The organism is Phytobacter sp. MRY16-398 (assembly GCF_003925915.1).
Lineage (GTDB): Bacteria > Pseudomonadota > Gammaproteobacteria > Enterobacterales > Enterobacteriaceae > Phytobacter > Phytobacter diazotrophicus.
The window spans coordinates 3,440,499-3,669,546 of the sequence record NZ_AP018756.1 but is presented as its reverse complement, the minus strand read 5'-3'; the positions used below and the strand labels follow the sequence as shown (position 1 = coordinate 3,669,546).

General features: G+C 51.6%; 239 protein-coding genes, 17 pseudogenes and 1 riboswitch (1 of these 257 running past the window's edge). Of the genes and pseudogenes, 195 read left to right on the top strand and 61 right to left on the bottom strand.

Annotated elements, in window-relative coordinates; translation table 11 throughout:
* The 6 genes from MRY16398_RS18055 to MRY16398_RS18035 all read right to left on the bottom strand — a co-directional run.
* Positions 1-341 carry the beginning of a 3'-5' exonuclease gene (locus tag MRY16398_RS18055; RefSeq protein WP_125124957.1) on the bottom strand. Its footprint begins 2,167 nt before the window's first position, so only the first 341 of its 2,508 coding nucleotides appear in the window; its start codon is at positions 339-341; the stop codon falls past the left edge of the window.
* Positions 342-479: 138 nt separating this feature from the next.
* Positions 480-818 carry an RrF2 family transcriptional regulator gene (locus tag MRY16398_RS18050; protein ID WP_125124256.1) on the bottom strand — a complete coding sequence of 113 codons (339 nt, stop codon included), beginning with the start codon at positions 816-818 and terminating at the stop codon, positions 480-482.
* 15 nt (positions 819-833) lie between these two features.
* The gene (locus MRY16398_RS18045) at positions 834-1,169 is read right to left on the bottom strand and encodes a hypothetical protein (protein ID WP_047369725.1); all 336 of its coding nucleotides are present in this window, start codon (positions 1,167-1,169) and stop codon (positions 834-836) included.
* Between the two features lie 168 nt (positions 1,170-1,337).
* The gene (locus MRY16398_RS18040) at positions 1,338-1,523 is read right to left on the bottom strand and encodes a DUF1482 family protein (RefSeq protein WP_125124956.1); all 186 of its coding nucleotides are present in this window, start codon (positions 1,521-1,523) and stop codon (positions 1,338-1,340) included.
* The gene (locus tag MRY16398_RS31165) at positions 1,520-1,642 is read right to left on the bottom strand and encodes a hypothetical protein (RefSeq protein WP_255498895.1); all 123 of its coding nucleotides are present in this window, start codon (positions 1,640-1,642) and stop codon (positions 1,520-1,522) included. The genes MRY16398_RS18040 and MRY16398_RS31165 overlap by 4 nt, the downstream gene beginning before the upstream one ends.
* A 321-nt stretch (positions 1,643-1,963) precedes the next feature.
* Positions 1,964-2,353, bottom strand: a complete 390-nt coding sequence (locus MRY16398_RS18035) for a helix-turn-helix domain-containing protein (protein ID WP_090087853.1) — start codon at positions 2,351-2,353, stop codon at positions 1,964-1,966.
* Positions 2,354-2,457: 104 nt separating this feature from the next.
* On the opposite strand from MRY16398_RS18035, the gene MRY16398_RS18030 reads away from it, so the two are divergent.
* The 13 genes and pseudogenes from MRY16398_RS18030 to MRY16398_RS17970 all read left to right on the top strand — a co-directional run bounded on the left by MRY16398_RS18030 (position 2,458) and on the right by MRY16398_RS17970 (position 10,172).
* Positions 2,458-2,664, top strand: a complete 207-nt coding sequence (locus tag MRY16398_RS18030) for a helix-turn-helix transcriptional regulator (RefSeq protein WP_090087851.1) — start codon at positions 2,458-2,460, stop codon at positions 2,662-2,664.
* A gap of 18 nt (positions 2,665-2,682) precedes the next feature.
* Entirely contained in the window at positions 2,683-3,237 is a 555-nt protein-coding gene (locus MRY16398_RS18025; RefSeq protein WP_125124955.1) for a toxin YdaT family protein, read from the top strand.
* 54 nt (positions 3,238-3,291) lie between these two features.
* Positions 3,292-3,585 (top strand): annotated as a pseudogene (locus MRY16398_RS18020) (YdaU family protein); the annotation flags it as partial.
* 63 nt (positions 3,586-3,648) lie between these two features.
* A complete protein-coding gene (locus MRY16398_RS30990) occupies positions 3,649-4,344 on the top strand; it encodes a DnaT-like ssDNA-binding domain-containing protein (RefSeq protein WP_232034432.1) in 696 nt (231 codons plus the stop codon).
* 2 nt (positions 4,345-4,346) lie between these two features.
* Positions 4,347-5,087, top strand: coding sequence for an ATP-binding protein (locus MRY16398_RS18010; protein WP_107222984.1), 741 nt, complete (start codon positions 4,347-4,349; stop codon positions 5,085-5,087).
* A gap of 19 nt (positions 5,088-5,106) precedes the next feature.
* Complete coding sequence (locus tag MRY16398_RS18005; protein WP_125124262.1) at positions 5,107-5,547, top strand: hypothetical protein; 441 nt, start codon at positions 5,107-5,109, stop codon at positions 5,545-5,547.
* Positions 5,541-5,852, top strand: coding sequence for a hypothetical protein (locus MRY16398_RS18000; protein WP_125124263.1), 312 nt, complete (start codon positions 5,541-5,543; stop codon positions 5,850-5,852). Before MRY16398_RS18005 ends, MRY16398_RS18000 begins: the two co-directional genes overlap by 7 nt.
* Positions 5,849-6,388, top strand: a complete 540-nt coding sequence (locus tag MRY16398_RS17995; RefSeq protein ID WP_125124954.1) for a hypothetical protein — start codon at positions 5,849-5,851, stop codon at positions 6,386-6,388. The genes MRY16398_RS18000 and MRY16398_RS17995 overlap by 4 nt, the downstream gene beginning before the upstream one ends.
* Positions 6,385-6,846, top strand: a complete 462-nt coding sequence (locus MRY16398_RS17990) for a hypothetical protein (protein WP_125124953.1) — start codon at positions 6,385-6,387, stop codon at positions 6,844-6,846. The genes MRY16398_RS17995 and MRY16398_RS17990 overlap by 4 nt, the downstream gene beginning before the upstream one ends.
* Entirely contained in the window at positions 6,843-7,331 is a 489-nt protein-coding gene (locus MRY16398_RS17985) for a hypothetical protein (protein ID WP_125124952.1), read from the top strand. Before MRY16398_RS17990 ends, MRY16398_RS17985 begins: the two co-directional genes overlap by 4 nt.
* Positions 7,331-8,062, top strand: a complete 732-nt coding sequence (locus MRY16398_RS17980; protein ID WP_125124951.1) for a DNA-methyltransferase — start codon at positions 7,331-7,333, stop codon at positions 8,060-8,062. The genes MRY16398_RS17985 and MRY16398_RS17980 overlap by 1 nt, the downstream gene beginning before the upstream one ends.
* A complete protein-coding gene (locus tag MRY16398_RS17975) occupies positions 8,059-8,319 on the top strand; it encodes a hypothetical protein (protein WP_125124950.1) in 261 nt (86 codons plus the stop codon). The genes MRY16398_RS17980 and MRY16398_RS17975 overlap by 4 nt, the downstream gene beginning before the upstream one ends.
* The gene (locus MRY16398_RS17970; RefSeq protein ID WP_125124949.1) at positions 8,316-10,172 is read left to right on the top strand and encodes a DNA cytosine methyltransferase; all 1,857 of its coding nucleotides are present in this window, start codon (positions 8,316-8,318) and stop codon (positions 10,170-10,172) included. The genes MRY16398_RS17975 and MRY16398_RS17970 overlap by 4 nt, the downstream gene beginning before the upstream one ends.
* Before the next feature lie 204 nt (positions 10,173-10,376).
* Here MRY16398_RS17970 and MRY16398_RS17965 read toward each other — a convergent pair whose 3' ends face one another.
* Positions 10,377-11,375, bottom strand: a complete 999-nt coding sequence (locus tag MRY16398_RS17965; RefSeq protein WP_125124948.1) for an SDH family Clp fold serine proteinase — start codon at positions 11,373-11,375, stop codon at positions 10,377-10,379.
* Between the two features lie 654 nt (positions 11,376-12,029).
* Here MRY16398_RS17965 and MRY16398_RS17960 point away from each other — a divergent pair.
* The 11 genes from MRY16398_RS17960 to MRY16398_RS17910 all read left to right on the top strand — a co-directional run bounded on the left by MRY16398_RS17960 (position 12,030) and on the right by MRY16398_RS17910 (position 17,181).
* On the top strand, positions 12,030-12,263 hold the full coding sequence (locus tag MRY16398_RS17960) for a DinI-like family protein (protein WP_125124947.1): 234 nt from the start codon (positions 12,030-12,032) through the stop codon (positions 12,261-12,263).
* Positions 12,264-12,308: 45 nt separating this feature from the next.
* Positions 12,309-12,551: a hypothetical protein gene (locus MRY16398_RS17955; protein WP_125124946.1), complete on the top strand. Its 243-nt coding sequence runs from the start codon at positions 12,309-12,311 to the stop codon at positions 12,549-12,551.
* Between the two features lie 132 nt (positions 12,552-12,683).
* Positions 12,684-12,884 carry a hypothetical protein gene (locus MRY16398_RS17950; RefSeq protein ID WP_125124945.1) on the top strand — a complete coding sequence of 67 codons (201 nt, stop codon included), beginning with the start codon at positions 12,684-12,686 and terminating at the stop codon, positions 12,882-12,884.
* A 2-nt stretch (positions 12,885-12,886) separates the two neighbouring features.
* A complete protein-coding gene (locus MRY16398_RS17945; RefSeq protein WP_125124944.1) occupies positions 12,887-13,255 on the top strand; it encodes a RusA family crossover junction endodeoxyribonuclease in 369 nt (122 codons plus the stop codon).
* Positions 13,240-14,265: a DUF968 domain-containing protein gene (locus MRY16398_RS17940; protein ID WP_125124943.1), complete on the top strand. Its 1,026-nt coding sequence runs from the start codon at positions 13,240-13,242 to the stop codon at positions 14,263-14,265. Before MRY16398_RS17945 ends, MRY16398_RS17940 begins: the two co-directional genes overlap by 16 nt.
* 15 nt (positions 14,266-14,280) lie before the next feature.
* A complete protein-coding gene (locus tag MRY16398_RS17935; protein WP_125124942.1) occupies positions 14,281-14,628 on the top strand; it encodes an antiterminator Q family protein in 348 nt (115 codons plus the stop codon).
* 4 nt (positions 14,629-14,632) lie between these two features.
* The gene (locus MRY16398_RS17930; RefSeq protein WP_125124941.1) at positions 14,633-15,538 is read left to right on the top strand and encodes a DUF5677 domain-containing protein; all 906 of its coding nucleotides are present in this window, start codon (positions 14,633-14,635) and stop codon (positions 15,536-15,538) included.
* 204 nt (positions 15,539-15,742) lie between these two features.
* A complete protein-coding gene (locus MRY16398_RS17925; protein ID WP_047369739.1) occupies positions 15,743-15,958 on the top strand; it encodes a class II holin family protein in 216 nt (71 codons plus the stop codon).
* On the top strand, positions 15,958-16,494 hold the full coding sequence (locus tag MRY16398_RS17920) for a lysozyme (RefSeq protein WP_125124940.1): 537 nt from the start codon (positions 15,958-15,960) through the stop codon (positions 16,492-16,494). Before MRY16398_RS17925 ends, MRY16398_RS17920 begins: the two co-directional genes overlap by 1 nt.
* A 16-nt stretch (positions 16,495-16,510) precedes the next feature.
* Positions 16,511-16,723 (top strand): hypothetical protein, encoded by a 213-nt coding sequence (locus tag MRY16398_RS17915; protein ID WP_125124939.1) that lies wholly within the window; start codon positions 16,511-16,513, stop codon positions 16,721-16,723.
* Positions 16,720-17,181: a lysis protein gene (locus tag MRY16398_RS17910; protein ID WP_125124938.1), complete on the top strand. Its 462-nt coding sequence runs from the start codon at positions 16,720-16,722 to the stop codon at positions 17,179-17,181. The genes MRY16398_RS17915 and MRY16398_RS17910 overlap by 4 nt, the downstream gene beginning before the upstream one ends.
* A gap of 65 nt (positions 17,182-17,246) precedes the next feature.
* Here the strand turns inward: MRY16398_RS17910 and MRY16398_RS17905 are convergent, their stop codons facing one another.
* Positions 17,247-17,429: a hypothetical protein gene (locus tag MRY16398_RS17905; RefSeq protein ID WP_125124937.1), complete on the bottom strand. Its 183-nt coding sequence runs from the start codon at positions 17,427-17,429 to the stop codon at positions 17,247-17,249.
* A gap of 198 nt (positions 17,430-17,627) precedes the next feature.
* On the opposite strand from MRY16398_RS17905, the gene MRY16398_RS17900 reads away from it, so the two are divergent.
* From MRY16398_RS17900 to MRY16398_RS17785, 23 genes and pseudogenes are all read left to right on the top strand, one after another.
* Positions 17,628-18,410: a hypothetical protein gene (locus MRY16398_RS17900; RefSeq protein WP_125124936.1), complete on the top strand. Its 783-nt coding sequence runs from the start codon at positions 17,628-17,630 to the stop codon at positions 18,408-18,410.
* 219 nt (positions 18,411-18,629) lie between these two features.
* Positions 18,630-19,121, top strand: coding sequence for a DUF1441 family protein (locus MRY16398_RS17895; RefSeq protein WP_125124935.1), 492 nt, complete (start codon positions 18,630-18,632; stop codon positions 19,119-19,121).
* Positions 19,121-21,241, top strand: coding sequence for a phage terminase large subunit family protein (locus MRY16398_RS17890; RefSeq protein ID WP_125124934.1), 2,121 nt, complete (start codon positions 19,121-19,123; stop codon positions 21,239-21,241). Before MRY16398_RS17895 ends, MRY16398_RS17890 begins: the two co-directional genes overlap by 1 nt.
* Positions 21,238-21,453, top strand: a complete 216-nt coding sequence (locus MRY16398_RS17885) for a hypothetical protein (RefSeq protein ID WP_125124933.1) — start codon at positions 21,238-21,240, stop codon at positions 21,451-21,453. The genes MRY16398_RS17890 and MRY16398_RS17885 overlap by 4 nt, the downstream gene beginning before the upstream one ends.
* Positions 21,453-22,967, top strand: a complete 1,515-nt coding sequence (locus tag MRY16398_RS17880; RefSeq protein ID WP_125124932.1) for a phage portal protein — start codon at positions 21,453-21,455, stop codon at positions 22,965-22,967. The genes MRY16398_RS17885 and MRY16398_RS17880 overlap by 1 nt, the downstream gene beginning before the upstream one ends.
* Positions 22,909-24,924: a ClpP-like prohead protease/major capsid protein fusion protein gene (locus tag MRY16398_RS17875; protein ID WP_125124931.1), complete on the top strand. Its 2,016-nt coding sequence runs from the start codon at positions 22,909-22,911 to the stop codon at positions 24,922-24,924. The genes MRY16398_RS17880 and MRY16398_RS17875 overlap by 59 nt, the downstream gene beginning before the upstream one ends.
* 78 nt (positions 24,925-25,002) lie before the next feature.
* Positions 25,003-25,326 (top strand): DUF2190 family protein, encoded by a 324-nt coding sequence (locus MRY16398_RS17870; RefSeq protein ID WP_079497865.1) that lies wholly within the window; start codon positions 25,003-25,005, stop codon positions 25,324-25,326.
* Positions 25,319-25,594: an ATP-binding protein gene (locus tag MRY16398_RS17865; protein ID WP_079497866.1), complete on the top strand. Its 276-nt coding sequence runs from the start codon at positions 25,319-25,321 to the stop codon at positions 25,592-25,594. The genes MRY16398_RS17870 and MRY16398_RS17865 overlap by 8 nt, the downstream gene beginning before the upstream one ends.
* A 9-nt stretch (positions 25,595-25,603) precedes the next feature.
* Entirely contained in the window at positions 25,604-26,161 is a 558-nt protein-coding gene (locus MRY16398_RS17860) for a phage tail protein (RefSeq protein ID WP_125124284.1), read from the top strand.
* Complete coding sequence (locus tag MRY16398_RS17855; RefSeq protein WP_125124285.1) at positions 26,158-26,556, top strand: phage minor tail U family protein; 399 nt, start codon at positions 26,158-26,160, stop codon at positions 26,554-26,556. The genes MRY16398_RS17860 and MRY16398_RS17855 overlap by 4 nt, the downstream gene beginning before the upstream one ends.
* A gap of 7 nt (positions 26,557-26,563) precedes the next feature.
* Positions 26,564-27,295: a phage tail protein gene (locus MRY16398_RS17850; RefSeq protein ID WP_125124286.1), complete on the top strand. Its 732-nt coding sequence runs from the start codon at positions 26,564-26,566 to the stop codon at positions 27,293-27,295.
* Between the two features lie 12 nt (positions 27,296-27,307).
* A complete protein-coding gene (gpG, locus tag MRY16398_RS17845; RefSeq protein WP_125124930.1) occupies positions 27,308-27,718 on the top strand; it encodes a phage tail assembly chaperone G in 411 nt (136 codons plus the stop codon).
* Between the two features lie 50 nt (positions 27,719-27,768).
* Positions 27,769-28,044, top strand: a complete 276-nt coding sequence (locus MRY16398_RS17840; protein WP_232034348.1) for a phage tail assembly protein T — start codon at positions 27,769-27,771, stop codon at positions 28,042-28,044.
* Positions 28,025-30,589, top strand: coding sequence for a phage tail tape measure protein (locus MRY16398_RS17835; protein ID WP_125124928.1), 2,565 nt, complete (start codon positions 28,025-28,027; stop codon positions 30,587-30,589). Before MRY16398_RS17840 ends, MRY16398_RS17835 begins: the two co-directional genes overlap by 20 nt.
* 3 nt (positions 30,590-30,592) lie before the next feature.
* On the top strand, positions 30,593-30,931 hold the full coding sequence (locus MRY16398_RS17830) for a phage tail protein (protein WP_041852387.1): 339 nt from the start codon (positions 30,593-30,595) through the stop codon (positions 30,929-30,931).
* 55 nt (positions 30,932-30,986) lie between these two features.
* On the top strand, positions 30,987-31,724 hold the full coding sequence (locus MRY16398_RS17825; protein ID WP_125124927.1) for a phage minor tail protein L: 738 nt from the start codon (positions 30,987-30,989) through the stop codon (positions 31,722-31,724).
* A 1-nt stretch (position 31,725) separates the two neighbouring features.
* On the top strand, positions 31,726-32,442 hold the full coding sequence (locus MRY16398_RS17820; protein WP_125124926.1) for a C40 family peptidase: 717 nt from the start codon (positions 31,726-31,728) through the stop codon (positions 32,440-32,442).
* Positions 32,436-33,053, top strand: coding sequence for a tail assembly protein (locus MRY16398_RS17815; RefSeq protein WP_125124925.1), 618 nt, complete (start codon positions 32,436-32,438; stop codon positions 33,051-33,053). The genes MRY16398_RS17820 and MRY16398_RS17815 overlap by 7 nt, the downstream gene beginning before the upstream one ends.
* A 52-nt stretch (positions 33,054-33,105) precedes the next feature.
* Positions 33,106-36,795 (top strand): annotated as a pseudogene (locus MRY16398_RS17810) (TipJ family phage tail tip protein); the annotation flags it as partial.
* Between the two features lie 729 nt (positions 36,796-37,524).
* A complete protein-coding gene (locus tag MRY16398_RS17805; RefSeq protein WP_125124923.1) occupies positions 37,525-37,869 on the top strand; it encodes a hypothetical protein in 345 nt (114 codons plus the stop codon).
* A 51-nt stretch (positions 37,870-37,920) separates the two neighbouring features.
* Positions 37,921-39,060, top strand: coding sequence for a tail fiber domain-containing protein (locus MRY16398_RS30985; protein WP_232034347.1), 1,140 nt, complete (start codon positions 37,921-37,923; stop codon positions 39,058-39,060).
* A gap of 159 nt (positions 39,061-39,219) precedes the next feature.
* Positions 39,220-39,642 (top strand): translesion error-prone DNA polymerase V autoproteolytic subunit, encoded by a 423-nt coding sequence (locus MRY16398_RS17790; RefSeq protein ID WP_125124922.1) that lies wholly within the window; start codon positions 39,220-39,222, stop codon positions 39,640-39,642.
* A 2-nt stretch (positions 39,643-39,644) separates the two neighbouring features.
* The gene (locus MRY16398_RS17785) at positions 39,645-40,910 is read left to right on the top strand and encodes a Y-family DNA polymerase (RefSeq protein WP_125124921.1); all 1,266 of its coding nucleotides are present in this window, start codon (positions 39,645-39,647) and stop codon (positions 40,908-40,910) included.
* On the opposite strand, the gene MRY16398_RS17780 is transcribed toward MRY16398_RS17785, so the two are convergent.
* Positions 40,903-41,406 carry a GNAT family N-acetyltransferase gene (locus MRY16398_RS17780; RefSeq protein WP_125124920.1) on the bottom strand — a complete coding sequence of 168 codons (504 nt, stop codon included), beginning with the start codon at positions 41,404-41,406 and terminating at the stop codon, positions 40,903-40,905. The two genes, MRY16398_RS17785 and MRY16398_RS17780, sit on opposite strands and share 8 nt — an antisense overlap.
* Before the next feature lie 32 nt (positions 41,407-41,438).
* On the bottom strand, positions 41,439-42,110 hold the full coding sequence (locus MRY16398_RS17775; protein WP_125124919.1) for an SOS response-associated peptidase: 672 nt from the start codon (positions 42,108-42,110) through the stop codon (positions 41,439-41,441).
* 785 nt (positions 42,111-42,895) lie between these two features.
* On the opposite strand from MRY16398_RS17775, the gene MRY16398_RS17770 reads away from it, so the two are divergent.
* The gene (locus MRY16398_RS17770; RefSeq protein WP_232034346.1) at positions 42,896-43,387 is read left to right on the top strand and encodes a hypothetical protein; all 492 of its coding nucleotides are present in this window, start codon (positions 42,896-42,898) and stop codon (positions 43,385-43,387) included.
* Between the two features lie 422 nt (positions 43,388-43,809).
* Positions 43,810-44,028, top strand: a complete 219-nt coding sequence (locus MRY16398_RS17765) for a hypothetical protein (protein ID WP_039078747.1) — start codon at positions 43,810-43,812, stop codon at positions 44,026-44,028.
* Between the two features lie 605 nt (positions 44,029-44,633).
* Here MRY16398_RS17765 and MRY16398_RS17760 read toward each other — a convergent pair.
* On the bottom strand, positions 44,634-45,578 hold the full coding sequence (locus tag MRY16398_RS17760) for a VirK/YbjX family protein (RefSeq protein WP_071195201.1): 945 nt from the start codon (positions 45,576-45,578) through the stop codon (positions 44,634-44,636).
* 171 nt (positions 45,579-45,749) lie between these two features.
* Here MRY16398_RS17760 and pphA point away from each other — a divergent pair, with 171 nt between their 5' ends.
* Positions 45,750-46,394 carry a protein-serine/threonine phosphatase gene (gene pphA / locus MRY16398_RS17755; RefSeq protein WP_079496720.1) on the top strand — a complete coding sequence of 215 codons (645 nt, stop codon included), beginning with the start codon at positions 45,750-45,752 and terminating at the stop codon, positions 46,392-46,394.
* On the opposite strand, the gene MRY16398_RS17750 is transcribed toward pphA, so the two are convergent.
* The 5 genes from MRY16398_RS17750 to yebS all read right to left on the bottom strand — a co-directional run bounded on the left by MRY16398_RS17750 (position 46,395) and on the right by yebS (position 52,448).
* Complete coding sequence (locus MRY16398_RS17750; protein WP_039078749.1) at positions 46,395-46,586, bottom strand: YdfD/YebW family protein; 192 nt, start codon at positions 46,584-46,586, stop codon at positions 46,395-46,397. It lies immediately after the preceding gene.
* 104 nt (positions 46,587-46,690) lie between these two features.
* Positions 46,691-46,930, bottom strand: coding sequence for a YebV family protein (locus MRY16398_RS17745; protein ID WP_039078750.1), 240 nt, complete (start codon positions 46,928-46,930; stop codon positions 46,691-46,693).
* 114 nt (positions 46,931-47,044) lie between these two features.
* The gene (rsmF, locus tag MRY16398_RS17740; protein ID WP_108701548.1) at positions 47,045-48,484 is read right to left on the bottom strand and encodes a 16S rRNA (cytosine(1407)-C(5))-methyltransferase RsmF; all 1,440 of its coding nucleotides are present in this window, start codon (positions 48,482-48,484) and stop codon (positions 47,045-47,047) included.
* 78 nt (positions 48,485-48,562) lie between these two features.
* On the bottom strand, positions 48,563-51,196 hold the full coding sequence (locus MRY16398_RS17735; protein ID WP_172600672.1) for a PqiB family protein: 2,634 nt from the start codon (positions 51,194-51,196) through the stop codon (positions 48,563-48,565).
* The gene (gene yebS / locus MRY16398_RS17730) at positions 51,165-52,448 is read right to left on the bottom strand and encodes a membrane integrity lipid transport subunit YebS (RefSeq protein ID WP_039078784.1); all 1,284 of its coding nucleotides are present in this window, start codon (positions 52,446-52,448) and stop codon (positions 51,165-51,167) included. Before yebS ends, MRY16398_RS17735 begins: the two co-directional genes overlap by 32 nt.
* A gap of 133 nt (positions 52,449-52,581) precedes the next feature.
* Between yebS and MRY16398_RS17725 the strand changes: the two genes are divergently transcribed.
* The 4 genes from MRY16398_RS17725 (at position 52,582) to htpX (ending at position 57,006) form a co-directional block, all read left to right on the top strand.
* Positions 52,582-53,079 carry a GAF domain-containing protein gene (locus MRY16398_RS17725; protein ID WP_039078753.1) on the top strand — a complete coding sequence of 166 codons (498 nt, stop codon included), beginning with the start codon at positions 52,582-52,584 and terminating at the stop codon, positions 53,077-53,079.
* Positions 53,080-53,176: 97 nt separating this feature from the next.
* On the top strand, positions 53,177-53,863 hold the full coding sequence (gene proQ, locus MRY16398_RS17720; protein WP_039078754.1) for an RNA chaperone ProQ: 687 nt from the start codon (positions 53,177-53,179) through the stop codon (positions 53,861-53,863).
* Positions 53,864-53,882: 19 nt separating this feature from the next.
* A complete protein-coding gene (prc, locus tag MRY16398_RS17715; protein WP_039078755.1) occupies positions 53,883-55,931 on the top strand; it encodes a carboxy terminal-processing peptidase in 2,049 nt (682 codons plus the stop codon).
* A gap of 193 nt (positions 55,932-56,124) precedes the next feature.
* Complete coding sequence (htpX, locus tag MRY16398_RS17710) at positions 56,125-57,006, top strand: protease HtpX (RefSeq protein WP_039079541.1); 882 nt, start codon at positions 56,125-56,127, stop codon at positions 57,004-57,006.
* Between the two features lie 45 nt (positions 57,007-57,051).
* Here htpX and MRY16398_RS17705 read toward each other — a convergent pair whose 3' ends face one another.
* Entirely contained in the window at positions 57,052-58,422 is a 1,371-nt protein-coding gene (locus tag MRY16398_RS17705; RefSeq protein WP_125125699.1) for an MFS transporter, read from the bottom strand.
* A gap of 177 nt (positions 58,423-58,599) precedes the next feature.
* Here MRY16398_RS17705 and kdgR point away from each other — a divergent pair, with 177 nt between their 5' ends.
* On the top strand, positions 58,600-59,391 hold the full coding sequence (kdgR, locus tag MRY16398_RS17700) for a DNA-binding transcriptional regulator KdgR (RefSeq protein WP_039079539.1): 792 nt from the start codon (positions 58,600-58,602) through the stop codon (positions 59,389-59,391).
* A gap of 33 nt (positions 59,392-59,424) precedes the next feature.
* Here the strand turns inward: kdgR and MRY16398_RS17695 are convergent, their stop codons facing one another.
* Positions 59,425-59,664, bottom strand: coding sequence for a YobH family protein (locus MRY16398_RS17695; protein WP_039079538.1), 240 nt, complete (start codon positions 59,662-59,664; stop codon positions 59,425-59,427).
* A 258-nt stretch (positions 59,665-59,922) separates the two neighbouring features.
* A complete protein-coding gene (locus tag MRY16398_RS17690; RefSeq protein ID WP_000019441.1) occupies positions 59,923-60,903 on the bottom strand; it encodes an IS5-like element ISKpn26 family transposase in 981 nt (326 codons plus the stop codon).
* 120 nt (positions 60,904-61,023) lie between these two features.
* Between MRY16398_RS17690 and mgrB the strand changes: the two genes are divergently transcribed.
* The 7 genes and pseudogenes from mgrB (at position 61,024) to rlmA (ending at position 65,026) form a co-directional block, all read left to right on the top strand.
* Positions 61,024-61,167, top strand: a complete 144-nt coding sequence (gene mgrB / locus MRY16398_RS17685; RefSeq protein WP_072039749.1) for a PhoP/PhoQ regulator MgrB — start codon at positions 61,024-61,026, stop codon at positions 61,165-61,167.
* 74 nt (positions 61,168-61,241) lie between these two features.
* Positions 61,242-61,532, top strand: coding sequence for a YebO family protein (locus tag MRY16398_RS17680; RefSeq protein ID WP_079496716.1), 291 nt, complete (start codon positions 61,242-61,244; stop codon positions 61,530-61,532).
* A 21-nt stretch (positions 61,533-61,553) separates the two neighbouring features.
* Entirely contained in the window at positions 61,554-62,555 is a 1,002-nt protein-coding gene (locus tag MRY16398_RS17675) for an MBL fold metallo-hydrolase (protein WP_125124917.1), read from the top strand.
* Positions 62,556-63,061: 506 nt separating this feature from the next.
* Positions 63,062-63,206 (top strand): annotated as a pseudogene (locus MRY16398_RS17670) (DUF2627 domain-containing protein).
* Between the two features lie 12 nt (positions 63,207-63,218).
* Entirely contained in the window at positions 63,219-63,428 is a 210-nt protein-coding gene (cspE, locus tag MRY16398_RS17665; RefSeq protein ID WP_001062678.1) for a transcription antiterminator/RNA stability regulator CspE, read from the top strand.
* Positions 63,429-63,629: 201 nt separating this feature from the next.
* Entirely contained in the window at positions 63,630-64,064 is a 435-nt protein-coding gene (gene tnpA / locus MRY16398_RS17660) for an IS200/IS605 family transposase (protein WP_107224832.1), read from the top strand.
* A gap of 146 nt (positions 64,065-64,210) precedes the next feature.
* The gene (gene rlmA, locus MRY16398_RS17655) at positions 64,211-65,026 is read left to right on the top strand and encodes a 23S rRNA (guanine(745)-N(1))-methyltransferase (protein ID WP_039079535.1); all 816 of its coding nucleotides are present in this window, start codon (positions 64,211-64,213) and stop codon (positions 65,024-65,026) included.
* Here rlmA and mntP read toward each other — a convergent pair.
* From mntP to manX, 5 genes are all read right to left on the bottom strand, one after another.
* Complete coding sequence (mntP, locus tag MRY16398_RS17650; RefSeq protein WP_079496713.1) at positions 65,023-65,589, bottom strand: manganese efflux pump MntP; 567 nt, start codon at positions 65,587-65,589, stop codon at positions 65,023-65,025. The two genes, rlmA and mntP, sit on opposite strands and share 4 nt — an antisense overlap.
* A 6-nt stretch (positions 65,590-65,595) precedes the next feature.
* Positions 65,596-65,771, bottom strand: a riboswitch (yybP-ykoY riboswitch).
* 196 nt (positions 65,772-65,967) lie between these two features.
* Entirely contained in the window at positions 65,968-66,426 is a 459-nt protein-coding gene (locus MRY16398_RS17645) for a DUF986 family protein (protein WP_125124916.1), read from the bottom strand.
* Positions 66,427-66,480: 54 nt separating this feature from the next.
* Positions 66,481-67,335: a PTS mannose transporter subunit IID gene (locus MRY16398_RS17640; protein ID WP_039079532.1), complete on the bottom strand. Its 855-nt coding sequence runs from the start codon at positions 67,333-67,335 to the stop codon at positions 66,481-66,483.
* Positions 67,336-67,347: 12 nt separating this feature from the next.
* Positions 67,348-68,148 carry a PTS mannose transporter subunit IIC gene (manY, locus tag MRY16398_RS17635; RefSeq protein WP_039079531.1) on the bottom strand — a complete coding sequence of 267 codons (801 nt, stop codon included), beginning with the start codon at positions 68,146-68,148 and terminating at the stop codon, positions 67,348-67,350.
* Between the two features lie 60 nt (positions 68,149-68,208).
* Positions 68,209-69,168 carry a PTS mannose transporter subunit IIAB gene (gene manX / locus MRY16398_RS17630; protein ID WP_039079530.1) on the bottom strand — a complete coding sequence of 320 codons (960 nt, stop codon included), beginning with the start codon at positions 69,166-69,168 and terminating at the stop codon, positions 68,209-68,211.
* A 442-nt stretch (positions 69,169-69,610) separates the two neighbouring features.
* Here manX and yoaE point away from each other — a divergent pair, with 442 nt between their 5' ends.
* Positions 69,611-71,170, top strand: coding sequence for a CNNM family cation transport protein YoaE (gene yoaE, locus MRY16398_RS17625; RefSeq protein ID WP_079496711.1), 1,560 nt, complete (start codon positions 69,611-69,613; stop codon positions 71,168-71,170).
* 5 nt (positions 71,171-71,175) lie between these two features.
* On the opposite strand, the gene MRY16398_RS17620 is transcribed toward yoaE, so the two are convergent.
* The 4 genes from MRY16398_RS17620 to pabB all read right to left on the bottom strand — a co-directional run bounded on the left by MRY16398_RS17620 (position 71,176) and on the right by pabB (position 76,393).
* Positions 71,176-72,768, bottom strand: coding sequence for an EAL domain-containing protein (locus MRY16398_RS17620; protein ID WP_039079528.1), 1,593 nt, complete (start codon positions 72,766-72,768; stop codon positions 71,176-71,178).
* A gap of 133 nt (positions 72,769-72,901) precedes the next feature.
* On the bottom strand, positions 72,902-74,266 hold the full coding sequence (gene sdaA / locus MRY16398_RS17615; protein WP_039079527.1) for an L-serine ammonia-lyase: 1,365 nt from the start codon (positions 74,264-74,266) through the stop codon (positions 72,902-72,904).
* 183 nt (positions 74,267-74,449) lie between these two features.
* Positions 74,450-75,028 carry a CoA pyrophosphatase gene (locus MRY16398_RS17610; protein ID WP_039079526.1) on the bottom strand — a complete coding sequence of 193 codons (579 nt, stop codon included), beginning with the start codon at positions 75,026-75,028 and terminating at the stop codon, positions 74,450-74,452.
* Positions 75,029-75,031: 3 nt separating this feature from the next.
* A complete protein-coding gene (gene pabB, locus MRY16398_RS17605; RefSeq protein ID WP_125124915.1) occupies positions 75,032-76,393 on the bottom strand; it encodes an aminodeoxychorismate synthase component 1 in 1,362 nt (453 codons plus the stop codon).
* Between the two features lie 83 nt (positions 76,394-76,476).
* Between pabB and MRY16398_RS17600 the strand changes: the two genes are divergently transcribed.
* Together MRY16398_RS17600 and MRY16398_RS17595 are read left to right on the top strand one after the other, a co-directional pair.
* Positions 76,477-76,662, top strand: coding sequence for a YoaH family protein (locus MRY16398_RS17600; protein WP_039079524.1), 186 nt, complete (start codon positions 76,477-76,479; stop codon positions 76,660-76,662).
* Between the two features lie 22 nt (positions 76,663-76,684).
* Positions 76,685-77,737, top strand: coding sequence for a DUF7716 domain-containing protein (locus MRY16398_RS17595; protein ID WP_125124914.1), 1,053 nt, complete (start codon positions 76,685-76,687; stop codon positions 77,735-77,737).
* Between the two features lie 35 nt (positions 77,738-77,772).
* Here the strand turns inward: MRY16398_RS17595 and MRY16398_RS17590 are convergent, their stop codons facing one another.
* A complete protein-coding gene (locus MRY16398_RS17590; RefSeq protein ID WP_039079523.1) occupies positions 77,773-78,117 on the bottom strand; it encodes a RidA family protein in 345 nt (114 codons plus the stop codon).
* A 110-nt stretch (positions 78,118-78,227) separates the two neighbouring features.
* Between MRY16398_RS17590 and MRY16398_RS17585 the strand changes: the two genes are divergently transcribed.
* The 5 genes from MRY16398_RS17585 to rnd all read left to right on the top strand — a co-directional run bounded on the left by MRY16398_RS17585 (position 78,228) and on the right by rnd (position 84,602).
* Entirely contained in the window at positions 78,228-80,138 is a 1,911-nt protein-coding gene (locus tag MRY16398_RS17585) for an ATP-dependent DNA helicase (RefSeq protein ID WP_039079522.1), read from the top strand.
* Between the two features lie 59 nt (positions 80,139-80,197).
* Positions 80,198-80,893: a tRNA (adenosine(37)-N6)-threonylcarbamoyltransferase complex dimerization subunit type 1 TsaB gene (gene tsaB / locus MRY16398_RS17580; RefSeq protein ID WP_125124913.1), complete on the top strand. Its 696-nt coding sequence runs from the start codon at positions 80,198-80,200 to the stop codon at positions 80,891-80,893.
* Between the two features lie 38 nt (positions 80,894-80,931).
* Positions 80,932-81,513 carry a Slp family lipoprotein gene (locus MRY16398_RS17575; RefSeq protein ID WP_107223342.1) on the top strand — a complete coding sequence of 194 codons (582 nt, stop codon included), beginning with the start codon at positions 80,932-80,934 and terminating at the stop codon, positions 81,511-81,513.
* Between the two features lie 204 nt (positions 81,514-81,717).
* Positions 81,718-83,403, top strand: a complete 1,686-nt coding sequence (fadD, locus tag MRY16398_RS17570; protein WP_125125698.1) for a long-chain-fatty-acid--CoA ligase FadD — start codon at positions 81,718-81,720, stop codon at positions 83,401-83,403.
* Positions 83,404-83,474: 71 nt separating this feature from the next.
* Positions 83,475-84,602 (top strand): ribonuclease D, encoded by a 1,128-nt coding sequence (rnd, locus tag MRY16398_RS17565; RefSeq protein ID WP_125124912.1) that lies wholly within the window; start codon positions 83,475-83,477, stop codon positions 84,600-84,602.
* Positions 84,603-84,701: 99 nt separating this feature from the next.
* Here rnd and minE read toward each other — a convergent pair whose 3' ends face one another.
* From minE to minC, 3 genes are read right to left on the bottom strand one after another with little or no spacing between them, the layout of a single operon-like run.
* On the bottom strand, positions 84,702-84,968 hold the full coding sequence (gene minE, locus MRY16398_RS17560; protein WP_039079511.1) for a cell division topological specificity factor MinE: 267 nt from the start codon (positions 84,966-84,968) through the stop codon (positions 84,702-84,704).
* Between the two features lie 3 nt (positions 84,969-84,971).
* On the bottom strand, positions 84,972-85,784 hold the full coding sequence (minD, locus tag MRY16398_RS17555) for a septum site-determining protein MinD (RefSeq protein WP_039079510.1): 813 nt from the start codon (positions 85,782-85,784) through the stop codon (positions 84,972-84,974).
* A gap of 22 nt (positions 85,785-85,806) precedes the next feature.
* Positions 85,807-86,502, bottom strand: a complete 696-nt coding sequence (minC, locus tag MRY16398_RS17550; protein ID WP_039079509.1) for a septum site-determining protein MinC — start codon at positions 86,500-86,502, stop codon at positions 85,807-85,809.
* A gap of 121 nt (positions 86,503-86,623) precedes the next feature.
* Here minC and MRY16398_RS17545 point away from each other — a divergent pair, with 121 nt between their 5' ends.
* The 4 genes from MRY16398_RS17545 to MRY16398_RS17530 all read left to right on the top strand — a co-directional run bounded on the left by MRY16398_RS17545 (position 86,624) and on the right by MRY16398_RS17530 (position 88,742).
* Positions 86,624-86,893: a YcgL domain-containing protein gene (locus tag MRY16398_RS17545; protein ID WP_039079508.1), complete on the top strand. Its 270-nt coding sequence runs from the start codon at positions 86,624-86,626 to the stop codon at positions 86,891-86,893.
* Between the two features lie 152 nt (positions 86,894-87,045).
* Positions 87,046-87,705, top strand: coding sequence for a fumarylacetoacetate hydrolase family protein (locus MRY16398_RS17540; RefSeq protein WP_039079507.1), 660 nt, complete (start codon positions 87,046-87,048; stop codon positions 87,703-87,705).
* Positions 87,706-87,796: 91 nt separating this feature from the next.
* Entirely contained in the window at positions 87,797-88,243 is a 447-nt protein-coding gene (locus tag MRY16398_RS17535) for a YcgN family cysteine cluster protein (RefSeq protein WP_039079506.1), read from the top strand.
* A 109-nt stretch (positions 88,244-88,352) separates the two neighbouring features.
* Positions 88,353-88,742, top strand: coding sequence for an Exc2 family lipoprotein (locus MRY16398_RS17530; protein ID WP_125124911.1), 390 nt, complete (start codon positions 88,353-88,355; stop codon positions 88,740-88,742).
* Between the two features lie 103 nt (positions 88,743-88,845).
* Here the strand turns inward: MRY16398_RS17530 and dsbB are convergent, their stop codons facing one another.
* On the bottom strand, positions 88,846-89,376 hold the full coding sequence (gene dsbB, locus MRY16398_RS17525; RefSeq protein ID WP_039079504.1) for a disulfide bond formation protein DsbB: 531 nt from the start codon (positions 89,374-89,376) through the stop codon (positions 88,846-88,848).
* A 353-nt stretch (positions 89,377-89,729) separates the two neighbouring features.
* Here dsbB and fadR point away from each other — a divergent pair, with 353 nt between their 5' ends.
* Positions 89,730-90,449 (top strand): fatty acid metabolism transcriptional regulator FadR, encoded by a 720-nt coding sequence (fadR, locus tag MRY16398_RS17520; protein ID WP_071195219.1) that lies wholly within the window; start codon positions 89,730-89,732, stop codon positions 90,447-90,449.
* 38 nt (positions 90,450-90,487) lie between these two features.
* On the opposite strand, the gene MRY16398_RS17515 is transcribed toward fadR, so the two are convergent.
* Complete coding sequence (locus tag MRY16398_RS17515) at positions 90,488-92,020, bottom strand: SpoVR family protein (RefSeq protein WP_039079502.1); 1,533 nt, start codon at positions 92,018-92,020, stop codon at positions 90,488-90,490.
* 318 nt (positions 92,021-92,338) lie between these two features.
* Between MRY16398_RS17515 and MRY16398_RS17510 the strand changes: the two genes are divergently transcribed.
* Entirely contained in the window at positions 92,339-93,637 is a 1,299-nt protein-coding gene (locus MRY16398_RS17510) for a D-amino acid dehydrogenase (RefSeq protein ID WP_071195220.1), read from the top strand.
* 28 nt (positions 93,638-93,665) lie between these two features.
* Positions 93,666-94,736, top strand: coding sequence for a catabolic alanine racemase DadX (gene dadX, locus MRY16398_RS17505; RefSeq protein ID WP_071195221.1), 1,071 nt, complete (start codon positions 93,666-93,668; stop codon positions 94,734-94,736).
* Positions 94,737-94,750: 14 nt separating this feature from the next.
* Here dadX and MRY16398_RS17500 read toward each other — a convergent pair whose 3' ends face one another.
* Positions 94,751-96,484 carry a potassium/proton antiporter gene (locus tag MRY16398_RS17500; protein ID WP_125124910.1) on the bottom strand — a complete coding sequence of 578 codons (1,734 nt, stop codon included), beginning with the start codon at positions 96,482-96,484 and terminating at the stop codon, positions 94,751-94,753.
* 140 nt (positions 96,485-96,624) lie between these two features.
* On the bottom strand, positions 96,625-97,536 hold the full coding sequence (gene ldcA / locus MRY16398_RS17495) for a muramoyltetrapeptide carboxypeptidase (protein WP_125124909.1): 912 nt from the start codon (positions 97,534-97,536) through the stop codon (positions 96,625-96,627).
* 98 nt (positions 97,537-97,634) lie between these two features.
* Here ldcA and emtA point away from each other — a divergent pair, with 98 nt between their 5' ends.
* Positions 97,635-98,249, top strand: a complete 615-nt coding sequence (emtA, locus tag MRY16398_RS17490; protein ID WP_125124908.1) for a membrane-bound lytic murein transglycosylase EmtA — start codon at positions 97,635-97,637, stop codon at positions 98,247-98,249.
* Positions 98,250-98,297: 48 nt separating this feature from the next.
* Here the strand turns inward: emtA and ycgR are convergent, their stop codons facing one another.
* Positions 98,298-99,032, bottom strand: coding sequence for a flagellar brake protein YcgR (gene ycgR, locus MRY16398_RS17485; protein ID WP_039079497.1), 735 nt, complete (start codon positions 99,030-99,032; stop codon positions 98,298-98,300).
* A 210-nt stretch (positions 99,033-99,242) separates the two neighbouring features.
* Between ycgR and MRY16398_RS17480 the strand changes: the two genes are divergently transcribed.
* Positions 99,243-99,497 (top strand): GlsB/YeaQ/YmgE family stress response membrane protein, encoded by a 255-nt coding sequence (locus MRY16398_RS17480; RefSeq protein WP_039079496.1) that lies wholly within the window; start codon positions 99,243-99,245, stop codon positions 99,495-99,497.
* Between the two features lie 70 nt (positions 99,498-99,567).
* On the opposite strand, the gene MRY16398_RS17475 is transcribed toward MRY16398_RS17480, so the two are convergent.
* Positions 99,568-101,262, bottom strand: a complete 1,695-nt coding sequence (locus tag MRY16398_RS17475; protein ID WP_125124907.1) for an alpha,alpha-trehalase — start codon at positions 101,260-101,262, stop codon at positions 99,568-99,570.
* 1,037 nt (positions 101,263-102,299) lie between these two features.
* Here MRY16398_RS17475 and MRY16398_RS17470 point away from each other — a divergent pair.
* From MRY16398_RS17470 to MRY16398_RS17425, 10 genes are all read left to right on the top strand, one after another.
* Positions 102,300-102,794 (top strand): hypothetical protein, encoded by a 495-nt coding sequence (locus tag MRY16398_RS17470; protein WP_039079494.1) that lies wholly within the window; start codon positions 102,300-102,302, stop codon positions 102,792-102,794.
* Between the two features lie 22 nt (positions 102,795-102,816).
* Positions 102,817-103,323, top strand: coding sequence for a type VI secretion system lipoprotein TssJ (tssJ, locus tag MRY16398_RS17465; RefSeq protein ID WP_039079493.1), 507 nt, complete (start codon positions 102,817-102,819; stop codon positions 103,321-103,323).
* A gap of 25 nt (positions 103,324-103,348) precedes the next feature.
* Positions 103,349-104,692 (top strand): type VI secretion system baseplate subunit TssK, encoded by a 1,344-nt coding sequence (gene tssK / locus MRY16398_RS17460; protein WP_125124906.1) that lies wholly within the window; start codon positions 103,349-103,351, stop codon positions 104,690-104,692.
* 15 nt (positions 104,693-104,707) lie between these two features.
* On the top strand, positions 104,708-105,946 hold the full coding sequence (locus tag MRY16398_RS17455; RefSeq protein WP_108701536.1) for a DotU family type VI secretion system protein: 1,239 nt from the start codon (positions 104,708-104,710) through the stop codon (positions 105,944-105,946).
* A 2-nt stretch (positions 105,947-105,948) separates the two neighbouring features.
* Positions 105,949-109,563 carry a type VI secretion system membrane subunit TssM gene (gene tssM / locus MRY16398_RS17450; RefSeq protein WP_125124905.1) on the top strand — a complete coding sequence of 1,205 codons (3,615 nt, stop codon included), beginning with the start codon at positions 105,949-105,951 and terminating at the stop codon, positions 109,561-109,563.
* 16 nt (positions 109,564-109,579) lie between these two features.
* On the top strand, positions 109,580-110,287 hold the full coding sequence (tagF, locus tag MRY16398_RS17445) for a type VI secretion system-associated protein TagF (RefSeq protein WP_039079489.1): 708 nt from the start codon (positions 109,580-109,582) through the stop codon (positions 110,285-110,287).
* A 12-nt stretch (positions 110,288-110,299) separates the two neighbouring features.
* A complete protein-coding gene (gene tssA, locus MRY16398_RS17440) occupies positions 110,300-111,310 on the top strand; it encodes a type VI secretion system protein TssA (RefSeq protein ID WP_071195225.1) in 1,011 nt (336 codons plus the stop codon).
* A 62-nt stretch (positions 111,311-111,372) separates the two neighbouring features.
* Positions 111,373-111,897, top strand: coding sequence for a type VI secretion system contractile sheath small subunit (gene tssB / locus MRY16398_RS17435; RefSeq protein ID WP_039079487.1), 525 nt, complete (start codon positions 111,373-111,375; stop codon positions 111,895-111,897).
* Between the two features lie 3 nt (positions 111,898-111,900).
* Positions 111,901-113,400: a type VI secretion system contractile sheath large subunit gene (gene tssC / locus MRY16398_RS17430; RefSeq protein ID WP_039079486.1), complete on the top strand. Its 1,500-nt coding sequence runs from the start codon at positions 111,901-111,903 to the stop codon at positions 113,398-113,400.
* 94 nt (positions 113,401-113,494) lie between these two features.
* Positions 113,495-114,157 (top strand): hypothetical protein, encoded by a 663-nt coding sequence (locus MRY16398_RS17425; RefSeq protein ID WP_052249280.1) that lies wholly within the window; start codon positions 113,495-113,497, stop codon positions 114,155-114,157.
* A 65-nt stretch (positions 114,158-114,222) separates the two neighbouring features.
* On the opposite strand, the gene MRY16398_RS17420 is transcribed toward MRY16398_RS17425, so the two are convergent.
* Positions 114,223-114,444 (bottom strand): hypothetical protein, encoded by a 222-nt coding sequence (locus MRY16398_RS17420; RefSeq protein WP_039079485.1) that lies wholly within the window; start codon positions 114,442-114,444, stop codon positions 114,223-114,225.
* A gap of 292 nt (positions 114,445-114,736) precedes the next feature.
* Between MRY16398_RS17420 and MRY16398_RS30665 the strand changes: the two genes are divergently transcribed.
* The 36 genes and pseudogenes from MRY16398_RS30665 to MRY16398_RS17245 all read left to right on the top strand — a co-directional run bounded on the left by MRY16398_RS30665 (position 114,737) and on the right by MRY16398_RS17245 (position 152,418).
* Positions 114,737-115,165 (top strand): Rap1a/Tai family immunity protein, encoded by a 429-nt coding sequence (locus MRY16398_RS30665; protein ID WP_172600671.1) that lies wholly within the window; start codon positions 114,737-114,739, stop codon positions 115,163-115,165.
* A 407-nt stretch (positions 115,166-115,572) separates the two neighbouring features.
* Positions 115,573-116,055 carry an Hcp family type VI secretion system effector gene (locus MRY16398_RS17410; protein ID WP_039079483.1) on the top strand — a complete coding sequence of 161 codons (483 nt, stop codon included), beginning with the start codon at positions 115,573-115,575 and terminating at the stop codon, positions 116,053-116,055.
* Positions 116,056-116,314: 259 nt separating this feature from the next.
* Positions 116,315-117,295, top strand: coding sequence for an IS5-like element ISKpn26 family transposase (locus MRY16398_RS17405; protein WP_000019441.1), 981 nt, complete (start codon positions 116,315-116,317; stop codon positions 117,293-117,295).
* Positions 117,277-117,474: a hypothetical protein gene (locus tag MRY16398_RS31305; RefSeq protein WP_350354092.1), complete on the top strand. Its 198-nt coding sequence runs from the start codon at positions 117,277-117,279 to the stop codon at positions 117,472-117,474. Before MRY16398_RS17405 ends, MRY16398_RS31305 begins: the two co-directional genes overlap by 19 nt.
* Entirely contained in the window at positions 117,389-117,754 is a 366-nt protein-coding gene (locus tag MRY16398_RS17400; RefSeq protein WP_350354100.1) for a DUF5675 family protein, read from the top strand. The genes MRY16398_RS31305 and MRY16398_RS17400 overlap by 86 nt, the downstream gene beginning before the upstream one ends.
* 13 nt (positions 117,755-117,767) lie before the next feature.
* Positions 117,768-118,448, top strand: coding sequence for a hypothetical protein (locus MRY16398_RS17395; protein WP_125124903.1), 681 nt, complete (start codon positions 117,768-117,770; stop codon positions 118,446-118,448).
* A 95-nt stretch (positions 118,449-118,543) separates the two neighbouring features.
* On the top strand, positions 118,544-120,328 hold the full coding sequence (gene tagH / locus MRY16398_RS17390; RefSeq protein ID WP_125124902.1) for a type VI secretion system-associated FHA domain protein TagH: 1,785 nt from the start codon (positions 118,544-118,546) through the stop codon (positions 120,326-120,328).
* Complete coding sequence (locus MRY16398_RS17385; RefSeq protein WP_125124901.1) at positions 120,325-121,119, top strand: PP2C family protein-serine/threonine phosphatase; 795 nt, start codon at positions 120,325-120,327, stop codon at positions 121,117-121,119. The genes tagH and MRY16398_RS17385 overlap by 4 nt, the downstream gene beginning before the upstream one ends.
* Positions 121,120-121,140: 21 nt before the next feature.
* Positions 121,141-122,136, top strand: coding sequence for a hypothetical protein (locus MRY16398_RS17380; RefSeq protein WP_125124900.1), 996 nt, complete (start codon positions 121,141-121,143; stop codon positions 122,134-122,136).
* 181 nt (positions 122,137-122,317) lie between these two features.
* Positions 122,318-123,130 carry a type VI secretion system accessory protein TagJ gene (locus MRY16398_RS17375; protein ID WP_125124899.1) on the top strand — a complete coding sequence of 271 codons (813 nt, stop codon included), beginning with the start codon at positions 122,318-122,320 and terminating at the stop codon, positions 123,128-123,130.
* The gene (gene tssE / locus MRY16398_RS17370) at positions 123,123-123,689 is read left to right on the top strand and encodes a type VI secretion system baseplate subunit TssE (protein ID WP_071195232.1); all 567 of its coding nucleotides are present in this window, start codon (positions 123,123-123,125) and stop codon (positions 123,687-123,689) included. The genes MRY16398_RS17375 and tssE overlap by 8 nt, the downstream gene beginning before the upstream one ends.
* Positions 123,690-123,691: 2 nt before the next feature.
* Positions 123,692-125,563 carry a type VI secretion system baseplate subunit TssF gene (gene tssF / locus MRY16398_RS17365; RefSeq protein ID WP_039079475.1) on the top strand — a complete coding sequence of 624 codons (1,872 nt, stop codon included), beginning with the start codon at positions 123,692-123,694 and terminating at the stop codon, positions 125,561-125,563.
* Entirely contained in the window at positions 125,560-126,603 is a 1,044-nt protein-coding gene (tssG, locus tag MRY16398_RS17360; RefSeq protein WP_039079474.1) for a type VI secretion system baseplate subunit TssG, read from the top strand. The genes tssF and tssG overlap by 4 nt, the downstream gene beginning before the upstream one ends.
* A 48-nt stretch (positions 126,604-126,651) precedes the next feature.
* Positions 126,652-129,264: a type VI secretion system ATPase TssH gene (tssH, locus tag MRY16398_RS17355; protein WP_108701531.1), complete on the top strand. Its 2,613-nt coding sequence runs from the start codon at positions 126,652-126,654 to the stop codon at positions 129,262-129,264.
* A 26-nt stretch (positions 129,265-129,290) separates the two neighbouring features.
* Entirely contained in the window at positions 129,291-130,802 is a 1,512-nt protein-coding gene (locus MRY16398_RS17350; protein ID WP_125124898.1) for a serine/threonine protein kinase, read from the top strand.
* A 66-nt stretch (positions 130,803-130,868) separates the two neighbouring features.
* Entirely contained in the window at positions 130,869-131,276 is a 408-nt protein-coding gene (locus MRY16398_RS17345; protein WP_072039746.1) for a DcrB-related protein, read from the top strand.
* 94 nt (positions 131,277-131,370) lie between these two features.
* Positions 131,371-131,598 (top strand): Imm74 family immunity protein, encoded by a 228-nt coding sequence (locus tag MRY16398_RS17340; protein ID WP_071195235.1) that lies wholly within the window; start codon positions 131,371-131,373, stop codon positions 131,596-131,598.
* Positions 131,599-131,809: 211 nt separating this feature from the next.
* Positions 131,810-134,002: a type VI secretion system Vgr family protein gene (locus MRY16398_RS17335; RefSeq protein WP_071195236.1), complete on the top strand. Its 2,193-nt coding sequence runs from the start codon at positions 131,810-131,812 to the stop codon at positions 134,000-134,002.
* Positions 134,003-134,012: 10 nt separating this feature from the next.
* A complete protein-coding gene (locus MRY16398_RS17330) occupies positions 134,013-134,396 on the top strand; it encodes a hypothetical protein (protein ID WP_071195237.1) in 384 nt (127 codons plus the stop codon).
* An 8-nt stretch (positions 134,397-134,404) separates the two neighbouring features.
* Positions 134,405-134,785, top strand: coding sequence for a DUF3592 domain-containing protein (locus tag MRY16398_RS17325; RefSeq protein WP_172600670.1), 381 nt, complete (start codon positions 134,405-134,407; stop codon positions 134,783-134,785).
* A gap of 148 nt (positions 134,786-134,933) precedes the next feature.
* The gene (locus MRY16398_RS17320) at positions 134,934-135,323 is read left to right on the top strand and encodes a hypothetical protein (RefSeq protein ID WP_125124897.1); all 390 of its coding nucleotides are present in this window, start codon (positions 134,934-134,936) and stop codon (positions 135,321-135,323) included.
* A 60-nt stretch (positions 135,324-135,383) separates the two neighbouring features.
* Positions 135,384-135,776: a DUF3592 domain-containing protein gene (locus MRY16398_RS17315; protein WP_071195239.1), complete on the top strand. Its 393-nt coding sequence runs from the start codon at positions 135,384-135,386 to the stop codon at positions 135,774-135,776.
* A 10-nt stretch (positions 135,777-135,786) separates the two neighbouring features.
* Positions 135,787-138,318 carry a DUF2169 family type VI secretion system accessory protein gene (locus tag MRY16398_RS17310; RefSeq protein ID WP_125124896.1) on the top strand — a complete coding sequence of 844 codons (2,532 nt, stop codon included), beginning with the start codon at positions 135,787-135,789 and terminating at the stop codon, positions 138,316-138,318.
* Positions 138,315-139,385 (top strand): pentapeptide repeat-containing protein, encoded by a 1,071-nt coding sequence (locus MRY16398_RS17305; protein ID WP_125124895.1) that lies wholly within the window; start codon positions 138,315-138,317, stop codon positions 139,383-139,385. Before MRY16398_RS17310 ends, MRY16398_RS17305 begins: the two co-directional genes overlap by 4 nt.
* 9 nt (positions 139,386-139,394) lie before the next feature.
* Entirely contained in the window at positions 139,395-140,000 is a 606-nt protein-coding gene (locus MRY16398_RS17300) for a DUF3540 domain-containing protein (RefSeq protein WP_039079464.1), read from the top strand.
* A 9-nt stretch (positions 140,001-140,009) separates the two neighbouring features.
* Positions 140,010-140,402: a DUF4150 domain-containing protein gene (locus MRY16398_RS17295; RefSeq protein WP_107223419.1), complete on the top strand. Its 393-nt coding sequence runs from the start codon at positions 140,010-140,012 to the stop codon at positions 140,400-140,402.
* 25 nt (positions 140,403-140,427) lie between these two features.
* Entirely contained in the window at positions 140,428-140,823 is a 396-nt protein-coding gene (locus MRY16398_RS17290; protein WP_223886922.1) for a hypothetical protein, read from the top strand.
* Between the two features lie 23 nt (positions 140,824-140,846).
* On the top strand, positions 140,847-141,953 hold the full coding sequence (gene tri1, locus MRY16398_RS17285; protein ID WP_125124894.1) for an ADP-ribosylarginine hydrolase Tri1: 1,107 nt from the start codon (positions 140,847-140,849) through the stop codon (positions 141,951-141,953).
* A gap of 238 nt (positions 141,954-142,191) precedes the next feature.
* Positions 142,192-144,747, top strand: a complete 2,556-nt coding sequence (locus tag MRY16398_RS17280) for a type VI secretion system Vgr family protein (protein ID WP_110294803.1) — start codon at positions 142,192-142,194, stop codon at positions 144,745-144,747.
* The gene (locus MRY16398_RS17275) at positions 144,722-145,234 is read left to right on the top strand and encodes a hypothetical protein (protein WP_125124893.1); all 513 of its coding nucleotides are present in this window, start codon (positions 144,722-144,724) and stop codon (positions 145,232-145,234) included. Before MRY16398_RS17280 ends, MRY16398_RS17275 begins: the two co-directional genes overlap by 26 nt.
* Positions 145,235-145,391: 157 nt before the next feature.
* The gene (locus tag MRY16398_RS17270) at positions 145,392-145,832 is read left to right on the top strand and encodes a DcrB-related protein (protein ID WP_125125696.1); all 441 of its coding nucleotides are present in this window, start codon (positions 145,392-145,394) and stop codon (positions 145,830-145,832) included.
* A gap of 3 nt (positions 145,833-145,835) precedes the next feature.
* Positions 145,836-150,158 (top strand): RHS repeat-associated core domain-containing protein, encoded by a 4,323-nt coding sequence (locus tag MRY16398_RS17265; protein ID WP_125124892.1) that lies wholly within the window; start codon positions 145,836-145,838, stop codon positions 150,156-150,158.
* Positions 150,159-150,170: 12 nt separating this feature from the next.
* A complete protein-coding gene (locus MRY16398_RS17260; RefSeq protein ID WP_071195250.1) occupies positions 150,171-150,605 on the top strand; it encodes a hypothetical protein in 435 nt (144 codons plus the stop codon).
* A 426-nt stretch (positions 150,606-151,031) separates the two neighbouring features.
* Positions 151,032-151,497 (top strand): annotated as a pseudogene (locus MRY16398_RS17255) (HNH endonuclease); the annotation flags it as partial.
* Between the two features lie 11 nt (positions 151,498-151,508).
* Positions 151,509-151,990 (top strand): annotated as a pseudogene (locus MRY16398_RS17250) (SMI1/KNR4 family protein).
* Between the two features lie 182 nt (positions 151,991-152,172).
* Positions 152,173-152,418 (top strand): hypothetical protein, encoded by a 246-nt coding sequence (locus MRY16398_RS17245; protein WP_125124890.1) that lies wholly within the window; start codon positions 152,173-152,175, stop codon positions 152,416-152,418.
* Between the two features lie 53 nt (positions 152,419-152,471).
* Here the strand turns inward: MRY16398_RS17245 and MRY16398_RS31445 are convergent.
* Positions 152,472-152,598: pseudogene (locus MRY16398_RS31445) on the bottom strand (SymE family type I addiction module toxin); the annotation flags it as partial.
* 119 nt (positions 152,599-152,717) lie between these two features.
* Between MRY16398_RS31445 and MRY16398_RS17240 the strand changes: the two are divergent.
* The 7 genes and pseudogenes from MRY16398_RS17240 to MRY16398_RS17210 all read left to right on the top strand — a co-directional run bounded on the left by MRY16398_RS17240 (position 152,718) and on the right by MRY16398_RS17210 (position 156,315).
* Positions 152,718-153,116: a hypothetical protein gene (locus MRY16398_RS17240; protein ID WP_125124889.1), complete on the top strand. Its 399-nt coding sequence runs from the start codon at positions 152,718-152,720 to the stop codon at positions 153,114-153,116.
* Positions 153,101-153,571, top strand: a complete 471-nt coding sequence (locus MRY16398_RS17235; protein ID WP_107224767.1) for an Imm26 family immunity protein — start codon at positions 153,101-153,103, stop codon at positions 153,569-153,571. Before MRY16398_RS17240 ends, MRY16398_RS17235 begins: the two co-directional genes overlap by 16 nt.
* Before the next feature lie 229 nt (positions 153,572-153,800).
* Positions 153,801-153,916, top strand: a pseudogene (locus tag MRY16398_RS31440) (RHS repeat-associated core domain-containing protein); the annotation flags it as partial.
* 95 nt (positions 153,917-154,011) lie between these two features.
* A complete protein-coding gene (locus MRY16398_RS17225; RefSeq protein ID WP_108701509.1) occupies positions 154,012-154,305 on the top strand; it encodes a hypothetical protein in 294 nt (97 codons plus the stop codon).
* 14 nt (positions 154,306-154,319) lie between these two features.
* Entirely contained in the window at positions 154,320-154,934 is a 615-nt protein-coding gene (locus tag MRY16398_RS17220; protein ID WP_125124888.1) for a hypothetical protein, read from the top strand.
* A gap of 92 nt (positions 154,935-155,026) precedes the next feature.
* Positions 155,027-156,109 (top strand): annotated as a pseudogene (locus MRY16398_RS30980) (RHS repeat domain-containing protein); the annotation flags it as partial.
* An 8-nt stretch (positions 156,110-156,117) separates the two neighbouring features.
* Positions 156,118-156,315 carry a hypothetical protein gene (locus MRY16398_RS17210; protein WP_024143327.1) on the top strand — a complete coding sequence of 66 codons (198 nt, stop codon included), beginning with the start codon at positions 156,118-156,120 and terminating at the stop codon, positions 156,313-156,315.
* A 44-nt stretch (positions 156,316-156,359) separates the two neighbouring features.
* On the opposite strand, the gene MRY16398_RS17205 is transcribed toward MRY16398_RS17210, so the two are convergent.
* The gene (locus tag MRY16398_RS17205) at positions 156,360-156,656 is read right to left on the bottom strand and encodes a SymE family type I addiction module toxin (protein ID WP_232034430.1); all 297 of its coding nucleotides are present in this window, start codon (positions 156,654-156,656) and stop codon (positions 156,360-156,362) included.
* Positions 156,657-156,767: 111 nt separating this feature from the next.
* Here MRY16398_RS17205 and MRY16398_RS17200 point away from each other — a divergent pair.
* The 11 genes and pseudogenes from MRY16398_RS17200 to MRY16398_RS17155 all read left to right on the top strand — a co-directional run.
* Positions 156,768-157,241: pseudogene (locus MRY16398_RS17200) on the top strand (RHS repeat-associated core domain-containing protein); the annotation flags it as partial.
* A 4-nt stretch (positions 157,242-157,245) separates the two neighbouring features.
* Positions 157,246-157,683: a hypothetical protein gene (locus MRY16398_RS17195; protein ID WP_110294807.1), complete on the top strand. Its 438-nt coding sequence runs from the start codon at positions 157,246-157,248 to the stop codon at positions 157,681-157,683.
* A gap of 5 nt (positions 157,684-157,688) precedes the next feature.
* Positions 157,689-158,000 (top strand): TNT domain-containing protein, encoded by a 312-nt coding sequence (locus MRY16398_RS31300; protein WP_125124886.1) that lies wholly within the window; start codon positions 157,689-157,691, stop codon positions 157,998-158,000.
* Positions 158,001-158,007: 7 nt separating this feature from the next.
* Positions 158,008-158,379 (top strand): hypothetical protein, encoded by a 372-nt coding sequence (locus tag MRY16398_RS17185; protein ID WP_110294809.1) that lies wholly within the window; start codon positions 158,008-158,010, stop codon positions 158,377-158,379.
* 54 nt (positions 158,380-158,433) lie between these two features.
* Positions 158,434-159,136 (top strand): annotated as a pseudogene (locus MRY16398_RS17180) (RHS repeat-associated core domain-containing protein); the annotation flags it as partial.
* Between the two features lie 15 nt (positions 159,137-159,151).
* On the top strand, positions 159,152-159,757 hold the full coding sequence (locus MRY16398_RS17175; protein ID WP_125124885.1) for a hypothetical protein: 606 nt from the start codon (positions 159,152-159,154) through the stop codon (positions 159,755-159,757).
* An 814-nt stretch (positions 159,758-160,571) separates the two neighbouring features.
* Complete coding sequence (locus tag MRY16398_RS17170) at positions 160,572-160,901, top strand: hypothetical protein (RefSeq protein WP_125124884.1); 330 nt, start codon at positions 160,572-160,574, stop codon at positions 160,899-160,901.
* A gap of 217 nt (positions 160,902-161,118) precedes the next feature.
* Positions 161,119-161,382: a hypothetical protein gene (locus tag MRY16398_RS17165; protein ID WP_108701513.1), complete on the top strand. Its 264-nt coding sequence runs from the start codon at positions 161,119-161,121 to the stop codon at positions 161,380-161,382.
* Positions 161,383-161,651: 269 nt separating this feature from the next.
* A pseudogene (locus MRY16398_RS31435) lies at positions 161,652-161,932 on the top strand (RHS repeat-associated core domain-containing protein); the annotation flags it as partial.
* The gene (locus MRY16398_RS30975) at positions 161,916-162,131 is read left to right on the top strand and encodes a ribonuclease domain-containing protein (RefSeq protein ID WP_232034345.1); all 216 of its coding nucleotides are present in this window, start codon (positions 161,916-161,918) and stop codon (positions 162,129-162,131) included. The pseudogene MRY16398_RS31435 and the gene MRY16398_RS30975, both read left to right, overlap by 17 nt.
* On the top strand, positions 162,131-162,463 hold the full coding sequence (locus MRY16398_RS17155) for a barstar family protein (RefSeq protein ID WP_125124883.1): 333 nt from the start codon (positions 162,131-162,133) through the stop codon (positions 162,461-162,463). Before MRY16398_RS30975 ends, MRY16398_RS17155 begins: the two co-directional genes overlap by 1 nt.
* Positions 162,464-162,537: 74 nt before the next feature.
* Here MRY16398_RS17155 and MRY16398_RS30805 read toward each other — a convergent pair.
* Positions 162,538-162,857 (bottom strand): annotated as a pseudogene (locus MRY16398_RS30805) (SymE family type I addiction module toxin).
* A 99-nt stretch (positions 162,858-162,956) separates the two neighbouring features.
* On the opposite strand from MRY16398_RS30805, the pseudogene MRY16398_RS17145 reads away from it, so the two are divergent.
* The 6 genes and pseudogenes from MRY16398_RS17145 to MRY16398_RS17120 form a co-directional block, all read left to right on the top strand.
* Positions 162,957-163,040: pseudogene (locus MRY16398_RS17145) on the top strand (RHS repeat-associated core domain-containing protein); the annotation flags it as partial.
* A gap of 266 nt (positions 163,041-163,306) precedes the next feature.
* The gene (locus tag MRY16398_RS17140; protein ID WP_125124882.1) at positions 163,307-163,675 is read left to right on the top strand and encodes a hypothetical protein; all 369 of its coding nucleotides are present in this window, start codon (positions 163,307-163,309) and stop codon (positions 163,673-163,675) included.
* Between the two features lie 216 nt (positions 163,676-163,891).
* Complete coding sequence (locus MRY16398_RS17135) at positions 163,892-164,269, top strand: AHH domain-containing protein (protein ID WP_125124881.1); 378 nt, start codon at positions 163,892-163,894, stop codon at positions 164,267-164,269.
* Positions 164,269-164,928 carry an Imm43 family immunity protein gene (locus MRY16398_RS17130; protein ID WP_125124880.1) on the top strand — a complete coding sequence of 220 codons (660 nt, stop codon included), beginning with the start codon at positions 164,269-164,271 and terminating at the stop codon, positions 164,926-164,928. Before MRY16398_RS17135 ends, MRY16398_RS17130 begins: the two co-directional genes overlap by 1 nt.
* 7 nt (positions 164,929-164,935) lie before the next feature.
* A pseudogene (locus tag MRY16398_RS17125) lies at positions 164,936-166,171 on the top strand (RHS repeat domain-containing protein); the annotation flags it as partial.
* Positions 166,172-166,173: 2 nt separating this feature from the next.
* Positions 166,174-166,506 (top strand): hypothetical protein, encoded by a 333-nt coding sequence (locus MRY16398_RS17120; protein WP_125124879.1) that lies wholly within the window; start codon positions 166,174-166,176, stop codon positions 166,504-166,506.
* On the opposite strand, the gene MRY16398_RS31295 is transcribed toward MRY16398_RS17120, so the two are convergent.
* Entirely contained in the window at positions 166,495-166,689 is a 195-nt protein-coding gene (locus MRY16398_RS31295; protein WP_350354091.1) for a hypothetical protein, read from the bottom strand. The genes MRY16398_RS17120 and MRY16398_RS31295 overlap by 12 nt on opposite strands.
* Positions 166,671-167,651: an IS5-like element ISKpn26 family transposase gene (locus tag MRY16398_RS17115; protein WP_000019441.1), complete on the bottom strand. Its 981-nt coding sequence runs from the start codon at positions 167,649-167,651 to the stop codon at positions 166,671-166,673. Before MRY16398_RS17115 ends, MRY16398_RS31295 begins: the two co-directional genes overlap by 19 nt.
* A 296-nt stretch (positions 167,652-167,947) precedes the next feature.
* Between MRY16398_RS17115 and MRY16398_RS17110 the strand changes: the two are divergent.
* From MRY16398_RS17110 to MRY16398_RS17050, 13 genes and pseudogenes are all read left to right on the top strand, one after another.
* Positions 167,948-168,505, top strand: a pseudogene (locus MRY16398_RS17110) (DNA/RNA non-specific endonuclease); the annotation flags it as partial.
* Positions 168,506-168,507: 2 nt separating this feature from the next.
* The gene (locus tag MRY16398_RS31290) at positions 168,508-168,888 is read left to right on the top strand and encodes a glycohydrolase toxin TNT-related protein (RefSeq protein ID WP_125124878.1); all 381 of its coding nucleotides are present in this window, start codon (positions 168,508-168,510) and stop codon (positions 168,886-168,888) included.
* Between the two features lie 73 nt (positions 168,889-168,961).
* Positions 168,962-169,333, top strand: coding sequence for a hypothetical protein (locus MRY16398_RS17100; RefSeq protein ID WP_125124877.1), 372 nt, complete (start codon positions 168,962-168,964; stop codon positions 169,331-169,333).
* 77 nt (positions 169,334-169,410) lie between these two features.
* Positions 169,411-169,724 (top strand): annotated as a pseudogene (locus MRY16398_RS31430) (RHS repeat-associated core domain-containing protein); the annotation flags it as partial.
* 21 nt (positions 169,725-169,745) lie between these two features.
* Entirely contained in the window at positions 169,746-170,126 is a 381-nt protein-coding gene (locus MRY16398_RS31425; RefSeq protein WP_223878815.1) for a hypothetical protein, read from the top strand.
* On the top strand, positions 170,126-171,124 hold the full coding sequence (locus MRY16398_RS17090) for a hypothetical protein (protein WP_125124876.1): 999 nt from the start codon (positions 170,126-170,128) through the stop codon (positions 171,122-171,124). Before MRY16398_RS31425 ends, MRY16398_RS17090 begins: the two co-directional genes overlap by 1 nt.
* Positions 171,125-171,379: 255 nt before the next feature.
* A pseudogene (locus tag MRY16398_RS17085) lies at positions 171,380-171,989 on the top strand (RHS repeat-associated core domain-containing protein); the annotation flags it as partial.
* A gap of 341 nt (positions 171,990-172,330) precedes the next feature.
* On the top strand, positions 172,331-172,708 hold the full coding sequence (locus MRY16398_RS17080) for an Imm8 family immunity protein (RefSeq protein WP_223878707.1): 378 nt from the start codon (positions 172,331-172,333) through the stop codon (positions 172,706-172,708).
* A 359-nt stretch (positions 172,709-173,067) separates the two neighbouring features.
* Positions 173,068-173,367, top strand: a complete 300-nt coding sequence (locus MRY16398_RS30655) for a hypothetical protein (RefSeq protein WP_172600668.1) — start codon at positions 173,068-173,070, stop codon at positions 173,365-173,367.
* Complete coding sequence (locus MRY16398_RS17070) at positions 173,312-173,929, top strand: hypothetical protein (RefSeq protein WP_232034344.1); 618 nt, start codon at positions 173,312-173,314, stop codon at positions 173,927-173,929. Before MRY16398_RS30655 ends, MRY16398_RS17070 begins: the two co-directional genes overlap by 56 nt.
* Positions 173,930-174,456: 527 nt before the next feature.
* Positions 174,457-174,888, top strand: coding sequence for a hypothetical protein (locus MRY16398_RS30650; RefSeq protein ID WP_172600667.1), 432 nt, complete (start codon positions 174,457-174,459; stop codon positions 174,886-174,888).
* 122 nt (positions 174,889-175,010) lie between these two features.
* The gene (locus MRY16398_RS31285; RefSeq protein WP_223878706.1) at positions 175,011-175,157 is read left to right on the top strand and encodes a glycohydrolase toxin TNT-related protein; all 147 of its coding nucleotides are present in this window, start codon (positions 175,011-175,013) and stop codon (positions 175,155-175,157) included.
* A 282-nt stretch (positions 175,158-175,439) separates the two neighbouring features.
* The gene (locus MRY16398_RS17050) at positions 175,440-175,871 is read left to right on the top strand and encodes an immunity 26/phosphotriesterase HocA family protein (RefSeq protein WP_125124875.1); all 432 of its coding nucleotides are present in this window, start codon (positions 175,440-175,442) and stop codon (positions 175,869-175,871) included.
* 163 nt (positions 175,872-176,034) lie between these two features.
* Here MRY16398_RS17050 and MRY16398_RS17045 read toward each other — a convergent pair whose 3' ends face one another.
* Positions 176,035-176,280 (bottom strand): SymE family type I addiction module toxin, encoded by a 246-nt coding sequence (locus MRY16398_RS17045; RefSeq protein ID WP_172600710.1) that lies wholly within the window; start codon positions 176,278-176,280, stop codon positions 176,035-176,037.
* A gap of 922 nt (positions 176,281-177,202) precedes the next feature.
* On the opposite strand from MRY16398_RS17045, the gene MRY16398_RS17040 reads away from it, so the two are divergent.
* From MRY16398_RS17040 to MRY16398_RS17030, 3 genes are read left to right on the top strand one after another with little or no spacing between them, the layout of a single operon-like run.
* Positions 177,203-177,562, top strand: a complete 360-nt coding sequence (locus tag MRY16398_RS17040; protein WP_172600665.1) for a GtrA family protein — start codon at positions 177,203-177,205, stop codon at positions 177,560-177,562.
* A complete protein-coding gene (locus tag MRY16398_RS17035; protein ID WP_039079423.1) occupies positions 177,559-178,479 on the top strand; it encodes a glycosyltransferase family 2 protein in 921 nt (306 codons plus the stop codon). Before MRY16398_RS17040 ends, MRY16398_RS17035 begins: the two co-directional genes overlap by 4 nt.
* Positions 178,479-179,990 (top strand): hypothetical protein, encoded by a 1,512-nt coding sequence (locus tag MRY16398_RS17030; protein WP_125124872.1) that lies wholly within the window; start codon positions 178,479-178,481, stop codon positions 179,988-179,990. The genes MRY16398_RS17035 and MRY16398_RS17030 overlap by 1 nt, the downstream gene beginning before the upstream one ends.
* Before the next feature lie 123 nt (positions 179,991-180,113).
* Here MRY16398_RS17030 and MRY16398_RS17025 read toward each other — a convergent pair whose 3' ends face one another.
* Entirely contained in the window at positions 180,114-181,886 is a 1,773-nt protein-coding gene (locus MRY16398_RS17025; RefSeq protein ID WP_125124871.1) for a sigma-54-dependent Fis family transcriptional regulator, read from the bottom strand.
* A gap of 272 nt (positions 181,887-182,158) precedes the next feature.
* On the opposite strand from MRY16398_RS17025, the gene exaC reads away from it, so the two are divergent.
* From exaC to MRY16398_RS17005, 4 genes are all read left to right on the top strand, one after another.
* Positions 182,159-183,679, top strand: a complete 1,521-nt coding sequence (gene exaC / locus MRY16398_RS17020; RefSeq protein WP_039079421.1) for an acetaldehyde dehydrogenase ExaC — start codon at positions 182,159-182,161, stop codon at positions 183,677-183,679.
* 377 nt (positions 183,680-184,056) lie between these two features.
* On the top strand, positions 184,057-184,422 hold the full coding sequence (locus tag MRY16398_RS17015) for a response regulator (RefSeq protein WP_223878705.1): 366 nt from the start codon (positions 184,057-184,059) through the stop codon (positions 184,420-184,422).
* Positions 184,422-185,060 (top strand): chemotaxis protein CheC, encoded by a 639-nt coding sequence (locus MRY16398_RS17010; RefSeq protein ID WP_039079419.1) that lies wholly within the window; start codon positions 184,422-184,424, stop codon positions 185,058-185,060. The genes MRY16398_RS17015 and MRY16398_RS17010 overlap by 1 nt, the downstream gene beginning before the upstream one ends.
* A 5-nt stretch (positions 185,061-185,065) precedes the next feature.
* Positions 185,066-186,010: a diguanylate cyclase gene (locus MRY16398_RS17005; protein ID WP_039079418.1), complete on the top strand. Its 945-nt coding sequence runs from the start codon at positions 185,066-185,068 to the stop codon at positions 186,008-186,010.
* Positions 186,011-186,237: 227 nt separating this feature from the next.
* Here the strand turns inward: MRY16398_RS17005 and MRY16398_RS17000 are convergent, their stop codons facing one another.
* The 4 genes from MRY16398_RS17000 to MRY16398_RS16985 form a co-directional block, all read right to left on the bottom strand.
* A complete protein-coding gene (locus MRY16398_RS17000; protein ID WP_125124870.1) occupies positions 186,238-187,500 on the bottom strand; it encodes an aromatic amino acid transporter in 1,263 nt (420 codons plus the stop codon).
* Between the two features lie 160 nt (positions 187,501-187,660).
* Positions 187,661-189,031: a tyrosine phenol-lyase gene (locus tag MRY16398_RS16995; RefSeq protein WP_107224555.1), complete on the bottom strand. Its 1,371-nt coding sequence runs from the start codon at positions 189,029-189,031 to the stop codon at positions 187,661-187,663.
* A 599-nt stretch (positions 189,032-189,630) separates the two neighbouring features.
* Positions 189,631-190,314: a helix-turn-helix transcriptional regulator gene (locus MRY16398_RS16990; protein WP_103245675.1), complete on the bottom strand. Its 684-nt coding sequence runs from the start codon at positions 190,312-190,314 to the stop codon at positions 189,631-189,633.
* Between the two features lie 298 nt (positions 190,315-190,612).
* Positions 190,613-190,900 carry an Rdx family protein gene (locus MRY16398_RS16985; RefSeq protein ID WP_039079459.1) on the bottom strand — a complete coding sequence of 96 codons (288 nt, stop codon included), beginning with the start codon at positions 190,898-190,900 and terminating at the stop codon, positions 190,613-190,615.
* A gap of 223 nt (positions 190,901-191,123) precedes the next feature.
* Here MRY16398_RS16985 and MRY16398_RS16980 point away from each other — a divergent pair, with 223 nt between their 5' ends.
* The 5 genes from MRY16398_RS16980 (at position 191,124) to MRY16398_RS16960 (ending at position 197,197) form a co-directional block, all read left to right on the top strand.
* Positions 191,124-193,496, top strand: a complete 2,373-nt coding sequence (locus tag MRY16398_RS16980) for a TonB-dependent receptor domain-containing protein (RefSeq protein WP_125124869.1) — start codon at positions 191,124-191,126, stop codon at positions 193,494-193,496.
* Between the two features lie 69 nt (positions 193,497-193,565).
* A complete protein-coding gene (locus MRY16398_RS16975; RefSeq protein ID WP_125124868.1) occupies positions 193,566-194,618 on the top strand; it encodes a hemin-degrading factor in 1,053 nt (350 codons plus the stop codon).
* Complete coding sequence (locus MRY16398_RS16970) at positions 194,615-195,433, top strand: heme/hemin ABC transporter substrate-binding protein (RefSeq protein ID WP_079496672.1); 819 nt, start codon at positions 194,615-194,617, stop codon at positions 195,431-195,433. Before MRY16398_RS16975 ends, MRY16398_RS16970 begins: the two co-directional genes overlap by 4 nt.
* A complete protein-coding gene (locus MRY16398_RS16965) occupies positions 195,433-196,425 on the top strand; it encodes a FecCD family ABC transporter permease (RefSeq protein ID WP_125124867.1) in 993 nt (330 codons plus the stop codon). Before MRY16398_RS16970 ends, MRY16398_RS16965 begins: the two co-directional genes overlap by 1 nt.
* The gene (locus MRY16398_RS16960; protein ID WP_125124866.1) at positions 196,418-197,197 is read left to right on the top strand and encodes a heme ABC transporter ATP-binding protein; all 780 of its coding nucleotides are present in this window, start codon (positions 196,418-196,420) and stop codon (positions 197,195-197,197) included. Before MRY16398_RS16965 ends, MRY16398_RS16960 begins: the two co-directional genes overlap by 8 nt.
* A 32-nt stretch (positions 197,198-197,229) precedes the next feature.
* On the opposite strand, the gene katG is transcribed toward MRY16398_RS16960, so the two are convergent.
* Complete coding sequence (gene katG, locus MRY16398_RS16955; protein ID WP_103245674.1) at positions 197,230-199,413, bottom strand: catalase/peroxidase HPI; 2,184 nt, start codon at positions 199,411-199,413, stop codon at positions 197,230-197,232.
* Between the two features lie 318 nt (positions 199,414-199,731).
* Between katG and MRY16398_RS16950 the strand changes: the two genes are divergently transcribed.
* A complete protein-coding gene (locus MRY16398_RS16950; RefSeq protein WP_071196119.1) occupies positions 199,732-200,397 on the top strand; it encodes an HAD family hydrolase in 666 nt (221 codons plus the stop codon).
* A 4-nt stretch (positions 200,398-200,401) separates the two neighbouring features.
* On the opposite strand, the gene phnE (MRY16398_RS16945) is transcribed toward MRY16398_RS16950, so the two are convergent.
* The 4 genes from phnE (MRY16398_RS16945) to phnC all read right to left on the bottom strand — a co-directional run bounded on the left by phnE (MRY16398_RS16945) (position 200,402) and on the right by phnC (position 204,058).
* Positions 200,402-201,283 carry a phosphonate ABC transporter, permease protein PhnE gene (gene phnE, locus MRY16398_RS16945; RefSeq protein WP_125124865.1) on the bottom strand — a complete coding sequence of 294 codons (882 nt, stop codon included), beginning with the start codon at positions 201,281-201,283 and terminating at the stop codon, positions 200,402-200,404.
* On the bottom strand, positions 201,280-202,149 hold the full coding sequence (gene phnE, locus MRY16398_RS16940; protein ID WP_039079407.1) for a phosphonate ABC transporter, permease protein PhnE: 870 nt from the start codon (positions 202,147-202,149) through the stop codon (positions 201,280-201,282). Before phnE (MRY16398_RS16940) ends, phnE (MRY16398_RS16945) begins: the two co-directional genes overlap by 4 nt.
* 89 nt (positions 202,150-202,238) lie before the next feature.
* Complete coding sequence (gene phnD / locus MRY16398_RS16935) at positions 202,239-203,180, bottom strand: phosphonate ABC transporter substrate-binding protein (protein ID WP_125124864.1); 942 nt, start codon at positions 203,178-203,180, stop codon at positions 202,239-202,241.
* 35 nt (positions 203,181-203,215) lie between these two features.
* Positions 203,216-204,058, bottom strand: coding sequence for a phosphonate ABC transporter ATP-binding protein (gene phnC, locus MRY16398_RS16930; RefSeq protein ID WP_107224547.1), 843 nt, complete (start codon positions 204,056-204,058; stop codon positions 203,216-203,218).
* A 306-nt stretch (positions 204,059-204,364) separates the two neighbouring features.
* On the opposite strand from phnC, the gene MRY16398_RS30965 reads away from it, so the two are divergent.
* From MRY16398_RS30965 to MRY16398_RS16895, 7 genes are all read left to right on the top strand, one after another.
* Complete coding sequence (locus MRY16398_RS30965; RefSeq protein ID WP_125124863.1) at positions 204,365-204,874, top strand: lysozyme family protein; 510 nt, start codon at positions 204,365-204,367, stop codon at positions 204,872-204,874.
* Positions 204,871-205,329 (top strand): lysozyme inhibitor LprI family protein, encoded by a 459-nt coding sequence (locus tag MRY16398_RS16920; protein WP_125124862.1) that lies wholly within the window; start codon positions 204,871-204,873, stop codon positions 205,327-205,329. Before MRY16398_RS30965 ends, MRY16398_RS16920 begins: the two co-directional genes overlap by 4 nt.
* A 534-nt stretch (positions 205,330-205,863) precedes the next feature.
* Positions 205,864-206,319, top strand: a complete 456-nt coding sequence (locus MRY16398_RS16915) for a MarR family transcriptional regulator (protein WP_071196112.1) — start codon at positions 205,864-205,866, stop codon at positions 206,317-206,319.
* Positions 206,320-206,346: 27 nt separating this feature from the next.
* Positions 206,347-207,525 carry an efflux RND transporter periplasmic adaptor subunit gene (locus MRY16398_RS16910; protein ID WP_125124861.1) on the top strand — a complete coding sequence of 393 codons (1,179 nt, stop codon included), beginning with the start codon at positions 206,347-206,349 and terminating at the stop codon, positions 207,523-207,525.
* A gap of 10 nt (positions 207,526-207,535) precedes the next feature.
* Positions 207,536-209,074 (top strand): DHA2 family efflux MFS transporter permease subunit, encoded by a 1,539-nt coding sequence (locus MRY16398_RS16905; protein ID WP_039079399.1) that lies wholly within the window; start codon positions 207,536-207,538, stop codon positions 209,072-209,074.
* A gap of 325 nt (positions 209,075-209,399) precedes the next feature.
* A complete protein-coding gene (locus MRY16398_RS16900; RefSeq protein ID WP_079496658.1) occupies positions 209,400-210,632 on the top strand; it encodes an MFS transporter in 1,233 nt (410 codons plus the stop codon).
* 112 nt (positions 210,633-210,744) lie between these two features.
* Positions 210,745-211,425 carry an ABC transporter substrate-binding protein gene (locus MRY16398_RS16895; RefSeq protein WP_071196111.1) on the top strand — a complete coding sequence of 227 codons (681 nt, stop codon included), beginning with the start codon at positions 210,745-210,747 and terminating at the stop codon, positions 211,423-211,425.
* Between the two features lie 20 nt (positions 211,426-211,445).
* On the opposite strand, the gene MRY16398_RS16890 is transcribed toward MRY16398_RS16895, so the two are convergent.
* Entirely contained in the window at positions 211,446-212,402 is a 957-nt protein-coding gene (locus tag MRY16398_RS16890; protein ID WP_108701482.1) for an AraC family transcriptional regulator, read from the bottom strand.
* A 113-nt stretch (positions 212,403-212,515) separates the two neighbouring features.
* Here MRY16398_RS16890 and MRY16398_RS16885 point away from each other — a divergent pair, with 113 nt between their 5' ends.
* Entirely contained in the window at positions 212,516-213,709 is a 1,194-nt protein-coding gene (locus tag MRY16398_RS16885; RefSeq protein WP_125124860.1) for an MFS transporter, read from the top strand.
* A gap of 97 nt (positions 213,710-213,806) precedes the next feature.
* Here MRY16398_RS16885 and MRY16398_RS16880 read toward each other — a convergent pair whose 3' ends face one another.
* Positions 213,807-214,820: an aldo/keto reductase gene (locus MRY16398_RS16880; protein ID WP_125124859.1), complete on the bottom strand. Its 1,014-nt coding sequence runs from the start codon at positions 214,818-214,820 to the stop codon at positions 213,807-213,809.
* A 102-nt stretch (positions 214,821-214,922) separates the two neighbouring features.
* Between MRY16398_RS16880 and MRY16398_RS16875 the strand changes: the two genes are divergently transcribed.
* Positions 214,923-215,819, top strand: a complete 897-nt coding sequence (locus MRY16398_RS16875; protein ID WP_197718595.1) for a LysR family transcriptional regulator — start codon at positions 214,923-214,925, stop codon at positions 215,817-215,819.
* 41 nt (positions 215,820-215,860) lie between these two features.
* Positions 215,861-216,649: a phosphotransferase family protein gene (locus MRY16398_RS16870; protein WP_125124857.1), complete on the top strand. Its 789-nt coding sequence runs from the start codon at positions 215,861-215,863 to the stop codon at positions 216,647-216,649.
* Positions 216,650-216,698: 49 nt separating this feature from the next.
* Here MRY16398_RS16870 and MRY16398_RS16865 read toward each other — a convergent pair whose 3' ends face one another.
* Complete coding sequence (locus tag MRY16398_RS16865) at positions 216,699-217,205, bottom strand: AAA family ATPase (RefSeq protein ID WP_071196105.1); 507 nt, start codon at positions 217,203-217,205, stop codon at positions 216,699-216,701.
* Positions 217,206-217,496: 291 nt separating this feature from the next.
* Here MRY16398_RS16865 and MRY16398_RS16860 point away from each other — a divergent pair, with 291 nt between their 5' ends.
* The gene (locus tag MRY16398_RS16860) at positions 217,497-218,174 is read left to right on the top strand and encodes a DUF1963 domain-containing protein (RefSeq protein WP_125124856.1); all 678 of its coding nucleotides are present in this window, start codon (positions 217,497-217,499) and stop codon (positions 218,172-218,174) included.
* Positions 218,175-218,196: 22 nt separating this feature from the next.
* Here MRY16398_RS16860 and MRY16398_RS16855 read toward each other — a convergent pair whose 3' ends face one another.
* A complete protein-coding gene (locus MRY16398_RS16855) occupies positions 218,197-218,598 on the bottom strand; it encodes a RidA family protein (RefSeq protein ID WP_079496650.1) in 402 nt (133 codons plus the stop codon).
* A 143-nt stretch (positions 218,599-218,741) separates the two neighbouring features.
* Between MRY16398_RS16855 and MRY16398_RS16850 the strand changes: the two genes are divergently transcribed.
* Positions 218,742-219,347 carry a TetR/AcrR family transcriptional regulator gene (locus MRY16398_RS16850; protein WP_039079390.1) on the top strand — a complete coding sequence of 202 codons (606 nt, stop codon included), beginning with the start codon at positions 218,742-218,744 and terminating at the stop codon, positions 219,345-219,347.
* Here MRY16398_RS16850 and MRY16398_RS16845 read toward each other — a convergent pair.
* Positions 219,344-220,807, bottom strand: a complete 1,464-nt coding sequence (locus tag MRY16398_RS16845) for an MFS transporter (RefSeq protein WP_125125695.1) — start codon at positions 220,805-220,807, stop codon at positions 219,344-219,346. The genes MRY16398_RS16850 and MRY16398_RS16845 overlap by 4 nt on opposite strands.
* Positions 220,808-221,019: 212 nt before the next feature.
* Here MRY16398_RS16845 and MRY16398_RS16840 point away from each other — a divergent pair, with 212 nt between their 5' ends.
* Positions 221,020-221,889, top strand: a complete 870-nt coding sequence (locus MRY16398_RS16840) for a LysR family transcriptional regulator (RefSeq protein WP_039079389.1) — start codon at positions 221,020-221,022, stop codon at positions 221,887-221,889.
* A 13-nt stretch (positions 221,890-221,902) separates the two neighbouring features.
* Here the strand turns inward: MRY16398_RS16840 and MRY16398_RS16835 are convergent, their stop codons facing one another.
* Positions 221,903-222,157: a hypothetical protein gene (locus MRY16398_RS16835; protein WP_125124855.1), complete on the bottom strand. Its 255-nt coding sequence runs from the start codon at positions 222,155-222,157 to the stop codon at positions 221,903-221,905.
* 205 nt (positions 222,158-222,362) lie between these two features.
* Here MRY16398_RS16835 and MRY16398_RS16830 point away from each other — a divergent pair, with 205 nt between their 5' ends.
* From MRY16398_RS16830 to MRY16398_RS16800, 7 genes are all read left to right on the top strand, one after another.
* A complete protein-coding gene (locus MRY16398_RS16830; protein ID WP_039079388.1) occupies positions 222,363-223,220 on the top strand; it encodes a MurR/RpiR family transcriptional regulator in 858 nt (285 codons plus the stop codon).
* 133 nt (positions 223,221-223,353) lie between these two features.
* Positions 223,354-224,697, top strand: a complete 1,344-nt coding sequence (locus tag MRY16398_RS16825) for an aspartate aminotransferase family protein (RefSeq protein ID WP_039079387.1) — start codon at positions 223,354-223,356, stop codon at positions 224,695-224,697.
* Positions 224,694-225,245, top strand: coding sequence for a carboxymuconolactone decarboxylase family protein (locus MRY16398_RS16820; RefSeq protein WP_039079386.1), 552 nt, complete (start codon positions 224,694-224,696; stop codon positions 225,243-225,245). The genes MRY16398_RS16825 and MRY16398_RS16820 overlap by 4 nt, the downstream gene beginning before the upstream one ends.
* Positions 225,246-225,377: 132 nt before the next feature.
* Positions 225,378-226,130: a glutamine ABC transporter substrate-binding protein GlnH gene (glnH, locus tag MRY16398_RS16815; protein WP_039079385.1), complete on the top strand. Its 753-nt coding sequence runs from the start codon at positions 225,378-225,380 to the stop codon at positions 226,128-226,130.
* 53 nt (positions 226,131-226,183) lie between these two features.
* Entirely contained in the window at positions 226,184-226,840 is a 657-nt protein-coding gene (gene glnP, locus MRY16398_RS16810) for a glutamine ABC transporter permease GlnP (RefSeq protein ID WP_125124854.1), read from the top strand.
* Between the two features lie 2 nt (positions 226,841-226,842).
* Positions 226,843-227,565 (top strand): glutamine ABC transporter ATP-binding protein GlnQ, encoded by a 723-nt coding sequence (gene glnQ, locus MRY16398_RS16805; protein WP_125125694.1) that lies wholly within the window; start codon positions 226,843-226,845, stop codon positions 227,563-227,565.
* A 19-nt stretch (positions 227,566-227,584) separates the two neighbouring features.
* Positions 227,585-228,604 carry a C45 family autoproteolytic acyltransferase/hydolase gene (locus MRY16398_RS16800; RefSeq protein ID WP_125124853.1) on the top strand — a complete coding sequence of 340 codons (1,020 nt, stop codon included), beginning with the start codon at positions 227,585-227,587 and terminating at the stop codon, positions 228,602-228,604.
* Positions 228,605-229,048: the final 444 nt, after the last annotated feature.

The following is a 229,048-nucleotide window of genomic DNA, read 5'->3' as shown; positions in this document are numbered from 1 at the left end:
ACTGGTACTAATGAGGTCGTAACCTCGCTGTTGCTTAGTTCCGGTTCCGGCGCTGGCCGGGAAATCAGCTTCCACGAACGTCCGTCTTCGTTGAGTTCGTAGCGGTCGCACCAGGTATTGTCCAGCTTACCTTCTTCCGGCAGGTCATCAACAACAGGCCAGTCTGTCCGAACCGGCTGCAAATAAGGCGCGCCGCGCCCGGTTTCGATTTCTGCATCTTCAAGAATATTGGCAATTTCGCGTTCAGCGCGGGAATCGGATTTTGCAGATAGCCAGCAAAAAAGGTGTTTAGCGTCAGTCGCTTTGGCTTTCGCTTTAATCAAAAACGCGTATGTCTGCATTGCGTTCGGGCTCCTAAAGGTTGTAAGATTCCCGGCAGCTAATGGTTAGCCGCCTGCGGTTGGTCATTGGTCAAAACTCGTTCCGGAAAGCTTTGGTCGGCTAACCGGGCACTAACCCGCTTCGGCGGGTTTTGTGCTTTATGGGGTACTGATCTTTGCGTCGGACAGTTGCGAGACGAGAACACTGTCGAGCGCAACCAGTACCGGGTCGAAAATGCTGCTATGCGGAATTATGGTTACAGCGCGGATCACTTCGGCGACGCTGGTTTCGGACTCAGGTTTGCAAAGGTGGTAGCCGCCTCCCGGGCCTTTTTGACCGCGCACGATTTTGGCCTTCCCCAGCTTTGATACGATCTGTTCAACGTAAGACGGGGAAAGCTTCAGTTCGCTGCTAATGGTCGCAACAGTGACAGGTGCGCCGGTATAAAGCTTTTTCATTACAGCGACGACGCGCACTGAGGCAATGATACGTTTCATTCCAAATTCCATAACTTATCCCTTATCCGGCTCCCGGCCGTAACCGGGGTTATCGTCGATAGCATCTTGCAAAATTTGCTTCGCTTCTGCTGGTGGTAGCGTCAATGCCAGCCTGATGGCGGTGCCGAAGGTCTCGGCGACGAGTTCGAATTTGCTGGCCAGGCGGTTCGCTGCATCTGTCTGTTCCGATACCGCTTCCATTTCAAACTCATGTTCCTGATAAACCTCAGTGAGAACTTCATCCTCAACTTCCTGCCAAAGAGCTTCCTTCACTTCCAGCACCGGTAGTCTGCCGATGAGCTGCTCAGCGGGTGCGGTGCTGAAACGCAGCGCTAATTCGTTTGCTGACATATCTCCTCCTAAAAAGGCCCGCCGCGAGGCGGGCAAAGAAGATTTATCCAATTTAACCAGAACAGGTCATCGCCTCCTGTTTGGTTATGATGGCGGTATTGCCATCACGATGCCCCGTGCACTGGGCATCAGGCTGGCTACAGCCGTAAGTCATTGGTAAAAACTCGTTTAAAAATGAACTGCAGGCTGTTGGTCGGCAGCCAGAATACTTATCGGGTAGCATTCGCCTTTAACGCTTTGCTCCGCTGCGGCGGCATTACAGTCATCTTCTGTTTGATACACACCCAGCGGGGTATCAGAACACTCGCCAGTCAGCGCACAAACGGTGATGACTAAATAAAAAAACGTGCTCACGCCTTAATCTCCGGGTTGCCTTTCTGCGCCAGGAAATAGCAGAACTTACGTGTTAAGGCGGTTAACCAGTTAAGGCGGACTGCTTGTTGCCCTGTTGCCACACGTGCGAAATCTGTCATAGAAAAATCCTCACGATGATGTCTGTTTTGCTTTGCCGTTTGCGCCCGGCTGGCGGAACGTTGGTCTGCTGCGCGTTAAAAACTGAAATCTTAAAATCAACGTCGCCATCTCATCCGGTGTTTCGTATGCCGCCGGCAGCTACTTCGTGGGCATCCTGCCTGAATGGGATTCGTTGAGTTTGCGAAATGAGTTTCACATGTCGTGAATGTGTAGTCAATACAAAATGTGAATATTAAAATTCACAATTCGTAAAATTTTCTACTGGTAGGAAATTTGGGCCAAAAAAAACCGGCTCTTGGCCGGTTTTGATGCACCTGAATTTATTCTTCGGGAGGGGAGTATCGCCCACGCAGATATTTGGCAACGTACTCATCAATTTCTTTCAGCCTGATTTCAAGCATATTGATCATTTTTTGTTGTTCAGCATCAGGTAGTTGATTAAAGAGGGAGAGCATTTTTTTCTGAGATTCGTTCAGCCACTGGCTTTGATCTCCAGGCTCACCGAAAAGCAGTTCTGATGGTGTAGTGCCCAGCACTTTAGCTAAAACTATTGCGTCATCAGCACCTACACTACGGATGCCAGATTCGTAATTGGCAACGCGCGGGGCTCCTGACCAGCCGCATAATTTTGCAACTTGCCCTTGGCTCCATCCTTTTTGAAGTCTGAGCTGCTTTATGCGCTCGCCAATCTTTTCAGTAATTGTGCTCATAAACCGATCTTATCACGGAAGGTGAATTCCTCGCGATTCACGTCTTGTATTGACATTAATTTCACGATATGTGAATAATGAGCTACACAAGACAGGAGAAACGCATGAACCTTATTTCTGAATACCGCAAACGTGCCAACGTTTCGCAATTGGCGCTGGCCCAAAAGATTGGGTGGAACCAGCCGCGGTTAGCAAATTATGAAACCTTCGTTAGAACTCCCAGCCTCACTGATTCACGGAAAATTGTTGAAGGACTAAATCAGCTCGGTGCGGCCTGCTCATTGGATGATGTTTTTCCACCTGAACAGTAGGTTTTCAAAGGAAAAAATATGCAAACGCTTACCTCTCATGACTTTAAACACGCTGCCGCCGTTTCGCTGAAATCGAAAAATCAGATTGAACCTCGCCGCCGCGACAACATGAAACGGATGGCGATCAATACCGCCGTCAGCGAATGGGAAAAAACGTTGCCTGGTCAGGCTCAGGAACAGATAGCGCGGCTGGTGGCGGAAGAATGGAAACGCACTGGCGGCAAGGGGATCACAGTCAACAAGCTGAACTTATTCCGCTATCTGCGTAACGAAAACGGATCCGAAAAATACAACCGCTATGTCATGCAACTGGCCCCGACGATTTCAGCAGTGATGCCAATCGAGATAGCACGCGCCTACGGCCTCCGTTCCGGCAAGACCGAAGCAGAGTTGGTGGCGAGCGCCATCAAGGAATGCGCAGAAGCACACCAGGCAAAGCTGTTGGGCGCACCACTACAGCGCCTGGAAAAGGAAATTTGGGAAGCGGCCACGTCGCTATACGCGATGCTCCCGAAAGAGGTATCAGAGCCAGCGCTGGCGCTGCTCAGCACTCTGGCGCCGCAGTGTTTTTAAACGAGCTTTGACCAATGACCATAACGTCCGGGCAACCGGGCATCAGGAGTAACCATGGCCGCGCTGCCTTACATGCAACTTTACATTGCTGATTACCTGGCGGACACCATGCATCTGTCCACGGAGGAGCATGGAGCGTATTTGCTTCTCATGTTCAATTACTGGCAAACGGGGAGGGCTATACCAAAAAACCGTCTCGCTAAGATCGCTCGCGTTTCAGATTCGCGCTGGGCTGAGCTTCAAACTGCCCTGAAAGAGTTCTTTGAAGACGACGGAGAAAGCTGGGTTCATTTGCGCATTGAGCGTGACATCGAAACGGTCACGTCATCTTCAAAAAGTAGACCGGCTATTGAGGGGGGAACCTTCTACAAGGGGCATCTGTACTTCATCACTGGCCCTGATCTGGATGTTGTGAAAATCGGGTATTCAAAAAATCCATGGTCACGACTTAGTGAGCTACGTAGTAGCTACGGTAGCTCACTAACCGTAGTAGCTACGATTCGCGTCGTAGCCAAGCCGAAAATTTCCGTAGCTACGGTGCTTTCCGAGTTCAAATCGGAAGGTGACTGGTTTGTTAAAAATAAATGCATTGAATTGTTAATTTCGGGCGTCAAATCTGGAGAAATCACTACTGTAGAAGCTATTTCTCAGTTCGTAGCCGACTACGTTAGCAACTACGACAGCTACGGTAGCAAAGCTACTGTAGTAGCTACGGGAACTACAAATACAGATCCAGATAAAGATACAGATCTAAAAGAAAACCCAGAGAGAGATATACGCGCGCAAGACAATTTTTTCCCACCCATAGGTAAATTCCCGATCACCGAGGACTGGGCGCCAGGCGTTGATTTTGTCGGCCAGGCGGCGCTCTGGGGTATTAATCTCGGTGAAGAGCCGGGTTACACCGACGTTGAATTGCAGCAATTCCGCGACTACTGGAAATGCGAAGGGAAGGTGAAGCACCACATTCAGTGGGAACAGACTTTCGCATCCAGCCTGAAAACATCACGTGCCAAAACTGCAGCCCCGGCGCAAGTCTCGCGTCGTCAGCCTGCCTTTGGCGTTTCGACACCCGACACGGCGATCCCGCCGGGATTCAGGGGGTAACCATGAAATCGACGAGTGACATTCTTGGTCGTCTGCAGCGGCTGATCCCGGCAGGTGTTCAGCCGAAATTTACCAGCGCTGCCGAGTTAATGGCCTGGCAACAGGAGGAGGGACGTAAACGAGCTGCGGAACTGGAAAAAGAAAACCAGCGCGCTCGCTCTGAGAAGATTTTTGGCCGGTCTGGTATCTGCGATTTGCACCGGAATTGTACCTTCGCAAATTACCAGGTGAGTAACGATGGACAAAAACACGCGCTGACGCTGGCAAAAAGTTATGCCCATAACTTCGGCAGCGGTTTTGCCAGCTTCGTTTTCAGTGGTGGCTGCGGTACCGGGAAAAATCATCTGGCTGCCGCCATCGGTAACTACCTGCTGCAGCATAACCACACAGTGCTGGTTGTGACCGTTCCTGACCTGATGCTGCGAGCCCGCAAATGCTATGACGAAGGGCAGTCCGAATCAGTATTGCTGGATGACCTGTGCAGGGTTGACCTGCTGGTGCTGGATGAGGTCGGCGTGCAGCGCGACACCCGAAATGAATGGGTATTGCTGAATCAAATTATCGATCGCCGCCTGGCGGCAATGAAACCTGTGGGGGTGCTGACCAACCTGAATTTTGACGAGTTATCGAAAATCCTGGGAGAACGGGCTATGGACCGTCTGACCATGGATAACGGCATCTGGGTGAATTTTACCTGGGGGAGTTACCGCAAAAATGTAACCCATTTGCGGATTGTTAAATAACCAAAACGAGTATTGACCAATGACCAAACAAAAACGAATTACTCAGGCTGACCGACTGGTTGTGTATGTCAGCCAGCACCCAGGCATTACCACCCCGGAAGTGTGCGACGCGTTTAACTCTGACTCCGGTTCGACGGGGCAGCAACTGGCTGTGTTAGTACAGCGCGGTGTCATGACCCGTAGTCACAACGGCACCCACTGGGAATATACCGTTGTGCCCGGCAGCGATATCCCCGATATCGAGTTACCGGAACTCGGTCAAAAAGCCGATCCGGAAGTTCTCCGCATGGCGCTTGAAGAAGCTGCCCTGATTGAATCACGGGGGCACTGGCTGCGCGCTGCTACGAAATACAGCGAGATTATGCGACTGGCAAAGAGCAGTCAGGAGATTCAGGACATTTCCCGATTGCGTAACCGCTGCATTCGCAATGCCCGCGCGCGGAGGGCAGAAGCATGCTGAAACCTGAGCAACGCGCCATCGTTGATTTTCTGGCGCGCGAAAAATCCATTTCCACACGGCAGGTTCGCAGTCTGCTGGGCTGCGACATCAAAGAGGCCTACGACCGCCTGAAACGTCTGACGCTGGCAGGCATCGTGAAAAACGTTGGTAAACCTCACCACCCTGAATACCGGCTTACACATCGGTGGCGTTCGCGAGTGGCACCCGCTGCCTGTCCACCAGCGCCGCAAACTGCAGCGCAGATTTGCCGCGAAAAATGGCAGGGCTATCAGGTTCACAAAATTTTCGGGAGCGCACAGAAATGACCATCGTTGCAAACAAACATGTAGCCCGCGTGGGCCACGAATTTGCAGCCGCAATGACGGCTGACACCCCGATTATCGAGATCGCCAGGATGGTGTCTCGCCTGGCTACTGCACTGGATAAACAAACCGAACTGACCGAGCAGTTGGCGATGGAGAACACCATTCTTCTTACTCCCGACAACTGGTTAAAACATAGCGAGGAAGGTGCAGCGGCGTCCGCAATTGCAGAAGGTAATGGAGCTTCGGAGGACGAGGCGTTGTTGGCTGGAATGAAGTCAATCATAGCTTGCATGCAATCCCTCGCCACATCCGCAGCAATCGCAGCCCTGCGGGAAGAAGCCACAGAGGCGGCATTTAACAGCGATAAACATGCTGCGCTTTGTGACCGCGCATTCGTTTCAGGTATGCAGGCAGGCTGGAATTTCGGTGTGGATGAGGATGTGACAGGGTTCCAGCAATCTCTGGAGGCATATCGCAAACCAATGCGCGAAGCCTGCCGCCAGCTTCGTGAGATCAAAGGGGAGGTGCAATCGTGAGCTTTGAATACGTGAACTTCCATTACGGCGTTAATGCTTGTGTCGGTCGCCGCGTTGTTGCCTACGGCGAACCCGGCACCATCGTTAAAGATTTCGGCCATTACATCGGTGTGGTGCTGGATTCTGCGCCGCACTCCTCACCGGGCCGATATCACCCGATCGACGGCATTGTTTATGGCGACGTGGTGGATTACGAACCGCCGAAAATGAACGCGCGTAAGTATGAGGCCAAACGCAATTATCAGGAATTTCAGGATGCCGATTGCGGTTATGACTTTCACGAATGGTTGGGCATCAATAAACCTCGCGTGGATTATGACCACCATGGCAATTGCCGCATGTACCGTATCGGAAACTACCGCGATGTGAGTATTTACGGTGAATGGTGCCCTACCAAGAAAGCAGCTAAAGCCAGTTACAAAGCAGCATTACGCGCCAGCAAAGGAGCACGGTCATGAGCACTGAGAAAAAATACTGCTACCGCTACGTTGACGGCAATGATAGCGACGGCCGCGCAATCGTCATGCTGTGGAAGCGCGTCATTATCCGCGAGTCTGAAAAGACGTTCTGGCACACCGACGATATGCCAAACATGGATTTAGAACAGCTCGTTAAGTACCGGACCGGCGGGCCGAAAGAGCGGCGGAAATACTACGTTAAACGTTGCTTAAAAGGTGCTGAGCGTTCCAGTTATCACTACACGAAGGAAGAGGCGCTGACGGCTTTTGTTCACCGCAAGTTGTACCAACTTTCGCGTATGACCCTGACGGCTGAAACTGTGCGCCTGTGCCTGAAAGGGCTGGTAAATCACGGTCACATCTCTGGTGATGATGATGGTCAAGTAACCAGGTTCAGTAAAATCATCGCTACTCCTGATTCCACTCTGATAGCGGTAGATGAACCAGGCCCGGAAGCATCAACTTACAGTTGGGGAGAGTACTGATGATTCAGCTGTATAACGCTGACTGTTTCGATATTTTCCCGACATTAGCCAGCGGCAGTATCGATATGGTTTGCGCTGACATTCCATACGGCACGACTCAGTGCAGTTGGGATACCCCGTTGGATTTGCCCCGAATGTGGCTCGAGCTATATCGAGTGGCTAAGCCGTCGGCGGCCATCGTGCTGTTTTCGGCACAGCCGTTCACCAGTGTGTTGGTCAACAGCAATTTGCGCGACTGGCGAACCGAATGGATCTGGGAGAAGGGTAACGCGACTGGCTTTTTCAATGTCGCAATTCAGCCGCTGCGTGCGCACGAAAACGTCCAGGTGTTTTACCGTCGCCAACCGACTTATAACCCGCAGATCACCCATGGTCATGCGCGGAAAAAATCGAAGCGTAAAACGGTAAATTCCAATGTATACGGCAAAGCAGTCTCGTTGACCGCTTACGACTCCACCAGCCGGTACCCGCGTGATGTTCAATTTTTTTCGAGCGATAAACAGAAAAGAAAATACCACGACACGCAAAAGCCGCTGGATTTGGTTCGGTACTTGATCGAGACGTACAGCAACCCAGGCGATTTGGTGCTGGATTTCACCATGGGAAGTGGCACGGCGGGCGTTGCCTGCCAGCTTACCGGGCGAAACTTCATAGGCATTGATAGTGACCCGCGCAGCTACAACACGGCATGCGGGAGAAATGGCGTTGACGAAGGGAGGTGTGCCGCATGACGGATTCGCTTATCTCCTATGCCTGCAGTCGCATCAGCGAACTGGAATCCCTGTTGCTGGTGGATGTTCCCGAGACTGTCTGGCCTGCCGAGGTAGCGCTGGTTTACACACAAGTTGAACGCGCCGGGGATCTCCCGGCGCACCACCAGCGCCGCCTCAAACATCACATAAACCGCATGTGGCTGGAAAAAGTGCCAGTACCTGAAATCGTTATAGCAGCCTGTTCTCTGGCGGCTGTCATGGAGAAATACGCGTGAGAGAAATCATCGTTGATAATTTTGCTGGTGGCGGCGGAGCATCTACCGGGATTGAAATGGCAATTGGTCGCAGCGTGGATATCGCCATCAATCACGACGAGAATGCTGTGGCGATGCACACCACAAACCATCCAGGCACACTGCACTATTGCGAGAGTGTTTTTGACGTAAATCCTCCGGTTGTCACCGCATGTATGCCAGTGGGTCTGGCATGGTTTAGCCCGGACTGTAGGCATTTCTCCAAAGCGAAAGGCGGAACCCCGGTGGAAAAAGCAATTCGTGGCTTAGCCTGGATTGTGGTTCGCTGGGCGCTGACAGTACGACCCCGTGTCATGATGCTGGAAAATGTTGAGGAGTTCCGCACCTGGGGACCGCTGCTGGCGGCGGAAATGCGTCCAGACCCGGATCGCGTAGGCGAGACGTTTAATGCGTTTGTCAGCATGCTGTCCGATGGCATAAGTATTGATCACCCGGCACTGGCCGAGTGCTGCGAGTTCCTGAATATCGATCCAAACAGTAAACAGGCGCAGCGGCTGGTCGCCGGGCTGGGCTATGCGGTCGAACATCGTGAGCTGCGCGCGTGTGATTACGGAGCGCCGACGATTAGAAAAAGATTCTTCATGGTGATGCGTTGCGATGGCACCGCAATTTGCTGGCCGGAGCAAACCCACAGGGATCCGAAAACAGCCGCGGTTAAATCAGGTGAACTTAAACCCTGGAGAACGGCGGCCGAGTGTATCGACTGGTCGATACCGTGCCCGTCAATTTTCGACCGCAAAAAGGCCTTAGCCACAAATACCATGCGAAGGATTGCGCGCGGTATTGAACGTTTCGTGGTGAACAGCGCAACGCCGTTTATCGTGAAGTGCAACCACACCAGCACTAAAACGAATTACGACTGTTTCCGTGGCCAGTCGCTGGACGAACCAACGCAGACGATTACCAAAAAGCACGGTTTTGCGATCGCCACTCCGGTAGTGGCTCCGATTTTTGCTGGAACTGGTGGCTCATCGTTCCAGATGAAACCGCGCCCGGTGGATAAGCCATTTTTCACACTGCTTACGCAGAACCGGACAAATATCATCGCGCCGCGCCTGGCACCGATAATTTCCCGACAGTTCGGCAACAGCATCGGTCACCGTGTTGATGAGCCGAGCGCCACCGTAACCGCTGGTGGCGGTGGTAAATCGCAGTTGGTGATGCCAACATTGATTCAAACGGGATACGGCGAGAGGCCTGGGCAATTGCCGCGAGTGCCGGGATTAGACAAACCACTGGGTACCGTTGTCGCTGGCGGGGCGAAACATGCGCTGGTGGCGGCAAACCTCGTAAAACACTTTGGCGGGAATTATTCAGGATCTGGTCTGGCACTTGATGAACCAGTTCATACGGTGACAACTACGGATCACCATGCGCTGGTTACATCGAGCATCGTCAAAATGCGTGGCACGAATATCGGTCAGCCAACCGATACACCGTTGCAGACCGTAACGGCGGGTGGTCTGCACTTCGGTGAGGTGAGGACCATGCTGGCTGAAAACGAATATGACGAGCACCGGGCGGGGCAAGTGGCGGCATTCCTGCATGAGTACGGCATCAGCGAGTTCGTAACGATTGAGAGTGTGGTATATCGCATCGTTGATATCGGCATGCGCATGCTGCAACCCCGCGAGCTGTACCGGGCGCAGGGGTTCCCGGAGTGGTACATCATCGACCGCGACTATCAAGGTGTGAAGTACGCCAAAGACAAGCAGGTGGCCCGGTGTGGCAACGCCGTTCCGCCACCGTTCGCTGAGGCACTTGTACGCGCAAATCTGTCTGAATTTTGTTCAGCCAAAGTAATTGCGGCATAAAACGAAAAGGCCTGCGTAAGCAGGCCTTTCAGCATGAAATGCATGTATTATTTGATTCTGAAATTGGTCTGAATTTGTGTAGTCTGTTGACCAATGATCGGTTGTGAACCAGCTTGTGCAGGGGTTGAACGATTATAATTATTAATCGGGGTAGAGGTTGTAGCCCCTTGATTGTATGCCAAATATTTCGCAGTGGCAGTGCGGTTATTGGTCATATTGATTCCACCCTTCCGTTAAAATAGTGTTGTTGACAAAGAACTGTTGTGTGCCCCCAACGTCAGTTACGTGGCGACTTAATTGCATAGCAGTTCGGAACTGGTAGGAGCAAGTATCAGTTGCTTCTATTAAACATCTCACAGCTTCATAGCGCAGGACATTACCAGCGCCAAGTATTGCATTGACATCAAAGGGTTGCCCAAGTTGAAGTTCAGCCTTGATGTCATCATAAATATCTTTTATCAATCGATAGAGCTCTTCATTAGGTTTTTCAATCTTTAAACCCAACTCAAGTGCTTCGACTCGGTTGATGGTATAGTCATGACTGCCAGATTCACTACATAAAAAACTAACAATGGGATCCGCATCCTCAGGTCTAGATAGCTGATTTACTAAGAGTTTTTTAGCCAGCATCTGTATCTGAGCTTTAGTGCGATACACTCGGCCAAGCACTAAAGGATGTATCTTTTCACTTAAAGAATGAAGTATTTGCGCTAAACCTGCATCATCTTCTATTCCGAATTCTTCTTTAGCAACTGCAATGTAACCTTTGATTTCCTCAACGCTAACCGCCCAAGGTTGCAGTTGACCGCCGATGTTGACTTGCGGGTTTAAGGGACCATTAACGCTTGGATCTATAGGACCAAGTGTTGCTTGCTTGGTCATAATTATGTTGTTAGCCCCAAGACTCATTAAAGTGCCAGCGCTCAGACACTTAGAAGGAATGATAACTTCCAATTCCTTACAAAATTGCCTAAGCAGGTTTACAATACTCCATGCTGCCAAAATGTCTCCACCATTGGTATAAATGAAGAGACTTATCTTAGGGGTGTCACCGATTTCATCTAGATGGTTTGCAAAGAAATCAAACACATCGGAAGATATCTGTGTACCCAACACGGGCCTGTCGCCCGTGATATATGTAATAACTTTAGAACCACGGCTTTCTTCGAGTTTTTTATATAATTCTTTTCGCTGTGCAAACATACATATCCCAATCAACAATATCAGCTAACTAACTGATTTTAATGCATTCCCTGAACATTAAGTTTGACGTCTGTTTCTACGTACAGATCACCATCTTGATAATGTATAATAAGTTTTAAGCTTTAATCGGCAAAAAAGCTATAAACTTTAAGGGCATTTTTAAGCATTAATCACGAAATATGCTGCATATTTGCTCCAGCGAAGCGCGCGGATTTTAAACAATAAGATTTAATAACGGAAGTGTATGTATATACACCCTGATATTTAGCCAGTTAAATTTAAAAATGAAAGTTATCAACTCAATTCTCTTAAGTGGACATTATTCTTGTGCCTGCACGACATGTAACCCCATACATGATTCCATATCACAGGTGTACAAACTGACAGCATTACTGTATGCATATACAGTAATGCTGTCAAGAGGATAGATTCTATAAAAGTTAAATGCGCATTCAATTCTTAGACGTTTAATAGTTACTGTTGTTCGCCGAGGGGTTTGTAAGCGCAAACCTGCCAGAGATGTATGGAAAGAAAAACATTGCAGCGTAAGCAAGCCCCGCCATATGCGGGGCTTTTTACATCATGATCTTGTATTGAAAATTCTGCTGTATAGATGTACTGTATGAATATACAGTTAAGCGGTGGGGGACTATCATGAAAATAGAATTAACCATTGATCGTACTAAAGAACTTCCGAAGGGCGCAGTTCCTGCTTTGGAAAAAGAGTTACTGAAACGGCTTAATGACCAATATGAAAATTGCAACCTTGTTATCCGCCGAACGGGCTCAGACGGGCTGACCGTATTTGGTGGTGATAAAGACGATAAAAAGAAAGTTGAGAAGATCCTTCAGGAGACATGGGAAAGCGCCGACGACTGGTTTTACTGAAATGCGCTGTCACTGAGTTTCCGTGTGAATGAAGGGGGTAGGGGAGTGGAAGAACCAGAAGAATTGCCAAACAAGGGGTATGTAGTCATCAGATGTCACGATGGGGTCATCGTCGCCAGACTGCAATGTTTTCCTGAATGTGAAAGGGCTTTAATGTACCGCCGTGGTGGGCAGGTATCATTTATGCCTATTCAGGATGATGAGATTATTGGCACACCATCCCTGTTTACACAGATGCTCGAGCGAGCCGGTTACCGGGTTTCTCCAGTTTCTGATATATTGTCTTAGCCAGCCTGAACAACTGGCAGTCTGCTGCGCCACGGAGAAAACCATGGCGCAAAAAAAATCGAAAAACCTCACTTTCCTGACGTCTGTCGACGCCAGCTTTTTTGCATACCTTGCCGCCGGGTGGGGTGTCGCATGAAAAAAGGCTGGTTCACGCATACCGACCTCACTGCAGAACAAGCTGCCGAGCTGGTGGCCCGCTATGCAGCAAATCACGTAAAAACCGAAAAAAGCCTTTCATCTGACTATAAGACCTGGATTGTCAGTGCCAGATTACCTGAGTCAGAAAACCCCCCGCGCCCAGATAAAACTTACCAGTGGAGGCACTGGGAGTGAGTATGCAAATTTATCCAATCGTGCCGATGGGCAAGCCCCGTATGACTCGCGCCGACAAGTGGAAAAAGCGCCCTGAGGTTATGCGTTACCGGGCGTTCTGCGATGAGGTGCGGCTACGTGGCGTAACCCTGCCTGAGTCTGGTGCGCATGTCACGTTTGTCCTGCCTATGCCCGCCAGTTGGAGCAAAAAGAAACGCCAGCAACATAACGGCCAGCCACACCAGGCTAAGCCTGACTGCGACAACATGCTGAAAGCCCTGATGGACGCGCTCTATGAGGATGATGCGCACATCTGGGATTGCCGCATAACCAAAGTGTGGGGCGAGTTCGGGCAAATCATAATCCGGGAGGCGGCATGCGCGCCTTGCTGAAACCGGATATTGCCCGCGAAATGGGCGTGGTGCTGCTGCGCCCCGGCAAAGAGCTAATGCATATCTTCACTTCTGGTCGCGTACTGGTGGAGCGTCAGCCAGAGAGCATGGCTGACCTTCCTTCGGGCGCCGTACCGCCTGCCCGGCAGATGCTTATTAATGATGCGGCATTGTGCCCGTTCTTCACTCATCAAAAGGTTATTAATGCGGCTGGAGGTATTAATGGGCTTGAGGCCTGGTTACGGCGCCGCGGTAAAAAGTGCCAGTGGCCGCACTCAACTTATCACCACAAAGAGCTGGTTACGCATCGCCATGCTGGTGGCGCCGCACTGCTTTGCTGGCACTGCGATAACCAGTTGCGTGAAGCCCCCTGCCAGGAACTGGATCAAATCGTAGCCAAAAATGCCGCCACCTGGATTTTGCGCGCCATTCGCGGTGAGCTGCGATTTGCCGACGACCACGAAGTAACTCTGCCAGAGCTGTGCTGGTGGGCCATTCTCCGGGGAGTTACTCATGCCATACCGGAAGAAGTTTCCCGCCGGGTGCTTGGTTTGCCCCTTGAAACAATAACGTCTGTTATGCGCGAATCCGATATTGTCCCGTCTCTGCCAGCCTCCAGCATACTGGCGGAGAAAGTCGAAAAGGCGGCATTACCTCAGCCACCAGCCATAAAGCCCGTGGTTTCAGTCACGGTTGATCCCGTGGCGCCGCAGACACTATATGCGCGACCAAAACGCATCCGCTGGGAAAATCCAAAGTTCCTCGCCTGGGTGAAGACCCAACCGTGCACGTGCTGCGGCAACCCCGCCGATGATGCCCATCATCTGATTGGCTGGGAGCAGGGTGGAATGGCGACCAAAGCCCACGATGCGTTCACCATTCCACTCTGTAGAAAACACCATACCGAGCTACACAACAGCCCGGCGGCGTTCGAGCGCCAGTACGGCACACAACCTGAATTAATTATCAAATTGCTGGACCGTGCCTTTGCGCTCGGCGTTCTGGCCTGATATCTGGAGAAAATTATGCGCGACATGTATGAAGTAATGGATATGTGGGGAGCTTGGGCTGCATCCGACAATAGCGGTGTAGATTGGCAATCAATCGCAGCAGGTTTTAAAGGCTTGCTGCCTTACGGTAAAAAGTCCCGACTTCAATGCGATGATGATGAAGGGATAATAATTGACGGCTGTGTAGCACGTTTGCGAAAGTACAAGCCGGAAGAGTATGAATTGATTATTGCTCATTTCGTAATTGGTATATCATTACGAATGATTGCGAAGAAAATGAAATGTTCTGATGGAACCATTAGACATAAGTTACAATCTGGCTTGGGATTTGTTTCCGGAGCAATTGCGATGATAAAGGAATAATAATATGCAAGATGACACTGAATGTAATTTCTTTCTTTCTGAACGCCTGACGGTCGAGGTATATAAGCGGCTGCTGGATGAATTTGATGCGGTAATTTGTGAATCTATAGCCATGAACCAATTTACAGCTGGCAGGTACGTTGTAGCTCATGTTGGTTTTGGCTCTCAGATATTCACAAGATTATGTATACATGGAGAATGTTTGCTAAGTGCCGCGCCAATGTCCAGATGGTATAAAAAAGATTTTCATTTCTGGGATTTAAGTTGCATAGCCGCTCATGTTAGAGCACTTATGGAAGGTTATCTATTTTATATGTATATATCTGAGGAGCCTCTTTGTGAAAATGAGTGGAAGGCGAAACTATGGACTATGCATATGAATGATTGTATTAAACGGTTGAAACTCATGCAGTCCACTGGGGACGCTGATAAAATCACGTTTTTTGAAACTGAACGAGATAAAATTCGTGATAATTTGAACTCCAATGATTTTTTTCTTAAATTGCCAAGCTCTGTAAAGAAAAATTGTTTGAATGGTAAGTTTTTGATGATTTATCCCAGGGATGAATTGATCTTAAAATATAAAATAGATAAAAATTTATTTGATAGTATTTTTGATATTTTGTCTAATTATATTCATATTTTACCCATTTCATTCTACAATCATGAACCAAATAAAAGAGGCTCAGGTATGTTTAATGAAACTGACTTGGGTTATATGTGTTTGTGTTTAGATATAATCATAACGTTAATGCGTCAATGCAATGAAAGATTAGCAGGTGCTTTCCCTGATGCCCAGTCATGTAGAAAAGGGAAAAAATCTGTATTTTCTCCGGGGCCTAAGGCTAATTTACCTCAACTGGTAAGAGAGCATCAAAATCGCAATATAAAAAAGAAAAGAAAAAAATAACGCGTACGCAAAAATTACTGTAATCTGCTAAGAGTGGTCACTTAGACACGGACTTAAAACAACTCCTAAACCCCGCTTCGGCGGGGTTTTTTCATTTCTGGCCTCGGGAATCACACACAACCTTCACTTTTACGAAAGCGCCCGAAGGCCAGATCCCTCCTTTCATCAATCACGCACAGCACTTCCCAAACGTGGAGGTGGAGTATGTATCGAATGGACAAAATCACAACTGGTGTGAGCTACGGTTTTGCCGGAGCAAACGGAGGGTTCTGGGTGCTCCAGCTACTGGATAAAGTATCGCCCTCGCAGTGGGCAGCGTTAGGCGTTCTCGCGAGTATTCTTTTTGGTCTGCTGACATATCTGACCAATTTGTATTTCAAAATCAAAGAGGATCGGCGCAAAGCCGCCAGGGGTGAGTGATGGCAAACAGGGCAAAGCTTAGCGCGGCGATGTTATCTCTCATCGCTGCAGGCGCATCAGCACCGGTACTGTTTGATCAGTTCATCAGTGAGAAAGAAGGAAATGCGCTGGTGGCCGTTGTCGATCCTGGTGGCGTCTGGTCACTGTGTCACGGCGTAACGGTCATTGACGGCAAGCCTGTTGTTAAAGGCCAGCGTACAACGGAAGCACAGTGCAAGAAGGTAAACGCCGTCGAGCGTGATAAGGCGCTTGCATGGGTAGACCGAAATATCAAAGTTCCGCTAACTGAACCGCAGAAAGTAGGCATTGCGTCATTCTGCCCGTACAACATCGGCCCATCTAAATGTTTCCCCTCAACGTTCTACCAGCGCATCAATGCTGGCGACCGCAAAGGTGCATGTGAAGCAATTCGCTGGTGGATTAAAGATGGGGGCCGTGACTGCCGGTTAACCAAAGGCCAGGCGAACGGCTGTTATGGGCAGGTAGAGCGACGGAATCAGGAAAGCGCTTTGACATGTTGGGGGTTGGAACAGTGAATAATAGGGTGAATCCATGAAGATAAAATTTGAATTATCCACCGCGCATTTCGCCGAAGATCTTCGCCCTTCGCATGGTCCTCTATTCTGGCCTTGGTGGCGTTTAATTTCTTTCAGCGTTGTTCGTCAGGATATCCGCTCACCATCAACTGGACGGCGCATGTGGTTTTATACCCGCTGGGGTGCTGGCTATGTGGGTGTTTATATCGACAGGCGTGCAATTCGATGAGCCGCTTAATAGCCATTATTGCTGCAGCCATTATCTTGCTGATTGTCTCACTGGCATGGGGTGTTAATCACTACCGGGACAATGCCTTGAACTACAAAGAGCAGCGCGACAAGGCAACCAGCGCGCTGACGCTGGCGGAAGACACCATTAACGATATGACAGTCCGTCAGCGTGATGTCGCCACGCTCGATGCGAAATACACTGGAGAACTCGCAGATGCTAAAAAGCAGCTTGAAGATCTACAGCGTTGCGTTAGCACTGGTAAGTGTGGGTTGCGCGTCAACGCCAAATGTCCAGCGAACGGAACGGCCAGCGCCCCCGGCGTGGATGATGCAACCGGCCCCCGACTTACTGACGCCGCTGAACGGGATTATTTCACCCTCAGAGAGCGAATCGAAACAGTCACCAAACAACTGATGGGCCTGCAAACGTATGTGCGTGAGCAGTGCCTGAAATAAAAAAACCTAAGGAGAGGAAAATCCGATCTCTCCTCAGGGTGACCTTTGCTCTACTGTCCAGTGATTTATTTAAGTCTGCTTATTGAAAGGTATACATCATCTTTCTGATACTTAGCGTAAACGTCCTCGACTACTGGGAGATACTTGTTAAACAGCGCTTCAATCGTTGTTTCGTCATATCTCTTGTTAGCGATTTCGTTTGCTACGAACCTCATCGTTTCAGAAAAAATAAAATCTTTATCTGTCATTTCTTTTCTCCATTTACTCAGGTGTAACGAATAGTTTTTCGTATCTTACCCCTAATCGAATAAGCACTTGGCATTTACCGCATCAATAAGCGCCTCGCACGCGCAGCCTAACGATATCTTTCAGTCGTGAGCCTGGGGCATTCCGCTTTATCGGGCGGTCTTCCCGTGCGACAGGCTCACATCTAAAAGGAAACAACCATGAGCAAAGAACTTTCCGGCGCTGCTGGCGATGTCCTGCATGCGCTTTTCTTCCGTGGCGCGCTGGTGGATGGTGATTTGCCATCAAAGGCTGGCGCTAATGAACTGCGTGAGCTTGGTTATGTGATGACGCAAGATACGGTGACGCCGTTCGACGGGGAAAATCATTACAACTTCCTCACACCTACCGGGCAAGAGTTCGCAATCAGTTACCTGGTGGAAAGTCGCTTCGGCAAGAAAGCGGATTTTCAGATTGGAGCGGGGGAGACGTTCATTAATAACACCACTCTACAAGGCAATATCCACTTAACTGCCGCCAGCGACCAATGCTTGATGGAACCGTTAACGGATACAGCATCAGCATGCGACAACATCCGGGTGTTAAATAAACCTCTTTTTGGTATCAACTCGTTTTCAACTGCAATCGTCAAACTCTCTGATGAGATGCGAGAAGCTATTATTGCAGCCGTTCGTGACAGCGGCCAGTTCGTTGAGAAACCAACTGGCGACGAGCAGCAGTCGGTGGAGTTCAGGGCTGACCGTTTAAAGGCGACGGTTGGGGTAAATGACAGCGGTGAATCCACCATCCAGCAGCAAATCCAGCAGGCGGCTAACCTTGCCGAAGCAATGAGAGGAGTACTGAGCCGACACGAATCTGCATTGGCGGGTATGGCCTCTGCTCGGGCTGCTATTACGGAAAGCATTAACCAGGCTGTGAATGATGCCATTGTTAATGCACTCAGGCCGGGTGGTGTGCTTTACGCCTTCCGCACCAGAACCTGAACACCTCCGTTTTAACGTCAAAATATCTATTCATGCAAATGATAATCTTTATCACTTGAGCGGGTCCTCTCGGAGGGGGGCTTTGCCACGGGGCGGCGGACTCGCGGGAATCGGCTGGTTTTCGTATTTTATAGTCATCATCATCATGTGTGCAGGTTATTGATTTTCCGGGACCCGGCTAATCAATGATGTCGAATCGTACAAAAAGTGTTCACCATCATGGACCAGGAAATCGCGGCCTTAAAACTCAATATCAACCAGCTAGCCGGGATCACTGGCGTCCATCGCCAGACGGTTGCAGCAAGGCTGAAAAATGTTGCTCCGGCAGCAGGCAGTAACAGCAAGCTCAAGCTCTATTTCGTCACTGATATTTTGAGTGAACTGATGATTCCGACCGTCTCCACGGCAAACGTGGAAGAGATGATTCCGGCAGACAGGCTCGCACACTGGAAGGCTGAGAACGAGCGGCTGAAATTTGAAGTCGATACAAAGCAGCTTATTCCAGCCGAAGACGTTGCCCGAGAATTTTCACTGATGGCGAAAGCCGTCGTCATGGTGCTTGAAACTCTCCCGGACATTCTTGAACGCGACTGCGCACTTACGCCAGTTGCGGTGTCACGCGTGCAAAACGTGATTGATGACCTGCGCGATCAGGTCGCACAAAAAGTAATGGACGCCGAACCAGAGGAGGATGAGCCAGAGGAGGACTGATGGCAAAAAGGGCATCAGCCAGGGGTATCCGACGTGATGTCTCCGGTATATTACGTGCCCCGCGTCGTATGCAGGTGGCCGATGCGGTCCGCTCATATATGCGTGTGCCGATGGGGGCGGGGAACTCCGTACCGTGGGATCCAAATCTTGCCCCTTACATAATTGAGCCGATGAACTGCCTGGCATCCCGTGAATACGATGCCGTGGTGTTTGTCGGTCCTGCCCGAACAGGGAAAACCATCGGTCTGATTGATGGCTGGATTGTCTATAACATCGTCTGCGACCCCGCTGACATGCTGGTCATCCAGGTATCCGAAGAGAAAGCGCGCGAGCACTCCAAGAAGCGACTCGACCGCACTTTTCGCTGCAGCCCGGAAGTGAAATCACGGCTCAGTCCACGCCGTAATGACAACAACGTCCACGACCGCACGTTTCGCGCCGGTAACTATCTCAAGCTCGGCTGGCCATCGGTCAATATCATGTCGTCGTCTGACTATAAAAGTGTGGCGCTGACGGACTACGACCGTTTTCCCGAAGATATCGACGGGGAGGGTGATGCCTTTTCCCTGGCGTCGAAGCGTACCACCACCTTTATGTCCAGCGGGATGACACTTGTGGAAAGTTCGCCAGGTCGGGACTTTCGCGATACGAAATGGCGTCCCTTGTCTGCGCACGAAGCGCCGCCGACAACCGGGATTCTGTCGCTGTTCAACAGCGGTGATCGCCGTCGCCTTTACTGGCCGTGCCCGCATTGCGGGGAATATTTTCAGCCGGAAGTCGCCAACATGACAGGCTACCGTGATTCACCAGATCCTGTACTGGCAAGTGAATCCGCCTATCTCCAGTGTCCTGCATGTAAAGGCAAAATTACGCCGGAGATGAAACGCGAACTGAATATTCGTTCTGTCTGGCTACGCGACGGGGAAAAAATAGACCGTGACGGCAACAGATATGGCGAGCCGCGGCGCTCGCGTATCGCATCATTCTGGATGGAGGGGCCAGCCGCTGCTTACCAGACCTGGGCGCAGATGATCTACAAATTCCTGACTGCTGAGCGGGAATATGAAGCCACCCAGAGTGAGGAAACGCTAAAAACCGTCGTTAATACCGACTTTGGTCGGCCATATCTTCCCCGCGCTCACCTTGAACAGCGTAAGAGCGAACTACTGGAGCAGCGCGCCGAGGAAATACCAAAACGCACCGTACCTGACGGCGTTGAATTTCTTATGGCGACGGTTGATGTGCAGGGTGGTAAGTCCCGGCGATTCGTGGTGCAGGTTACCGGCTACGGTGAACAGGGCGAGCGGTGGGTGGTTGATCGCTACAACATCCGGCAGTCCTTACGGGCCAGTGAGCACGGCGAATGCTATCCCATTGATCCGGCCAGTTACCCGGAGGACTGGGATTTACTCCTGTCCGACGTGTTCGAAAAGTCCTGGGCTCTGGCAAGCGACCCGACAAAACGTATGCACCTGATGGCAATGGCGGTCGATTCCGGCGGTGAGGATGGTGTCACCGACAACGCCTATAAGTTCTGGCGCAAATGCCGCCGGGAAGGGCTGGGCAAAAAGATTTATCTCTTTAAGGGGGACAGTGTCCGCCGCTCAAAACTCATCACGCGCACATTCCCTGACAACACTGACAGGTCAACCCGTCGCGCAAAAGCCGCAGGCGATGTGCCGCTTTTTCTTCTCCAGACCGATGCACTGAAAGACCAGGTGAATAACGCCTTATGGCGCGAATCCCCCGGACCGAACTACGTGCATTTCCCGAAATGGCTCGGTAGCTGGTTTTACGACGAGCTGACGTATGAGGAGCGTTCACCTGATGGAAAATGGAGTAAACCGGGTCGCGGTCCGAATGAAGCCTTTGACCTGCTCGTCTATGCCGATGCGCTGGCAATCCTTCTTGGCTACGAAAAGATTAAATGGCCGAATGCGCCAGACTGGGCACGGCGGCAAACGTGGCTGGAGAACGCGCCGCCGGAAACTGGCGAAGCGCCATCCCCGGCTGTTGCACCGCCCGTTACCCGAAACACGAAAGCACGGGACAACACCGTGACGGAAACCAACGACCAGGATTCCAACCCCTGGGTCACAGCGACAGGAGGCTGGTTGTGAAACGAAGTGATATCGAGGCGATGGTACAGCGTTACGTTGAAGCTGAAATGGCTGTCCTTGACGGGAAGTCCATTACTTTCAATGGGCAGCAGATGTCCTATGAAAATCTGTCCGAAATCAGGAAGGGGCGGCAGGAGTGGGAGCGGCGACTTGCCGACAGTGACAGGCAAAACCTGGGGCGACCCGGCTATAAACTGGCGAGGTTTGGCTGATGTCTCTACTGGATGATGCAATTGGTCTGATTTCGCCGGGCTGGAAGGCTGCGCGGCTTCGCTCGCGAGCGGTGATTCAGGCATTTGAAGCCGTAAAGCCAACCCGCACACACAAGGCACGCCGCGAAAATCGCTCAGCCAATCAGCTTAGCCAGAATGGTGCAGTTTCATTACGGGAGCAGGCGCGCTGGCTGGACAACAACAACGATCTCGTCATCGGCATTCTCGACAAGCTGGAAGAGCGTGTGATTGGTTCTGAGGGCATCATTGTTGATCCGCATCCGGTGCTTAAAAACGGCAATATTGCGAAAAAATTTGCCAGCCAGATCCGTTCTGCATGGGCGGAATGGTCCGTTTCGCCTGATGTCACCGGGGAATTTACCCGCCCTATGCTGGAGCGTCTTTTATTACGCAGTTGGTTACGAGACGGGGAGGTGTTTACCCAGCTTGTCAGCGGCAATGCCATGGGGCTGTCACCCGTAGCCGGGATCAGTTTCTGGCTGGAAGCTCTGGAGGCTGATTACGTACCAATGCAGAGTGACGAATCACAGGGGCTCATTCAGGGTATTTATAAAGACAACTGGGGCAGGCCAAAAAAATACCAGGTGTACAAGACCAGCCCGGTGTCAGGCCGGCAACTGGAGACCAAAGATGTGGCAGCGGAAAACATGCTGCACCTTAAATTCACCCGCCGCCTGCACCAGGCCCGTGGCACGTCGTTGTTTTCTGGTGTGCTGATGCGCCTGAGTGCCCTTAAAGAGTATGAAGACTCCGAGCTGGTGGCCGCGCGTATTGCGGCGGCGCTGGGGATGTACATCAAAAAAGGCGACGGTCAAAGCTATGGCGATGATGCGGGGGCACCTGCCCAGGACGGTGATCGCGACCTGCTGATTCAGCCGGGGATGTTGTACGACGACCTTCGTCCCGGAGAGGAAATCGGGATGATCAAATCGGACCGCCCGAACACCAACCTTGAATCATTCCGCAACGGTCAGCTACGTGCCGTTTCTGCCGGAGCGCGCATCAGTTATTCCAGCGCATCCCGAAACTACGACGGCACCTACAGCGCCCAGCGTCAGGAGCTGGTGGAGTCCACCGACGGGTATTTTGTCCTTCAGGACTGGTTTATCGGTTCGGTGACCCGCCACATTTACCGCGCCTGGCTGAATCTGGCGATCCTCTCGGGAAAAATCACGGTACCGCGTGGGCTCGATATGGACACGCTCTATTCCGCTGTCTATTCGGGGCCGGTGATGCCCTGGATTGACCCCGCAAAAGAAGCGAACGCCTGGAAAATACTTATCCGTGGTGGCGCGGCAACGGAATCCGACTGGGTCCGCGCAAGAGGCAGCAATCCTGATGATGTAAAACGCCGCCGAAAAGCGGAGATCGATGAAAACCGCGAACTGGGACTGGTGTACGACACCGACCCCGCCAATGACAAAGGAGGCACCAGTGCCGAAGCAACAACGAAACCGGGTGAGCCGCCGCCCGAAAGCCAGCGTAAAAAATAACTCCTGGTTTCGCATGAAGGCCAGCGCGGCTGATGAGGCGGATATTTATATTTACGACGAAATTGGTTTTTGGGGGGTGACCGCAAGACAGTTTGTCAGTGACCTGCAGGCGCTGGGTGATGTCAGCCACATTAACCTGCATATCAACTCTCCCGGTGGCGATGTCTTTGAAGGCATCGCCATTTTTAATGCACTCAAATTCCATGGCGCGGCAATCACGGTGCATATCGATGGCATCGCCGCCTCTATGGCGTCGGTTATCGCCATGGTCGGCAACCCGGTCATCATGCCGGAAAATACCATGATGATGATCCACAAGCCGTGGGGATTTGCAGGCGGTGACGCGAACGATATGCGGGATTACGCCGACCTTCTGGACAAAATGGAATCTGTTCTGATCCCCGCGTACGCAGAAAAAACGGGGAAATCGGCAGAAGAAATCGCGGCCATGCTGGAAGACGAAACCTGGATGAACGGCAGTGAATGTGTTTCCCAGGGATTTGCAGACCAGACCACACCATCACTGCAGGCGATGGCCTGCATTCAGTCAAAACGTATTGAGGAATTTGAAAAGATGCCTAACGCCATCCGTAATATGATCACGCCGCCGCGCAACACCACGGCGCGTGAACCTGCGAGCCCGGCAACCCCGCAGCACCAACCGGCAGCTCCCGTTCTGGATGAAAATGCCATTGTCGCGCGGGTTGTGGCTGAACAGAAAGCCCGTGTAAGCGGCATTCAGGATGTGTTTGCCATGTTCGGTGGTAAACACCAGGAACTGCAGGCCGCCTGCATCAGCGATGTCGAATGCACCGTCGCCATGGCGAAAGACAAGCTGCTGGCCGAACTGGGCAAAGACACGACCCCGTCGAATAAAAATAACCCGCCCCACATTTATGCGGGTAACGGAAATATCGTCGGCGACGGCATCCGTAAATCCCTGATGGCCCGCGCAGGTTATGAAGCGCAGGAAAAGGATAACTTTTATAACGGCATGACGCTGCGCGAACTGGCCCGCATGGCGCTGACTGAGCGCGGTATTGGTGTTTCAGGTCTTAACCCGGTACAGATGGTGGGGCTTGCGCTGACGCACAGCACGTCTGACTTCGGTAACATTCTGCTGGACGTATCCAACAAGGCGCTTCTGCAGGGCTGGGAAGAGGCGACAGAAAGCTTCGAATTGTGGACCAAAAAAGGGAGCCTGAGCGATTTTAAAACTGCGCACCGCGTCGGCATGGGGGGCTTTCCGTCATTGCGCCAGGTGCGTGAGGGGGCCGAGTATAAGTACGTCACCACCGGGGATAAAGCTCAAACCATCGCGCTGGCAACCTATGGTGAGATCTTCTCTGTCACCCGTCAGGCCATTATCAACGATGATCTCAATCAACTGACTGATGTCCCCATGAAAATGGGGCGCGCGGCTAAAGGGACTATCGGCGATCTGGTTTATGCCGTGCTGACAGGTAACGCAAAACTGTCTGACGGTAAGGCGCTTTTCCATAGCGACCATGCGAACCTCAGTTCAGGTGCTATCTCGGTATCCAGCCTGGACGACAGCCGTAAACTGATGCGCCTGCAAAAAGAGGGCGACCGCTCTCTCAATATCCGTCCTGCCTTTATGCTGGTACCCGTGGCGCTGGAAACGCTGGCAAACCAGACCATCAAATCCGCCAGCGTTAAAGGGGCTGATGCCAACTCCGGAATTATGAACCCCATCCAGAATTTCGCCGAAGTCATTGCCGAGGCGCGGCTGGATGATGCCGATCCAAAAGCCTGGTACCTGGCTGCAGCGAAAGGAAGCGACACTATTGAGGTGGCCTATCTCAATGGTGTGGATACCCCTTACATCGATCAGCAGGATGGCTTTACCACTGACGGTATTGCCACGAAAGTGCGTATCGATGCAGGCGTAGCCCCGCTGGACTATCGCGGTCTGACGAAATCCTCCGGCCAGTAATTACCGACCAGACAATCACGCCCGAAAGGGCTTTTTTTATGCCTGTAAAACGGCTCCCCGGAGCCGTGGAGATCCTCTATGAAAAATTATGTTCAGGACGGTAACACCCTGGCGTTAACCAACGCAGGAAGCTCTGTTATTACCAGCGGCACGCCCGTCGCGGTCGGTGATTTACTCGTCATTGCGCTGACCGATATTCAGCCAGGCAGCACCGGAGACGGTCTTGCAACGGGTGTTGTTGCGTTACCAAAGCTGTCCACTGACGACATTGCCCAGGGCAAGACCGTGTATTTCAAGGACGGGAAAATCCAGCTTGCCAGTACCAGCGCCACCCCGGCAGGGAAAGCCTGGGAAGCAGCCGGAGCCAGCAGCACATCAGTGCTGGTCCGCCTCAATGGCTAATCCCTTCGAACAAATGGCGGCGCGCATGGATGCCGCCACTGTCCGGTGTATGGGTGAACCGGTCACTATCAATGGCAACGACTTTATCGCGGTAGAAAGTCATTTTGTGCCTGAAATGGGGCCGGTAACCGGTGATGGTATCTCGCTGGTGGTGTTCAGTGAAAACTACCAGCCGCGCCGTAATGACGCGCTGATCTGGAAAGGCACGGAGTACAAAGTTACGCGCAGCCAGTTTTTTAACGGTAAGCCACAAATATGGATTGAATAGGAGGTTGTCATGTCCGCTATTAACGGGCTTGAGCAGGCAATTGCAAACCTCAACAGCATCAGTAAAACGGCGGTCCCCCGTGCTTCTGCTCAGGCTGTTAACCGGGTCGCTGGGCGCGCCGTCAGCCGAAGCGTCCGCACTGTCGCAACGGACACGAAGGTGCCACGTAAGCTGGTAAAACAGCGGGCGAGGCTGAAAAAAGCCACTGTCAGCAAACCCAGGGCAACAATCCGGGTCAACAGGGGAAATCTGCCTGCGATTAAGCTGGGTGTGGCCAGCGTGAGACTATCACGGCGAAAACGCGACAAACAGGGCGCTAACAGTGTCCTGCGGATTGGCCCGTTTTCTTTCCCTGGTGGTTTTATCCAGCAACTGAAAAACGGTCGCTGGCATGTCCTGCGGCGAACAACGAAAAGCCGCTATCCCGTGGAGGTTGTGAGTATTCCTCTGGCGGCCCCGTTAACCGAGGCGTTTAAAGCGGAGACAAACAAGCTGATGCAGTCCGATATGCCTAAAGAGTTGTCTGCTGCGCTTAAAAACCAACTGCGACTGGTATTAATCCGATGAAACACCCTCAAATCCGCGCTGCCGTTCTGAATGCGCTTAAAGACAACATCACTGATTCTGTTACCTGGTTTGATGGCCGTCCGGCATTTCTTGAGGTTCAGGATTTGCCTGCCGTCGCCGTCTACCTGACCGATGCGCAATTTACTGGCGCAATGGTGGATGAGGACCAGTGGTCAGCAACGCTGCATATCGAAGTCTTTCTTAAAGCCGATCTGCCTGATGCGGCGCTGGATGAATGGATGGAATCACGGATTTATCCCGTCCTTTCAGACATTCCAGGTCTGTCCGATCTCATCGAACTGATGACCCCTCTCGGCTATGACTATCAGCGCGATGAAGACATGTCGACCTGGGGAGCGGCAGATATGCAGTATTCAATCACCTATATTATGTGAGGCAACTATGGCAACACCTAATCCGCTGGCACCTGTTAAAGGTGCCGGGACAACACTCTGGCTGTATTCCGGTTCAGGCACAGCGAATCCGCTAGTCGATACCGACTGGACGCGCCTGGCTCAGATCAAGGAACTGACCCCCGGCGAACTGACGGCGGAGAGCTTTGATGATACCTATATCGATGACCCTGATTCTGACTGGACGGCCACCGGACAGGGGCAGAAATCTGCGGGCGACACGTCATTCACCCTGGCCTGGAAACCCGGCGAGCAGGGGCAAATCGCGCTGGCACAGTGGTTTGAAGACGGATCAAAACGTACGTATCGCATCAAATACCCTAACGGTACGGTGGATGTGTTTTACGGGTGGGTCAGCAGCCTGGGTAAGGCGGTGACGAACAAGGAATACATTACCCGCACGGTCAAGGTCACTAACAGTGGTAAACCCTCACTGGCCGAAGATACCACCACCCCGGTCATTGCTGTTTCGGGCGCGTCTTTTGATAAATCGACAGCGGCTGTGGCTGTAGGAGCAACCACGACCCTGAACCTGTCCGTTCTGCCTGCCAGTGCGACCGATAAATCATTCCGCCTGGCGTCATCCGACCCGTCAAAAGCGACAGTCAGCGTGGCCGGCAGTGTTGTCACCGTCACGGGTGTTGCAGCCGGAATTGCCGAAATTCTCGCGATTACGAACGACGGCTCGTTCGCGGCTGTCAGCAAAATCACCGTATCCTGATCGGAGTCATGCATGTTTCTGAAAACTCAGCCGCTGGAATACAACGGCGAAACCGTCACGCTTTATGAACTCTCAGCACTGCAGCGTATTGAGTTCATCGGCTATATCGCCGACGTGAATAAAGATGTTCCTGCGGACGAAACAGAAGTCAGCCCGGAAGCGCTCAACGGTATCGTGACAACCCTCAATGTGAAGATTGGCGCGCGGATCGTCGCTATGTCTCTGTGGCAGAAGGAAGGGCAAAAAGGGCCATCGGTCGATCAACTGCAGGAGGAGGTACTTTCCGGCTGGCCGTTGCCTGCCATTGGACAGGCGGATTTTATCGTGCGGGAACTCTCAGGAATGTTGCCCGTTGCACCTGACGCAGAATCAAACGCAGATACGGAATCCCACTCCCCGGAAAAGCTTACGCCGCAGCCCTGAACTTCGCCCTTAAACTGGCCCGTGAGTTCCGCAGACCTGACTGGCGTGTGATGCTGGCGCAGATGTCCTGCACCGAACTGAGTGAATGGGAGCAATTTTACGACGTCGAGTATTTTCAGACGGACCTGATCGATACCCATTTCTCATGCCTGAGCCACCATATCACCGATATGGTCTGCAAAGACCACGGGCTCACCCCCGCAGATTTCAGCCTGCTCAATCCCCAGACACGTCCGGAACCGGACACCGAAACGTCCGACGAGGCCATGATGCTGGCCGCCGAAGGCATTACAGGAGGAATACGTTATGGCCCAGGCGGTGGGTGATCTCATTGTCAATCTGGATTTAAACGACGCGAAATTTACCGAGCGGTATAATTACGTCAAACGGGGGCTGGAAGGGATCGGGTCTGCGGCAAACGATGCAGCGCTGGAAGTGCAAAGTGCATTTACCCGGCAGGAGCTGTATGCGAAAAAAGCGGGGATTTCGATTGGTCAGTACAATGCCGCCATGCGCAGCCTGCCCGCGCAGTTTACTGATATTGCGACGCAGCTTGCTGGCGGCCAGTCTCCGTTTCTGATTCTTCTCCAGCAGGGGGGTCAGATCAAAGACCAGTTCGGTGGCGTTAAAGGTGCGCTGCTGGGCGTCGCCGATTACGCCAAAACGCTGGCGGGATTTATTACCCCGACCACGCTAGGAGTTACGGCACTGGTGGCCGGTGTCGGGCTCCTCGCCTATAACTGGAATCAGGGGCGCTTACAGGCGAATGCGTACAACCAGGCCATCGCGTCCACCGGGAATATCAGCGGCCAGACCGCCGACAGCCTGGCGCGCATCACCGCCCAGATAGCAAAAAACGCTGATGCGGGTAAATCAGCGGTTGCGGCAGCGGTCGCGCAGGCCACCGGGCTGGGCCTGACAGTTGATCAGATCAGACAGGTGAGCGAGACGGCTATTCTGCTGTCAAAAAATACGGGAGCCAGCGTAAAAGACCTGGTGGCCGAGCTGGGGAAAATTCCCCAGGACCCGCTGAAAGCATTTGTCGATATTAACCAGCAGTACAACTTCGCTAACCTGGCACTGTATGAACAGGTCAGGCATATGGTTGACCTGGGGGATAAAGCCGGTGCCACAAAACTGATCATCGACTCACTTGGTGACAGCCAGAAAAATTTCAAAGACGCCTCAAAGTCAGACCTGGACGATCTGTCGAATTCCTGGCAGGGTCTCATTGAAAAGGTAAAAAATTACAAGTTCTGGAGTGACCGGGTCGCCGATAATGCCACTACGGCTCAACTTCCCGAGTTTCGCCCAGGTACAGGATCGGTAGTGGTTGATGGTATCAACGACACTATGGCCCAGGGGAATAAAGAACGCCAGCAAGCTTTAGATAACCAGATTGAGAAAGAAAATCATCTTGCTGCGATTAAAGAACAGCAACGTAATGCCACTGCTGAATTAAACCGGCAACAGGTCTCGGCAAATATTGAAGCTGATAAATTTCTGGAATCAGCCAGGACAAACGCTCAGATCCGTAACGATCTGCAGACGAAATATCAACGGCAACTTGAACAGGGGCTTATCACACAGGACAAATTCAATAAGCTAACCGCCGCGATCAATGAAAAATATAAGGATCCCAAAACCCCAAAAACAACGGTTCCGGCAGGTGACAAAGCAAGCGACCGGGAAGCGGCTGAACTTATCGCCCTGCAGGCACAGCTTAAAGTGCTGCAGCAGCACACCGGATTAAATGACGTCATCAGTCAGCAGCGTAAAGACCTCTGGAAAACCGAGGCTCAGTTCTCTGTGCTGGAAGAGGCAGCAGGCCAGCGCAAGCTGTCAAAAGAGGAAGAATCGCTGCTGGCAAACAAAGCGCGCATTCTTGCCCTTGCACAGCAAAAAGCCCTTTTGGGCGACCAGATCACCGCGCAGGAACAGCTTAACAAGCGGATGGACACCGCGACGAAATACACCAATCAGATGTCAGCGAAGCAGTCGGCCTTAACCGATTCTGCGACATTAAGCGACCGCGCCGCCGGGCGTAACCTTGCGTATGCACAACTCAGGAGCGGATGGGAAAATGCCGGGGGCAAGACGACTGACGTCGATTATCAGCGTGAACTGACGGCGTTGAATCAGTATTACGCTGCTGAGGACAGTCTTCGCGGTGACTGGCTCAGCGGGGCTAAAAAAGGGTTTGCCGAGTATCTGGATTCAGCAACAAACGTGTATTCCGCCATGCAGAACGCCGCATCCAGTGCACTTGGCGGCATGAGCGATATGCTGACTGATCTGGTGACCACCGGGAAGACTTCCTTCAAAAGTTTCACTGTTTCCATCCTCAAATCGATTATTCAAATCACTAATCAGTTGCTGGTGGCGTATGCCATTCAGAAAGCCATGGGATGGGTTGCCGGTTCTTTCGATGGCCCGCAGGGCGGTGGCATTGGCAGCCGCAGTTTTGTTGGCCCGGTACAGGCCTGGAAGGGTGGCTATATCCCTGAATATGATGGCGGCGGTTATACCGGGCCCGGCGGGAAATACGAGCCAAAGGGGATTGTTCATGGTGGTGAGTTCGTCTTCACCAAAGAATCGACAGCGCGCCTCGGCGTGGGAAACCTTTATCGCCTGATGCGAGGATACGCAACCGGAGGGCTGGTGGGTGCCGGTAATGTGTCGGTACCGACTATGGGAGGGATCAGTGTTTATGCCCCGGTCAGTATCAGCCAGCAAAGCGGTGGCGGCGAAGTGAGCCAGGTGAACACCGCCGACACTGCACGACTGGTCCAGGGCGTTGTGCAGCAGAGCATCACTGATCGCCTGAAAAAGGAGATGAGTCCGGGTGGAATACTTTACTCCAGGGGGTAAGCGGTGACAGATACATTTACCTGGCGTACGCGCAAGACGGCACAGGGAACTGAAAGCGTCCGAACACTCCAGGCACAGTTTGGTGACGGATATAAACAGGTCAGCGGAACGGGGATTAATGATAAGTCCGAAACATGGGATCTTGACTGGACGGGAAAACGAAGCGATGCCGCAGTACTGCGTGCGTTTCTTCTTTCTCACGTCACCACGTCTTTCTGGTGGACCAACCCCTGGGGAGAGAAAAAGCTCTACCGGGTGAAGGCTGATTCATTCAGCGTCTCATTCCCTTCCGGAACAAAAGCGACGGTAGCATTCAAGTTTGAGCAGGCATTTGCGCCCTGATCTTTTCGTCCCCCATTAACTGCTGCCTCAGGGCAGTTTTTTTTATGGTGAATTTATGAGCTTTACCAGCGACATACAACAACTCGAGCCCGGTAATCTTATCCAGCTTATTGAGATTGACGGGACAGGTTTTGGCATGGAAAACGTACTGCGCTTTCACGCTCACAATATCCAGGAAGAAGGCTGGGCATCATTTGCTGGTGAAAATCTGCCGGCAATTATGTGGCAGGGAAATCAGTACGATCCTTATCCCTATGAGCTGAAAGGGGTGGAGCTTTCCAGCGCCGGTTCGCAACCGACACCCACACTCTCTGTCGGGAATGTCGGTAACTACGTGACAGCGCTGTGCCTTGAATATGATGACCTGGTTAAGGCCAGGGTTAAAATCCACACCACGCTGGTTAAATACCTCGATGCGGCTAACTGGATTTCCGGGAATCCTGCCGCTAACCCGAACGAAGAGCGGGTACAGGTATTTTATGTTAATGCCAAAAAAGCCGAGACCCGGATTCAGGTTGATTTTGAGTTGTGCTCTCCCTTCGATATACAGAGCCTGCAGTTACCCTCCCGACAGATAACCCCTGTCTGTACCTGGTGCCTCCGGGGGCTGTACCGGAGTGGAACGGGGTGTGATTACGCCGGAACGCTGTATTTTCTGAAAGACGGCACCCCGACAACCAATCCCGCGCTGGATGTCTGTGGAGGACGACTCCCTGACTGTGAGGCGCGTTTTGGCCCCGGAAATCCTCTGCCGTTTGGCGGGTTTCCGGCGGCAAACCTGCAGGGTAAATAATATGCGCGAAAAACTGATGGCGGCCATTCGCGAACATGCCGCTGCGGAATATCCCCGTGAATGCTGCGGTGTCGTCGTTCAGGCGGGACGAAAACAACGTTATATTCGTTGTGAAAATATCTCTGATAAACCAGAAGGACATTTCACCCTCTCGCCAGCCGATTATTTAAATGCCGAAAAACAGGGTGAGATTATTATGGTTGTTCATTCGCACCCGGATGTGGCTCAGTTAATCCCCTCAGAGACTGACCGTATTCACTGTGATCACTCGGGGCTGGAATGGGGCATTATTTCATGGCCGGAGGGTGACTGGTGTACGTTTTCCCCGCGCGAAAATCGTGACTACACCGGACGACCCTGGGTACTCGGTCATGCGGATTGCTGGGCGCTAATCCGTGAATACTATCGTCGCGAGTTTAATCTTACTCTCGGTGATTACTCTGTCCCGCGTGAGTGGTGGAATAACGGAGAAAAACTGTACGATGATAACTGGCAGTCAGAAGGCTTTATTCAGGTTGAATTAAATCAGATGCAACCCGGCGACATTATTATGATGCAGCTCAGCGCCCCCGTAACCAATCATGCCGCCATCTGGTTAGGTAACAATATTATTCTTCATCATTCTTCCGGCAATCTTTCTGCCCGCGTTCCTTACGGTCAGTATTATCGTGAGCGTACAGTCAGAATTGTCAGGCATAAGGAACTCATGAAATGCTGAAAACGCTGACGCTTAAAGGTGTGGTCGCAAAGAAATTTGGCAGGGTTCATCGCTTTCACGTTGCTGACATTCGCGAAATGCTTCGGGCCATGTGTTCACAGGTGCCGGGTTTCAAAAAATACATGTCCAATGCGCACCACAGCGGCGTGCGCTTTGCCTTTTTCCGGGATGGTGAAAATATTGGGGTGGAAGAGTTTGAACTCACGTCCACGGCCAGCGAATTTACCATGATGCCAGTTACTGAAGGTGCCAAGCAGGGCGGTGTTCTCCAGATTGTTATAGGCGCGGTGGCGCTGGTTGCCGCATTCTTCACTGCTGGTGGCTCACTCGCCCTGTGGGGAGCTGCGATGTCAGCCGGTGCGATATCCGCCACGACAGTCTTAACCGGCATCGGTCTGTCCATGATGCTGGGCGGCGTGGTGCAGATGCTGACACCTCAGCCCAAAATTAATATCGGCGCCAGCAGTAGCACAGACAATAAACCCAATTACGCCTTCGGTGCACCTGTGAATACGGTGGCGATGGGTTACCCGGTTCCGCTGCTCTATGGGAAACGTGAAATTGGCGGGGCAATCATCAGTGCCGGGTTATTCTCCAGCGATCAGCAATAGGCACGTTTGTTCAGGTACAGCCGCCGCCGGGCGGCTTTTTTATGGGTGAATTATGCATATTCAGGGCAGGAAAGGCGGGGGCGGTAGTGCACATACGCCAGTTGAAGCACCTGACGATCTGTTGTCGACCGCAAAATTAAAAATGCTGCTGGCCATCGGCGAAGGCGAAATTCAGGGCGAACTGACGGCTCAGCAAATTTTTCTCAATGATACGGCGCTGGCTAACGCTGACGGCAGTTACAATTTCTCCGGTGTAGTCTGGGACTGGCGGCGTGGAACGCAGGATCAGACGTACATTCCGGGGATGCCGGAAATAGATAATGAACTGGCTGTGGGTGTTACGGTCACTCAGTCTGTACCCTGGACCCGCCAGTTTACAAACCTGACGCTGGACGCGGTTCGTATCAAGCTTTCCCTCCCGGCTCAGTACCGGTACAAAGACAACGGCGACATGGTGGGCACCGTGACGGCTTACGCAATTGATTTGTCCACTGACGGTGGTGCCTATCAGACCGTGGTTGATGCGACGTTTGACGGTAAAACCACCTCTGAGTACCAGCGCGATCACCGTATTAATCTGCCAGAAGCCACCACCGGATGGGCTGTTCGTGTCCGACGGATCACGGCAGATTCGACTGGCAACTCAAAGCTGGTGAATGCGTTTAAGGTATTCTCATGCGCCGAGGTCATCGACAGCAAACTTCGCTATCCGAATACCGCCTTACTCTATATTGAAGTGGATGCGAGCCACTTTAATGGGAGCGCCCCTAAAGTGACCTGCGTCCCTCTGGGCCGCCGGATCCGTGTGCCGTCAAACTACGATCCTGTTACCCGCGAAAGTTCCGGTGCATGGGCAGGCGACTTCAAATGGGCATACAGCAACAACCCGGCATGGATTTTTTACGATCTGGTGCTTGATAAGATTTTCGGCATGGGCAACCGTGTGGATGCTTCCATGATTGATAAATGGGAAGTCTACGCCATTGCTCAGTATTGCGATGAAAAGGTATCTGACGGTGCGGGCGGTACTGAACCGCGTTTTACCTGTAACGTTTACATCCAGAGCCAGCAGGATGCATACACCGTTCTGAAAGACCTGGCTGCAATATTCCGGGGCATTACGTTCTGGGGTAATGAACAGATTTACGTCAACGCTGATGTTCCGGTGGCAGATCTGGATTTTGTTTATACCGCCTCTAACGTGGTGGATGGTCTGTTTAACTACGCGGGTGGCTCCTATAAAAACCGCTACAGCTCCTGCCTGGTGTCATGGTCTGATCCGCAGAACCATTACAGCGACACCATCGAGGGCGTTTATGACAGCGATCTGGTAGCTCGTTACGACATTAATCAGACGCAACTGACTGCTATTGGCTGCACCTCGCAAAGTGAGGCGCACCGCAGGGGGCGCTGGGTACTACTGTCCAACGCAAAAGACGGCACAATCTCGTTTAACGTCGGTCTTGACGGACATATTCCGCTGCCTGCATCCGTTATTGGTGTTGCGGACCCGTTCCGCGCCGGAATGCAGAATGGAGGGCGAATCAGCGCGGTAAACGGCAGGAATATTACGCTGGATCGCGCTGTTGAATATGCGTCCGGTGACAGGCTGGCGCTGAATCTCCCCGACGGAACAACGCAGACGCGTACCATCAGCGCGATCAGCAGCGATAAAAAGACCGTCACGGTCAGCACCGATTACCGGATGGCTCCCGTTGCTGGTGCAGTGTGGGCCATTGACAGCGACAGGCTGGCTATTCAGCAATTTCGTGTGACGTCCGTTGCTGCAAATGACGACGGTACATTTAACGTGTCCGGTGTTCAGCACGACCCCAATAAATACCGCTTTATTGATGATGGTGTGCGGATCACGCCTGCACCGATTACGGTAACGCCGGTTAATGTGCTGCCTTCGCCGAAAAATATACTTATCAGCCAGACTGATTTTATCGATCAGGGGCTGACGGTCGCCAGCCTGAACAGTACCTGGGACAAAGTTGATGGTGCTGTCCGGTACCAGGCGCAATGGCGCAAGGACAATGGCGACTGGATTAACGTTCCGGTTGCCAGTGCCCAGGGCTTTTCCGTTCAGGGCATTTATTCCGGCAATTATGATGTGCGAGTGCGTGCCCTGAATGCGCAGGATTCGTCGTCGCCCTGGGGTTATGCCGATACGACCCACCTGACGGGAAAAAATGGTACACCGGGCACGCCGCAGTCACTCCTTGCTTCAAATGATGTGGTCTGGGCTATCGACATTACCTGGGCGTTTCCTGACGGATCCGGTGACACTGCATACACCGAACTACAGCGTGCCACCACGGACGATAAGGCAAATCCCGAATTGCTGACGCTGGTGCCTTATCCGGCGGCCAGCTATCAGCACGGGCCAATGCTGGCAGGCGTGCGGCAATGGTACCGTGCACGGCTGGTGGACAGAATTGGCAATGTCGGCGAGTGGACCGCCTGGGTAATGGGGCAGTCATCGGTTGATGTCAGCGCCATTTCTGCTGAGATTCTTGAGCAGATGAAGGACACTGCGGTATTTAAAGAAATCATCGAAAACGCAGTTGAAACCAGCAAAACTGTTGCTGACCTCGCCACGGCAATTATCCAAAACGCCGACCAACTGGCGGCGGCAGTGGGTGCGAACCGGCAGACGGCAGAGGCCATCATTGGTAATGCACTGGCCATCGCTGATGTTGTCGTAAGACAGACGGCGCAGAACGGCGCAAACAGTGCATCATTCACTCAGTTGCGGGAGGTGATCGCCACTGAAACACAGGCCCGCGTTACGGACGTAACGCGCCTGGAGGCGAAAACCGACCAGAATGCTGCACAGGTAACGCAGCTCACGCAGGCGCTCGCCGATGAGACGCAGGCCCGCGCGACGGCGGTTGATACACTGACGGCGCAAACGGAGGACAATACTGCTAACGTAACCCAGCTCACACAGGCGGTGTCCACCCTCGACAGCGCTACCGCTTCCCGTTTCGACGAACTGTCAGGGAAAACGGCTAACGCGGCTGGTGGGGTGCAAAACACGGCGGTGGCGTTGATTGAGAACACACTGGCGCAGGTGAGCCAGCAAATGAAACAGAGCGCTCAGTACATCGATAACGTCGCAAGTATTCAACGCGTTGAGAACGTAGTAGCCAGCGGCAATGAGGCTACAGCGCAATCATTGCTCCAGCTCCGCACGGATGTGGCGGGGAATACCTCGACTATAAACAGTCTGTCTCAGTCCGTATCTAATTATCAGCAGGCATCTGCCACTCAGATAAATTCGTTGAGTGTGACGGTAAACGGTCATACCTCGTCTATTGCCACGAATGCCCAGGCATTAGCGGATATCAGCGGCAACCTGAACGCGATGTACTCGATAAAAGTCGGCGTGGATTCAAACGGGCGTCAGTACGCGGCGGGGATGGGGATTGGTGTGCAAAACACGCCTGCTGGAATGCAAAGCCAGGTTGTCTTCCTGGCTGACCGCTTCGCTGTTATGTCTCAGGCAGGAGCCGCCGTCACACTGCCGTTTGTCATTCAGAACGGACAAACCTTCATTAACGATGCATTTATCCGTGATGCCAGCATTCAATTCGGGAAAATCACCGATTCATTGAAGTCTGATAATTTCGTTTCTGGTCCTGGTGGCGCCGGGTGGAATCTGCCAAAAAGTGGCAATGCTGAACTCAACAACGTAACGGTGCGTGGTAACGGAGAATTCACCGGGAAAATAATAGCGACGAGTGGGACGTTTAAAGGCACAGTTCAGGCTGAATCATTTATCGGTGATGTGGCTGTGGGGCAGACGTTTAGTGATATTGAGGGAGATAATGTCACCCGAAATTTTGTATACACCGATTCCGGTAACCTGCCTGGTGAAAAACACGTAGTAGTAATGGCGCTGGTTAAGGTCCAGTTGTCTGCGACTGAAGCCGGTGCAGGCGTTACTCAGACACATGGGACGGCGATTCTCACCATTGGTGGGTCGAGCAGAACCATTGACGTTTATACCCCACCAAATACTGACAGATCGCGTCCTACGTACGTCACGGTTATGCACAGCGCCCGCGTGACCGGACAGACGGTGAATTGTTCGATTCAGATGCGCAGTGATAATTCGACATACCATGCGAACGTTGGTATTTATTCCCCGACAATACACGTATCCAGAGGTTCCGGTTCGTTCACTCAATCCTGATTTCAACCCGCTTCGTGAGCTGACCCCTTGAAATTGTAGAGGTTCTGTATGACACCAACAAAACATGGCAACGTGAAAGCATTCGGGTGTTAAATGTTGAACCAAAGTTTGTATTTAAAGGGGCGTCGAAAAAAGTTGATAGCAAGCACTTTCCACCTTAGAAAGGGAAAAATGTTAATTTGCATATAGTATTCAAAGCAAAATAAATACCAGTGCTTGTGATAGTCTACCTTGAAAAATGGTACCACTATTTTTTGCGAGGGAATTGTGCATAAGAAATTATTTTTATTTATTACTATCTTCGCTCTATCTGGCTGTGTGAACATTTACACATATCGAGAAGATTACAAGCCTCTTTATACCTTCTACAGCTCAAAACCAGCACAGGATGTACAGGAATGTATCCTGTCAGAATGGCAACAACACCCGCTTGGGTATCCCGTGACACATCAGAAAACAGGTAAATATTTTAGCGTACTTGGCGTCAGTGATAATGCTGATTCTTATGAGGAAAATGGCAAGACTGTAATTAATTTTTACTCGCTAAGGGGCTCACTAGATCCTTGGCGAGGTATAAAAAAAAGAACGGAAGCCATAAAACGCTGCCTGTAAAGTTTAAAGATGAACCCTGCTCCGGCAGGGTTTTTTATATCTGGAGAACACATGATTTACACAACTGGCACCATAGCCATAAGCGGTAATACGCTGACGGGTACTGGCACGAACTTTACAGCAGCAGGCTCGTTACTCCGCGTTGGCTGCACTCTGGTCACTCTGGCAAACCCGGTACAGGTATTCCAGATAACGGCAATCAACAGCGCCACCCAGCTCACCATAACGCCAGCGGCGAACCCGGCAATTGCAGCGGGTACCGCTTATGCCATCCTGCTGAGCGATAGTCTGAGCGTTGACGGCCTGGCTCAAAACATCTCTGAGACGCTGACGCTGTATCAAAAAAATATGAGCGGTTTCGCCGACGTGATGAACGGGGCGGGTGACGTCACTATCACAACAAACGGTGTAGCCGTCACGGTTCCCGGCCAGAAGTCGCTGGCAAAAAAAGGGGCTAACTCAGATATCACTTCTCTGAACGGGCTAACAACACCGCTCAGCCAGGGGCAGGGCGGGACGGGATTAGCAAGCCCGTTTGGCACCGTCACCGGGTCGTTTTGCCAGGGTAATGATTCGCGGCTGAATTCGCTGGATCGGAAAACTGGCGGAACCGTACTGAGCACAACACGACTAATAAATGAATCTGCCGGGAGTGTAAACCAGGAGACTCCACATATGGAATGGGGGTATGGCGGATCATTAACGCCGCATAAATCCGTTGCATATCACTATGTTTCTTCGACGTTCTCTGGGTTTTATTTGAACGTTATCGCGGGGCCGACGGCGTCATTTTTTGGGTTTAACTCTACAGGCTCGGCAACAGCGCCGGGGTCGTGGATTTCAAACTCTGATGAGCGCCTGAAAACTAATATAGAACGCATTGCGGACCCCCTGGAGAAAATGCAGGCCATTCGCGGTGTTTCGTGGAAACGTCTGGATGGCATCTCGCCTGGCATCGGGTTCATTGCTCAGGAGGTTCAGTCCGTATTCCCGGATAACGTTTTTGTCACTGGCAACAGAGAGCTGGACGACGGTACCGTAATTAAAGACGTTCTAAGTCCTGACACTGCGGGTGTTGCAGCAGCGCTGCACCATGAGGCGATTCTGGCTCTGATGGCACAGATAGACGCACTGACCGCACGCGTTGAAGTACTGGAGTCCAAAAAATCTGACGAGCCGGTAGCAGGGTAACCAGAGGCCTGAAAATTTACACTCCATCTAAGCACTTCATTCAAACGGTGCTTTAACGCAAACTGCTCAATCTTCATTCACCCACAAACGAAGCGCTATCTTGATCATTTGCGCTTAAAAAACTACTGTATATAAAATCAGTAATAGTGGGTGTGTCGTATGCAATTCATCAAACCAGCCGATTTTCCGCGCGCAGTTGTCGCGCTACCTTTGTTCAGTGACCTTGTTCCGTGCGGATTTCCGAGTCCCGCAGCGGATTATGTTGAGCAGAGAATTGATTTGAACGAACTTCTCATTCATCACCCCAGCGCGACGTATTTCGTCAAAGCCAGTGGTGACTCGATGATCGAAGCTGGAATCAGCGAAGGAGATTTGCTGGTGGTGGATAGCTCTCGTACTGCTCAGCATGGCGATATCGTCATTGCTGCGGTAGACGGTGAATTTACAGTGAAACGACTGCAACTCCGGCCAACGATTCAACTGAATCCAATGAACAGCTCATATCAACCGATTCGAGTGACAAGCGAGGACACGCTCGACATTTTTGGAGTGGTGACCTTTATCGTGAAAGCGGTGGGTTAACCTTGTTCGCGCTCTGTGACGTCAATTCGTTTTACGCGTCCTGCGAAACCGTGTTTCGACCTGATTTGAAAGGGAGACCAGTCGTTGTTTTATCAAATAATGACGGTTGCGTAATAGCCAGGAGCGCTGAGGCGAAACAGTTCGTTGTAATGGGCGAACCTTACTTCAAACAGAAAGATATGTTCAAAAAACACGGCATCGTCGCGTTCAGTAGCAACTACGAGCTTTACGCAGATATGAGCAACCGGGTGATGACGACGCTGGAAGAAATGAGCCCTCGCGTAGAAATTTATAGCATTGATGAAGCATTTTGCGACCTGACCGGAGTAAGTAACTGCCGGGTGCTGGAGGAATTTGGTCGGGAGATTCGTGCCACTGTGCTGCGGCGCACTCACCTGACAGTGGGTGTCGGAATCGCACCAACAAAGACTCTGGCGAAACTGGCGAACCATGCCGCCAAAAAATGGCAAAAGCAGACTGGCGGGGTAGTTGACCTGTCAAATGTTGATCGCCAGCGGCGGCTGATGGCCCTGGTTCCGGTTGAGGACGTCTGGGGAGTGGGGCGACGAATTACCAAAAAGCTGAATGCGATGGGGGTCAGAACAGCCCTCGATCTGTCCGAACAATCCACTTGGGTAATAAGAAAGCATTTTAACGTGATGCTGGAGCGAACCATCCGGGAGCTACGCGGCGAGCCATGTCTCGAACTGGAGGAGTTCGCACCTGCTAAACAGGAAATCGTATGCTCTCGTTCATTCGGTTGCCGGATAACTGACTATGAAGAGATGCGACAGGCCATCTGCAGCTATGCGGCCCGCGCTTCTGAGAAGTTACGCAGTGAGCACCAGTACTGCCGGTTTATTTCTGCGTTTGTTAAAACTAGTCCGTTCGCGCTTAACGAACCCTATTACGGTAACAGTGCCTCAGTGAAGCTGCTGACGCCAACACAGGACAGCAGGGACATAATCGGCGCGGCAACGCGTTGTCTGGACAAAATCTGGCGTGACGGTCATCGGTACCAGAAAGCCGGAGTTATGCTGGGCGACTTTTTCAGTCAAGGCGTAGCACAGTTAAATCTGTTTGATGACAACGCACCGCGTGCCGACAGCGAACAACTGATGACTCTGCTGGATCAACTCAATGCAAAAGATGGGAGAGGAACTCTCTATTTCGCCGGGCAGGGAATCCAGCAGCAGTGGCAAATGAAGAGGGAAATGCTCTCGCCGCGTTATACGACGAGATTTTCTGATTTACCGATTGTTAGATGATGGCATTTGCCTCACGAAACAAAGATCGCTTGCCAGTAGGTGAAGTGCTTAGTGTTTTAAAGCCCCTACGGTGCAGCATGTCTGCCATTTGGCTGGAGTCGAAGAAACAAGTTGCTTGAAACGGATGCTGAGGATAGGCAGTAAGCCACTCATCAAGTATGAGTTTAGCAAAGCCTTTCCCTCTGAAATCCGAATTGATATTAACGGCGCGAATTTCGAGGACTGGTTGGTCAATTGGTCCACGAGCAACCATTAACCAAATGAAACCGATCTGCTTTTCATCTACCTCACGGATCAGAATATACAAATAATGCCCTGTGTATTCTCCTGATTCACCACGCCTGATTACGTCCCTTAATTGTACTTCTAATACTTTGCCTTTTCGCGGATCGAGAAATTCTTTCGAAAAATTGCCGGTTTTAGCTCCCTTAGTTAACTCATCCATGATAAATGGCATGTCTTTGAGAGTGACAGCCCGTTGATAATAACCAGCCATGCACTGGCCCTCCTTATTGGCAATATTAAGGCTTATGATATAGGCATTATGAGGCCAGAACTTTGATTTTTTACGTTCCCAACAGAGCGATCTACGGCATGCCATGTAAAGTGGTCTGCTGGAACAGCCCCCTCGGCTGCGATTCTTCCCGCCTCCTTCCCACCAATATCCTGTCGCATCCATTCCATGGCCGCTTCCGGCGTCAAAACCAATGGTCGCCGATCGTGAATATCTACCAGCCCCTTATCCGCCGCTGCTGTCACAATCAAAAATCCCTCTTCTTCATCGCCACGTTCGAACGGTGTGCTTCCAATGCAGGCCATAAAGATTGGATTGCCGTCGGCGCGGTGAATGAAGTAGGGCTGTTTCTTGTCACCTTCCTTTTTCCATTCAAACCAGCCGTCAGCGAAACAAATAGCCCGACCATGCTGCCATAGTGGTTTAAACATCCTGCTGGTGGCTGCTGTCTCGACGCGAGCATTAATCAATGGTGCTTTATCCCACCACCCGGGAGCGTAACCCCAGATTACAGGATCAAGATGTAGTTTCTCGTCGCGTTCACTGAGTAGGAGAACTTTCGTGCCGGGAGCGACGTTATACCGGCCAATCGGCTCGGGGTCATAAGCTATGTCGCGTTCGGCTTCTTCCGCTAGGTATACCAGATATTCTTCACGAGTTTGAGCCTGGGCAAATCGTCCGCACATATGCACCTCCAGCCAGTTAGAGTGAAAGTATAGAGGAAGAGAAAAATGCGGCGCGTACCCGTAAGCGGATTAAGATTCAATAGTAGTTCGGAATGTAATTTTTTGGCTCTAATCAATAAGCAGTCGGGGCAAGCTTTAGAAAATTAACACGGGCCGAAAATAGGTTATTTCAGTGAAAAAACCACACTAAGTTTGTCCGATTTTGGTCCGAATATGTCCGAATTACTTAGCAACTTGCTGATTTTAAAAGGGCACAAACACACGCTTGATTGGTTAATTAATGCGCAGATTGCCTATTAACTTATTGAAAATAAAGGGTTGTGATATATCTGGGCGAGAAAAGGAATCGTATTCGGTCTTTTTTTGGCTCTTAGTTTCCCAAAAGAGCCAAATCAGGGCATACAGAAAACAGTCAAAATTCCCTGCATACGATCTAAACCATAACATACTCTGCACCGCGGGCGTCCAGGTATTTTTGGGCATTTTAAGTTCTTATAGCCAGAAGACGTTGCGCGAAATTCTCGTCCCGCTCCTTAACGATAGGTCAACAGCGCCATTCCTGTAGGTTGAGACGTTCTGCTATGGGGCTCGCCCCGACCGTCTGGCATGATAAGCGCGGCCTCGATGTTGTGATGATGATTCGAAATCTGGTAAGTCGTGCTGCTGTGGAAAGGCAGCGCATCAGAAAATTCATTTGCGCGGCGTTAACTCTTGTTAAAAAAATTTAATTATCAGGGCGCCATGGCCGATAAGGTAATCAGATTTTTTAAGGGACTGAACATGTTATGAAAACAAAAATGATATTACCCCTGGTTTTATCACTTATTTCGCAAATGGCGCACAGTCACGATGAGTTGATAAATAATGATTTAAAACAATCAGTTGTGAATTTTTTCAAACGTGCTGCAGGTGACCCTAAGGGGTGTGATTTTTTTAGGGAAGGATTTGCAAAAGATCCAAATAATCAGCAGACGAAAGCATTGATGACAGGGTTTTGCGATAGTGAAATTGATTTTACAAAACCAGTATCATTCTCTGAGGTGTCGAAACATGTATCTGAGGGGCATCCTTATGTCTGTGGTGTTATCTCAGGGGAGACGAACCCTGGACGAAAAATAGGCGTACGATTCATTACTGCAGAACCCTATCATCTGGTTATTGGCTTTAAATACTCACGCCGGCCCATTGCATATAGCGGTAACGACCAGTTCACGATTGATGAATATCATCGACAGATCGAGACCTTCAATAAGCTCAACAGCGAAATTTGTAAATAAAAATCCCTCAGGAGAGGGAAATCCGCTCTTCTCCTGAGGGAAGCAATTGCTTGAAAGCTAATAAATTCTTCGTTACGACCCTTAGTTTGCTAATTATAAAGAATATATGCTTTGAGAATCGTCCTGGTTTTCATTAAGCAACTATTAGCCAGCTATAGTCATTGCATCCATGCTTCATTATTATTCCCTGGTAAGCTTCATTCACCGCTCTGTCCGAGCGGTTTTTTTTGCCTGAACAAGCGTTAGACAGCAGGCCTGGCTGGCAAAGTCTCGAAGAGAAATGGGGGAGCGGTGAGTGGGTTTCCATAATGGCGCTGCCGCTTTCTCCTTCAACCTTGTCATGATGCCTGAACATAACAAGAGACGATGACCGAAAGGCTGTGCTAATGTCGTATGCAATTTAAACAACTGAGGATAACGACATGAGCAAAGATGTTGTGGTAATACTCCCCGGTGGAAAGGTCGATCACATCTCGGTGGCGGACGACCTAAAGAAGGTCAGCTACAGAAATGATCAGCGCTCCTTCCTTGATATGCCGATCGAAACGTATGTGCTGGATGGCAAAGAGTTCCTGATAGCCAAGTTTTCTGAATTAGTCACTACGCGTGAAACTGAACAGGCCATTCGTCAGTTTTATTAACCTGCCACCAACAACTGGATTAAACCGTGGTCTGTACGGGAAAATGATTTTCCCGTGTTCTGCAGATGGCGCATAAATTATTTTGCACGTGTTAGAAAGGCCTCACGTCGAGGCCTCACATCAGGAGGCTTTTTTAGGCCATCTCCGTCTGACTGGAATACAGGCTTTTGCCGTAAGACGTGAACCACACCCTGAACAAATTGCACCGTGAGGGTAATTTTTATCCGGGCAAAATTGCGTGAAAAAAAACGAATTTCCTTTGCAGACAGGACAAACGAATTTTAAGGTTGGAATAGCCCCTCCGGGCCGTTAAATGGAAAAACCACAGTAGCATGAAAAAAAAGCCTTGAAAGATATATCGTTACGTTTTGGCCGTATCATCTCGTTTTTTACTATATGAATGCGCTGCATCAATTTGTGTGCTGACCAGCAGAACCGCGATGCGCGCCAGACAAGAGCACGTTATTGGTTGAATGTTGGTGTGGAGATATTTAGTAAATAATAGGAATAAAATAATAATTACTGGCAATGAAAATGAGAATAAAAAAGGTATTGATACCAACAGTAATAACAAAGAGCAGTGGTGATGCCACTGCTCTCAATATTTAGCGGAAAAAATCGGCCAGACTGCTATTCATATCGTCGAGTAACTGGAAGCGGCGACGATATTCGGCACGTTTCTTACTTGGGATACTCTCAAGCGGTTTCCGTTCCAGCATTAATGGCAAACGCCATCGCCAGGCATTATCTTTCTCACCATCAATAGAGGCCCAGAACTCATCATAGCTGGCATGGAAATGGCGGCCTTTGCTAAAGCGGTAACGCAACGCGCGAAAGACATGACCATCATCGCTAACGCCATAAACCGCGCTAATGCCGGTGTGCGCGCACATCTGCCACAGCACTTCTATCAGCAAACGTTTAGGGAAAATACCGTAGCAGGCACGTGTTGCCACTTTGATGACTTCATGGGAGATGTTTCTGCGGGGGCCCTGCAGACCGCCAATCACTAAGGCACGCTGGCCTTTTTCCTCGATCACGCTGAATGTGGCGCTCGCCAGCAGGACATTGTTGCCGTCATACAGCCACAGGGTGCTTTCGCCTTCACGCTCTGCTTTATGGGCGCAGGAGGCAAAAACGTTAAATTCGGTATCATCTTTACCTTTGCACTGCAAGATGTGCTGATGGTTGACTGCGGTCATTGCATCGGCAGCCCTGGCTGACAGGCAACTGTCAACCCACTGATAGTGGCTAACAATCGCATCGGCACGCTTTGCCGCATTGAGCCCCAGCGTCAGATATTGACGATGCGATTTACTCGGCAGTGTCACCTGGGCATTCAGTAAACGCTCAAATCCCGGACGTTGCGATAATGCGCTCAGCATTTTTACCGTTGAAGACCAGAACAACAGCGAACGGAGCAGGAATTTAAGGCGATAATTTCGTTTAGTCCAGATAGGGCCAGGAACCAGACGTCCGGAGACCAGCTCGCGAATAATATGCTGATGGTGATTTTGCAGGTGTTTTTCTTGCAGACTGATATTAGACACGGTAGGGCCCTCTGAATGTTCAATAGCTATTCTAGGGATTACGCCGTGGCAAATTAACCTGAACACTGTGGTTTATTTCGGGTTCGTTTAACGAGGATTTAAGTTGCACCGAATTTGAACATGATTACGCAGAGTCAAGTCTCCTTTCTATACTAAAAATAAGGGGGAGTTATGTATCAACGTATCGATGGGAATACCTGGCGGCATATCTGGATCGTAGGTGATCTGCACGGCTGCCATCAGCGTCTGTTGAATGAACTGCGCGAGCGCCACTTTGATCCCTATAAGGATTTACTCATATGCGTTGGCGACTTAATTGATCGTGGCCCTGACAGTCTGCAGTGCCTGCAATTGCTTAAACGACCGTGGTTTAAAACGGTCAGGGGAAACCATGAGCAGATGGCTATCGACGCGCTTAACGCGGGGGAGATGACTCTCTGGTCATTCAATGGCGGCGCCTGGTTCAGTAACCTCAGCGAAAAGGAACAGCACAGGGCTTACGATGCGCTACGGGAATGCGAGCAATTGCCTTACATTATTGAGCTCCACTGCGCCAGCGGGGTCAATATTATCGCCCATGCCGATTACCCGTCCGATCATTACGCATGGCAAAAACCCGTAGACAAAGAATCGGTACTCTGGCGTCGTGAGCGTTTGAGTGAACATCTGGCGGGGAAGGGGGTAGCCATTGCCGGTGCAGACCACTTTTGGTTTGGCCATACTCCGCTTAAACATCGCGTAGATGCCAGCAATCAGCATTACATTGATACCGGCGCCGTCTTCGGCGGTGAAATGACGTTAGTGCAGGTACAGTAGTTAAAAATCACTGTACTCCTGGGCAGGGCGCCAGAAGCCGTCAATAAAATCTTCCACCGGATAGCATCCGCCATAGCGCAGACGTTGTACTTCCATAGCGACAAGACACTGTTGTTCGGTATTAAAGACATCCACAACGATGTCCTCACACCCACCGTCCAGGTAGCAAACAAACAAGACCAGAGCGAACATTCCATCCTCGGTTCATTACAGCATGATGTAATTGTAGGGGATGATTGGAGGCAGGGGAAATGAGGCAGGTAAATAACCCGTCTCATGGACGGGTTCCCATTGAATCAGGCAAGACGCATGACCCAGGTATCAGATTTCTGATCGTAATGCTCGCGGTATAAAACTGAATGTTCGCCGTCAAGGATCGCCGGAATGCTGGTTTCCGCGTCCCAGGCGTCAAGCTGCATACATAAATCCGGGTCGGATTTACAAGGGATACGCAACGTTCGCTCACCCTGTTTTTCTCCTTGCAGCTCGGCATCATCGATTTCGAATGCGCCAATGCGCACGTTAGCTTTCGTCATAATGCTCTCCGTTGATGGTAGTCATGTGGTACGACCAGTTCAGCCGCCCAACATTCAGCCTGGTACAACACAGAGCAAGATGCCAGTCAGAAAATGCTGTTTTTTTGCTCGCCGTCACGTATTGCTGGCGAACAAACGGCCATCCCTTACCAGTTCGCGTGGATAGCTGTTTTTAAGTCTGCTGCCCACTTTTTTCGCCAGACCCAGCGGTTGGCGCTGATAAGTCACGATAACATCATCTTTTGCCGGAGGGGTTTCCGGATAAACATCGCGCCCGCGATACCACTCTTCCGCCTCCTGATGCGTGAGTTCAAAGGCGAGCGGGTTATCCACTCCCGCCAGGGCGATGACGGCCTCATGCTGCCAACGATAACCTTTATTATGGCTTTCAGCGAGCTTGATACCAGGCCGTGAGAAGCGCACTTTGCCAATAAGCGGCTCGATCTGTGCCGGGAAGAGCCAAACCTCTTTATCCCGTTGCCACAGTACCAGGTCTTCGTGCCAGTGCAGGCCAACGGCGGCCGCTGCGTTAACTAACTGAGCCTCTTCCTTAGGCTTCATACGGGCAAACGGGAAGTTACCCACTTTGTAGCCTGGGGAGGGCAGCGGTGCGATTGCCGCGGTTTTACGCAACCGCGCGACAAAGAACCCTTCGCAGTCATAAATTTGTGGGAAGACATGTAAAAAGCCTTCCTCCGTCAGTGCTTGTTGCGCGCCCGTAAACAGCGTATCAAGGGGCAAAAATTCCACTGCATCAGGATATTGCGCTTTTAGCCAGTGGCATATGGCTTCGTTCTCGTCGCGATTTAGCGTACAGGTTGAATAGACCAGCGTGCCGCCCGGACGCAGGGCATGAAAAGCACTATCGATCAATTCGCGTTGGGTTGCGGCAATCTCAAGATTACTGGCATGCGACCAGTTCTTTAATGCATCCGGATCCTTACGCACCACACCTTCGCCAGAACAGGGCGCATCAAGCAAAATGGCATCAAACATCTCTGGCAACGCGGGGCCGAAGACGCGGCCATCGAAATGGGTTAACGCGACATTAGATACACCGCAGCGGCTGATATTGGCGTGCAGTACTTTCACGCGGCTGGCGGAATACTCATTGGCGAGGATGGCGCCGCGATTGCCCATACGCGCGGCAATTTGGGTGGTTTTTGAACCCGGGGCCGCCGCAACATCCATGACTCGTTCCGGCATTTCGCCATCGGCAAACAGGGCGCTAACCGGCAGCATGGAACTGGCTTCCTGGATATAAAACAGGCCGCTTAAATGTTCCGCGGTGCTACCGAGCGGCAACGCCTCTTCATCATCCCGCTCAATCCAGAACCCTTCGGCACACCACGGAATTGGCGTCAGTTGCCAGCCATAAGGTGCAATCAGCGTCAGAAAATCCTCAACGGCAATCTTGAGCGTATTAATTCTTATACTGCGTCGTAAAGGCCGCTGGCAGGCCGCAATAAATGCGTCGAAGGAGAGATGGGCTGGCAGCAAATCACGCATTTGTGCCAGAAATTCGTCAGGAAGATAAACAGCGTTTTGAGCCACAGGTTATACCAAGGAAAGCAGAGAGGGGCGCAGTGTAACATACTCGCTCCGGCGCGGGCACGCCGGAGCGGTAAGGCATTAACGTGGCAGGGCGGTACCCCATTGACGCCACTCTTTAGGCTCGCTTTCCTGCAACAGGAAATGTTTGCCTGGTTGCGCTTGTGGTGCCAGCGGGATCCCCGGCGGCGTGGCAAAGGCTACCCCACCGCGAATAAACTGGTTAAAGGTACCGGTTTTCACCACGCCGCCGGTCAGGCCAAAGTCCAGCGAATAGCCGGAAGCCAGCCAGAAGACGGAATTATTTCGCACCAGGTGCTGATAACGTTTACTGATCCGCAAGCCAACCATTACTCGATCTGACAGGGAACCGAGCATCAGGCCTGTGACAGTACCCACTTCGATCCCACGGAACAGCACAGGCGTGCCAATATTCAGCGAACCGGCCTCCGGTGCTTCAACCACCACGTTCAAACCGTCCAGATAACGGGAGTCGGTGATTGTAGTTTCCTGGATTTCAAAATCGCGACGCGCCTCGCCGTGACCAGGTTCAACATTGATATAGGGCTGCAGGATCGTATCAAGATGCTCAACACCCGCCGCAGAGATTTGCGGTGTGACAACAGAAAAACGGGTGCCGCCACGGGCAAAAGTCTGCACATATTCAGGATAAAGCACCCCGGTTGCCTGGACTTCGCTTCTGTCGGCAATGAGCTGGAGATTCGAAATCTGTCCGATATCAATGCCCAGATAGCGAATCGGCATACCCGTAGCCAGTTTCCCGGCATCATAGGCGTGCAGGGTTATCTGACTTCCCACGGCGCGTGCGGCGGTCTCTGAGGCGTACAGAATACGTTTGTCGCCTTTACGGGCGCTGGCACTGGCGCCGCTGAGATTATCGAAACTGATAGCTCCTTTCAGAGCACGGGACAAGGGCGACGCCTGCACCGTCAGGCCGCTACCGTTCAACTGTACTTTCGCCCCGCCTTCGGCCCAAAAAACGCTATTGCTGGTCAGCAGCGAACGATATTCCGGCTTGATATGTACTTCGATATCAAACGCATCGGCGCGGGGGCGCACGGTAATGATCTCGCCGACTTCAAATTTACGGTAGAGCACCACCGAGCCTGCCTGTACATCCGGCAGGGTATCGGCGGTGAGCGTCAGGGTGGTTGTCGGCAGATCGCTCAGGCTGTTTTCCAGGGCTTTATCGAGATTAGCGAACAAGGGATAGCTGGACTTCATCTCGCCTTTGCTGCCGGGCAGAATACGAATACCGCCGCTGAGCCATTCGTTGGCGCTGGCGGCGAGAAACTCCACGCCATCCAGTCCCATTTTGACGTCAATACGACTGTTAACCACAAACTTGCTATCACCGTGCACCAGTTCGCGGTACTGCGGATCGATAGCCAGCGCAAACGAAACGCCTTTATTGGTTAAATTTCGCTCCAGCACCTGGCCGACTTGTACGCCATGTAAAATCAGCGGTTGTCCCGCGTCAATGCCATAGCTTTCCGGTGCGGTGAGCGTCAGGGTGATGACCCCGGGTTGCTGCAACAGATTTTTTGTCGCCGGAAGCACCACAAAGTGATTGCGAGGTTCACCTTCACCAGGAACCAGCTCCAGCGTAGTGCCTGTCAGCAGCGAACTGACATTGGGGTTATCAAGTGAAATTTTGGGGCTGCGCATTTCGATACGCGTATTGTCGCGCAGTAAATTAACGACGCCCGGATCCACCGTCATTTCACCGGTCACTGCGCCACCAGGGTTGAGATTGAGTTTGGTTAACTGCCCCACCTGCAACCCCTGATACATCAGGGCAGTCGAGCCCGCTTTCAGCCCATCTCCGCCTGGGAGATCAAGCTTGATCAACACGCCGCGTTGGCTATGGGCGAGATCTTCGTAAAGACCGTACTCATCATCCTGGGCCGCTGGCTGTGATGAGTCCGGAGAGTCGAATGCAATAGCGCCATTAACCAGCGCGGCGAGGCTTTCAAGCTCGACTTTTGCGCCACTCAGGCTCACATCCGCTTTGACACCTGAAATATTCCAGAAGCGGCTGCCTTTTTTTACCAGATTGGTAAACCGGCGCTCTATCAGCACATCAATAGTGACGCCTTGTTTGTTGTTATTGATGGAGTAATCGTAAACGCGGCCGACCGGAATTTTTCGGAAATAGACTAGCGACCCGCTGTTAAGCGAGCCCAGATCCGGGGCATGAAGATGAATCATCAGTTCGCCATTATTCAGGCGATATTTAGGCTGCGTGTCGAGGGCGGTGAAATGCTCTTGCGGCTCCCCTTTACCGGGCATCATACCGATATAGTTACCCCCGACCAATGCATCCAGCCCGGAAACGCCCGCCAGCGAGGCTTTTGGCGTGACCAGCCAGAATTGCGTCTCACTGCGTAAGGCATCTTTCATATTGGCTTTGATGCTGGCGCGCACTTCGATTTTTTTCAGGTCTTCGCTCAGGCGAATATCCTGAACGGTGCCCACTTCAACACCCTGATAACGAATCGGCGTTCTGCCTGCGACGATACCGTCGGCAGACATAAAATCGATGGTGATGGTATTACCGCGATCTTTATAGCTTCCCCAAACCAGCCAGCCTGCAATCAGCAGCGCAATGACCGGCAGCAGCCAGAAAGGTGAAATGCGGCGTTTTGTTTTTATACGCGCTTCAGTCGGCGAAGCGGGGGTTTCCTGACTCATGTGCATCCCAAAGTAAGCGGCTGTCCAGCCATTCCACAGCAAGAATAGTCAATATTACGGCTGCGCCGAAATAAAACGCAGCCGGTCCCATGGTAAAAGCAAGTAACTGGTCGCGGTTAATCAGTGACATTGTCAGTGAGATGACAAACAGATCGAGCATGGACCAACGCCCAATCCAGGTCACAAAGCGCAGAAGCAGGATGCGTGTACGTAACCCCTGTTCAAATTTGAAGTGAATGCTAAGAAGCAGTGTAAACAGCACGATAACTTTGGTAAACGGCACCAGAATACTGGCGATAAACACGACGCCTGCAACGGCAACATTACTGTTTGCCAGTGACATAATGCCGGACAAAATCGTGTCTTCCTGCCGTGCCCCATTGACGTAAACCACCGAGATGGGAAGAAGATTAGCCGGAAACAGAAAAATTAACGATGCGATAAGCGCAGCCCAGCATTTTTGTACGCTCTGACGGCGGCGATAGCGCAAAGGGATATGGCAACGCGGGCAGCGACCTCGCGGATCCGGGAAGCCGGTGAAGTGACATCCCAGGCAGATGCGCAACTTTTCATCAGGACGATTTGCCGGTCGTTGCGGGTAGAAACGCTCCCAGAGCTGCTCCACGTTCAAGTGAATCAGCGTCAGAATGCTTAAAATCACCAGAGCAACAAAAGCGATAAGGCCAACACCTGGTTGCAGAAAGGCATAGTCCTGCACTTTGATCGAGGCAACACCGATGCCCACCAGATAAATATCCAGCATGACCCATTCTTTTAGCTTTTCCAGCATCAGCAGAACCGGGCGGAGATTCATCCCCAGTATGTTACCGAACCATAAGTAGGCGATCGCGGCGACCAGCACCAGCGGGGCTCCCACGGTACAAAACAGTACCATCGCGGCCGTGAGCGGATCGCCCTGTGCGGTCATCTGCCAGATCCCCTGGAGCAGGTTAGCGTCGATGCGTGTTCCCAGCAGGTAGAAGTGCAGCAACGGCTCGCTCCATGCGAATGGCATGAGCAGTATCATCGTCACGGCCATTGCGGCCAGGCGGGTTAATGACCAGTCTCGACCGTCGCGAATTTTCGCATCACAACAGGGGCAGAATGCACTTTGGTGCGATTTCATGACCGGAAGGGCGAAAAGCGTATCGCATTGCGGACATCGCTGATAATGTGCGCGGGGCAAGGCGTCGCCGATGGCGTGGACGGCCATTTTTTTAGCAGGCGTTATCTGTCGGTTTTTCAGGGCCATTGCATGCATATGAATAAATCAGGAATAAATCTATCTTAACTCATGATGGGAACTTCTTGAGCATCAATGCATTTAATGCTTATTTTAATAGGCTAAACTGCATGACCGAAGTAAGACATAAAGTGATTGGATAATGAACAAAATAGAATTTTACGCGGATTTAAACCGTGATTTTCAGGCGTTAATGGCAGGTGAAACCAGTTTCTTAGCGACACTCGCTAACACCAGCGCGCTGCTTTTTGAGCGACTGAGCGACGTGAACTGGGCCGGTTTCTATCTCCTTGAAGGGGATACGCTGGTATTGGGGCCGTTCCAGGGCAAGATTGCCTGCGTGCGTATTCCGGTTGGACGCGGCGTTTGCGGTACTGCTGTGGCACAAAATAGCGTGCAACGCGTGGAAGATGTTCATCAGTTCTCCGGGCATATTGCCTGTGATGCTGCCAGTAATGCCGAAATCGTACTGCCCATTACACTGAATAATCAGATTATTGGCGTACTTGATATCGATAGCGTCGCGTTCTCGCGCTTTACTGCAGAGGATGAACAAGGGTTGCGTGAGCTGGTTTCGCACCTGGAAAACACGCTTGTACAGACCGATTATAAAAAATTCTTTGCGAGCGTCGCAGGATAATCAACGGATAACGTAGCATTTACGGATAGCGTCATTATAATGACGCCTGTTCATGCCTGCGGCTTGTTGGCAACGTCCGTTGTAATCAGGAAATTTCATGGAAAATCAACCTAAGTTGAATAGCAGTAAAGAAGTTATCGCCTTTTTGTCCGAACGTTTTCCTCACTGTTTCAGTGCAGAAGGCGAAGCGCGTCCCCTGAAAATCGGTATTTTTCAGGATTTAGTAGCACGAGTTGAGGGCGAGATGAATCTCAGCAAAACTCAGCTTCGTTCCGCTTTACGTCTTTACACTTCAAGCTGGCGTTACCTGTACGGTATTAAAGCTGGTGCGACCCGTGTCGATCTCGACGGTAACCCGTGTGGCGTTCTGGATGAGCAACATGTTGAGCACGCCCGTAAACAGCTTGAAGAAGCCAAAGCTCGCGTTCAGGCGCAACGCGCTGAACAACAAGCGAAAAAACGCGAAGCCGCCATTGCAGCAGGTGAGACGGAAGAGGCTCCGCGTCGTGAGCGTAAACCTCGTCCGGCACCGCGCCGTAAGGAAAATAGCGAGCGTAAACCTCGTACTGACAAACCTGCCGCAAAACCCCAGCGTGCGCCACGAGAAGAACGTCATACGCCAGTTTCAGATTTATCTGCACTGACCGTAGGTCAAAACCTCAAGGTTAAAGCGGGTAATAATGCGATGGACGCCACCGTCCTGGAAATCACCAAAGATGGCGTTCGCGTACAGCTTACTTCGGGTATGTCGATGATTGTACGCGCAGAACATTTGATGTTCTGAAACGGAGGCCTGGCCTGGCATGAACACTTTGTTTAAGCGCACAGCGTTGGCTGGTCTGTTATTAGTAACAGGCCAGGTTTTCGCAGTGGAAGATATTACCCGTGCCGATCAAATTCCGGTGTTAAAGGAAGAGGCTCAGCACGCGACGGTGAGTGAACGCGTGACCTCGCGGTTTACCCGTTCTCACTACCGTCAATTCGATTTGGATCAAGCCTTTTCGGCAAAGATCTTCGATCGTTACCTCAATTTGCTGGACTACAGCCATAACGTGCTTCTGGCCAGCGATGTTGCACAATTCGCGCAGAAAAAAACGCAGTTAGGTGATGAACTTCGCACCGGCAAACTCGATGTTTTCTACGATCTCTACAATCTCGCGCAAAAACGCCGTTTCGAACGCTACCAGTACGCACTGAAAGTGCTGGAGCGCCCGATGGATTTCTCTGGCAACGACACTTTCAACCTTGACCGCAGCAAAGCGCCATGGCCGAAGGATGAGTCTGAGCTTAATGCTCTGTGGGACGGCAAGGTCAAATATGACGAGTTGAGTCTCAAACTCACTGGTAAAGATGATAAAGAGATCCGCGATACTCTGACGCGTCGTTATAAGTTTGCCATTCGCCGGCTGGTGCAAACCAACAGTGAAGATGTGTTCTCGCTGGCGATGACCTCGTTTGCCCGCGAAATTGATCCGCATACTAACTATCTGTCGCCACGCAATACGGAACAATTCAACACTGAGATGAGCCTTTCTCTGGAAGGTATCGGTGCCGTTCTGCAAATGGATGACGACTACACGGTTATCAATTCGATGGTAGCGGGCGGTCCGGCGTCGAAGAGCAAAGCCATCAGCGTGGGCGATCGTATCGTTGGCGTCGGTCAGACGGGCCAGAATATGGTCGATGTCATTGGCTGGCGTCTCGATGACGTAGTTGCGCTGATCAAAGGTCCGAAAGGCAGCAAAGTTCGCCTCGAAATTCTGCCTGCGGGTAAGGGAACGAAGACGCGGATTGTAACGCTGACGCGTGAACGTATTCGTCTTGAAGACCGTGCAGTGAAAATGTCGGTGAAAACGGTCGGCAAAGAAAAAGTTGGCGTACTGGATATTCCTGGTTTCTATGTGGGTCTGACGGATGACGTCAAGGTTCAGTTGCAGAAGCTCGAAAAACAGAACGTTAGCAGCGTCGTGATTGATCTGCGCACCAACGGTGGCGGAGCATTAACGGAAGCGGTTTCCCTTTCCGGTCTGTTTATTCCGTCAGGTCCTGTGGTTCAGGTTCGCGACAATAATGGCAAAGTCCGTGAAGACAGCGATACCGATGGCGTAGTCTATTATAAAGGCCCGCTGGTGGTGCTGGTTGACCGCTTCAGTGCCTCGGCATCTGAAATATTTGCTGCGGCGATGCAGGATTATGGTCGTGCGTTGATCGTGGGTGAGCCCACCTTCGGTAAAGGTACCGTTCAGCAGTATCGTTCGCTGAACCGTATTTACGACCAGATGTTGCGTCCGGAATGGCCTGCGCTGGGTTCAGTGCAGTACACGATCCAGAAGTTCTACCGTGTCAATGGCGGCAGTACACAGCGTAAAGGCGTTACACCCGACATCATCATGCCGACGGGTACGCAGGTAACGGAAACGGGCGAGAAGTTTGAAGATAACGCTCTGCCGTGGGATAGCATCAATGCGGCTAACTTTACGAAGTATGGCGACATGAAACCGTTTGGTCCGCAACTGCTGCAGGAACATGATGAGCGTATTGCGAAAGACCCGGAATTCCAGTACATCATGAAGGACATTGCTCGCTTCAATGCCCTGAAAGATAAAAAGAATATCGTGTCGCTAAACTATGCGCAGCGTGAAAAAGAGAACACCGAAGACGATGCTATTCGTCTCAGTCGCCTCAACGATCGCTTCAAACGTGAAGGCAAACCGCAGCTGAAGAAACTGGAAGATCTGCCGAAAGATTACCAGGAGCCGGATCCCTATCTGGATGAGACCGTCCATATCGCGCTGGACCTTGCCCATCTTGAAAAAGATTCCCCGGCGGCTGACCCCGCTCCCGCAAAATAACCCTCCAGCAGGCACAAGAAATTGTGCCTGTTTTTTTAACAAGCTCCACATGGCGTAAGCATTGTGCTACAAAATGTAAAGTTGTGTCTTTCTGGTCACTTACGGCTCACTGATGCTTGAAAATAGCCGGATTAACCATACGATGTGGGTAATCGCATAGTGCGTTTTGTTAATTAGAGGTTAAAAGAAAATTATGATGCGTATCGCGCTCTTCCTGTTGACTAACCTTGCCGTCATGCTTGTCTTCGGCCTGGTGCTTAGCCTGACGGGCATTCAGTCGAGCAGCGTGCAGGGATTATTGATTATGGCGCTGCTGTTTGGTTTTGGCGGCTCTTTTGTTTCACTGCTGATGTCGAAATGGATGGCACTCAAGTCCGTAGGCGGTGAGGTTATTGAACAGCCGCGTAACGACATGGAACGCTGGCTGATGAATACCGTTGCTACTCAGGCTCGCCAGGCGGGTATCGCTATGCCGCAGGTGGCTATCTACCATGCGCCGGATATCAACGCATTTGCGACAGGTGCCCGCCGTGATGCATCGCTGGTTGCTGTCAGTACCGGGCTTTTGCAGAATATGAGCCGTGATGAAGCCGAAGCGGTTATTGCCCACGAAATTAGCCATATTGCAAACGGCGACATGGTCACGATGACCCTGATTCAGGGGGTGGTGAACACCTTCGTTATCTTCATCTCGCGTATTCTCGCGCAGATTGCATCAGGCTTTCTTAGCGGCAACCGTGATGATGGCGAAGAGAGCAACGGTAACCCGTTGATTTACTTTGCGGTAGCGACCGTGCTGGAGCTGGTTTTTGGTATTCTGGCCAGCATTATCACGATGTGGTTCTCGCGTCACCGTGAATTCCATGCCGATGCGGGTTCTGCAAAACTCGTTGGTCGTGAAAAAATGATTGCCGCTCTCCAGCGTCTGAAAACCAGCTACGAGCCGCAGGAAGCCAGCAGCATGATGGCATTTTGCATCAACGGTAAAGGCAAGTCGTTAAGCGAGCTGTTTATGACTCACCCGCCGCTGGACAAACGTATCGAAGCGCTGCGTAGCGGGGCTTATCTCAAATAAGGCGTACGCCTGAAATGAAAAAGCGCGTCATATGACGCGCTTTTTTTATACCGTACGCGGCTGTGTGATCCGCAAGCCGCTGACAATAGCGGCGACGGTCGCCAGTATGCCTGCCAGCAGGAGTGATGTATGCGTCCCGCTCTTATCAAACACGTTGAAGAGTAACGCCACCAGTGCCGCCCCGGAACTCTGCCCTAAGAGACGCGCGGTACCGAGCATACCGCTGGCGCCACCGCTACGTTGACGCGGCGCGGAACTGATAATCGTATGGTTATTGGGCGACTGGAACAGACCAAATCCCGCCCCACAAAGGGCCATTCGCCAGATAATATCCACATCCGTAGGGGCTGTGGGCAGCATCGCAAGCGCAAACAAGCCGCACGCCATCATGGCAAGCCCAAGCGCGCCCAATAATCCGGCATGGACACGTTCAATCAGATAACCCGCTAACGGTGCCATCACCATGGTCGCTAACGGCCACGGGGTTAACAACAGACCGGTATCCACTTCGCTGCGCCCAAGCACCGATTGCATAAAGAAGGGGAGGGAAACGAGAGCCAGCATTTGTGCGCAAAAAGAGCAGATTGATGTACAAATCGATAATGAGAACAGCGGGATACGCAACAGGTCGACGGGTAACAGAGGCACCGGCAAACGCAGTTGCCGACGTACAAAGAAGGTGCCGATCACCAGCATGGCGGCGATTTCAGCGAGCACCAGTGTGGTGGATTGCCCCTGGGCGAAGCCACTCATCGCGGTTATCAGTAAACCAAACGTTAGCGCGTTCATCACTGCGCTTGGGAGATCGAATTTCGGCATTGCACTGCGTGAACCATTGGCGGGCAAATAGCGCAGCGCCAGGACCAGCGAGAGTATGCCCAGTGGCACATTAATCAAAAACAGCCACTGCCAGGAGGCGACAGAGAGAATAGCCGCGGCAATCGTCGGGCCTGCCGCCGAGGAGACAGCAACCACGAATGAGTTGATTCCCATCCCGCGTCCCAGTTGACGCTGGGGGTAAATCAGGCGAATTAATGCAGTATTCACACTCATTAGCGCCGCGCCACCGAAACCTTGCGCGACACGAGCAAGCGTCAGCGTGAGTAACGAATCTGACAGCGCGCATAACAAGGACGTCAGCGTAAAAAGCACCAGCCCGCACTGGTAGACGCGACGGTAGCCGAACATGTCGCCGAGGAAGGACAACGTCAGCAGGGAGATGACAATCGCTATCTGATAGGCGTTAACGACCCATATTGAGCTGGCTGGTGAGGCGTGCAGATCCCGCGCAATTGTAGGCAGTGCAACATTCGCAATAGCGCCGTCGAGTACGGCCATGGTAATGCCAATAACAATCGTTAAAATTGCCCCGTAGCGTTGTGGGACCGGTAAGCCGTCTGGTGTGGATTTATTCATGGGAAAAGCTGGGTTTTGCTTGTTCAATGATTTGTATAATGATTCTATCACCCGCATTTCGGTTTTATATCGCAGATTTGTAACGAAGTGACCAAACTCGGATTGCGACGGGCAGGCGAGAAATTTATAATAAAAAACTATTCTGATTTTTATAAAACACGGGCGATGAGGTGACTAATGGCTATTGCAGATTTGGATAAACAGCCAGACTCTGTGTCTTCTGTACTGAAGGTATTTGGCATTCTGCAGGCGCTTGGCGAAGAACGTGAGATCGGGATCACCGAACTTTCGCAGCGCGTCATGATGTCAAAAAGCACCGTATATCGCTTTTTGCAGACGATGAAATCACTGGGCTATGTTGCTCAGGAAGGGGAGTCAGAGAAATACTCTCTCACCCTCAAACTGTTCGAACTCGGTGCACGGGCGCTGCAAAACGTAGACCTGATCCGCAGTGCTGATATTCAGATGCGTGAACTCTCTCGCCTGACCAAAGAGACTATCCACCTGGGCGCGCTGGATGAAGACAGCATTGTCTACATCCATAAAATCGACTCTATGTATAACCTGCGCATGTATTCACGCATTGGTCGCCGCAACCCGCTGTATAGCACCGCGATTGGTAAAGTATTGCTGGCGTGGCGTGACAAGGAAGAGGTTGTGCAGATCCTTGAAGGCGTAGAGTACAAACGCAGCACTGAGCGCACCATTACCAGTACCGAGGATTTATTACCGATGCTCGATATCGTCCGCCAGCAGGGTTATGGTGAAGATAATGAAGAGCAGGAAGAAGGGTTACGTTGCATTGGTGTGCCAGTCTTTGACCGTTTCGGCGTCGTCATTGCCGGGCTGAGTATCTCCTTCCCGACGCTGCGTTTCTCCGAGGAGCGCCTGCATGAGTATGTCAGTATGCTCCACCATGCTGCGCGTAAGATTTCTGAACAGATGGGTTATAACGATTACCCGTTCTGAGTGTGAAAACGCCGCCTTGATGGCGGCGTTTGTTTATCCATTATCGACGACGGTTTCGCTTTTGCGCAGTACCGGACATTGCGTGAGTCCGATAATACCGCTGCTTGAGTGAACATATTGTGCTGTGCTGACGCCCCGGGCCGTCAGATATTTACACTGTAATCCCAGACCTGCGGCATTTTCATGGCTGCCAATCAGCACGCCATATCCACTTAGCAAAATACCAACCCAGACCAGTGCCACGACAATAATTGCCCGAATAAGAGTGCGCATTTTCATTCCTTGCGTTTGGATACTGTTTTCAGGCTACCGTTTTGGCGGTATACCGCACACCCGAGCATTCCTAAAAACTCCGATTAGAGATACAGTTAGTCGCGGTTTAAGGGAAGGTGCGAATAAGCAGGTCATTTCTTCCCAAGCTGACTCGCTGATTAAAATTTCGCGGATCTGGGCCGATTTTTTTCCCGCAAACACATCGAATCAGCCTATTTAGGCTATTTTTTCCACCATTTCTGGCGTTATTTCCGGTTTTTACTGAGATCTCTCCCACTGACGTATCATTTGGTCCACCCGAAACAGGTTGGCCAGGGTGAATAACATCGCCAGTTGGTTATCGTTTTTCAGCAGCCCCTTGTATCTGGCTTTCACGAAGCCGAACTGCCGCTTGATGATGCGAAACGGGTGCTCCACCTTGGCACGGATGCTGGCTTTCATGTATTCGATGTTGATGGCCGTTTTGTTCTTGCGCGGATGCTGCTTCAAGGTTTTTACCTTGCCGGGACGCTCGGCGATCAGCCAGTCCACATCCACCTCGGCCAGCTCCTCGCGCTGTGGCGCTCCTTGGTAGCCGGCATCGGCTGAGACAAATTGCTCCTCTCCATGAAGCAGATTACCCAGCTGATTGAGGTCATGCTCGTTGGCCGCGGTGGTGACTAGGCTGTGGGTCAGGCCACTCTTGGCATCGACACCAATGTGGGCCTTCATGCCAAAGTGCCACTGATTGCCTTTCTTGGTCTGATGCATCTCCGGATCGCGTTGCTGCTCTTTGTTCTTGGTAGAGCTGGGTGCCTCAATGATGGTGGCATCCACCAAAGTGCCTTGGGTCATCATGACGCCTGCTTCGGCCAGCCAGCGATTGATGGTCTTGAACAATTGACGGGCCAGTTGATGCTGCTCGAGCAGGTGGCGGAAATTCATGATGGTGGTGCGATCCGGCAGGGCGCTATCCAGGGATAATCGGGCAAACAGGCGCATGGAGGCGATTTCGTACAGGGCATCTTCCATGGCACCGTCGCTCAGGTTGTACCAATGCTGCATGCAGTGAATACGCAGCATGGTCTCCAGCGGATAGGGCCGTCGGCCATTGCCCGCCTTGGGATAAAACGGCTCGATGACAGCGGTCATATTCTGCCATGGCAGAATCTGCTCCATGCGGGAGAGGAAAATCTCTTTTCGGGTCTGACGGCGCTTAGTGCTGAATTCACTATCGGCGAAGGTGAGTTGATGGCTCATGATGTCCCTCTGGGATGCGCTCCGGATGAATATGATGATCTCATATCAGGAACTTGTTCGCACCTTCCTTAAGGAACTAATGCTAACCTGGTAACATAGAGTGGAGTATCGGAGAGTGGAGTGAAAAAGTTTAGATGGCTAATACTGATCGCCGTACTGGTGGTCTGCCTGTTGCTCTGGACTCAAATGCTAAATGTGATGTGCGACCAGGATGTTCAGTTTTTCAGCGGCATTTGCGTCATCAATAAATATATCCCCTGGTAGGGGCTTTTTTGTCGTTAATGATGTCCTTCCGTCTTGCCAGTGGTAAAATGTACCTCTTTGGTTGAGGTGGTAAAATGAACGAATTAATGAATTCAGGCGCGCTTAATATCGCGTCTTTTGTCGTTTCGGTGGTGGTGTTGCTGGTCGGGCTGGTGCTGTGGTTCTTTATCAATCGTGCAAGCTCGCGGACGAATGAGCAAATCGAATTGCTCGAAGCAGTGTTAGATCAGCAAAAGCGTCAGACCGCATTGTTGCGTCGTTTGTGCGAATCGAACGAACCGGAAAAAGAAATCGCTGCTCCGGCACCGGTTGTTGAGGAAGAAGGCAAAGACGACGAATTTATTCGCCTGGTTGCCGAGCGTTAATTTCGTAGGGTGAGGGGCTGTATGGCGCGTAAAAATCTCTGGTTTAATGCCGCACTTCCTCACCATCGTCCCGACGGATTTACTAATCTCACGCCAGGTGGTCATGCGCCTGGCGATGTAAAGCGTTGGCGGCAAGAGCGCAAAGCCGCAGGATTACCCCGTCCCCCCGCAGAGGGCTATGCCAGTTTTACTGCCCAGTGGCGGCAGCATGCAGAAATTCAGGGCGACGATGACAGGGTCTGGTGGTTAGGCCACTCGTCAATTCTGTTGCGCCTGATGGGACAGTATATTTTGACCGATCCGGTATTCTCAGATCGGGCATCGCCACTACGTTTTGCAGGACCGCAGCGACGAACACCGCCTGCACTGACCATTTCCGAACTCCCTTCGCTCGATACTATCGTTATCTCGCACAATCACTATGATCACCTTGATGTCAGAACGATGCGCGCGCTTATCCAACGTTTTCCACACGTGACGGTTTTTGTCCCCCTCGGGCTGGGAAACTGGTGCCGTCGTTTGGGGGCGAGCAATGTGACGGAACTGGACTGGTGGCAAAGCGTGGTATTCCAGGGGCTTGTGTATACGGCTGTGCCAGCTCAGCACTGGAGCATGCGCACCCCCTGGGATCGCAATAACGCCTTATGGTGTGGTTGGGTTGTGGAAAATAGTGCACATCGTTTCTGGTTTCCGGGAGACACGGGTTACTGCGAGGCGTTACTGACTATTCCCCAACGGTTAGGGCCGCTCAGCCTCGCAGCGCTCCCTATTGGTGCATACGCTCCTCGTTGGTTCATGGCCTACAACCATATGGATCCGCAACAGGCGGTAACGTTATGGCAGCAGTTGGGTAAACCGCTAACGTTTCCTATTCACTGGGGTGTTTTTGAACTGGCGGATGAATCACTGGATGAGCCGCTGCGCGAGTTGCATAACGCATTAAGCGAAACGGCAGATGACATTACGAACTTCATGACGCTGAAAATTGGTCAGTCTTTTTCTTTGCAAAATACGGATGAGTAGCACTGGTACTAATTTATTATTTAGAAGAAGTTAAATATTTTTTATTTTTATCGAAACGTTTTTATTGCCTTTTAATGAGGCACTGTCATCAGACTTTCATTATTTTGGTGCACACTCCTGCTTAATTGCACAACAAATATTCGATGGTAAACCAACACATTTGATTAGTTACAAGAGGGGCGCATTTCAGACCTTCCTGATTAGCGAAAATTGGCATAGGTATGCGTTAATGCTGTTACTGATATAAGGTATGCCGGAATATTTTTATCCCCCCACGTGGACGAATGGAACTCATTGAGCTATGGTAAAAAAGATGGGTTATCAAACGGAGCCAGAAGGCGGGCTGCCTGTCGTTACGAGGTTATCTTGTATGCATAAATGTGCATCGGTTGTATTGATAACCTTAGAATTTGTGCGACGGATCCAGGCCTTTTTAAAAATGGCTTGCCATAATTTACGTTGTGTGTGATAACACGTTTTGGGTCAAACGAGGTACAGTTCTGTTTATGTGTGGCATTTTCAGTAAAGAAGTCCTGAGTAAACACGTTATCGTTGAATACCGCTTCTCTGCCGAACCTTATATTAGTGCCTCAAGCAGTAATGTCTCAGTTTTATCTCAGTTAATGCCTACGGGCGAAGTATATACATTAAGGAATATTGCAAATGGCAAAGATTAAAGGTCAAGTTAAGTGGTTCAACGAGTCCAAAGGTTTTGGTTTCATTACTCCTGCTGATGGCAGCAAAGATGTGTTCGTACACTTCTCTGCAATCCAGGGTAACGGCTTCAAAACTCTGGCCGAAGGCCAGAACGTTGAGTTTGAAATTCAGGACGGCCAGAAAGGCCCGGCAGCTGTTAACGTAACTGCTATCTAATTTCAAAACCACTGGTACTTGAGACGCCACTGGCGTATCAATGTCAGCGAAAAGCCTCGCCATTGTGCGGGGCTTTTTAATTGTCACCCCTAAACCACCTCCTGGGGAGGTGGTGATTGATCCTGTAAGGCTATAGCCTGAAGAATGCCCATGCCGGAATATCTCTGCTTACTCACCACAAGTAAAAGGAGACAAACCGACATGGGGCTTTACAGGAGTTCATCACATGTATATTGGCGTTGCAAATACCACATAGTATGGACGCCAAAGTACCGTTTCAGGATCCTGAAAGATAATCTGGGCAAGGAACTTTACAGGACAATCTACATCCTATGCGGAATAAAAGATTGTGAGGTTCTGGAGTTAAATGTTCAGCCAGATCATGTACATCTGGTTGTAATAGTCCCGCCGAAAATCTCGATATCAACCCTGATGGGGCATCTGAAAGGCCGCAGTGCAATCAGGCTCTACAATCGTTTTCCACATATAAGAAAGAAACTATGGGGTAACCATTTTTGGTCCCGTGGCTACTTTGTCGATACGGTGGGAGTGAATGAAGAAATTATCAGGAGATATGTGAGGCATCAGGAGAAAAAGGAACAAATGCATGAACAGCAGATGGAATTGCTAGAGTAGTAACAGGAATGAGACAGTAGCCCCCCTTATAGGGGGCATTCTAAAAAGCCACCTTCTAAGAAGGTGGTCTTTTACTTCTGGCTTCGCATTCCCCGATGCGCCGAATGGCGGTAAACTTGCGTCCTTTAAAGAGTCCCGGAGTTGCTATGCCCTTCAGTTGCCCACTTTGTCACGCCCCCTTGACGCGTTCCGAACATAGCTTTTCCTGTCCACAACGTCATCAGTTCGACATCGCGAAAGAAGGGTACGTCAACTTACTGCCCGTGCAGCATAAGCGTTCGCGGGATCCGGGTGACAGTGCGGAAATGATGCAGGCGCGCCGTGCGTTTCTTGATGCCGGACACTACCAGCCGCTGCGCGATGCGATCGCTTTACAGTTACAGACGCGCCTCCCTGCGCAGGCAGAGGCGATACTGGATATTGGCTGTGGGGAAGGGTACTACACTCAGTCCTTTGCTGAGGTCGCGCAGCGTAAAGAGGCCCGGACGTTTGGCCTCGATGTTTCAAAAGCCGCCATTCGGGCAGCCGCGAAACGTTACCCTGAGGTGATGTTTTGCGTTGCCTCCAGCCATCGCCTGCCTTTCCAGAATGACAGCATTGACGCTGTCGTACGCATTTACGCACCCTGCAAAGCAGAAGAACTGGTACGTGTGGTAAAACCGGGGGGATGGGTCATTACCGCAGCGCCTGGGCCACGCCACTTGATGGAGCTGAAAGAGTTAATTTACCGCGAAGTACAGTTACATGCGCCTGATAATGGCGAGATAGAAGGGTTTCGCGTCGTAGAGCAGCAATCACTGAGCTATCAGATGGAATTAACCGGTGCCGAGGCCGTCGCGTTACTGCAAATGACGCCCTTTGCGTGGCGGGCAAAACCGGATGTCCGGGAGACACTGGCAGCGAAAGCGCGCTTTAACTGTCAGACCGATTTTACCCTGCATTGTCTGCAGCGCGTTGATTAAGGCGCGAAGTGTGACCAGAGGATCTCAATACCGATCCCGATAAGAACGATACCGCCAAGAATTTCTGCCCGTTTGCCCAGCAGCGGGCCAATAAACCGACCAATCATCATGCCGAGTGTGGACATCACCAGTGTGGCGCAACCAATCGCCAGCGCGGTCGTCAGAATATTCACCTGCAAGAATGCCAGACCCACCCCTACGGCCATCGCATCAAGACTTGTCGCAATCGCGGTAGTGACCAACAACCAGAAACCGTGGCGATGCGGCGCTTCCCCTGCGTCATCCGTCTCTGCGCGAAAACCTTCCAGCACCATTCTGCCGCCAAGGAACATCAGTAAGATGAAGGCAATCCAGTGATTCCACTCCAGCACAAACTGGCTGGCAAGCATCCCCAGACCCCAGCCAATAAGCGGCGTCAGCGTTTCAATAACGCCAAAAATCAGGCCAGTGCGGAGGGCTTCGGAGAATTTGGGTTTATGCAGGGTCGCCCCTTTACCGATTGATGCAGCGAAGGCATCCATCGACATGCCAAAGGCGAGAAGAATTGTGGCGGATAAATTCATGCGAGCGTCCTGACCGGGAGTTCCATATAACACACCACTGCCCCCAGTAAACAGCAGTTGATGTGTCAATGGTCTCGCCTGACTGGATAACTCTCAGTCCGTACGTGCCACGTTTTGCAACGAGTATGTTGACACGTACATTTCCAGCAAATGGAAATCGGCTACTCCCCAACGACGGGCGCAACATTAACATATTTTGAGAATATAAAACAACAACAGAGAATTATTAATCCATTTACCAATTGATAACGATTAACATTTAGATTTATAGGTGAATATAACGTTAAAAAGATTAAGCACTTTCCCGTGGGAAATATAGCAAAGGCTATAAGTGTGCTTATTTAATATACATTGTGGATGTAGGTGACTACATTTAACTTATTGAATTTTAATCATTAATTTATATATACTTTCCAGGTCATCAATATTTTTTACCCGAATAAGCAAGCGCCTTTGTTCTAATTGCATCACCAGCACGCCATCCTCGGATAAGTTCATCTCCTTAATTCGGTTATATTCTATCCATACGCTGGAAAAGAAAAACCCCCGCGATTTGAAGATGATCTTCGGTGTGCGAATCCAAAAAAGGTAAATGGCTAATAATGCCAGCGCGGATAATAACCATGTGGTTAATGGCGTACCGTTATTTGTGACATTGTTGTAAATAAGGATAACCAACAGGCCAACAAAAATAGCCGCATCAACACGGCTGCGACGCAGCAAGGGGAGGGCAAGCAGGGTATCGCCGTGACGGCGGGGCAGGATAAGTTCATCGTAAATGGCAAATGCCAGCAGGGCGGCGATAAACAACATCAGTATGCTGTCCGTGAGCGTCATGGTTCCTCCTGATAATAAAAAACCGGGGCAAGGCCCCGGTTATAACACAACGGATTACAGACCTAACAGGCCAACCGCATACCCAACGATCCCGATGACGAAGAAGCCAACGATGATCCACAGCGGGTTCACTTTCTTACGTAACAGCCACATACAGGCGAAAGTCAGCAGTAGCGGAACCAGACCTGGCATCAACTGATCGAGGATGGTTTGCACTGTCGTGACGTTTTGTTTACCTGTCTGGTCGGTAATACGCGAGACCACCAGCGGAATGTTAACGTGTGTCCACTTATTAACCAGCGCCCCCATAACAAAGAGGCCGAGAATGGATGCCCCTTCTGTCAGTTTCTGCAGGAAGCCGCCGCCCATATCCTGAACGATATCAATACCCTTACGATAACCATAGGCTACACCGTAATAGCGGGTTGCCAGGCGCACCAGGTTAAACAGGAAGAAGAACAACAGTGGCCCAAGTAGGCTGCCGCTCATGGCAATACCCGCACCAAGCGCTGCGAATACCGGACGTACGGTACCCCAGAAAATGGGATCACCCACGCCCGCCAGCGGCCCCATCAGACCCACTTTGATACCGTTGATGGCACCATCGTCAATCTCTGCCCCGTTCGCACGCTGTTCTTCCATCGCCAGCGTTACACCCAGCACCGGCGCTGCAACATAAGGATGGGTGTTAAAGAATTCCAGGTGACGCTTAATAGCTTGTTTACGCGCGTCGTTGTTCTCCGGATACAGGCGTCTGATAGCCGGTACCATCGAGAAGCAGAAACCCAGCGCCTGCATACGTTCGAAGTTCCATGAACCCTGAAACAGGTTAGAACGGATGAACACGCCACGAATATCACCCGGAGTGAGTTTTTTCTCAGTGGTAGTTTTAGTCGTCATATCAACCATTTCGCTCACCTGTTAGTCCAGTTCGTTATCGAGATCGTTATTACCAGCAGCCTGTGCAGGCCCGCCAGCAGAGCGGTTATATTTCGGGCTCAGTTGGATATAAAGGATGGCCATCACGGCACCAATCACACCCAGCGCAACGAGGTTGAAGTTAGTAAACGCCGCCGTCACGAAACCAAGGTAGAAGAACGGCATCAGGTAGCCTGCGCGCATCATATTGATAACCATCGCATAACCAACCACCACGATCATGCCGCCAGCGATGTTCAGACCGCTGGTTACGACTTCCGGAATGGCGTTCAGCATACCCTGAACTTCACTGGTCCCGACGGAGATAGCAACAATAACGGCCGGGATAGCGATACGCATGGCCTGAAGGAACAGGGACGAGACATGGATCCAGGACAACGCCGTGAGGTTGCCGTTGTTTGCCGCCTTATCCGCCGCGTGCTGGAAGGCCACGGTGATGGTACGCACAATAATGGTCAGTACCTGGCCTGCTGCTGCCAGTGGGATAGCCAGCGCGATACCAGCGCCGATACTTTGATGACCCGCGATAACCAGGACGGTTGAGATAATAGAGGCGAGCGCGGCATCGGGCGCGACCGCCGCACCGATGTTCATCCAGCCCAGCGCAATCATCTCCAGGGTACCGCCGATGATAATACCGGTTTTCATATCCCCCAGGACGATACCCACCAGCGTACAGGCCACTAACGGACGGTGAAACTGAAATTCATCGAGTACCGATTCCATACCGGCAATACACGCGACGACGAACACCAGCACAATCTGAAGAGTGGTAATCTCCATTGTACTTCTCCTATGCTAAACAAACGTAAGTGTGAAACTGAGTCAACCAACCCGGCGCGGTTACTTCGCGACCTTATTGATCAAATCCATCATTTTCAGTTTCGGGTCGTTAGAAACTTTGCGAACTTCCAGCTCGATATTGCGTTCGTTGAGCTTTTTGAAGGCCGCAATGTCTTTTTCATCCACCGAAACCGCGTTGTTCACCTGAGTTTTCCCCTGCCGATAGGCCATACCGCCGATATTGACGGTGGTGATTTTCACACCCTCTTCAACAATGCGCAGTACGTCAGTTGGGTTGGTAAACAACAGCATCACCCGCTCACCCGCGTATTTCGGGTTGTTGTAAACACGGATCATCTTGGCAACGTCCACCACGTGCGCCGTCACCCCGGGAGGCGCAACCTGTGTGAGCAGCGTCTTACGTACGTTATCGGCTGCAACTTCATCACTGACGACGATAATGCGCGTCACGTTTGTTTCTTTGGTCCAGCGTGTTGCGACCTGACCATGGATCAAGCGGTCATCAATACGGGCAAGACCAATGACCATATAGTCATTCGGTCCCATCGGTTTTACTGGAGCCGCAGGTTTAGGGGGCGCAACGGGCGTCGGTTTTTCCACAGGTTTGGCTTTCAGCGCTTTCACGCCTTCGCGTCCTGTTTCCACCGCGACAGCCACCAGTTCATCAAAGGTTGGGTTGTCGTCTCGCGCCATCAGTGTTTCCACGAGCATAGGAATATTGACGCCAGCCACCACTTCATAATGCTCTTTATCGACGACAATGCGGCTGGCAGCATTGAACGGGCTACCACCCCATGTATCAACGAGAAATAGCACGCCCTGATGTGTATCGAGCTTTTCCAACTGCGCGTTGTATTTCTCGATTAACGTCTCGGCGTTTTCACCGGGAACGAAATCGATCCAACCGACGTTCTCTTGCTCGCCCAATAGCATTTCGGCGGTTTTGAGTAACTGTTCCGCAGCCCAACCATGTGTGCCTATCACAATAGCAATGGTCACTTGCTACCTCCTTCGTTTTTGTCGTTAACACATCATTAACTGATGCGTTCTGAATCTCTCTGACAGCCCGAATCGATTCAGACAGGGCTTAGAAAGAAAAAACTAAGACTTCCGGGAATTATTTTAGATAGTGAAAAAATAATTTATGTGATGAACATCCGTAATTTAGCTTTAGCGTACGGGAAATTTCGGAGCGAAAAATATCTCTCAAAATGCAAATTCAGGTAAATCTTTGCAAAACCCAAAGTCTCTCTGATATGTTTAACATCCGTTTACATTATCAGGAGTACAGGGCATCAGCCCGCCGTATGGACCGTCACCGACGCCAGTTCCCCCTTTGGCCTGTTTGCGCCAGCCATTCTTTAACCTTGAACCCCCTTGTTGTCATCATGCCTGCGCACCCCTACGCGCGGACTCATCATGCCTTTAGCAGGAGCTTGCCATGGAATTCTTAATGGACCCCTCAATATGGGCGGGGTTGTTGACACTTGTTGTTCTGGAAATTGTTCTTGGTATTGATAACCTGGTATTTATCGCCATCCTCGCCGATAAATTGCCGCCAAAGCAGCGAGATAAAGCGCGCCTGATTGGCCTCTCTCTGGCGCTGGTGATGCGTTTAGGCCTGTTGTCTCTGATCTCCTGGATGGTCACGCTGACAAAACCGCTCTTCTCCGTCATGGATTTCACCTTCTCTGGCCGTGATTTGATCATGCTCCTCGGGGGGATATTCCTGCTCTTTAAAGCGACGACCGAGCTACATGAAAGGCTGGAGAATCGTCAACACGACGAAGGACAGGGTAAAGGATATGCCAGTTTCTGGGTGGTAGTAGTACAGATTGTTATTCTTGATGCTGTCTTCTCGCTTGATGCGGTGATCACAGCGGTCGGGATGGTGAACCATCTGCCGGTCATGATGGCTGCCGTGGTCATTGCCATGGCGGTGATGCTGCTGGCATCCAAACCGCTGACCCGCTTCGTTAACCAGCATCCAACGGTGGTGGTGCTCTGTCTGAGCTTCCTGCTGATGATTGGTCTGAGCCTGGTCGCGGAAGGTTTTGGTTTCCATATTCCGAAAGGCTACCTGTACGCGGCGATTGGTTTTTCAATCATTATCGAGCTCTTCAACCAGATTGCCCGCCGCAACTTTCTTCGTCATCAGTCAACGCTGCCGCTGCGTGCGCGTACCGCCGATGCGATTTTGCGGCTGATGGGCGGCAAACGTCAGGCCAGTCAGACGCAGGATACAGACAGTCAGTCGCCGGTATCAGTGCCGGAAGGCGCGTTTGCCGAAGAAGAACGTTACATGATCAATGGCGTGTTAACGCTGGCTTCCCGCTCGTTGCGTAGCATCATGACGCCGCGCGGTGAAATCAGTTGGGTCGACGCTAACCTGAGTGTGGAAGAGATCCGCCAGCAGCTTCTTTCCTCACCACACAGCCTGTTCCCGGTCTGTCGTGGGGAACTGGATGAGGTGCTGGGTATTGTTCGCGCGAAAGAGATGCTGGTGGCGCTGGAAGAGGGGACGGACGTTGCAGCAATGGCGTCGGCCTCGCCCGCGATCGTCGTGCCGGAAACGCTGGACCCGATAAAACTGCTGGCCGTATTGCGCCGTGCCCGTGGCAGCTTCGTCATCGTGACCAACGAATTTGGCGTGGTACAGGGGCTGGTAACACCGCTGGATGTGCTGGAGGCGATTGCCGGTGAGTTCCCTGATGCTGACGAAACGCCGGAAATCGTCGCTGACGGCGATGGCTGGCTGGTTAAAGGCGCCACCGATTTGCATGCTCTGCAACATACTCTTGGCCTGGACACTTTGGTTAACGAAAACGAGGATATCGCCACCGTTGCGGGCCTGGTGATCGCCATTAATGGTCAGATCCCCCGTCCGGGTGACAAGCTGGAGCTTGCGCCGCTGCATATCAGCGTTATCGAAGCCAATGACTATCGCGTCGACCTGGTACGTGTTGTTAAAGAGCGACCGCTTCACGACGAAGAAGAGTAATTTCCCTATGGCATAAGCGGCATCATTAGCCCTTTACGCCGTGCTGGCGGGGAAGTCCACCCTGCCAGCCAACGCGGAAACTCTTTAATTGGCATAGGCTTCGCGTACAGAAATCCTTGCAATATATGCACCCCCCGTTGCCGCAGATGCTGCGCCTGACGGGGGTTTTCTACCCCTTCCGCCACCAGTTCAATATTCAGACGCTGCCCCAGGGCGATAATCATATCTGTCACCGTCGAGTTCACCGCATCCGTACCAATAGCCATGGTGAAGGACTTATCAATTTTTAAGACATCCGGGCGCAGTCTCTCCAGCCAGGACAGTGAACTGTTGCCCGTACCGAAATCGTCAATGGCGATTTTAGCCCCCCTGCGATGAAGCTCGCGCACCATACGGTAATCCACGTCATGCAGCGCGTCGCGCTCGGTAAGCTCTATGGTTAATTGTTGCACCGGGTTCGCGTGATACCAGAGGCGATTAAGATCCTGAAGCAACATGCCATGGCGCAAGTGGCTCGGCGCGACATTGATACCAATCTGAAACGTACTATCCGCCGGAAAAAGCCCAAGCTGGCGCTGGGTTTCCGCCATCACATAGCGTGTCAGTGGGGCGATTAAATTGTGCTGTTCGGCGATGGGAATAAAAACATCGGGAGGGATCCAGCCCTGACGAGGGTTGTTCCAGCGCAGCAGTATTTCGACGCCAATACAGGTGTTATTGTTCGCCTCCAGAAGCGGCTGGCAAAATAACTCAAATTCCCGTGCGGCAAGGCCCAGATTGATCTCGCCGGAAAAGCTCATACGGCTGGCCGTGGCCAACCAGGCAATATAACCAATCAGTAAACTCAGCAGCAGCCCCAGCGGTAATTGCGACGGCAAATGACGCCATGCCAGTGCGCCTGCTCCCGGCCCGGTCACGCTGACGATAAAGGGAAAATGTTCTGATTCCTGTTGATAACGCTCTTCATTATTCAGCTCCGGCAGACGATTACTGACGCCGCTACCATAGGTCAGATGACGGTCATTCATGCTCAGGCTGGCGGAGGTAATCAAGGGCTCATCAGGTTCCAGCATTAAATTGGTCAGCAAATCGATATTAACAACCTCGATAATGCCGCTCTGACCGTCAGTGGCGGCGGGATACCACATGATCATCACCGGGCTGTTTTTTAAAAGCGACTGATCGGTGGAAAGCATCATGACTGGTTTTGTCGACGGTAACGCGGGTTGCAGTTGCTTAATGGGCACATCCCGATAACCAAATATGCTCGAGCAGTACAGAATCCCGTCTTTTATAAGCCCGATGTCACGCACGGTCTGCAAACTGGCGGCCTGAGTGCGCAATTGCAGGTGGGCATTGGCGCAAGATGTCCCGACGAGGGGCAGAATCACGTCACGTTTGTGTTCAAGAGGTAAGAGTAATTTATCGAATGATTCAACAGCATGTGCGGTGAAAGCGACAATTTTCTGCTGATTAATATTGCGCTCCGAAATAAAGAGAATGGCGAGAGTGGAAACGAGCGTCACCATTGCCAGAGCTACGCAAATTGCTAAGCGCTTGCGCAGATAGCTTTTAATAATTCTCTGTGCTGTTTGCATGCCGTGACCGCCTTAAAAGCCACTGGCCTGGAATTTCCGCCAGAACAAAGAAAGTGTAGTTGGGAAAGCGGGAATGCGATGAGAAAAGGCACGGAATTTAGCCCTTCCGTCGTAGAAGGGCTGGAAAAGAGTATTAGTCGCACTGAACCTTAATGGCGAGGCCGCCACGAGAGGTTTCACGATACTTAGCGTTCATATCTTTGCCGGTCTCGTACATGGTTTCGATAACCTTATCCAGTGAGACTCGGGGGGCGCTGGTACGGCGCATGGCCATACGGGAGGCATTAATGGCTTTGACGGAGGCGATAGCATTACGCTCAATGCAGGGCACCTGTACCTGACCGGCTACCGGATCGCAGGTGAGGCCAAGGTTATGCTCCATGCCAATTTCCGCCGCCACGCACACCTGTTCCGGGCTGGCGCCCAGTAACTCCGCAAGGCCCGCCGCCGCCATTGAGCAGGCGACACCCACTTCACCCTGGCAACCCACTTCGGCACCGGAAATCGATGCGTTCATTTTGTACAGTGCGCCAATCGCGCCTGCGGCAAGGAAATAGCGGATATAAATGTCCGGGCTGACGGATTCGATAAAGTGGTCATAGTAAGCCAGCACTGCCGGGACAATACCACAGGCACCGTTTGTCGGCGCTGTCACCACACGCCCACCGGCAGCGTTCTCTTCATTCACTGCCAGCGCGAACATATTGACCCAATCGATCACATTCATTGGATCACTGGATAATTTATCGCTGGCGACCAGCATACGGCGCAGCGCCGAGGCGCGACGCGGGACGCGCAGTGGGCCAGGCAGCACGCCTTCTGTATTCATCCCGCGATCGATACAGGCACGCATGGTCGCCCAGACATGACCAAAGTACGCTTCGATCTCCTGCCTGCTATGCAGCGCGAGTTCGTTTTGCATCACCATGCCAGAGAGTGACAGGCCGGTCTCTTTGCAATAATTCAGCATATCGCTGGCGGATTTGAACGGGTAGGGAACGGTCACTTCGTTGAGCACTTCTTTACCAAAATGTTCTTCATCGACAATAAAACCGCCACCGATGGAGTAATAGGTCTTGCTGTAGACTTCGCGCTCACCATTCCACGCGTGGATGCTCATGGCATTTTCGTGCAGCGGCAGGTTATCGCTGTGAAAACGCATGCCGTTATCCTGCGGGAAATCGACTTCCCGGCGGCCCTGCGCCAGCAACAGGCGGCCCCGGTTTTCCACATCGCGAATAAACGCAGGGATGGAATCAATGTCTACCGTGGCCGGCTCATTGCCAGCCAGACCCATAATAATGGCGATATCGGTATGGTGGCCTTTACCTGTCAGCGACAGTGAGCCATAAACGTCCACCGCGACGCGGGTAACGCTTTCCAGTAATCCTTTTTCGACCAGGTCATCGACGAACTGTTTCCCGGCTTTCATCGGGCCAACAGTGTGGGAGGAAGAGGGACCAATACCCACCTTAAACATGTCGAATATACTAATCACATTAACACTCCTGACAGGGTTACCGGGGGTTCCAGTAACGATGTAATAACTGCGCATAGTGTAAGAGGGAAGCGTGAAGGCAGCTTAATTATTCACATGAATTAAACTAATGCCTGACCCCGATTTTACTAATAGCGCGCGGCCACATTCCGCTGTCTTAAAAATGTTTCGTGATAAGTATAGTCAAGGGCGAAGCCCCACCTGCAGCGCCAGTTCACGAATTATGCCTGCGGTCATGCCCCAGACAAAATAATGCTGATACCAGGAGAGCCAAACCCGGTGCGCGTTGCCCTGACGGTGAATGTCCAGCGGGTGATAGCGCCCCAGGCGTAGCGCCTCGGCAAGCGGCATTTCAAACACCGAAGCCACCTCATCTTCGCTGGCATGGTAGTGCAGGTCAGGGGGAATGATCCCCACAACGGGCGTCACGCGAAACCCGGTGACGCTGTCAACCGGCGGTAGCACACCGATAACCTCGACGGAGTCGGGCGGGATGGCGACCTCTTCTTGCGCTTCGCGCAGTGCCGCGGCAATCAGCGAGGTATCGGTATCATCAACGGCCCCGCCGGGAAAGGCGACCTGCCCGGCGTGTTTTCGTAATCGCGGCGAGCGCTGTGTCAACAGTAACCCTGGCTGCTCGCGCCGCACCACCGGCACCAGCACTGCCGCCTGCCGCGCATTTGCGGCGGTGGGGTGTAGCTGGGGGCGTAAAAGCTGAAAACGCGAGAGAAAATCATCGAGGGTTAAGTTTGGCTGCGCCACGGTTTAGCTCTCCAGTTGCTGCAAGATACGGTTAACTTTATCAAATGTTTCCTGATATTCAGCCTCTTCGTTGCTGTCCGCCACGATGCCGCCCCCCGCTGAGCAGAAGATTTGCCCCGCCCACGCCGTCAGGGTACGAATGGTGATGCTGGTATCCATGGCACCGCAAAAACTGATGTACCCAATACTGCCGCACCAGGCATTACGCCGTTGCGGTTCCAGTTCATCGATAATCGCCATGGCGCGAATTTTGGGCGCACCGGTAATCGACCCACCCGGAAACGCGGCGCGTAGCACATCACTGGCATGCAATGTGGCAGGCAGCTTTGCTGTCACCGTACTGACCAGATGGTGAACCGCCGGAAAGGGCTCTACGGCAAACAGCGTCGGCACGCGCACGGAGCCGGGCACTGCCACCCGACCAATATCATTGCGCATCAGGTCGACAATCATCAGATTCTCGGCCCGGTCTTTCGTTGATGCGGCCAGTTTTTGCGCCTGTTGCGCATCGTCCCGGGCGTCAGGCAGGCGCGGGAGCGTGCCTTTAATGGGACGCGTCTCGATAACATCATCCTGAAGCTGAATAAACCGCTCCGGCGACAGGCTTAAAATCGCGCCTTCTTCCAGGCGTAAAAAAGCACTGAACGGAGCGCGATTCGAGCGGTTCAGGCGGCAAAAAGCCTGCCATTCATCACCGACATAATGCGCCTGAAAGCGCTGTGCAAGATTAACCTGATAACAATCGCCGCTGTGCAGCCAGGCCTGTACCTGACGAAATTTCTCACCATATTCAGAGCGCGTCATGTTTGCCTGCCAGGGGGAGGTCAGGCTAAACGGGACGACGGACGGCGGCGTTTGGGCGTTAAGCCAGGCCAGACGCGTCTGCGGCTCCCGGTAGCTCAGCAGCGTGACGTGCTGTTTATGGTGATCCACCACCACGGCCCAGTCATAAATTCCTGTCGCCATATCCGGCAGTAAAATGTCTTTTTGCGCAAATGCGGGCAGTTTTTCAAAGCGACGCCCTAAATCGTAACCGAACAGTCCGAGCGCCCCGCCCTGAAACGGTAGATCGTCGTTAGCCTGTGGGCGGATCCCGGCCTTGTCGATGGCCTGCTTCACCAGGCTAAACGGATCCTCTGTGGACTCGCGCGCGCCATCCGCATCGGCGATGGTAGTCTGTTCACCCCGGGTGACAAGTGTTGAGAGAGGATCGGCGACCAGAATATCAAAACGGTTGCAGGCATGGTCCGCGTGACCAGAGTGCAGCATCATCGCCCACGGCAGATGATGTATCAGAGAAAAATAGTGCTCTGCGGCATCGGGATGCCACGGTAACGGTATAACAGCGGGGGAAAACGTCTTCATCAGTCCTGGCTCTTTACGCGATCGCTGGCGCATAGCCACGGCGCATGAAATAATTAGCGCGAATAATTTAGCAGGAGTTCACGATGTTTGCAGGTTTACCTTCCCTCAGCCACGAACAGCAGCAAAAAGCCGTCGAGCGTATTCAGGAATTAATGTCACAGGGCATGAGCAGCGGTCAGGCCATCTCGCAGGTGGCGGATGAATTACGCGCCACCCATAAAGGCGAACGTATTGTGGCGCGCTTTGAAGACGAAGATGAAGACGAGTAAACCCTGAGTGCGGAGGCGGTGAATGGAAAACGTGATGCCTGAGACAGTACCGGATGCGATCCTTGCGTTTATCACCGAGGCCGTTATCCCCGGCGATCTCACGCTTCCTTTTCACTACCCACAACCAGAGCAATGGCACGCGTGGCATTGCGGTTTTCGCTGGCACGGCGTCACCGGGGAAAGCCTGGTGGCTGACACCGCCGGGATGTGGCAACCCGGCTGGTATTTGATAGCCCTTAATGGACTGGACGATCCGTTCTTTATCGATTTGAACGAAGCGGCAGATGGCTACCCGGTCTATTATGCCGCACACGGCGCGGGTCGCTGGCAGGCAGAACGCATCGCACCCGGTTTGCACGCCTTTCAGTCCCTTTTACGTCAGCTATGCCATGCCGATGAGGCGACCACGCTGGCGTTACTTGAGGCGCATACCGAAGCGGACAGTCCATTCTGGCTTGAGGTTCGGGAAGCGCGCCAGGCAGACGATGGCGACGACGATAACGTCCCTGACGTAGATCCGCAGGACTGGCAGGCGGGGCGTCTGCTCATTACCGATATCGGCCCGCAGAAAATCAAAGTGGTTCAGGTCCTCAGAAAAGCGCTGAATTTACCGCTGGCTGACGCGCTGAGTTTTGTCGCCAGCCCGCCGATTTGTGTGGGTGAGGATTTTCGCCTGCGCTTGCGCCCACTGGAGCGCGAGTTACAGGCCACTGGCGCTCGCGTTACCTTTGTGCCTGCGGGCCCGGTGCTGGAAACTCTGCGGTTAAATATGGCGCTTGGCATCGACGCGCTGATTGCCTGCGTGAAGGCCGGGCAGGGTAAATCGCTCTACTATGATGTGTATTCAACACACGACGGGGCTTTTCAGGCGGGCGATGCGCTTTATGTGGTTGCCAGCGATGACGCCGAAGCCGCGGCAGCAACGGGGCGATACCACCACTTTGCCTGTATGGGCGAACATTTTCAGTCCGTTGTGGAACTGGCGATCCAGCAAAAGCCTGACGCCTGCGACAGTGAAATTATCCGCGCACTTAACCATTACCTTGAGTACGACGACTTTTTGGATATGGAATAAATTCCGGCGCGGGATGCGCGCCGGATTGTGTCCTGTCAGACGGCGGCAACAATTTTAATTTCGACTTTGTACTTCGGGTTCATCAACCCGGCCTGAACGGTGCAGCGTACAGGCGCATGACCGGCGACAACCCACGCGTCCCAGGCTTTGTTCATCGCCGCGAAATCACTTTTATCCACCAGAAAGATTGTCGCATCCAGAATACGCGTCTTATCGCTACCCTGTCTGGCCAGCACGGCGTCAATCTGCGCCAGGGTGTTGGCGGTTTGTTCAAAGGCGTCGGCATCAAGATTTTCCGGCACACCCGTGTAGTAGAGCGTCTGGTTATGGATAACTGCGTCTGACCAGCGGGCGTCGGCATCAATGCGGGTAATGGTCATATTTTATTCCTCATGGTTTTCCTTATGATTGCGGGCAAGACTGCCACAGACTGGCGCAAAACCCAATGCCCTGACATAATCGCTGGCGATTTATCCAGTGTGGGGGCAGTGTGACGGACGATTTTGCAACAGACGGTCAGTTGGCCAAAGCGATACCGGGTTTTAAACCCCGTGAACCACAACGTCAGATGGCCCATGCCGTCAGTGACGCAATTGCCCGCACACAGCCGCTGGTGGTAGAGGCGGGCACCGGGACCGGGAAAACCTATGCCTATCTGGCTCCGGCGTTGCGCGCCGGCAAAAAAGTGATCATCTCAACGGGATCCAAAGCCCTACAGGATCAGCTTTACAGCCGTGATTTACCCACGGTGGCAAACGCGCTCAAATTCACCGGCCATACCGCGTTGCTTAAAGGACGTTCAAACTACCTCTGCATTGAGCGACTGGAACAGCAGGCGCTGGCGGGGGGCGATCTGCCGGTGCAAACCCTCAGTGACGTCATTTTATTACGCTCCTGGTCAAATCAGACCAAAGATGGCGACATCAGCACCTGTGTCAGCGTGGCGGAAGATTCTGCCGTCTGGCCGCTGGTGACCAGCACCAATGACAACTGTCTGGGCAGCGACTGTCCGATGTACAAAGACTGCTTCGTGGTAAAAGCGCGCAAAAAAGCGATGGATGCCGATGTGGTGGTGGTCAACCATCACCTGTTCCTGGCAGACATGGTGGTGAAAGAGAGCGGTTTTGGCGAGCTTATCCCGCAAGCCGAAGTGATGATCTTCGATGAAGCGCATCAGCTTCCGGATATCGCCAGCCAGTATTTTGGCCAGTCTATCTCCAGCCGCCAGTTACTGGATTTAGCCAAAGATTTCACCATTGCCTACCGCACCGAGTTACGTGATACCCAGCAGTTGCAAAAATGCGCCGACAGGCTGGCGCAGAGCGCACAGGATTTCCGCCTGCAATTGGGTGAGCCGGGATATCGCGGCAACCTGCGAGAACTGCTGGCCGATGCCCATATCCAGCGGGCGTTGCTGCTACTCGATGATGCGCTGGAACTCTGTTATGACGTGGCAAAACTGTCGCTTGGACGTTCGGCCCTCCTCGACGCGGCGTTTGAGCGCGCAACGTTGTACCGCGCACGGCTCAAACGGCTAAAAGAGATCAATCAGCCCGGTTTTAGTTACTGGTATGAATGCACCTCGCGTCATTTTACCCTGGCGCTGACGCCGCTTACCGTGGCGGACAAATTCAAAGAGGTGATGGCGCAGAAAAGCGGTAGCTGGATTTTTACCTCGGCGACGCTCTCGGTGAACGATGATCTGCACCACTTTACTGCGCGGCTCGGCATCGAAGAAGCGCAAACGCTGCTGTTGCCAAGCCCGTTCGATTACGCCCGCCAGACACTGCTTTGTGTGCCACGAAACCTGCCGCAGGCTAATCAACCAGGAGCGGCCCGCCAACTGGCGGCAATGCTCAAACCGATCATTGAAGCGAACAATGGTCGCTGCTTTATGCTCTGTACTTCCCACGCCATGATGCGTGATCTCGCTGAGCAGTTCCGCGCCACCATGACGTTGCCCGTTTTGCTGCAGGGAGAGACCAGCAAAGGGCAGTTGTTGCAGCAATTCATCACCGCGGGAAATGCCTTGCTGGTGGCGACCAGCAGTTTCTGGGAAGGGGTGGATGTGCGTGGCGACACGCTGTCGCTGGTCATTATCGACAAACTGCCGTTTACCTCGCCGGACGATCCGCTGCTCAAAGCGCGGATGGAAGATTGCCGCCTGCGCGGTGGCGATCCATTTGATGAAGTCCAGCTTCCGGATGCGGTGATTACCCTCAAACAGGGGGTGGGGCGCCTGATTCGTGACGTTGATGACCGGGGCGTGCTGGTCATTTGCGATAACCGTCTGGTGATGCGCCCTTACGGCGCGGTGTTCCTCGCAAGCCTGCCGCCCGCACCGCGTACGCGGGATATTCGCCGCGCGGTTGCCTTTCTTGCGGCCTCTGTGACGGAGTAATTTGGCGCAGACTGTGTTAATATGCGCGCCATTTTGTTTTACCGGGACTGCGATTACCCATGCGAATTCTGGCCATTGATACCGCCACAGAAGCCTGTTCCGTCGCGCTGAACAACGACGGAACCCTCTTTGCTCATTTCGAACTCTGCCCACGTGAACACACGCAACGTATTCTGCCGCTGGTGAAGGATGTTCTCACCGAGGGCGGCGTTGCGCTGTCTGAACTGGATGCGCTGGCCTTTGGCCGTGGTCCGGGGAGCTTTACCGGCGTGCGCATTGGTATTGGTATTGCACAAGGGCTGGCGCTGGGCGCGGAGTTGCCGATGATTGGCGTCTCTACGCTTGCGACGATGGCAGAAGGTGCCTGGCGTAAGTCGGGGGCCACCCGTGTGCTGGCAGCCATTGATGCCCGTATGGGCGAAGTCTACTGGGCGGAATATCAGCGTGATGCCGACGGCGTCTGGCACGGCGAAGAGACCGAAGCGGTCCTCAAACCCGACGCGGTGACCGCGCGCCTCAGCGCGCTCTCCGGCGAGTGGGCAACCGTCGGCACCGGCTGGCAAGCGTGGCCGGATATGGCAAAAGATACCGGCCTGACGCTGACAGACGGCGGCATATCGTTGCCGGAAGCACAAGATATGCTGCCTATCGCGCACCATCAGCTTTCGCTGGGGCATACCGTTGCCGTTGAGCATGCCGAGCCGGTTTATTTGCGTAACGAAGTAGCCTGGAAGAAACTTCCGGGCCGGGAATGAATCTCAGTAATTACAAGGCTGAGTGAAGGAGTCGCATCATGGCGAGTCAAAAAAGAGGTATGCGCTGGTTACTGGTGGGTGTGGTCGCCGCAGCGTTAAGTGGGTGTGTTTCTGTGCCTGACGCGATCAAAGGAACCAGTCCGACGCCGCAGGATGATCTGGTGCGCGTGATGAATGCGCCAAATCTCTATATCGGTCAGGAAGCCCGTTTCGGCGGCAAAGTGGTGAAAATTGAGAATCAGCAAGGGAAAACCCGCCTTGAGATAGCCACCGTGCCGTTAGATGACGGGGCGAGACCGATCCTGGGCGCAACCTCTGTCGGGCGTATTATGGCCGACGTGAATGGCTTCCTCGACCCGGTGGACTTCCAGAACCAACTGGTGACCGTCGTCGGGCCGATTACCGGCATCTATGACGGTCAGGTGGGCGGCGCTGCCTATAAATTCGCGGTGATCCGTGCTGATGGCTATAAACGCTGGCATATCACAAAGCAGGTCGTACTGCCGCCGCAACCGATGGATCCGTGGATGATGGGGCCACACCCGTGGCATCGCGGGTACGGCGGTTGGGGCTGGTATAATCCCGGCCCCGCCTATGAACAGAGTGTTGTAACAGAGTAACGATCTGTTCTGCATGAAAAATGAAACAGCGGCTGGTCCGCTGTTTCTTTATTTGAAAACCATAACAAAAATAATTAGTGATGCGCTTCGCAACCTTCAATTCGAACAATTAATAAACTGGTACGCTGAGTTAATATAATGTTAACGACTTGTTTATTAACAGGGGTTGTGATGACGACAAATACACAGTTTAGAGGTGATGCATTGAAGAAGGTTTGGCTAAACCGTTATCCCGCCGATGTGCCTGCGGATATTAATCCCGATCGTTATCAATCCCTGGTTGAACTCTTTGAACACGCGACTGCGCGATACGCCGACCAACCTGCGTTCGTCAACATGGGGGAGGTGATGACCTTCCGCAAGCTGGAAGAGCGTAGCCGCGCTTTTGCCGCATACCTGCAACAGGGCTTAGGGTTGCAAAAGGGCGATCGTGTGGCGCTGATGATGCCGAATCTTCTGCAATATCCGGTGGCGCTGTTCGGTATTCTGCGCGCGGGCATGATAGTCGTGAACGTCAACCCGCTGTACACACCGCGCGAACTGGAACATCAGCTTAACGACAGCGGCGCATCCGCCATTGTGATTGTCTCCAACTTCGCCCACACGCTGGAAAAAGTGGTCGACAAGACGCAGGTTCGCCATGTGATCCTGACCCGCATGGGGGATCAGCTCTCTCCGGCGAAGGGCACGCTGGTTAACTTTGTCGTTAAATATGTGAAGCGCCTGGTGCCGAAATACCATCTCCCGGATGCTATCTCGTTTCGCCGTGCGCTGCAGGCGGGCTACCGTTTGCAGTATATCAAGCCGGAAGTCACGACCGACGATCTGGCGTTTCTGCAATATACCGGCGGGACGACCGGGGTAGCCAAAGGGGCGATGCTGACGCACCGCAATATGCTGGCCAACCTGGAACAGGTGAATGCAACCTACGGTCCGTTGCTGCATCGCGGTAAAGAGTTGGTGGTCACCGCGTTGCCGCTCTACCACATTTTCGCCCTGACTATGAACTGCCTGTTGTTTATCGAACTGGGCGGACAGAACCTGCTCATTACCAACCCGCGCGATATTCCGGGGCTGGTGAAAGAGCTGGCGAAATACCCTTTCACCGCCATGACCGGGGTAAACACCCTGTTTAACGCATTGCTCAACAACGACGATTTCCACAAACTCGATTTTTCCTCGCTGCACCTCTCTGCGGGCGGCGGCATGCCCGTACAGCAGGCCGTTGCCGAGCGCTGGGTGAAACTTACCGGCGAATACCTGCTGGAAGGCTACGGTCTGACAGAATGCTCGCCGTTGGTGAGCGTCAACCCGCATGATATTGACTACCACAGTGGCAGTATCGGCTTGCCGGTCCCGTCGACAGAAGTGAAGCTGGTGGACGATGCCGGCAATGAAGTTCCACCGGGTGAACCGGGTGAATTGTGCGTGAAAGGCCCGCAGGTCATGCTGGGTTACTGGCAGCGCCCGGCGGCGACCGATGAAATCATCAAAGATGGCTGGTTGTACACCGGCGATATCGCGGTGATGGATGGCGAAGGCTTTATGCGTATTGTCGATCGCAAAAAAGACATGATCCTGGTCTCCGGCTTTAACGTCTATCCGAACGAAATTGAAGATGTCGTAATGCAGCATGAAGGCGTTAAGGAAGTGGCGGCCGTAGGCGTGCCTTCCGATGCCAGCGGCGAAGCGGTTAAAATTTTCGTGGTGAAAAAAGACGACTCGCTGACCGAAGAAGCGCTTATCGCGTTTTGTCGCCGTCAGTTAACGGGTTACAAAGTGCCGAAAAGGGTGGAGTTCCGCGCTGAGCTACCGAAATCCAACGTCGGTAAAATTTTACGACGAGAATTGCGTGACGAAGCGCGCGGCAAAGTAGACAATAAAGCCTGAGCTATGCGTTAGTCGCCAGAACGCCGGTTAATCCGGCGTTTTTTGTGGGCGCAAACTAAAGAGAAGACGATTTGAATTACCAGATGATCACGACGAACGAGGCGCTGGCAGCGCTGTGTGAAGCTGCGGCTGGCACCGATGCTATTGCGCTTGATACTGAATTTGTCCGCACCCGTACCTATTATCCCCAGCTTGGTTTAATCCAGCTTCATGACGGGGAGAATGTGGCGTTAATCGACCCGTTAACCATCACTGACTGGGCACCGTTCCGCGATCTGATTACCAATACTCAGGTAACAAAATTCCTCCACGCCGGTAGTGAAGACCTCGAAGTCTTCCTCAACGCTTTCGGCGCCATGCCGCAGCCGATGATCGATACTCAAATTCTCGCGGCCTTCTCCGGGCGTGCGCTCTCCTGGGGGTTTGCGGCAATGGTGGAGCAGTACACCGGCGTGGCGCTGGATAAAAGCGAGTCGCGCACTGACTGGCTGGCCCGTCCGTTAACGACACGTCAGTGCGATTATGCGGCGGCCGATGTCTGGTATCTGCTGCCTATCGCGCGAAAATTGCTGGCTGAAACCGAAGAAGCAGGGTGGCTCAATGCCGCGCTGGACGAATGCCGCCTGATGATGCAACGGCGTGGCGAAATTCTGGCGCCGGAAGAGGCATGGCGTGACATCAGCAACGCCTGGCAGTTACGTACCCGCCAACTGGCATGCCTGCGTTTGCTGGCGGACTGGCGTCTGCGTAAAGCCCGCGAGCGTGACCTGGCGGTCAATTTCGTTGTTCGTGAAGAGAATCTGTGGGCCGTGGCGCGTTATATGCCGGGCAGCATGGGTGAGCTCGACAGCATTGGCCTTTCCGGTAGCGAAATCCGTTTTCACGGTAAAACGCTGCTGTCTCTGGTTGCACAGGCGCAGGCTCTGCCGGAAGACGCGCTGCCGGAGCCGCTGTTGAACCTGGTGGATATGCCCGGCTATCGCAAAGCCTTTAAAGCTATCAAGGCACTGGTACAGGACGTTAGCGAAAGCAAAGGGCTGAGCGCAGAATTAATTGCTTCTCGTCGGCAAATTAATCAGTTACTTAACTGGCACTGGCAATTAAAACCGCAGACAAATTTACCGGAATTAATCAGTGGCTGGCGTGCGGAATTGATGGCTGAGCGGCTCAACGCATTATTAACGGAATATCCGCGTTAATCCCTGTATATAAAGACAGGGGTTAAGCGTTAATAAAAGAAAAAAGGCAGAGGGTTTCTGCCTTTTTTATTACTCCTGGCGCAGCGATCAACTGCCGGATTATTTCGTCTCTTCTGGTTCTGGCAAGGTAACGTTGAGTTCCAGAATGGAAATATCGTCACCACGTTGTTCCAGTTGGACTGAAACCATTTCCGGATCGATTTGAACATATTTACAAATCACCTCCAGAATATCCCGCTTTAGCTGCGGTAAATAATGTGGTTCAGCGTCACTGCGACGGCGTTCCGCAACAATAATTTGCAGACGCTCTTTGGCGATGCTGGCGGTGTTCTTTTTTCTGGAGAGAAAAAAGTCGAGTAATGCCATAACTTATCCTCCGAACAGGCGTTTGAGGAAACCTTTCTTCTCTTCATCAATGAAGCGGAAAGGACGATCTTCTCCCAGTAGACGTTCAACGGTATCTGCGTACGCTTTGCCTGCATCGGCAGTGGTATCCAGAATAACCGGTTCCCCCTGGTTGGATGCGCGAAGGACTGACTGATCTTCGGGGATCACGCCAACCAGCTTAATGCGCAGGATCTCCAGCACGTCTTCCATGCTGAGCATATCACCTTTATTAACGCGCCCCGGGTTGTAGCGGGTCAACAACAGGTGTTCTTTAATCGGTTCCTGGCCGTTTTCGGCGCGGCGCGATTTGGACGCCAGGATGCCGAGGATACGGTCAGAGTCACGGACGGAAGAGACTTCCGGGTTGGTGGTGATGATCGCTTCATCCGCGAAATAGAGGGCCATCAGCGCGCCGGTTTCAATCCCCGCCGGTGAGTCGCAAATAACAAAGTCGAACTCCATTTTCTGCAGCTCATCAAGCACCTTCTCTACGCCTTCACGCGTTAACGCGTCTTTGTCGCGCGTCTGCGAAGCCGGGAGAATATAAAGATTTTCCGTACGTTTATCTTTAATCAGCGCCTGATTCAGCGTCGCATCGCCCTGAATGACGTTCACGAAGTCGTACACGACGCGACGTTCACAGCCCATGATGAGGTCGAGGTTACGCAGGCCGATATCAAAATCAATAACGACGGTTTTCTTTCCCTTCTGGGCCAAACCGGTTGCGATGGCCGCGCTGGAGGTGGTCTTACCCACGCCCCCTTTACCCGAAGTAACAACAATAATGCGTGCCATAGGAGTTCCTTGTTAAAAGGGCTTAATCTAACGGTTGAATAGTCAAAGCATTATTCGCTAAACGTAAGCGCGCCGCTTTGCCATAAAAATCGGCCGGGATTCGATCGCTCAGCCAGTATTCCCCTGCGATGGATACCAGCTCCGCCGTGAGGTGAGTACAAAATATTTGCGCATCCTTGTCGCCGCTTGCGCCAGCCAGCGCGCGGCCACGCATCATGCCGTAAACATGGATATTGCCGTCGGCAATCAACTCTGCGCCTGCGCTGACGTGACTGGTGACAATCAGATCACAGTTTGGCGCATAAACACGCTGCCCGGAACGAACAGGAAGATCAATCAAGCGTGTTTTTGTGACCGGAGTAACAATGGGGGCCTCGGGGACAGGAACAGCAACCTGACGTTGCGGCTTTTCTTTGCCTTCGGTCAGAAGCGGCAACCCGGCACGTTCGATGTCGGCTTTCAGTTCGCTGTCTTTACAGCCGCTGATACCGACAACCCGTAACCCCGTCGCCAGAATAGTCTGTTGAATCGGCGACCAGTTGACCGGGCCCTCAAGGTCAGAAACATTAATAACAACAGGAGCATGTTTTAAAAAAGCGGGAGCCTGAGCGATTTTGTCTTCTAACGCCTGGCGAATAACCTCGGGTTTTGCATCATGCAAGTGAACCACAGATAAGGTAAAACTACTGCCTTTTAGCTCGATGGGCGTGTTTGACATCCTGACCTTACTCATTTTGCTATTATCACTCATGAGTGAGCGATATTCCGAAGACTATCAAGCATGTTATAGTCACTATTATATTCAGGCAAGTAACCACCCCTTAATTCAGAGCAAAAGTATGTTTTGTGTGATCTACCGAAGTTCCCGACGTGAACAGACTTATCTGTATGTCGAAAAAAAAGACGATTTTTCACGCGTGCCGGAAGAATTAATGAAAAGCTTTGGCCAGCCTCAGTTAGCCATGTTATTGCCCCTCGACGGACGTAAAAAACTGGCCAGTGCGGATCTGGAAAAAGTAAAAGAGGCGTTACGTACGCAGGGATATTATTTACAGATTCCACCGCCGCCAGAAAATTTGTTGAAACAACATTTAGACAGCGAAAGATAGCCATCCCCGCCAGTCAAAGTGGCGGATCGATTCCGCCATTTGCTTTCCTCTTGCATACGCATTGAATGACAAAGTTTGCTATTTGACAAACCGCCATGTGGCGCGGATAGTCATTTTTCGCACTTGTTCAATGCGTTACTTAGGGGAAAGACATGTACCAACATCATAACTGGCAGGGCGCACTCCTGGATTACCCGGTGAGTAAAGTCGTGTGCGTTGGCAGTAACTATGCGAAACATATTAAAGAAATGGGCAGCGCCACGCCGGAAGAGCCGGTGCTGTTTATTAAACCGGAAACCGCACTGTGCGATATTCGCCAGCCGCTGGCGCTGCCACAGGATTTCGGTTCCGTACATCACGAAGTTGAACTGGCCGTGCTCATTGGGGCAACGCTGCGTCAGGCGACCGAAGAGCATGTACGAAAAGCCATTGCCGGTTATGGTGTGGCGCTGGATCTCACGCTTCGCGATCTGCAGGCCAAAATGAAAAAGGCGGGTCAGCCGTGGGAAAAAGCGAAAGGCTTTGATAATTCCTGCCCGATCTCCGGTTTTATTCCGGCGGCAGAGTTTACCAGCGATCCGCAGAACACGACGCTTGGGCTCAGCATCAACGGTGAAGTCCGCCAGCAGGGGACCACTGCCGATATGATCCACAAAATTGTGCCGCTGATTGCTTACATGAGCCGCTTCTTCACGCTCAAAGCCGGGGATGTCATTCTGACCGGTACGCCGGAAGGTGTTGGCCCGCTGCACGGCGGGGACGAACTGGAAGTGAGTTTCAACGGCCTCTCGTTAAAGACCCGCGTATTATAAGTCGATTTGCCGCCTGAACGGCGGCAAAACTTGCATCCCCATGCCAGACTGGTTATAAGGTGCTCCTTGGTTTTAAATGGCGAACTGATTTATGAGCGACACACCTTTCTGGCAAAGCAAAACTCTTGAACAAATGACGGACGCGGAGTGGGAATCGCTGTGTGACGGATGCGGTCAGTGCTGCCTGCATAAGCTAATGGATGAAGATTCCGACGAGATCTATTTCACCAATGTGGCCTGCCGCCAGTTGAACATCAAAACCTGCCAGTGTCGTAACTACGAGCGTCGCTTTGAGTATGAGCCGGACTGCATCAAGCTGACGCGCGATAATTTACCCACCTTTGAATGGTTGCCGCCCACCTGCGCCTATCGTCTGCTGGCCGAAGGGAAGGCGCTGCCGGTGTGGCATCCGTTGCGTACCGGTTCGAAGGAGATGATGCACAAACAGCGCATCACGGTTCGCCATATTGCGGTAAAAGAGTCCGAAGTCCGCGACTGGCAGGATCATATCCTCAACAAGCCAGATTGGGCGCAATAATCTCTTTTGTTATATCGCGACTTGCCTGAGATGATTAAAAAGTGATTTAAAACAAGACCCTAAAATGTTTGCATGTCTTAAATAAGCTAAAACATCAATGGGGTCTGTCATGAATAAATTCATTGTGCTGGTAGCGGCAGGTGCTCTGCTCGCAGGATGTACGGCGTCTAAACCCTCTCCACAGCGGCACGCTATCGCCTTTATGGAAAATCACAGCTCAACGGACGGTGGTGTCCGGTTCTCGGCAAGTGGTACATATCGCAACATCATTCCCGCCTTTGAAGAAGCATACGATAAAGGAAAATTGGACCGCATAGTGGGTCATGATGTGCATTACGCCATTAAGTATGCCGGAATACTCAGAGAGCAGGCCAGCCGTCATCTCACCGAAACATATGACAGATCTGGCGATAGGGTACAGGCGGATTCGAAAGATGCCGACTCGATAGGCAATGAATTATCGGCAACGTATCTGGATGGCTATAACGGGGTGTATTAGGCCAGTCTTATCAAGGGTGTATCGCGCCGCTCGGTGAAGTAACACCTACGGGAAGCGTATGCAATTTCGCGGCAATAAAAAACGCTCCCGAAGGAGCGTTCTGTTAACGACCGAAGAGGTCGCGTTTTTTCGGTTTGAAGGGCTGTGCGATGAGCACCAGTGCCGCCACAACAAAGTAAGCGACAAAGATACCTAACAGCCATTGCGGCATTTCCAGCGACAGGAACTGCCACTGTTTTTCAGCACAATCGCCCGAAGCAACAAAGACCTGCGGAAGCCACTTATCCAGTGGCAGCCACGAAGGGAAACGCGCAGCAAAGTCGCAGGTCATAAAAGGAGAAGGGTGAAGCTGGATCATGGTGTGTTCATACGTCAATTGGATACCGCGCCAGGCGCTGTACAACCAAATTAAGATGGCGACGTAGCGCAACGGCGTCTTCGGCGCAATCGCACCGACGATACCTGCACCCATCACACCAAAAAGAGCAGAACGCTCATAAATACACAGGACACAGGGTTTCAGCAGCATGACGTGCTGGAACCACAACGCCACTAATTCAAGTGCCAGTGCGGTGAACGCCATTAATAGCCAGGCGCCGCGCCCGCGAGAGCACTTGTTTAAATATCGCAACATAATCATTTCCCTGGGACATGCGTAGACACAGCAGTGTAAACGAAATCACTTAGCAAGCCACTATTGCATAAGAAAATAATACGTAATCGGATGTTTATCATGCGAAAAGTCAAATCTTGCTGTCAGGAATGTAAGCAAAGCGCTAACAGGAAAAGCATTTATGATAAATGTGGTAAATGACTTTCAGTAAAGAGGGAATAGTCGTGAATAAAATGGGGAGTAAACCGTACATCGGGTGAATCTTTCAAATTGGATCGGCGATCCCCTTTTTCTTCATTTCGCCTGCTATCTGCCCCCGAAGTGGTCTGGTATGATGAGTGATCTTTGCTTAGTTGTATAATGGAAATCTCACTATGGTTATAAAGGCGCAGAGCCCGGCGGGTTTCGCGGAAGAATACATCATTGAAAGTATCTGGAATAACCGTTTCCCTCCGGGGTCGATACTTCCAGCAGAGCGCGAACTCTCCGAACTGATTGGCGTCACTCGTACTACATTGCGTGAAGTGTTACAGCGTCTGGCCCGCGATGGCTGGCTTACTATTCAGCACGGTAAACCCACAAAAGTAAATAACTTTTGGGAAACGTCCGGGCTCAATATTCTGGAAACACTGGCGCGTCTGGACCATGAGAGCGTTCCACAACTCATCGATAACCTCCTGTCGGTGCGTACCAATATCGCGACCATCTTCATCCGTACCGCATTCCGCCAGCATCCAGAAGACGCGTTAGCCGTGCTGGCCAGCGCGCGCGAAGTGGAAGATCACGGCGATGCGTTTGCTGAACTGGATTACAACATTTTCCGTGGACTGGCTTTTGCCTCCGGCAACCCGATTTACGGCCTGATCCTCAACGGTATGAAAGGGTTGTATACCCGCATCGGGCGTCATTACTTCGCAAGCCCGGAAGCACGCAGCCTGGCGCTCGGTTTTTATCACCGTCTGGCAGAAATCTGTGAGCAAGGTTTGCATGACCAGGTGTACGAAACCGTGCGTCGTTATGGGCATGACAGTGGTGAAATCTGGCAGCGCATGCATAAAACACTGCCTGGGGATTTGTCCATCAACGGGCGTTAAGCAAAGCGAAGCCCCTCCGGCGGAGGGGCTTTTTGCTATCAGAGGGTATTGCTGCGGGCAGGGCAGCGGTCCAGCAGTTCTACACTACCATCTTCGTTTTGCTGTTCCAGCAGTACATCAAACCCCCACAGCCGATGCACATGTTTGAGCACTTCCCGGCGGCCTTTGTCCAGCGGGGCGCGATTGTGCGGAATATAACGCAGCGTCAGAGAACGATCGCCGCGCAAATCCACATTCCATACCTGGATATTGGGCTCCAGGTTGCTCAGGTTATACTGGGATGACAATTTCGAGCGGATCTCACGATAGCCCTCTTCGTTATGAATCGCCGCAATTTCCAGATAATTATTGCGATCGTCATCCAGCACGGTAAAGAAGCGGAAATCACGCATGATTTTTGGCGACATAAACTGGCTGATAAAGCTTTCATCTTTAAAATCGCGCATGGCGAAATGCAGCGTTTCCAGCCAGTCGGAACCGGCAATGTCCGGGAACCAGTATTTGTCTTCCTCCGTCGGAGACTGACAAATCCGTTTAATATCCTGGAACATCGCAAACCCAAGGGCATACGGGTTAATGCCGCTATACCACGGACTATTGTAAGGCGGCTGGAATACCACGTTAGTGTGGCTGTGCAGGAATTCCAGCATAAAGCGGTCTGTCACTTTCCCTTCGTCGTACAGATGATTGAGAATGGTGTAGTGCCAGAAAGTGGCCCAGCCTTCATTCATCACCTGGGTCTGTTTCTGCGGATAAAAATACTGGCTGACTTTACGCACGATGCGCAAAATCTCACGCTGCCATGGCTCCAGCAGCGGGGCGTTTTTCTCCATAAAATAGAGCAGGTTTTCCTGCGGCTCAGAAGGGTAACGGCGCGCTTCGACAACGGCTTTCTCTTCTTCACGTTTAGGCAGGGTGCGCCATAGTGTGTTAACCTGGCTTTGCAGGTACTCCTCACGGCTTTTCTGGCGGGCTTTCTCCTCCTGCAGGGAGATCTTTTGCGGACGTTTATAACGGTCAACGCCGTAATTCATCAGCGCGTGGCAGGAATCGAGCAGTTTTTCCACCTCTTCCACACCGTAGCGCTCTTCACAATCGGTGATGTAGTTACGGGCGAAAATCAGGTAATCGACAATCGAGCTGGCATCCGTCCAGCTACGGAACAAATAGTTATTCTTAAAGAAAGAGTTATGCCCATAGCAGGCATGCGCCATGACCAGCGCTTGCATGGTGATGGTGTTCTCTTCCATCAGATAGGCGATACAAGGATTGGAGTTAATGACAATCTCGTAGGCCAGACCTTGCTGTCCATGCTTATAAAGTCGCTCGGTTTCAATAAATTTTTTACCGAATGACCAGTGGGGGTAGTTAATGGGCATCCCGACACTTGAGTAGGCGTCCATCATCTGTTCGGAGGTGATGACTTCGATTTGGTGCGGGTAGGTATCCAGGCGGTAAAGTTTCGCCACCCGGTCGATCTCTGCGAGATACACATCCAGTAGATCGAAGGTCCAGTCAGGTCCATCACTGAGACGTATGGTGTCCTTATTCATGGAATCAATCGTAGCCATTAGCGCGCCCTCGTTGTTAGCAACTCTCTCTGTATGGAGAGTCTCATTTCAAGCATAGAACACACAATAAAAACTGTACGTGACGTCGCTTTTTTTCTTCGCGATAACACCTTGCAAGAGAGGGGTAAAAAGCCTCTTTTGCAGAATTTTATTCTGTGGCGAAATGTCGCGCAGCAGGAGATTCTAAATATCCTGACGCCTTTATTTACGGAAAGGTGTGAGGGGTGTCACCATAAAAAAGCCATATGTTGAATAACATTTTCATCTGAGTTATCAATTTGTAATCAGATGATTGTGCTTTACATATGGGAGCAGGTTATGCGAGTCGTTGTACTGGGAAGTGGCGTGGTGGGGGTTACCAGTGCCTGGTATCTGAGTCAGGCGGGACATGAGGTGACGGTCATTGACAGGGAATCTGGCCCGGCGCTGGAGACCAGTGCGGCGAACGCAGGGCAAATCTCGCCTGGCTACGCAGCGCCCTGGGCGGCACCAGGCGTACCGTTGAAAGCGATTAAATGGATGTTCCAGCGCCATGCGCCGCTGGCAATTAGTCTCGATGGCACCTCCACTCAACTCAAATGGATGTGGCAGATGCTGCGTAACTGCGACACCCGCCATTATATGGAAAACAAAGGCCGCATGGTGCGGCTTGCAGAGTACAGCCGCGACTGTTTAAAGCTGTTGCGTGAAACCACCCAAATTCAGTACGAAGGGCGTCAGGGCGGGACGCTACAACTGTTCCGTACCCCAGAGCAGTACGAAAACGCCACCCGGGATATTGCCGTACTGGAAGACGCCGGGGTGCCTTATCAACTGCTGGAGTCAGCCCGGCTGTCAGAAGTGGAACCGGCACTGGCGCAGGTTGCACACAAGCTCAGTGGTGGTCTACGTTTGCCAAACGATGAAACCGGCGACTGCCAGCTCTTTACTCAGCAACTGGCGCAGATGGCGGCGCAGGCGGGCGTCACATTCCGCTTCAACACCCCGGTCGACAGGCTCCTGTACGAGGGCGAGCAAATTTACGGCGTCAAATGTGGCGATGAAGTGGTGAAAGCCGATGCTTACGTCATGGCGTTTGGTTCCTATTCCACGGCGATGCTAAAAGGAATTGTCGATATCCCGGTCTATCCCCTGAAAGGTTATTCGCTGACTATACCCATTGCGGAGGAGGCGGGCGCGCCGGTTTCGACTATCCTCGATGAAACCTACAAGATTGCGATTACCCGTTTTGATAACCGTATTCGTGTCGGTGGAATGGCGGAGATCGTCGGCTTTAATACCGAGCTTCTTAAACCACGCCGCGCCACGCTGGAGATGGTGGTCAAAGATCTCTTTCCGCGCGGCGGACATGTGGAGCAGGCAACCTTCTGGACCGGGCTGCGTCCGATGACGCCAGACGGTACGCCGGTGGTGGGGCGTGCTCCGTTTAAAAACTTATGGCTGAATACCGGGCATGGCACGCTGGGCTGGACGATGGCCTGTGGCTCAGGGCAACTGTTGAGCGACCTGATTTCCGGCCGCACGCCAGCCATTCCCTTTGAGGATTTGAGTGTGGCGCGCTACCAGCCGGGTTTTACCCCATCGCGGCCGCAACATTTGCACGGTGCTCACAACTAAACCGTCCACCTAAAAACAAGGAGAACGTATGTCTCGTCCTGTCCAGGCGACTGTCGACTTACACGCACTTCGGCAGAACCTGCAGGTAGTCAGGCGTGCCGCACCACACAGCCGCGTCTGGTCAGTGGTGAAGGCTAACGCCTACGGTCATGGAATCGATCGGATCTGGCGTGCGCTGGAAGGCACCGACGGTTTCGCGCTGCTTAATCTGGAGGAGGCGATCCTCCTGCGCGAGCGCGGCTGGAAAGGGCCGATTCTGATGCTGGAAGGCTTTTTCCACGCCGACGAGCTGCCGCTGTTTGATAAATATCGCCTGACCACCAGCGTGCACAGCAACTGGCAGGTTAAAGCCCTGCAGGATGCCCGGCTTCATGCGCCGCTGGATGTTTACCTGAAAATGAACAGTGGCATGAACCGGCTGGGCTTTCAGCCTGAGCGTGTGCAAACCCTCTGGCGGCAACTGCGGGAGTTGAGCAATGTGGGCGATATCACTCTGATGGCCCATTTTGCCGATGCGGAAAAACCGGACGGAATTGCCGGGGCGATGACACGCATTAACCATGCGTCGGAGGGGCTTGATTGCCCGCGTTCGCTGTCAAACTCCGCCGCCACGCTCTGGCACCCGGAAGCTCACGGCGACTGGGTGCGCCCCGGCATCGTGCTGTATGGCGCGTCCCCGTCCGGGGAGTGGCAGGATGTGGCTGGCAGTGGCATCAAACCGGTCATGAGCCTGACAAGCCAGATTATTGCCGTGCAAACGTTGCGTGCGGGGGACTGTGTGGGCTATGGCAGCCGCTATCGTGCCTCACAGGAGCAGCGTATTGGCATCGTAGCCTGCGGTTATGCGGACGGTTACCCGCGTCTCGCCCGAACCGGTACACCCGTGCTGGTGGACGGTATTCGCACCGGTACGGTAGGCGCCATTTCGATGGACATGCTGACGGTTGACCTGACACCGTGCCCGCAAGCGGGCATCGGTACGCCAGTTGAACTTTGGGGTAACGAGATCAAAATTGATGAAGTGGCCGCTTGCGCAGGGACGGTTGGCTATGAATTAATGTGCGCACTCGCACCGCGCGTCCCCGTTGTGACAGTGTAACTATGGTGAGGCGGTCACTCCGCCTCGTCATCCGCGACCCGGACACCAACCTTACGCACCGCGTCTTCTTCTTTCTCTGCAACCGTCCAGATCATGCCGGCAAACTCCACCTGATCGCCTACCACGGGCGCTGCCCCGAGCAGTTGCTCAACAATCTCACCGAGTGTTTGTTGTTTATCACGGTACTCCAGTCCCTCTTCCAGACCATAAATCAGCGCCACATCGGCAAACTTCGCATCGGCTTCGAGAATAAAATCCCCAAAGAAACGCTGATCCAGCGAGACGGGAGGAGACTGGCTAAACAACTTACCCAACGCGGGCAGGTCGCGTTCACGACCAATCACGCACAGCACGTCACCTTCACGCAGCCGCGTGCTACCGGTAGGATGGAGCAGCGAATTATCGCGAAACAGGGCGGCAATACGCGTTTCGGAAGGCATGTGCAGGTCGCGAAGGGCGGCACCCACGCACCATTTATCGGCGCTCAACTGGTAGACAAACTGCTCCCACGGATTTTCCGGATGGATATCCAGCCCGACGCGGGAAACCGGCCAGCCCACGGGTGGGACCACGACTCTGGCTTTTTTCGCCGCCCACGACAGCGATGTCCCCTGGAATAGCAGCGAAATCAGCACCACAAAGAAGGCGACATTAAAAAACAGCCGCGCATTGTCCAGACCGGCCATCATCGGGAAGACGGCAAGAATGATCGGCACCGCGCCCCGCAGCCCCACCCAACTGATGAAAATGCGCTCGCGCAGATTGAAACCGCGAAACGGCAGCAGCCCGGCGAATACTGACAGCGGACGGGCGAAAAAGATCATCCACGCCGAGAGGATCAGCGCCGGAATGGCAATCGGCAGCAAATCAGATGGCGTTACCAGCAGCCCCAGGACAAGGAACATGCCGATTTGCGCCAGCCAGGCCAGACCATCGAAGTTTTGCTGAATGGCGTAACGATTGCGTATCGGACGATTGCCCAGCACAAAACCACACAGATAGACCGCCAGTATCCCGCTGCCTTCAATGGCGGTGGTCACCGCGAACACCAGAATGCCGCCGCTCAGCGCCAGCAGAGGATAGAGCCCGGCGGGCAGGGAGATGCGATTGATCATCTGTTGCAGCAAATAGCCGCCCGCGAGACCTAACACGATACCCAGCCCAAACTGCTGAATAATGTGCACGACAAACATCCAGCTCAAGCCCGCATGATGCTGCTGAATCATCTCAATCAGTGTGATGGTCAAAAAGACCGCCATCGGATCGTTGCTGCCGGACTCAATTTCCAGCGTTGAACCGACACGCTCGTTCAGCCCTTTCCCGCCAAGCAGTGAGAACACCGCAGCCGCGTCCGTCGAGCCAACAATCGCGCCGATCAGCAACCCTTCCATGATATTGAGGTGGAACAACCAGGCCGCCATCATTCCGGTCAGCCCGGACGTGATAAGCACTCCCACCGTCGCCAGAGAGAGGGCGGGCCACAGCGCCACGCGAAAGGAACTCGCCTGGGTTCGCATCCCGCCATCAAGCAAAATCACCGCCAGCGCGAGGTTACTGACCATATAGGCGAACGGATAATTGTCGAACGGAATGCCGCCAATACCGTCAATGCCTGCCAGCATGCCAATGGCGAGAAAGATAACGAGGATCGGGATACCAAGACGGGAGGAGAAAGAACTTAATAAAATACTGCAGGTTACAAGTACTGAACCCAAAATAAACAGACTAATTACCGCCGCTGCATCCAATGTCGTGCGTCTCCTCTTACCCGGAAAATGGTGAAACCCATAACCGCTCAGTGCCTGAATACGCTGAGCAGTTATAGTTTAAAAACCCGATATATATTAACGGCAGAAATACAGATTTAATCAGTCGGTTAAACGTTTTTTTATGCGCCCAATACGGGATGACCGGAAATAGTCAGTCGTGAGCGCTCATCATGCTCTAATACCGCATGCGCGCCGAGAGGCAGCGTGACGGTCTCTTGCTCGTGACCAAATGCAAGCCCCGTTATCACCGGGATCGAGAGCCTGCTTCGCAGGTATTCCACCATCGTATTAAGATTGTAGCCCGCATCGTATTCATTTGGATCGGCGCTGGTGAAACTGCCCAGTACGAGCGCCTTCTGACGCGCGAGAATGCCGCAATGCAGCAACTGCAACAGCATACGTTCCACGCGGAAAGGATGCTCATTGATATCCTCAACCACCAGAATACCTCCCTCAATGGCCGGAAGCCACGGGGTGCCAATAAGCGAAACCAGCATCGCCAGATTCCCACCCCATAACGTGCCCTGGGTGTGACAACGTGGGCCTTCGCCGCGCCACTCGACGGTCAATTCAGGCTGGCGCAGCGCCTGCCAGAAATGACGCCCGGTAAATTCATTCAGTGTTGGTGCGCCGAAATTGCCGGCCAACATCGGGCCGCTAAAGGTGATCACGCCGCCACGGGCTAATAAGCCCATCTGCACCACCGTAAAATCGCTGTGTCCACAGATAAGTAACGGCTGGGATTGTTGTCGGCGAATAAGGCCCTGCCAGTCGATATCTTCCAGCAGGCGGCTTGCGCCATAGCCGCCGCGAACGGGGAGAACGATAATATCCGCACCTTCGAGCGCGACCAGGCTGTTGAGATCATGGAGACGTTCGCTCTCCTGACCCGCAAAGCGTTGGTCGCGGCGGGTAATGACACAACGGTTATCCACCTGATGTCCCTGTAACTCCAGCCGTTGAACCCCAAGCGCTGCCGCCTGCTGATTAATGCAGTAACCGGAGGGCGCAATCAAATGAAACCTCGACATGGCAATTCCTTGCTGACATCTAATTGGAAACGGTTATCATGCCGCTAACCCTGTTTGTTGTCATCCATAGTGATGCGTTCACCAAAGAAGGATTGCGTGTGAAATTGAGATGGTTTGCTTTTTTAATTGTGCTTCTGGCGGGTTGTAGCTCGAAACGCACGGACTACCGTAACCCGGACTGGAACCCGGAAGTCCCGGTAAAACGGGCCATGCAGTGGATGCCAGTCAGTGAAAAAGCGGGGGCGGCGTGGGGCGTCAGTCCGCGTCTGATTACCGCGATGATTGCGGTTGAGTCAGGCGGCAACCCCAACCTTGTCAGTAAATCAAACGCCGTTGGGCTGATGCAGTTAAAAGCTTCCACCTCCGGGCGCGAAGTGTATCGCTATATGGGCTGGAGCGGTGAACCTACAACCAGCGAGCTGAAAAACCCGGAGCGCAATATCTCCATGGGGGCTGCGTATTTGAGCATTATGGAGCACGGCGTACTGGCGGGAATAAAAGATCCGCAAGTGATGCAATATGCGCTGGTGGTCTCCTATGTGAACGGTGCAGGCGCGCTGCTGCGGACATTCTCATCCGACCGGAAAAAAGCGATCGACAAGATTAACGACCTGAGCGCTGAGGGCTTTTTTGAACACGTGGTAGAAAACCACCCGGCACCACAGGCGCCGCGCTACATCTGGAAAGTACAGAAAGCGATGAACGCCATGTAAACGCCATATCAATGTGAAAAGACCCGCCTGGATAAGCGGGTCTTTTTTTTAGCGAACGCGGCTGGCGCGTTCGCGGGCCTCGCGTTCGAGCGCAAAAATAATACGCTGGAGTTCACGCTCAACGCCGGGGCTGACGTTAAGAAAGCGAAAACTCAGACGCGGCGTGGTAATGGTTTCGTTTTTGCCGTCTACCACTTTTCGCTCACCGATGGCGATAAGCTGTGCGTCAAAATAGAACTGTCCCCATGAGGCCATATCGAGCTCTATCTGGGAAAAGCGCATACCTGCCTGCAATCCTTCCGGAACAGTGCCATCCAGTAACGCGCCCATACCGCCGAGTGAAAGGTCGAACAGGCGGAAACGCAGCTCCGTCTTCTTGTCCGGCATTTTGGCTTTACAGAAATAGGCGGGGTGCAGCGGGGCGTTGATGCGAAAGTATTCGCGACGCTGAATGAAATAGAGGCTTTCTGGCAGTTCAGAAATAAAAGCGGGCAAAGCCTGATAATCGCCGCTGTGCAGTGTGGGAAGGGTAAATTCGACTTTGGCACCCTGGGTTTCGGCGGTGATGGTCACTTTTGTGGCGCGCTGCACTGCTGTGTTATCAAACTCCTGACTACCAAAGTCCATGATCAGTTCTTCGGGGTTCACTTCGAGGATCTTACTGATGAATTGCCCGCTCGACCACGCAATGCACACAGGTACCTGGCTCTTTTGCAAATCACGCAAGACGCCGAGTACGGCTAATGGACTATTTTTCAGGAACTGCTCACTGTACTTACTCACGCCGAAAGGCTCCTTGATCACTGACAGACAGTCTTGATGCACTATCGGCAATTCCGGAGAATTCTTAATACAAATTCATAAAAATATTCTGAGGAATTGCAATTAAGTCCGTGAGATGAAAATGCTTTTCACACTATCGCCTATACTCTAGTCAACGTGCGGGAATTATGCACGATACGTACATATGACGTTGTAGCAGGAGAAAAGTAAATGGGCATCATCGCGTGGATTGTTTTTGGTCTGATTGCAGGGGTTATCGCAAAATTAATCATGCCTGGCCGGGATGGCGGCGGATTCATTTTGACCTGTCTACTTGGGATAGTGGGGGCGGTAGTCGGTGGTTGGCTGGCGACCCGCTTTAATTTTGGCGGCGATGTAACGGGTTTCAACCTTCATAGCTTCCTGGTTGCGGTGGTGGGTGCCATCATTGTACTGGCTGTCTTTAGGCTGTTACGGCGGGGTTAATTGTTTCCGTAAATGAATAAGGCCGGTGAGTGTGTTCACCGGCCTTTTCTTTTATTATGCTTTTATTGTGTTACTGTGCCGCCGCTTTTTGCGGTTCGGCTGCCGTCTGGGTAACCGGCTGACTGGCAGGCAGACTGTCACAAGGCTGCTCTTTCGGACAGACCAGATCGAGCATTTTCAGCGTCACGCCGTTTGTCCAGCCGAAACCATCCTGCAACGGGTATTCTCCGCCGCCGCCACCTGTCCCGGTGCTGCTGACATCATACTTCTCAACCAGCTTTTTCTCGCGGTCATAGGTATGTTGCACGTTTGACAGGAAGCGCCATGTGACATCCATCGACAGTTTTTTCTGGTCGTAGTTTTGCAAACCGGCGACCGCGACCCATTGCAGGGGCGCCCAGCCATTTGGTGCATCCCATTGTTGACCACTGTTGACGGTGGTTGTGGAGATCCCGCCTGGTTTCAACAGCCGCGACTGCGTGGCTGCCGCTACTTTCGTCGCGCGATCTTTCGCCGCCGCATTCACATACAGTGGGAAGAGGGCGGCCGCCGTCAACTGATTACGAACCTTTTTGGTTTTCAGATCGTAATCGGCATACCAGCCCTCTTTATCATTCCACAGGTTGGCTTCTATGGCTTTCTGGCGGGCCGAGGCCAGCGCTTCATACTGGCTCGCTTTAGCGCTGTCGCCGGATGCCTGGCTGGCGCGGGCGATCATTTTTTCCAGCTTGAACATCAGCGCATTCAAATCCACCGGTACGATGCTGGTGGTGCGGATAGTCCCCAGTTGTTCGGGGTTATCCATCCAGCGTGAGCTGAAATCCCAGCCCGATGCCGCAGCGGAGCGCAGATCCCGGTAGATCTCTGTTGCCGGACGATTGGGGTTGTTCTTCGCGGTGGTAACGTCATCCAGCCAGGATTCCGGGCGCGGAGTGTCTTTATCATCCCAGTAGCGGTTCAGCACCGAACCGTCATCAAGCTTAACGACCCGCTTGCTGGCCTGACCGTTTTGCAGCCCCTCCAGCCCGTCCATCCAGTAGTGGTACTCTTTTTCCATCTCTGGCAGGTAGGTCTTGAGCACGTCATCACCGTCATGGGATGCCAGTAATTCAACCATAAATGCAAAGAAAGGCGGTTGGGAGCGGCTCAGATAGTAACTACGGTTGCCGTTGGGAATGTGGCCCCAGGTATCAATTTCATAGGCGAAGTTAGCCACCATATCTTCAATTTTGTCCCAGTGTCCGCTCTCCGCCAGGCCCAGCATGGTGAAATAACTGTCCCAGTAGTAGACCTCGCGAAAACGGCCTCCCGGCACCACATAAGGTTTCGGCAGGGGGAGGAGAGAGTCCCATTTACCGGCTTTATCCGTCGTGCGCGTTAGCACGGGCCACAGGCCATCAATATGCTCACGCAGGTTTTGCCCTTCCGGGGGAACATACTTTTCCCCTTCTTTTGGCAGATCAAAGTTGACGTTAACAAAGTGGCGAAGATCAAAGCTGGTCTGGTTTCGCTGCATACGGTAATCCGCAAGGATCATCAAGGGGTCACCCTTGGGAACGGCATCGGCGAAGGTTTTTTGATCGGGAAAGAGTTTGGCGCTTTGCACATCGCTAAACAAAGGGCCGAGCAGGATATCCGGCGGCTGTGGGGTGTTGGGCGCATCTGCCGCCAGAGCCGACGGGATAAGTGAAAGCAGGGCGCCACCCAGTGCGATATGCATAGCAAGATACAAGGTGCGCTGACGGCGCAAATCTGGTCTTGTCATTAAATGTTCTCCTTAGCGGGTGAAAAGCGAGGCCGCAGTAGCCAACCTTGTGAAAACCTTAGTCGAATATCAGCCGAACGGCGTGCCCTGTGTGGCATTTTCCGCCCTTCCAGACAATTTACCTTGCTACCCATACCTATAAGTAAAAATTATGCCTTAATAGCTCTTTGCACGCATTTTGATCATTTCTTTAACTCAAATTAGGTAGAAAACAGGTATTTCCGCAAATAAATAAGATTTCCGTCAAATAAAATAACGGTGATTGATCAGTTTTTCTTATTGAAAAAGAATTGTCATATTTGTTTTGCATCAAATAAGCTGAATTGATTCATTTACTGGCCATTCACATTGAGTTAGCGATGCTAAATAGTGTCGCACTGAAAACAATTTATTTAGCGGGGATAAAATATTTTCGCAGTTGATTATTTCGCTATGGTCAGACCAGGTGAATAATATTCACTTTGCACGGTTTTGATATTTCACTTTATCGACCTGAAGGGTCTTGACTTATCAAGCGTCATTCAATATTCCGCACAGTAAATGTGGCTTTTAGGCTACTAATAATGAGGGGTTAAATATGCAAAATTAGCTTTTTAGGATTTATCTGATAACAGGGCGGGTGTGATATGTTCTCACTGCGGTTTGATGGATAAAATCATTAAATACAGTGGCTTGATCTTCATTCGAAGGGGCTTTCGGCTCTGCCTGGCTATGATTTCTACTATTAGAAGACCTAAGTGAAATTATTTCTTGAGAATTATCTTAATTTAGATAAATTTTAAATATTCATTTTTCATTAAGGCTGAGATGATATTGAATTGTATCGTCTCGTCTGTAAAATTTAGACACGATTATCATTGATGAAGTCATATTTCGCTGCCTTGCTGGTGCAACGGCTCGTGCGGTAGCTATGCCTTTAATTCATTATTTGATCGGTTTGCAGGGTAAGGGAGAGACTTATTTTGAAAGAATGAAAAAGTTCTTTCCTAAACGTTCCAGTTCCACACAGTAATATATTTGCAATGGAAATCACCGTTATGAAAATGCGAAATGTATTAGCCCTTCTGTTTGTTTTTGCACTCTCCGCATGTAAAGCACCACCGCCGGCGACGCCCACAGACGACACGATTGTGACCAGCGAGGTGAATGGCACCACGCTTACCCACCGCTATGCGGTAAAACCACCGAAAGAGTTTCAACCCATCAAAGAGAACTACCGTGCACTCTATCCTGCGTCGCTGATGAGCACGCCGGATTACGGCGGCAAAATGATCCGTCAACTGCAAACCGGTAAAACCTACGTTGTACTGGGCCAGGTTGAACACTTCTGGATGGCTCTGGCCGATGAAGGTCAGGAAGAGTTGATTGGTTATGTCCCGATGCGTGCTGTGGTGAAAAGCGAGTTGTACGACGAAACGGTACGCAAGCAAACCCCGCGCCTGAGAACCCGCCAGAAACAGACCTGCGTGTCGGTTGATGGTAGCAGCAAAGCGTGTAAAAACAGCAACTCAGGTACCTGGATTCTTAACTAATTCGCCATCATGAGCGATGGATATGAAAACTAACTTCGTGGTACGCCAGCTCATCCTGGCGTTTTTCCTTACGCTGACCACCCTGGTCAGCGGTTGTGGATCGACTTCACATAGCGTACCTGCCAGTTACACCCTTCAGTTCCAGGCGCACCCGCAGGTCAATGCATCCGCGCCGCTCAAAGTCAGGGTTTTGCTGTTGAAATCCGACGCGACATTTATGTCCGCCGATTTCTGGTCGCTACAAAACAATGCGGGAAACACCCTTGGGGGTAACCTGCTCAACAGCGATGAGTTCTTCTTACTGCCCGGTCAACTGACAAAAACACTCACCGGCCAGGCTACCCCGGAAGCACGCTATATCGGCGTGATGGCGGAGTATCAGGCGCTGGATGGCAAAAAATGGCGGATCTCCATTCCGCTTCCCGTGCAGGGTGAAAGTCGCTTTTATGAATTCTGGAAATGGTCGTCTGACTCACTTGAAGCCAGCGTTTTTCTCGACGTGAACGGGATCCGCGTCGTTTCCAGATAGCGTCCAGTCTTAACAGGAAAACAGCATGAACAAAGCAGAAAAGGTCGTCTGGACCGAGGGTATGTTTCTGCGTCCTCATCATTTTCAACGTGCGGAAAGCCACCTGCATAGCCACATTCGCGAATGGGGGGCGTTACAACGGCCCTGGCTATGGGGCTTTCTGGACCTTGAACTGGATGACGCAATGTTGCGCCAGGGCTGTATCGCGCTGAGCTATGCCAGCGGTCTGCTACCGGATGGCACCTTTTTTTCCTTTCACGATCCGCGCCATGCGCCCGCGCCATTAGCCATTGGGGATAACGTGACCAATGAGCGTGTCGTGCTGGCCTTACCTGCCCGCCGGGGTGGGCGTGAAGAGGTTATCTTCAGCGAAGATAAAGAGTCACTGGCGCGCTACGTGGCCTGGGAAGCCGAAGTGGATGATGACAACGCCATTTCCGTTGGTCCGGCGGCCGTGCAGTTTGGTCGTTTAAGCCTGAAATTGATGCTGGAAAAAGATCTGACCGCCGAGTGGACGGCGATGGGTGTGGTTCAGATACTGGAAAAGCGAAACGATAATCACATTCGTCATGATTCGGCCTATATTCCGCCGATGCTCAACGCCACCAACAGCGCGCCGCTGTACGCGATGATCAACGACCTGCAAAGCCTGCTCTCCCAGCGTAGCCAGCAGTTTGCTCAGCGTCTGCGCCAGCCTGGCCGCTTCAATACCACGGAGATGGTCGAATTCTCTCTGCTGGCGTTGATCAATCACCACGTCGGCTTGATTTCGCATCTGAAAACCTTGCCGCTGCTGCACCCGGAAGAGCTGTGGCGCGAATGGCTGGCCTTTGCCACCGAATTAACCACCTGGACATCCGCGCGTGCGCCGGAAGAGGTACTACCGGTTTATGACCACGACAACCTCGCCGGCTGCTTTAGCCGTCTGGTGCTGATGTTACGTCAGGGGCTGTCGCTGGTGCTGGAAGAACATGCCATTCAACTGCCGCTTACCGAACGCACCCACGGCCTCAATGTTGCGACGCTGCCGTCCACCAGCATGGCGCGGGAGTTTGGTTTTGTCCTGGCGGTGAAAGCCAATGTGCCAGGCGAGATGCTGCAAACCCATTTCCCGGCGCAGATGAAAGTCGCCCCGGTCACCAAAATCCGCGATCTGGTGCAACTCCAGCTTCCCGGTATGAAGCTGCGGGCAATGCCCGTCGCGCCGCCGCAAATTCCCTGGCATGCGGGCTACAACTACTTCGAACTGGAAAAAGGGGGCGAGCTGTGGAGCGAAATGGAGAAATCCGGCGCCTTTGCGCTGCATCTGGCAGGTGAATTTCCAGGACTGGACATGGAATTTTGGGCCGTCCGTAGCCCGAAAGATTAATAGCGAGCGCAAGATATGCAGGAACAACACGCTAACGGCCGTGATGCCGATGTTGCGGGCGCGGGGGGTAACAACCCTCTGGTGACCGCCGCTAACCCGCTGCTTAACGCGATACCGCAGATTCGCCACTCTGTTTCACACGACGACCAGGCCGGTCTGCGCCAGCAACTGATTGATGAAATTCGCCGTTTTGAAGTGCGCTGCCAGCAATCGGGTCTTGCGTATGAAGTGATTGTCGGGGCGCGTTATTGCCTGTGTACCGCGCTGGATGAAGCGGCGGCGCTGACCCCCTGGGGAAGCCGTGGCGTCTGGTCCGGCAGCGGCCTGCTGGTGACCTTTCACAACGAAACCTGGGGTGGCGAGAAATTTTTCCAGTTGCTGGCGCGCCTGTCGCAAAACCCGCGTGAGCATATCGTCCTGCTGGAGCTGATTAATTTTTGCCTGTTGCTGGGCTTCGAAGGTCGCTATCGGGTCATGGACAATGGGCGAACCCAGCTTGAAACCATCAAGCAGCGTTTGTGGCAGATGATTCGCGGCGTACGGGGAAATTATCCGCCGCCGTTGTCGCCGCATCCGGAAGATCAGCCGGTGCTGCGCAAACTCTGGCGCCCAATGATCCCGCTGTGGGCCTGTGTGGCGCTGGCCGGGTTTCTTGCCTGCCTGTTTTATATCGTTCTTAACTGGCGACTTGGCGATAACACGAACCCGGTACTGGCAAAAATTTACCAGACCACATTGCCAGAAGCGTCCATTGCCCAACCTGCGCCATCGTTGCCGCCTGTGCTTAACCTGCGCGGCTTCCTGAAACCGGAGATCGACGCCGGGCTAGTCGCGGTGCGCGATGAAACGGATCGCAGCGTTGTCACCCTAAAAGGCGACGGGCTGTTTGCGTCGGGGTCAACGGTGGCACGTGAAAACTACGCGCCGGTGATTGACCGCGTCGCGCAGGCCATGAACAACGTCAGCGGCAAAATTCTGGTGGTGGGCTACAGCGATAACGTGCCGATCCGCAGCGCACGCTTTGCTTCCAACTATGAACTGTCCCTCGAACGCGCGCGCTCTGTACAGTCGCTGTTGCAAAAACATTTAAGTCAGCCGGATCGCGTGAAAGCGGAAGGGCGGGGTGAAATGAACCCCATCGCGCCGAACAATACGGCGGAAAACCGCGCCCGCAACCGCCGCGTGGAGATAACGTTACTGGTTTCGCCGGGTAATACGGCAGCCGAACTGAACGGATTGCCACAAGGAAACTAAGGATGAATAGTCTGCTTTCAATTCTGACGAACCGCATATTGTGGGGTTTTCTTGGGATGACAGCGCTGGCAGCGGTGATATGGATGATAGGTCCGCTGCTCTCTGTCGTTGATTCACGCCCGCTGGAATCTGAACAAAACCGAATTATCACCATCGCGGTGATGTATTTCATCTGGGTGCAAAGCCACATTATTCCGCGTCTTTACAACGCGTGGCTAAACCGCAAACTGATGGACAACCTGAAAAGCGACAATGCGCCGAAAGAGACGGCGGATCACAAACGGTTGAACAGCGAAGAGCAAATCCTCGCTGACCGTTTTGAAGAAGCGTCTCAGGTGTTGAAAAAAGCGCATTTCAACCAGCCGGGTCAGCGTGGCGGGCAATGGACCCAGCGTTTCAGCACGCAGTACCTGTATCAGTTGCCCTGGTATGTCGTCATTGGTGCGCCGGGCGCCGGGAAAACCACCGCGCTGGTCAACTCCGGGCTGCAATTTCCGCTGGCCGACAAATTTGGTAAAACGGCGCTGCGTGGGATTGGCGGTACGCGCAACTGTGACTGGTGGTTTACCAATGAAGCGGTTCTGCTGGACACCGCCGGGCGTTACAGCACCCAGGAGAGCGAGCAGGCTCAGGATGCCAGCGAATGGCTGAAATTCCTCGGTCTGCTGCAAAAATACCGTCGCCGTCAGCCCATCAACGGGGTGATTGTCACCGTGAGCGTTGCCGACCTGCTCACCCAGTCAGGCGATGCCTCACGCGAACAGGCGCTTAATCTACGCAAACGCCTGACTGAACTGCATGAACAACTGGGCATCCGTTTTCCGGTCTATGTGCTGGTGACGAAAGCGGATCTCCTGAAAGGCTTTCGTGCCTATTTTGCCGGGTTCGATAAAGCCCAGCGTGACCAGATCTGGGGTTTTACCTTCCCCTGGCAGGAGGGCAAGCAGGCCGATTTTGACCTGATGGGGCGTTTTACCCAGGAGTACGCGTTACTGCAACAGCGCCTCGATGCGGCCTTACCGGATATTTTGCTGCACGAGAGCGATCCGAAAGCGAGAGCCGAAAGCTACCTGTTCCCTCAGGAATTTGCCGCGCTGCGTCCGCTACTGGCCGATTATCTGCAAACGCTGTTTGCCCGCTCGAACTTTGAAACCGAATTTTCACCGCGCGGTATCTATCTGGCGAGCGGTACCCAGGAAGGGTTGCCGTTTGACCGGGTGATGGGAGAACTGGGACGTTCACTCTCGCTTCCTCGTGGTAATATCGGTGACAGTTGGGATAGCGTCAGCAAAGAGGAGCCGGTACCCGGCGGTAAAGGACAAAGCTTCTTTATCAAAAACCTGCTGCAAAACGTTATTTTTCAGGAAGCCGGTATTGCCGGGCAGAATCGCTGGTGGGAAATGCGCAACCGGGCGGTCATGTGGGCCGGTTATGCCGCGCTGCTGGTTCTGCTGGTGGTGATTAGCGGTCTGTGGCTGACAAGTTACAGCAACAACAAAACCTATTTGCAGGAAGTCGAAGCCAAAGTGCCTGGTATCAGCCAGGAGATTAAAGCGCTGCGCGAGCGTCCGCAAGGCGATGTCTTTGCCTTACTGCCGCTGCTAAACAGCCTCGCGGCGCTGCCGCAAAGTGAGGACTTCGATGTTAACAGCCCGCCACTGACCCGCCGTATGGGGCTGTATCGTGGCTATGACGTCTCTGACGCATCGCAGGCGTTGTACCAAAAAGCGTTGCAGGAGCTGCTGTTACCGGATGTGGCGTCACGCATCACCACCTGGCTGCGAAATGATAACGGCAGCGATGTGGAATACAGCTACGAAGCGTTAAAAGCGTATCAGATGCTCTACCAGCCGAAACATTATGACGGCAAGTTCCTGCATCAGTGGGTCATGCTCAACCTGGAGCGTAATCTGCCGCAGAACATGACGCAGGCCCAGCTTCGTCGTCTGGAATGGCATTTGACCCAACTGCTGGAGCCGCAAATTCAGTCCTCGCCGTTTGCCAAAGATGAAGCACTGATTGCCAGGGAGCAGGCGTTAATCAACCAGCAACCGCTCGCGGCGCGCGTCTACGGACGCCTGAAACGTCTGCTCGCGGCGGATGAAAACCTCAAGCCGGTTTCGCTGGCCTCGCTGGGTGGCCCGCAAAGTGAGCTGGTGTTCTCGCGCAAGAGCGGTAAGTCGCTCAATGACGGTATCCCCGGTTTATATACCCCGGACGGTTACTGGCAGCATTTCGATAAGCAGATTGGCACTGTGACCAACGCGCTGCATACCGATGATGCCTGGGTACTTGGTTCCACCGTCAAACAAGAAGATCAGCAGCAGACGGATAACGCGGTACGCCAGCTTTACGCGCGGGATTTTATCAGCCAGTGGGACAGCTTCCTGAGTGATATCGCGCTCAACAACAGTGCCAATCTTTCACAGCGTATTAATACAGCACGGCTGCTCTCGGGCAACAGTTCGCCGCTGCGCCAGTTGGTGGTTAACTTAAGCCAGGTATTGACGCTGACCCGTGACACCCCGGAAGAGGGCGAAAAAAAGCCGGAGGAGGGCAACAGCACCAGCCGCACACTCAACGTGTTGTTTGGCAATCGTGATAACGCGAACGCTGCGCCCGCCGCCGCGACGGCGCAGACGCCGGAACAGCGGGTAACGGAACACTACGCGCCGATTATCGAACTGGCTCAGCCGCTGGAAAAAGGCGGCAAAACCATCGTGTTTGATGATTTTTTAAAGCAGGTTGATGAACTTTATCGCTATCTGACAGCGGTACAGGATGCGGCCAACAGCGGCATGCCTGCCCCCGGCGGTGAAGCCATCAGTCGCCTGCAGGCCAGCGCAGGGCGTCTGCCCGGCGGGTTGCAGTCCATGTTCAGCAATATGGCGGTGGGCGCCAGCAGCGATACGCAAAGCCGCGAGCTGGAAAATGTCCGCAAGCGCATCAGTGTCGAAGTGGGCGGTTTTTGCCGCCAGGCCATCGCCGGTCGTTACCCGCTGGTTCGTAACGCCAGCAGTGAAGTGACGCCAGACGATCTGGCGCGCATGTTTGCCCCTGGCACCGGCCTGATGGACAGTTTCTTTCGTGACAACCTGACCAGCAAAGTGGATACCACCCAGTCACCCTGGCGCTTTATGCCGGGCATTGATGGTAAGACCTTGCCAGGTAGCGAAGGATTACTGGCGCCGTTTCAACAGGCGCAATCTATTCGTGATGCGTTTTTTGCCGGGGGAAGCACGACGCCCTCTTATCGTGTGACGGTGCGTACCGTGAGCATGGACAACGCGATTTTGAACCTCACGCTGGATGTGGATGGGCAGATTCTCCGTTACAGCCACGGTCCACAGGCGGTGCAACTGGTGAACTGGCCAGGGCCGGGCGGAACCAACCAGGTACGGATGCAGCTTGGGCTGACGAACGGCACCACCTCGACGCTGGTGACCAATGGAGCATGGGCGCTGAACCGCTTTGTTGACAAGGCGCGTGTGACACCGGGCAGCAGCAGCCTGAGCCGCCAGGCAACCTACAACGTTGATGGACACCAGGTCACGCTTGAGTTCATCCCTGGCAGCATTCGCAACCCGTTTCAGCTTCCCCGTTTCGCATGCCCTTAACCGCAAGGAAAGTCGAATGACTACGACGAGTGCAATTAGCTGGTATGGAAAATTGCCCAGTGCCGGCGACTTCTTACAGCGACGTTTCCCGGACGCGCTCCAGCGTCAATGGTCCCACTGGTTTCAGGTGGGGCTACTGAACTGGCAAAAAGAGCAAGAGCGTGCGGCGGACAGGCAATTCGGCAATGCGCCGATATGGAATTTTGTCGTGCCGCCAATGTTAGGTGGTCAGCAGGTGCAGATGGGCTGTCTGTTACCCGGTCGCGACAGCGTCGGGCGGCAATATCCGCTGTGCGCACTGCTGGCGATAAATCCACTGGAGTGGTCTCCACGCCAACTGGCGCAGTCGGGGGACTGGTATGAGCAACTGGGGCGAACCCTGCTGCATGCGATCCGCAACAGTTACTCCGCAGAACAACTTGATCAGGCGCTGCTGTCGATTCCCACGCCGCAGCCCGTGGTAGAAGAAAACCGCTCGGAAATCCTCGATGTTATCGGTTACGAAGGCGACGCGGCGCCGACGTTGAGCTGGCGTCAAGCCGCAGAATGTTTTGACCCGCTGCGCCAGACCAGTTTCTGGTGGACCAACCGTAGCGATGGCTATCCGCTCTATACGCATGTGCACAGCGGCAATTTTACCGGGCAGCTTTTTACCATGCTGTTCGATCCGGCCGGCGGTGCACGACCGGGGCGCCATGGTCTTTATCCTCCGATGTTTGATTAAGCGAATCTGTGTATGACTCTTGAAACCTTACTTGAACCCATCAGCCCGACGCAGCCCTGTGGTGAAAACCTGGAGTATGACGCTGAGTTTCAGGCGCTGGAACAGGCAAGCCAGGGCAAAGCGGAACAGCAATTTGGTGACACCATTATTCCCGCAGAGCCGGCAGACTGGACGCGTGTTGAAAAGCTGGCCACCGCGCTGCTGTCACGCACTAAAGATCTGCGCGTCATGCTGGCGCTGACCCATGCCTGGACGCGTCGCCGTGGTCTGGAAGGGTATGCAGACGGGCTTTCACTTATTGGCCAGGCACTGGCCCTCTATTGGGATGATCTGTGGCCCGCGTTGACAGAAAACGGTGAAGAAGATCCGTTTTACCGTATTAACGCGTTGGCAGAACTCAGTGATAAATCCACACTCACCGCCACGCTGCGCCAGTCGATTTTACTGCGTAGCAATGGCGATGAGCTGACAGTCCGCGACGCTCAGGCGCTACTGGACGGCAGCAAAACAGAGTGCCCCAATTTTCCGGGCGGACGCGTACGGCTGGTTGACGAACTGGCCCGCGCCGGAAAAGAGGCCACCAGCGTCATGATGCAAATCGAAGGACGGTTGCTCACCATCCGTAGCTGGCTGGTGGAACGTCTTGGGGAGAGTGGTGCGCCGGAAATGGAACAACTCATTAAGACCGCAACCTTGATTAACCGCGCAGGTCGCGCAGGCGACGAGGCGCAGCCCGACGAGACAGCAACAACTTCTATTCCTCAGGCGTCGGCGACGACACCCGCCGCAGCGCCTGTCAATCATACGGACTGGCGGAGCGTGCAGCTTAACAGTCGCGCCGATGCGCAACTGATGCTGGAAAAAGTGAAGCTCTATTTTGCTCAGCATGAGCCAAGCCATCCCGCCCCGCTGATGATTGACCGCGTACAGCGGCTGATCGAACTGGATTTTATGGCGATCGTTCGCGATCTGGCGCCGGATGGCGTGCAGCAACTGGAAAACATATTTGGGCGTCACCCATAACCTTTGACGACAGGGTGAAACAATCCCGATAGCGTCACCGCGCATCTTCGATGGAGAACATCATGGCAACGAGTAACAGTGGACAAAAATTTATCGCGCGTAACCGCGCGCCACGCGTTCAGATTGAATACGACGTGGAAGTGTATGGCGCGGAGCGCAAAATTCAGCTTCCGTTTGTGATGGGGGTGATGGCCGACCTGGTGGGTAAACCGGTTGAGAATCTGCCTTCTGTTGACGAACGTAAGTTCCTTGATATCGATATCGACAACTTCGATGAACGCATGAAAGCGCTGAAACCGCGCGTGGCTTTCCAGGTGGACAACACGCTGACCGGAGAAGGCAAACTGAACGTCGATCTGACCTTCGACAGCATGGAAGATTTCCTGCCGGATGCGGTGGCACGCAAAGTCGAGCCGCTGAATTCACTGCTTGAAGCCCGTACTCAGCTCTCCAACCTGCTGACCTATATGGACGGTAAAAACGGCGCGGAAGAGCTGATTGCTAAAATCCTGAAAGATCCGACACTGTTGAAATCGCTGAGCCAGATGCCGGACAACCGTGATAGCACGTCAGGTAAAGAGGAGTAAATCATGAGCAATGTAACCCAACAGCAAGACTTGCCGCAGGGCGAAACATTCAGCCAGGACGAGTTTAGCGCGCTGCTCAGCAAAGAGTTTCGCCCGAAAACGGAACAGGCGCGTTCAGCGGTCGAGTCTGCGGTACAGACGCTGGCCCAGCAGGCGCTGGCTAACACCGTCACCTTCTCCTCGGACACTTATCGCACGATTCAGAATCTGATTGCCGGGATTGATGAAAAACTCTCTCAACAGGTCAATGAGATCATTCACCACGAAGAGTTTCAGAAACTGGAAAGCGCCTGGCGTGGGCTGAGCTATCTGGTCAACAACACTGAAACCGACGAAATGCTGAAAATCCGCTTTATGAGCATTTCGAAGCCGGAACTGGGCCGCGTTCTGAAACGCTACAAAGGTGTCGGCTGGGACCAGAGCCCTATCTTCAAAAAAATCTACGAAGAAGAGTACGGTCAGTTCGGTGGCGAACCCTTTGGCTGCCTGGTTGGCGACTACTATTTCGATCACAGTCCGCAGGATGTGGAACTGCTGGGCGAGATGGCGCGTATCGGCGCGGCGGCGCACTGTCCGTTTATTACCGGTACCGCACCAAGTGTGATGCAGATGGAATCCTGGCAGGAGCTGGCGAACCCGCGCGACCTGACCAAAATTTTCCAGAACACCGAGTACGCCGCCTGGCGTTCGCTGCGTGAATCGGAAGACTCCCGCTACCTGGGGCTGGTGATGCCGCGCTTCCTGTCACGCCTGCCGTACGGTATTCGCACTAATCCGGTTGATAGCTTCGACTTTGAAGAAGAGACCGATGGCGCTAACCACAGCAACTACTCGTGGGCGAACGCGGCGTATGCGATGGCGACGAACATCAACCGCTCCTTCAAAGAGTATGGCTGGTGTACCTCGATTCGCGGTGTCGAATCCGGTGGGGCGGTGGAAAACCTGCCATGCCACACCTTCCCGAGCGATGACGGCGGCGTGGACATGAAGTGCCCGACTGAAATCGCCATCAGTGACCGTCGTGAAGCCGAGCTGGCGAAAAATGGCTTTATGCCGCTGATTCACCGCAAAAACTCTGACTTTGCCGCCTTTATCGGTGCCCAGTCGCTGCAAAAACCGACGGAATACCATGACGCCGATGCGACCGCTAACGCGCGTCTGGCCTCCCGTTTGCCGTACCTCTTCGCCTGCTGCCGTTTTGCGCACTATCTCAAGTGCATTGTGCGCGACAAAATCGGCTCTTTCCGCGAGCGTGATGAAATGGAGCGCTGGCTGAACGACTGGGTGATGAACTATGTCGATGGCGACCCGGCAAACTCCTCTCAGGAGACCAAAGCGCGCAAACCGCTGGCCGCCGCCGAAGTGCAGGTGCAGGAGATTGAAGATAACCCCGGTTACTACACCGCGAAATTCTTCCTGCGTCCGCATTATCAACTGGAAGGGCTGACTGTCTCACTGCGTCTGGTATCAAAACTGCCGTCGCTGAAAACCAAAGAGGCATAAGAGCGGAGACGCCGCAGGCTGGCCGTGAACATGCCTGCGGCACCGTGCATCATACATACTGTTTAATCCATTGGTTAGCAAGGAGCACACCATTATGTCTGGTTCACCCGTTCAGATAGCGGAGGGGATGTTAAAGATTTTAAATCCCGAGAAGCAAAGCGCAGCGGATATCGTCTTGCAGGCGGCCATCGATAGCTTTGTCTCTTTACCACAGGATATGTGGACCCTGGCAAAGGACATGTTTGATACCGAGAACAGTGGCCTCAATGAGAGGGAGCGCATTCGCCTGGGCGAGCTAACGAAACGTGGGGTGACGTCCAAAGACTTCTGGCAACTTATCTATATTGTCATCAATCGCTATGTCCACGGCTTAAATCACGAGCAGTTGGAAAAAATAATGCTAAAAGTGGCTGGCTCTCAATTAGGTAAGTTGGCCTTTAAAACGGTTTTTGCCAGTGAACTGGCCTCCTGGTTCGGCACATACATCATCCCGCGCTTTTTACTTTCTGCAAAAATAACCGGTGTGCTGGGTGTCGGGGCAATGATTTCACGGTCCATTTATAGCTCAAGGGATCTGAAAGAGCTTAATGAATCTATTTACTATGCCTTGCGCGAGGCGGGCGATCTGGATTTGCTTTATTTTATGGTAGAGGACGTACTGGAACCGTGGATTGAGGCGATTAATTATCTCAGTACCAACAGAATGTTCACCGAGCAGATCATTGACCATTTTGTTGCCAGGGCGCCAAAGGCGTGAAGAATACAGCAAACGGTATTTTCATCCTTATGCCTCAGGCACCGCAGGAACAGGGTGGTTGGCCCTTAACGATGAGTGAGTTTATTCTTATAAATCCTGCGAACAAGAAAAAACAAACCGCAGACAACCAGGAGAAACAGCACTTTTCCTGTTAATGCGCCGGTGGAGTAGGGATTGAGCGATTCATATTTAAGAACCAACCAGAGCGATTGAATGATATCCACAAGGGTATACACTCCGGCAAGCAGTAAAATAAACATTGCAGTCAGCGCGAGGAATTTTTTCATTTTCAATCCTTAAATTTGAAAGGGCAGGGAGTGAAAGAATAATAGCATGTCATTCGATGTAGTAAAAACCAGTGTACAATATGAAAAGTGTTATTCGGACTCATGCGATGCTGTTGCCATAGAAGTACTTTTCAAAAACAATAATCATCATTAACGAAAAACAGACAGTATGGTTATTGATATGTTTTTTAAGAACGACGGTCATATTTCCCCTGGTTGCGCTGCGCTTACCGGGGCTACATAAGGAACAGGTTCGGTGAGGTTTGCCGCATCCGGGAACAGGGAGCTGGATATGAAAAAACGTTACATCGCACTTAGCCTGCTGTGTTGTTTCGCGACGGGACTGGCAAACGCTGAGACCTATGAATACCCGCGAGCAGAGCCGCTACCCCAGGATGACACCGCGAATTTTCTGCGAGATACCGGGTTATTGACAGGGTTTGACGTCAATATGAGCAGTGAGCGTTTTGCGCAAGCCTGGTTCTCGAAAACCAACGAACGGGAGCGGATCAAGGCTGAAATGTATTTTCTTGGCGTGATGGATGCGACGGAAGGAAAAACCTGGTGCAGTTATCAACGGCTACTTCCCTCCTCAGCCCATGAAAATCTCTCTTCCCGTTTTGCGAATTTAACACCGCAGGAGCGTCAAACCCGGGCATCAACCCTTATTATTGAATCACTGTCTGCTGTTTTTCCCTGTAAAAAAGAGCAGAAAAAATGAGCTTGTTTTATAAAATGTTAAAACAGCATCATTATTCTTTGGCGCGGCGTAAAGAATGCCCGCGTAGTGATATATGTAGTGATATATCTGGAACTGCCTATCACAATAATGTTATGTAAATTAAACTATTCCCAGGCTATCCGGAAAACGGGTTCCGGGAACACAATATAATCTATTTTTAGAATTATTTTATTAGACAATTCACAGCGTTAATCTTCGCGACCCTTGTTGTTCAGAGGGTGCAAAGCATATCCGTCAGGGTCATGATGGCGGATATGAGGGAGAGGTAAAATATGGACGGTTTTAGCTGGCCCCATATTTACCCATTAGTTCTATACCATCAGCGATGACTGGTATATACACGCTTTTTCGAAAGCAATAATCATCATTAACGAAGAGTAAATATTATGGCTATTGATATGTTTCTGAAGGTCGATGGCGTTACGGGTGAGTCGAAAGATTCTAACCACACCGGCTGGACTGATATTACTTCTTTTTCCTGGGGCGCTTCACAGCCAGGGAATATGAGCGTCGGCGGCGGCGGTGGTGCCGGTAAAGTTAATTTCAATGACCTGCATGTAAACGCATTAATTGACAAATCCACAACGGCAATCCTGAAACACTGCGCCAGCGGCAAGCACTTAACCAAAGTTGAGCTTTCTGTCTGCAAAGCGGGCGGTCAGCAGGTTGAATATGCGCGCATTACGCTGGAAGAAGTGTTAGTAACTTCCGTGCAGTACACCGGTGCGGATAATGGCGACACCGTTGGCGTAACTTACGCATTCCAGGCTGCAAAAGTGAAACAGCAGTACTGGGAGCAGTCTTCTTCTGGCGGTAAAGGCGCTGAAACCAGTGCCGGCTGGAATATCAAAGAAAACAAAGAAGCGTAAGGTCTTTTGCAGCGATCCCGAAAGGGATCGCTGAAAGCGTTAAGGGGAGTGTATGGCAAATTATCTCATCTCCATAAAGCGTCTCTGGCAAACTGACAGTTCAACGATCAGTACGTATGATATTTCCGGCAGTACGATAAGTGGTTATATTCTTGAACGCCCCGGACCTGATACGACGGAATCCGGGCTAAGGAAGGTGCGAACAAGTTCCTGATATGAGATCATCATATTCATCCGGAGCGCATCCCAGAGGGACATCATGAGCCATCAACTCACCTTCGCCGATAGTGAATTCAGCACTAAGCGCCGTCAGACCCGAAAAGAGATTTTCCTCTCCCGCATGGAGCAGATTCTGCCATGGCAGAATATGACCGCTGTCATCGAGCCGTTTTATCCCAAGGCGGGCAATGGCCGACGGCCCTATCCGCTGGAGACCATGCTGCGTATTCACTGCATGCAGCATTGGTACAACCTGAGCGACGGTGCCATGGAAGATGCCCTGTACGAAATCGCCTCCATGCGCCTGTTTGCCCGATTATCCCTGGATAGCGCCCTGCCGGATCGCACCACCATCATGAATTTCCGCCACCTGCTCGAGCAGCATCAACTGGCCCGTCAATTGTTCAAGACCATCAATCGCTGGCTGGCCGAAGCAGGCGTCATGATGACCCAAGGCACTTTGGTGGATGCCACCATCATTGAGGCACCCAGCTCTACCAAGAACAAAGAGCAGCAACGCGATCCGGAGATGCATCAGACCAAGAAAGGCAATCAGTGGCACTTTGGCATGAAGGCCCACATTGGTGTCGATGCCAAGAGTGGCCTGACCCACAGCCTAGTCACCACCGCGGCCAACGAGCATGACCTCAATCAGCTGGGTAATCTGCTTCATGGAGAGGAGCAATTTGTCTCAGCCGATGCCGGCTACCAAGGAGCGCCACAGCGCGAGGAGCTGGCCGAGGTGGATGTGGACTGGCTGATCGCCGAGCGTCCCGGCAAGGTAAAAACCTTGAAGCAGCATCCGCGCAAGAACAAAACGGCCATCAACATCGAATACATGAAAGCCAGCATCCGTGCCAAGGTGGAGCACCCGTTTCGCATCATCAAGCGGCAGTTCGGCTTCGTGAAAGCCAGATACAAGGGGCTGCTGAAAAACGATAACCAACTGGCGATGTTATTCACCCTGGCCAACCTGTTTCGGGTGGACCAAATGATACGTCAGTGGGAGAGATCTCAGTAAAAACCGGAAATAACGCCAGAAATGGTGGAAAAAATAGCCTAAATAGGCTGATTCGATGTGTTTGCGGGAAAAAAATCGGCCCAGATCCGCGAAATTTTAATCAGCGAGTCAGCTTGGGAAGAAATGACCTGCTTATTCGCACCTTCCCTAAGAAAAAGGATTCCGGAAGGATCTTATAGATTGCAGTGGCATAATAGTAATATTCCCACTGTGCAATCACATAATCCTGTTCCTTTGCTTTATAACTCATCCGTTCCAGTCTCACGTTATATCTTAATTCATAATGGGAATTACCCTGACAACACAGATGGCTGCCTGCTTATTGGCGCAACAAAAGGTGATAACTTTGTCGGCAACAGCGTAACGAAATTGAATGAGCTGAAAAATTTCCTGACGCAAGAAGGTATTGAGAATTTTACAGTAACGATTACATCATGTTATGTAAATTGCAGTAATTAGAAAGGGACGGGTCATGCTCAAGACATTTATTGTTATCAGCACGTTGTTTTTTGCTTCACTTTCCACAGCCGCAGAACAGACCCTGCACCAGGGTATTCTTCAGGTCTACTGGCTGCCCGTATGGAGCGACGATGGTCAGCGAAATACGCCAGAACTGAAATACCGTTATTTCGTCACTAAAGATGGCGACAATGTCGAGAAGGTCATCAACCTTAATGTTGACAAAAAAAACGCTGAACCTGAGCAACTCAAGCGTTACTTTACCCATCTTCCATCTGAGTTTTTGACCTGGAAAGAGGGGCACATTGAGCGTGCTGGTGCTATTACGGTCGATAAACTTACCGGATCGACAGAGTGCGATCATCGTTACTTTACTGGCGAGTTGAAGCATTTCACACCTGCGGATAAAAACGCTGTTGATACCAATATAATTGAAAAAAACGCGGGTTGTGAAGCCTTCCCCTGGATGATGACCTATACCCTAAAATCAGGGGTAGAGAATAAGCACTTCAAGCAACAACCCGATGACGGGGCGAAAGATTTACAGCCTGTCACTTCCGGAACGCCACTGGTAAAAATAAAAACAATCAACGCTAACTGGATTCAGGTTGCGGTACGTGATGAAAATAAACCCGGTCTGCTGGGCGAGGCGCGGGGATATATTAAACTTAATGATTTACAACCCATTAATTAAGCCACTGAGGCTTCACTGGCATTTTTATTTTCCAGCACCAGCGTTATCAGAACTGACCCTTTTCGGAACGCTAATAACTCCAGCAGGAATACGCTATGCGATTCACAATAGTTACCAATAAACCCGGCCATCAACCTCCGCAAAGCCGCTGCGATTTTTATCCGCCGGGAGGCACCATTGGACGCGGAACGGACAATAACCTGGTGCTGCCGGACAATGAGCGTGCCATTTCGCGCCTGCAGGCAATCGTACATATCGCCGGGAACGGTGAATGCCGCATTACTAACCGTGGCAATGTGACCCGAGTCGTACTCAACGACATTCCGCTGGAGCGGGGCCGCCAGGTTGAACTGCAGGATGGCGATATCCTGGATATTGACGAATACCGCATTGAAGTGACCGATTTGATCCTGGACACCCAGCCAGTCAGCCGTATGGCGGCGAATGTGCAGGCAGGACTTACGCCCGATCCGGCCCCGGTGGAGAAAAAAGAGAACGCCACCACCGCCGTGCCAACGGAGATCTGGGACAGTCTGATGCAGGAGTTTTCCATCTCCGACAGCATCTCCAGTAACCGTGCGAAACCAGAGCCCCAGGCGCTCAATCCGTTTGCCGCGCCGAAAGAGCCGGAACGCAACCCGGAAGACCCGCTGGCCTTATTGAGTAAAAACGAATCCGCTGCCGCGCCGCGTACCATCGACACGGACAAGCTGTTTAACGACGAACCGCTGTTCAAAAACGACAGCATTTTCGCCGATGTCACGCCGTCAACGCTGGTGCCGCCCGTAGAACCCACGGCTAAACATGACGCACCCGCGCCGGATGAACTGGATCCGTTAGCTCTCTTTGGCGGTGCCGGGGCGAGCACGCAGCAGGCACGAGATGACGATCCGCTGGGGCTACTCAGTGGCGCCGTGCCGCTAAGTCATGTAGATGATGTTGCCCCGTCTGAGCCGAAGAAAGCGGAACCGTCCTGGCAGGCACCTGTCCCGCCGCAGCCTGAACCGGTGGTGCCGCATGACGATATCGTGCCGCACACCGAGCCAGAGGATGTGCAGCCGCTGTTTGTTGCGCCGGAACCCGTGGCGCCGGAAGCCAACAGCGAGATGCCGGAATATGTCCCCATCACGTTACCCACGCCGCAAACCGTACAGCGTGCCGCCGCCCAGACGCCAAAAGGCCGCTTGCGTATTGACCCGGTACAGAGCGAAAGCGCGCAATCTGCAACGACCAGCAGCGGTGAGAGCAGCGGTGATGTCCTTAAAGGCGAACTGCTGGATGCGCTGCTGGAAGGGATGGGGCTCAGTGATATGCAGCCCACGCCGCAGTTTGATCGGGAAAACATGCGTCAACTCGGACAGATGTTGAGCATGTTTTCGCAAGGGACAGTGGCGCTGTTGTCATCACGCTCAATCCTTAAACGTGGGGTAAAAGCGGACATGACGATGGTGCTCGATGACGCCAACAACCCGTTTAAATTGCTGCCTTCCGGCAAAACCGTGTTGATGCAGATGTTCGGTACCCGTATGCCCGGCTTTATGCCGCCGAAAAAGTCGGTGCGCGATGCGTTGATCGACTTACAGGCCCACCAGTTAGGGATGATCTCCGGTATTCGCGCCATTATCGCCGCCATGCTGCAATCCTTTAACCCGGAACTGCTGGAAGAGGACGCGAAACGCGACGGCGCCACTGCGCGTCTTGGCATGCTCTCCAATCGCAAAGCGGCGCTGTGGGACTATTTTGTGCGTTCTTACGCTGAAACGGCCGGTGAAATCGATGACGACTTCCACACGCTGTTTGGCGAGGCGTTCCTGCATGCCTACGACATGGAAGTAAACCAGTACAAAGATTCACAAAGCGCATCGGAAGAACAACAATGAATATCAGCACCGCCTCAATGTCCCGACAGGGCGCGCGTGCGAGTAACCAGGATCAAACCGGTGAAAGCATTGGCGAGCGCGCCGCATGTTTCGTGGTATGCGACGGTATTGCCGGGCTTCCCGGCGGCGATGTGGCGGCCGAGCTCGCCCGCAATGCCATCATCACCCGCTTCGATGGCGACCAGCATCTGAATGCGCAATACATTCGCGAGTATATCAACGAAGCCAACAACGCCATTCGCACCGAACAAAAAGCGACTGAGCAGTTTCAGCGTATGGGCACCACCATGGTGAGTCTGTTTATTGACCGTGATTACCATCTTGCCTACTGGGTACATGCGGGAGACAGCCGACTTTACCTGTTTCGCCGCGGGTGGCTGTACCACGTCACCACCGATCACAGCCTGGTACAGCAGATGAAAGACGCCGGACACCAGACCGAGGGTATTAACAGCAACTTGCTCTATTTCGCGTTAGGGCTGGGTGACGATGAGCGCGAAGCCAGCTACAGCGATGTGGTACCGATTGAAGATGGCGATGTGTTTTTGCTCTGCACCGACGGTTTCTGGCACGGGGTGAGCGAAGAGCAGATGAAACAGTCCCTGCATATGGTCAATACCCCCCATGAATGGCTGACATTAATGAATCAGATACTGCTGCGCACCAACGTGGAAAGTCATGATCAGCAGGACAATTACAGCGCCGTAGCGGTATGGGTCGGTGCTCCACAGGACACCACGCTTCTGCACTCGCTGGCGCAAGCGTCGCAGTTTTTCCCTCTTCGTGATTGATACAGGCTTACAAGGAATTTTATGAAACTTTGGCTTCCGGGGCTGGCGCTGTTCGCGGTCTGTTTTGGCGCTCAGGCTGAAAACTACCGTATCGTGCAGTCTCCTACACAAAAACTGGATATCTGGATCGACGACATCGCGGATAACTCGCCGAAAAGCTGGTGTGCGCGGGAATTACCGCTGCGTATCGTGGCGAATGGCGATAAAAAAGTCACCGTGCTCGACAGTTTTATGCCGCGTCTGGGCGCGCTGCTCGAAAACCAGTGCGGCACGCTGGCGCTGGTGCGCTGGAAATTGACCGATGCGCAAAACAACACGCTGGCCCAGGGGACCGCAAGCAAAGCGAAAGACTGGGCGCCGGTTGTCACTCCGGCGGCTGCGGCGACAAGTACGCCGCCTGCGACCAATACCGCCAGTGGCTTACAACTGCCGGAAGGACGCCCGGAAGATAACTCCCCGGCGGCGAACCGCACGCCGTGGCAGGAGTTTACTCTCCAGGATGGCTGCCATCTGCGGACATTCTGGCAGGGTGATAGCAGCAGCCCGGCGCTGTTTATCCCGGCCAAAGACGACGGCAAATGTGAGAAGGGCGGCTGGCTCAATGGTCGCAGTGATGTTAGCCAAATCACCAACGGCATTGAGCGTAAAACCACCATGACCTTTGTCCACGGTTTCCCGGTAAGCGGGTTGAGCGAGAGTGCGGACGCCGACCGTCTGTTGATAACCACAGTGAACAACGAGCGAATGGTGGCCAGCGAAGGCAGTCTCGGGCAGAGCTGGATGATCCTGCCTTATGTGCCTTCTCTGAGCGGCTGGCAGGCAAACGGCACCGTCGCCGTCGAAGTTTCTCGCGAACTGGCCAACGATCAGGCCCGGCTGCAGGCACGGCTTGACGAGGTGCGTAAGGTCTGGACCCCGTGGTTCGCTCCCGGTACGACCCTCAACATTTTGCTGATTGACTCCCTGCGTCCGCAACTGCGCGACCCGGCGGTCGGTACGTATAAGGCTGTGCACTAGTTTTCCCCCTAATCCTCAAGAGGGGACCGAGCGAGCAGCTCACCGCGTAGCCCGGATAAGGCGCTTGCGCCGCCATCCGGGACGGCCCCAGGTGGCGCGATGCTTACCGGAGCTACGGTACGAGGGTATGCGCTGAGCGCAAAAAACCACAATTTCATTCGTTTTACACAGAGGAGCGGTGATGAACACACTAGAGCAACAACTCGCGGGAGAATCCCTCCGGGAGAGTCTGGGGCAACTGGAAAACCGCATTCGCACGCAGCCCACCGATGCCGACCTGCGTGCGGCCTTTACGCAAATGCTCTGCCTTGAGGGCAACTGGCCACGCGCCCTGGCACAGCTCAAAAGCTGGCTGGCGCTGACGCCACAGGCGCAGCCGACCATCACCCTGCTTGAACAGACCATCAATGGTGAACGTCAGCGTGCAGAAGTGATGGCCGGACGGGCGCGTCCTGCGATGCCGGACAAACAATGGCCGTGGCTGGCGGCAATGGTTGCCGCCCTCGATCTTTCCGCTACCGAAGCCTGCTCACATCGCATTGGGGCGCTGGAACAGGCCGAGGCCATCCCTGGCGAACTGACCTTACAGGATGGCACCACCCACAGCTTCAACTGGCTGATGGATGGCGACTGCCGCTTTGGCCCGGTCTGCGAGGCCATCGTCAACGGACGCTACTTCTGGCTGCCGTTCAGCGCGATTGAAGAGATGGAGTTTCAAGCCCCGGCGAGTGTCATCGATCTGGTCTGGCGACACACCCGCATTCGTCTGCACGACGGTAGCGAGCAGGTGTGCCAGATCCCGGCGCGCTATCCGCTGGACAATCAGGTTGAAGACCGCTTCTTGCTCTCACGCACCACCGAGTGGCAGCCGCTGCCGGGCGAGGAGCCCCATTACATGGGGCGCGGCCAAAAAGTGTGGCTTAACGATACGGCGGAATTTCCGCTGCTCGATTTAGCCAGCCTGCGTTTTGCCAAAGGCGATGCGCATGAGTAGTCAGCCTCAGGACGACCGCGATCTGCTGCGTAGCGGCTGGCGCGCCAGAACCGGCAAAGAGTCGCCGGGGGCGCGCGACAAAATGCAGCCGTCATTGCTGGACCGCCTGACCGATGACGCGCCGGACAAAAAGCAGGAGCCGCTCAACAGCAATCTGGTCTCGCACAATGCGCTGCGCCGCCACGTACTGCGTGACCTGCAGTGGCTGTTCAACACCATCAATAACGAGGCGCAAAACGATCTCTCAAAATTGAGTCACGTGCGCCGCTCGGTCGCCAATTTTGGCGTGGCGCCACTGGCCGGTCAGCGCATGTCCGACATTGAATGGCAGGATATCCAGCGCAAGCTTACCGACGCGATTTTGCATTTCGAACCGCGTATTTTGCCTCAGGGGCTGATGGTGCGCTGCATCTCCGATACAAAGTCGCTGGATCTGCACAACGTCTTATCGATTGAAATCAAAGGCCGCCTGTGGTGCGTGCCGTATCCGTTATCCTTTTTGTTTCGCACCGATGTCGACCTGGAAAATGGCCATTTCGAGTTAAAAGATGTGGGGTAAGCGTGGAGAGTAAATTACTCGAGTATTACAACCGCGAACTGGCCTGGCTGCGGGAAATGGGTCAGGAGTTTGCGGGCCGCTATCCGAAAGTGGCGGGGCGGCTGGGAATGCAGGGCATGGATGTCGCCGACCCGTATGTCGAGCGTCTGATGGAAGGGTTCGCCTTTCTGACCTCCCGCGTGCAGCTCAAGATGGACGCCGAATTTCCCCGGTTCTCTCAGCGTCTGCTGGAGATGATCGCGCCAAACTACCTTGCGCCCACCCCGTCAATGGCGATTGCCGAACTGCAGCCTGACCCGGCAAAAGGCGATTTAAGTAAAGGCTTTGTGGTGCCGCGCGGCACCATGATGGACAGCCAGACGCTCAAGAAAAATGGCGTCACCTGCAGTTACACCACCGCACATGATGTGACGTTACTGCCGCTGAGCATTAGCGCCGTCGAACTGGGCGGCGTACCCGCCGACCTGCCGCTGCTGCGTATCGGCCTCGGCCAGAGCGGGGCGGTCAGCGCACTGCGGATCCGGCTGCGCTGTGACGGACCGGTGAAACTCTCACACCTTGATTTTGACCGCGTGGAGTTCTTTTTAAGTGGCCCGGATATGCAGGCACTGCAACTGCTGGAGCTGCTGATGGCGCACCAGGTCGGGGCGCTGGCGCTGATTCCCGGTACCTCAACCGCGCCGCTGGTTCTGCCGGAAGACGCACTACGTCAGGAAGGGTTCGAGTCCGACCAGGCGCTGTTGCCGGACGATTTGCGTAACTTTGACGGTTACCGTCTGCTACAAGAGTATTTTGCTTTTCCGTCGCGCTTCCTCTTTTTCAGCCTGAAAGGGCTGCGTCCACTGCTGGCGCAGAGCGGTGATGCCACCACCTTTGACATCATCATCCTGCTGGATAAAGCCGATGATCAGCTTGAGCGCGTGGTGGATAAAAACCATCTGGCGCTGCACTGCACCCCGGTGGTGAACCTGTTCGCCAAAGTGGCGGAACGGCAAAAACTGAGCGACAGCCAGCACGAATACCATCTGGTGGTCGATAACATTCGTCCGATGGATTACGAGATTTACGCCGTTACCCGTATTCATGCCAGCGTTGACGGGCAGCGTGATGATCAAGAGTTTCGTCCGTTCTGGCGCAGCCAGAGCCAGGATAACGGCAACTACGGCGCCTACTTTTCACTGCGCCGCGAACAGCGCGGCCTGTCCGAACATGCCCAGCGCTACGGTACGCGTACCGGGTATATCGGCTCGGAGGTGTTTGCCTCGCTGGTGGATGAACAGCACGCGCCCTGGCGCGATGATCTGCGTTACATCACCGCCGAAGTGCTCTGTACCAGTCGCGATCTGCCGCTAATGCTCCAGCAGGAGATGGGCAAATTTGTGCTGCCGGACTCACTGCCGGTTAAAAATCCGCATCTGCGCAAAGGGCCAACGCCACCGCGTCCGGCGCTGGCGGAAGGGTTCAGTACCTGGCAACTGGTGAGCCAGCTACAGATGAATTACCTGAGCCTGATGGACGGCGAAGAAGGGCAAGGGGCGGCGGCGCTTCGCCAATTGCTGGGTCTCTACACCCGGCTGGCGGAAGCTCCGGTGGCCAGACAGATTGACGGCGTGCGCAAATGCGTGTTGCAGCCGGTACACCGCCGGGTACCGGAGCCGGGGCCGATTGTCTTTGCCCGTGGCGTGAGTATCTCGCTGACGGTGGACGAACAGGCGTTTTCCGGTTTTAGCCCGTGGCTGTTCGGTAGCGTACTGGAGCGTGTCTTTGCCCGGCTGGTGGCGATGAACAGCTTTACCGAGTTCACGCTCTACAGCCAGCAGCGCGGCGAGGTGGGCTACTGGCCACCGCGGATGGGCAAAAGGGCGCTGATATGAGCGAAACGCTGACCCGTCTTTCGCCCGTGACGCGGGCAACCGCCATGCCGCCGTCGTTCTGGCAGAACGTGATGGCGGCGCCCTGGCGTTACGATCTGTTCACCCTGTTGCGCCGTGTTGATGCCCAGGGCGGCGAGCGTTATCCGCTGGGGCGCGCGCCGCTGCCGCGCTTTGAACCTCTGCGTATTGGTCAGAAACCGTCGCTCGGTTTTGCCCCTTCGACCCTGGCAGAGGTGCGTCAGCGCGACCAGTCATCTCTGTATGATGTGTCGATTTTAAGTTTTGGTCTGTTCGGGCCGAACGGGCCGCTGCCGCTGCACCTGACTGAGTATGCGCGCGAGCGGCTGGATCACCATCAGGATGAGAGCCTGACGGCGTTTGCCGACCTGTTTCATCACCGCCTGACGCTGTTGTTTTATCGCGCCTGGGCCGATGCGCAACCCACTGTTTCACTGGATCGCCCGGACAACAAACGCTTCGAGCGGTATATCGCTTCGCTTATCGGCATGGGGCAGCCGGGGCAACTGGAAAAGGGGTCTCTTAGCCCGCATGCCCGTTTCGCCCTGGCCGGACATTTAACGCGTAATGGCCGTGACCCGGAAGGGCTGGAGAAGATCCTGCGCGCCTACTTCAACGTGCCGGTGAAGGTGGTGGCGAATGTTCCACAATGGATGCCTTTGGGTGAGCGAGAAAGAGCGCGGTTACAGGGCGGACGTCGTGCGCCGCGTCTGGGGGAATCGGCCTTTCTGGGGGCGGCGGTACGCGATGTCGCCCATAACTTTCGCATCGAGCTGGGGCCGCTGGATGCTGAAACCTACCGCCATTTTCTGCCCGGAGAGGCCTGGGTAACCCGGCTTCGCGACTGGGTTCGTCAGTATCTCGGCATTGAGTATCAATGGTCCCTGCGCGTGTTGTTACAGAGTCAGGATGTGAACGGCGCGGCGCTGGGCGGTTCAGGGCGCCTGGGCTACAGCGCCTGGCTGGGTATGCAGCCGCAGCCGCTTGCTCGCGGTGATTTGGTTTTCAGTCCGGAGCGGTGATCCCTCACCGTCTCCCAGGCGTTATCTCTTACATTCACGGAATCGATCATGTCAGAAATTAGCCGTGCCGTGCTCTTCGGCAAACTGGATACGCTGTTATTTTCCTCGCTGGAAAGCGCCACCGCCTTTTGCAAACTGCGCGGTAATCCGTATGTGGAACTGGTTCACTGGCTGCATGCGTTAATGCAACAAGACCAGGGCGATCTTCAGCAGGTGATTCGTCATTTTTCATTGAGCGAGGAAGCCTTAACGAAGGATATCGTCCACGCGCTGGATAGTCTGCCACGCGGTGCAAGCTCCGTCTCCGATCTGTCTGAGCATATTGATAACGCGGTCGAACGCGCCTGGGTCTACGGTTCGCTGAAATTTGGCGTCAACCGCATTCGCGGCGGCCACCTGCTGATTGGCTTATTAAAAACCTGGAGCCTGGCAACGGTCTTAAAAGGTATCTCGTCGCAGTTTGAACGGGTGCGCGTTGACGCGTTGCTCGATGATTTTGACGCCATATTTGCCGACAGCAAAGAAGCCGCGCAGTCTGTTGCTGTGCCGGAAAACGCAGCCGCCGCACCTGCACGTCAGGGGAGCCTGGCGCAGTACGGGCAGGATCTCACCGCACGGGCGCGTGACGGCAAAATCGACCCGGTGGTCGGGCGTGATGAGGAGATCCGCCAGATGGTGGATATCCTGATGCGCCGCCGTCAGAACAACCCGCTGCTCACCGGTGAAGCCGGGGTTGGTAAAACGGCGGTGGTGGAAGGGCTGGCGCTGCGCATTGCCGCAGGCGATGTGCCGGAACCGCTGCGTGATGTGCAGTTGTGGTTGCTGGATATCGGCATGTTGCAGGCCGGCGCGAGCATGAAAGGGGAGTTTGAGGCCCGTCTGCAGGCGTTGATCAATGAAGTGCAGTCCAGCCCTGTGCCGATCATGCTGTTTATTGATGAGATCCACACCCTGATTGGCGCGGGTGGCCAGCAAGGAACGGGCGATGCCGCTAACCTGCTCAAACCGGCGCTGGCGCGCGGCCAGTTGCGTACCATTGGCGCAACGACCTGGGCTGAGTACAAAAAATACATCGAAAAAGACCCGGCGCTGACCCGTCGCTTCCAGACGGTACAAGTGGCCGAGCCGGATGAAGAAAAAGCGGTACTGATGCTGCGCAGCACCGTCTCGGCGTTGGAAACACACCATCGGGTGCTGCTGTTAGATGAAGCGGTGGTCGCGGCGGTGAAGCTCTCCCATCGTTATATTCCGGCGCGCCAGTTGCCCGATAAAGCCGTGGCGCTGCTCGATACCGCCTGTGCGCGTGTCGCGGTGAGCCTCAGCGCGCCGCCGCCGCAACTGGAAGATTGCCTGCACCGCATTGCCGGGCTGGATGTGGAGATAGAGATCGCCGGGCGCGAGGCGCGAATGGCGGCCGGTGACGAAAGCCGCGTGGCAACGCTACAGGCCGAACGCGAGCGTCTTGGTGAGACGCGTGATGCCCTGACCCGGCGCTGGCAGCAGGAGCAGGGGCACGTGGATGAAATTATCCGCCTGCGTCGTGCGCTCAGCCAGGCGGCGGAGGAGGAACACCCGGCGCTGCGCAATGAACTGGAACAGCAGCAGCAGGCGCTGCGCGAGGTTCAGGGGGATGCGCCGCTGTTGTTTGCCGCTGTTGATGCCAATATCGTTGCGGCGGTGGTCTCCGACTGGACCGGCATCCCGCTGGGCCGGATGGTGAAAAATGAAATCGATGCGGTACTGAAACTGGCGGATACCCTCAATGAGCGGGTCATTGGTCAACGCCACGGTCTGGAGGCCATAGCCCGCCGGGTGCGCACCTCCCGCGCGCGGCTGGATGATCCGAATAAACCGGTTGGCGTGTTTATGTTGTGCGGTCCCTCTGGTGTCGGGAAAACCGAAACCGCTCTGGCGCTGGCGGAGTCGCTTTACGGTGGTGAACAGAATGTCATCACCATTAATATGAGTGAATTCCAGGAGGCGCATACCGTCTCCACCCTGAAAGGCGCGCCTCCGGGCTACGTGGGTTACGGTGAAGGGGGCGTGCTAACCGAAGCGGTGCGCCGTCGTCCGTATAGCGTGGTGCTGCTTGATGAAATCGAAAAAGCGCACCCGGATGTCCATGAAATCTTCTTCCAGGTATTTGATAAAGGCTGGATGGAAGATGGCGAAGGGCGACATATCGATTTCCGTAACACTATTATTATCCTGACGTCGAATGTGGGGACTGAACTGATCAGCGGTATGTGCGCCGACCCGGAACTGTTGCCGGATCCCGATGCGCTGCGTGATGCGCTGCGTCCTCCGTTACTTAAAGTTTTTCCCCCTGCGCTATTGGGCCGTCTGCTGGTGGTGCCGTATTACCCCTTAAGCGAAGCGATGCTCGCGTTGATCGTGCGTCTGCAAATCAAGCGCATTCAGCGTCGTCTTGAGGAGAACCATGGCATTGTCTCTGAGGTGGATGAAAGCGTCATCACGCAAATCGTCCAGCGCTGTACGGAGGTGGAATCGGGCGGCCGAATGGTCGATGCGATTCTGACCAATACGCTGTTGCCTCAAATGAGTCAGCTTTTGCTTGACGCCAGCGCGCGCGACGAGAAGTACCGACGTTTACACGTTACCTTTGCACAGGGCGAGTTTCACTGTCAGTTTGCGGCGTAATGCCATTATCAAGAGAGTTTTCCATTATGACGGATCACGAAAACAACCGGACTGTACCGAACGCACTGCCGACGGGATACCGCTTTAATGAGTTCGAAATCAAAGAGGTGATTGGCGGTGGCGGTTTCGGCATTGTCTACCGTGCCTGGGATCATCAGCTCGAACGCACTATAGCCATTAAAGAGTTCATGCCCTCAACGCTTGCGGTACGCAATGACGACATGACGCTGGTGTTGCGTAGCGAGCGCTTTGGTAAGGCCTTTTCCGCCGGACTGAACAGCTTTATTCAGGAAGCGCGTCTGCTGGCGCGTTTTAATCACCCGAACCTGCTACACGTGTTGCGTTTCTGGGTGCAAAACGACACCGCCTATATGGGGACGGTCTTTTACAGCGGCACCACGCTCTCTCGTTTGCGCGAAAAGAACCCGCAGATGATCAACGAAGCGTGGATCCGCCGCACGTTACCGATGCTGCTTGGGGCAATTAAAACCATCCACGACGAAGGCTATCTGCACCGCGATATCTCGCTGGATAACATCCAGATTCAGGATAACGGCCTGCCCGTCCTGCTGGATTTCGGCTCTGCCCGCCGCAGTATTGGCTCGGTCTCCGACGAGACCGAAACCATGCTGCGCCCAGGCTATGCGCCGATTGAGCAATACACTGACGATAATGAAAGCGAGCAGGGACCGTGGACAGATATCTACGCTCTGGGTGCCGTACTCCATACGCTGATCGTGGGCTCACCGCCGCCGGTGAGTGTGGTGCGCAGCATTCAGGATGGTTATCAGCCGCTGGCCCATCGCCATCTGCCCGGTTACTCCCCGTCCTTGTTACAGGCGGTGGACAAGGCGCTGGCGCTGAAAATGGAAGACCGTCCGCAAACTATTGATGAATTTGCGGCGCTGATCGAAATGCCGGTCGCCGGACTCGACGATGTGCTGAACGTGAAAAAGCCGGGCACCATGCTGGTTCCCATTGAAGAGGTTGAAACCAAACCTGGCGTCCTGGACTGGCGGCGTTACAAAGTGCCAGGCCTGGTGGCGGCCGGGGTGCTGGTTGGCCTGATCGCCGGCGGCGTGCTGTTCCATCAGGGCAATGCGCCGCAGGAGAATGCGAATCAGACGGCAAGCACCGGTCCTGCCGATACCCCCGTCGCGCCAGCCACACCGGCCGCTCCGCCTGCGCAAAACAGTGCGCCGGTTTCGACGCCGCCAGCAGCTACGTCCACCACCGCAGCGCCAGCACGTGATACGGCGTCGACTGCCCCGGCACAAACCGCACCTGTGGCGGCGGATAAACCCGCTGCAACCACGCCGCCTGCGGCGATTGCACAGGTCTATGTGCGCATGAATGAGGGAGAAAAACTGACCCTCAACGGGGAATCGCAGTCGATAACACCGGCCAGCAATGGTTTCGCGACCCTGAAACTGCAGCCGGGCCAGTATGCGCTGGTGTTGCAGGGTAACGGTCAGACCCGTTACCAGACGTTAAATATCACCAGTGCCGGTACCTGGCTGGTAAATCCGCAACCGTAATCTCTTCGCTGCCGGTGCGCAATATCGCTCCGGCAGTCTATCGGTTGCATAAAAATAAATGTGGCAATGCCCTATACAGCCAAAGACCGAACTATGAATGCATTTACACACACTGTTGATGGTGGCAATGAATTTACGTTTGTCGTGTCTCGCGCCAGTGCAAATGCCGACGATAAAGTACATGCTGTCGCCGCCAGAACGCTTCGCGAACTAAAAGATACGCTGACCGATTTTTACCTTGAGTCGACGCAAATGTTGACGGTTGATGGCTACCCGGCCGTTGAGCTTTTCTATCAGTTCAAAAATGATAATCGCGTTATCTTCCAGCGTCAGACCATTATTTTACTGGACGCAGCGCCAGCCGGAAAAAAACTGGTGAGCTATGTGGCGACCTGTCCGGGGGAATTTAACGAACGTCATCAGCAGCAATATCAGGAAATTATTCAGAGTATTAAGTTTCATCGTGGGAAGTAGATCATTCTGCACTTTACCGTGCTTTTTTGCGCCAAAGCAGGGGAACACGGGGTGTGGCTTAGCCAGAATATTTGAACGGCAAAGTAACCTGATAATGAAAATTACCGGCACGAGCGCTTATATTATTTTGGATATTGATGGCTGGAAAATTAAAGCACAAGGTGAGAGGGTTATCGGCGGTTTTTACGCTGTGATGAAAAGCATGCAGCAGTTTGAACCGCCGCATGAAAAAACACCGCTCACGGATGAAATAAAACAGAAGTATATCGATGAGGCGATGGCAAAAACAGCACGTTCACATATGGTGATCCATTTCGTTTAATTGCTGTTTCGCTAAACTGCATATTGCCAGGAATTTTCTGAAAAGAAATGGCTGGCACCCTTCCTCGATATCAATGAATAGATAAAACGGACGTTATTGCCCGTTTTTGTAATATCCTCACTGACTGCTGGTTGATTATATTTGTCGTTCGGGCACGATAATTTAATGATTGCACCTGGTTCTTCATGATTTTTGTAACGGAATTAACCTTATGCTCAATCGTATTACCGTACAGCTTCCCGTAGACGGGCTATTGTTCTGGAAACTGTCAGGGCGTGAAGCGCTGTCAGAACCTTATGCACTTGGCCTGACGTTGCTGGGCACCGATGCGCGCATAGACCGCAGCCAGTTGCTGGGCAAATCCGTCACTGTGACTGTCCCGACGCAGGATATGACATCGCCGCGCTATTTTAACGGCAAAGTGACCCGTGTGGCGGTGAGCGCCGTGGAACTGTCCGGCACACGCTACGCGGTCTATCAGCTCAGCGTTGAATCCGACTTATGGCCAATGCAGCGTGACCGTAACCTGCGTATTTTCCAGGGGCAGACGGTACCGCAAATCGTCAAAACGCTGCTCTCTGAAAGCAAGGTTAACGTTGAAGACAAACTGAGCGAGAGTTACCGCGTCTGGGATTACTGCGTACAGTATCAGGAGAGCAGCTTCGACTTTATCAGCCGCCTGATGGAACTGGAGGGTATCAGCTACTTCTTCCGCCACGAATCCGGGCGCCACGTCATGGTGTTGACCGATGCCGCCAGCCAGCATCAGCCGTTTGCCGGTTACGAAACCATTCCCTACCACGTCACACCGTCCGGCGGCAGTACCGACGAAGAGGGGATCAGCCAGTGGGCGTTAACGGACAGCGTGACGCCGGGGATCTACAGCCTGGACGATTACGATTTCCGTAAGCCGAATGCCTGGCTGTTTCAGGCGCGCCAGAATCCAAACTCGCCGGAGCCCGGCAGCATTAACGTTTATGACTGGCCGGGGCGCTTTGTTGACCATGGACACGGTGAATTTTATGCCCGCATTCATCAGGAACGCTGGCAGGTTGAACACCAGCAGATACAGGGCAGCGCCACCGCGCTGGGCATCACCCCTGGGCATACTTTTACCCTCTATAACGCCCCCTTTTTCAGCGATAACGCGGAATACCTGACCACCGAAGCTAACTACTGGCTGGAAGAAAATGCCTACGCCAGCGGGGGGAGCTCGCAAACAATGCACCGCATTGATTTCACCGTCATTCCTTCTTCGGTCACATACCGTCCGGCGCAAAAAACGGCCTGGCCGCGTACCTATGGGCCACAGACCGCAAAAGTCGTCGGTCCGCAGGGAGAGAGCATTTGGACCGATCGCTATGGCCGGGTGAAAGTGAAGTTTCACTGGGACAGGCAGGCAAAAGGCGACGATACCAGCTCTTGCTGGGTGCGTGTTTCCAGCGCCTGGGCCGGGCAAGGCTTTGGCGGCGTGCAGATCCCACGTGTTGGTGATGAAGTGGTGGTCGACTTTATTAACGGTGACCCGGACAGGCCGATTATCACCGGGCGTGTTTATAACGAAGCCAGTATGCCGCCGTGGGATCTGCCTGGTGATGCCACCCGGATGGGCTTTATGACCCGAAGTAAAGATGGCAGCGTCGATAATGCCAGCTTCCTGTTTTTTGAAGACAGTCCGGGTAATGAATCGGTGCAGATGCATTCCGAGAAAGACATGATGGTGTCGGTCGAGAATGATCAGACGGTCAATATCGACGGTAACCGGACAACGACGATCAAAAAAGAGCAGAAAGATGATGTGACGGGCGATGCCACGTTCTACTACCGGAAGAAAAGGACGACCACGGTGGATGATGTTGAGACCGCGACCTTTAACAACGGAGAAAAAACAACCATCAAGAATGGTCGACAGTTAGATATTGTCAGCGGTGGGGATGAAAGCAATATCACTGGTGATCAAACTACAAATCTGGATGGTATCCGCAATGTCACTATCTCTAAAGGGGAAAAGTTGACAATCAGCGCTGGCGGGCAAGAGGAAACAATCACTGGCGACGTCACGAAAAAAATCAAAGGCAACTGGGTTCAAACAATTGAGAGTGGAACGACACAGATCTCCTCACCAAACCTCATCCGAATTGAAAGTAAAACAAAGGTCGAAATAGATTCACCCGAAAGCTTTTATACCAGTAAAGGTTCAAATCTATCAGTGTACGGAGCTTCACTGTCATTTAATGGGCTAAGCTCATCAACAAATGGAACAAGTTTTAGCTGGACGCCATTAAGTATTTCTACTTCCCTGACCAGCGTAGTGCATGCTCCAATGAATACAGTAAGATCTTTAACTAAAATAGAATCATCAATACAGAATGTCGCTATTGGGTTTCTGCATATGTTTATGTAAAGGGGAAAGTATGAGTTTTTTATCAGAACATTCAAACTCAATAGCGCTGGGCGTGATACTGGTTTTTATTTTTATCTGCCTTAAGGGATTGAAGGGGCAAAAAGAAGATGTTACAGAAATAAGATACTGGTTATCGAGAGATAAATGGCAGGGCGAGGTGACGACGGCAACATTGCGCGAGTGGAAACAGACTTCCACTACGCATAATTTTGATTATTTCTTTATTGTTACCTTTGATGCAAATCTGGAGGGTGGGGTGAAACAATATAAAGCGGCTGCCGCTCTAAAAGTATCTGAAATCCCCCAGCTTAAAAAAGGGATGCCCATTGTGATTAAATATCAGGGTGTTCCGCCACAGAAAATAGCAGTACTGAGCATGCAAGCTGAGCATTGATGATAAATATGAGATATGTTACAGATGTCATTGTATTCGCCGTCCTGGCTTTTTTTGCCTATGTTATTGTGTCTTTGCTTATCAGGGATATCAGGAATGCAAAATTAAAATCGCATATCCGCAAGAATGGCGTGCTTGCACAGGCTGAAATTTTGAATGTTGAAGCCTACACTGGAAAAATTTCAGATTATACAAATATTAAACTACATTATAAATTTACCACTGATGAGGGTGTTGATATCGTTGGAACAGGAAGTGCGGTTATTTATACTTCTGATTTAAGACAATATCAAATAGGGAAGTTTTTTGATGTTACGTACAATAAAGATAATCCGTCTCAAGTTATTATGGAAATAGAGAATGCATCTTTAAAACGTCGGCGGCGATGATTTTAATAAAATTATTGGTTGCAAAGGCACTGAAAGGGTTCCTGGCGTACAGCCTGGCCCTTGAGATGAAAATAAAGAAAACATCTGGCTGCATGCGATTGTAAATCAATAAAAGGGTAAATTGGTTGGCCATTAAAATAAAATTCATATGAACATTTTTATCAATGTTATGAGTGACCCTTTCTTTATCTCTGGATTGATTATCACCCTTGCGGGGCTGTGGTCTGCCGTTGCTTTTTTTAAGCAGTATGGGGTACAAGCGCGGTTATTGCGCGACTGGGTATCACGCGAAGAATGGGCCGGGAAAACCATTCATGTTCCTCTAGAGTCCTGGCAGCGTACCGGTACGAAGCGTGGCGAGTATTATCTTTATGAATGCTATTTCTTTGCGGATTTCGCTAAAAAGAGAAAGAAATACCGTGCCAGGGCCGCTGTTAAACCCAATGATATTCATAAACTGAAAAAAGGGTTAACCCTGACGGTAAAATACAGTGATGACAAACTGCCACGGATTGCAGTAATGAACGTGTTTGACTAAGCTTTTCTGGCTGCGTTTATTCTGGAAATAACTCTGCGTATACACGAAAGGTCCAAATTAATGGAATTTTTTGACACTTACTGGTATCTGCTGCCCATTGGGATATTTTCAGCCGTCTTTTATATTATCTACCTTAGCTTGCGCGATAACCTTATTGTTTATATTAAAGACTCCTTTAGGCAAGCATCAGTGCTTAAAACCGGTATTGGTGCCAATGCGGATATTATTGTCGCCAGGCAAACGGGGATGTGGGATGCAGAAAACCCTGTCTATTTACTGACGGTGAACTTTAAAACCCGTGAGGGGCAGGAAGTACAGGCAAGCTTCTATACATCTATGAACTTTGAAGAGAGAGAACGCTTTAAAGCCGGTAATGGCACCACCATCAAATATGACCCCAAAGACCCGAAAAGAATTGCGTTATACGATCGGCCACTCATATTAGGCGAATAAGGTATTACGGATGAAGATTATTAAACCTTTGCGCCTGAGCGTGCTCCATCGCCCTTTCCGCTGGCAGGGTAAAAACCATCTTGGCGTGTCGGTGATGGCGCTGACCGATATGGGGGAGGCCCCAACACTGCGTCCGGAGATGGAGCTCTGGCAGCTTGCCGCCAGTGAACTGCAAACCAGCGGCGGCGTTATTGATATGGCGATGCCGAAAACCCGTGCAGAATTCCTGGCCACCGGCTATGCCTATACTCACCACCAGCAGGAAAAAACGGCGGTGATGACGCGGGTGGATATCGACAATCTCAGTAAATCACTGGTGGTGTTTGGCGACCGTTTCTGGTCGGGCAGCAAAATGACCCCACCGCAGCCTTTTGGCGACATGCGTCTGGACTGGACGCGCGCCTGGGGTGGTGCAGGCTGTGAAGAAAACCCGCATGGGGTGGGGTTTTGCCCGGAAAATCATCAGGGACAAAGCCTCCACCGCCTGCCGAACATTGAGTCCCTCCATGGGCGCATGACCTCGCCAAAACAGAGGCCGGAGCCTGCGAGCTTTGGGCCGCTTGATCTCTCCTGGCCGCGTCGCTTTCGCCGGATGGGCAAAAACTATGACGCTGGTTGGTTGCAGAACGATTTTCCCGGCTTTGCCCGCGACATCGACTGGACGGTGTTTAATGCCGCCAGCCCCGATCAGTGGTGGGACAGAGACACCCTGCCTGAACAGGCGTCGTGGCGTATCTGGAATATGCACCCGCAAAAACCTGTGCAGGAAGGCACCTTGCCGCCCTGGCATGCGCGCTGCTTTATCAGCCGGTTGCGCCAGGAAGAGACCCTGTTTGAAGAGATAACCCTGCGCGCAACCACCGTCTGGTTTTTCCCGCATCTGGAGCAGATGGTACTCATCTGGCAGGGGCATATCCGCATTAATGAAGACGACGCGGCGGATGTTTTGCACTTAATGCCCGCGCTCGAAAAAAACGGTGCCGGGCGTTCGCTCAACCACTATCGCAAAGTCCTCAGCCAGCGGCTGGATAAAGAAAAAGGGGCGTTGTTCGCGTTTCGCGAAAAGGATCTGCTGCCGGAATCGCTAATCGGCCCGTGGCTTGACAGTGAGGTGCAGCAGACGCCGAGCCCGATGCGCGACAACATAAAGAATCGCGAAAAACTGCTGCGCGAACAGTACCGGGAAAGGCTGGAAGCAAACGGGCGCGACATTGGCGACCTGCTCGGCAACATCGAAGAGCCTGAGATGCCTGCCCTCGATGAATTGCCTGAGTTTATGGAAAAAATGGAGCGTAAGGCGCAGCAGATACAGGCCGACGCAGAGCAGCGCAAACGCGAAATGGAAGCGAAATATCCGCACAGGGATGACCAAATGCCGCGCGGGCCGGAATCACTGCATCGCATGCAGGAAATGCTCCACCGCAACAGCGACCTGATGAGTGAGAAAAAGCGCGAGCAGGCGAGCGAGGCGTTGCATCAGATGTATCTGGCGGCTGTGGCCCAACAGCCCCCCGCCGTACGCCTGACAGGTGACCTTGCACAGATCATCCGCCAGCGTGCCGGACGTACATTCGCGCAAGGGGGCGATTTTAGCGGTATGGATCTCACCGGCGCGGACTTTTCCGGTATGGATCTCAGTGGTGCGAATTTCACAAAGGCGCTGCTGGAATGTGCTGATTTCCGCAACAGCAAACTGGATGACGCCTGTTTTGCCGGGGCGATGCTTGCCCGTACGCAATTTGGGCGCGCCTCATTACAACGATGTGATTTTACCGGGGCAAGCCTGGCGCTTGCTCAGTGTCAGGATAGCGATTTTAGCGGTGCACGCTTTAAAGAGACGCAGACACAAAATGCCTTATTCGAGGCGTGCATCTTCGATAACGCCAGCCTGGATGGATTGCTGTTACGCGAAACCGGGCTGAGCCGCTGTCGTTTCCACCACGCCTCGCTGGACGGCTGCATCTTTATGGAACTCACCCTGGCAGAACCCGATTTTCACGGTGCGCGGCTGCATAAATGCGCGTTTATGCAATCGGTGCTGGTGGCCGCAGTGTTTAGCGACGCGCGGCTGGATAGCTGCTCCTTTGTCCAGACTCAGGCGGAACAGGCGAGTTTTGCCGGGGCCACTTTAATCGCTACCGCGATAGCGGCCGAAAGTACTTTAGCGGGCGCCGACTTCCGCCAGGCTTCGCTCATCCAGTGCAACCTGCGTCAGACGCCGCTCGCCGGCGCGCAATTCACCCTGGCGAAGCTGGAGAATTGCGATCTCAGCGAAGCGGATTGCCGCGCCAGCCACTTTGGTCAGGCAAACCTGATGGGGAGCCTGTTTGTGCGCACTGATTTTCGCGATACCGATTTCACCGATGCCAACCTGATGGGGGCGTTGCTGCAAAAAAGTCAGCTTGGCGGGGCAAATTTTAGCGGGGCGAATCTTTTTCGCGCCGATCTCTCGCAGGCGTTCATCAGCGATACCACCCGCCTTGATGGGGCATGGACGAAACGCATCAAAACGCTGCCGAAGCGCGATGGAGAAGTGATATGACGATGCTCACCGCAGCACAGTTGCAACAGCGGGTGAAAGGCGGCGAGCCGGTCAGCGAAGTCTCCCTCGACGGGCTGGATTTGCAGGGCTGCGATCTCTCCGGCGGTATTTTTCAGGAGGTCTCGCTGGAGGGCGTCAACCTGCAAGGGGCCAATTTGCAGGAAACGGCGTTCACCGAATGTGCGTTAAACGGAGTAAACCTGCGGGGAGCCCGGTTAACCCAGACGGTGTTTAATCAGTGCGAAATGGCGAACCTGCGGGTGGAGGAAACGCCGCTTGATGGATGTATCTTCAACCACTGCATGCTGACGGGCAGCCATTTTACGGGCTGCTCGCTACAGACCGTGCAATTTATGCACTGCGCGCTGACGGACAGTCACTTTGATCGGGCAATACCTGAACGCAGCGTCTTTTTTGAATCACCGCTGGCTCATGCCCGCTTTGCCGGGTGCCGTTTTCTGCTGACTACCTTTTATGGCATTGATCTGCGTACAACGGTGCTTGAGGGCAGTCAGTTTGAACGGGTGGTCTTTTTCGATTGCGATCAGCGCGGGAAAGATTACGCCCGGCACGGCTTTACCGGCTGCCAGTTTACCGACAACCAGTTAGACGGCGCGGATTTTAGCGGCGCGCAGCTTACCCAGTGCAATTTTAAGGGGGCGTCGTTACAGACCGCGCGGTTAAACCAGGTCAATGCAACCCAGGCGCTGTTTATGGAAGCGAATCTGCGCGGCGCGCAGTGTCGTGGCAGCGTTTTTGATCAGGCTATTTTTGTCGGCGCCACGCTTGAGCAGGCCGATTTCAGCGAGAGCCGCCTGTTTCAAAGTATCCTGCAGCAGGTGAATGCTGTCGGTGTGCGTTTTACCCTTTGTGACCTGACCTACAGCGATTTTACCGGTGCCGACCTGCGTCTGGCCGACCTGCGCGGCGCGACCTTTTCCCGCACCCGGATGCACCGGGCGAATCAGGAGAATGCCCAGTTCACCGGGCGTCAGGGCATTCTCGAATATGACGAAGAATTATTGGCTGCTGAGGCCTGGAGCCTGCAGCGCCAGAGCCGCCGTTGAGGAGAGATAATGAGTAAAGTCAACCATCTGATGGCCCAACCCATACTGCCGCCCGTACAGGCATCGGCGGTGGTGACCCACTGCTTTGCTGACGGCAGCCTGACGGTAGAAAGCGAAGGGCGTGGCTGGCATTGTCGCCGGGCTGCGAGTTGTGTTATCGCACCGCAGACCGGCGATACGGTGTTGATTGCCAGCGTAGAGCGCCAAATCTGGCTGCTGGCGGTACTGGAACGGGCCAACCCGCAGGTTGCGGAGCTCAGCGTGCCGGGCGATCTGCATATTCGTAGCGCGGGGGAGCTAAGCCTGAGTAGCGAGGCGCTCCGTGTCACCGCCGGGCAGGGTGACTGCCATATCGACGAGATGAAATACAGCGGCGAGAAACTCTCGGCGTGGGTCAGCCTGTCGCGCGTTGTTGGCAAGCGGGCAGAATCTGTCTGGCAGACCGTCACCCAAATCAGCCACAGCCTGTTTCGCACGACCAGACAGACCGAGCAGGTTCGCGCGGGGCAACTGGACATGAAGGCTGAGGATTATGCGCGCCTGCATGCCCACAACACGGTGATCACGTCCAAAGCGATCACCAAAGTCGATTCTGAACAGATTCATATGGGATAAGGAACCGCCATGTTTGCGAACTGCCAGCTTTTCGGGGTTGATTTGGCCTTTCCGGATGTCTGCCTGACGCCCATGCCAGCCCCTACGCCCATTCCCTATCCGGATATTGCGCTGGGGCCGACGGCAATCCCCAATGCTTTTAATATCCTGTTTATGGGAATGCCTGCCCACAATATGGCGACCATCACGCCACTGACCAACGGCGATAACCCCGGCGTGGCAACAGGCGTGGCCTCTGGGACCGTGATGGGACCGTCCCGGCATTTAACCGGTGCGTTTACCGTGCTGCTAAAAGGCACTCCCGCCACGCGATTGACCAGCGTGAGCCTGCAAAACTCCACCAATGCGATTGGTATGCGTATCGTGCCGAGCCAGTTCAAAGTGCTGATGCTTGCGCCGTAATAACGGAACAGGATTGTATTAAGGGATGAATATCTCGACATTTGAAATTGTGAATGTTGTTGTAACGATTGTGCTGATATGTCTCTTTTTCGGGCTGGCAAAAAGAGTAGCGCGTAACCTTGAGCGCAAAGAGCAGGACATTCTGACTAATGGCAGCGATGTCAATATCACCATTTTATCCATGAAGCAAAGCGGGTTGTTTATTAATAACAACCCGGTGATTGAAATGTCATTACGGGTAGAACAACCACAGTTTAATAAAAGCTGGCTGGTCGAAAAACATAATGAAACGGCGTGGCTAATCGCCGTTGCAGCTTATCAGGTGGGGAATGTTTATCAGGGTAAGCTGGGGCAAAATGACAAGAGCCTGGTCTTTGTAAAAGACGGTAGCGGCAAACCGCTGCCTGCGATACAGCAGTAAGGAAAGACAGGGAAGGGACAATCGTGATCGATTTACATTCTGATATTCGGGAAATAGAGCGTTATGCAAAACAGTATGAGCACTATATTCCGTTTACTAATGCGCGGACGCAGCACCGCATGCTGTATGACTACATTGCGCATCCATTGGTAGATGACCCGCAAGAAGCCGCGTCGACAAAATGGTATGACACGCCTGATCAGGTCAAGCCGCTGGATATCTGTCGCGACAGGGCCATAGGCGCGCTTGTCGGGCTCGCCGTGGGCGATGCCGTGGGCACCACGCTGGAATTTATGCCTCGGGACCATCGTACCGTGACGGATATGGTGGGTGGTGGGCCATTTCGCCTGAAACCCGGCGAGTGGACCGACGACACCTCTATGGCCCTGTGTCTGGCTGAAACAATGCTGGAGCGCAAATATGCCAGCAGGCAATGTTTCAGGGACAAGCTGGTGAAGTGGTATCGCGAGGGCTATAACAGCGTTAACGGTGTCTGTTTTGATATTGGCAATACGACCCGTTATGCCCTGGAACAATATGAGATTAACGGGGCGGACTGGTTTGGTAATACGGCCCCGGAAACAGCGGGAAATGCATCCATTATTCGATTAGCGCCTGTACCGATCTATTTTCGTCGCAATTTCGCTCAGACATTCTATAACGCGAAAATTCAAAGTCAGGCCACCCATTGCGCGACCGAGGCTGTAAGTTCCGCACATTATCTGAGCTGCTTACTGCTTCTGCTGATTAATGGGTACGACAAAGAACGTGTTTTTTCCCCACAAATGATGCCGTTAGAGCCGCGCGTGCTGATCATCAACGCTGGTGAATATAAAGAAAAAAGCCGCGACCAGATCCGCTCCAGTGGCTATGTTATCGATACGCTGGAAGCGGCCATGTGGGCGGTATGGCACACCGACAATTTCCGTGATGCCATCTTGCTGGCGGCGAACCTTGCCGATGATGCCGACAGCGTGGCGGCGACGGCCGGACAACTTGCCGGTGCTTTATATGGCTGGTCGGGGATTCCGCAGGAATGGAAAGAGAAGCTGGTTCAGCATGACCGCATTGCCTCTATGGCCGCGGCGTTATTTGACCAGGCGCCGGATGAGGATACGCCGACGGAATAAATAGTGGCATGACTGAGGTTGATAATAACCTCGGCAGATAGCCAGGAACACGGTCTTATATTGTGCCCGATACAGAGCGATAAATATAACGACCAGTACAGAGTGGGAAATACAGTTTACCTCACCAGACATCAAAATTTAGTAAAAATACCGCAATCTTAGCGGGTGGATTTTTTCTATCGAATGGCATTTGCGCTGACGATTTCAGCGCGTTGCTACTTTTAACGGAATGAACCTTATGCTCAACCGTATTACCGTGCAGCTTCCGGTCGAAGGGCTGCTGTTCTGGAAACTGTCAGGGCGTGAAGCGCTGTCAGAACCTTATGCACTTGGCCTGACGCTGCTGGGCACCGATGCGCGCATGGATCGCAGCCAGCTACTGGGAAAGGCCGTCACTGTGACTGTCCCGACGCAGGATATAACATCACCGCGCTACTTTAATGGCAAAGTGACCCGCGTTGCGGTGAGCGCCGTGGAGCTGTCCGGCACCCGCTACGCGGTCTATCAACTCAGCGTTGAATCCGACTTATGGCCAATGCAGCGTGACCGTAACCTGCGTATTTTCCAGGGGCAGACGGTACCGCAAATCGTCAAAACGCTGCTTTCTGAAAACCAGGTCAATGTCGAAGACAAGCTGACCGGCAGCTATCGCGTCTGGGACTACTGCGTACAGTATCAAGAGAGCAGCTTCGATTTTATCAGCCGCCTGATGGAACTGGAGGGCATCAGCTACTTCTTCCGCCACGAGGCGGAGCGGCATGTTCTGGTGCTAACCGATGCGGCGACCCAGCATCAGCCGTTTGCCGGTTACGAAACCATTCCTTATCACGTGACACCGTCCGGTGGCAGTACGGATGAAGAGGGGATCAGCCAGTGGGCGCTGACCGACAGCGTGACGCCGGGGATCTACAGCCTGGACGATTATGATTTCCGCAAGCCGAATGCCTGGCTGTTTCAGGCCCGGCAGAACCCGGTCTCACCACAACCGGGCAGTATTGATGTGTACGACTGGCCGGGGCGCTTTGTCGAACACGATCATGCGGATTTCTATGCCCGCATCCGCCAGGAGCGCTGGCAGGTGGAGCATCAACAGATTCATGGTAGCGCCACGGCGCTCGGTATCGCGCCGGGTAACACGTTTACCCTCTACAACGCCCCCTTTTTCAGCGATAACGCGGAATACCTGACCACCGAGGCTAACTACTGGCTGGAAGAGAACAATTATGCCAGCGGTAGTGGCTCGCAAACGATGCACCGCATTGATTTCACGGTGATCCCCTCCACCGTTACATACCGCCCGGCGCAAAAATCAGCCTGGCCGCGTACCTATGGGCCACAGACCGCAAGAGTCGTCGGCCCGCAGGGAGAGAGCATCTGGACCGATCGCTATGGCCGGGTGAAGGTGAAGTTCCACTGGGACAGACTGGCGAAGGGCGACGATACCAGCTCCTGCTGGGTGCGTGTCTCCAGCGCCTGGGCAGGGCAGGGTTTCGGTGGCGTACAGGTGCCACGCGTCGGTGATGAAGTGGTGGTCGATTTTATTAACGGTGACCCGGACAGGCCGATCATCACCGGGCGTGTCTATAACGAAGCCAGCATGCCGCCGTGGGCGCTCCCCGCCGCCGCCACCCAGATGGGGTTCCTCAGCCGTTCGAAAGATGGTTCTTCTGACACCGCCAACGCCCTGCGTTTTGAAGATAAAGCGGGGGAGGAGCAGGTGTGGATCCAGGCCGAACGGAATATGGACACCAACGTTAAGAATGACGCCACGAGCACCATCAACGGCAATAACAGCCACTATGTCCGTAAAAACGAGCTATTACGTGTGGAGACCAACCAGACACTGGTCACCAAAGGGAAGTCTCTGGTATTAACGGGCAAAGATAAGCTGGAGGCGGTATCTGAACAGTATGTGGTCAGTTCGGGTACACGGCTACTACTGGCATCCGGCGAAAGCGCTATCGAGCTGCTGGCTAACGGTACGATCAACCTGATTGGTAATGACTTTAACTTTTTTGTAAAAGGCGACGGGCATATCACGACCAAAGGGAAGTTGTACCTGAATGCGGATGACGGCAAAGCCGGGGTCGACGCGCCGGGTGAACGCCTGAAAGGAGATATCGATAAGGCGGTTGAAGAATATTTCACGCCAGGGAAAGAAAATAAAGCGGGAGGGGCGGTTCCCGGTGCGGCGGCTGGCGCCCCCAAAAACAGTGCTAAACCGGTCTCCAAACCCGCCGTAACGACGGGGTTCGGTGATGATGTTGACCAACTGGCATCAAAATCCCCGACGCTAACGAATGATCTGAAAAAACTCAAGGACGATGGCTGGACCCTAAAAGAGGGTAATGAGGGATGGGGGACGATGGCTAACCGTAAGACCCAAACGATCACGGTAGATAAGGGCGCGTTGAACGACCCGGCACGAACGGTACAACTGCTATCGCATGAGAGCGGCCACGCAATGTATACGCCCAAAGATGATTTCTCTTCCCGTGATGCTTACCTCAACAGTAAATTAAGTGATGAGGGGGCGGCTACACTGAACAATATTAAAGTTCAGAGAGAAATCCTCGCCAACGGGGGGCCGGATATCGGCATTTCGGGCAATCCGGCCAACCAAAAAAGCTATAATTCGATTTACGATTCAGTTAAGAGCGGAAAGATGACAGAAACGGAAGCGCAGTCGAAAATCGGCCGAATCTTCGGACGAGGCGAACAGACATCGGTGACCGGCCAGGACTACGAAGATTATTATGGAGGATGGTATGACAAAAATTACCCGGCTAAATAAAGCCTGTGCCATCATATTCGCTAATTTACTCATGACAGGAGTTGTCGAGGCAAAAATGCAAAACGAAGATCTCTGGCAATTTATTTCTCATCTCAGCACATCTGTTAAAACCGTTAACGTGAATACCATTAACCGCTTCGCCTTGCCGGTTACTGAGGTGTCACAAAACGATAATTTTGTCTTCTATACCAGTGATGCAGTAAAACTGGCCAGCGGTGCAACGCTGTCGGCATTCGACCTGCGGGTGAATAAAAAACCAAACAGTAAAGTGTTGTTTGCGTTCGATTATGCAGGGCAATGTATCTCGCTGGGCGAGGTACGTCAGCACTATGCGAAAATGGACATTACCGATACGCCGCGTGGACATTCGGTCCATGAAGTCACCAGTCATACCGCTGCAATTGGCGACGGCCAGGAAGTCACCTTCAGTTTCGCCGAAACGAATCCGGACTGTTTAAGCAGTGTGGTGATTACCCGCGAGAAATAACGTGTGATTCAGGCTGACATCTGCGCAGCCTGAAATCTTTTTGTTGTTTATGCACGTTTAACATCCCTCTTTTTATCTGGATTGCTGTTTTTAAGTGAGTGCCCCTTGCATTCATCTCAGCGATTGCAGGCGAATTATTTTCATTAAAAGGCAAATGATGAAATATCACCTCCAGGAAGGTTCCTTTCAGCTTTTCCCGGCCGCATGGCAGGACACCAGCATGACGCTTCTGCGCGATGACGAAAGTGGGTTATCGGTTGTTGTCAGCCGTGGCCCCATTCCCGAAGGCAGCGATGCCGAGAAAGAATTTCATCGCCAGTGGGATCAACTGCGCGCACAAATGGGCGAAGTGCAGCAGAGCGCGTTTACCCGCGTGCTTGTCGGCCCACAACAAAATATTCGTGCCGTTGAGGTTGAAACCGCCTTCTTACGTGCTGACACCCGCATCTGGCAGAAGCAACTGGCGATGCAGGCGGTTGATAAACCCATGCTGCTTATTTTTACCTTCTCTGCATTGCGTCCTTTTACCGACCAGGATGCAGAACACTGGAATGCCCTCAAACAAAGTCTGACGCTGAATAACAATCGGAATGTATAAGCGATGAGTGACAAGCACGCAGCCCGTAAGGGTGACGATATCATCCATTCAAGTATCTTCGCTGATATCACCAGTATTGTGGCCGAAGGGGTCGCTTATGCTGCGATTGGGTCGGCGGTAGCCGGGATCGCGGCGGTTGCGGCACCCTTTGCCGGGGCGGGTCTGGCGGCGGCAGGGCTGGCTGCCGTCGGTTCCAGTTGCGTGCTTGGCGGCATTATCGGGGGGATTCTTACCAACGTGCTGGGTAAGGCGGATGATATCTCCAATGCGGCCAATAAACTGGGGGACTGGATTTTCCCTCCTTCTCCCGCCGGAAAAATTGACAACGGTTCGCACAACGTCCTGACCAATAAGCTGCCCGCTGCGCGCGCCGCCGGTATGCTCACGCCTGCCGGTACGCCACCGCCACCGGAACCGCAGCCACCGGAAAGTTTTGCCGATTATGGCGGCATGCTGCTGTCGATGGCCGCACAGTTTGGCAGCAACATGTGGCAACCGCCGGTTGCATCCGCTGCCGAAGGCACCACGGCGCTGGAAGAAGACAAGGTGAAGTGCGAGAAACACTCACCACAGCAGTATCTGGCGGAGGGGTCAAAAAGCGTCGTAATCAATAACCAACCCGCCGCACGCGCCAAAGACCGAACCACCTGTGAAGCCACCATCTCAGAAGAGGTCTCACCCAATGTCATCATTGGCGGTGAAACACTCACCGTCCGGGATATTAAAAGCGGCAAGTTTCCGGGCCTGACTGTCATTATGGCGGCGACAGCCCTTTTCCGAGGACGTTTCGGTACCATCCTCAAATCAATGCCTTGTGCGCTGGCTTCCGCCGCCGGGGGCATGCTGACGGATATGGCGATTAACGCCGTCTTTGGGTCATCACATCCGGTCCATGCTGCAACCGGTGTGAAAGTCCTGAACGATGAGGCAGAACAGGACTTTAGCTTGCCAGGGCGCTTTCCACTGGTCTGGCAACGTAGTTACAACAGCCTTACCCGCCGCGAAGGCCTTTTTGGCCTGGGCTGGGCTACCGCTTTCGACGGCTACTTACAACGGGAAGGCGATAACGCCACCTGGTTTGACGACACCGGGCGTGAGCTCAGCTTTACGCTGCCTGCCATTAACGAAGCGCTTTACAGCATCAGTGAAGGGTTAATCATCCGCCGTAACGAGCAGGGTGATGTTGCTATTGCCGATGACGATGGTGCTGTGTGGCGACTGTTCAAACCAACGCGCTCTGACCCATCAATATTGCGACTGGCATCGCTCAGCGATGAGTACGGCAACATGCTGGAAACCGGCTGGGATGAGCATGGGCGGCTGGTGCGTATTCATGATGCCCCTTGTGCCATTGATGTCTCGCTGTTTTATGGCGATGAACGTTTCCCGACCCGGGTTACCGAGGCCCGCCATTCGGATGGTCAGCAATCCTGGCTGCTGACACGCTGGCGCTATGACCATCGTGGTCAACTGGCTGCTGTCGAAGATGCGACGGGCGTGGTGACGCGTGAATTTCGTTATAACGATGACGGACTCATGGTCTGGCACCGTATGCCTGGCGGGCTGGAGAGTGAGTATCGCTGGCAGAAATTTGACCACTGGCGAGTCGTGGAAAACCGTACCAGTAGCGGAGATGGCTGCCGCTTCACCTACGATCTGGCCGCGGGATTAACCACCGTTGAACAGTATGACGGACACAAGCGTCAACACTACTGGAATGCGCAGGCTTTAATCACCGCATTTGTCGATGAACGTGGTGAACGCTGGGAATTCGAGTGGAATGACGACGAGCAACTGACCCGGCGCGTTGATCCCCTCGGCCACGCCACGACCTTTGTCTACGATGACATGGGCAACCGTATCCAGGAAATCGATCCGGACGGCAATATTCAGACGACCCAGTGGCTGGCGCAGCGCGCGCTGCCGACGGCTATCACCATGGCCGATGGCGCCACCACCCGTTTTTATTATGATGAGCACCACGGGCTGGCGCGCATCGTCGATCCATTGGGGCAGAGTACATTGCTCAAGCGCGACGCTTTTGGCCAGGTGGTGGAAGAGGTGGATGCGGCAGGCAATACGCGTCGCCAGGAGTATAACGAGGCCGGACAGATTATCCGCGAGACGGACTGTTCGGGGCGTATCACCCGTTATCGCTTTTACCCGCTCGGTTGGCTGCAGTCGGTGAAAGCGCCGGACGGTGAAGAAACCCGCTATCACTATGATGCCGCAGGTCGCCCACTGCAACTGGAGCGGGCGGAGGGCTGGCAGGAGTCTATCGGCTGGAACTCACGTGGACTACCGGAATACCATATTACCCCGGACGGTAAGCGCCACGAGTTTAGCTGGGATGACGCAGGCCGGCTGGTGGCAACCCGTAACGCGCTAGGGGAAGAGGTGCGCCGTCGCTGGGACAGCCGCGACAGATTAACGGCATTGCAAAATGAAAACGGGGAAGCGTACCACTTTGAGTGGGGGGCGGATTCGCTGCTGCTTGCTGAAACAGGGCTGGATGGTGTCGCAACACAGTATGAATATGATGCCTGCCGACGCACTGTGCGTCGTACTTTCGCCGCCGGGCATTCACAGGCTTTAACGCATGAATTTCGCTGGGGCAAGGCGGGCCAACTGCTTGCCCGCAGCACCCCGGAAGGGCAGACCCGTTATCACTACTCTGCGAATGGGCAGGTTACGCGAGTGGCGTTACATCCCCCACTGGGTGATGACGTATGGAGTCAGGAAGCTGAACAGGAGCTGATCTTTACCTATGACGCGTTGGGACGTGTTATCAGTGAAGAGGGTGAAAACGGCAGGCTGGGCTGGACTTATGATGCGCTGAACAACCGTACATCGGTGGAGTTACCCGACGGTCGTCATCTGAAATATTTCTATTACGGAAGCGGGCATCTGCTGAGCCTGGCTCTCGATAATCTGCCGATAAGCGACTTTACCCGCGATGAGTTACACCGGGAAGTTGGCCGTACGCAGGGCTTGCTGACAAGCCGCAATGAATACGATCGTCTCGGACGCATCCATCGCCGGGATGTGTTCACCGGCAATGCGCAGCGTCCGGCACCCGCACGCTGGTCACGCCGCTGGGATTACGACTACCGCAACAACCCGGTGCGCGAAGAGCGTGATGATGATCCGTTTAACTGGTGTAACTGGAAATATGACAGCGCCGGGCGTTTGCTGGAACAGGACGGCACGTCCCCCGGAAAAGAGCAGTGGCGCTGGGATGCGGCGGGTAACCCGCTGGATAACAGCCTGCAGCAGTCTGTTCGCCATAACCGTCTCACCCGCTTAAATGGCATTCAGTGGAGCTATGACATTCATGGGCGGACCACCGAAAAAGACAACGGGCAGACACGCTGGCACTATCGTTACGACGGCGAGCACCGGTTAACCGATGTGGTGGCCGTCCCGAGGGATCGCAACAAACCACAAACGCAGGTCAGTTTCCGCTATGACCCGCTCGGCCGGCGTATCAGCAAAACACGCCAGCAGACGCTGGGTGGCAGGCCGGTAGGAAAGCAGGTGACGACACGTTTTCTGTGGGAAGGTTTTCGCCTGTTGCAGGAAATTCACGACGATGTGCCCCTGACTTATGTCTATAGCGACGCGGAAAGTTATGAACCGCTGGCGCGTATCGATGGCACGAAGGATCCGGATATCTTCTGGTTCCACTGTCAGCCAAACGGTACGCCGGAACGGATGACGGACCGTGAAGGACATATCCGCTGGGAAGGGCAGAACAGCGCGTGGGGTAAACTGTTGCACGAGTCGATACCGCAGGAGACGGGCTATGCGCAGAACCTGCGTATGCAGGGGCAATACCTGGATCGGGAGACCGGGTTGCACTACAATTTGTTCCGTTATTACGACCCGGATAGCGCCAGGTTTACCCGGCATGACCCGATAGGGCTGGCGGGGGGGATAAACCTTTACCGGTATGCGCCGAATGCGCTGGGGTGGATCGATCCACTTGGACTGTTTTGCGGTGTAGCCAAAAATGCTAAATGGAATAAGTCTAGGCAGGGAGTTGAAGGACCTGGATTGAGAGATCATTATGCTAAGCATGGTGATCAAGTTGGAGCTGGTTCAGTTAGAGAATATGATTTCAGTGCCAGAACTACTATCCAAGATGGTAGGAAATTTACTTATAGAGATAGATATACTAATAAACCGAGAGTCGGTTATTACGACCCCAATACTGGTTTATTTACAGCAACAAGTCAAACAGGTAAAACACCTACTATACTGACTCACTTTCCTGAAAGTTGGGATAATCTGAGAAAATTACCTGGTTTTTCAGTGCCGAATTAGCGAGGTTGATCCATGCCAGATAAAATGAGCAATATTGTTCAGTTAATAAACAAAGGGTATCGGCTACCCCATGATATTGAAGTCGTGGCTGGGGAGATATACTCCGCATTACAGCACAAAGAATTAACGAGTGACGATGTGATTAATGAATTTATTAATAGCGTTGTGACGTCTAAATATAAGGATATTGTTGAAATTACATATAATTATATGAATAGGTTGATTTATTCTGGTGATAATTTACTGTATGAGGAATTTTTGAAAGTATTACATTTATTTGACTCAATAAATACATTGTCTTTTTTAGGCCTGAATGTATCTGCTGAAATTATAGAGAAATCTGATGCCGATATGATTTTCTTTCTAAAAAAATATGATAAATGGGCCAGAAAATTTATTTCTAAATATATATCAGGTAAGCAATGGTGGCAAAGGATTGTTTATTAAAAATAATGCAAATAAATATAGGTAAGCAATTGGTTTATTAATGCTCCATAATCACATGCTGCGCATGATAAAGCTGTTTGTGCGACTCTTGTATTACCATTATTGTCTACTCATATATCCGTCGAAGATCCACTGCGTGGCGATAAGATCTTCTTCCGGTCAGCATTTCTTAAGGTACTACGTAATTAGGGCGGCATGAATAGTACATGGTTATACGGTTTTCGTAACAGATTCTGATATAGCCAACTTTATAATTCTATTATATTTTTACTTGCTAACACACTGATTAAAAATAAAATAATGTAATTATTGATAATCTAAGTTATCTGAATATGTCGATTGCGGATGTACTATGACGCAGTAGTCCCAGAATGGTACGAACGAAACTGGTAGTATCAATTGACGGGCGGGTAGATTCGTCGCCTTGACCCGATAGGGCTGGCGGGGGTAAGACCTTTACCGGTATGCGCCGAATGCGTTGAGCTGGATTGATCCGTGGGGGTTGACATTAAAGGAGGGCGACTTTACAGGGAGCCCAGATCTCTTCCCAATTAATGGAACAAAACAGAATATTGTAACTATTGCAATGCAAGGAACGCGAGATAGAGATTTCACCGAAGCTTTCAAGTTGGCTGGTATTTCTAAAAGTGAATCGACCGGATATACATGGCATCATGTCGATGATTTTGATCCGGTCACAGGAATGACAACAATGCAATTAGTGAAAACATCTGCACATGAAGCTACTTTCCCACATAAAGGTTCAGTCTCACAATTCGAAAAACATTTTGGTGTTAAATATGGTTCCCAAGAAGCCATTGCTGTCTCTCATTCCAAGGGCTGGTTGAAAGGACGTGTTCCGAAAAAATTACGAACAAGCTGCCACAATTGAGGTGTAGAATTATGAATCATTTCAGTAAATGTGAAAAAAAATTGGACGCGCGGATATTGGTAAAGTTGAGGAGAAACTATCTATCATCCTTCCCGAAGATTTTGTTTTACATTATTTACAATTTAATGGTGGTGTTCCAGATAAAAGTTGGTGGGACAGTGATGATGACTTTGAGCCAATAGAAGTGGCAAGTTTTAAACCGTTTGTTTATAATAATCAGACAAATGACGATCCAAAATCTTTAATCGATGGTTGCTACATCACTATGTTGGAAAGAAATGTCATCCCTAAAAATCTATTTCCTTTCGCAAATGACTGGGGTGGGAATTTCTTCTGTTTAGATTTAGATAATTACTCTATTATATATTATGCAACCGATTCTTTTGATGAAGATTTGACTATGCAAGAGAATCACATAAACCTTCAAAGGTTTCTGACAAATTCATTTGAAAACTTTATTAATGGATTGGTAAAGGAAGTGGATATTACTTAAAAGATTTTTTGGAAAACATTTCACCCCATTATCTAATGGGGTGTGATTGTTGCGAAACTTATTTGCTTGTAAAGCTCTATGGTAAACTGCAGGCCTTTTAATTCAAGATAATCAATACATAACGTGGATACTCACATTCCAAAGTTTTCGGGATGCCTCCCGTATAATTAATGTGATATTTTATGAATATCAGACATGAATATAATGAAGCTTTAAATAAGCTAGAAGCTGATATTAATGATGGTTTGAGAGATTTAATAAAAATATATTGTGTGGCTATTGATTCTTTTGACAACGACATTATTGACTCTATTGCTTTATACGTGACTGATATGGGAAATAAAGATACGCGTCTATATCTGCAAGAAATGTTATTAGAAAAGCAAGATCCTTATTTAGTAAAGGAATTTAATTCATGGATAAAATAAATAATATTAAAATAAAAGCCGGGAAATAAATTAAACCTCCCGGATTTATTTTTTTAACTCTCGTTCAGCACACTAAACGTCCCGTTCCACATCCTCTTAAGTAATCGTCTAAACTGAAAAAAATTCCCTGTGCAGTTCCTGTGCTTCGTTGTTATCCGCAAGTAGGATCAGGCAGCCTTCCATCTGTTGCGTTATTACGACCCGGATAGCGCCAGGTTTACCCGGCAGGATCCGACCGGGCCGACGGGGGATAAGCCTTTACCGGTATGTGCCAAATGCGTTGAGTTGTGGGGATCACCATGGGGTTAACGGCCTGTGGTGCCGGAAGCGCTAAACAGTCCGCGAGAAATATGTCTTTCGTGGACTGGATTAAAGCGAAAGCAAAAGGTGGGAATAATACCCATGTGTATATGGGGTATAAAGATGGTAAACCCGTGTATGTGGGTATAAGTAAGGATGTGGATATTCGTGCTGGACAACATGGTGATAGATTCGATAAATTAGTTCGAATTACCGAAGAACCACTGAATCGAGGGCATGCTCGGAGTATAGAACAGGCAATTATTCATAATAATCCACACTTTGAAAATTCCATCAATAGTATTAGCCCGACGAGGAAGTTATATTCAGATGCTGTTTCGTGGGGCGAAAATTGGCTTAATAACAACGGAGTTACTATAAAATGGCCGACAAGTTAACTGTAATGTCAGGAAATAAAAAGCAAAAAAAATGGCCAGAGGCAGGTGATGTTTTTTATTTTCAATTGAGCGATGGTCGGTTTGGTTATGGCATGGTCGCTTTAGGGAAAATAGATGTCGGCCCATTTAAGAATGCTATTGTCATATATATATATGATAATTTCACATCATCTCTCGGTGAAGATATTGTATTGAATAAAGAAAGATTGTTATTGCCGCCAATTATTACTGATGCTTCATGCTGGAAGAATGGATATTTTGTAACATTAAAAAATATAGATCCAAATAGTATGGATATCTATCCTGAACATTATTTCAAAAACCCGATAAGAAATAAGATTTATGATCATCATGGTACAGTAACTAACTTGTTAATTGATGGAATACCCGTAGGTGAAGAGTCAATTCAATTCCATAGAAGTATTATAAAGTCTATAGAGTATGTATTAAATTAACACGAAAAGCTGGGACAGATTTTGAATCTTCCCGGCTTTTTATTATTTAACCCTCAAGCAAAACACTAAACTCCTCGCTCAGTTCTTGTATCTTGCTGTTATCCTCCGGGGGATAGTACATTTCTCAGAAACTACTATGATGACGGTCCACCCGGTCTCAAGTCCTGCCGCTTCTGGCCAGTTTGTTTGAGAAGCTGGCTGTGGCTGAATGAATAACCGACGGGGGCTCCGTTATTACGACCCGTATAGTGTCAGGTTTACACAGCAGGACCCGGGCTGGCAGGGGGGATAAACCTATACCGGTATGCGCCGAATGCGTTGAGTTGGGTGGATCCCTGGGGGTTATTATGTAAGTCCGCATATAGCGGAAGACGAGGCGTAATTAAAGCTAAGGCAGATTTGAAAAAAATGGTTTTACTGTAATTACTGAAGAAGTCACAATGAAAGTGAATGGTAAGAGGATAAGAGCTGATATTGTGGCGAAAGATGCAAATGGTAATTATCATGTCTTTGAAGTAAAAAATGGTAAAGGTAGGTTGACGAGGGGGCAGAAAGGTTCAGGTGTATACGATAAAGGGGCTGCGAATACGAATGATGGTTTAGGTGGTGGTGGAATCAGTCCATCAAAAGGCACTAAAGAGCAATTTGAAGTCTCTACAAATGGGCCTAATGGTATACCTGTAGATGGAAAGGTAAATATTGTCGATGCAACGTTCTGGCTTCTCCGATATTAAAATAAAGGTAACCCATGTCATTGAAAGAGTTAAGATATGAATTTGAGAGTCGACTTGATTTTTATCTGAAAAGTATGTTTGATGGACAAGAAGGCGTTAAGCTTGGGAAAAATAAGGTCACAATAAAAAAGGGTAAATCTACTGCTCATATTGATTTTGTTTTTCTTAATAATTTACATGCTTATGGAGCTATAATTGTAGTTAAATCACCGACTTTAAAATCAGAACTCGATACATTTCATCCACCATACAAATCAAATTTACCGAATGATGAATATATTTACCGTATGTCTACAATGGGTGAAAAAGATGGTTGTCCATTATTGCCATCGACAGAAGATGGGATTGAAAAAACCTGTAGATTATTACTTGATAGATTAAAAAACGCTCAGCTTCCGGCTGTTTTTAATTTATTGGATGTGAATGAAGATTTGGTGGGGGATATAATTAGCCATCCTAAATATTATTCATATCCATTCTTACTCATATTGCTAGCAATTAAGAGAAATAATATATCTAAAAATGATATAGATGGTGATATATTATTCAGCGAAAAAACATTAGGGTTTAATAGTGATAAGGATATTAAATTGGAATTTAATAAAAAAATCTTTCAACAATATTTATAATAAAAGCCGGATAAGAAATTAAAATTTTCAACTTGAATGTACGAACGAAATTCATAGCCCTGACCCGATAGAGTCGGAAAGGAGGATAAACCATTCGCTGGCGTTACGACATTCACGGCCGCACCGTGTAGAAGAATAAGGGTCAGACGCGCTGGCATTATCGTTACGACGGCGAGCACCGCTTAACCGATGTGGTGGCTGTCCCGAGGGATCGCAACAAACCACAAACGCAGGTCAGTTTCCGCTATGACCCGCTCGGCCGGCGTATCAGCAAAACACGCCAGCAGACGCAGGGGGGCAGGCCGGTAGGAAAGCAGGTGACGACGCGTTTCCTGTGGGAAGGTTTTCGCCTGTTGCAGGAAATTCACGACGATGTGCCCCTGACTTATGTCTATAGCGACGCGGAAAGTTATGAACCGCTGGCGCGTATCGATGGCACGAAGGATCCGGATATCTTCTGGTTCCACTGTCAGCCAAACGGTACGCCGGAACGGATGACGGACCGTGAAGGACATATCCGCTGGGAAGGGCAGAACAGCGCGTGGGGTAAACTGTTGCACGAGTCGATACCGCAGGAGACGGGCTATGCGCAGAACCTGCGTATGCAGGGGCAATACCTGGATCGTGAGACCGGGTTGCACTACAATTTGTTCCGTTATTACGACCCGGATAGCGCCAGGTTTACCCAGCAGGACCCGATAGGGCTGGCGGGGGGGATAAACCTGTATGCTTATGCTCCAAATCCCCTCACATGGATCGATCCATTAGGTCTTGCTAGATGTGAGGCTGGAGTTGCTTCAGGCAAAGGCAGCAACATAAATGGAAAATGGTTAAAGGGCTCTCATGGCAATGCTGGCTTATTCCCATCCTCTGTTGCTGATAAATTACGAGGGCGTCAATTTAAATCTTTTGACGATTTCAGAGAGAGTTTCTGGAAAGAAGTAGCTAATGATACTCATCTTTCTCGACAATTTAGCCCTTCTAATATTTCCAGAATGAAAGGCGGTAAAGCTCCAATAGCACATAATTCTCAGTGGAATGGGAAAAATAGATCTTATGTTCTTCATCACAGAACGCCGATCCAACATGGTGGTGGTGTTTATGATGTTGATAATATATTAATTGTTACTCCACGATATCATCTTGATATACTAGATCGCACTTACCATTTTTGAGTATTCATATGAAAAGACAAGAGCTTATAGAGTTAATTGAAAAAATTCAGCGTAGCGAAGGCACTGAAGAAGAAGCTGATGATGATATTGACTTACTTTGTAGAAGTGTTGCAGATCCTCAGGCTGTTAATTATATCTTTCAAGAGGATCTTAGTGCTGAAGAAATAGCTGATAGGATAATGAATTACAAACCTATCCAGTTATAAACGCAATCCGGGAAGATATTTTTATCTTCCCGGATATTTATTATTTAACTCTCGTTCAGTACACTAAACATCCCGTCCTTAATTCCCTTAACCACCTGTTTAGCCTGGTAAAGCTGCTCACGCAGTTCCTGCACTTCGTTATTGTCAGCGATGATGGTCAGGCACCCCTCCAAAATCTTCACCGTCACGCCGCGTCCGATCTCAAATCCCGCCTCTTTTAACCAGTCGCCTTTGAGGGTCAGGCTGGGGTGGGATGAATAGTAGGTTTTAGTAATATTCCGGCGGTTTTCGTGGCGGACTCTGACATAGCTGACTTTGTAGCGGCGCTGTGTTTTGGAAATGGTGACTTCTGGCTTAAAATAGCCTAGTGCAGATAAGGGACTATCAGGGTGTGGTGGTAGCGTGTCTGTATGATGCAGGTGTTTTTAGCATGTTACGGTGAAAACTGGCGGTACGATTGGCGCAGGGGAAAGAACTGTTCCGATGACCCGATAGGGCTAAAAGGTGGATTAAACTTATATGCTTATGCACCGAATCCGTTAAGTTGGATTGATCCGCTAGGTCTAACAGGTGAGTGGGTCAATCCAAATGATATCAATTTTTCGCAGAGAACAATTTCATCTAATGATTATGCTGAAATTATGAGAAATGGTCAGTGGGACTGGAATAGATCTCCATTAAATGTAATTAATGTTAACGGTCAATTAGTTACTTATGACAACAGGCGATTAGATGCAGCCTTAGAGGCAGGTTTGGACAAGGTCAAAGTTACTATAGTTGACCCTAACTCACCTCATCCCGATTCATTTACTGGAAAAACATGGTGGCAAAAACTCCAGCAAAGATTCAGAGATCGCCGAAATATTAAAGCCGGCGGAGTTGTCCCAGATGAAGGTTTAAGTACACGTCCTAGGAAATGTGGATAGTCAAATGAAAAACATTATATCTGAATTATGGAATCAGGAACTTCTTCCAATAAAAGATGCCCTTTACCTCTCCGATGGAAGAGCTTTTTCTTATAAAATTGCATCCTACCCTACTCCAAGAGTAGAGAAAGGTGAATCATTTGACTTTGTTGATTTTTATAATAAAAACAAAGATGAAGTTACATCCATTGATACGATAATGAATATCAAATTATCTAATGGTTGTTACTGCTGTGTTGGTGAGGGTAGCTACGGCTCAGAGGGATTTATTGCATGTTTAGACAAAAATAAGGTATTGAAATGGGTTATTTATTCAGAAACATCAAACCCATTTTTTAATATTTATGAGTATGAAGATGATACTATATTGGCAGAATCAACTGCTAACGTAAAAATAAAAGTTAACGTAAATAACCCAACGAATTTGGATTTAATGAAATAATTAATATGGCCGAGAAAAACTTTCGGCCACAACACTTAACCTTATTCAGCACACTACTAAACCAGAACTTCGTTCATTCCCTTAACCGCCTGTTTAGCCTGATAAAGCTGCTCGCGCAGTTCTTGTATTTTGAGAGGCGTACATTACCATTGGATACGCTGAATAAACTATGTAAAGTCTATGAAGTTCTCGCCCCTATCCATGCTGATGCTGGGCCAGCAATACCCTGGGTTAACCAACCAGGTAAGGGAACACTGTTCGAGCTTTCTAAATCTATTAGTCAGCTTCATGCAGAAGGTAAGATAAGAGAGATATGAGGTTGAAATGACTAGGGAGTTTTATAATTTTAAACCAAAGAAAAATTTATATGATGGAGCGGAGGATGGATTTTATAAATTTAACATGGAAGTAATCATTCCCAAAATTGGTAAACATATTATATTTAATAATATAATGGCGAGGCCTATATGGGAATTTGATTCAGTCTTCCAAAAACAAATTTCCGATGAAATTAGCGGTGTTAAAACAATTATTTATGAAAATGATAATATGCCTTCATATAAATATATGAACTTAGATGTGTATGTATATAGTGATAACGTTGATGGTTGTGCTGTAAATATTATTGTCGCGGCAGGTGAAAGCCAACCATCCAGGTTTAAAATAATATTATTAGGCTATGCGATCGAAAAATAATTCGTCAAAGAAAAGTATCCATTTTTTGTATCTATAAAAATGGTTGGGTAAATGTTAGAGGATCCGGATATCTTCTGGTTCCACTGTCAGCCAAACGGTACGCCGGAACGGATGACGGACCGTGAAGGGTATATCCGCTGGGAAGGGCAGAACAGCGCGTGGGGTAAACTGCTGCACGAGTCGATACCGCAGGAGAGGGACTATGCGCAGAACCTGCGTATGCAGGGGCAATACCTGGATCGTGAGACCGGGTTGCACTACAATTTGTTCCGTTATTACGACCCGGATAGCGCCAGGTTTACCCGGCAGGACCCGATAGGGCTGGCGGGGGGGGATAAACCTTTATCAGTATGCGCCGAATGCGTTGAGCTGGGTGGAACCGTTAGGATTAAGTTGTTCCAGCGATGCTAAGGCTCTTAGGGCAAATACGGTTGCTGCTGGTAAAGTAGAGCCTAATTTCAAAAACTCTGCGCACCATATTATTATGTCAAATTCTACTGATTCACGAATGGTTGCTCTTCAAAACAAAATGAAAACTCTGGGTATAGATATCAATACTGCTGAAAATGGAATATTTTTGCCTTCAAATAGTAAAGTTCAACTTCCTTCTGGAAATACTTTACCTAATCATGAAATTATCCATACAAACGCTTATAAGCAGAAAGTTTTTGATCTTTTAAAGTCAATAAATAATAGTGGCGACCTCTTGAATGAATTGAATAAAATAAATTCAGAAATGGCTGGTGGTATATTATAAATTTTAGGAGGCATTATGTATGAATTAACAGAGCTTGAGAAAAGATATGTTGAAGTAAGCTCAGATTGTGAGAAGTACTTGTCTAAATATATATCTTGTTTATCGTCAGATCTGAATGGTACTGTAATAAGCAAAGGTGCTTTGTATAACCTGCGACCTTATGAGATGGAGCGGGCTGGTTTTAAAAAAGGCAGAAAACTTAATAAATTACCATCCGCCATAAAGAATACACATGTTTACTATTTTGATAAACTAGATCGTATAATATTGACTGAAATATATGGGCAGTCTGAAAATATAATTAACAGAGAGTGCTGCATATATGGTGACAACTCTTTGGAACGTTTGTACTTTACAAGTGCAGGAACATTAAGAAATATATCTGTATCTTTTTTTGAAGAATCAATAGTCAAAAAAGATATAAATTGGGGAGCATATGGATGTTGTACATCTGACTATGTATATAATGGCTCTATTTTAGAAAAAATAACTGTGCGACAGAAAGAGCATAAGAATCCTTCATTTTCAGAGTTTGATGTTATCTTTAAATATAAAAATGATGAACTGGAAAGTATTACAAATGTTTTCCCTAACGGTTATCAAGAACAGCGATTTCCATAGCCATAAATAAAATAAGCCGTGAAGTGGATATCAAATCTTCCCGGTTTTTTATTATTTAATTTCCGTTAAATCCACTAAACCAGTATATCCTTAATCCCCTCTTTAGCCAGATAAAGCTGCTCGCGCAGTTTTTGTATTTTGCTGTTATCCTCCAAGGGATAGTACGTTTCTCAGAAACTACTATGATGACGGTCCACCCGGTCTCAAGTCCTGCCGCTTTTGGCCAGTTGTTTGAGAAGCTGGCTGTGGCTGAATGAATAACCGACGGGGACTCTGTTATTACGACCCGGATAGCGCCAGGTATATCCAGCAGGACCCGGCAGGGCTGGCGGGGGATAAACCTTTACCGGTATGCGCCGGATGCGCCTAATCCGCTTAGTTGGATCGAACCGCTGGGGTTAAGTTGTTCTTTTGACAGTAAATCAAATCGTTAGCGAAATTATGAGACTGGACGTTTTACTAAACGACCAAACGATCCTTCTGAATTAGTAAATAATGGTAGAATTAATAAAACCGATATTGATGCCTGGGCAAGTCAAGGCGGTATTCCTAATACATGGGGACATGATCCAGTAAAATTCCCTGGAGGTGGATTCAAATATGATGCAGGTAGTTATACCGTACATGGTCGTGGCGCTAATCCATTAGCGGCAGCCAAATTCCCTAACTCCAATGCTGCAAATGGCCCAACAGTAAGTATGAAAAATACTTCGACTGGAGAGGTCTTTAGAACTGATGGTACATTGGGAACGTTCAAATTAGATCCAATGGTGCCCATATCCCTCTTGATGGTTCATCTTATTAAGATATTAATATGAAATTACGAGAAATAAAGGATAAAGTCTCATCTCTTCCTACGGTAATGGATATATCGGATGAGCTATTGATAATTAGTTTTTTAATGACCGTTGAATCAGATGACTTAATCGAAAACAAAGATGTTTTTAAATGCATAATAAGGTCATTAGAGTTGTCCTATACTGATTATGGTTTTATGGAGTTGACAGAGGAAAATGAGAGTATATTTATTGGGTTTTATTATTGGTTGAAAAAAATAGATAATAAATTTAATTTGGGATTAAGTGAAAATACTATAGATAATTTTAGTTTGACTGTTGAAGATATTAAAAAACTGATGCCATAAGTAACCAAAGCAGTTATGCTGATGCTGTACCTCATGTTCATATTGAAACAGTCCCAACATCCAGTGTTTCTAATGGGAATTATCGCCCACGAGACGTGACTGGCAGACATACAGCCACTGGTGGGATTTCTGACCGAGGAACTAATCCGAATCATAACGCTGATGTTCACATTCCAATGGCTCCGGGACGCTTCCCGTATAATTAATGTGAGGTTTTATGGATATCCGACATCAATATAATGAAGCTTTAAATAAGTTAGAAGAACATGTTAATGATGGGTTGAGAGATTTAATAAACATATATTGTGTGGCTATTGATTCGTTTGAAAATGACATTGTTGATTCTATCGCTTTATACGTGATTGATATGGGTAATAAAGACACTTGTCGATATCTAGAAGAGATATTATCAGTAAAAGAAGATCCTTATTTAGTAAAAGAATTTAATGAGTGGATAAAAGAAATTAAGAAAAAAAATTAAAATAAAAATCCGGGCAAGGAACTAAATCTTTCCGACTTTTTATATTATCGTTCAGTCCACTAAACAAGCACGTCCTTAATCCCCTTAACTACCTATTTAGCTTGATAAAGCTGCTCGCGCAGTTCTTGTATCTTGCTGTTATCCTCCAGGGGATAGTACCTTTCTCAGAAACTACTATGATGACGGTCCACCCGGTCTCAAGTCCTGCCGCTTTTGGCCAGTGTGTTTGAGAAGCTGGCTGTGGCTGAATGAATAACCGACGGGGACTCCGTTATTACGACCCGGATAGCGCCAGGTTTACCCAGCAGGACCCGATAGGGCTGGCGGGGGGGTTAATCTTTATCAGTATGCGCCTAATACGCTGGGGTGGATCGATCCTCTTGGTCTTAAATGTTCTCATTCAGCAAAGAATCCGAAGGAATTCCACGCAGCTATAAATGATAAGTGGGGTCATAAAATGACACCCGCTGATATGAGAGAAGTACAAAAGACAATTGACAATATTAAATTAAATAGACCTGCTTATTCTCGGGATGGCATACCATATTGAGAATAATTTTAAGATATCACCTGATAGTCAACGCCTTAATACTGGAAGTTGCCCCTATAGAGAATGGACTGTAAAAACCCCTGGTGTTGGAAACCGAGGGGCCTGGCGCATTGTTGTTGATACAAAAACAGGTCAAGCATACTATAGTCATGATCATTACAACTCGTTCATAGAGATAGATCTTGGAGGATGGAAGTAATGAAAATAATTACTTTATCTATTGATTTTAAAGAAATAAATAATGCTGCTGGATTTCATGATAAATTTAAGCAGCTGTTTGGTTTTCCTGATTTTTATGGTAACAATTTTCATGCGTTTATTGATTGCCTTACCAGCTTGAGAATCCCGGAAGAAGGAATGACATCTATAAATATAAAGCAGAATGAATATATATTACTTGAAGTTAATAATATCAATCAGTTGCCTGATAATCTTAAACACGATTTTCTCTTGTCAATACAAGAAGTAAATAGTAGAAGTATTTTATTTGGTGAGAAGGCCTCTATATTATTACTGCTTTGTAAGTCTTAAAAGTAACAACAAAAAAACCGGGTAGAAAATTAAATCTTCCCGGCTTTTTTATTATTTAATCCCTAGTCAATCCACTAAATAAGCACGTCTTTAATTCCCTTAACCACCTGTTCAGCCTGGTAAAGTAGTTCCCTCAACTCCTGCACCTCGTTACCCTTTGCCATCAGCACAATACATCCCTCCGAGATCCTGACCGTCACGCCCCGCCCTGTCTCAAATCCCGCCTCTTTTAACCAGTTGCCCTTGAGGGTCAGGCTGGGGTGGGATGAATAGTAGGTTTGGTAATGTTCCGTCGGTTTTCGTGGCGGACTCTGACATCGCTGGCTTTGTAGCGACGCTGTGTCTTGGAAAGGGTGACTTCTGGCTTAGAATAGCTCGGTGCAGATAAGGGAATATCAGGGTGTGGCGGTAGCGTGTCTGTAGGATGCAGGCCTTTTTAGCATGTTACGGTGAAAACTGACGGTACGATTGGCGCAGGGGAAAGAACTGTTCCGATGACCCGATAGGGCTGGCGGGGGGGATAAACCTTTATCAGTATGCGCCGAATCCTCTGTCATGGACCGACCCGCTTGGTCTTTAATGTGGTTTAGCCAAACAAGGCGAAGATTTATATGTTGGTACATATGGTCAGGTACGAGGAGGCAACCTTAGATCTGGTCTTAATCCAACACATACTCCTCATCATGCAGTTCCAAATGCTGCCAGCCGCTACAACATATTGTAGAGGCATTACTATTAACTTACGGAAAGATCTTCATGAGTTAATTCGTCCGAATAAAAAGTTATGGAAAAGGCTGGAGACTTAAAGATGAAGCGTTACAATTTTTGCTAGAACATCAGCCAATGCCATCGGAACAACTCCTGACACAGGAGCTTATTAATAAATATGATGATGTTAGGAAATATTTTATTGAAAATCCTGCTAAAGAGGCTATACCGCTATTTATGCAATCATATGGAGATGGGGATGGTAGGGGAGTATATCAATTAGTTGAGGATGTTTTTTATGAATGTGATATTAACGATGTTGTAATATCTATTTCAAATATACTTGAAAACCCTCTTACAGCTAAAGGCGTCAGATATTGGGTAACTCAACTTGCAGCTTCATATCCTGATAAAAGGCTAATTCACGGATTGAATATATCATTAGCATCAGAAGATGGTGATATCTCTGAGGCAGCAATAATTGCTTTAGATATTATTAAATAAAAATAAGCCGGGGAAATATTGTACCTTTCCGACTTTTTATTATTTATTCCCGTTCAGCTCACTAAACCAGTACATACTTAATCTCCTTAACTACCTGTTTACCCAGTAGTACCCGATAGGGCTGGCGGGGAGATAAACCGTTATGCGTATGCGCCGAATGCGTTAAGTTGGGTAGGTCCATGGGGGTTATCTAATAGTGGTATATTAGATAAAGTTATGGCTGGTAAAGTCGGAGACCGACCATCTGCCCACCATGTCATATCCGTTGAGGTGTGGAAAGAGAAAAAATCATTCTTCAATAATATTGGTATTGGAAAAGATATGAACTCTGCATTTAATGGTATTCATGTTCCAGGTAGCGCATCAGCGATGAAACAAGATGCAGGGAAAGGTATGGATGTTTTCCACAGCAGTAATCATCATAATTATAGTGACATTGTCCGTCAGCGCATTGCTCGTGTTGAACAACAATATAATTCCGGAAGATTGGATGCCAAAGGGGCGGGAATAGCTATAAGGCGGATCCAAATTGACATGAAAAATAAAATTTGGATGGGACATGCTCCCACAACAAAATGCAGGAGAATGAATTAATGTGCTATTATGTGATAATGAATGATTTTAAATCAACACTTATGCCAAGAAACTTACAAGGCATTGTTGATGAGAAATTAAAAATCGATGTAAATTGGGAAGTAAAAGGTTCTGATTTTTCGTTTCCTTATAGAATCAAAGATAATGCATGCCCAGAACATATTTTTTTGTTATGCAATAAAGATGTTGGGGCTTTAAAATTTGATTATTATAAAAAAGACTTTGGGCATTTGATTGACAAGTCTCTGTTTTCAATTTTTGAAAACTATAATCACAATGTTTTTTTTGATAGAGATATAACACCAGTATCGATTGGAAATGGCCAGATTCTTCGTGATGATTTCAAATATGTATACTTTTCGGGCGATAATGTTATAGATGAAGAAAAATCTATTCTTGAAGAAGATAAGTTCGGGGATATCATACCTTTTAAAATTGAATTTAAGGATGATGCACTGGCATATGATATCCTCTCGTTCAGCGACACACTACTAGGCGGCTTTATTATTATTAAGCAAGAGGTTAAAGAAGCAATTGAAAAAAAAAGGTTCCGGGGTTTGAAATTTGTGCGACTGGAAAATGCTTTAGACGTGTTCTGTGAGGATTATTTCTACGAGATAGATTCCAATCGTAAGAGAAAGCGTAATAAATTACCTTAATTGCTGGGATGTCTTCACCAGTAACGCTCAGCCCACTTCGCCCTGACGCTGGTCACGCCGCTGGGATTACGACTACCGCAACAACCCGGTGCGCGAAGAGCGTGATGATGATCCGTTCAACTGGTGTAACTGGAAATATGACAGCGCCGGGCGTCTGCTGGAACAGGACGGCACGTCCCCCGGAAAAGAGCAGTGGCGCTGGGATGCGGCGGGTAACCCGCTGGATAACAGCCTGCAGCAGTCTGTTCGTCATAACCGTCTCACCCGTTTAAATGGCATTCAGTGGAGCTATGACATTCATGGGCGGACCACCGAAAAAGACAACGGTCAGACGCGCTGGCATTATCGTTACGACGGCGAGCACCGGTTAACCGATGTGGTGGCCGTCCCGAGGGATCGCAACAAACCACAAACGCAGGCCAGTTTCCGCTATGACCCGCTCGGCCGGCGTATCAGCAAAACACGCCAGCAGACGCTGGGGGGCAGGCCGGTAGGAAAGCAGGTGACGACACGTTTCCTGTGGGAAGGTTTTCGCCTGTTGCAGGAAATTCACGACGATGTGCCCCTGACTTATGTCTATAGCGACGCGGAAAGTTATGAACCGCTGGCGCGTATCGATGGCACAGAGGATCCGGATATCTTCTGGTTCCACTGTCAGCCAAACGGTACGCCGGAACGGATGACGGACCGCGAAGGACATATCCGCTGGGAAGGGCAGAACAGCGCGTGGGGGAAACTGCTGCACGAGTCGATACCGCAGGAGACGGGCTATGCGCAGAACCTGCGTATGCAGGGGCAATACCTGGATCGTGAGACCGGGTTGCACTACAATTTGTTCCGTTATTACGACCCGGATAGCGCCAGGTTCACCCGGCAGGATCCGATAGGGCTGGCGGGGGGGATAAACCTTTATGCGTATGCGCCGAATCCGTTGGGGGGGATCGATCCTCTTGGATTGAGAAAATGTTCATCATCACGTAAACCTGAAAAGGTAAAATCAAAATCGACAGGCAGAACGAGGCCCAGGAACAAAAATGAAGAATTTGCTTTAGATCATGTAATAAAACATCTTGAAAACGGTACGGTAATTATTAAAGCGGATCAAATTGGAGATCCTCACTTTAAAGGTAAAGGATGGTCTAAAGTGGAGCAAAAAATGAATGGCGTAATTGTTCATTATATGGCGAAATTTGATAAGCATGGAAGAATGACTCATGTGACTGATTATAAGATTAAGGATTAAACATGAAATTCATCTATAAAGATAGTAATCAAAAAACTTATCACTGGAAGCAGTGCGAGAAATTGAATGCTCCTTTTATAGAGATTAGTCAAGTTGATCGGGAGTATGCGAATATATTTTATGATGTTACAACCTCCCAGGTTAATTTGGAAAAACTATCCGAGGATATTAGAGGTATATATATAAGTTATGCCAAATTCTTTATGTGCGAACATCAAATTATTGATGATTTATATGAACAATATTATTTTTTTAATTTGATAGTAAAGAGTGAGCATGCTGAATTTATTGCTGAAGCATTATATGATTATCTATTTGTAAAATTAAATCCTTAAGGAATATAGACAATTAGGGAAGGTGCGAATAAGCAGGTCATTTCTTCCCAAGCTGACTCGCTGATTAAAATTTCGCGGATCTGGGCCGATTTTTTTCCCGCAAACACATCGAATCAGCCTATTTAGGCTATTTTTTCCACCATTTCTGGCGTTATTTCCGGTTTTTACTGAGATCTCTCCCACTGACGTATCATTTGGTCCACCCGAAACAGGTTGGCCAGGGTGAATAACATCGCCAGTTGGTTATCGTTTTTCAGCAGCCCCTTGTATCTGGCTTTCACGAAGCCGAACTGCCGCTTGATGATGCGAAACGGGTGCTCCACCTTGGCACGGATGCTGGCTTTCATGTATTCGATGTTGATGGCCGTTTTGTTCTTGCGCGGATGCTGCTTCAAGGTTTTTACCTTGCCGGGACGCTCGGCGATCAGCCAGTCCACATCCACCTCGGCCAGCTCCTCGCGCTGTGGCGCTCCTTGGTAGCCGGCATCGGCTGAGACAAATTGCTCCTCTCCATGAAGCAGATTACCCAGCTGATTGAGGTCATGCTCGTTGGCCGCGGTGGTGACTAGGCTGTGGGTCAGGCCACTCTTGGCATCGACACCAATGTGGGCCTTCATGCCAAAGTGCCACTGATTGCCTTTCTTGGTCTGATGCATCTCCGGATCGCGTTGCTGCTCTTTGTTCTTGGTAGAGCTGGGTGCCTCAATGATGGTGGCATCCACCAAAGTGCCTTGGGTCATCATGACGCCTGCTTCGGCCAGCCAGCGATTGATGGTCTTGAACAATTGACGGGCCAGTTGATGCTGCTCGAGCAGGTGGCGGAAATTCATGATGGTGGTGCGATCCGGCAGGGCGCTATCCAGGGATAATCGGGCAAACAGGCGCATGGAGGCGATTTCGTACAGGGCATCTTCCATGGCACCGTCGCTCAGGTTGTACCAATGCTGCATGCAGTGAATACGCAGCATGGTCTCCAGCGGATAGGGCCGTCGGCCATTGCCCGCCTTGGGATAAAACGGCTCGATGACAGCGGTCATATTCTGCCATGGCAGAATCTGCTCCATGCGGGAGAGGAAAATCTCTTTTCGGGTCTGACGGCGCTTAGTGCTGAATTCACTATCGGCGAAGGTGAGTTGATGGCTCATGATGTCCCTCTGGGATGCGCTCCGGATGAATATGATGATCTCATATCAGGAACTTGTTCGCACCTTCCTTAGAAAACACTAACTCTAAATAACTGCGCGGAATAGGGCTACACTTTTTGCAAGCCCTTGCAGGACAAGGGATTAGAGCTTTTCTCTCCGCTAAGAGGAGCTACGCCGGGCTTGCTATGTTTTGCTCTTGCGTAGCTGCCACATGTTAATAAATGGCAAGTGTAACGGTATTAGACGCAGCTATTTAGTATTTTCATGGGGGGGATCTTGACTGTGAAATGGAGTAACATTATAACCTGTTCAGGTCCTACGACCCGGACAGCGGACGGTTTACGCAGCATGATCCAATAGGGTTGGCGGGGGGATAAACCCTTATCAGTTGCGCCTAACCTTCTTCGTTGGATAGATCCGCTGGGGTTAATGAATTGTGGTATCAAATATGGTGAACTGGATAGCTTAGTCGGCCAACAGGTGTGAAGGCTCGATTAAATGTAAGCCATATAAATACTGAAACGCACGCAAATACCAATATTCAACCTCCCGGATTTATTACCGGAGCTGGTTGTAATCGGGCAAGAGGGCACTTGCTTGGTCGTCAATTAGGTGGCTCTGGTGATGATGTTCGCAATCTAATTACTATTCAACAACGACCGGCCAATACACCAGTGATGAGTGGAATAGAAGGTCGAATAAGGAAGGCTTTGGAACAAGGGGAAGTTGTTGATCTAAACATAACTCCTATTTATCATGGCCCTTCCAGAATACCGGCTGGTATTACAATAAAAGCAGAAGGATCAGGAGGATTCTTCGAACACGTTACAGTACTTAATCCACCGGGAATGTAAATATGCCAATAAATAATCTAATTTCGATACTAACACCACCAGTTTCCCCTTCAGAATCGGGCAAGGTGATGAAATGGCCTTTGATTGAGGATAATTTATCTTTTCCGTCTGATTATGTTGATTTTATAAATACATATGGCTCGGGTCGTATTGCAGAATTTATTGTTATATTTAACCCGTTTTGTACACTAAACAAGCACATCCTTAATTCCCTTAACCACCTGTTTATCCTGATAAAGCTGCTCGCGCAGTTCTTGTATTTTGAGAGCCGTGCACTATCATTGGATACACTGAATAAACTATATAAAGTCTATGAAGTTCTCGCTCCTATCCATGCTGATGCGAGGTCAGCAATACCCTGGGTTAACCAACCAGGTAAGTGAACACAGTTAGAGCTTTCTAAATCGATTAATCAGCTTCTTGCCGAAGGTAAGTTAAGAGAGAAATAAGGTTGAAATGATGAGAGAGTTTTATAATTTTAAACCAAACAAAATTTTATATGATGGGACGGAGGAGAGATTTTATAAATTTAACATGGGAATAATCATTCCCAAAATTGGCAAGTATATAATATTTAATAATATAATGGCGAGGCCTATATGGGAATATGATTCAGTCTTCCAAAAACAAATTTCCGATGAAATCAGCGGTGTTAAAACAATTTCTTATGAAAATGATAATATGCCTTCATATAAATATATGAACTTAGATGTGTATGTATATAGTGATAACATTGATGGTTGTGCTGTAAATATTATTGTCGCTGCAGGTGAAAGCCAACCATCCAGGTTTAAAATAATCTTATTAGGCTATGCGATCGAAAAATAATTCTTTAAAGAAAAGTGTACATTTTCTGTATCTATAAAAATGATTGGGTAACTGTTAGAGGATCCGATATTTTCTGATTCCACTATCGGCCGAACGGTACGCCAGAACGGATGACGGAACGTGGAGGGCATATCCGCTGGGAAGGGCAGAACAGTGCGTGGGGTAAACTGCTGCACGAGTCGATACCGCAGGAGACGGGCTATGCGCAGAACCTGTGTATGCAAGGGCAATACCTGGATCGGGAGACCGGGTTGCACTACAATTTGTTCCGTTATTACGACCCGGATAGCGCCAGGCTTACCCAGCAGGACCCGATAGGGCTGGCGGGGGGATAAATCTTTATCAGTATGGCGTAAATGGGCTCTCTAGAAGAGACCCCCTCGGATTAAAACAAGAAGAAGTTATACGTTATATGAGTAAAGACGAAGCTATTGCATCAGCCTCGGAACGCGGTGGTAAAGGTGGATTAGTTCCTAATAATCGTGGTGATAAAGCCATATGGGTTAACCATGATAGTCGACCTGGATTTAACCCCGGAAATGTAAAATATCGAGCAGTTATAACGGTTAATGACTCTGGAGTAGAACTTCTTAATCAGCATAGTGATATATCTAAAGTTGATTATAAAGAAACAGGATTAAAAGACGGCGTTCTCTCGAAGAGAAATGAACCTGGAGCAAAGGGTATTGGTAAAAATATTCTGGCCAAATTTAATGATAAAATTACTTCATTCCAGATTGAAAGCAAAGATGCTAAAGGAAATTGGAAGAAATGCGGTAAGAGGATTATTTAATGAATTTTGAAATGTATTTGCATAAGATTGAACATTTTATCAATGCGAGAGCCGAGATGAAAAGCTTTGGCGAGTATGTTTATGTACAGGACGAGCCAAATTTGTTTCCTGTTTTTTTAAAAAAAGAAAATGGAAAACTCGCAGAATTGAGCCATTGGCAAACTTGTTTTCCCAAAGGAATGCCCCTGCGTGCGTTGAAGGGATTAGGTTTAAGTGAAGATGAAAGTTACGCGTTCGAAGTTTTCCTCTCGCGACTAGGTTATCTGTTTCAAATTGATAACCGACAGCGTATAGATAAAGATATTTTTATCTTGTTTTATATATACCAACTCGTTTCTTTAAAAAATAACAATGAAGATTACGCAATAAAAGCAAAAAATTTCTTTTTGAGATTTTTATGTTTTGAAATGGGGATGGATTATGATGCTTATGACAAACTATGCGTTACCAGTGACGGGTTCTGTATAAATACTACTCGCAATGATAATGTACCAGTATTGCCTTTGATAGAGCACTTTTATGAACTGGTTGCAAAAGAGAAAAACTACGGCGATATTAAATTAATAAAGAATTATCAAATATCGGTATTGAATTTCTTGTTCATTGAGGATGGTCGGGATAATTATCTACATTTCAATGATACAAATTGCTATCTTAGCGACCCTAATGGCTTTGTATATATTTATAAAAAATCTCAGAAAACCATATATAAAGCCCTGGGGCAGTGCTTTGATAAATATCAGTCTACAGGGAATTTATTAATATCAAATTTTATACTGATGAACTACTCATATTACATCATTAGGAATAATCCTGCCGATCTTAAGTTTTTAAGAAAAAACGTTCCTTCGGAAGTCTTCCAAAAAATTATTTCGGCCATAATATATAGAGGTTTTTTTGTTGATGAGGATGAAATATTTAAATTAATTGGTAAGGAATATAGGGTTATTCCTAAAAGAGATAAAGGGATGTTGTTTAATTTAATCTATTCGATTTAACATACTCGCTTTAATATATTAATATTCGACAGCAATAAGGGGTGACATCATTTCAACGTTGAAGCAGGTGAAGAGGCCTTGCTGTTCAAAGGGGAAGGCATGGTTAATAAAGAACTTTACGGTATTCAATATTGAAAAAAGTCATGGAAAACTCATGCAGAGCATGAATGGATGCCTGTATTAATCGTGCGGATCTTTCGCTTAACCAAAGTGCCATGTGACCTTTCGTTGATGCCCGGCGTCGGAGGTTATGCCAATAAACGCTTAGTGAACCGGAGCGGCATCCGCTGGCGTTACGACATTCACGACCGCACCGTGTAGAAGAATAATGGTCAGACGCGCTGGCACTATCGTTACGACGGCGAGCACCGGTTAACCGATGTGGTGGCAGGCCTGTAAGAAAGCAGGTGACGACACGTTTCTGTGGGAAGGTTTTCGCCTGTTGCAAGAAGTTCACGACGATGTGCCCCTGACTTATGTCTATAGCGACGCGGAAAGTTATGAACCGCTGGCGCGTATCGATGGCACGAAGGATCCGGATATCTTCTGGTTCCACTGTCAGCCAAACGGTACGCCGGAACGGATGACGGACCGTGAAGGAGATATCCGCTGGGAAGGGCAGAACAGCGCGTGGGGTAAACTGCTGCACGAGTCGATACCGCAGGAGACGGGCTATGCGCAGAACCTGCGTATGCAGGGGCAATACCTGGATCGTGAGACCGGGTTGCACTACAATTTGTTCCGTTATTACGACCCGGATAGCGGCAGGTTCACCCAGCAGGACCCGATAGGGCTGGCGGGGGGATTAAACCTCTACCAATATGCTCCGAATCCGTTAAGTTGGAGCGATCCTCTTGGTTTAACCTGCAAGTTAACAAACCAGTAGTTTAAGAATAAACTTAGATCAATTTGAAATCAGAACACCGTAGGTGGTAATCGGGGAATTACTGGCGTTGTATCACAGAATGATGCTTTCAGATTAGGTGAAGTATTTGTAGGTCCTAATTATAGAGTTATGTCCAGCGGTCAAGGGCTTGTGTCAGAACATGGTTTGAGAATATTCAGATTCCCTGCTGATAAAAAGGGATTTGATCGTGTTAACGGTCATCCATGGTCGAAGACAGGAAAACAAGTGAATTTTAAAACCAAAAATATGGATGGTGATGTTATTGCTAATGTTCACTTAGAAGTGGAGGATTTTCGGCCGTGAAAAAGAATAAACCTCAACTTATCTTATACGATATGTCTTCAACAATGTTCGATCCGCTTAGTGAGTGGGAGCCTGCTTCTCTTGAAGATACATATGCAGCTGTTGATTTATGCATTGGGATGAATGATGGTGAAAAAGGAAGCAACTATTTCTATGTGAAAATTGCCACCCCAGAAGCCTTGAGAAAGCGTTCAAGGAATTTTCTTATAACAGATAATAGAGTTATTGTAATTGATTATTTTGATTATTATTTACTTAGAAAGGTAATCGAAAATATTTTAAAAAAATGTACAAGAGAAAATTGGGATGAATCTTGTCTTGTATTACAACGCTATTTTTCATGGGAATATGAAGATTATCAGTATGAAAAATAGATAGTTAATTTTGTGAAAGATAAGTAATAATAGAAAGCTGGGAAAGAAATTAACTCTTCCCGGCCCTTATAGCGAAGCTGTGCTTTGGAAACTCTGTCTTTGGGCTTTGAATGGTGCGAAGGAGTATCGGGAGCGGTAGCATGTCTGTATGATTCGGGCGTTTTAGCAGATTATGGTGCAGATTGACGGTACGATTAGTGTTGGAGATGAGATTGTTCCGATGACCTAACAGGGCTGGCCGGGGGATAAACCTTTACCGGTATGCGCCGAATGCGTTGAGTTGGGTGGATCCCTGGGGGTTACAACGGCTTTGTGCATTTGGAAATAAGAGCGGGCCAAAAGGTATTCGTGAGCGAAATTTGGCACCCAATAAGCATGGCTTGCTTCCTTCACAAGCAGGTAAGGCTAGACCTCAAGGTAAATCAGTGACCAGAACACCTGAAGAATCTGGTTTACAGGGACATTATCATACTTTACGTGAAGATGTGAAAATGCCTGGTGGGTTAGGTATTAAACACGATGGGCGTGATATGCCGGGAGGGTATATGTCTCCTGGACACTCAACAGTGTATCCTACTAGAGATATGACGCCAGATGAGTTCAATGATTTCTTTAATTCATTACCATGGGAGTATGGTGGTAAAATATGGAAGATTTAATAAAAAATTTATTGCTATTGAAGGTTTTTATAATGAAGAAACACGTAATTTTATTGAGTTAGTCCAGCATAATGGAATTACATGGTCGAAATATGAGTTACAGGAAACCGCTCTAAATCAATACTATTATCTTGTCCGTTCCTTAATTCTTGAATATGATCCTGATTTAATGTTTATGCTGTGTTCACCCGATAGTGAACATAGAAGAGTATCTTTGAAATTAATAAAAGATGGCCTGCTTGATTTTTCTTTGTCTGATTTGTTTATCGAGAAACTTATAAATACATCGATCAATGGCAATGATGAAGAAAAGAAATTGTCGAGAAATATTATAATTTCACGTGGATGGCTGTTAACTCGGAATGAGTTAGTCGGGAATATCATATCTGATTTTTATAAAAAAGATTTAGACTATTATTTATATAAAGATATTGGTGAACTTTTGTACGTTATAAAAAATAATGCATTATTAAATGCACATATAAAATTAGGAATGCGTAGTCAAGATAAAGACATAGTTGAGTTGGCTAATGAACTGCAAATGAATTTAGTTGGCGGATAATTCTGCATTTGCATTCTCAATGGAAGATTTTAGTTATGAGGCGAGACTGCATTATATCTTCCGCAGATACTATGACCCGGAGTATGGAAAATTTACATAACCTGGTCCGATAGCGCTGGCGAGGGGACTGAATACATATGCTTATGCGCCTAACCCGTTAAGCTGGGTCGACCCGCTTGGTCTTAAATGCTGGAGTTCAGCCAGACGAGATTACTGGAAAGCAGAAGCTGAAGCTGCGCCAAAGGGCATGTATTCATCAGTGAATATGTTAAGAATGCGTTTTGGGTTAGCTCCAAAAATAAGAGTTAGAGAATTTCACTTTAAAAATCGAAAAGAAAGGGTAAGAAATGTGTCATTGGAGTTGAACCATCGTCATTGGCCTCAATGCGATGGTTAGCATGTGGATATTCCATATAACCTCGAGAAAGTTACGCCCCGGGAGCATGCCGCTAAGGATCCCTATAGATATCCGGGTAGTGAGTTACTTGAAATATTACAAGGTATTGGAAACTATAAAGGATTTTAAAATGAAACTAACTGAATTTATGCAGTCAGATTTTTATTTGAATTATCTTGATGATTTAGATAAGGAAATGCCAGTTAAAATAGATCGAGTATCAATAGTACATGATGTTATTCTAAAAATAGAGCTAGATTCTTTAAATTATGCATCGTTGACTTTAGATGATATAAAATGGCTAATTGAAAATCACAGGTTTAAAACAATACGTTATATATTGAAAAAACAAGAAACATATACTGAACCAGATGGCGGTAAGGATAATATTATCAATTTGGCGCCTCAGGTAAATTTCCCTGTCGGTCATCTGATTGAATGTTATTTATTATCGAGAAGACCAGGTGATTTACTTGAGTATGTAACGAAAATTCAGATCCCTGGCCCTAAAAAATACGTAAAGGAAATTGAAAAAATATTTTCAGAAATAAAGCCCTCATGACTTGAATAGCCGGGCGGAAAATCAAATCTTCCCGGTTTTTTATTATTTAATTCCTCTTAAATTCACTAACCAAGCACGTCCTTAACCCACTCTTTAGCCTGGTAAAGCTGCTCGCACAGTTCTTGTATTTTGAGAGACGTACATTACCATTGGATACGCTGAATAAACCATATAAAGTCAATGAAGTTCTCGTTTCTATCCATGCTGATACTGGGCCAGCAATACCCTGGTTTAACCAACCAGGCTGGAGGTACAGGCAAACATTATGATCCTATAAATGGACAGGGTTGTATATGCAACAGGATGGAAAGAATATTATCTATGCAGGACGTGGTGATGCACCAAAGCGGAGGCTAAATAGTTACAACAAAGGATTATGAATCTTAATGGTAGAGCTAAATCAACGAATTCCTTAATAAATCTCTTCAATAAAATTAGATCATTTAGACCTAATAACCCAAACGCTAGTGCATATGACATTGCGGGTCATAGCAGTGATTGGGTGGGAAAGTATCTAAAGATGCGTTATCAATTCTGAAAGGTAATTGTTTATGACAGTAAAATATAAAGAGGGCGACATTTTTGTCATTCCTATGAGTAATGGCAAATATGCGCTTTGTCAGATTGTCTTTGCTCCAAAGCAAAAGTTCAAACAAGCGATAGGGTTCTGTATTTTATCAATACAGAATACCAAAAAAGTTAGAGATAGCGGTGCACTAACACCATTATCTTTTGAAAAGTTTGGCAAAGAGATGAAAGTTATTTTTACTGGTAATCAAAATATTACTAAAGGCCTTTGGAAAATTATCGCTAACGCTGATCTCACAGAAGACAAAAAACAATTAAAAATATTTAATTATGCAGGTGGTTTATATGATGGTGAGGAGGAAATCAGAAGGTTGTCTGTTGCTGAATATCCTAATTACACAACGATGGGGGTTTCCGGATTTGAGCTTGTCGACAATGTTCTGACCAATATGTGATCATCAGGGGAAGGTTACTTCCCCTGTTAGCTATCGTAGAGATTAACTTTGATAAATATAAGTATTATATATAGAGTGATAAAGATATGTACCATATAAAGGAAAAATAATCCTACATTAAATAAACGCCTGGAAATATCTCAAGCACTTTGCTGCCTTTTTTTTATATATCACATATTACGCCCGATTTTCCGCCTTTCATTTCTTTCACCCCCTCTTTAGCCTGATAAAGCTGCTCGCGCAACTCCTGTACCTCGTTACAGTTCATCATCAGCATAATGCACCCCTGTGAGATCTTCACGGTTACGCTGCGCCCGGTCTCAAATCCCGCCTCTTTCAACCCGTCGCCTTTGCGATAAAAGCTGGAATGTTGTGAGTAGTACGTGGTAATGCGGGTTTTGCTGTTTATGTGGCGGGTTCTGCCTTAGAGTGGCCCGGCGCAGATAAAGGACTATCAGGGGGCGGGAGCTTGTCCGTATGATATGGGCGCTTTTCGTATGTTATGGTGAGTCTGTTACTGAGGAGGTGCTTTGATCGATTTTTTGTTGAATAGCATTGCTACTGTATTAATTACTGTATTTGATACCGAAATAATACCGCTAACCAGGCACATATAAATTAGTATATTTGCAATGTTGTGACTGTTACTGCATTGCAATCCATTATTAAGCTGATTATAAACAGTGTAACTCAACAGCAAAACCAGAATGATTTTTGCCAGATAAGTAAGCGAGTCAGTTAAATTAAAATTCATTTTGCTCATCACCTAAACGGCACACCTGAGCGTGAGCTGGAATGAGAATCGAAATCACAGGTCGCACCAATGTTTGATACAGCCGCATTGCCACCACCACTCACCTGAGCTATTTCAAAAAAAGTTAATCCTCTGATGCTTAACATAAAATCCCTCTTGTTTGGCTTCAGCATCTTGTGCCCGCTGACTATTACACACACAAAAATTGTGTGAAAACGGTTTTGTGTAAATGTTTGTAAGTTTATAACTTATTAAAAAAAAGCGCTTTTTAAAAGAAATACCGGTTTAAGCTTGGATTTACATTTGTTTGAAAGATGTAGGTAAGCGGCAAATCTGTGAGGGACTCTTGAAATTAATCCGGCGTATCTAAGCGCTGTTATGATCGACCATCGCGAATAACACAGTGCAGCATTTTGTGAACCCTCGATACCCCACAAAACCATCCATCCCCGACGAATTTCCTCGCCTCGTCATACTGCGTGCTACCTGATCCTGGCTTTCACTCTATGGCGGCAACTGCTAAAATCCCTGCCCAAACAGCGACCTGACCTGGCCCAGGGTAACCCTGGCTATTCTTATGCTAAAACTGTTCGTCCGATACACCTCCGTTGGCGTGATCAATACGCTTCTCCACTGGCTGGTGTTCGCCATTCTGTTCTTTGCAGGCGCCAGCCAGACGATAGCCAATCTTGCTGCCTTTTGTGTCGCCGTGACGTTTTCATTTTTCGTCAACGCCCGCTGGACATTCAAAGCCCAGGCGACGACCATTCGCTACGTGTTGTATGTCATTTTTATGGGGGCTATGGCGGCGGGCGTCGGTAAACTGGCCGATCGCGCGCATATTAACCCCGTGATTACACTCGTAGCGTTTTCTGCTATCAGTCTGGTTTTCGGTTTTATCTACTCCAGATTCATTGTCTTCAGGGTGAAAAAGTGAAGATTTCTTTGGTTGTTCCCGTCTTTAACGAAGAAGACGCCATTCCTGTTTTCTATCAGGCGGCGAAAGAGACGCTTTCTGAATACGATCTTGAAATTGTCTTTATTAATGATGGCAGTACAGATGCCACGGAGCAGATTATCAATGCGCTTGCGAAGGCAGATCCTGGCGTTAACGCGATTAACTTTATCCGTAACTTTGGTAAGGAACCCGCATTGCTGGCAGGGCTCGAATATGCCACGGGGGATGCGGTTATCCCAATTGATGTGGATCTTCAGGACCCGTTAGAGGTTATTCCTGAGCTTATTAATAAATGGCAGGAAGGCTGGTCCGTGGTCCTTGCCAAGCGTAGCGACAGAAGCAGTGACAGCCATTTCAAACGAAAAACTGCCGGCTGGTTTTACCGGATTCACAACAAAATAAGTTCACCGAAAATTGAAGAGAACGTAGGGGATTTTCGTCTGTTGTCACGTGAAACGGTCGAAAATATCAAGCTGCTACAGGAACGCAATTTGTTCATGAAGGGCTTATTGAGTTGGGTTGAGGGCGAGGTAGCGGTGGTCGAGTATACCCGCTCAAAACGGGTTCGCGGAGAGTCGAAATTTAACGGCTGGAAATTATGGAACCTGGCGCTGGAAGGTTTTACCAGCTTTTCTACCTTACCGCTCAGGGTCTGGACCTATCTTGGCTTTTTGGTCGCCGCGCTCTCATTCCTTTATGGGACATGGATGATTATCGATAAGCTGATATGGGGAAATGCGGTGGCCGGTTATCCGTCGTTACTTGTATCGATCCTGTTCCTGGGGGGTGTGCAACTCATTGGTATTGGGGTTTTGGGTGAGTATATTGGTCGGATTTATATCGAGACCAAAAAAAGGCCTCGCTATATTGTAAAAGGCGCGAAAAAGGATAAGTAATGTTTAAGTTTAGCCTGAAAGAAGTCGGATTCTTTCTGTTGTTGTTAATTATTGCACTTGGTGGTTCTTACTTTTTGACAATGCGTTATTTTTCCCTGGACCCGGACTCTGCCAATAGTCCTCTGGTCTGGCGGGCGTTTCTTACCGAGGGGTTTTCCGCTTTTAAAGACTGGGCACCCACGCCGGATAACTGGTATTTCACCACCTATCCCGTCAATTTCCTCTTTTTTGCGCTGATGGGGAGCGACGGCATTCACCCGCTGGTTCTGTCTACGTCAGCATTTGTGGGGTTAAGCGCTTTTATTCTGGCATCGGTCGTTTATACGATGTCGAAAGCCTGGCATGCACTGCTTGCGGCTATTTGCCTGATTCTGCTCCCGGCTTACGTTTACACCTTTGGTTTCGCTGCACATCCTTTTTCGCATTACTCTACCAATTTCTTTGGGGTACTGGTCTTTGCGCTGGCGTTCTTCAATATCCAGAAAAAATCCCAACCTGTACTCTGGCTGACGACCTTTATTGCGCTTTTTGCCTCTATTTCTGACCCGTGGTTTTTGGCCACGTATTTTCTCCCGTTACTGCTGACCTGTGGCTATTTTAGCTGGCGGCGCCTTCTTCCTAAGAAGTTCAGTATCATATTGGGTGTGAGTTTTATTCTCAGCATGTCCCACGCTCTGCAAAGACTGATGGGCTTGCCGATTCAGCGTTTTAAACTGATGCCAGTGGCGCAATGGCCGGATAATGCCGCGTGGGTCGTTCAGCTTTTAGGAAAGAGCCTGAACCTCTTTTTTGTTCACACGCCGCTGGCCTATATCGCCTCTTTTGTTATCTGGATGGCCCTGTTCCTGTGCGCCGTTATTATTTGTTTAAGGAAAGGCACTGAGGCGATTTTTGTCTCACTGTTCAGCTTCTTTACCGTCTCCGGCATTATTTCCTCATTTATTATCAGCTACGATGCCCCCGCTGATATCAGCGCCCGCTTTTTTGTCAGCGCGGTCTGTTTTGCTATTGTGATGGTCGTTCTGGCTTTTTCATTTACGAAAAAGGCCGTGATTGCGCTGGTATTCCCGCTTTATATTGCCTCTTCTCTCTATTCTTATCAGGTTACTACTAAGCCGTTGTACGACCAGGAAAACCAGACGTACGACTACATCTCCTTCCTGAAAAAGAATAATCTGACTTTCGGTTACGGGGATTACTGGAAATTATCTAACAACGTTAACTGGCTATCGTTTGGTGAAATCCATATTTCCCCGGTAATGTTTGATCAAACCGATTTCCATATTCAGTTTGATAACACGCGCCCTCAGACGCTGAGATCGTGGTTAACCGATGCTTACGTGCAAACTTCGCCGGAGCGCCAGTTTGTGGCGATCCCCGCAGTCGAAACGGAAACGGCGCCCCATCCGCGCCTGGAGGCGGTGAGGGCGCAGTTGGGCAAACCTGACGAGACGCTGCTCTACGCCGACATGACGATTTTCGTTTATCACCACCGGATACCGCTACGCTAAGCACAACGGTGAGCCCTGAGGTATCAATTCACATCAGGGCTCACCGATTCATCCTCTCTAATAACCCGACAGGCAGGGAAAGCCAATCTCTGTTCTGAGCAAGGGCCCCCCTGTAAGCGCAATTCAGACGCTGCCGACGCTCTGGCGTTTTTCCAGTCGCCGGTAAAGCGTACTGCGTGAAATTCCCAGTTTTTTTGCCGCCAGGCTCATATTGCCCTGGGCCTCACGGATGGCGATTTGCTCATCGGCAGGGGCAGACAGCATAACGGGCGCCGGGGCGGGAGTGGGATCGCCGGGCAGATCCGCCAGCCGGACCACCGAATGATCATCCGCCAGCGCCAGTAATACCCGCAACTGGCTTAACAACTGACGCACATTGCCCGGCCAGGGGCGGGCGGCAAGGGCGTGGATAGCCTCTTCGCTAAGGGTAATATCACGCGCGCTGGCGCCCAGCTCCTGCCACAATTTTTGGATAAACTGGCGAGTGTCGGGCCATTCGCGCAGCGGCGGGATGCGCAGATGAAACTCCTGAATGCGGTACAGCAGGTCTTCACGAAATGCCCCTGCGGCCACCAGCGCGGTAAGATCCTGATGGGTGGCGCAGATCAGCGCAAAATTGACGCTGTAGGCAGTATTTGAGCCGAGCGGCGTCACTTTTTTCTCCTGCAATACCCTAAGCAACCGGGTTTGCAGACCCGGTGGCATATCGCCGATTTCATCAAGAAACAGAACGCCGCCGTGGGCTTCGCGGAATTTCCCGCTATAACCTTTCGGGTTGGCCCCGGTAAATGCGCCTGGGGCATAGCCAAACAGCTCCGATTCAATCAGATTCTCGGGCAGGGCCGCGCAGTTAATGGCGACAAAATTACCCTCCCGCCACTGGCTGCGGCTGTGTAACTCGCGGGCGCAATGCTCTTTACCGCTTCCTGTCTCGCCGGTGATACACAGGGCAATCCCGGCATTGATAATCCGCAGCGCTTTCTCTTTTTCCGGGTCAACCGTAACCGGCGTGCGGGCGACGCCACGACCCATATAGCGGCGCGTGGGTGTGGTCTGGCGGGCGTAATAACGCTGACGATTGCTGGCTTCCAGGGTGGTTTCACCCGCATTAAGAGTAATGCCTGGAAACAGTGTCTCGATCGCTGTCGCACCAAAGTGTCCCGGTGTGAGACAGAACTCGTCTATCGCCAGCTTATTTGCTCCCAGCAACATGTTCTGCTCAAAAATCAGCAGCAGCTCCTGAGCGCTTCCCAGCACGCTGGCGTCACTGTGCAGGCTCAGCAACCAGCGATCGGCACTGACGGTGCTGGCGGCCCACGCATGCTCAATCTGGCAGACTGCCCGGCGAATCAGGGCGGCCGCATCGTGTTTCGGCAGTTGCGCCGGGGTGGAGATGTCCAGTACGCCGGCCACGGTGCCGTCCGGGCGGAACACCGGTGAAGCGGAACAGAACAGCCCGGCATTGCGGTTAAGGTAGTGCTCACCGCCGGAGACCTCGCAGTGGCGCTGCATAGCCAGCGCGGTGCCAATGGCGTTGGTTCCCCGTGCATGTTCACCCCACAAATTGCCCGGCGCCAGCGCATAACGCTGCGCTTTATGCAGGAAATCGGCATTGCCGTGGGTTTCCAGTACCAGGCCGGTGGCATCCGACATCACCATAATAGACGGATGGCTGGACAATTCCGGTTGCAGCCTGGCAAGAAGCGGCGCAACTAACTGGCTTATCCAGGCATTTTCCGCCCGCGCGTCTTTCAGCATCGACCTGGCCACCCACGGCTGGGTGTCGTCGTCGCGGTGAAGCCCGTAATTGAGGCTACGCTGCCAGGAGTCTTCCAGTTGGCAGGGAAGCCCGGTGGTCTGCGGGGCGAGAGTAAAAGACGGTACGCGATGCGGCATGGCACACTCCGGAGAACTGAGATGTTACAATTGTGTAGCATAAAAGTGTCCCGCGTGTAGCGATGGACGACACAGTTCGCGAAGGGCGGTGCGATTTTTTTCTCCTGTCAGACAGCAATGATAAAAATTTTAATTTCGTAACCTGCTGTTTTAGAAAAAGATACAAGATTTTCTCTGTTCGGCGCAGGTTTTGGCATAAGAGCTGCTTATGAAGAGATGTCCGCACAGGGCGCGACGCCTCACCTGTACCCATAAAAATAGAGGAACATCTTATGAAATACATTCACCCTGGCCAGACTGGCGCTAAAGTCTCCTTTAAAAAACGTTATGGCAACTACATTGGCGGTGAATTTGTCGATCCTGTAGAAGGGCGCTGGTTTACCAACACCACGCCGGTGACCGGGGAAGTGATTGCTGAGTTCCCGCGTTCAGGTGCCGCAGACATTGAAAAGGCGCTCGACGCCGCCCATGCCGCCGCAGACGCGTGGGGCAAAACCAGCGCGCAGGATCGTTCCAACGTGCTGCTGGCGATCGCCGATCGCATTGAGCAGAATCTGGAGCTGCTGGCACTGACGGAAACCTGGGATAACGGTAAACCGATCCGCGAAACCCTGAATGCCGACTTGCCGCTGGCGGTGGATCACTTCCGCTACTTTGCGGGCTGTATCCGCGCACAGGAAGGGACCGCAGCAGAAATTGACAGCAATACCGTCGCCTACCACATTTATGAACCGCTGGGAGTGGTCGGTCAGATTATCCCGTGGAACTTTCCACTATTGATGGCCGCCTGGAAACTGGCGCCGGCGCTGGCGGCAGGTAACTGTATCGTACTGAAACCGGCAGAACAGACCCCGCTCGGCATTTGCGTGCTGATGGAGTTAATTGGTGATTTGCTGCCGAAAGGGGTGCTGAACGTGGTGCACGGCTACGGTACCGAAGCGGGTGAACCGCTGGCGCGCAGCAAGCGTATTGAAAAAATCGCCTTTACCGGATCAACGCCGATTGGCCGCCACATCCTCTCTTGTGCTGCAGACAACATCATTCCGAGCACCGTCGAACTGGGCGGTAAATCGCCAAATATCTACTTTGAAGATGTGCTCAATGGCGACGAAGAGTATATCGATAAAGCCATCGAAGGGGTGGTGCTGGGCTTCTTTAACCAGGGCGAAGTCTGTACCTGTCCGTCACGCGTGCTGGTACAAGAATCTATCTACCCGCAGTTTGTTGAAAAAGTCGTGGCGCGTATGGAAAACATCCGCAAAGGCGACCCCTTTGACACCGACACCATGATCGGCGCGCAGGCCTCCCGCGAGCAGTACGACAAGATCCTCTCTTATATCAATATCGCCAGAGAAGAAGGGGGCGAAATCATCACCGGCGGCGCGCACGTTGCGCACGATAACCATCTGCAAAACGGTTTCTATATTCAGCCGACATTGATCAAAGGCGAGAACCATATGCGCTGCTTCCAGGAGGAGATCTTCGGGCCGGTTATCGGGATCACCACCTTTAAAGATGAAGCGGAAGCGCTGCGTATCGCGAACGACACGGAATATGGACTGGGGGCCGGGCTGTGGACGCTGGATATTAATCGTGCATGGCGCATGGGGCGCAACATTAAAGCCGGTCGCGTGTGGACCAACTGCTACCATCTCTATCCGGCCCATGCGGCATTTGGTGGCTATAAAAACTCCGGCGTAGGGCGTGAGACCCATAAACTCGCGCTGAGCCACTATCAACAGATTAAAAACTTGCTGGTGAGCTACAGCGGTAAGGCGATGGGCTTCTACTAATACCGCGTTTATTGCGTCAACATCGGGGAAAAGCGGGGCAGCCATGCTCCGCTTTTCTCTTTTTAACGGCGAGGTACCCTGCGTAATGTATGGCCGCCTTGCACATATGCCTCTTTTTTCTGCGCATTGCCCGCCTGTTTTCGCACTAAAATGGCGTTGTGGCGAATAAAACATCAATTAGCAGACTAAGCTGCACGCAATATGCAACTTCTTACAATCTGGCACTAATTAATTCGTCATTGTTGCCGATGAATAGTGTTACCTAACGGAAATATTGCGCAATCAGGGTGAGAATGAGCGGTACTGCGTGCAAAGACCGACACAGCTAGTCGGGTGATTTTTATGCCAGTTGAATAAATAAAAGAGAAAGTAAAATTATGTCCAGACATATTCTCATCGTGGATGACAGCCGGTTGTCACGCATGATCTCAAAGCAGTATGTGCTCAGCCAGCACCCTGAGTGGCAGATTGAAGAGGCGATGACGGGCGAGCAGGCTATTGAGATGGCGGCCATCAAAAAACCGTATCTGATCCTGTTGGATGTCAATATGCCAGGAATGGGCGGTCTTGCGGCGGCGGCTATCCTGCGTGAGACGCACCCGGATATGCACATCGTACTGCTGACGGCTAACGTGCAGAACTCCGTGCAGGCGCAGGCCGACCAGCTTGGTCTGGGCTTTTTATCCAAACCGATTAAAGAACCGCAAATTCGCGCCATGCTGCAAAACCTGGAGTCGAACTGATGATCGATTTGACGGATATGAGCGAAATCGAAGCAGACAGCCTGATGGAGATCTTCAATATCGGTGTGGGTCACGCGGCTGCCGCGATGAGTGACATCGTTAATGAAGAAGTCCGCATGTCTGTCCCGTCGGTGCGCATTACCACCCGTTCGGAAGCGGCCGATGAGCTCGGGGCCGGTCTCTCATTGTGTGGCATCAGCCAGCAATACAAAGGGGCTTACGCCACCGAAGCTATTCTGATGTTTCCGGAGACCGCCAGCTTTGAAATCGTCCGCATGATGGTAGGGGATCTCATCCCTGCCCATGAACTGGGTGAGATGGAGCGCGAAGCGATGAGCGAAATCGGCAACATTGTGCTCAATGCCTGCGTGGGCACGCTGGCGAATATGTTTCAAAAAGAGTTACAGGGTTCATTGCCCGTGTTTCGTGTGGGGACCAGTGAGCAGATCCTGAACCCGTCGCACGACCCCAGCGACCCATCGGTGCTGATGTTGCGCATCGATTTTTCGCTGGAACGTCAGGAAATTGAAGGGTATCTGGCTTTTATCCTGGACATGTCGGCGTTGCGTGATTTGCGCGAACAAATCAGCCTCTATATTGAACGCGTTGAATCTGGTTTTGCTTCCGACGGGCTCTGATAACCATGAATGACAAGCTGCTACTGGATGCATTTTCCGCCCTGAGTCTGGGCGTGATTGTTGTTGATGCGAACTACAAGATTACGTTGTGGAACGCGTGGTTAGAAGCACATACAGGTCGTGCGGCAAGCGCAGCCAAAGGTCAGGATTTTTTCGCGGTTTTTCCGGATTTGCGTAACCACCGGGTTGGCGTAGCGATTAAACAAGCGATATGCCACAACTTACCGGCTCTGTTGTCGCAATCGCTGCATCGTTCGCCTTTCCCGCTGTTTGCGGAACCCGCACAGCCCGGTGAGCGTTTAAGCCAGGCAATCACTATCGTCCCGCTGGGCGATGTGGAGCGTTACTGCCTTATTCAAATTGTCGATGTCAGCATGGCCGTTCGCCGGGAGTCGCTGTTACGCGAACAGGCACATGTGCTGCTCTCACAATCGTTATCCGACGGACTGACGGCGGTGGGTAACCGTCGCTATTTCGATCTGTGCATTGAGAAAGAGTGGCGTGCCAGTAAGCGTAATAACAAACCACTGGCGCTGTTGTTGATTGATGTGGATTACTTCAAGCGCTACAACGATCGTTACGGTCATCAGCAGGGCGATCTGTGCCTGCAACAGATAGCGGCGGCTATGCGAGGTTCACTGTTGCGCCCCTATGACATGCTTTTCCGTTACGGCGGGGAAGAGTTTTGTGCGCTATTGCCGGAAACGCGCTCGGCTGATGCCGTCGTCGTGGCGGAAAGATTACGTGCGAGTGTTCAGGCGCTGGGGCTGCCGCATTCTGGTTCGCCGGGCGACATCGTGAGCGTCAGCGTAGGTGTTGCCAGCCTCAACCAACGCGTGCATACAGACTATGGCAGCTTAATTCAGGCGGCGGATGACGCACTCTACGAGGCTAAGCGTTCCGGGCGTAATATTGTTCGCGCCAGCACCGCAGCCAGGAGCCAGGCGTAATCCCCGCCAAACCGTCGAGCCGGGTTAAGCGGGGATTCGAGCACAGCAAAGCGTTTTACCACCGGGGCCTGCAATGCAGGCCCTGCTCACTGGCAGCGTGTTTTTCTACGTAGCCCCACGCTGCGTAAAAGTGTCACCACAACACGCAGCAACGTAAACCGGCAAAACACCGGCTGCTGATACTGGAGCAGTGTCAGAAACATCGCCATCCTCCATGCTACCGCCCGTCAGTGAAAAACGGGAAGCAGGCCAAAAACTTCCAGAATAACGGTTAAATAGACAATCCCGCCGCAGACGATAACGGTGTTGAGCACGGCATTATTGCAGGGCGCACGGTAAGCGGCTGTGGCGAAGCGCTGGCGGGCGCTTTTGACCAGGAAAGGTGGCAGGATCACGCTCCAGATGGTAAACGCCAGCCCGGCATAGCCGATGGCGTGGACAAAGCCGTTGGGGAAGAACAGGCACACCGCCGCCGGGGGCAGGTAGGTCACAATAGCCGTTTTGCAGCGCCCGATGCCGTTATTGGCAAAATGGAACAGGTCGGCGATGTAATCAAACAGCCCGAGCGTGGCAGCCAGTAGCGAACTGGCAACGGCAAAGTTACCGAAGAAGGTCAAAATCAATTCCATATAGCGGCTGGTAAAAATCCCGCCAATCGCCTCAACAAACACATCAATATTGCCGCCTTTGGCGATGATCGGCGAGAAGTCAGCACGACTGATATTGCCCATGGTCACCGCCAGCCAGAAGATATAGAGAATCAGCGCAAATAACGTTCCGACGATGATGGAATTTTTAATGTGGTGAATATTCTCTTTACCGTAGAGCTTCACCAGGCTTGGCACATTGCCATGAAAACCGAAAGAGATAATACAAAACGGCAGTGTCATTAACACATAGGGCAAATAGCGGGTTTGCGGCAAGGCGACGCTGGCGGTATCGAACAGATTATCAACGTTAATCGTGCCGATCATGCCGGAAAAAGTGGCGAAAAAAGCGATAAATTTACCGAAGATCAGAACGGTGGTGATGCGGCCCACCAGCAGCGAGCTGTACCATGCAATCAGGCTGACAATCACACTAACCAGAATAATCGACACAGGGGAAGGTAAGTGCATCCCGCTGTATTTGGCGATGGTGTTCGATAATACCGCCGATGAACCAGAAATATAGGCGTAGGTCAGAATATATAAAACAAAACCGAAGGCGAGGCCGACCACGAAATTCCAGCGTTTGCCGAGCAGTTCCAGGGTAAATGTATTAAAGCTGGCACCGACATCAAAATGCAGATTCACCTCAACCAGCATTAATCCGGTCATCAGCATCATCAGTGAAATAGCGATAAGGATCAGGGTGGCACCCGGAAACCAGACGCCCGCCATCGCGATAGGCAGTGAAAACATACCGCCACCCACCACGGTGGCAATAACAAGCATGGCGCCGCTGGTCAGCCCGGCGTCACGAATCGGTTCAGATAAAGAGAGGGCCATAATAGATATTCCTGAATAAGTATCCTACCCGTCGTTATTCAGATTGCACACGCATTGGCAGCAACGCGAATAGTCAGGGTAGCGTTATATAAGTTTGAACATCATTTTTTATCGGCGAGAAACAAAACTGCCCCATCAGGTCATGGGGCAGGAAAACACATTAAATGTATTCAAAGCGTGCGGTAAAGAAACGCAACTGTTTAGGTTCGTAAGTGAACCGTAACCCGCGAATATCCTCTTTGTGTTTATATAACTGAATAATCCCATCGGCGACGACATCCATATGCGCATAGGTGTATACGCGGCGCGGAATGGTCAGGCGTACAGTTTCCAGTTTCGGTTTATGGTGCTCGCCAGTTTCTTTATTACGCCCGGCGGAGATAATACCGCGCTCCATGCTGCGCACCCCGGTTTCCACGTAAATACTGGCCGCCAGGCTCTGCGCCGGGAACTGTTCCTGGCTCAAATGCGGGCAGAAACGGCGGGCATCCAGGAATACCGCGTGGCCGCCAACGGGTTCAACAATCGGCACGCCCGCCGCTTTCAGTTTGTCACCGAGATAGCGTACCTGCTTAATACGGTGCTCGATGTATTCAAACTGCATGGCTTCACGCAGGCCAATCGCCATGGCTTCCATGTCGCGTCCGGCCAGGCCGCCGTAAGAGGGCATCCCTTCGTAAACCACCACCAGCTCACGCGCCTGAGAGAACAGGTCGTCATCGTTCATGCACAGGAAGCCGCCGATATTCACCAGACAGTCTTTTTTACCGCTCATGGTGCAGCCATCGGCATAGCTGAACATCTCATGCACGATCTCTTTAATGCTCTTATTCTCAAAGCCTTTTTCCTGCTCTTTGATGTAATAGGCATTTTCCACGCAGCGCGTTGCATCGTAATAAACCTTGATGCCATGTGCGCTGGTAAGCTCACGCACCGCACGCATGTTCTCCATTGAAACCGGCTGCCCACCAGCCAGGTTAACGGTCACCGCCAGGCAGATATAGGCAATATTTTTGGCCCCTTTTTCATCGATCAATTTTTGCAGTTTATTCAGGTCGATATTGCCTTTAAACGGAACGTTCAGCGTGGCGTCATGCGCTTCATCACGCACGATATCAACAAAGGAGGCGCCATTTTTTTCCTGATGATAACGGGTAGTGGTGAAGTACATATTGCCCGCCACATACTGTCCCGGTTTTATTGCCAGTTGTGATAACAGGTTTTCCGCGCCACGTCCCTGGTGGGTAGGCACAATATGTTTAAAGCCGAACAACTCACGTACGGTGGCTTCAAGGTGATAGAAGTTGACGCTGCCTGCGTAGGCTTCATCACCCATCATCATGCCCGCCCACTGTTTGTCGCTCATGGCGTTGGTGCCGCTATCCGTCAGCAGATCGATATACACATCTTTGGAGTTCAATAAGAAGGTATTCAGTCCTGCTTCTTCCATTTTTTTAAGACGCTCGTCACGGGGAATCATTGAGACGGTTTCAACACTTTTAATACGGAATGGTTCTGCCGGATAGATCATTTTATATCTCCAGTGAGTTCTTTAATTTAAAAAGTTATAGCGAATCGAATTCCTCCAGTTAATTCTGGAGGCGTCTTATTGTCCTTTCCCTTTCCCGGGAATCATTTGGCAAACGCATCATGCGATAAAGAGATGGCAAAGGGAATAGCGGGAGGGTAATTCGATTTTGGCGCTTTTTTAAATAATGTAAAACGGGTGATAAAGTTCACGGTAATAATAAAATATATTGTATTTTCAATTCATTGCGTGAGTGATAAGTCATGATGACATAAAAAAGAGCACAATAAACCCGTTTATTCTGGAACATTCGGTGAACGACGTTTTTTTGTCGCTGTTTTGAAATGTGAACCAGCGAAGCGAAATTGAGAAATAAATCCCGTTTTCGCTTTCATTCATTTCATAAAGACCACTTATTATCGTCAATATTACTTTACGGGTAGAGTGTGTTGTGATGTAAAAGCATTGTTTTTCAGTTAATTAAATGAACCGTAAAGAGTGGGGCGCCTGGTTTTCCGTTCACAAAGTACACGGGTACTGGCAGCGGGAGTGAAGGGAAAAATGAACCGGGCGCAGCCATGATGGCCGCGCAAAGAAAGGTATTAAGCCTGGCGGGACTTACGTTCACGCAGATATTTGTAGATGGCGTAGCGGGTGATGCCAAGACGGGCGGCGACAATCTTCACAGCGTCTTTTAGCTCAAAAATGCCATTATTATACAGTTGGTTAACCACCGCTTTGTTTTTGAATTTGCTGGTTATCATGACGTCTCTTTGTACGCTGGCGATAACGTTGTCTGCCGCTTCCATCACAACCTCATGCGGGCTGGCACCGAAATGTTCGGTAAAAGGCATGGGTTCCTCACCGTCCGGGATCAGAGTTTCGAGCATCTGGTGAAAGGGAACAGAGAGATTGATATTGACGCAAAATAGCCCAATCGCTTTGCCTTCTTCGCCAAAGAGCACCGATGTCGCTGATTTAAACAACTCGCCTTTTTTATTTCGCGTAAAATAGCTCAGCGTATTATTGATGCCGGTCTTGTTAAACAATTGCAGCGTTTTGAGTCCCATATCGGTAATGGGCGAGCCGATCGTTCTGCCGGTGTGGTGGCCATTAATAATTTTATTCACCGACGCGTTGTGATCTTCAAATGAATGCAGCACCACTTCGCAGTGTGGACCTATCAGGCCTGCGATCATTTCTGCAAGGTGTGAAAATGATTTCATGCACTCGGTATCTGCGTCGGTAAATAAACCGATATCCTTGATTGATTCATCTTTATTCATTGTGATCTCCATTGGGTTTATTTTTCGCATCATATCGGGCATCGGAAACGGCTTAATAGAGAACGCTAAACAATATGAAGTGGATCACTTAAATAGAATAATGTATTTTGAATCAAGATGTTGCATTAAAGCCGGTAAATAAATATTTACTCTGTGCAGAATTATTGGCAGCGGTAGTTTTGGGAAGTGAAATAGCAATGATGATCAGGGATATTAAGGTGGCGGGGCGCTGTTTGTCTGACAATTATTCGATTATGCGCGAGCAACAAATATAAACTGCTCGCACATTTTATGTTGGCTAGTCGCTTTTCTTTTCCAGATGCCCGAGATCTTTTTCCGGGAAGCAGTAATCTCGCACGCGGCGTTTTAGCTCTGCGGCATCCGGAAAACCGCCATCCACTTTACGGTCCCAGATAACCTTTCCGTCGATATCAATGACAAAAATACCGCCCGTACCCGGTACCAGGGTGACGGAAGCTAAGTCGGCACTAAAGCTGTGAAGCAGTTCCTGCGCCATCCAACTGGCGCGCAGCATCCAGTTGCACTGGGAGCAGTACTGTAAGGTGATGGCGGGTTTGTTTTGCATAATCATGTTAACCAGCAAGTGTAAACGTTGGCTTAGTGTAGACAAAAGAATGCGCAAAGCGTGAAGAAATTGCGAAGTTGTTGCAACTGATAATGGTTATCATTATGATTCCGATCAAGATAAAGAGTGGTGCAGTGTGTCTTGTGCTGACAGCACGCGCTCAATAAAAAGACTGGAAGCAACGGTGGGCCTGATACTAATAAATTCTAAGGCTTGCAACATTATGGGTACATCGCAACTTTCCCGGACACCGTTTCGCAAGAGCGTTCTGGTGACTTCACTGCTCGCAGCACTGTATCAGACCTCCGCCGTGGCGGCTGATGCTCACGTAAAACAGACCACCGCAACCGATACCCGGCAGGACAATGCCGAGGAGATGGTTGTTACCGCACCTGCGCCGGTACTGAAAGCGGGCAGCAGCCATACGGTAAGTGCAGAGGATCTGCAAAACAAAGGCGCCAACGACTTTGGTTCAATCATGCGCTACGAGCCGCTTATTAGCGCCACCGGCGCAAGCGGGGGTTCCGGCAATGGCAAAAGCGGCTTTGACCGTGGTGGCTATACCGGATACAACATTCGCGGCCTGGAAAGTAACCGTGTCGGTATCGACGTTGACGGTATTGCGCAACCCGATGCCACCGGGCGCAGTTATGTCAGCCGCTCCGGCCTGAATACCTTTGGTATTGGTCGCGATTATATCGACCCTTATATGTACGGTGGGATTGATATTCAGTCTGGCGCCACCTCCACCGAAACCGCCAATACTTCTATCGGCGGCAACGTCTCGTTCCAGCCGAAATCGGCAGACAATTACCTGCACGCGGGTAAGCAGACCTACTTTGGTTACCAGTCGGATTATGATTCAGCGGATCGTAGCTGGCACAACGGCCTGACGGCGGCGGGCGGCGATGAAACCCTGCGCGGCATCTTTGTTTACAGCCGTCGTGACGGTCAGCAGACCCGTAATAACAGCGGCACAATTGACGCCTACCCGGCCAACTGGCACTCCGATGCGATGCTGGCTTCCGGTATCTGGCAGCCGAATGAGGCGCATAAATTTACCGGTACGCTGGATTACTACCACAAGACCAACCACACCCATTACGATGCGTGGAACAGCGCAGGCAGTTCCATTATCGGCAACGCCAACCAGACCAGCCAGACGCGTCGCTGGGGTGTCAGCCTGAAAGATGACTGGACGCCAGTGAATGCCTGGCTGGACAGCATGTCCACCAAAGTTTACTACCAGCATACGGAAGCCCACGACTGGACATACATGCCGGACAGCACCACGCTGTCGATGGAGACGGTAAATTCAAACTATGATACCGATACCTGGGGCATCACCAACGTGCTGACGACAACCCTCGGGCGCCACGATTTAAGCGCCGGTTTCAACGCCAGCACCAGCAAAACACAGCGTCCGTTCAGCCAGTCGCCAATACCGAGTGTGTTTAGCGAGATTATGCAGCCGGAAGCCGATAGCCGGGGCTACACGCTGGGGGCGTTCGCCCAGGATCAGATTAATTTCGACCTTGCCGATCGTAACTTTGCGATTATCCCCGGCGTGCGCGTTGTGCATCAGTCAATGAAGCCGGACAACCTCGCCAGTCTGACCAGCAACAGCACGGTGCTGGATGAATCCGACGTGTCCACGCTGTATGGCAAAAACTCAGACACCCAGTGGCTGCCGTCGCTGACCTTCCAGTACGATCTGACGCCGCGCCTGATGACCTACCTGCAATACAAACGCGGGGCGGAATTCCCCAACGCCAGCCAGTTGTACGGCTCCTGGAATCTGGGCTCAAACTATGCAGGGCGCGGGCAGTATGCGCTGGTGGGTAATACCGACCTTAAAACCGAAACCAGCGATAATCTCGAATGGGGGATGAAAGGCGAGGTGACGGAAGGCATTACCCTGCGCACCGCGCTGTTCTACAACAGTTATAAGAACTTTATCGCCTATACGCGTTACACCCGTACCGGCAACCCGGACAAGTTCACCCGCGTGCCGTCCAACATTTACACCATTTATCAGGCGGAAAACCGCGATAAAGCCTTTATCTATGGCGGTGAAATCAGCACTAAATTTAACTTCGGCACCTGGTTTGAAGAGGTTAATGGCCTGAGCGCGACCCTGGCGTATGGCTATACGCAGGGCCAGTCGAAATCGAGCTATATGGGCGACAAATACATCGACCTTGATAGCGTCGCACCGATGAAAGCCATTGCAGGCGTGGCCTGGGATGACCCGGCAAAACGGTATGGCACCGCGCTGACCGCCACCTTCGTCAAAGGCAAGCAGGCCACCGCGACCACCCGTGAATCCTACAGCAATACCGGTTCGTCCCTTGGCGAATCCAGCGCCGAATACATGCGCGTGCCGGGCTACGGCCTGCTGGACTGGACCGCGTACTGGCAGGTGGCGAAGAACGTCAAACTGCACGGCGGCGTTTATAACATCACCGATCGCAAATACTGGGATTACCTGAACAGCCGTACCCAGGAGGAGACCACCAATCAGGATGCTTACGACAAAGCGCTGGCCGTCATGCCTGGCCGTACATGGCAACTGGGCGTGAACGTCGATTTCTGATTTTTGTTCCATTTAACCTGCCCTCCGGCCTGTGCGCCGGAGGTTTAATCTCATAAAGGAAGCACACCTATGACCCATTCATCGCAAGATTACGCCGCACTCTGGCAGCAGTATCAGGAGATCAAAACCGCGACGCCGGGCAAATACGCGCGCGACATTGCCAGCGAACTGGGGGTAAGCGAAGCGGAACTCACGCACGCCCGCACAGGACATGACGCCACCGCGCTGATCAATGACGCACGCGAGATCCTGAGCGCACTTGAGTTGGTAGGGGAAACGAAGTGCATTTGTCGCAATGACTATGCGGTTCATGAACATCTGGGCAGTTTTACCAACCTGCATATCAGTGAGCGTGCCGGTCTGGTACTGAACCCACGGGCGCTGGATTTGCGCCTGTTTATTAGCCAGTGGGCCAGCGCCTTTTTTGTGCGTGAAGCAAGTGCGCACGGTGAACGCCAGAGCATACAGTTCTTTGATCATCAGGGGGACGCGGTGCTCAAGGTGTACGCCACGGAACAGACCGATCGCGCTGCGTGGGGTGAGGTGGTTGCCCGCTTTAGCGCCCCGCAAGTACAGCCGTTAACGCTGCAACCCATCGACGCACCTGGCTACGCGCAGGATGCCGACGGCGCGGCGCTGGATAAAGCCTGGCGCGCAATGACCGATGTGCATCAGTTCTTTGGCCTGTTGAAACAACACAATATTTCCCGCCAGCAGGCCTTTCGGCTGGTCAGGGATGATCTCGCTATGCGGGTGGGTAACGATGCGCTGTCGCAACTGCTCAATACCGTGCTGCGGGAGGGTAACGAAATCATGATTTTCGTGGGCAACCGTGGCTGCGTGCAGATCTTTACCGGCGCGCTGGAAAAGGTGACGCCGATGAAAGGCTGGCTCAACATTTTCAACCCGGCCTTCACCCTGCATCTGCGCGAGGAGACCATTGCCGAAAGTTGGATCACCCGCAAGCCGACCGCCGACGGGTATGTCACCAGTCTTGAGCTGTTTGCCGCCGATGGCACGCAGATCGCCCAGTTGTACGGCCAGCGCAGCGAAGGCCAGCCGGAACAGAGCCAGTGGCGCTCACAGATTGACGCGCTGGCAGAGAAAGGAAAAGCGGCATGAAAAAACTCGTCCTGCTGCTGGCGGCACTGCCGCTGATGGCCAGCGCCGCCGCCGAACGGATTATTACGCTTGGCGGCGATGTCAGCGAAATTGCCTGGGCGCTGGGGGCGGGGCCGCAGATGGTCGCGCGCGACAGCACCAGCACCTGGCCTGGCGAGGTGCAAAAGCTTCCCGACGTGGGCTATGTGCGCCAGTTGAATGCCGAAGGCATCCTCTCGCTGCGCCCGACCCTTGTACTGGCAAGCGCCCAGGCGCAGCCCTCGCTGGTGCTGAAAAAAGTGGAAGAGAACAACGTGAAGCTGGTCAACGTTCCGGGCGGTTATGACGTGGCGGCCATTGATAAGAAAGTGGACGCTGTCGCCGCCGCCATCGGGAAAACCGCACAAGGGACCGAACTGCGCAAAAAACTGGATGCCGAAATCGCCGCGTTGCCGACGCAACCGCTTAACAAACGCGTGCTGTTTATCCTCAGCCACGGCGGGATGGGGTCGATGGTCGCAGGGCAGGAGACCGCTGCCGACGGGGCGATTCGCGCCGCGGGTTTAATCAATGCGATGCAGGGCTTTAGCCACTATCGCAACCTCTCGCAAGAAGGGGTGATTGCCAGCAAACCGGACCTGGTGGTGATTTCCGCCGACGGCGTCAAAAGCATGGGCGGCGAAGAGAATCTGTGGAAACTGCCCGGTCTTGCACAAACACCTGCCGGGCGCAGTAAGCAACTGCTGATCGTGGACGATATCGCGCTGCTCGGTTTTGGCGTTCGCACCCCACAGGCGCTGAAAGTGCTGCGTGACAAAGCGGAGCAACTGCCGTAATGCGCCCTGTGACCCGCTATCTCTGGGGGCTGACGGTGCTGCTGGCCGGGCTAACGCTGATGGCCAGCACGGTGGGGGCGATGCAGCTCCCGGTTGCCAGCCTCTGGCACAGCGGTGATGAAGCGTTGCGCCAGATTTGGCTGACTATCCGTTTGCCGCGCGTGCTGCTGGCGCTGGTTGTAGGCGCATCGCTGGCGCTTTCCGGCTGCGTGATGCAGGGGCTGTTTCGTAATCCACTGGCGGACCCAGGCTTGCTGGGTGTCAGCAGTGGTGCGGCGCTGGCGGTAGCCTGCTGGCTGGTGCTGCCGTTGACGGTGCCTGCTCTGGTGGCCCTGTATGCCCCGATGCTGGCGGCGTTTCTCGGTAGCGTCGGGGTGATGATGGTGATTTTCATCCTCAGCAAAACCCGAGACAGTTCGCTCTCACGACTGTTACTGGTAGGGATTGCCATTAACGCCCTGTGCGGCGCGCTGGTGGGTGTGCTGTCGTGGATCAGTAATGATGCCCAGTTGCGCCAGCTCTCTTTGTGGGGGATGGGTGGGCTTGGGCAGGCGCAGTGGTCAACGCTTGCCGTCGCCGCTACGCTGATGGTGCCCTCTGCCGTCGTGGTCTGGCGCGTGGCCGGGCAGCTCAACCTGCTGCAACTGGGCGATGAAGAAGCGCATTACCTCGGCGTGAACGTGCCCATGCTGCAGCGGTTGTTGCTGCTGTGTAGCGCACTGCTGGTGGCGGCCAGCGCTGCCATCAGCGGCATTATCAGCTTTATTGGCCTGGTGGTGCCGCACCTGATGCGCCTGTGGCTGGGGGCGGACCATCGGGCGCTGGTGCCGGGTTCGGTGCTGGCCGGGGCGATACTGTTGCTGATTGCCGATACGATTGCGCGCACCGTGGTGGCGCCTGCGGAAATGCCTGTGGGGCTACTCACCAGCGTACTGGGCGCGCCCTGGTTCTTGTGGCTTATCTTCCGTCAGAGGAGGGCGACCCATGGTTAAGTGTTTAACGGCTGAGCACCTCAACCTCTGGGTGGGCGCGCGCCAGTTGATTAACGATGTCTCCGTCACCCTCGAAGCAGGGGAACTGGTGGCGCTGATTGGCCCTAATGGCGCGGGGAAATCGACACTGCTGCGCCTGCTGACCGGGTTTTTAAAGGCCAAAGAGGGGCTGTGTTGTCTGGATGGCCGCCCGCTACACGACTGGCCGCCCGAGGTGCTCTCCCGCCACCGGGCGGTGATGCTGCAACAAACCCGGATGCAGTTTGACTGGCCGGTTGAGGGGATTATCGCCATGGGGCGTGCGCCCTGGGGACCGGGCAAAGAAAGTGAGATTGTGCGCAGCGTGATGGCGCTGACCGGTTGTTGCGAACTGGCGGGTCGCCGCTATAGCACGCTCTCCGGCGGCGAGCAGCAGCGCGTTCAACTGGCACGCAGTCTGGCGCAGCTCTGGCAGGATGATGGCCCGCAGGGTTGGCTGTTTCTTGATGAGCCTACCTCAGCGTTAGATCTCTACCATCAGCAGCAGCTACTGCGCCTGATGAAAAGCCTGACCCGGCGCGGAAAACTGCACGTTTGTACGGTGCTTCACGACCTGAACCTGGCGGCGCTGTGGGCAGACCGGATTTTGCTCTTACATCAGGGAAAACTGGTGGCGCAGGGCACGCCGCAGACGGTTATTCAGAAATCGATCATCGAAAAATGGTATCAGGCGGATGTGCGGGTGGAGCAGCACCCACACAGTGAAAAACCGTATCTCTTTTTAAGCGAATAAACACCCGGCGAGAGGTCTCGCCGGGTTGTCGGTTATTGCAGATCGAAACGGTCGAGATTCATCACCTTCGTCCATGCGGCGACGAAGTCAGCGACAAACTTCTCTTTGGCATCGTCGCTGGCGTACACCTCGGCAAGCGCACGCAGAATCGAGTTAGAACCAAAGATCAGATCGGCACGGGTAGCGGTATATTTCACTTCGCCGCTGGCCCGGTCGCGGCCTTCAAACAGCTCCGCTTTCTCATCAACCGGTTTCCACGCGGTGCGCATATCCAGCAGATTCACGAAGAAATCGGTGCTGAGCACGCCAACGCGGTCGGTGAAGACGCCATGCCGGCTGCCGTCATAGTTGGCACCCAGCGCACGCAGGCCACCGACCAGAACGGTCATCTCCGGCGCGGTCAGCGTCAACTGTTGGGCTTTATCAATCAGCAGCGTTTCGGTCGGCATCTCATCTGCCACGCGGCGATAGTTGCGGAACCCATCGGCCAGCGGCTCCATCCATTTGAACGACTCAACGTCTGTCTGATCCTGACGGGCATCAACGCGGCCCGGTGTGAACGGCACGCTGATTTTCACGCCAGCATCGGCAGCCGCAAGCTCAATACCCACGCCGCCTGCCAGCACGATGACGTCGGCCAGCGACGCTTTACCGGACGCCTGCTGAATCTCTTGCAGTACTGGCAGTACTTTGACCGCCGTCGCATTCACTTCCCAGTCTTTTTGTGGCGCTAACGCCAGACGCGCGCCGTTGGCGCCACCGCGTTTATCACCACCACGGAAGGTGGACGCAGACGCCCAGGCTACGGAGACCAGCTCGCTCACCGACAGACCCGATTCGGCAATCGCCGTTTTCAGGCTGGCAATGTCCAGATCGCTCGGTTGGTGGATGGCGGCAGGCAGCGGATCCTGCCAAATCAGATCTTCGCTCGGCACTTCCGGGCCAATGTAGCGGGATTTTGGCCCCATATCGCGGTGGGTCAGTTTGAACCAGGCGCGGGCGAAGGCCTCATTAAAGGCCTGCGGATCGTTCAGGAAGCGGCGGGAAATTTTCTCGAAATCCGGGTCGAAACGCAGCGTCAGGTCCGTCACCAGCATGGTCGGTTTGCGTTTTTTCTCCGGGTGGAACGGGTCAGGAATGATGTCCGGCGCATCTTTCGCTTCAAACTGAATCGCCCCGGCCGGGCTGCGGGTCTGTACCCACTCGTACTTGAAGAGGTTCTCGAAGAAGTAGTTGCTCCACTGGGTAGGGGTTTGTGTCCAGACCACTTCAAGGCCCGAGGTAATGGCGTCGGCACCCGCACCGCTGCCATAGCTGCTTTGCCAGCCTAAGCCCTGAGCTTCAATAGACGCCGCTTCTGGCTCGGCGCCCACATGGTCGGCTGAGGCCGCACCGTGGGTTTTCCCCAGCGTATGCCCACCGGCAATCAGGGCGACAATCTCTTCATCGTTCATACCCATGTTGCCAAAGGTCGCACGGATGGCCGCTCCGGCGGAAGTGGGTTCACCGCTGGCGTTCGGACCTTCCGGGTTGACGTAAATTAACCCCATTTCGGTGGCGCCGATGGCCTGTTGGGCAAGGCTTTCTGGATGACGGTGCTCAAGCCAGTTTTTTTCATTACCCCAGTTTACGTCGAGGTCCGGCTCCCAGACATCTTCGCGACCAGCGCCGAAACCGAAGGTGCGAAAGCCTGAGTTTTCCAGCGCCACGTTACCGGCGAGGATGATCAAATCACCCCAGGAGATCTTCTGCCCATATTTTTGTTTCACTGGCCACAGCAGGCGGCGTGCTTTGTCGAGACTCACGTTATCCGGCCAGGAGTTGAGCGGAGCGAAACGCTGCTGCCCGCGGCCTGAACCGCCGCGTCCGTCGATAGTGCGATAGGTCCCGGCACTGTGCCAGGCCATACGAATGAACAGCCCGATATAACTACCCCAGTCAGCAGGCCACCACTCCTGAGAGTCGGTCAGCACTTTTCTGATATCGGCTTTTAGCGCGGAGTAATCGAGTTTTTTAAACTCTTCACGATAATTGAAGCTTTCGCCTAAAGGATTGGAACGGTTGGAATGTTGATTAAGCAGGTCCACGCGCAATTGCTCTGGCCACCAGTCACGGTTGGTGGTGACACTGCTTTTCTTCGCGGGTTTTGCGCCGCCTTCATGAAAAGGGCATTTGCCTGCGGAGGATTCCGGGGACGTATCTTCTGACATGCTCATATCTGGCTCCATTTGCACTAGTGAGTCTCGTTACGATATACACTGCTTCCAGTTAGAGGTATTTGAATGAATCTACAGATTTGATAGCCAATTCCTTTCTTATAAGCAACACCGTTTGTGGGGAATTAAAATAAAAACGGCTCTTATCGACTCATCATTGATCAAGACCGGTACAAAGCGGTATTGCCCCGATCACAAGCGTGTGCCTGTTTTTGTAAAATCGCCATTTTCAATGCATAAAAAATGCGCCGCTCAACATCGTGATGTCATATATTTTTGTCAGTCTGTGCGTCCAAAACGGATAAAAAGGAAGCCACAATGTCGCAACCGCTTTACGTATTCGATCTGGACAATACGCTGATAGATGGCGACAGCAGCACCATCTTTAGCCGTTTTCTGGTCCGCGAAGGGTATGTCAGCGACCCGGAATATTTGCTGCATGAAGAACGCCTGATGCTCGATTACGCACGGGGGGAGATGGATTTGCAGGAATACGTTGCGCTGATCCTCTCTCCGCTCATCGGACTCAGCCGTGATGACGTTGACCAACTGGTGGCGCGCTGTGTGCAAACCGACATCCGTCCGCGTATTTACCCGCAGGCGCTCGCGCTTATCCAGTTATTACAGGCGCAACATCAGCCGATGCTGATTATCTCGGCTTCGGTCAGCCTGCTGGTGAAGGCAATCGCGCCTGTGCTGGGTATCCGGCACGCCATTGGTATTGAGGTTAAAATGGATAACGACCGCTATACCGACATCATTGACGGCACCCCGAGCTATCAGGAGGGCAAAATCACCTGCCTTCACCACTGGCTCGACGCGCATCCGCAAGCCAATGGTCCGCTGACGTTTTATACCGATTCAATTAATGATCTGCCCCTGTGTCTGCGTGCCGACGAGGTTTTTCTGGTCAATCCCTGTTCACAGCTCGCCGCCCAGGGAGAACAGCACCGTTGGCCGGTGCTGAACTGGCGTCTGGACTAAACCGCTACGGCGCTTTATAAAGCGGAACCGGCTTTCCGGTGATATAGCGGCGTCGCAGCCAGGCGGACGCCGCATCCATCGCCATCACGATCGCCACCAGAATCAGGGTGATAAACATCACCACATCCCAGTTCCACAGGCGCATGTTTTCGGCGTAAATCAGGCCGATCCCGCCCGCGCCGACAAAGCCCAGCACCGCCGCTGACCGGGTATTCGATTCAATCTGGTAGAGGCTGAGCGACAGAAACGTGGGGAAGGACTGGGTAAAGGTACTAAAGCGGTGTTTTTGCAGACCGCTGGCACCGACAGCCGTCAACCCGCGAGCCGGTGAGCGGTCCACCGCCTCGTGGTTTTCCGCATACAGACGCCCCAGCAATCCGGTGTCCTGCATGATGATCGCCAGCACCCCGGCCAGTGGCCCAAGCCCCACGGCCCTGACAAAGATAAGCCCCCAGATAGCCATATCAACACCGCGCAACATATCGAACAGGCGACGCATCAAAAACGCCACCACTCCGGCGATACCGCCTTTCATAATATTACGTGCGGCAAAGAAGGAGAGCAGCAGCGCGATAAAGGTGGCGGTCAGGGTCCCGGCAAAGACGATGGCGAGCGTCATGGCAATTTGGGTGAAGTAGTAGCGAAACGGCCAGTGCATAAAGTCATGCCAGACAAACATACGCAGGATGTAACGGCCAATTTGCGTGATGCCGTTGAGTGCCTGATCGGCGGGAATGCCGAACCGGGCAAAAAACCAGACGTAATAGAGCAACCCCGCCAGGGCAATCAGACCAAGACGGCGCAAATAACGCCCCTGCGCCCGAAACAATGTCTTATGCTGCTGACGGCTTAATGCCACATCGGGTGCGGCCTGCCAGTGACTCATTTTCCACCCTCCAGCACCCACTGGCGCAGACGGCCAGACAGGGTATCCAGTGCCGCAACGACGACAATAATCAGCAATAGCGTGATGCTGACCTGATCGTAGCGGTCAAGTTTGATATTGGTCATCAGCTCCTGGCCGATGCCGCCAGCGCCCACCAGCCCCAGAATGGTGGAGGAGCGGAAGTTGATCTCAAGGCGCATAAATCCATAGGAGAGAAAAAGGGGCTTCACCTGTGGCCACAGGGCGAAGCGGACGCGCTGAAAATGGCTCGCGCCACAGGCGGCCAGACCGCGCACGGGGCGGTCATTAGCGCTTTCAATCGCTTCGTAGAAGAGCTTGGTCAGACTACCAACGGTATGCAGCATGAGCGCCAGAAAACCGGGGATCGCGCCAATGCCAAAGGCCATCACAAAGATAACCGCCCACGCCAGTTCCGGCATGGTACGTAAAAATGCCACCAGCGCACGGATACCAAAACGGACCAGCGGCGGCGACCAGGTGTTACCTGCCGCCAAAAAAGCGAATACCGTTGCCAGGACAAACGATACCAGCGAGGCTGCCAGCGCCAGTTGCAGGGTTTCCCAGATAAGCGGCAATTGTATAGGCAGGCGATAGCCCCAGTAGGCCAGCGACCCCTTTGTGTGGCTGTCGGCAAAGAGCGTGGATACATGCAGCGTCGGCATGGTCTCCCGCATGTAGTCGAAGAAATTCGGCAGTGAATGCCAGATGGTGTTCAGGTTAAATTCCGCTGCGTTTCCGGCAGTAAAATAGAGTGCGAGTAAGACAAGCGACCAGGCGACCGTGTCACGTTTCTGGCGCATTCTGATGTTCTGGTAATACTGCTCAAACGACGTATTCGTGTTCATGGCTAACCGGTCTCAGGCGGAGACAACACTCGAACAAAAGCCCCGGGCGTTCAGCCAGGGGCTATTTTTTTAACGCACACGAGTGCGAATTAACGTGCGGCCACCAGCTCACGTTTCATATCGATAATCTGTTTGTAATCTTCCACGCTGCCAGGACCGATATGCTGGGTGCCGCCCATCGCCTTGATGAAACAGGCATGGTCGTCGGTATCCAGTTTTTTGATGGCGGTGACCACTTTGGCTTTAAAATCAGCCGGCAGGCTATTGCTCACCAGAATAGGGCCGTTCGGGATCAGCGGTGATTTCCAGATAATGCGGATCTGTTTCATCAGATCCGGATGATCCATGCGAATGAGGCGGTTAAACGCGCCCACGCTGTAGCCGGAGTTATAGTCGCCGACCATGGAAGTCCAGGTTACTGCGCCCGCGAACTGATTGTTCAGTACACCCAGAATGTCCTGCTCGTGGCCGCCGGAGAAGGTGACGCTGGAGAAGAAGTTGTTGTATTTGTTGTCGGCAGTGCCGCCGAACTGCTGTTTGAACGTCTGGTTCGGGATCAGGAAGCCAGAGGTGGAATCCGGATCAGCGAAGCCGAACGGTTTGCCTTTCAGGTCTTCCAGTTTCTTATACGGGCTGTCTGCTTTGACGATAACCACAGAATAATAGCCGCGCGACTGGTCTTTATCGTCCACGGCGAGGCCCACAATATCCACCGCTTTCGGGTTGTTGATATAGACCGAAGCATACGATGCAGGCGACATGCTCAGCACCACGTCGACTTTGCCGCCCAACAAGCCCTGAATAACGCCAGAGTAGTCAGACGAGTTACGCAATTTGGTGTCGACGCTCAGTTCCTTGTCCAGAAAGTCTTTTACGCACTGGTTATCGCCAATTTGCTGGGTGGCGTTCTGCCCGCCGAGGATACCCAGATTTAATTCCTTCGGTTGTTCAGCCGCGTTCACCTGCCACGCCAGCAGAAGACCTGTCATCAATGCCGATAAACGTAATGCGCCTGAAATATGCTTTTTCATTGTCATTGCCTGTGTCGTCTCAATTGAAGGAAGAATTAATGCAGTTGACTTATTTCATCACCATAAAGCGTGTGCAAAACATCCTGCGTCAGCGCAGAAGGGGAGGCGTCAAAAACAATCCGTCCCTGTGCAACACCGATAACACGCGTGCAGTATTCCTTTACCAGTTCCACGGAATGCAGGTTTACCATCACGCTGATGCCTTGCTCACTCACTTCTCGTAACACGCGCATAATGCGCTGCGTATTTTTGGGATCCAGCGAGGCGACGGGTTCATCCGCCAGTAAAATCGAGGGGTTTTGAATTAACGCCCGACAAATTGCCACGCGCTGCATCTGACCGCCGGAAAGGGTTTCCGCACGTTGCAGCGCGTGCGGCAGCATGTTGAGCCACTCCAGCAGTGCAATAGCTTTTGCGCGATCTTCGGCTGTAAAGACTTTGAACAACGACTTAAAGCTTGAGGTCTGGCTAAGCCTGCCCAGCAGTACGTTGGTCAGCACGTCGAGACGCGGCACCAGGCAAAAGTCCTGAAAAATCATCCCGCACTGGCTGCGCCACTGGCTCAGCTCACGGCCTTTAAGGCGAGAAACATCGCGCGGTAGACCGACATCGGGGAAACTCAGGATCTCACCGGATGTCGCGCTGTGCGTTCCGTTGAGCACATGCAGCAGGGTGGATTTACCGGCGCCGGAGCGGCCAATCACGCCGACCATCTCACCGCTGTGCAGGTCAAAGCTGATGTCCTGCAACACAGTCTGATGGCTGTTGTAGGATTTGCTTACGTTTTTGACGCTCAGCACCTTATGCAGCGGGGCGCTGTACAAGTGGTGCGACGAGGGCGCCAGGGTTTCCGGGTGTTCTGCCAGTGCGCTGTTCATGTGTCATCCAGATTTTTCACGAGAATGCCCAACATTACGGGGATTGCGTGTGATCGTTTTATGATGAAACAGAGAACAAATAATGAACGGGGCGAAAAAACGTTCTGGGCGTAAAGCTATTGAAAAAGCATAAAAACGATAAGGTCGTTATGGGCGAGGGGCGGACGCTATCATCAACCTCAGCTATTTTGATTTACGAAGTTGTGCTTACGGTTTACTCCCGGTAGAAGCAGGCAAGAAACATCAGTTGTTTTTCTTATCGCATCATGCATGAGTGGACAGCAATTTCGATTAAAGGAGGAATCAATGTCACATTCGTCATCAAGAAGAAAAGTTTTAGACATAGAAGGCCTTCTTGCGCACAGAGCGTCGCACGCACGGAGTTGCACTAACCACGTAGCGAACAGATTGGGAATCACCCGCAGCGAACTACTGATGAAGGTTGAGAAAGAGACAGGCGCAAGTCTGATTTCGCCGCTTACGGAAGATGAGTTAATGAAAGCGTTTAACTTTGGTGAGCTAAGCTATGTGCAGCAAATTGAATTATTCAAACGTTCTTATTTAGAGAAAAAGAATTACGCCAAACCTTTTTATGAAAAAACAGCAGCAAAAAAAACGAACGCACCCTCATGGGATCAACTCGACCAGAAAATAAAAGATGTCGTTGTCGATATTTTTTACCAGGGCATAAGACATCCAGCAAGCTTAATCGAGGCTGCAATTGCTGGCAGAACAGCGCTTATTAACTTCATCCGGGAAGATTCATCACTCATGCGTTATGAGCCTACAAGACACAGAATCAGGTATTTACAATGAAGAAAATAATGTTAGCGATTATTTTGTTGGCTTTAGCTCCGTCAGCCTTCAGTGCTGAAAAAGCAGATATTATCGCCGGGCCAGAAACTGATACTTGTTGGCATAATAATGCTGACCGTGGAAAAGCTTCTGAATGCTTACACGCTCTTAGTGACAAAAGCAATAAAAGCATGGATGAGTTAATTGCCAAAACAGTTGGGCAAATAAAGGAGAACAATACTGGGCCCGTATATAAAAGCCAGGATCCTCAACTGACCATTGGTGATGTCTTCAGTAAGCTTTTCCTGGAGTCGCAAAATTCATGGAAAGAGTATCGCAAGAACTTCTGTTTAGGCGTTGGGTCGCAAATCGGTGAGGATGCCTATGATTACTGGCCCTATATTTATCAGTGCCAAATCAACCTTAATAAGCGGCATACTGAAGAGATAAAAATGCTTCATGCCGATGAAGAGTGAGTGAGATTAGTAATTGAGCGTAGTTGCCTGCTGACTGACTTTTGTAGTTCAGCAGGCGTAACCCTGTTAATGGATTGATTTGATGACATGATGTTTTCGTGCTGGTGGACGGGGTGATGGTGATGAGCATTGCGTTCTTTGCCAAAGGCTTCGGCAATATCGACTGGTGCATCCTCCGCGATCGTCACCGAAAGAGATCCTGGGCGTCTCCGGCTGAGTTTTCAACTTCTCTGGCAATACTGCCTGTATCGTCACGCCGTTGTACATCGGCTACATCCCGGCCGTTAACCTCGCCATTCTTGACCCTGGTGCGATGCGTACCCTTAGCCGGGTCTCATTTCTGCCTGTCATTGTGTCCCTGAAACGTCTGTAAATTGCCCCGCCGAAAACGGCGCAACAGTATCCGGCTATAAGCGCAGCGGCGCGAAACGCACCATTCAGAATGTATAGATTTGTGCTCTTTTGCTGACACCACGTTGACAAACATTTGCCTGGTCAGTAATTTCATTTGTAATTATTGACCAGGCAAATAACATGAAAGACGTTACAGATACCCCTAATCCTAAGCTCCATCTCGGCTTACTGATTCATCTGGCGAACCAGTTTAAAGACCAGCTTATCAGCCACTTTTTTGCCGACACGGATATCACCGCTGCGCAATTTAAAGTCCTGATCAGCATTTACAAAGGTTTCAACAGCCCGCTTGAAGTCAGCAAAAATTTGTTGATGGATGCCGGGGCCATGAGCCGGATGCTCGAGCGGATGGTGAAGCGCGAACTGATCCTGCGCACTCCCAATCCGGAAGACAAACGTCAGGTTATCCTGGCGCTGACTGAGAAAGGGCAGAAAATTTGCGATCGCTTTCAGAACGAAGCGCTGTCTTCCATTCTTGGCTCGCTGACTGCCCGTCTGACCCCAGAAGAATCCCGCCTGCTGGTACAGCTATTGATCAAAATGCTGCCAGACGAGGCCACCAAACCCCATCGTTAAGTTGTCCTGAATAAGGTTACGATAAAGATGCAAAATTCATCTGCACAACCAGAACGCGCACCCAGCAAACGTAAGCGCAACTTCGCCATACTGCTGGTAATCCTGGTGCTTATTGCCGCCGGGTGCCTGGCATGGTACTTCCTGTATGCCCGTTATTACGAAACCACTGACGATGCCTACGTTAATGCCAACCTCGTGACACTGACCCCGCAAATTGCCGGAACAGTCACCCAGGTCGCCGTTGATGAAGGGGATTACGTCACCAAAGGCCAGCCGCTGGTATTGCTTGACCCCAGCGACACGCAAATTGCCCTGCAACAGGCGGAAGCCAACCTGGCCAGCACCGTGCGTCAGGTCCGCGGTCTGTACAGCACCGCAGACAACTACCGCGCTCAGGTGGCGGCGAAAAAAGTGGCCCTGCAAACCGCGCAGAACGACTTCGCGCGTCGACAGAAGATTTTTGCCAGCGGGGCGATTGCGGCAGAAGATATGTCGCACTATCGCGATGCCGTGGCCACGGCGCAGAGTGATTTAGCGGCGGCGCAACAGGCGTTGAGTACCAACCTGGCGATGGTGGATGACACGGTCATCGACAGCCACCCGGAAATCAAAAGCGCGGTGGCAACCCTGCGCCAGCGCTATCTGGATAACGCCCGTAGCACCATTGTGGCGCCGGTCAGCGGTTTTGTGGCGAAACGCGCGGTCCAGTTGGGAATGCGCGTTGACTCCGGCACGACACTGATGTCGATCGTCCCGCTGGATCAGGTCTGGGTGGATGCCAACTTCAAAGAGAGCCAGATGAACACCATGCGTCTGGGGCAGAAGGTAGTCCTGACCGCCGATCTGTACGGCGATAAAGTGGAATACCAGGGCACCATTGAGAGCTTAGGTATTGGTACTGGTAGCGCATTCTCGTTGCTGCCGGCCCAGAACGCCAGCGGCAACTGGATCAAAATCGTTCAGCGTCTGCCGGTGCGTATTACCCTCGACCCGCACGATATGGAGAAACATCCGCTGCGTGTCGGGCTGTCGATGTTTGCCAAAGTGGATATCCGCGACACCGAGGGCCATCTGCTGCCGCAAAAAACGGTCGCAGCACCGCGCTTTACCACCGATGTGTACCAGAACGCGCTGGATAAAGCCGATCAGATGGTGGCGAAAATCCTTCATGACAACAGTCAGTCGGTAGCGGCAAACAGCCGCTAAGAGGGGCGTTATGCAAGATAAGGCGGCCTTTACGCCACCCAGCCTGCTGCTCGCCACCATTGCGCTGTCGCTGGCGACCTTCATGCAGGTGCTGGATACCACCATCGCCAACGTAGCGTTGCCGACCATCGCCGGCAACCTTGGCGTGAGTTCGGACCAGGGGACCTGGGTTATCACCTCGTTTGCAGTCTGCAATGCCATCGCACTGCCGTTGACCGGGTGGTTTACCCGGCGCTTTGGGCAACTGAAGCTGTTTGTTGGATCGGTCACACTCTTTACTCTGACCTCGTTCCTGTGCGGCTTTGCCCATAGCATGACCGAGCTGATTATCTTCCGTGCGCTGCAGGGGTTTTTCGCCGGGCCCATGTTCCCGATGTGCCAGACGCTGCTGCTGGTTATCTTCCCGACCACCAAACGCAGCATGGCGCTGGCGCTGCTGTCGATGGTGACCGTGGTGGCGCCCATCGTCGGGCCGATTACCGGGGGCTGGATCACCGATAACTACTCCTGGCCGTGGATTTTTTATATCAACGTGCCGATCGGTATTTTTGCGGCCATCGTCGTGTGGACGCAGTTGCGCGAACGTGAGGAGACCACCACGCACGCCCCCATTGATTACATCGGCATTATGCTGCTGGTGCTGGGCGTGGGTCTGTTGCAGGTGGTGCTGGATAAAGGCAACGATCTCGACTGGTTCTCGTCGACCGAGATCATTGTTATGTCGGTGATCTCAGCTATTGCGCTGGTCTCCTTTGTGATTTGGGAGCTTGGCGAGCGCCATCCGATTGTGAACCTGCGGCTCTTTGCCGACCGTAACTTCGCCATCGGCACCACCACACTGATGCTCGGCTACGCGGCGTTTTTTGCCATCAACATTATTCTGCCGCAGTGGTTGCAAACCCAGATGGGCTACACCGCGATCTGGGCGGGGCTGGCGGCGGCGCCGATGGGCTTCCTGCCGCTGCTGCTTACGCCTATCGTGGGGCGTTATGCCAACCGGGTCGATCTGCGGATTCTGGCGTCGCTGTCGTTCCTGACCATGGGGGTGTCGTGTCTGCTGCGTGCGCAGTTCAACACCAGCGTGGATTTTCGCACGATCGCCGAAGTGCAGATGTTTATGGGTATCGGTGTAGCGCTGTTCTTTATGCCGATCACCACGATTGTGCTGTCGAATCTGCACGGCAATGAAGTGGCGGAAGGCTCCGGTCTGGCGACGTTCTTCCGCGTGCTGGGAGGCTCTTTTGCCTCGTCACTGACGACCTGGCTGTGGTCGCGGCGAGAGGTATTTCACCATGCGAATCTGACCGAGAGTGTCTCGGTGTATCACCCGCCTGCCATGGATTACCTCAATAAGATGGGTGGCGTCACGCAGCAGCACCTTGCCGCAGTGGATAAAACCATCGAACAGCAGGCCTATATGATGTCGACCATCGACTATTTCTGGCTGTTGGGGTGGGGGTTTATGGTGCTGGTGGTGATTATCTGGTTTGCGAAACCGCCGTTTATTCGCGCCGGTGCGCCGGGGGCAGCGCCAGCGGCGGGGCATTAATCAGAGTGAGAAGGGACGCTATATTAGCGAGAAGGAAAGGTTCCGTTCACGACACAGCCATTTTGGACGCAATGAAACCCGTGGCTACCCTCGATGGGGCCGCAGGGATGGTGCAGGGGGCCGCGGTGGCCCCCTTTACCCGTTCACGAGGCTGATCGTGACGGAGCTCGCATGAGTTTTCGTGAACGGAACCTGGTCCACTTAACTGACATGTACTGAATAATGCTATGCGTATCCCAGGCGCTACAGCATTCACTAAACGGGAACCAGGAATCACCGCCGGGCAAACATCATGCCCTGGCTTACCACTTTTATAGGATTTTCTATGGCACCACTGTTGTCCGGCAACGATGGCCGTTTACTGCAACATCGCTCATTCGTCTCGTTTTGGCTGGCGCGCACCAGCTCAAGCTTCGGCTTTCAGATGTTGTCTATCATCGTTGGCTGGCAAATCTATTCGCAAACCCACAGTGCCTTTTGGCTGGGCATGATAGGCCTGGTGCAATTTTTCCCTTCCGTTATTCTCGCACTGCCCGCCGGACATATTGCCGACCAGTTTGATCGCCGTCGGGTCGTGATGTTTGGCCAGATACTGGAATGGGCGGCCATTGCGCTCCTCGCCTGGCTGACCTGGAAAGGGGATGCCAGCGTTGGGGTGATCTTGTCGCTGATTTTTATTATCTCTTCGGCGAAAACCCTTGAATCACCGGCGATGATCTCAATGCTTCCTGCGCTGGTGCCCACCTCGATTTTGCCGCGTGCTACGGCCGCCAACGCGGTATCCGGCCAGGCGGCGCAGATTGTCGGGCCTGCGCTGGGCGGTTTCCTGTATGCGGCTGGTGCGGAGGTGGTTTATGCGGTGACGGCGGGGCTGTATCTGCTCTCGTTAATGCTGGTGCTGACGTTGCGCTATGAGCAGGCGCTGCCGCCGCGTACCCCGCCGACGCTTTCCTCACTGTTTGCCGGTGTCGATTTTATCCGTAAGCGCCCGGATGTCTTAGGGGTCATCTCCCTCGATCTCTTTGCCGTCCTGCTGGGCGGGGCAACGGCGCTACTGCCGATTTTCGCTCACGATGTGCTGCACACCGGCCCCATTGGTCTGGGTGTGCTGCGTAGCGCCCCTGCCGTAGGGGCGTTGCTGATGGGCTTCTGGTTAAGCCATCGTGCGCTTAAGCGCAATGTCGGGATGATCATGTTTATGAGTGTGGCGGGGTTTGGTGTTGCCACGCTGGTTTTCGCGCTGTCGAGCTGGATGTGGCTGTCGCTGCTGGCGCTTTTTGCGCTGGGCGGCTGTGATATGGTCAGCATGGTCATTCGTGGTTCGCTGGTACAACTCGACACGCCGGATGAGATGCGCGGGCGCGTCAACGCGGTGAACTCCATTTTTATCAATACTTCAAATCAATTGGGTGAGTTCGAGTCCGGGATGCTTGCCGCCTGGCTTGGTGCCGTGCCTGCGGCGGCCATTGGCGGTATCGGTACGCTGGTGGTGGTGGCGCTGTGGATGAAGTGGTTCCCTAATCTTCGTAAGCGCCAGCGGCTGGAAAGTGGGGCGTAGCAATAAGGCGCGGGCAATTCAATTGCAGATTGCCCGCGCATGACGAACGGCCTGTTGCTATCTTTTCCTGACGGGAGAACCGATCACACCGCGTTGCGCACAGGAGAAGCTCATGTCAGATGAAACGTTACCCACCCTGCGTTTTGCCATCAATTTAGGTAATGCTGTGTTGGCCTCGTTGACGCCTGATGGTCAGCCAGCAGGTATCACCGTTGAACTGGCAAAAGATATCGCCCGTCATCTGCATTGCCGCCCGGAATTCATCACTTATCCTGCCGCCGGGAAGGTGGTTGAGGACGCCGGCCAGGACGTCTGGGATATTGCCTTTTTGGCAATCGATCCCAAACGCGAGGATCGCCTGCGCTTTACGTCCCCGTATATCACCATTAAAGGGACCTTGCTGGTGCGCGAACAGAGTGACTGGCGAAGCGTTAGCGACATGGATAAGCCGGGTGTCGTCATCAATGTGGGCAAGAATGCGGCCTATGACCTCTGGCTATCACGCGAGTTACATCATGCAACGCTGAACCGCCTTTCATCCTCCCAGGCGGCGATTGATGCTTTTTTAGCGGGGGAAGGTGAGATGGCCGCCGGTATTCGCCAGCCGCTTGAGGCCGCAGCCCAAAACAATCCAGGCTTTCGCGTGTTGCCGGATGATTTCACCGAAATTCAACAGGCCATCTGCGTGGCAAAAGCCGATGATCGGTATTTTGATGCCATAACAGAACGGCTCGCCCGGTTGGGTGAAGAAAACACCTTGTCAGAAATGATTGCCGGACATATTCGCCAGTAGTCTTCAACCGGTGCAAACCCTCATAACTCCGGCTGTGACTGGGCGGCCTCGCGAAGGGCGCCCGGCGGGTGGCCGACAATGCGCTTAAAGGCCCGGCTGAATGCCGCGAGCGAACCATAGCCCAGTCGCAGCGCTACGGTTTCGATAGCCTGGTTTTCATGGCTAATGTACTGGATCGCCAGCCGCATACGTAGCTCGCTGAGATATTTTGCCGGGGTGCTACCGGTGGCAGAGAGGAAACGTTCAGCAAAGACAGAGCGGGATGTTCCTGCCTCTTTTGCCAGGTCCGCCACGCTCCAGTTAATGCCCGGCTGTTGATGCATGGCGTAAATCGCCCGGCTCAGCCGTGGGTCGCGCAGCACCTGCACCCAGCCGGTGGCTTTGCCGCAACCGGCTTCCACCCAACCGCGCACAATCAACGCTGCGACCACATCCGCCAGCCGCGCCAGGATACCCGCAAACCCGACCTGACGGGTCATTGATTCGCGCTCCATGGCGGCAAGCAGGGGGTGAATTTCCGGCCAGGTTGACATCAGCTTACTGACCATCATCACTTCCGGCATCGCTTTAATCAGCGGCTGCATCCCGCCCAGTTCGAAATCCATACATCCGCTGAATATCACCACGTTTTCACTGCCTTTGCAGGGTTCGCAGGTGATTTGGCAGACCGAGCCGCAAATGGCTTCGCCGTGAAATGCGGAGACCGGCGTCGCCGTCGCGTTGTCATCCGAGAGCAGGGCATGAGCGTTGCCGTTGGGAATAAACAGCGCATCGCCGCTGTTGAGCGCAAAACGGGTACCGCTCTCCATCCGTAATACCGCCGGGCCACGGCTAACGAAATGAAACTGGGCTTTACCGGGTGCGGCGTCGAAGGCGAAACCGAACGGCGCGCTGGCCTCAAAGCGGCGGTATTTCACGCCAGAAAGGCGCATACCGCGCAGTAACTCGCTGATGAGATCGGGGGTCTGAACCGCCATCGCTACAACTCCGGACGAATTATCAATAATTGGAGATTATATGTCATAGATCGTCCGTGGGGAACTTCCTATGCTTTGCGACACAGGTCACATTTTATGACGGGAGAGAACAAATGAATGCAGATGTTGCGGTGAGAGAGGTGACTGCGCCCGTAAAGCCCGCCTGGCGAGCCGTCTATTCACTGGGGCTTGGGGTGTTTGGTTTGATTACCGCCGAGTTTTTACCCGCCAGTTTATTGACGCCCATGGCGGCGAGTCTGGGGGTAAGCGAAGGGATGGCCGGGCAGGCGGTGACCGCCACGGCACTGGTGGCACTGCTGAGTGGGCTGTTGATTGCTGCCGCCACGAAAAATATTGACCGTCGCTGGGTGCTGATTTTCTTTTCGGTATTGCAAATCATCTCCAGTCTGCTGGTGGCCTTTGCCCCCTCGCTGCATGTATTGCTGCTTGGGCGTCTGCTGTTAGGCGTGGCGATTGGCGGCTTCTGGGCGATGTCGACCGCCACCGCGCTAAGGCTGGTGCCCATCGCCCAGGTGCCAAAAGCGCTGGCGATTATCTTTTCCAGCGTGTCGGTTGCAACAGTCGTCGCCGCACCGCTAGGCAGCTATCTGGGCAGCATTATAGGCTGGCGTAATGTCTTTCTTCTTTCAACCGCACCGAGCGCGCTGGCGCTGCTGTGGCAATTATGGGTGCTGCCATCCATGAAACCGGAACACAGTAGCAGCCTGAGCGCACTGTTTCGCGTACTGCGTCGACCGGGCATGGTGGGCGGGATGCTGGCGAGTATTCTGATTTTCAGCGGCCATTTTGCCTTCTTCACCTATCTGCGACCTTTTCTGGAGACTGTCGGGCAGGTGAGTGTGGAGAGCATTTCGTTGATCCTGTTGGGATTTGGGCTGGCAAACTTTGTCGGCACCTCCCTCGCCGGGCATCTGCTATCACGCAATTTACATCTGACCCTGGCGCTGGTGCCGTTTGGAATGGGGCTGATGGCGGTTGCGATGGTGCTGTTTGGGCATCTGGCGTTGCTGGATGGCTTGCTGGTTACCCTGTGGGGCTTTGCCTTTGGCATGGTGCCGGTAGGCTGGAGCACCTGGCTTGCGACGACCGTGCCGGATGAGGCGGAAAGCGCGGGCGGGCTGCTGGTGGCATCGGTGCAGCTTGCCATTGGCGCGGGCGCGGCAGGCGGTGGGGCAATATTCGACGTCAGCGGGGCAAGCGGTGTCTTCACCGGCAGCGGGTTACTGCTGCTGACGGCGATGTTCATTGTATTTATCGGCGTGCGGACAAAACCGGTCGCCGCATAAATACCCTGCAAAAGAGCGCGCTTTGTGCCGGATGAACAGCCCAAAGCGCTGAGTGAGACAGTGGCGACCTTTTCCATTAAGGATAAAGGGACGCTATTCAGGACGCCGTTTCTTCTGGCACGTTGGTGCCCATGCCTTCGGGCAGAAACGGCGCGATTTCAGCCAGTTCGTCCTCGCTCAGTTTGAACCCGGCAGCCCCCAGCAGACCGTCGACCTGTGCCGGGCGGCGCGCGCCGACAATCGCACCGGATATGGCAGGCTGTCTCAGCACCCAGGCAATCGCCACCGCCGCGGGTGTCAGCCCGTGGCGATCGCCAATCCGACGGAAGGTCTCCACCAACGCAAGGTTTTGGGTCAGCCGTGGCTCCCGAAAGTCCGGACTGCGGGTTTTGCGCCAGTCGTCATCGGGGAGGCGGGCGATGCGTTCACGCGTCATCGCACCGCTCAGCAGACCTGATTGCAGGGTGGAATAGGCGATGACGCCGACCCCCGTTTGCTCACAGAAGGGCAGGATGTCAGATTCGACCTCGCGCATGAGTGCTGAATAAGGCGGCTGGAGTGAGGCAATCTCCGTAACGGCCTGGGCGCGCTTGAGTTGTGCGACGTCAAAATTGGAGACGCCGATGGCGCGGATCTTTCCTTGCCGATGAGCCCTGTCCAGCACCGAGAGCGCCGCCTCAATGCCGTCATCCGGGCCGTCTGCCGGGAAGGCAGGCCAGTGGATCTGATACAGATCGATAGTTTCTGTCCGAAGGCGGCGCAGGCTTTCGTCAATCTCCCGAAGTAACGAATCCGGTGCCAGGGAGTGCGAAATCTGCCGACTTATCGGATCCCAGACCAGGCTGCCTTTGGTGAAGACTAACGGACGGCGCGAAGCTGGCACCCGGCGCAGCAGTCTTCCGACAATTTCCTCGGCATGACCCAGACCGTAAACGGCGGCGGTGTCGATCCAGTTCACGCCGCGTTCCACGGCGTATTCCAGCGCGGACAGGCTTTCTTCGTCATCCTGCGCTCCCCAGCCAAATTCCCAGCCCGCCCCCGCGATGGCCCAGGTTCCCAGCCCGATAGGTGAGATAGTGAAATCGGCATTCCCCAGTTTTCTGTGCTGCATGGTTTAACTCCTCAATCAAGTAGACGGCGCCAGTGTGTCACGGTAGATAGCAGGCGATAAGCCATGTTATGTTTGATGAACTACTGAATAATTCTCATCAATATGACAATCGATCTGCATGAACTTGACGCCTTTGAAGCCGTGGCACGGCATCGCAGCTTCCGTAAAGCGGCCGCTGAGCGAGGTGTCTCTGCCTCGGCCCTGAGCCATGCCATGCGTGGACTTGAAGAGCGACTGGGCGTGCGTCTGCTCCACCGCACCACCCGCAGCGTTACGCCCACCGAGGCAGGCCATCGCCTGCTGGCCCGGCTCGCTCCTGCTTTGCGTGATGTCGCCGATGCGCTCGCCGACGTGACGGCATTACAGGCGGTACCCGCAGGCACGCTGCGTCTGAATGTACCGCGTCCGGCGGCCTGGTTGGTGCTGGCCCCGATACTGGCGGGATTTGTGGCGAAGTATCCGTGCGTAAAAGTCGACGTTGTGACTGACGACGGCCTGGCTGATATCGTGGACAGTGGCTTTGACGCGGGTATCCGTTTTGGCGAAAGCCTGGCCGGAGATATGGTGGCTGTTCCTGTCGGTCCGCCGCAGCGCTTCGTTTGTGTTGCGTCGCCGTCTTACCTGAAATTGCGTGACGCGCCGAAAACGCCGGACGAACTGCTGGATCACGCCTGTGTTTGCCGTCGTTTTCCAAGTGGCCGCCATTATCACTGGGAATTTCTGGTCTCAGGAAAATCGCTGACCGTTGCTGTTGCTGGCCCATTGGTGTTCGACGACGATATGTTAATGATTCAGGCTGCACGCGACGGTGCAGGCATTGCTTACGTTTACGAGGCGATGGTGAGAGAAGAGGTAGCCGCGGGTCGGTTGGTGTCTCTACTGGATAGCTTCAGCGCGCCGCCGGGGCGATTTTTCCTCTACTACTCCGGGCGGCGGAATCTGCCGACCGCGTTGCGGGCCTTTGTCGATTTTATTCGCGCAGAAACGCCATCGCTTTAAACACCGGAGTACCAGAAAAATACCCACTGAGGGAGAGAGCTATGTCAGTTGAAAATCTATCCCGGATGGGGGTAGCCAGAGTGGCGCTTCTTGTGGATGAAGCGGGTCATCAGTTCATCGAGAAATGTCCTGTTGGTGAAGTGGAGTACCATTTTTATCAACAGGCGGCCAATGCACTCACCCACGCAGGCGTTGCCGTGCCGAAACTGTTATCTGCCGATCCTGAGTTACGCAGGCTAAGACTGGAATATATACCCCGTGAAGTTGACCAGGATGAAGTCTGCGCAGATGAAATACTCATTATGCTCGGAAACTTACATCGATACACCGCCAGTCCGCAGTGGCTTTACCACAACCATGCATGGTCAGACTCCGCGCTTGAGCACGCTCTTCTGCTCCTGGCGTTACCCGACAAAAGTGCACGACAATTTCGGCACTTCCGGCAGTGTAGTGATGTTTTGTTTGGTTATCAGAATCTGATTTCTGGCGATAGCAATGCCGGTAATTGGGGAAGAAGAGCGAACGGTGATGTTGTGCTTTTCGACTGGGAAAGATTTGGAAGAGGAAGCCCGGCCATCGATCTGGCTCCCCTTATAAAAGGAATGGGAGCGAAACACGCCTTTACTGATCTTGCCGAACGCTATTGCCAGTTATCGGGTCAGCGTAATTCCACAGCGCTGGCGAGAGAAATGGCTATTGCTAAAGCATGGATCGTCACCGAAGTGATTACGCTGCTTTATGAGCGGAAAAAATCAACCTTTCCTTTGTATCTTAACTGGTACAAAGAACATCTTCCCGACTGGTTAGATAACATAGAGAAAATGCTTTGAATAAATACGGGCATTAAAAAGCCGTCTGCTGACGGCTCAGGTTCACTATTTAGCTGTATTCAATAATAGTGAACCCTTCATCTGCACTCGGTGCTGTGAAATAACGCGTTATCATTTCAAACTCTTCATCTGTTGCTGCAAAATCGTGCGCGCCTTCGGCGTTACGGGCGCGTAAACGGGCTTTGCATATATCGTCAGAGACGTTGAGATAATGCAGGCAATTATTAGCACCCGACGCCGTAATGATATCCATCATCCATTCACGATTCGCCCGTGTATTTGCCGGAAAATCCAGAACGACCGATACACCAGCGTTCAGTAAGGATATCAGATGTGGCTTCATGGCATTTTTGAGCTTTGCTGCGCACTGCACATACGCCGCGACGGACTGTATTTCATCTTTATAGAGTGCAGCCAGCCACGTGTCCTCACTGATAATGATCGTGCCTGGCGATGCCCCCAATCTTGCAGTTAACGTGGATTTACCCGAAGCGATTTTTCCACATAAAAGGTGAAGAGTTGGTTTTACTGCTTTGACAGGTGTATCCGTATTCATGCTTTGCCTCACTGGATGATTACCGGTAAGGCCCGCCTTACCGGCGGGAAGATGACGAGCGTTATCCCACCTGACAGGGGCAGGTGATAATAATTAACGCATAAGAAGATACTGAACAGATTTTTATCATCAGATGAAGCTAACAGGGGGAGGGTGAAAAGTCACATGTTTTGAGAAAGGATTACTGAGGTCTTCTTTGGTCCGGGCCTTTCCGGGAAGCATTTTTATATATAATGAGCAGGTCTTAATCCCCGATATTAAGAGAATATCCTCATACGCAAGGCAACGAAGATGAAATCCGAAAGTGCGTTAGTTTTAGAAGAGCTCAGGTCCAAATTGCGCCCCGCATCGGTGGCTCAGGTCGGTGGTTTTCGCCCCAGTGCAGATCCTCTTACCTCCTGGTTTTTAAAAGGAGTATCGCTTGCAGGCGAAGGGCTGCCTGTCTGGAGAGGGAAACCGATGTTTCCGCTTCTTCAGATTCGTATCGATGAGCTTCCTGTTATTCCTGAACAACTCGAGAATGTCGCTCTTCTGGTTCTCTTTCATAATATGGAAAGCCATCCTTTTGACCAACCCCATGGTGAAGGCTGGCTAATTCGTGAATATGCCACGCTTGAGGGGCTTGAGTTATTACCTGAACTGGCCACGCCGTATCGCGCGTTTCCTGTGCGATGGTTAAGTGTGAATGATGATGCGCCGGGCTGGGAGGATGCCTGGGATATTCTTGATCTTTCTGCCGTAAACGATGATGAACCAGCCAGTGACAGTTTCTTTGAGGACTTTAGCCGCTACAGGGGAACCAAAGTTGGCGGATACCCTGCGGAAATACAACATGGTGTCGGGCTTGAGGATTTCGTCTTTCAGGTGGGATCTGAAGAAAAAGTTAATTGGATGTGGGCGGACAACGGCATTGGCTATTTTCACAAATCACCAGACGGCGTCTGGCGATTTTCATGTCAGTTCTACTGATAAATTGACCTGTTTCCTCTGGTTATGACTGATGCGCAGGAATGCGGGCAATCACCTTAATTTCAAAATCGAATCCCGCAAGCCAGTTGACGCCAACAGCAGTCCAGTTTGGATAAGGGGGATGCGGAAAAACAGACTGCTTAACCTGCATAATGGCGGGAAATTGATTCTCGGGATCGGTATGAAAGGTCGTGACATCAATCAAATCATCAAAGGTACATCCAGCAGCATCAAGAACCGCTTTCAGGTTATCGAAGGCAAGTCGCACCTGAGCGGCAAAATCGGGTTCCGGCGTGCCATCTGGCCGGCTTCCGACCTGACCAGAAACAAACAGCAAGTCGCCAGAACGGATCGCGGCGGAATAACCGTGTTCATTATAGAGAGCATGGCGATGAGCAGGAAAAACAGGTTCACGTTGAATCATAGGGTTTCCTCTTTTCAAATAGATAGCGCAGATGAAGCAATACAGGATGGAATGATTTAACATACGTGATGTATGTGTAATAATTATCACATACATCACGTATGTCAAGTGAGATACGCGATGTATGTCAAAAAGGAGAGGGTATGGCTGTTAACCGCCGAATCGAGGCGATGGAAGAAAATCGCGCAAAAATGATTTCAGCCGCGCGTAAGGCCTTTGCAGAAAAAGGCTTTGCTAATGCATCAATGGATGAATTAACCGCAAGTGTGGGTCTGACGCGCGGTGCGCTTTATCACACCTTTGGCGATAAAAAGGGGTTACTTGCCGCGGTTGTCACCCAGATAGATAGCGAAATGGCTCAGCGCGCAAAAGCCGCTGCCGCAACAGCCAGCGATGACTGGGAGAGATTGCTGGCCGAAGGCATTGCCTACATTCAGATGGCGCTGGACCCCGAAGTGAGGCGTATTGTCCTGCTTGACGGCCCGGCTTTCCTGGGCGATCCCGCTCAATGGCCCAGCCAGAATAGCTGCCTTGAATCCACCCGACAAACCCTGACAAGCATGATTGAACGCAAGGTCGTCAAAGAGATGGATGCAACGGCCGCTGCGCATCTGTTGAACGGAGCGGCGCTCAATGCTGCACTGTTGATAGCCGCGAGCGACGCTCCGCAAAAGAGACTGCCAGACGTTATTAAGGTGTTTACGCTGCTTGCCAGCGGGTTACGTCATCATTCAGGCGAATCGCACTAAGATCGCTGCGGGATGCGGCTGGCCGGATCTGAGGGGAGACCAGAGGCGCGCCGGATAAGTCGGATACTTAGTCCGGCGCCTGCCGCCAGACATACCGCCATCGCCAGAAGCGCCACGATAAAGGCATGCGTGATATTGGCTCCGCTTTTAGCGGTGTCCAGCATGCTGTAAAAAATGCCGCCGATGACCGCGACGCTAAGCGCAGTGCTGATTTGTAATGTCGAGCTGGTCACTCCGGCAATCATACCTGAAAATGCCGGAGCAACACGGCCAGTCACCATCCGCACCAGCGTTGGCATTGCCAGCCCCTGGCCAAGACCAGTAACAAAAAGGAGTACTGCAAGCGGTAGCATCGCGGGAGAGTTGCCCGTCAGCGTACTGGCAATCAGCCAGGCAAGGCCTGCTAACCCTGATGTTTCGCATCCCATCCCGATTGTACTCAGGTAATTTCCGACAAAACGCCTCATGTAAGGCGTCAGCAAGGGGCCAGTCAGAAATCCGACGCCGAATGGCAGGAAAAGCAGGCCTGCGGCCAGGGCATTTAAATGCAAGGCGCCTTGCAGATAAACAGAAAACAAAAGAAAGAAGGCGCCGATGGAATAAAACAGCAAAACGATCGCCAGTCCCTGGCCCAGCCCCGGCGCGCCTAACACCGCCGGATCAAGCAGCGGCGAGCCGCCATTTTGCTTAAGATGACGTTCATAACGCCATAACAGAGAGGCCAGCAGCGGGACCGCAAGAAATAACAGCCACGTCCACCAGGGCCATCCCGCCTCACGGCCTTCGGTCAACGGTATAATCAACGCGCTCAGGGTGACTGTTGCCAGCAACATGCCGATGGGATCCAGTCGCTGTACAGATTGCGCCCGTGTTTCTTTCAGCAATGGCAGGCCAAAGAGAATAACCAGCAGCGCCACCGGCAGGTTAACGAGAAAAATAGTTCGCCATCCCAGATGAAACAGGTCCGCAGAAATCAATAGGCCACCCAAAACCTGTCCGATAACGGAGGCCAGGCCAAACACTGCGCCATAGATACTCAGCGCTAACGGCTTCTCCGCTTCCGGGAAAATAGCCTGCACGGAGGCCAGCGCCTGAGGCGCCATAATGGCGGCCGTGGCGCCCTGTAACATGCGCCCGGTAATCAATACCCACGGTGACCAGGCTAAACCGCACAGTACCGATGCCGCAGCAAAACCGATAAGCCCAAGAAAAAACATCTTCCCACGACCATAAATATCACCCAGCCGACCGCCGGTAATTAATGTCACCGCATAGACGGCGGCATAGGATGAAATGACCAGTTGTTCAGCGGAAGAGGAGGCGCCCAGCTCGCTTTGCATGGCAGGCAGCGCAACATTGACGATAAAAAAATCGAGCGGCGGCAAAAATGCGCCGACCAGTAAAATGACAAACATGGCCCAGCGACGCGGCTCGGCTTGCGTGATGGAATGTGTCGACACAGGACACTCATCTGCTAACGGTTCAGTCCCGATGCCGCTGGAGCCACCGGTCGCGATGGCAACGTTGTCTTGTAATTTGTTCATGCCGTAAGCCTCCTGAAATCGCCGCCCAGGGCGGTTTATTGAGGAGGCTATGGTGATATTTACATAATTGTTTTGGAACTGACACTTTTGTATATTCGATGTTCATTTTTGAACGGTGAGACAATGGCATGGAATGGGGCGATGTCCGGGTGTTTCTTGCAGTCATCCGTAAGGGGTCTTTTGGGGAGGCTGCACGCAGCCTTGGCGTGAGCCATCCAACGGTGGGGCGCAGAATAAAGGCGCTTGAGGATGAGGCGCAGCAAGCGCTATTTCGTCGGACAAATGAAGGTCTGGTACTGACGGACGCTGGCGACAGGGTCATGACGCTGGCAGAAGCGATGGAAGATTCTGCGCTGGCGATGGAACGGCGCCTGGCAGGGAATCACGAACGTCTTGAGGGGATATTGCGAATCTCATCAGCAGAGTGGTTTGCTAACTATGTTCTGGCACCTGTTCTGGTCGAACTGACGCGCCGCCATCCGGCCATTGTCCCGGAAATTATCGCAAGCTACCGCTTACTTAATCTCTCGCGTCGTGACGCTGACATCGCCTTTCGCATCGTTCCCTTTACCGAACCGGATATTGTCCAGCGCCGCCTGATGAGTATGCCCTATGCGCTGTATGGAACGCCGGAAACCGCGTATATCGCGCAACATGATCCGGCCGCAGTGGGGCTTATCCTTATGAATACGGCACAATCCCACTTTTCCGACGTGGCCTGGCTGCTCGACAGGTTCCCTCAGTCCCGGCGAGTGTTCACCAGTACCAGCAGGGCCGTTCAGGCGCAGATGTGCCAGCGTGGAATGGGGATTGCCGTATTGCCACGACCTATTGGCGATGCCATACCTGGATTACAGTCGATTCATATGCCGGAGCCGCCGCCGTCCAAAGATATATGGGTAGGGTATCACTATGACCTTCGACATATGGATCGCCTGCGGGTAATGCTGGATATCGCCGATGCAATGCTTGCGGATCCCGCGATGACCGCAAAATGACTCTGTTTTGGCTCTATGCTGCTGCCGGAATAGTGGCGGCTTGGTATTGCGAGCAAAGTTGCCACAATACTGGTTGAGCAGCCTGCAGAACCCCTGAAATATCTGGCCTCATTGCGATTATCGATCCTGCAAATCTGGCATCAAAAAAGATCCTGACGAGAAGAGCTTTATTACCCGTGAGTTCAGAGGTTCTGACGGTCTGCCCGGTGAAATTCGGCAACGGGCAGTGTAAAAACAGGCCTGCATATAACGCGAGATGTTCGCTCATAGCGGGCCTTTTGTTCAGTCGGTTTATCCGCTTTGGGCCAGGAACGGACGTTTCACACTCCTGCTTATGTGGCCAAAATAGGTATGCCACTACAGGGCATCTCCATCTCTGCCATGATGCAATTATGGCGAATTGTGTTTATATATACTTTTTTCATCGGCTGGATTTCCGCCGCATACACTCTTTCGGATGATGACGAAACACCATGAATCTTCGTGAAAACATTGTGAGTCAGTTCAGCCTGCTTTCGCCTGAACTCCAGCGCGCGGCGGAATTTTCCCTGCAAAACGCCAACCAATTAGTGGTGCAATCCATGCGCGCCTTCGCCGCAGAAGCCAGGGTTAAACCTGCCACGCTATTACGGCTGGCGCAGCGTCTGGGCTATAACGGTTGGGGGGAATTGAAAAGCGCCTTTATCGACGATCTCGGCTTACGAAATGATACATATGTATCTAAGGCGGAAAAGTTGATCGCGAAAGGAACGCAACCCGCGCTGTACGAAGAGGTGTTCCTCGCGCATCAGGCCAATCTGGCCTTCACCCAGGCTGAGAATCAGCACTCCATGCAGCAAGCCGTTACGCTGCTGGATGAGGCGAAGCAGGTCTATATTTGCGGTTTCCGCGCCAGCTTTCCCATCGCCTGGTCGTTGTTTTATGTCTATCGATTGTTCAATCGCCACGTGTCGCTGATTGATGGGCTGGCCAGTAATATCGAAGTATTTACCCGCGAGATCACGGCAGAAGACTGCCTGTTATTGACCAGCTTTGCGCCATATTCCCGCGAATCCCTCGACGTTCTCAATGCGGCCAGGCAGGCCGGGGCGCGGATTATCGCCATCACCGATTCGCCGGTTTCGCCGCTGGCGCAGGCTGCGGATTGCACGTTGCTGTTCTCCCTCAGTAGCCCATCGTTTTTCCCTTCGGTGGTTTCCGGTATGGGCGTCGCCGAGTGTTTGCTGGCGATGCTGGTTGCCCGCCACGGCCGTGAGGCGGTGAGTAAAATTGAGAGCGCCGAACGTTATCTGCAAAGCTCCGGGGCGTATGTGATGCCCGGTAAATCCTGATAAATGATTCATTTGCTTCCATCATAAGAAAATGAAATGCATTTGAATCATTATTGCGTTGACGAGATCCAAATAGATCCTGCAAGATGCTTTCAACTTACCCGAAAGCGATTTCTAAAGCAGGAAGAAAAGCATGAGTCAAATCATTCACCGCAGCCTCCGTACCACGCCAGCCGTGGCGGTCAGTGCGCACGGGGCTTACATCACGGATGCCAGTGGTAAACGCTATCTGGATGCTTGCGGCGGTGCGGCGGTTTCTTGTCTCGGTCACGCCCACCCGGATGTACTGGCGGCGATGCACCGGCAGATTGATCAACTGGCCTATGCCCACACCAGTTTTTTCACCAGCGATACGGTGGAACAACTGGCAGAACAACTCGTTCGCACCGCGCCCGGGTCTCTGAACTACGCCTATTTTGTCTCCGGCGGATCGGAAGCGGTTGAAACGGCGCTGAAGCTGGCGCGCCAGTATTTCGTTGAGATTGGGCAGCCGGAGCGCACGCTGTTTATTGCCCGTAAACAAAGCTACCACGGAAATACGCTGGGGGCGCTGGCCGTCGGCGGTAACGAGTGGCGTCGCCGCCAGTTCGCGCCGCTGTTGATGGATGTGGTGCGCGTATCGGCCTGTAACGAATACCGCGACCGTGCGGCGGGTGAAAGCCAGCAGCAATATACAGAACGCCTGCTTGGCGAACTCGAAGCGGCAATTCTGCAAGCCGGGCCGGAAAAAATTATCGGTTTTTGCGCCGAAACGGTAGTGGGAGCAACCACCGGCGCAACGCCACCTACGCCGGGTTATCTGCAAGGCGTTCGTCGGTTGTGTGATAAATACGGCATTTTGTATATCGCCGATGAGGTGATGTGCGGCATGGGGCGTACTGGCTCGTTGCACGCCTTTGAGCAGGATGGCGTTGTTCCTGATATCGTGACCATCGCAAAAGGTTTAGGTGGGGGATACCAGCCCATTGGCGCAGTACTGGTCAGTGAGAAAATCGTTGCCGCGCTGCAGGCCGGTAGCGGAATGTTCCAGCATGGTCACACCTATATCTGCCACCCGACAGCGGCAGCGGCTGCGCTGGCAGTGCAACAGGTTATCGAGCGGGATCATTTGCTGGAGCAGGTGCAGCAGCAGGGCACGTATTTGCAGCAGGCGCTGCATGATGTTCTGGGCGAGTTACCGTATGTCGGTGATACCCGCGGTCGCGGCTTGTTCGCCGGGGTGGAACTGGTACGCGATAAAGCGCGTAAAACGCCATTCGATCCGGCGCTGAAACTGCATGCTGCCATCAAAGCGCAGTGCATGGCACACGGGCTACTGGTCTATCCGATGGGCGGAACTATTGATGGTCAACAGGGCGACCATATCCTGATCGCACCACCGTTTATTGTCAGCCGTTCAGAGCTCGATTTCATTGTTGATACCCTGCACAAGGTTATCAGCGAAGAGACGCACAAACTGGCGAGTCATCCGCTATGAATCGTTTACCTGCCTTGTCGGAACCGCAGTGGAGCGATGAACAACGCCAGCTTGCGGAGGAGATCATCAACGGCCCGCGCGGCGCACTACTGCCGCCGTTTGAACCGTTGTTGCGCAGCCCGGAACTGATGGCGCATGCGCAGCGGATGGGGGAGTATCTGCGCTACCGTAGCGCGATTGGGCAGCGATTATCAGAACTGGCAATCCTCCTTACCGCGCGTCATTGGTCGCAACCGGTTGAATGGGCTATTCATGCGCCAATCGCCAGGGAGAAAGGGATCGCGGCACAGGCTGTGCAGGCCATTAATGAACAGCGTCTACCGGAGGCGCTGGCGGCTGATGAATGGGTGGTTTACCACTTTTGCCAGCAGTTGCATCAGCATAAAAAAGTCAGTGACGACATCTGGCAACAGGCTATCGACCTGTGGGGTGAAAAGGGGGTTGTCGATCTGATTGGTATCAACGGTTATTACAGCTTTCTTTCAATGATCATGAACGGCGCGCAGACGCCTGTACCCGACACCAGGGATTTTATTATTCCCGCATAAATAATTCGCACGCATTTATTTTTATATCGCGTGCGAATGTAGGGATGCAGTTTTTATTCTCAACGACAATATCATTTTTATGATGTTGCGCGAAAACTCCTGTTTGCTGTCTTAATTACGCTGAGGGTTATTATGTCTGCATTATTGAAAAAATTAAAGATTACACTGGCACTGGTAGCCTGTTCGGCAAGTTTTGCCGCGATGGCACAAGAAAAATTATTAGTGGGCGTGGATACGGCGTTCGTTCCCTTTGAGTTTAAGCAAGGTGATAAATATGTCGGTTTTGATATCGATTTATGGGATGCCATTGCGAAGAAAATGAATGTCAGCTACGAATTACGTCCTATGGATTTTGGCGGCTTAATTCCGGGGCTGCAATCGCGCAATCTGGATGTGGCAATGGCCGGGATCACCATTACCGATGCCCGCAAACAGGTCGTGGATTTCAGCCAGGGTTACTACGATGCGGACCTCTTAATAGCGGTGAAGAGTGGCGATAATTCCATTACCAAATTCAGCGATCTGGCCGGTAAAAAAGTGGGGCTGAAGCAGGGCACCGCAGCCGCAAGTTTTATGAAATCCAAATATAAAGCCAACTATGTCGAATTCCCTAATATCGATAATGCCTATCTCGACTTGCAGGCAGGCAACCTGGACGCGGTAGTTCACGACTCCCCGAACGTGCTGTACTACGTGAAAACAGCCGGTGGCGGCAAGGTGAAATCGACCGGGGAAACGGACAGCGTTCTACCGCAGCAATATGGTTTTGCAATGCAGAAAAACAGCAGCCTGACACCGAAAGTCGATGCCGCGATACAGGCATTACGTGCGGATGGCACCTATGGCAAAATTTATTTCAAATGGTTTAACAAACAACCTAAATAATCCCCGTCAGGCCGGGTAATACCGGCCTGAACCGAGAGTGAATTGACCGCATTATGAATTTCGAAACGAAATATATATGGGAATCACTGCCGCTGTTATTACAGGGGCTGCAACTGACAATATCGATCTCAATGGTTGGTTTAGCGGGCGGTTTTATTATTGGTCTGCTGACCGGAACCTGTCGTGCTCTGGGTGGCGGTATTGCGAAAACATTATCATTAATTTTCGTTGAGCTGATTCGCGGCACACCAATTATGGTTCAGGTGATGTTTATCTATTTTGCCTTGCCAATGGTACTGCCTGTTCGCATCGATCCAATTACGGCTGCGATTGTCACCATTATTATTAACTCCGGCGCGTATATTGCGGAAATCACGCGCGGCGCGATTTTGTCCATCAATAAAGGGTTTAAAGAAGCCAGTCTGGCGATGGGGTTATCGCAGCGCGCCACACTGTGGTACGTGATTATGCCGCTGGCTTTGCGTCGCATGATCCCGGCGCTGGGCAACCAGTGGATCATCAGCATCAAAGATACCTCGTTGTTTATTGTTATCGGCGTCGCGGAATTAACGCGTCAGGGCCAGGAGATCATCGCCGGGAACTTCCGTGCCCTTGAAGTCTGGACAGCCGTAGCGCTGATCTACCTTGCCGTCACCCTGTGCCTGAGCTTCCTGCTGAAGCGACTGGAGAAAAGGATCCATATTTTATGAGCATGGTTGAATTTAGCGCGGTCGCAAAACATTTCGGTACCACGCAGGTGCTGCACGATATCAATCTGAAAATTGATGCCGGTGAAGTGGTCGTGATTATCGGTCCTTCCGGTTCGGGCAAATCGACGCTGCTGCGTTGTATCAATAAACTGGAAGAGATCTCCTCTGGCACCTTGCTGGTCTCCGGGATGCACCTGACCGATCCCCACGTCAACGAGTGCGATATCCGCCGCGAAGCGGGGATGGTGTTTCAGCAATTTCACCTGTTTCCTCATCTGACGGCGCTGGAAAATGTGATGTTTGGGCCTATCCGCGTGCGTAAAATGAGTAAAGCAGCAGCCCGCGAACAGGCACTGGCACTGCTGGAGCGTGTTGGACTGCGCGAGCGTGCCGATCACTATCCTTCCGAGCTTTCTGGCGGTCAGCAGCAACGTGTGGCTATTGCCCGTGCGCTGGCGGTAAAACCGAAAATGATGTTGTTTGATGAGCCAACCTCTGCGCTCGATCCGGAGTTGCGCCATGAAGTATTGAAAGTGATGCGTTCACTCGCGGATGAGGGGATGACAATGGTTATTGTGACGCACGAAATTGGCTTTGCACGCGATGTGGCGTCGCGGTTGATTTTTATTGATGGTGGAACCATTGCTGAAGACGGCCCGCCTGATATCCTGCTGAATGCCAGTAGCAATCCGCGCCTGAAAGAATTTTTACAGCACGTTTCCTGAACAGAAGTGAATTCATCGCATGAAAAAAATCGACATCAGTGGTTCCTCGTTTGAGATTGGCCTGCGTCTTGGCGAGTTAGGCCGTGAAGCCTGGCATCAGAAACTGACGCTCACGTCGCTGTGGCAAACGGTGATGACTATACAGTCATCCGCTCAGACCCAGGTAATGCGTGCTGCGGTGCAGGAACATTACCCGCAAATCTGGCAGGAGCTGGAAGGGTTGGCGCAGGGGCTGGAGGCCACCATTGAACAGGTCTTTGCCTGGAACTGCCGTGGCGACCTGGTGCGCTCGACGTCGGATGGCTGTACAACGGTTGCCGGGATAAACGCCGCTGGCGAGCGGATTATTGCGCATAACGAAGATGGTTTTCCCCAGTTACGTGATGACTGTTTGCTGGTCACCATTAATCCGGAGTGTGGTCTGAGTTTTACCAGTTTTGCCTATCCGGGTTCGATTTGCGGCCACACCTTTGCGGTGAATGAAAAAGGGATCGTTAACACGGTTAATAACATCCGTGCAGTGCATCGCCCGCAGGGATTGCCGCGCCAGATCCTGGCCCGAGCCTCGCTGAATGCAAACACCCTCGACGAAGCCATCGCCATTCTAACCGGGCAGCCCCGCGCCGGGGCATTTCATCATATGCTGGGGCAGATGGGCGATACGCGGCTGTTCAGTGTCGAGGCCACAGGCCGAGGCTGTTCTGTTATGCCACTGACGACAGCGGACGGACATGCCAACCATCTTGTGCATGCTGCTCTTGCTCACGTTGAGCAGGTAGTAACGGACAGCTCTGCGTCGCGTCAGCTACGTCTGGTGCAGTGGCTGGAGAATCACCACCCGTTTGACGCCACAGCGGCAAAAGGCATTCTCTCTGATAAACATGATGCCGTGTTGCCTATTTACCGGCTGGCTGCCGATGATCCGGATGATGAGAACACCCTCGCCACGGCAGTTTTCACCCTCGATGCAAATCATGTCAGGTGGCAAATTTTCGGTATTAATCGCGACGCTGCCGAATCGCAGGGTGAAGTGCGCTAATGTGATAGCTTGTAATTTCTATGCTGGTTTATCTTCCTCCGATAACCAGCTAGATTGTGACCTGCTCCCCTTTTGAATAAGGCACCTCAATGTTAGTCATGTAGTTGTTGGCGTTGCGAACTTCTTCTCCTCGCGCTTATCTGACCTCCCACCTCCATACAGAGTCTGTCTACTTAGTGCTGGTCCTGATATACCGGTGAATAAACAGGGTGCAGGGCGTCGGAGGTTAGAAAAAGTTAGTTCAACGGTTTGACTGAAAAATTTCGCTTAAACATTCGTTACCTGAGCGACATCAGGGAGCTTTCAGTAAGAACCGTGCTGCTGGTGACGGATTTGAGCGCAGCTTAAGCGAAGGGGCGGTAGAATAAAAATGGACATGCTGATTTCGCCTGCCGGAGATAGCTGTTTCGTACCAGAAAAGAGCATATGTAAAAAACGGTTTTG

Coding starts and splice junctions, on each gene's coding strand:
- MRY16398_RS17870 (WP_079497865.1), top strand. CDS start 25,003: ATGAAAAATTATGTTCAGGACGGTAACACCCTGGCGTTAACCAACGCA.
- MRY16398_RS30665 (WP_172600671.1), top strand. CDS start 114,737: ATGAAAAAACGTTACATCGCACTTAGCCTGCTGTGTTGTTTCGCGACG.
- exaC (WP_039079421.1), top strand. CDS start 182,159: ATGAAATACATTCACCCTGGCCAGACTGGCGCTAAAGTCTCCTTTAAA.
- MRY16398_RS17780 (WP_125124920.1), bottom strand. CDS start 41,406: ATGGCTGGTTATTATCAACGGGCTGTCACTCTCAAAGACATGCCATTT.
- MRY16398_RS16970 (WP_079496672.1), top strand. CDS start 194,615: ATGAAAAAACTCGTCCTGCTGCTGGCGGCACTGCCGCTGATGGCCAGC.
- gpG (WP_125124930.1), top strand. CDS start 27,308: ATGTTTCTGAAAACTCAGCCGCTGGAATACAACGGCGAAACCGTCACG.
- MRY16398_RS17235 (WP_107224767.1), top strand. CDS start 153,101: ATGGCCGACAAGTTAACTGTAATGTCAGGAAATAAAAAGCAAAAAAAA.
- MRY16398_RS16905 (WP_039079399.1), top strand. CDS start 207,536: ATGCAAGATAAGGCGGCCTTTACGCCACCCAGCCTGCTGCTCGCCACC.
- MRY16398_RS17595 (WP_125124914.1), top strand. CDS start 76,685: ATGGAAAACGTGATGCCTGAGACAGTACCGGATGCGATCCTTGCGTTT.
- MRY16398_RS17170 (WP_125124884.1), top strand. CDS start 160,572: ATGAAATTACGAGAAATAAAGGATAAAGTCTCATCTCTTCCTACGGTA.
- MRY16398_RS16890 (WP_108701482.1), bottom strand. CDS start 212,402: ATGGCGGTTCAGACCCCCGATCTCATCAGCGAGTTACTGCGCGGTATG.
- MRY16398_RS17510 (WP_071195220.1), top strand. CDS start 92,339: ATGCGAGTCGTTGTACTGGGAAGTGGCGTGGTGGGGGTTACCAGTGCC.
- MRY16398_RS17385 (WP_125124901.1), top strand. CDS start 120,325: ATGAATATCAGCACCGCCTCAATGTCCCGACAGGGCGCGCGTGCGAGT.
- MRY16398_RS17350 (WP_125124898.1), top strand. CDS start 129,291: ATGACGGATCACGAAAACAACCGGACTGTACCGAACGCACTGCCGACG.
- MRY16398_RS17325 (WP_172600670.1), top strand. CDS start 134,405: ATGAGATATGTTACAGATGTCATTGTATTCGCCGTCCTGGCTTTTTTT.
- MRY16398_RS17340 (WP_071195235.1), top strand. CDS start 131,371: ATGAAAATTACCGGCACGAGCGCTTATATTATTTTGGATATTGATGGC.
- tagH (WP_125124902.1), top strand. CDS start 118,544: ATGCGATTCACAATAGTTACCAATAAACCCGGCCATCAACCTCCGCAA.
- MRY16398_RS17880 (WP_125124932.1), top strand. CDS start 21,453: ATGTCTCTACTGGATGATGCAATTGGTCTGATTTCGCCGGGCTGGAAG.
- MRY16398_RS18030 (WP_090087851.1), top strand. CDS start 2,458: ATGAACCTTATTTCTGAATACCGCAAACGTGCCAACGTTTCGCAATTG.
- phnE (WP_039079407.1), bottom strand. CDS start 202,149: ATGAACACGAATACGTCGTTTGAGCAGTATTACCAGAACATCAGAATG.
- MRY16398_RS17515 (WP_039079502.1), bottom strand. CDS start 92,020: ATGGCTACGATTGATTCCATGAATAAGGACACCATACGTCTCAGTGAT.
- tssA (WP_071195225.1), top strand. CDS start 110,300: ATGACTCTTGAAACCTTACTTGAACCCATCAGCCCGACGCAGCCCTGT.
- MRY16398_RS17320 (WP_125124897.1), top strand. CDS start 134,934: ATGAACATTTTTATCAATGTTATGAGTGACCCTTTCTTTATCTCTGGA.
- kdgR (WP_039079539.1), top strand. CDS start 58,600: ATGGCTATTGCAGATTTGGATAAACAGCCAGACTCTGTGTCTTCTGTA.
- pabB (WP_125124915.1), bottom strand. CDS start 76,393: ATGAAGACGTTTTCCCCCGCTGTTATACCGTTACCGTGGCATCCCGAT.
- MRY16398_RS17640 (WP_039079532.1), bottom strand. CDS start 67,335: ATGGTTGATATGACGACTAAAACTACCACTGAGAAAAAACTCACTCCG.
- MRY16398_RS30965 (WP_125124863.1), top strand. CDS start 204,365: ATGTCACATTCGTCATCAAGAAGAAAAGTTTTAGACATAGAAGGCCTT.
- MRY16398_RS17375 (WP_125124899.1), top strand. CDS start 122,318: ATGAACACACTAGAGCAACAACTCGCGGGAGAATCCCTCCGGGAGAGT.
- MRY16398_RS17315 (WP_071195239.1), top strand. CDS start 135,384: ATGGAATTTTTTGACACTTACTGGTATCTGCTGCCCATTGGGATATTT.
- phnD (WP_125124864.1), bottom strand. CDS start 203,180: ATGAAAAAGCATATTTCAGGCGCATTACGTTTATCGGCATTGATGACA.
- MRY16398_RS17240 (WP_125124889.1), top strand. CDS start 152,718: ATGGGGTTAACGGCCTGTGGTGCCGGAAGCGCTAAACAGTCCGCGAGA.
- MRY16398_RS17725 (WP_039078753.1), top strand. CDS start 52,582: ATGAACAAAATAGAATTTTACGCGGATTTAAACCGTGATTTTCAGGCG.
- tssK (WP_125124906.1), top strand. CDS start 103,349: ATGAACAAAGCAGAAAAGGTCGTCTGGACCGAGGGTATGTTTCTGCGT.
- MRY16398_RS17070 (WP_232034344.1), top strand. CDS start 173,312: ATGATTTCTTTAATTCATTACCATGGGAGTATGGTGGTAAAATATGGA.
- MRY16398_RS17905 (WP_125124937.1), bottom strand. CDS start 17,429: ATGACAGATAAAGATTTTATTTTTTCTGAAACGATGAGGTTCGTAGCA.
- MRY16398_RS18005 (WP_125124262.1), top strand. CDS start 5,107: ATGACCAAACAAAAACGAATTACTCAGGCTGACCGACTGGTTGTGTAT.
- MRY16398_RS17820 (WP_125124926.1), top strand. CDS start 31,726: ATGCGCGAAAAACTGATGGCGGCCATTCGCGAACATGCCGCTGCGGAA.
- MRY16398_RS16880 (WP_125124859.1), bottom strand. CDS start 214,820: ATGCAGCACAGAAAACTGGGGAATGCCGATTTCACTATCTCACCTATC.
- MRY16398_RS17860 (WP_125124284.1), top strand. CDS start 25,604: ATGTCCGCTATTAACGGGCTTGAGCAGGCAATTGCAAACCTCAACAGC.
- MRY16398_RS17410 (WP_039079483.1), top strand. CDS start 115,573: ATGGCTATTGATATGTTTCTGAAGGTCGATGGCGTTACGGGTGAGTCG.
- MRY16398_RS17265 (WP_125124892.1), top strand. CDS start 145,836: ATGAGTGACAAGCACGCAGCCCGTAAGGGTGACGATATCATCCATTCA.
- MRY16398_RS17735 (WP_172600672.1), bottom strand. CDS start 51,196: ATGAGTCAGGAAACCCCCGCTTCGCCGACTGAAGCGCGTATAAAAACA.
- MRY16398_RS17705 (WP_125125699.1), bottom strand. CDS start 58,422: ATGAATAAATCCACACCAGACGGCTTACCGGTCCCACAACGCTACGGG.
- MRY16398_RS18010 (WP_107222984.1), top strand. CDS start 4,347: ATGAAATCGACGAGTGACATTCTTGGTCGTCTGCAGCGGCTGATCCCG.
- tagF (WP_039079489.1), top strand. CDS start 109,580: ATGACTACGACGAGTGCAATTAGCTGGTATGGAAAATTGCCCAGTGCC.
- MRY16398_RS17675 (WP_125124917.1), top strand. CDS start 61,554: ATGGCGCGTAAAAATCTCTGGTTTAATGCCGCACTTCCTCACCATCGT.
- MRY16398_RS17280 (WP_110294803.1), top strand. CDS start 142,192: ATGCTCAACCGTATTACCGTGCAGCTTCCGGTCGAAGGGCTGCTGTTC.
- MRY16398_RS17575 (WP_107223342.1), top strand. CDS start 80,932: ATGGCGAGTCAAAAAAGAGGTATGCGCTGGTTACTGGTGGGTGTGGTC.
- pphA (WP_079496720.1), top strand. CDS start 45,750: ATGTATCAACGTATCGATGGGAATACCTGGCGGCATATCTGGATCGTA.
- MRY16398_RS16875 (WP_197718595.1), top strand. CDS start 214,923: ATGACAATCGATCTGCATGAACTTGACGCCTTTGAAGCCGTGGCACGG.
- MRY16398_RS17300 (WP_039079464.1), top strand. CDS start 139,395: ATGAGTAAAGTCAACCATCTGATGGCCCAACCCATACTGCCGCCCGTA.
- MRY16398_RS17140 (WP_125124882.1), top strand. CDS start 163,307: ATGCCATCGGAACAACTCCTGACACAGGAGCTTATTAATAAATATGAT.
- MRY16398_RS17005 (WP_039079418.1), top strand. CDS start 185,066: ATGAATGACAAGCTGCTACTGGATGCATTTTCCGCCCTGAGTCTGGGC.
- MRY16398_RS30985 (WP_232034347.1), top strand. CDS start 37,921: ATGATTTACACAACTGGCACCATAGCCATAAGCGGTAATACGCTGACG.
- MRY16398_RS17245 (WP_125124890.1), top strand. CDS start 152,173: ATGAATATCAGACATGAATATAATGAAGCTTTAAATAAGCTAGAAGCT.
- MRY16398_RS17425 (WP_052249280.1), top strand. CDS start 113,495: ATGTCTGGTTCACCCGTTCAGATAGCGGAGGGGATGTTAAAGATTTTA.
- MRY16398_RS17310 (WP_125124896.1), top strand. CDS start 135,787: ATGAAGATTATTAAACCTTTGCGCCTGAGCGTGCTCCATCGCCCTTTC.
- MRY16398_RS16900 (WP_079496658.1), top strand. CDS start 209,400: ATGGCACCACTGTTGTCCGGCAACGATGGCCGTTTACTGCAACATCGC.
- MRY16398_RS17090 (WP_125124876.1), top strand. CDS start 170,126: ATGAATTTTGAAATGTATTTGCATAAGATTGAACATTTTATCAATGCG.
- fadR (WP_071195219.1), top strand. CDS start 89,730: ATGGTTATAAAGGCGCAGAGCCCGGCGGGTTTCGCGGAAGAATACATC.
- cspE (WP_001062678.1), top strand. CDS start 63,219: ATGGCAAAGATTAAAGGTCAAGTTAAGTGGTTCAACGAGTCCAAAGGT.
- MRY16398_RS17330 (WP_071195237.1), top strand. CDS start 134,013: ATGAGTTTTTTATCAGAACATTCAAACTCAATAGCGCTGGGCGTGATA.
- MRY16398_RS17100 (WP_125124877.1), top strand. CDS start 168,962: ATGATGAGAGAGTTTTATAATTTTAAACCAAACAAAATTTTATATGAT.
- MRY16398_RS17015 (WP_223878705.1), top strand. CDS start 184,057: ATGTCCAGACATATTCTCATCGTGGATGACAGCCGGTTGTCACGCATG.
- MRY16398_RS17940 (WP_125124943.1), top strand. CDS start 13,240: ATGCGCGCCTTGCTGAAACCGGATATTGCCCGCGAAATGGGCGTGGTG.
- MRY16398_RS17750 (WP_039078749.1), bottom strand. CDS start 46,586: ATGTTCGCTCTGGTCTTGTTTGTTTGCTACCTGGACGGTGGGTGTGAG.
- phnC (WP_107224547.1), bottom strand. CDS start 204,058: ATGAACAGCGCACTGGCAGAACACCCGGAAACCCTGGCGCCCTCGTCG.
- MRY16398_RS17965 (WP_125124948.1), bottom strand. CDS start 11,375: ATGTTTGCACAGCGAAAAGAATTATATAAAAAACTCGAAGAAAGCCGT.
- MRY16398_RS17960 (WP_125124947.1), top strand. CDS start 12,030: ATGAAAATAGAATTAACCATTGATCGTACTAAAGAACTTCCGAAGGGC.
- MRY16398_RS18000 (WP_125124263.1), top strand. CDS start 5,541: ATGCTGAAACCTGAGCAACGCGCCATCGTTGATTTTCTGGCGCGCGAA.
- MRY16398_RS17290 (WP_223886922.1), top strand. CDS start 140,428: ATGAATATCTCGACATTTGAAATTGTGAATGTTGTTGTAACGATTGTG.
- MRY16398_RS17690 (WP_000019441.1), bottom strand. CDS start 60,903: ATGAGCCATCAACTCACCTTCGCCGATAGTGAATTCAGCACTAAGCGC.
- glnQ (WP_125125694.1), top strand. CDS start 226,843: ATGGTTGAATTTAGCGCGGTCGCAAAACATTTCGGTACCACGCAGGTG.
- MRY16398_RS18045 (WP_047369725.1), bottom strand. CDS start 1,169: ATGTCAGCAAACGAATTAGCGCTGCGTTTCAGCACCGCACCCGCTGAG.
- tssB (WP_039079487.1), top strand. CDS start 111,373: ATGGCAACGAGTAACAGTGGACAAAAATTTATCGCGCGTAACCGCGCG.
- MRY16398_RS17260 (WP_071195250.1), top strand. CDS start 150,171: ATGCCAGATAAAATGAGCAATATTGTTCAGTTAATAAACAAAGGGTAT.
- MRY16398_RS18050 (WP_125124256.1), bottom strand. CDS start 818: ATGAAACGTATCATTGCCTCAGTGCGCGTCGTCGCTGTAATGAAAAAG.
- MRY16398_RS18025 (WP_125124955.1), top strand. CDS start 2,683: ATGCAAACGCTTACCTCTCATGACTTTAAACACGCTGCCGCCGTTTCG.
- MRY16398_RS16990 (WP_103245675.1), bottom strand. CDS start 190,314: ATGAATAAAGATGAATCAATCAAGGATATCGGTTTATTTACCGACGCA.
- prc (WP_039078755.1), top strand. CDS start 53,883: ATGAACACTTTGTTTAAGCGCACAGCGTTGGCTGGTCTGTTATTAGTA.
- MRY16398_RS17270 (WP_125125696.1), top strand. CDS start 145,392: ATGAAATATCACCTCCAGGAAGGTTCCTTTCAGCTTTTCCCGGCCGCA.
- MRY16398_RS17790 (WP_125124922.1), top strand. CDS start 39,220: ATGCAATTCATCAAACCAGCCGATTTTCCGCGCGCAGTTGTCGCGCTA.
- MRY16398_RS17455 (WP_108701536.1), top strand. CDS start 104,708: ATGCAGGAACAACACGCTAACGGCCGTGATGCCGATGTTGCGGGCGCG.
- MRY16398_RS17530 (WP_125124911.1), top strand. CDS start 88,353: ATGAATAAATTCATTGTGCTGGTAGCGGCAGGTGCTCTGCTCGCAGGA.
- MRY16398_RS30650 (WP_172600667.1), top strand. CDS start 174,457: ATGAAACTAACTGAATTTATGCAGTCAGATTTTTATTTGAATTATCTT.
- MRY16398_RS17195 (WP_110294807.1), top strand. CDS start 157,246: ATGAAAAACATTATATCTGAATTATGGAATCAGGAACTTCTTCCAATA.
- MRY16398_RS17540 (WP_039079507.1), top strand. CDS start 87,046: ATGTACCAACATCATAACTGGCAGGGCGCACTCCTGGATTACCCGGTG.
- MRY16398_RS17930 (WP_125124941.1), top strand. CDS start 14,633: ATGCAAGATGACACTGAATGTAATTTCTTTCTTTCTGAACGCCTGACG.
- tssM (WP_125124905.1), top strand. CDS start 105,949: ATGAATAGTCTGCTTTCAATTCTGACGAACCGCATATTGTGGGGTTTT.
- MRY16398_RS17765 (WP_039078747.1), top strand. CDS start 43,810: ATGAGCAAAGATGTTGTGGTAATACTCCCCGGTGGAAAGGTCGATCAC.
- MRY16398_RS17185 (WP_110294809.1), top strand. CDS start 158,008: ATGACTAGGGAGTTTTATAATTTTAAACCAAAGAAAAATTTATATGAT.
- MRY16398_RS17925 (WP_047369739.1), top strand. CDS start 15,743: ATGTATCGAATGGACAAAATCACAACTGGTGTGAGCTACGGTTTTGCC.
- MRY16398_RS17680 (WP_079496716.1), top strand. CDS start 61,242: ATGAACGAATTAATGAATTCAGGCGCGCTTAATATCGCGTCTTTTGTC.
- MRY16398_RS17535 (WP_039079506.1), top strand. CDS start 87,797: ATGAGCGACACACCTTTCTGGCAAAGCAAAACTCTTGAACAAATGACG.
- MRY16398_RS17950 (WP_125124945.1), top strand. CDS start 12,684: ATGAAAAAAGGCTGGTTCACGCATACCGACCTCACTGCAGAACAAGCT.
- MRY16398_RS17945 (WP_125124944.1), top strand. CDS start 12,887: ATGCAAATTTATCCAATCGTGCCGATGGGCAAGCCCCGTATGACTCGC.
- tnpA (WP_107224832.1), top strand. CDS start 63,630: ATGGGGCTTTACAGGAGTTCATCACATGTATATTGGCGTTGCAAATAC.
- MRY16398_RS18035 (WP_090087853.1), bottom strand. CDS start 2,353: ATGAGCACAATTACTGAAAAGATTGGCGAGCGCATAAAGCAGCTCAGA.
- MRY16398_RS17480 (WP_039079496.1), top strand. CDS start 99,243: ATGGGCATCATCGCGTGGATTGTTTTTGGTCTGATTGCAGGGGTTATC.
- MRY16398_RS17050 (WP_125124875.1), top strand. CDS start 175,440: ATGACAGTAAAATATAAAGAGGGCGACATTTTTGTCATTCCTATGAGT.
- katG (WP_103245674.1), bottom strand. CDS start 199,413: ATGAGCATGTCAGAAGATACGTCCCCGGAATCCTCCGCAGGCAAATGC.
- phnE (WP_125124865.1), bottom strand. CDS start 201,283: ATGAGTCACTGGCAGGCCGCACCCGATGTGGCATTAAGCCGTCAGCAG.
- MRY16398_RS16995 (WP_107224555.1), bottom strand. CDS start 189,031: ATGATCTATCCGGCAGAACCATTCCGTATTAAAAGTGTTGAAACCGTC.
- MRY16398_RS16920 (WP_125124862.1), top strand. CDS start 204,871: ATGAAGAAAATAATGTTAGCGATTATTTTGTTGGCTTTAGCTCCGTCA.
- dsbB (WP_039079504.1), bottom strand. CDS start 89,376: ATGTTGCGATATTTAAACAAGTGCTCTCGCGGGCGCGGCGCCTGGCTA.
- MRY16398_RS17120 (WP_125124879.1), top strand. CDS start 166,174: ATGAAATTCATCTATAAAGATAGTAATCAAAAAACTTATCACTGGAAG.
- MRY16398_RS17545 (WP_039079508.1), top strand. CDS start 86,624: ATGTTTTGTGTGATCTACCGAAGTTCCCGACGTGAACAGACTTATCTG.
- MRY16398_RS16885 (WP_125124860.1), top strand. CDS start 212,516: ATGAATGCAGATGTTGCGGTGAGAGAGGTGACTGCGCCCGTAAAGCCC.
- MRY16398_RS17815 (WP_125124925.1), top strand. CDS start 32,436: ATGCTGAAAACGCTGACGCTTAAAGGTGTGGTCGCAAAGAAATTTGGC.
- MRY16398_RS17920 (WP_125124940.1), top strand. CDS start 15,958: ATGGCAAACAGGGCAAAGCTTAGCGCGGCGATGTTATCTCTCATCGCT.
- MRY16398_RS17335 (WP_071195236.1), top strand. CDS start 131,810: ATGCTCAATCGTATTACCGTACAGCTTCCCGTAGACGGGCTATTGTTC.
- MRY16398_RS17305 (WP_125124895.1), top strand. CDS start 138,315: ATGACGATGCTCACCGCAGCACAGTTGCAACAGCGGGTGAAAGGCGGC.
- MRY16398_RS16850 (WP_039079390.1), top strand. CDS start 218,742: ATGGCTGTTAACCGCCGAATCGAGGCGATGGAAGAAAATCGCGCAAAA.
- MRY16398_RS17695 (WP_039079538.1), bottom strand. CDS start 59,664: ATGCGCACTCTTATTCGGGCAATTATTGTCGTGGCACTGGTCTGGGTT.
- htpX (WP_039079541.1), top strand. CDS start 56,125: ATGATGCGTATCGCGCTCTTCCTGTTGACTAACCTTGCCGTCATGCTT.
- manY (WP_039079531.1), bottom strand. CDS start 68,148: ATGGAGATTACCACTCTTCAGATTGTGCTGGTGTTCGTCGTCGCGTGT.
- glnP (WP_125124854.1), top strand. CDS start 226,184: ATGAATTTCGAAACGAAATATATATGGGAATCACTGCCGCTGTTATTA.
- MRY16398_RS31300 (WP_125124886.1), top strand. CDS start 157,689: ATGGCCGAGAAAAACTTTCGGCCACAACACTTAACCTTATTCAGCACA.
- ldcA (WP_125124909.1), bottom strand. CDS start 97,536: ATGTCGAGGTTTCATTTGATTGCGCCCTCCGGTTACTGCATTAATCAG.
- MRY16398_RS17600 (WP_039079524.1), top strand. CDS start 76,477: ATGTTTGCAGGTTTACCTTCCCTCAGCCACGAACAGCAGCAAAAAGCC.
- MRY16398_RS17770 (WP_232034346.1), top strand. CDS start 42,896: ATGAAAACAAAAATGATATTACCCCTGGTTTTATCACTTATTTCGCAA.
- minE (WP_039079511.1), bottom strand. CDS start 84,968: ATGGCATTACTCGACTTTTTTCTCTCCAGAAAAAAGAACACCGCCAGC.
- yebS (WP_039078784.1), bottom strand. CDS start 52,448: ATGGCCCTGAAAAACCGACAGATAACGCCTGCTAAAAAAATGGCCGTC.
- MRY16398_RS17115 (WP_000019441.1), bottom strand. CDS start 167,651: ATGAGCCATCAACTCACCTTCGCCGATAGTGAATTCAGCACTAAGCGC.
- MRY16398_RS17620 (WP_039079528.1), bottom strand. CDS start 72,768: ATGCAAACAGCACAGAGAATTATTAAAAGCTATCTGCGCAAGCGCTTA.
- MRY16398_RS16830 (WP_039079388.1), top strand. CDS start 222,363: ATGAATCTTCGTGAAAACATTGTGAGTCAGTTCAGCCTGCTTTCGCCT.
- MRY16398_RS17275 (WP_125124893.1), top strand. CDS start 144,722: ATGACAAAAATTACCCGGCTAAATAAAGCCTGTGCCATCATATTCGCT.
- tssH (WP_108701531.1), top strand. CDS start 126,652: ATGTCAGAAATTAGCCGTGCCGTGCTCTTCGGCAAACTGGATACGCTG.
- MRY16398_RS17865 (WP_079497866.1), top strand. CDS start 25,319: ATGGCTAATCCCTTCGAACAAATGGCGGCGCGCATGGATGCCGCCACT.
- MRY16398_RS17825 (WP_125124927.1), top strand. CDS start 30,987: ATGAGCTTTACCAGCGACATACAACAACTCGAGCCCGGTAATCTTATC.
- MRY16398_RS17025 (WP_125124871.1), bottom strand. CDS start 181,886: ATGCCGCATCGCGTACCGTCTTTTACTCTCGCCCCGCAGACCACCGGG.
- MRY16398_RS17985 (WP_125124952.1), top strand. CDS start 6,843: ATGAGCACTGAGAAAAAATACTGCTACCGCTACGTTGACGGCAATGAT.
- MRY16398_RS16950 (WP_071196119.1), top strand. CDS start 199,732: ATGTCGCAACCGCTTTACGTATTCGATCTGGACAATACGCTGATAGAT.
- MRY16398_RS16855 (WP_079496650.1), bottom strand. CDS start 218,598: ATGATTCAACGTGAACCTGTTTTTCCTGCTCATCGCCATGCTCTCTAT.
- MRY16398_RS17890 (WP_125124934.1), top strand. CDS start 19,121: ATGGCAAAAAGGGCATCAGCCAGGGGTATCCGACGTGATGTCTCCGGT.
- MRY16398_RS17155 (WP_125124883.1), top strand. CDS start 162,131: ATGAAAATAATTACTTTATCTATTGATTTTAAAGAAATAAATAATGCT.
- yoaE (WP_079496711.1), top strand. CDS start 69,611: ATGGAATTCTTAATGGACCCCTCAATATGGGCGGGGTTGTTGACACTT.
- rlmA (WP_039079535.1), top strand. CDS start 64,211: ATGCCCTTCAGTTGCCCACTTTGTCACGCCCCCTTGACGCGTTCCGAA.
- MRY16398_RS17395 (WP_125124903.1), top strand. CDS start 117,768: ATGCTCAAGACATTTATTGTTATCAGCACGTTGTTTTTTGCTTCACTT.
- dadX (WP_071195221.1), top strand. CDS start 93,666: ATGTCTCGTCCTGTCCAGGCGACTGTCGACTTACACGCACTTCGGCAG.
- MRY16398_RS16835 (WP_125124855.1), bottom strand. CDS start 222,157: ATGAGCGAACATCTCGCGTTATATGCAGGCCTGTTTTTACACTGCCCG.
- MRY16398_RS17030 (WP_125124872.1), top strand. CDS start 178,479: ATGTTTAAGTTTAGCCTGAAAGAAGTCGGATTCTTTCTGTTGTTGTTA.
- MRY16398_RS16870 (WP_125124857.1), top strand. CDS start 215,861: ATGTCAGTTGAAAATCTATCCCGGATGGGGGTAGCCAGAGTGGCGCTT.
- MRY16398_RS16825 (WP_039079387.1), top strand. CDS start 223,354: ATGAGTCAAATCATTCACCGCAGCCTCCGTACCACGCCAGCCGTGGCG.
- MRY16398_RS17975 (WP_125124950.1), top strand. CDS start 8,059: ATGACGGATTCGCTTATCTCCTATGCCTGCAGTCGCATCAGCGAACTG.
- MRY16398_RS16895 (WP_071196111.1), top strand. CDS start 210,745: ATGTCAGATGAAACGTTACCCACCCTGCGTTTTGCCATCAATTTAGGT.
- MRY16398_RS17475 (WP_125124907.1), bottom strand. CDS start 101,262: ATGACAAGACCAGATTTGCGCCGTCAGCGCACCTTGTATCTTGCTATG.
- MRY16398_RS17405 (WP_000019441.1), top strand. CDS start 116,315: ATGAGCCATCAACTCACCTTCGCCGATAGTGAATTCAGCACTAAGCGC.
- tssG (WP_039079474.1), top strand. CDS start 125,560: ATGAGCGAAACGCTGACCCGTCTTTCGCCCGTGACGCGGGCAACCGCC.
- MRY16398_RS16915 (WP_071196112.1), top strand. CDS start 205,864: ATGAAAGACGTTACAGATACCCCTAATCCTAAGCTCCATCTCGGCTTA.
- MRY16398_RS17470 (WP_039079494.1), top strand. CDS start 102,300: ATGAAAATGCGAAATGTATTAGCCCTTCTGTTTGTTTTTGCACTCTCC.
- MRY16398_RS16975 (WP_125124868.1), top strand. CDS start 193,566: ATGACCCATTCATCGCAAGATTACGCCGCACTCTGGCAGCAGTATCAG.
- mntP (WP_079496713.1), bottom strand. CDS start 65,589: ATGAATTTATCCGCCACAATTCTTCTCGCCTTTGGCATGTCGATGGAT.
- MRY16398_RS17995 (WP_125124954.1), top strand. CDS start 5,849: ATGACCATCGTTGCAAACAAACATGTAGCCCGCGTGGGCCACGAATTT.
- tssJ (WP_039079493.1), top strand. CDS start 102,817: ATGAAAACTAACTTCGTGGTACGCCAGCTCATCCTGGCGTTTTTCCTT.
- MRY16398_RS17135 (WP_125124881.1), top strand. CDS start 163,892: ATGGCTGGTAAAGTCGGAGACCGACCATCTGCCCACCATGTCATATCC.
- MRY16398_RS16985 (WP_039079459.1), bottom strand. CDS start 190,900: ATGCAAAACAAACCCGCCATCACCTTACAGTACTGCTCCCAGTGCAAC.
- MRY16398_RS17130 (WP_125124880.1), top strand. CDS start 164,269: ATGTGCTATTATGTGATAATGAATGATTTTAAATCAACACTTATGCCA.
- MRY16398_RS16910 (WP_125124861.1), top strand. CDS start 206,347: ATGCAAAATTCATCTGCACAACCAGAACGCGCACCCAGCAAACGTAAG.
- minD (WP_039079510.1), bottom strand. CDS start 85,784: ATGGCACGCATTATTGTTGTTACTTCGGGTAAAGGGGGCGTGGGTAAG.
- MRY16398_RS17850 (WP_125124286.1), top strand. CDS start 26,564: ATGGCAACACCTAATCCGCTGGCACCTGTTAAAGGTGCCGGGACAACA.
- MRY16398_RS17775 (WP_125124919.1), bottom strand. CDS start 42,110: ATGTGCGGACGATTTGCCCAGGCTCAAACTCGTGAAGAATATCTGGTA.
- MRY16398_RS17900 (WP_125124936.1), top strand. CDS start 17,628: ATGAGCAAAGAACTTTCCGGCGCTGCTGGCGATGTCCTGCATGCGCTT.
- MRY16398_RS17420 (WP_039079485.1), bottom strand. CDS start 114,444: ATGAAAAAATTCCTCGCGCTGACTGCAATGTTTATTTTACTGCTTGCC.
- MRY16398_RS17380 (WP_125124900.1), top strand. CDS start 121,141: ATGAAACTTTGGCTTCCGGGGCTGGCGCTGTTCGCGGTCTGTTTTGGC.
- MRY16398_RS17295 (WP_107223419.1), top strand. CDS start 140,010: ATGTTTGCGAACTGCCAGCTTTTCGGGGTTGATTTGGCCTTTCCGGAT.
- MRY16398_RS17010 (WP_039079419.1), top strand. CDS start 184,422: ATGATCGATTTGACGGATATGAGCGAAATCGAAGCAGACAGCCTGATG.
- MRY16398_RS17745 (WP_039078750.1), bottom strand. CDS start 46,930: ATGACGAAAGCTAACGTGCGCATTGGCGCATTCGAAATCGATGATGCC.
- MRY16398_RS17220 (WP_125124888.1), top strand. CDS start 154,320: ATGTCATTGAAAGAGTTAAGATATGAATTTGAGAGTCGACTTGATTTT.
- MRY16398_RS17835 (WP_125124928.1), top strand. CDS start 28,025: ATGGCCCAGGCGGTGGGTGATCTCATTGTCAATCTGGATTTAAACGAC.
- MRY16398_RS31165 (WP_255498895.1), bottom strand. CDS start 1,642: ATGACAGATTTCGCACGTGTGGCAACAGGGCAACAAGCAGTCCGCCTT.
- MRY16398_RS31425 (WP_223878815.1), top strand. CDS start 169,746: ATGAGTAAAGACGAAGCTATTGCATCAGCCTCGGAACGCGGTGGTAAA.
- MRY16398_RS17980 (WP_125124951.1), top strand. CDS start 7,331: ATGATTCAGCTGTATAACGCTGACTGTTTCGATATTTTCCCGACATTA.
- tssE (WP_071195232.1), top strand. CDS start 123,123: ATGAGTAGTCAGCCTCAGGACGACCGCGATCTGCTGCGTAGCGGCTGG.
- MRY16398_RS16965 (WP_125124867.1), top strand. CDS start 195,433: ATGCGCCCTGTGACCCGCTATCTCTGGGGGCTGACGGTGCTGCTGGCC.
- MRY16398_RS17910 (WP_125124938.1), top strand. CDS start 16,720: ATGAGCCGCTTAATAGCCATTATTGCTGCAGCCATTATCTTGCTGATT.
- MRY16398_RS16960 (WP_125124866.1), top strand. CDS start 196,418: ATGGTTAAGTGTTTAACGGCTGAGCACCTCAACCTCTGGGTGGGCGCG.
- MRY16398_RS17175 (WP_125124885.1), top strand. CDS start 159,152: ATGTATGAATTAACAGAGCTTGAGAAAAGATATGTTGAAGTAAGCTCA.
- minC (WP_039079509.1), bottom strand. CDS start 86,502: ATGTCAAACACGCCCATCGAGCTAAAAGGCAGTAGTTTTACCTTATCT.
- MRY16398_RS16820 (WP_039079386.1), top strand. CDS start 224,694: ATGAATCGTTTACCTGCCTTGTCGGAACCGCAGTGGAGCGATGAACAA.
- MRY16398_RS16840 (WP_039079389.1), top strand. CDS start 221,020: ATGGAATGGGGCGATGTCCGGGTGTTTCTTGCAGTCATCCGTAAGGGG.
- MRY16398_RS31290 (WP_125124878.1), top strand. CDS start 168,508: ATGCCAATAAATAATCTAATTTCGATACTAACACCACCAGTTTCCCCT.
- MRY16398_RS17225 (WP_108701509.1), top strand. CDS start 154,012: ATGAAAGTGAATGGTAAGAGGATAAGAGCTGATATTGTGGCGAAAGAT.
- MRY16398_RS17040 (WP_172600665.1), top strand. CDS start 177,203: ATGCTAAAACTGTTCGTCCGATACACCTCCGTTGGCGTGATCAATACG.
- MRY16398_RS17210 (WP_024143327.1), top strand. CDS start 156,118: ATGAAAAGACAAGAGCTTATAGAGTTAATTGAAAAAATTCAGCGTAGC.
- MRY16398_RS17000 (WP_125124870.1), bottom strand. CDS start 187,500: ATGGCCCTCTCTTTATCTGAACCGATTCGTGACGCCGGGCTGACCAGC.
- MRY16398_RS17840 (WP_232034348.1), top strand. CDS start 27,769: ATGCTGGCGCAGATGTCCTGCACCGAACTGAGTGAATGGGAGCAATTT.
- MRY16398_RS16860 (WP_125124856.1), top strand. CDS start 217,497: ATGAAATCCGAAAGTGCGTTAGTTTTAGAAGAGCTCAGGTCCAAATTG.
- MRY16398_RS17895 (WP_125124935.1), top strand. CDS start 18,630: ATGGACCAGGAAATCGCGGCCTTAAAACTCAATATCAACCAGCTAGCC.
- MRY16398_RS17915 (WP_125124939.1), top strand. CDS start 16,511: ATGAAGATAAAATTTGAATTATCCACCGCGCATTTCGCCGAAGATCTT.
- MRY16398_RS17345 (WP_072039746.1), top strand. CDS start 130,869: ATGCCCTATACAGCCAAAGACCGAACTATGAATGCATTTACACACACT.
- MRY16398_RS17165 (WP_108701513.1), top strand. CDS start 161,119: ATGGATATCCGACATCAATATAATGAAGCTTTAAATAAGTTAGAAGAA.
- MRY16398_RS17855 (WP_125124285.1), top strand. CDS start 26,158: ATGAAACACCCTCAAATCCGCGCTGCCGTTCTGAATGCGCTTAAAGAC.
- MRY16398_RS17590 (WP_039079523.1), bottom strand. CDS start 78,117: ATGACCATTACCCGCATTGATGCCGACGCCCGCTGGTCAGACGCAGTT.
- MRY16398_RS16800 (WP_125124853.1), top strand. CDS start 227,585: ATGAAAAAAATCGACATCAGTGGTTCCTCGTTTGAGATTGGCCTGCGT.
- glnH (WP_039079385.1), top strand. CDS start 225,378: ATGTCTGCATTATTGAAAAAATTAAAGATTACACTGGCACTGGTAGCC.
- MRY16398_RS17935 (WP_125124942.1), top strand. CDS start 14,281: ATGCGCGACATGTATGAAGTAATGGATATGTGGGGAGCTTGGGCTGCA.
- tssC (WP_039079486.1), top strand. CDS start 111,901: ATGAGCAATGTAACCCAACAGCAAGACTTGCCGCAGGGCGAAACATTC.
- MRY16398_RS17645 (WP_125124916.1), bottom strand. CDS start 66,426: ATGACGCTCACGGACAGCATACTGATGTTGTTTATCGCCGCCCTGCTG.
- tsaB (WP_125124913.1), top strand. CDS start 80,198: ATGCGAATTCTGGCCATTGATACCGCCACAGAAGCCTGTTCCGTCGCG.
- MRY16398_RS16865 (WP_071196105.1), bottom strand. CDS start 217,205: ATGAATACGGATACACCTGTCAAAGCAGTAAAACCAACTCTTCACCTT.
- MRY16398_RS16980 (WP_125124869.1), top strand. CDS start 191,124: ATGGGTACATCGCAACTTTCCCGGACACCGTTTCGCAAGAGCGTTCTG.
- proQ (WP_039078754.1), top strand. CDS start 53,177: ATGGAAAATCAACCTAAGTTGAATAGCAGTAAAGAAGTTATCGCCTTT.
- MRY16398_RS30975 (WP_232034345.1), top strand. CDS start 161,916: ATGGCATACCATATTGAGAATAATTTTAAGATATCACCTGATAGTCAA.